The sequence below is a fragment of the Leifsonia sp. RCC_180 genome (assembly GCF_058138205.1).
In genome coordinates this window covers 955,441-1,181,583 of sequence record NZ_CP200340.1, presented here as the reverse complement: position 1 = coordinate 1,181,583, position 226,143 = coordinate 955,441, and the positions used below count along the sequence as shown (strand labels likewise).

217 protein-coding genes, 4 tRNA genes, 1 other RNA gene and 1 pseudogene (2 of these 223 cut by a window edge) are annotated in these 226,143 nt (G+C 69.0%); 149 read left to right on the top strand and 74 right to left on the bottom strand.

Translation table 11 applies throughout. The annotated features are described in order from the left end of the window. Positions 1-655: the 5' portion of a citrate synthase gene (locus tag AB7E03_RS05825; protein ID WP_489940112.1), read on the bottom strand. 596 nt of this gene lie to the left of the window's left edge; only the first 655 of its 1,251 coding nucleotides appear in the window; its start codon is at positions 653-655; its stop codon lies beyond the left edge, outside the window. A gap of 51 nt (positions 656-706) precedes the next feature. On the opposite strand from AB7E03_RS05825, the gene AB7E03_RS05820 reads away from it, so the two are divergent. Together AB7E03_RS05820 and AB7E03_RS05815 are read left to right on the top strand one after the other, a co-directional pair. Then, a complete protein-coding gene (locus tag AB7E03_RS05820) occupies positions 707-1,879 on the top strand; it encodes a citrate/2-methylcitrate synthase (protein WP_489940110.1) in 1,173 nt (390 codons plus the stop codon). Between the two features lie 83 nt (positions 1,880-1,962). Further along, positions 1,963-2,475 carry a mycothiol transferase gene (locus AB7E03_RS05815; RefSeq protein WP_489940108.1) on the top strand — a complete coding sequence of 171 codons (513 nt, stop codon included), beginning with the start codon at positions 1,963-1,965 and terminating at the stop codon, positions 2,473-2,475. Between the two features lie 27 nt (positions 2,476-2,502). On the opposite strand, the gene AB7E03_RS05810 is transcribed toward AB7E03_RS05815, so the two are convergent. Then, positions 2,503-4,056, bottom strand: a complete 1,554-nt coding sequence (locus tag AB7E03_RS05810; protein WP_489940106.1) for a bifunctional phosphatase PAP2/diacylglycerol kinase family protein — start codon at positions 4,054-4,056, stop codon at positions 2,503-2,505. Between the two features lie 131 nt (positions 4,057-4,187). On the opposite strand from AB7E03_RS05810, the gene AB7E03_RS05805 reads away from it, so the two are divergent. Both AB7E03_RS05805 and AB7E03_RS05800 read left to right on the top strand, forming a co-directional pair. After that, positions 4,188-4,631, top strand: a complete 444-nt coding sequence (locus tag AB7E03_RS05805) for a hypothetical protein (RefSeq protein ID WP_489940104.1) — start codon at positions 4,188-4,190, stop codon at positions 4,629-4,631. Between the two features lie 83 nt (positions 4,632-4,714). Next, entirely contained in the window at positions 4,715-6,049 is a 1,335-nt protein-coding gene (locus AB7E03_RS05800; RefSeq protein ID WP_489940102.1) for an MFS transporter, read from the top strand. 22 nt (positions 6,050-6,071) lie between these two features. Here the strand turns inward: AB7E03_RS05800 and AB7E03_RS05795 are convergent, their stop codons facing one another. Next, positions 6,072-8,519, bottom strand: coding sequence for an ATP-dependent DNA ligase (locus AB7E03_RS05795; protein ID WP_489940100.1), 2,448 nt, complete (start codon positions 8,517-8,519; stop codon positions 6,072-6,074). An 89-nt stretch (positions 8,520-8,608) separates the two neighbouring features. Here AB7E03_RS05795 and ku point away from each other — a divergent pair, with 89 nt between their 5' ends. Both ku and AB7E03_RS05785 read left to right on the top strand, forming a co-directional pair. Further along, positions 8,609-9,511, top strand: a complete 903-nt coding sequence (gene ku / locus AB7E03_RS05790) for a non-homologous end joining protein Ku (RefSeq protein ID WP_489940098.1) — start codon at positions 8,609-8,611, stop codon at positions 9,509-9,511. Continuing rightward, positions 9,508-10,479, top strand: a complete 972-nt coding sequence (locus tag AB7E03_RS05785; protein ID WP_489940096.1) for a DNA topoisomerase IB — start codon at positions 9,508-9,510, stop codon at positions 10,477-10,479. The genes ku and AB7E03_RS05785 overlap by 4 nt, the downstream gene beginning before the upstream one ends. Before the next feature lie 117 nt (positions 10,480-10,596). Here AB7E03_RS05785 and AB7E03_RS05780 read toward each other — a convergent pair whose 3' ends face one another. Further along, positions 10,597-12,021: an MFS transporter gene (locus AB7E03_RS05780; protein WP_489940094.1), complete on the bottom strand. Its 1,425-nt coding sequence runs from the start codon at positions 12,019-12,021 to the stop codon at positions 10,597-10,599. Between the two features lie 300 nt (positions 12,022-12,321). Here AB7E03_RS05780 and AB7E03_RS05775 point away from each other — a divergent pair, with 300 nt between their 5' ends. Then, positions 12,322-13,233: a sigma-70 family RNA polymerase sigma factor gene (locus tag AB7E03_RS05775; protein ID WP_441781874.1), complete on the top strand. Its 912-nt coding sequence runs from the start codon at positions 12,322-12,324 to the stop codon at positions 13,231-13,233. A 65-nt stretch (positions 13,234-13,298) separates the two neighbouring features. On the opposite strand, the gene AB7E03_RS05770 is transcribed toward AB7E03_RS05775, so the two are convergent. Continuing rightward, on the bottom strand, positions 13,299-13,640 hold the full coding sequence (locus tag AB7E03_RS05770) for a DUF7882 family protein (RefSeq protein WP_489940091.1): 342 nt from the start codon (positions 13,638-13,640) through the stop codon (positions 13,299-13,301). Between the two features lie 92 nt (positions 13,641-13,732). On the opposite strand from AB7E03_RS05770, the gene AB7E03_RS05765 reads away from it, so the two are divergent. Next, the gene (locus AB7E03_RS05765; RefSeq protein ID WP_489940089.1) at positions 13,733-15,283 is read left to right on the top strand and encodes an SDR family oxidoreductase; all 1,551 of its coding nucleotides are present in this window, start codon (positions 13,733-13,735) and stop codon (positions 15,281-15,283) included. Here AB7E03_RS05765 and AB7E03_RS05760 read toward each other — a convergent pair. Continuing rightward, positions 15,201-15,827, bottom strand: coding sequence for a MarR family winged helix-turn-helix transcriptional regulator (locus tag AB7E03_RS05760; RefSeq protein WP_489940087.1), 627 nt, complete (start codon positions 15,825-15,827; stop codon positions 15,201-15,203). The genes AB7E03_RS05765 and AB7E03_RS05760 overlap by 83 nt on opposite strands. Before the next feature lie 75 nt (positions 15,828-15,902). Between AB7E03_RS05760 and AB7E03_RS05755 the strand changes: the two genes are divergently transcribed. From AB7E03_RS05755 to AB7E03_RS05725, 7 genes are read left to right on the top strand one after another with little or no spacing between them, the layout of a single operon-like run. Continuing rightward, the gene (locus AB7E03_RS05755) at positions 15,903-17,021 is read left to right on the top strand and encodes a polyprenyl synthetase family protein (protein WP_489940085.1); all 1,119 of its coding nucleotides are present in this window, start codon (positions 15,903-15,905) and stop codon (positions 17,019-17,021) included. Then, positions 17,018-17,953, top strand: coding sequence for a phytoene/squalene synthase family protein (locus tag AB7E03_RS05750; RefSeq protein ID WP_441781879.1), 936 nt, complete (start codon positions 17,018-17,020; stop codon positions 17,951-17,953). Before AB7E03_RS05755 ends, AB7E03_RS05750 begins: the two co-directional genes overlap by 4 nt. Continuing rightward, positions 17,953-19,545 carry a phytoene desaturase family protein gene (gene crtI, locus AB7E03_RS05745; RefSeq protein WP_489940082.1) on the top strand — a complete coding sequence of 531 codons (1,593 nt, stop codon included), beginning with the start codon at positions 17,953-17,955 and terminating at the stop codon, positions 19,543-19,545. The genes AB7E03_RS05750 and crtI overlap by 1 nt, the downstream gene beginning before the upstream one ends. Beyond that, complete coding sequence (locus AB7E03_RS05740) at positions 19,542-19,895, top strand: lycopene cyclase domain-containing protein (protein WP_489940080.1); 354 nt, start codon at positions 19,542-19,544, stop codon at positions 19,893-19,895. Before crtI ends, AB7E03_RS05740 begins: the two co-directional genes overlap by 4 nt. Beyond that, entirely contained in the window at positions 19,892-20,215 is a 324-nt protein-coding gene (locus tag AB7E03_RS05735) for a lycopene cyclase domain-containing protein (RefSeq protein WP_489940078.1), read from the top strand. The genes AB7E03_RS05740 and AB7E03_RS05735 overlap by 4 nt, the downstream gene beginning before the upstream one ends. Beyond that, positions 20,212-21,090, top strand: coding sequence for a prenyltransferase (locus tag AB7E03_RS05730; protein WP_489940076.1), 879 nt, complete (start codon positions 20,212-20,214; stop codon positions 21,088-21,090). Before AB7E03_RS05735 ends, AB7E03_RS05730 begins: the two co-directional genes overlap by 4 nt. A 5-nt stretch (positions 21,091-21,095) precedes the next feature. Continuing rightward, a complete protein-coding gene (locus tag AB7E03_RS05725; protein WP_489940074.1) occupies positions 21,096-21,686 on the top strand; it encodes a septum formation family protein in 591 nt (196 codons plus the stop codon). Positions 21,687-21,711: 25 nt separating this feature from the next. Here AB7E03_RS05725 and AB7E03_RS05720 read toward each other — a convergent pair whose 3' ends face one another. Next, entirely contained in the window at positions 21,712-22,092 is a 381-nt protein-coding gene (locus AB7E03_RS05720) for a glyoxalase superfamily protein (RefSeq protein ID WP_489940072.1), read from the bottom strand. Positions 22,093-22,238: 146 nt separating this feature from the next. Here AB7E03_RS05720 and AB7E03_RS05715 point away from each other — a divergent pair, with 146 nt between their 5' ends. Beyond that, positions 22,239-23,198 carry a DnaJ domain-containing protein gene (locus tag AB7E03_RS05715; RefSeq protein WP_441781886.1) on the top strand — a complete coding sequence of 320 codons (960 nt, stop codon included), beginning with the start codon at positions 22,239-22,241 and terminating at the stop codon, positions 23,196-23,198. Between the two features lie 70 nt (positions 23,199-23,268). Beyond that, a complete protein-coding gene (locus AB7E03_RS05710; protein ID WP_489940070.1) occupies positions 23,269-23,658 on the top strand; it encodes a VOC family protein in 390 nt (129 codons plus the stop codon). 8 nt (positions 23,659-23,666) lie between these two features. Here AB7E03_RS05710 and AB7E03_RS05705 read toward each other — a convergent pair whose 3' ends face one another. After that, complete coding sequence (locus AB7E03_RS05705) at positions 23,667-23,867, bottom strand: hypothetical protein (protein WP_489940068.1); 201 nt, start codon at positions 23,865-23,867, stop codon at positions 23,667-23,669. 200 nt (positions 23,868-24,067) lie between these two features. On the opposite strand from AB7E03_RS05705, the gene AB7E03_RS05700 reads away from it, so the two are divergent. The 8 genes from AB7E03_RS05700 to AB7E03_RS05665 all read left to right on the top strand — a co-directional run bounded on the left by AB7E03_RS05700 (position 24,068) and on the right by AB7E03_RS05665 (position 29,167). Further along, positions 24,068-24,901, top strand: a complete 834-nt coding sequence (locus AB7E03_RS05700; protein ID WP_489940066.1) for a DUF1295 domain-containing protein — start codon at positions 24,068-24,070, stop codon at positions 24,899-24,901. Positions 24,902-24,927: 26 nt separating this feature from the next. Then, positions 24,928-25,377 (top strand): HEAT repeat domain-containing protein, encoded by a 450-nt coding sequence (locus AB7E03_RS05695; RefSeq protein ID WP_489940064.1) that lies wholly within the window; start codon positions 24,928-24,930, stop codon positions 25,375-25,377. Position 25,378: 1 nt separating this feature from the next. Continuing rightward, positions 25,379-25,804 (top strand): RNA-binding S4 domain-containing protein, encoded by a 426-nt coding sequence (locus AB7E03_RS05690; protein WP_489940062.1) that lies wholly within the window; start codon positions 25,379-25,381, stop codon positions 25,802-25,804. Beyond that, complete coding sequence (locus AB7E03_RS05685; RefSeq protein WP_489940060.1) at positions 25,804-26,634, top strand: DUF72 domain-containing protein; 831 nt, start codon at positions 25,804-25,806, stop codon at positions 26,632-26,634. Before AB7E03_RS05690 ends, AB7E03_RS05685 begins: the two co-directional genes overlap by 1 nt. A gap of 23 nt (positions 26,635-26,657) precedes the next feature. Further along, positions 26,658-27,290: a cardiolipin synthase ClsA gene (gene clsA, locus AB7E03_RS05680; protein WP_441781893.1), complete on the top strand. Its 633-nt coding sequence runs from the start codon at positions 26,658-26,660 to the stop codon at positions 27,288-27,290. Continuing rightward, positions 27,283-27,789, top strand: coding sequence for an FHA domain-containing protein (locus AB7E03_RS05675; RefSeq protein ID WP_489940058.1), 507 nt, complete (start codon positions 27,283-27,285; stop codon positions 27,787-27,789). Before clsA ends, AB7E03_RS05675 begins: the two co-directional genes overlap by 8 nt. Then, positions 27,789-28,481, top strand: coding sequence for a transcriptional regulator FtsR (gene ftsR, locus AB7E03_RS05670; protein WP_489940056.1), 693 nt, complete (start codon positions 27,789-27,791; stop codon positions 28,479-28,481). Before AB7E03_RS05675 ends, ftsR begins: the two co-directional genes overlap by 1 nt. A gap of 134 nt (positions 28,482-28,615) precedes the next feature. Then, positions 28,616-29,167 carry a MerR family transcriptional regulator gene (locus AB7E03_RS05665; RefSeq protein WP_489940054.1) on the top strand — a complete coding sequence of 184 codons (552 nt, stop codon included), beginning with the start codon at positions 28,616-28,618 and terminating at the stop codon, positions 29,165-29,167. A gap of 159 nt (positions 29,168-29,326) precedes the next feature. Here AB7E03_RS05665 and AB7E03_RS05660 read toward each other — a convergent pair whose 3' ends face one another. Further along, entirely contained in the window at positions 29,327-30,136 is an 810-nt protein-coding gene (locus tag AB7E03_RS05660) for a ParA family protein (RefSeq protein WP_441782985.1), read from the bottom strand. Between the two features lie 79 nt (positions 30,137-30,215). On the opposite strand from AB7E03_RS05660, the gene AB7E03_RS05655 reads away from it, so the two are divergent. The 4 genes from AB7E03_RS05655 to AB7E03_RS05640 all read left to right on the top strand — a co-directional run bounded on the left by AB7E03_RS05655 (position 30,216) and on the right by AB7E03_RS05640 (position 36,475). Beyond that, positions 30,216-33,620: a pyruvate carboxylase gene (locus tag AB7E03_RS05655; protein ID WP_489940052.1), complete on the top strand. Its 3,405-nt coding sequence runs from the start codon at positions 30,216-30,218 to the stop codon at positions 33,618-33,620. Between the two features lie 87 nt (positions 33,621-33,707). Next, positions 33,708-35,063 carry a MinD/ParA family ATP-binding protein gene (locus AB7E03_RS05650; protein WP_489940050.1) on the top strand — a complete coding sequence of 452 codons (1,356 nt, stop codon included), beginning with the start codon at positions 33,708-33,710 and terminating at the stop codon, positions 35,061-35,063. A 39-nt stretch (positions 35,064-35,102) separates the two neighbouring features. Next, positions 35,103-35,594 (top strand): peptide deformylase, encoded by a 492-nt coding sequence (gene def, locus AB7E03_RS05645; RefSeq protein WP_441781899.1) that lies wholly within the window; start codon positions 35,103-35,105, stop codon positions 35,592-35,594. Positions 35,595-35,629: 35 nt separating this feature from the next. Continuing rightward, positions 35,630-36,475 carry an NAD-dependent epimerase/dehydratase family protein gene (locus AB7E03_RS05640; protein WP_489940048.1) on the top strand — a complete coding sequence of 282 codons (846 nt, stop codon included), beginning with the start codon at positions 35,630-35,632 and terminating at the stop codon, positions 36,473-36,475. Position 36,476: 1 nt separating this feature from the next. Here the strand turns inward: AB7E03_RS05640 and AB7E03_RS05635 are convergent, their stop codons facing one another. From AB7E03_RS05635 to AB7E03_RS05625, 3 genes are read right to left on the bottom strand one after another with little or no spacing between them, the layout of a single operon-like run. Further along, entirely contained in the window at positions 36,477-36,731 is a 255-nt protein-coding gene (locus tag AB7E03_RS05635; RefSeq protein WP_489940046.1) for a type II toxin-antitoxin system RelE family toxin, read from the bottom strand. Then, the gene (locus tag AB7E03_RS05630) at positions 36,728-36,976 is read right to left on the bottom strand and encodes a type II toxin-antitoxin system Phd/YefM family antitoxin (RefSeq protein ID WP_489940044.1); all 249 of its coding nucleotides are present in this window, start codon (positions 36,974-36,976) and stop codon (positions 36,728-36,730) included. Before AB7E03_RS05630 ends, AB7E03_RS05635 begins: the two co-directional genes overlap by 4 nt. A gap of 51 nt (positions 36,977-37,027) precedes the next feature. Then, positions 37,028-38,857: an AMP-dependent synthetase/ligase gene (locus AB7E03_RS05625; protein ID WP_489940042.1), complete on the bottom strand. Its 1,830-nt coding sequence runs from the start codon at positions 38,855-38,857 to the stop codon at positions 37,028-37,030. 145 nt (positions 38,858-39,002) lie between these two features. Here AB7E03_RS05625 and AB7E03_RS05620 point away from each other — a divergent pair, with 145 nt between their 5' ends. The 3 genes from AB7E03_RS05620 (at position 39,003) to AB7E03_RS05610 (ending at position 42,127) form a co-directional block, all read left to right on the top strand. Then, positions 39,003-39,953, top strand: a complete 951-nt coding sequence (locus tag AB7E03_RS05620; RefSeq protein WP_489940040.1) for an ROK family glucokinase — start codon at positions 39,003-39,005, stop codon at positions 39,951-39,953. A 28-nt stretch (positions 39,954-39,981) separates the two neighbouring features. Further along, the gene (locus AB7E03_RS05615) at positions 39,982-40,671 is read left to right on the top strand and encodes a lysophospholipid acyltransferase family protein (RefSeq protein ID WP_489940038.1); all 690 of its coding nucleotides are present in this window, start codon (positions 39,982-39,984) and stop codon (positions 40,669-40,671) included. Positions 40,672-40,798: 127 nt separating this feature from the next. Then, complete coding sequence (locus tag AB7E03_RS05610; RefSeq protein ID WP_489942868.1) at positions 40,799-42,127, top strand: class II 3-deoxy-7-phosphoheptulonate synthase; 1,329 nt, start codon at positions 40,799-40,801, stop codon at positions 42,125-42,127. A 65-nt stretch (positions 42,128-42,192) separates the two neighbouring features. Here the strand turns inward: AB7E03_RS05610 and pknB are convergent, their stop codons facing one another. Both pknB and AB7E03_RS05600 read right to left on the bottom strand, forming a co-directional pair. Further along, positions 42,193-44,094: a Stk1 family PASTA domain-containing Ser/Thr kinase gene (gene pknB / locus AB7E03_RS05605; protein ID WP_489940036.1), complete on the bottom strand. Its 1,902-nt coding sequence runs from the start codon at positions 44,092-44,094 to the stop codon at positions 42,193-42,195. 86 nt (positions 44,095-44,180) lie between these two features. Beyond that, positions 44,181-45,317, bottom strand: coding sequence for a LysM peptidoglycan-binding domain-containing protein (locus AB7E03_RS05600; RefSeq protein ID WP_489940034.1), 1,137 nt, complete (start codon positions 45,315-45,317; stop codon positions 44,181-44,183). Positions 45,318-45,467: 150 nt separating this feature from the next. Between AB7E03_RS05600 and AB7E03_RS05595 the strand changes: the two genes are divergently transcribed. Next, on the top strand, positions 45,468-45,809 hold the full coding sequence (locus tag AB7E03_RS05595; protein ID WP_489940032.1) for an Rv2175c family DNA-binding protein: 342 nt from the start codon (positions 45,468-45,470) through the stop codon (positions 45,807-45,809). 133 nt (positions 45,810-45,942) lie between these two features. Here AB7E03_RS05595 and AB7E03_RS05590 read toward each other — a convergent pair whose 3' ends face one another. Then, positions 45,943-47,070: a polyprenyl synthetase family protein gene (locus tag AB7E03_RS05590; RefSeq protein ID WP_489940030.1), complete on the bottom strand. Its 1,128-nt coding sequence runs from the start codon at positions 47,068-47,070 to the stop codon at positions 45,943-45,945. Between the two features lie 79 nt (positions 47,071-47,149). Between AB7E03_RS05590 and AB7E03_RS05585 the strand changes: the two genes are divergently transcribed. From AB7E03_RS05585 to dnaE, 21 genes are all read left to right on the top strand, one after another. Continuing rightward, positions 47,150-47,530, top strand: coding sequence for an SCO2097 family morphological protein (locus AB7E03_RS05585; protein WP_489940028.1), 381 nt, complete (start codon positions 47,150-47,152; stop codon positions 47,528-47,530). Positions 47,531-47,788: 258 nt separating this feature from the next. After that, positions 47,789-48,220: a division/cell wall cluster transcriptional repressor MraZ gene (gene mraZ, locus AB7E03_RS05580; protein WP_441781911.1), complete on the top strand. Its 432-nt coding sequence runs from the start codon at positions 47,789-47,791 to the stop codon at positions 48,218-48,220. Between the two features lie 114 nt (positions 48,221-48,334). Beyond that, entirely contained in the window at positions 48,335-49,324 is a 990-nt protein-coding gene (gene rsmH / locus AB7E03_RS05575) for a 16S rRNA (cytosine(1402)-N(4))-methyltransferase RsmH (RefSeq protein WP_489940026.1), read from the top strand. Next, positions 49,321-49,995: a cell division protein FtsL gene (gene ftsL, locus AB7E03_RS05570; RefSeq protein WP_489940024.1), complete on the top strand. Its 675-nt coding sequence runs from the start codon at positions 49,321-49,323 to the stop codon at positions 49,993-49,995. Before rsmH ends, ftsL begins: the two co-directional genes overlap by 4 nt. Before the next feature lie 18 nt (positions 49,996-50,013). After that, on the top strand, positions 50,014-51,756 hold the full coding sequence (locus tag AB7E03_RS05565) for a peptidoglycan D,D-transpeptidase FtsI family protein (RefSeq protein WP_489940022.1): 1,743 nt from the start codon (positions 50,014-50,016) through the stop codon (positions 51,754-51,756). Between the two features lie 11 nt (positions 51,757-51,767). Then, positions 51,768-53,312: a Mur ligase family protein gene (locus tag AB7E03_RS05560; RefSeq protein WP_489940020.1), complete on the top strand. Its 1,545-nt coding sequence runs from the start codon at positions 51,768-51,770 to the stop codon at positions 53,310-53,312. Then, on the top strand, positions 53,312-54,736 hold the full coding sequence (locus AB7E03_RS05555) for a UDP-N-acetylmuramoyl-tripeptide--D-alanyl-D-alanine ligase (protein WP_489942867.1): 1,425 nt from the start codon (positions 53,312-53,314) through the stop codon (positions 54,734-54,736). The genes AB7E03_RS05560 and AB7E03_RS05555 overlap by 1 nt, the downstream gene beginning before the upstream one ends. After that, positions 54,733-55,848, top strand: a complete 1,116-nt coding sequence (gene mraY / locus AB7E03_RS05550) for a phospho-N-acetylmuramoyl-pentapeptide-transferase (RefSeq protein WP_441781916.1) — start codon at positions 54,733-54,735, stop codon at positions 55,846-55,848. Before AB7E03_RS05555 ends, mraY begins: the two co-directional genes overlap by 4 nt. Beyond that, entirely contained in the window at positions 55,845-57,398 is a 1,554-nt protein-coding gene (gene murD / locus AB7E03_RS05545; RefSeq protein ID WP_489940017.1) for a UDP-N-acetylmuramoyl-L-alanine--D-glutamate ligase, read from the top strand. Before mraY ends, murD begins: the two co-directional genes overlap by 4 nt. After that, positions 57,358-58,611 carry a putative lipid II flippase FtsW gene (gene ftsW / locus AB7E03_RS05540; RefSeq protein WP_489940015.1) on the top strand — a complete coding sequence of 418 codons (1,254 nt, stop codon included), beginning with the start codon at positions 57,358-57,360 and terminating at the stop codon, positions 58,609-58,611. Before murD ends, ftsW begins: the two co-directional genes overlap by 41 nt. After that, positions 58,608-59,684 (top strand): UDP-N-acetylglucosamine--N-acetylmuramyl-(pentapeptide) pyrophosphoryl-undecaprenol N-acetylglucosamine transferase, encoded by a 1,077-nt coding sequence (locus tag AB7E03_RS05535; RefSeq protein ID WP_489940013.1) that lies wholly within the window; start codon positions 58,608-58,610, stop codon positions 59,682-59,684. The genes ftsW and AB7E03_RS05535 overlap by 4 nt, the downstream gene beginning before the upstream one ends. Before the next feature lie 91 nt (positions 59,685-59,775). Next, on the top strand, positions 59,776-61,203 hold the full coding sequence (gene murC / locus AB7E03_RS05530) for a UDP-N-acetylmuramate--L-alanine ligase (RefSeq protein WP_489940011.1): 1,428 nt from the start codon (positions 59,776-59,778) through the stop codon (positions 61,201-61,203). A 12-nt stretch (positions 61,204-61,215) separates the two neighbouring features. Next, positions 61,216-62,235 (top strand): FtsQ-type POTRA domain-containing protein, encoded by a 1,020-nt coding sequence (locus AB7E03_RS05525; RefSeq protein WP_489940009.1) that lies wholly within the window; start codon positions 61,216-61,218, stop codon positions 62,233-62,235. Between the two features lie 144 nt (positions 62,236-62,379). After that, positions 62,380-63,561 carry a cell division protein FtsZ gene (ftsZ, locus tag AB7E03_RS05520; RefSeq protein ID WP_489940007.1) on the top strand — a complete coding sequence of 394 codons (1,182 nt, stop codon included), beginning with the start codon at positions 62,380-62,382 and terminating at the stop codon, positions 63,559-63,561. Next, positions 63,527-64,240 carry a YggS family pyridoxal phosphate-dependent enzyme gene (locus AB7E03_RS05515; protein WP_489940005.1) on the top strand — a complete coding sequence of 238 codons (714 nt, stop codon included), beginning with the start codon at positions 63,527-63,529 and terminating at the stop codon, positions 64,238-64,240. Before ftsZ ends, AB7E03_RS05515 begins: the two co-directional genes overlap by 35 nt. A 64-nt stretch (positions 64,241-64,304) precedes the next feature. Beyond that, positions 64,305-64,832: a cell division protein SepF gene (locus tag AB7E03_RS05510; protein WP_489940003.1), complete on the top strand. Its 528-nt coding sequence runs from the start codon at positions 64,305-64,307 to the stop codon at positions 64,830-64,832. 80 nt (positions 64,833-64,912) lie between these two features. Continuing rightward, on the top strand, positions 64,913-65,209 hold the full coding sequence (locus tag AB7E03_RS05505) for a YggT family protein (protein ID WP_441781925.1): 297 nt from the start codon (positions 64,913-64,915) through the stop codon (positions 65,207-65,209). Between the two features lie 144 nt (positions 65,210-65,353). Next, a complete protein-coding gene (locus tag AB7E03_RS05500; protein WP_489940001.1) occupies positions 65,354-66,208 on the top strand; it encodes a DivIVA domain-containing protein in 855 nt (284 codons plus the stop codon). Positions 66,209-66,239: 31 nt separating this feature from the next. After that, complete coding sequence (gene lspA / locus AB7E03_RS05495) at positions 66,240-66,836, top strand: signal peptidase II (protein ID WP_489939999.1); 597 nt, start codon at positions 66,240-66,242, stop codon at positions 66,834-66,836. Beyond that, on the top strand, positions 66,837-67,757 hold the full coding sequence (locus tag AB7E03_RS05490; protein ID WP_489939997.1) for an RluA family pseudouridine synthase: 921 nt from the start codon (positions 66,837-66,839) through the stop codon (positions 67,755-67,757). Positions 67,758-67,793: 36 nt separating this feature from the next. Continuing rightward, positions 67,794-71,312 carry a DNA polymerase III subunit alpha gene (gene dnaE / locus AB7E03_RS05485; protein WP_489939995.1) on the top strand — a complete coding sequence of 1,173 codons (3,519 nt, stop codon included), beginning with the start codon at positions 67,794-67,796 and terminating at the stop codon, positions 71,310-71,312. A gap of 66 nt (positions 71,313-71,378) precedes the next feature. Here dnaE and AB7E03_RS05480 read toward each other — a convergent pair whose 3' ends face one another. Then, positions 71,379-71,909 carry a flavin reductase family protein gene (locus AB7E03_RS05480; RefSeq protein WP_489939993.1) on the bottom strand — a complete coding sequence of 177 codons (531 nt, stop codon included), beginning with the start codon at positions 71,907-71,909 and terminating at the stop codon, positions 71,379-71,381. 112 nt (positions 71,910-72,021) lie between these two features. Here AB7E03_RS05480 and hisD point away from each other — a divergent pair, with 112 nt between their 5' ends. Genes hisD through AB7E03_RS05465 form a run of 3 tightly spaced genes read left to right on the top strand, consistent with a single transcriptional unit; the run spans position 72,022 to position 74,912 of the window. Next, positions 72,022-73,332, top strand: coding sequence for a histidinol dehydrogenase (gene hisD / locus AB7E03_RS05475; protein WP_489939991.1), 1,311 nt, complete (start codon positions 72,022-72,024; stop codon positions 73,330-73,332). Positions 73,333-73,348: 16 nt separating this feature from the next. After that, positions 73,349-73,819, top strand: coding sequence for a transcriptional regulator NrdR (gene nrdR / locus AB7E03_RS05470; protein WP_441781932.1), 471 nt, complete (start codon positions 73,349-73,351; stop codon positions 73,817-73,819). A gap of 49 nt (positions 73,820-73,868) precedes the next feature. Next, on the top strand, positions 73,869-74,912 hold the full coding sequence (locus tag AB7E03_RS05465) for a quinone-dependent dihydroorotate dehydrogenase (protein ID WP_489939989.1): 1,044 nt from the start codon (positions 73,869-73,871) through the stop codon (positions 74,910-74,912). Here AB7E03_RS05465 and AB7E03_RS05460 read toward each other — a convergent pair. Continuing rightward, positions 74,880-75,833, bottom strand: coding sequence for an RNase H family protein (locus AB7E03_RS05460; protein WP_489939987.1), 954 nt, complete (start codon positions 75,831-75,833; stop codon positions 74,880-74,882). The genes AB7E03_RS05465 and AB7E03_RS05460 overlap by 33 nt on opposite strands. A gap of 1 nt (position 75,834) precedes the next feature. Then, positions 75,835-76,431, bottom strand: a complete 597-nt coding sequence (locus AB7E03_RS05455; RefSeq protein ID WP_441781935.1) for a DUF3043 domain-containing protein — start codon at positions 76,429-76,431, stop codon at positions 75,835-75,837. A 41-nt stretch (positions 76,432-76,472) separates the two neighbouring features. On the opposite strand from AB7E03_RS05455, the gene AB7E03_RS05450 reads away from it, so the two are divergent. From AB7E03_RS05450 to AB7E03_RS05430, 5 genes are all read left to right on the top strand, one after another. Beyond that, positions 76,473-77,927: a dipeptidase gene (locus AB7E03_RS05450; RefSeq protein WP_489939985.1), complete on the top strand. Its 1,455-nt coding sequence runs from the start codon at positions 76,473-76,475 to the stop codon at positions 77,925-77,927. A 93-nt stretch (positions 77,928-78,020) separates the two neighbouring features. Beyond that, positions 78,021-78,377, top strand: a complete 357-nt coding sequence (gene erpA / locus AB7E03_RS05445) for an iron-sulfur cluster insertion protein ErpA (protein WP_441781937.1) — start codon at positions 78,021-78,023, stop codon at positions 78,375-78,377. 143 nt (positions 78,378-78,520) lie between these two features. Beyond that, a complete protein-coding gene (ctaC, locus tag AB7E03_RS05440; protein WP_441781938.1) occupies positions 78,521-79,420 on the top strand; it encodes an aa3-type cytochrome oxidase subunit II in 900 nt (299 codons plus the stop codon). Between the two features lie 8 nt (positions 79,421-79,428). After that, on the top strand, positions 79,429-81,177 hold the full coding sequence (ctaD, locus tag AB7E03_RS05435) for an aa3-type cytochrome oxidase subunit I (protein WP_441781939.1): 1,749 nt from the start codon (positions 79,429-79,431) through the stop codon (positions 81,175-81,177). Between the two features lie 3 nt (positions 81,178-81,180). After that, the gene (locus tag AB7E03_RS05430; RefSeq protein WP_441781940.1) at positions 81,181-81,603 is read left to right on the top strand and encodes a cytochrome c oxidase subunit 4; all 423 of its coding nucleotides are present in this window, start codon (positions 81,181-81,183) and stop codon (positions 81,601-81,603) included. Between the two features lie 321 nt (positions 81,604-81,924). Here the strand turns inward: AB7E03_RS05430 and AB7E03_RS05425 are convergent, their stop codons facing one another. The 5 genes from AB7E03_RS05425 to ctaE all read right to left on the bottom strand — a co-directional run bounded on the left by AB7E03_RS05425 (position 81,925) and on the right by ctaE (position 87,088). Continuing rightward, positions 81,925-82,764 (bottom strand): methyltransferase domain-containing protein, encoded by an 840-nt coding sequence (locus tag AB7E03_RS05425; protein WP_489939982.1) that lies wholly within the window; start codon positions 82,762-82,764, stop codon positions 81,925-81,927. Between the two features lie 92 nt (positions 82,765-82,856). Continuing rightward, positions 82,857-84,473 carry a cytochrome bc1 complex cytochrome b subunit gene (gene qcrB / locus AB7E03_RS05420; RefSeq protein WP_489939980.1) on the bottom strand — a complete coding sequence of 539 codons (1,617 nt, stop codon included), beginning with the start codon at positions 84,471-84,473 and terminating at the stop codon, positions 82,857-82,859. Further along, a complete protein-coding gene (gene qcrA / locus AB7E03_RS05415; protein WP_441781943.1) occupies positions 84,470-85,537 on the bottom strand; it encodes a cytochrome bc1 complex Rieske iron-sulfur subunit in 1,068 nt (355 codons plus the stop codon). The genes qcrB and qcrA overlap by 4 nt, the downstream gene beginning before the upstream one ends. Before the next feature lie 48 nt (positions 85,538-85,585). Next, positions 85,586-86,425, bottom strand: coding sequence for a cytochrome bc1 complex diheme cytochrome c subunit (gene qcrC / locus AB7E03_RS05410; protein WP_489939978.1), 840 nt, complete (start codon positions 86,423-86,425; stop codon positions 85,586-85,588). Between the two features lie 24 nt (positions 86,426-86,449). Beyond that, the gene (ctaE, locus tag AB7E03_RS05405) at positions 86,450-87,088 is read right to left on the bottom strand and encodes an aa3-type cytochrome oxidase subunit III (protein ID WP_285116373.1); all 639 of its coding nucleotides are present in this window, start codon (positions 87,086-87,088) and stop codon (positions 86,450-86,452) included. Positions 87,089-87,220: 132 nt separating this feature from the next. Between ctaE and trpD the strand changes: the two genes are divergently transcribed. From trpD to dhaM, 4 genes are read left to right on the top strand one after another with little or no spacing between them, the layout of a single operon-like run. Then, positions 87,221-88,270 carry an anthranilate phosphoribosyltransferase gene (gene trpD / locus AB7E03_RS05400; RefSeq protein WP_489939976.1) on the top strand — a complete coding sequence of 350 codons (1,050 nt, stop codon included), beginning with the start codon at positions 87,221-87,223 and terminating at the stop codon, positions 88,268-88,270. Positions 88,271-88,293: 23 nt separating this feature from the next. Next, positions 88,294-89,292 carry a dihydroxyacetone kinase subunit DhaK gene (dhaK, locus tag AB7E03_RS05395; RefSeq protein ID WP_441781946.1) on the top strand — a complete coding sequence of 333 codons (999 nt, stop codon included), beginning with the start codon at positions 88,294-88,296 and terminating at the stop codon, positions 89,290-89,292. A gap of 30 nt (positions 89,293-89,322) precedes the next feature. Then, a complete protein-coding gene (dhaL, locus tag AB7E03_RS05390; RefSeq protein ID WP_489939974.1) occupies positions 89,323-89,964 on the top strand; it encodes a dihydroxyacetone kinase subunit DhaL in 642 nt (213 codons plus the stop codon). Beyond that, positions 89,961-90,686 (top strand): dihydroxyacetone kinase phosphoryl donor subunit DhaM, encoded by a 726-nt coding sequence (dhaM, locus tag AB7E03_RS05385; protein ID WP_489939972.1) that lies wholly within the window; start codon positions 89,961-89,963, stop codon positions 90,684-90,686. Before dhaL ends, dhaM begins: the two co-directional genes overlap by 4 nt. On the opposite strand, the gene AB7E03_RS05380 is transcribed toward dhaM, so the two are convergent. Further along, positions 90,673-91,194, bottom strand: a complete 522-nt coding sequence (locus tag AB7E03_RS05380) for a GNAT family N-acetyltransferase (protein ID WP_489939970.1) — start codon at positions 91,192-91,194, stop codon at positions 90,673-90,675. The two genes, dhaM and AB7E03_RS05380, sit on opposite strands and share 14 nt — an antisense overlap. A gap of 4 nt (positions 91,195-91,198) precedes the next feature. Further along, on the bottom strand, positions 91,199-92,497 hold the full coding sequence (locus tag AB7E03_RS05375; RefSeq protein ID WP_489939968.1) for an aspartate aminotransferase type Ic: 1,299 nt from the start codon (positions 92,495-92,497) through the stop codon (positions 91,199-91,201). A gap of 107 nt (positions 92,498-92,604) precedes the next feature. Between AB7E03_RS05375 and AB7E03_RS05370 the strand changes: the two genes are divergently transcribed. Further along, positions 92,605-93,204 carry a DUF1345 domain-containing protein gene (locus AB7E03_RS05370; protein ID WP_489942866.1) on the top strand — a complete coding sequence of 200 codons (600 nt, stop codon included), beginning with the start codon at positions 92,605-92,607 and terminating at the stop codon, positions 93,202-93,204. Positions 93,205-93,226: 22 nt separating this feature from the next. Here the strand turns inward: AB7E03_RS05370 and AB7E03_RS05365 are convergent, their stop codons facing one another. Both AB7E03_RS05365 and AB7E03_RS05360 read right to left on the bottom strand, forming a co-directional pair. Then, complete coding sequence (locus AB7E03_RS05365) at positions 93,227-93,709, bottom strand: dihydrofolate reductase (protein WP_489939966.1); 483 nt, start codon at positions 93,707-93,709, stop codon at positions 93,227-93,229. After that, positions 93,706-94,512: a thymidylate synthase gene (locus tag AB7E03_RS05360; RefSeq protein ID WP_489939964.1), complete on the bottom strand. Its 807-nt coding sequence runs from the start codon at positions 94,510-94,512 to the stop codon at positions 93,706-93,708. The genes AB7E03_RS05365 and AB7E03_RS05360 overlap by 4 nt, the downstream gene beginning before the upstream one ends. A gap of 80 nt (positions 94,513-94,592) precedes the next feature. On the opposite strand from AB7E03_RS05360, the gene AB7E03_RS05355 reads away from it, so the two are divergent. The 4 genes from AB7E03_RS05355 (at position 94,593) to rnpB (ending at position 98,845) form a co-directional block, all read left to right on the top strand. Further along, positions 94,593-96,818 (top strand): purine-cytosine permease family protein, encoded by a 2,226-nt coding sequence (locus AB7E03_RS05355; protein WP_489939962.1) that lies wholly within the window; start codon positions 94,593-94,595, stop codon positions 96,816-96,818. 5 nt (positions 96,819-96,823) lie between these two features. After that, positions 96,824-97,642: a Nif3-like dinuclear metal center hexameric protein gene (locus AB7E03_RS05350; RefSeq protein WP_489939960.1), complete on the top strand. Its 819-nt coding sequence runs from the start codon at positions 96,824-96,826 to the stop codon at positions 97,640-97,642. Between the two features lie 31 nt (positions 97,643-97,673). After that, positions 97,674-98,408, top strand: a complete 735-nt coding sequence (locus AB7E03_RS05345; protein WP_489939958.1) for a zinc ribbon domain-containing protein — start codon at positions 97,674-97,676, stop codon at positions 98,406-98,408. A 66-nt stretch (positions 98,409-98,474) separates the two neighbouring features. Then, positions 98,475-98,845: RNase P RNA component class A (gene rnpB, locus AB7E03_RS05340), an RNA gene on the top strand. Positions 98,846-98,868: 23 nt separating this feature from the next. On the opposite strand, the pseudogene AB7E03_RS05335 reads toward rnpB, so the two are convergent. The 7 genes and pseudogenes from AB7E03_RS05335 to ppgK all read right to left on the bottom strand — a co-directional run. Then, a pseudogene (locus AB7E03_RS05335) lies at positions 98,869-99,552 on the bottom strand (response regulator); the annotation flags it as partial. Then, positions 99,549-102,053, bottom strand: a complete 2,505-nt coding sequence (locus tag AB7E03_RS05330) for a DUF4118 domain-containing protein (protein WP_489939956.1) — start codon at positions 102,051-102,053, stop codon at positions 99,549-99,551. The pseudogene AB7E03_RS05335 and the gene AB7E03_RS05330, both read right to left, overlap by 4 nt. Before the next feature lie 18 nt (positions 102,054-102,071). After that, positions 102,072-102,692 (bottom strand): potassium-transporting ATPase subunit KdpC, encoded by a 621-nt coding sequence (gene kdpC / locus AB7E03_RS05325; protein ID WP_489939954.1) that lies wholly within the window; start codon positions 102,690-102,692, stop codon positions 102,072-102,074. Positions 102,693-102,733: 41 nt separating this feature from the next. Further along, complete coding sequence (gene kdpB, locus AB7E03_RS05320) at positions 102,734-104,869, bottom strand: potassium-transporting ATPase subunit KdpB (protein ID WP_489939952.1); 2,136 nt, start codon at positions 104,867-104,869, stop codon at positions 102,734-102,736. A gap of 1 nt (position 104,870) precedes the next feature. Further along, positions 104,871-106,532: a potassium-transporting ATPase subunit KdpA gene (gene kdpA, locus AB7E03_RS05315; RefSeq protein WP_489939950.1), complete on the bottom strand. Its 1,662-nt coding sequence runs from the start codon at positions 106,530-106,532 to the stop codon at positions 104,871-104,873. After that, positions 106,533-106,622, bottom strand: coding sequence for a potassium-transporting ATPase subunit F (locus AB7E03_RS05310; RefSeq protein ID WP_441781960.1), 90 nt, complete (start codon positions 106,620-106,622; stop codon positions 106,533-106,535). 225 nt (positions 106,623-106,847) lie between these two features. Further along, a complete protein-coding gene (ppgK, locus tag AB7E03_RS05305; RefSeq protein WP_489939948.1) occupies positions 106,848-107,678 on the bottom strand; it encodes a polyphosphate--glucose phosphotransferase in 831 nt (276 codons plus the stop codon). Between the two features lie 245 nt (positions 107,679-107,923). Between ppgK and AB7E03_RS05300 the strand changes: the two genes are divergently transcribed. The 4 genes from AB7E03_RS05300 to AB7E03_RS05285 all read left to right on the top strand — a co-directional run bounded on the left by AB7E03_RS05300 (position 107,924) and on the right by AB7E03_RS05285 (position 110,876). Then, positions 107,924-108,172: a hypothetical protein gene (locus AB7E03_RS05300; protein WP_489939946.1), complete on the top strand. Its 249-nt coding sequence runs from the start codon at positions 107,924-107,926 to the stop codon at positions 108,170-108,172. A 72-nt stretch (positions 108,173-108,244) separates the two neighbouring features. Beyond that, on the top strand, positions 108,245-108,547 hold the full coding sequence (locus AB7E03_RS05295; RefSeq protein WP_489939944.1) for a hypothetical protein: 303 nt from the start codon (positions 108,245-108,247) through the stop codon (positions 108,545-108,547). Then, positions 108,547-110,211: a hypothetical protein gene (locus tag AB7E03_RS05290; RefSeq protein ID WP_489942865.1), complete on the top strand. Its 1,665-nt coding sequence runs from the start codon at positions 108,547-108,549 to the stop codon at positions 110,209-110,211. Before AB7E03_RS05295 ends, AB7E03_RS05290 begins: the two co-directional genes overlap by 1 nt. Further along, the gene (locus tag AB7E03_RS05285; RefSeq protein ID WP_489939942.1) at positions 110,208-110,876 is read left to right on the top strand and encodes a hypothetical protein; all 669 of its coding nucleotides are present in this window, start codon (positions 110,208-110,210) and stop codon (positions 110,874-110,876) included. The genes AB7E03_RS05290 and AB7E03_RS05285 overlap by 4 nt, the downstream gene beginning before the upstream one ends. 256 nt (positions 110,877-111,132) lie before the next feature. Here the strand turns inward: AB7E03_RS05285 and map are convergent, their stop codons facing one another. Further along, a complete protein-coding gene (gene map, locus AB7E03_RS05280; protein WP_489939940.1) occupies positions 111,133-111,999 on the bottom strand; it encodes a type I methionyl aminopeptidase in 867 nt (288 codons plus the stop codon). Positions 112,000-112,011: 12 nt separating this feature from the next. Here map and AB7E03_RS05275 point away from each other — a divergent pair, with 12 nt between their 5' ends. After that, positions 112,012-112,221 (top strand): SPOR domain-containing protein, encoded by a 210-nt coding sequence (locus AB7E03_RS05275; protein ID WP_489939938.1) that lies wholly within the window; start codon positions 112,012-112,014, stop codon positions 112,219-112,221. On the opposite strand, the gene panB is transcribed toward AB7E03_RS05275, so the two are convergent. Continuing rightward, positions 112,218-113,069 (bottom strand): 3-methyl-2-oxobutanoate hydroxymethyltransferase, encoded by an 852-nt coding sequence (gene panB / locus AB7E03_RS05270; protein WP_489939936.1) that lies wholly within the window; start codon positions 113,067-113,069, stop codon positions 112,218-112,220. The genes AB7E03_RS05275 and panB overlap by 4 nt on opposite strands. Before the next feature lie 53 nt (positions 113,070-113,122). Here panB and glnA (AB7E03_RS05265) point away from each other — a divergent pair, with 53 nt between their 5' ends. After that, a complete protein-coding gene (glnA, locus tag AB7E03_RS05265) occupies positions 113,123-114,460 on the top strand; it encodes a type I glutamate--ammonia ligase (protein ID WP_441781967.1) in 1,338 nt (445 codons plus the stop codon). A 10-nt stretch (positions 114,461-114,470) separates the two neighbouring features. Then, positions 114,471-117,500 carry a bifunctional [glutamine synthetase] adenylyltransferase/[glutamine synthetase]-adenylyl-L-tyrosine phosphorylase gene (locus AB7E03_RS05260; RefSeq protein WP_489939933.1) on the top strand — a complete coding sequence of 1,010 codons (3,030 nt, stop codon included), beginning with the start codon at positions 114,471-114,473 and terminating at the stop codon, positions 117,498-117,500. Positions 117,501-117,507: 7 nt separating this feature from the next. On the opposite strand, the gene AB7E03_RS05255 is transcribed toward AB7E03_RS05260, so the two are convergent. Beyond that, positions 117,508-118,743, bottom strand: coding sequence for an RNA polymerase sigma factor (locus tag AB7E03_RS05255; RefSeq protein ID WP_489939931.1), 1,236 nt, complete (start codon positions 118,741-118,743; stop codon positions 117,508-117,510). 28 nt (positions 118,744-118,771) lie between these two features. Next, a complete protein-coding gene (locus AB7E03_RS05250) occupies positions 118,772-119,200 on the bottom strand; it encodes a YciI family protein (protein ID WP_489939929.1) in 429 nt (142 codons plus the stop codon). 151 nt (positions 119,201-119,351) lie between these two features. Here AB7E03_RS05250 and AB7E03_RS05245 point away from each other — a divergent pair, with 151 nt between their 5' ends. Then, the gene (locus tag AB7E03_RS05245; protein WP_489939927.1) at positions 119,352-120,539 is read left to right on the top strand and encodes an acyltransferase family protein; all 1,188 of its coding nucleotides are present in this window, start codon (positions 119,352-119,354) and stop codon (positions 120,537-120,539) included. 87 nt (positions 120,540-120,626) lie between these two features. Here AB7E03_RS05245 and glnA (AB7E03_RS05240) read toward each other — a convergent pair whose 3' ends face one another. Then, the gene (gene glnA / locus AB7E03_RS05240) at positions 120,627-122,051 is read right to left on the bottom strand and encodes a type I glutamate--ammonia ligase (protein WP_441781972.1); all 1,425 of its coding nucleotides are present in this window, start codon (positions 122,049-122,051) and stop codon (positions 120,627-120,629) included. A gap of 189 nt (positions 122,052-122,240) precedes the next feature. On the opposite strand from glnA (AB7E03_RS05240), the gene AB7E03_RS05235 reads away from it, so the two are divergent. Next, a complete protein-coding gene (locus AB7E03_RS05235) occupies positions 122,241-122,663 on the top strand; it encodes an RDD family protein (RefSeq protein WP_489939925.1) in 423 nt (140 codons plus the stop codon). A 315-nt stretch (positions 122,664-122,978) separates the two neighbouring features. After that, positions 122,979-123,314: a hypothetical protein gene (locus tag AB7E03_RS05230; RefSeq protein ID WP_489939923.1), complete on the top strand. Its 336-nt coding sequence runs from the start codon at positions 122,979-122,981 to the stop codon at positions 123,312-123,314. Positions 123,315-123,346: 32 nt separating this feature from the next. Here the strand turns inward: AB7E03_RS05230 and AB7E03_RS05225 are convergent, their stop codons facing one another. The 3 genes from AB7E03_RS05225 to lipB form a co-directional block, all read right to left on the bottom strand. Next, positions 123,347-124,042 (bottom strand): DUF4191 domain-containing protein, encoded by a 696-nt coding sequence (locus tag AB7E03_RS05225; RefSeq protein WP_489939921.1) that lies wholly within the window; start codon positions 124,040-124,042, stop codon positions 123,347-123,349. Between the two features lie 62 nt (positions 124,043-124,104). Then, the gene (gene lipA / locus AB7E03_RS05220) at positions 124,105-125,094 is read right to left on the bottom strand and encodes a lipoyl synthase (RefSeq protein WP_489939919.1); all 990 of its coding nucleotides are present in this window, start codon (positions 125,092-125,094) and stop codon (positions 124,105-124,107) included. Continuing rightward, on the bottom strand, positions 125,091-125,750 hold the full coding sequence (lipB, locus tag AB7E03_RS05215; RefSeq protein WP_489939917.1) for a lipoyl(octanoyl) transferase LipB: 660 nt from the start codon (positions 125,748-125,750) through the stop codon (positions 125,091-125,093). Before lipB ends, lipA begins: the two co-directional genes overlap by 4 nt. A gap of 250 nt (positions 125,751-126,000) precedes the next feature. On the opposite strand from lipB, the gene AB7E03_RS05210 reads away from it, so the two are divergent. Beyond that, on the top strand, positions 126,001-127,434 hold the full coding sequence (locus tag AB7E03_RS05210) for a hypothetical protein (protein WP_489939915.1): 1,434 nt from the start codon (positions 126,001-126,003) through the stop codon (positions 127,432-127,434). 5 nt (positions 127,435-127,439) lie between these two features. Here the strand turns inward: AB7E03_RS05210 and sucB are convergent, their stop codons facing one another. The 3 genes from sucB to AB7E03_RS05195 form a co-directional block, all read right to left on the bottom strand. Then, complete coding sequence (sucB, locus tag AB7E03_RS05205) at positions 127,440-128,978, bottom strand: 2-oxoglutarate dehydrogenase, E2 component, dihydrolipoamide succinyltransferase (protein WP_489939913.1); 1,539 nt, start codon at positions 128,976-128,978, stop codon at positions 127,440-127,442. 79 nt (positions 128,979-129,057) lie between these two features. Continuing rightward, the gene (lpdA, locus tag AB7E03_RS05200; RefSeq protein ID WP_489939911.1) at positions 129,058-130,431 is read right to left on the bottom strand and encodes a dihydrolipoyl dehydrogenase; all 1,374 of its coding nucleotides are present in this window, start codon (positions 130,429-130,431) and stop codon (positions 129,058-129,060) included. A gap of 107 nt (positions 130,432-130,538) precedes the next feature. Then, positions 130,539-132,029 carry a leucyl aminopeptidase gene (locus AB7E03_RS05195; protein ID WP_489939909.1) on the bottom strand — a complete coding sequence of 497 codons (1,491 nt, stop codon included), beginning with the start codon at positions 132,027-132,029 and terminating at the stop codon, positions 130,539-130,541. A gap of 118 nt (positions 132,030-132,147) precedes the next feature. On the opposite strand from AB7E03_RS05195, the gene AB7E03_RS05190 reads away from it, so the two are divergent. The 5 genes from AB7E03_RS05190 to AB7E03_RS05170 all read left to right on the top strand — a co-directional run bounded on the left by AB7E03_RS05190 (position 132,148) and on the right by AB7E03_RS05170 (position 138,087). Further along, complete coding sequence (locus AB7E03_RS05190; protein WP_489939907.1) at positions 132,148-133,077, top strand: proteasome assembly chaperone family protein; 930 nt, start codon at positions 132,148-132,150, stop codon at positions 133,075-133,077. 70 nt (positions 133,078-133,147) lie between these two features. Next, entirely contained in the window at positions 133,148-134,479 is a 1,332-nt protein-coding gene (locus AB7E03_RS05185; RefSeq protein ID WP_489939905.1) for an MFS transporter, read from the top strand. 236 nt (positions 134,480-134,715) lie between these two features. After that, the gene (locus AB7E03_RS05180; RefSeq protein WP_489939904.1) at positions 134,716-136,095 is read left to right on the top strand and encodes an RNA polymerase sigma factor; all 1,380 of its coding nucleotides are present in this window, start codon (positions 134,716-134,718) and stop codon (positions 136,093-136,095) included. Positions 136,096-136,099: 4 nt separating this feature from the next. Further along, complete coding sequence (locus AB7E03_RS05175; RefSeq protein WP_489939902.1) at positions 136,100-137,374, top strand: MurT ligase domain-containing protein; 1,275 nt, start codon at positions 136,100-136,102, stop codon at positions 137,372-137,374. Further along, positions 137,371-138,087, top strand: a complete 717-nt coding sequence (locus tag AB7E03_RS05170; protein WP_489939900.1) for a type 1 glutamine amidotransferase — start codon at positions 137,371-137,373, stop codon at positions 138,085-138,087. The genes AB7E03_RS05175 and AB7E03_RS05170 overlap by 4 nt, the downstream gene beginning before the upstream one ends. A gap of 3 nt (positions 138,088-138,090) precedes the next feature. On the opposite strand, the gene AB7E03_RS05165 is transcribed toward AB7E03_RS05170, so the two are convergent. The 3 genes from AB7E03_RS05165 to AB7E03_RS05155 are packed head-to-tail and all read right to left on the bottom strand — an operon-like array spanning position 138,091 to position 140,147. Beyond that, positions 138,091-139,167, bottom strand: a complete 1,077-nt coding sequence (locus AB7E03_RS05165) for an alanine racemase (protein ID WP_489939898.1) — start codon at positions 139,165-139,167, stop codon at positions 138,091-138,093. Continuing rightward, positions 139,164-139,874 carry an alanine racemase gene (locus AB7E03_RS05160; RefSeq protein WP_489939896.1) on the bottom strand — a complete coding sequence of 237 codons (711 nt, stop codon included), beginning with the start codon at positions 139,872-139,874 and terminating at the stop codon, positions 139,164-139,166. Before AB7E03_RS05160 ends, AB7E03_RS05165 begins: the two co-directional genes overlap by 4 nt. A 36-nt stretch (positions 139,875-139,910) precedes the next feature. Next, a complete protein-coding gene (locus AB7E03_RS05155) occupies positions 139,911-140,147 on the bottom strand; it encodes a DUF7455 domain-containing protein (protein WP_018191296.1) in 237 nt (78 codons plus the stop codon). Between the two features lie 218 nt (positions 140,148-140,365). Here AB7E03_RS05155 and AB7E03_RS05150 point away from each other — a divergent pair, with 218 nt between their 5' ends. Beyond that, positions 140,366-142,462 carry a DNA gyrase/topoisomerase IV subunit B gene (locus tag AB7E03_RS05150; protein ID WP_489939893.1) on the top strand — a complete coding sequence of 699 codons (2,097 nt, stop codon included), beginning with the start codon at positions 140,366-140,368 and terminating at the stop codon, positions 142,460-142,462. A gap of 117 nt (positions 142,463-142,579) precedes the next feature. Here the strand turns inward: AB7E03_RS05150 and AB7E03_RS05145 are convergent, their stop codons facing one another. Beyond that, a complete protein-coding gene (locus AB7E03_RS05145; RefSeq protein WP_489939891.1) occupies positions 142,580-145,078 on the bottom strand; it encodes a DNA gyrase/topoisomerase IV subunit A in 2,499 nt (832 codons plus the stop codon). A gap of 80 nt (positions 145,079-145,158) precedes the next feature. Between AB7E03_RS05145 and AB7E03_RS05140 the strand changes: the two genes are divergently transcribed. Further along, complete coding sequence (locus AB7E03_RS05140; protein ID WP_489939889.1) at positions 145,159-146,292, top strand: alkaline phosphatase family protein; 1,134 nt, start codon at positions 145,159-145,161, stop codon at positions 146,290-146,292. A gap of 28 nt (positions 146,293-146,320) precedes the next feature. Here AB7E03_RS05140 and sepH read toward each other — a convergent pair whose 3' ends face one another. Then, on the bottom strand, positions 146,321-147,520 hold the full coding sequence (sepH, locus tag AB7E03_RS05135) for a septation protein SepH (protein WP_489939887.1): 1,200 nt from the start codon (positions 147,518-147,520) through the stop codon (positions 146,321-146,323). A gap of 204 nt (positions 147,521-147,724) precedes the next feature. Here sepH and AB7E03_RS05130 point away from each other — a divergent pair, with 204 nt between their 5' ends. Beyond that, positions 147,725-148,018: a DUF4193 domain-containing protein gene (locus AB7E03_RS05130; RefSeq protein ID WP_285116440.1), complete on the top strand. Its 294-nt coding sequence runs from the start codon at positions 147,725-147,727 to the stop codon at positions 148,016-148,018. Between the two features lie 12 nt (positions 148,019-148,030). On the opposite strand, the gene AB7E03_RS05125 is transcribed toward AB7E03_RS05130, so the two are convergent. Then, complete coding sequence (locus tag AB7E03_RS05125) at positions 148,031-148,477, bottom strand: DUF3093 domain-containing protein (RefSeq protein ID WP_489939885.1); 447 nt, start codon at positions 148,475-148,477, stop codon at positions 148,031-148,033. 40 nt (positions 148,478-148,517) lie between these two features. Here AB7E03_RS05125 and dut point away from each other — a divergent pair, with 40 nt between their 5' ends. The 5 genes from dut (at position 148,518) to acnA (ending at position 155,828) form a co-directional block, all read left to right on the top strand. Further along, the gene (gene dut, locus AB7E03_RS05120) at positions 148,518-148,976 is read left to right on the top strand and encodes a dUTP diphosphatase (RefSeq protein ID WP_489939883.1); all 459 of its coding nucleotides are present in this window, start codon (positions 148,518-148,520) and stop codon (positions 148,974-148,976) included. Beyond that, complete coding sequence (locus AB7E03_RS05115; RefSeq protein WP_441781994.1) at positions 148,973-149,647, top strand: DUF3710 domain-containing protein; 675 nt, start codon at positions 148,973-148,975, stop codon at positions 149,645-149,647. Before dut ends, AB7E03_RS05115 begins: the two co-directional genes overlap by 4 nt. A gap of 7 nt (positions 149,648-149,654) precedes the next feature. Beyond that, entirely contained in the window at positions 149,655-150,467 is an 813-nt protein-coding gene (locus AB7E03_RS05110; RefSeq protein ID WP_489939881.1) for a DUF3159 domain-containing protein, read from the top strand. 31 nt (positions 150,468-150,498) lie between these two features. Beyond that, on the top strand, positions 150,499-152,874 hold the full coding sequence (locus tag AB7E03_RS05105) for an HAD-IC family P-type ATPase (protein WP_489939879.1): 2,376 nt from the start codon (positions 150,499-150,501) through the stop codon (positions 152,872-152,874). Positions 152,875-153,014: 140 nt separating this feature from the next. Beyond that, complete coding sequence (gene acnA / locus AB7E03_RS05100) at positions 153,015-155,828, top strand: aconitate hydratase AcnA (RefSeq protein WP_489939877.1); 2,814 nt, start codon at positions 153,015-153,017, stop codon at positions 155,826-155,828. Positions 155,829-155,878: 50 nt separating this feature from the next. On the opposite strand, the gene AB7E03_RS05095 is transcribed toward acnA, so the two are convergent. Continuing rightward, a complete protein-coding gene (locus AB7E03_RS05095) occupies positions 155,879-157,504 on the bottom strand; it encodes an MFS transporter (protein WP_489939875.1) in 1,626 nt (541 codons plus the stop codon). Between the two features lie 149 nt (positions 157,505-157,653). On the opposite strand from AB7E03_RS05095, the gene dxs reads away from it, so the two are divergent. The 3 genes from dxs (at position 157,654) to AB7E03_RS05080 (ending at position 161,051) form a co-directional block, all read left to right on the top strand. Further along, positions 157,654-159,609 carry a 1-deoxy-D-xylulose-5-phosphate synthase gene (dxs, locus tag AB7E03_RS05090; RefSeq protein WP_489939873.1) on the top strand — a complete coding sequence of 652 codons (1,956 nt, stop codon included), beginning with the start codon at positions 157,654-157,656 and terminating at the stop codon, positions 159,607-159,609. Positions 159,610-159,672: 63 nt separating this feature from the next. Beyond that, on the top strand, positions 159,673-160,074 hold the full coding sequence (locus AB7E03_RS05085; protein WP_489939871.1) for a MerR family transcriptional regulator: 402 nt from the start codon (positions 159,673-159,675) through the stop codon (positions 160,072-160,074). Further along, the gene (locus AB7E03_RS05080; protein WP_489939869.1) at positions 160,071-161,051 is read left to right on the top strand and encodes an aldo/keto reductase; all 981 of its coding nucleotides are present in this window, start codon (positions 160,071-160,073) and stop codon (positions 161,049-161,051) included. Before AB7E03_RS05085 ends, AB7E03_RS05080 begins: the two co-directional genes overlap by 4 nt. Before the next feature lie 72 nt (positions 161,052-161,123). On the opposite strand, the gene AB7E03_RS05075 is transcribed toward AB7E03_RS05080, so the two are convergent. The 4 genes from AB7E03_RS05075 to AB7E03_RS05060 form a co-directional block, all read right to left on the bottom strand. Continuing rightward, entirely contained in the window at positions 161,124-163,280 is a 2,157-nt protein-coding gene (locus AB7E03_RS05075; protein ID WP_489939867.1) for a 3-hydroxyacyl-CoA dehydrogenase NAD-binding domain-containing protein, read from the bottom strand. Positions 163,281-163,286: 6 nt separating this feature from the next. After that, positions 163,287-164,507, bottom strand: coding sequence for a thiolase family protein (locus AB7E03_RS05070; RefSeq protein WP_489939865.1), 1,221 nt, complete (start codon positions 164,505-164,507; stop codon positions 163,287-163,289). Positions 164,508-164,568: 61 nt separating this feature from the next. Continuing rightward, positions 164,569-165,765, bottom strand: coding sequence for an HRDC domain-containing protein (locus tag AB7E03_RS05065; RefSeq protein ID WP_489939863.1), 1,197 nt, complete (start codon positions 165,763-165,765; stop codon positions 164,569-164,571). Beyond that, complete coding sequence (locus AB7E03_RS05060) at positions 165,758-166,369, bottom strand: DUF3000 domain-containing protein (RefSeq protein ID WP_441782006.1); 612 nt, start codon at positions 166,367-166,369, stop codon at positions 165,758-165,760. The genes AB7E03_RS05065 and AB7E03_RS05060 overlap by 8 nt, the downstream gene beginning before the upstream one ends. Before the next feature lie 101 nt (positions 166,370-166,470). Between AB7E03_RS05060 and AB7E03_RS05055 the strand changes: the two genes are divergently transcribed. Beyond that, positions 166,471-167,685, top strand: coding sequence for an alpha/beta hydrolase family protein (locus AB7E03_RS05055; RefSeq protein WP_489939861.1), 1,215 nt, complete (start codon positions 166,471-166,473; stop codon positions 167,683-167,685). On the opposite strand, the gene zapE is transcribed toward AB7E03_RS05055, so the two are convergent. Then, complete coding sequence (gene zapE, locus AB7E03_RS05050; RefSeq protein ID WP_489939859.1) at positions 167,651-168,706, bottom strand: cell division protein ZapE; 1,056 nt, start codon at positions 168,704-168,706, stop codon at positions 167,651-167,653. The genes AB7E03_RS05055 and zapE overlap by 35 nt on opposite strands. A gap of 136 nt (positions 168,707-168,842) precedes the next feature. Between zapE and AB7E03_RS05045 the strand changes: the two genes are divergently transcribed. The 5 genes from AB7E03_RS05045 to AB7E03_RS05025 all read left to right on the top strand — a co-directional run bounded on the left by AB7E03_RS05045 (position 168,843) and on the right by AB7E03_RS05025 (position 173,503). Beyond that, the gene (locus AB7E03_RS05045; protein ID WP_489939857.1) at positions 168,843-169,742 is read left to right on the top strand and encodes a sulfurtransferase; all 900 of its coding nucleotides are present in this window, start codon (positions 168,843-168,845) and stop codon (positions 169,740-169,742) included. A gap of 46 nt (positions 169,743-169,788) precedes the next feature. Beyond that, positions 169,789-170,223 carry a SufE family protein gene (locus tag AB7E03_RS05040; protein WP_489939855.1) on the top strand — a complete coding sequence of 145 codons (435 nt, stop codon included), beginning with the start codon at positions 169,789-169,791 and terminating at the stop codon, positions 170,221-170,223. A gap of 215 nt (positions 170,224-170,438) precedes the next feature. Further along, entirely contained in the window at positions 170,439-171,713 is a 1,275-nt protein-coding gene (locus tag AB7E03_RS05035) for an ammonium transporter (RefSeq protein WP_489939853.1), read from the top strand. A 124-nt stretch (positions 171,714-171,837) separates the two neighbouring features. Further along, complete coding sequence (locus AB7E03_RS05030; protein WP_489939851.1) at positions 171,838-173,082, top strand: ammonium transporter; 1,245 nt, start codon at positions 171,838-171,840, stop codon at positions 173,080-173,082. Next, positions 173,006-173,503, top strand: a complete 498-nt coding sequence (locus AB7E03_RS05025) for a type II toxin-antitoxin system PemK/MazF family toxin (protein ID WP_489942864.1) — start codon at positions 173,006-173,008, stop codon at positions 173,501-173,503. Before AB7E03_RS05030 ends, AB7E03_RS05025 begins: the two co-directional genes overlap by 77 nt. A 173-nt stretch (positions 173,504-173,676) precedes the next feature. Here AB7E03_RS05025 and AB7E03_RS05020 read toward each other — a convergent pair. Then, a tRNA-Val gene (locus tag AB7E03_RS05020) sits at positions 173,677-173,752 on the bottom strand. Between the two features lie 170 nt (positions 173,753-173,922). On the opposite strand from AB7E03_RS05020, the gene AB7E03_RS05015 reads away from it, so the two are divergent. The 4 genes from AB7E03_RS05015 to AB7E03_RS05000 all read left to right on the top strand — a co-directional run bounded on the left by AB7E03_RS05015 (position 173,923) and on the right by AB7E03_RS05000 (position 174,810). Beyond that, a tRNA-Gly gene (locus AB7E03_RS05015) sits at positions 173,923-173,995 on the top strand. A 68-nt stretch (positions 173,996-174,063) separates the two neighbouring features. Next, positions 174,064-174,134, top strand: a tRNA-Cys gene (locus tag AB7E03_RS05010). A gap of 26 nt (positions 174,135-174,160) precedes the next feature. Then, positions 174,161-174,235: transfer RNA gene (locus AB7E03_RS05005), tRNA-Val, on the top strand. A 101-nt stretch (positions 174,236-174,336) separates the two neighbouring features. Further along, positions 174,337-174,810, top strand: coding sequence for a hypothetical protein (locus tag AB7E03_RS05000; RefSeq protein ID WP_489939849.1), 474 nt, complete (start codon positions 174,337-174,339; stop codon positions 174,808-174,810). Between the two features lie 64 nt (positions 174,811-174,874). On the opposite strand, the gene AB7E03_RS04995 is transcribed toward AB7E03_RS05000, so the two are convergent. Continuing rightward, on the bottom strand, positions 174,875-175,210 hold the full coding sequence (locus tag AB7E03_RS04995) for a hypothetical protein (protein WP_489939847.1): 336 nt from the start codon (positions 175,208-175,210) through the stop codon (positions 174,875-174,877). 196 nt (positions 175,211-175,406) lie between these two features. On the opposite strand from AB7E03_RS04995, the gene AB7E03_RS04990 reads away from it, so the two are divergent. Further along, the gene (locus tag AB7E03_RS04990) at positions 175,407-175,763 is read left to right on the top strand and encodes a hypothetical protein (protein ID WP_489939845.1); all 357 of its coding nucleotides are present in this window, start codon (positions 175,407-175,409) and stop codon (positions 175,761-175,763) included. A gap of 19 nt (positions 175,764-175,782) precedes the next feature. On the opposite strand, the gene AB7E03_RS04985 is transcribed toward AB7E03_RS04990, so the two are convergent. The 5 genes from AB7E03_RS04985 to AB7E03_RS04965 form a co-directional block, all read right to left on the bottom strand. Next, the gene (locus AB7E03_RS04985) at positions 175,783-176,409 is read right to left on the bottom strand and encodes a hypothetical protein (RefSeq protein ID WP_489939843.1); all 627 of its coding nucleotides are present in this window, start codon (positions 176,407-176,409) and stop codon (positions 175,783-175,785) included. Positions 176,410-176,472: 63 nt separating this feature from the next. Continuing rightward, positions 176,473-176,844, bottom strand: coding sequence for a hypothetical protein (locus AB7E03_RS04980; RefSeq protein WP_489939841.1), 372 nt, complete (start codon positions 176,842-176,844; stop codon positions 176,473-176,475). A gap of 49 nt (positions 176,845-176,893) precedes the next feature. Next, a complete protein-coding gene (locus AB7E03_RS04975; RefSeq protein ID WP_489939839.1) occupies positions 176,894-177,043 on the bottom strand; it encodes a hypothetical protein in 150 nt (49 codons plus the stop codon). Between the two features lie 451 nt (positions 177,044-177,494). After that, complete coding sequence (locus tag AB7E03_RS04970; RefSeq protein WP_489939837.1) at positions 177,495-177,935, bottom strand: hypothetical protein; 441 nt, start codon at positions 177,933-177,935, stop codon at positions 177,495-177,497. A gap of 136 nt (positions 177,936-178,071) precedes the next feature. Then, complete coding sequence (locus tag AB7E03_RS04965) at positions 178,072-178,803, bottom strand: class I SAM-dependent methyltransferase (protein ID WP_489939835.1); 732 nt, start codon at positions 178,801-178,803, stop codon at positions 178,072-178,074. A gap of 96 nt (positions 178,804-178,899) precedes the next feature. On the opposite strand from AB7E03_RS04965, the gene AB7E03_RS04960 reads away from it, so the two are divergent. Continuing rightward, positions 178,900-179,562 (top strand): hypothetical protein, encoded by a 663-nt coding sequence (locus AB7E03_RS04960; protein WP_489939833.1) that lies wholly within the window; start codon positions 178,900-178,902, stop codon positions 179,560-179,562. Positions 179,563-179,726: 164 nt separating this feature from the next. Then, the gene (locus AB7E03_RS04955; protein ID WP_489939831.1) at positions 179,727-179,966 is read left to right on the top strand and encodes a hypothetical protein; all 240 of its coding nucleotides are present in this window, start codon (positions 179,727-179,729) and stop codon (positions 179,964-179,966) included. 57 nt (positions 179,967-180,023) lie between these two features. Here the strand turns inward: AB7E03_RS04955 and AB7E03_RS04950 are convergent, their stop codons facing one another. Together AB7E03_RS04950 and AB7E03_RS04945 are read right to left on the bottom strand one after the other, a co-directional pair. Beyond that, on the bottom strand, positions 180,024-180,428 hold the full coding sequence (locus tag AB7E03_RS04950) for a hypothetical protein (protein ID WP_489939829.1): 405 nt from the start codon (positions 180,426-180,428) through the stop codon (positions 180,024-180,026). A gap of 47 nt (positions 180,429-180,475) precedes the next feature. Beyond that, positions 180,476-181,009: an adenylyl-sulfate kinase gene (locus AB7E03_RS04945; RefSeq protein ID WP_489939827.1), complete on the bottom strand. Its 534-nt coding sequence runs from the start codon at positions 181,007-181,009 to the stop codon at positions 180,476-180,478. Between the two features lie 223 nt (positions 181,010-181,232). Here AB7E03_RS04945 and AB7E03_RS04940 point away from each other — a divergent pair, with 223 nt between their 5' ends. Then, positions 181,233-181,655: a hypothetical protein gene (locus AB7E03_RS04940; protein ID WP_489939825.1), complete on the top strand. Its 423-nt coding sequence runs from the start codon at positions 181,233-181,235 to the stop codon at positions 181,653-181,655. 91 nt (positions 181,656-181,746) lie between these two features. On the opposite strand, the gene AB7E03_RS04935 is transcribed toward AB7E03_RS04940, so the two are convergent. Genes AB7E03_RS04935 through AB7E03_RS04925 form a run of 3 tightly spaced genes read right to left on the bottom strand, consistent with a single transcriptional unit; the run spans position 181,747 to position 182,645 of the window. Continuing rightward, on the bottom strand, positions 181,747-182,196 hold the full coding sequence (locus AB7E03_RS04935; protein ID WP_489939823.1) for an HIT family protein: 450 nt from the start codon (positions 182,194-182,196) through the stop codon (positions 181,747-181,749). A 9-nt stretch (positions 182,197-182,205) separates the two neighbouring features. Next, positions 182,206-182,457, bottom strand: coding sequence for an NUDIX hydrolase (locus AB7E03_RS04930; RefSeq protein ID WP_489942940.1), 252 nt, complete (start codon positions 182,455-182,457; stop codon positions 182,206-182,208). Continuing rightward, positions 182,388-182,645: an NUDIX domain-containing protein gene (locus tag AB7E03_RS04925; RefSeq protein ID WP_489942863.1), complete on the bottom strand. Its 258-nt coding sequence runs from the start codon at positions 182,643-182,645 to the stop codon at positions 182,388-182,390. Before AB7E03_RS04925 ends, AB7E03_RS04930 begins: the two co-directional genes overlap by 70 nt. Before the next feature lie 142 nt (positions 182,646-182,787). Here AB7E03_RS04925 and thrS point away from each other — a divergent pair, with 142 nt between their 5' ends. Further along, positions 182,788-184,785: a threonine--tRNA ligase gene (gene thrS / locus AB7E03_RS04920; RefSeq protein ID WP_489939821.1), complete on the top strand. Its 1,998-nt coding sequence runs from the start codon at positions 182,788-182,790 to the stop codon at positions 184,783-184,785. Continuing rightward, positions 184,773-185,384 (top strand): HIT family protein, encoded by a 612-nt coding sequence (locus AB7E03_RS04915; protein ID WP_489939819.1) that lies wholly within the window; start codon positions 184,773-184,775, stop codon positions 185,382-185,384. The genes thrS and AB7E03_RS04915 overlap by 13 nt, the downstream gene beginning before the upstream one ends. 20 nt (positions 185,385-185,404) lie before the next feature. Here AB7E03_RS04915 and pdxY read toward each other — a convergent pair whose 3' ends face one another. Together pdxY and AB7E03_RS04905 are read right to left on the bottom strand one after the other, a co-directional pair. Next, positions 185,405-186,256 carry a pyridoxal kinase PdxY gene (gene pdxY / locus AB7E03_RS04910; protein WP_489939817.1) on the bottom strand — a complete coding sequence of 284 codons (852 nt, stop codon included), beginning with the start codon at positions 186,254-186,256 and terminating at the stop codon, positions 185,405-185,407. A gap of 28 nt (positions 186,257-186,284) precedes the next feature. Then, positions 186,285-187,592 (bottom strand): aminotransferase class I/II-fold pyridoxal phosphate-dependent enzyme, encoded by a 1,308-nt coding sequence (locus AB7E03_RS04905; RefSeq protein ID WP_489939815.1) that lies wholly within the window; start codon positions 187,590-187,592, stop codon positions 186,285-186,287. A gap of 103 nt (positions 187,593-187,695) precedes the next feature. Here AB7E03_RS04905 and pdxS point away from each other — a divergent pair, with 103 nt between their 5' ends. From pdxS to AB7E03_RS04845, 12 genes are all read left to right on the top strand, one after another. Beyond that, positions 187,696-188,598: a pyridoxal 5'-phosphate synthase lyase subunit PdxS gene (gene pdxS / locus AB7E03_RS04900; protein ID WP_489939813.1), complete on the top strand. Its 903-nt coding sequence runs from the start codon at positions 187,696-187,698 to the stop codon at positions 188,596-188,598. A gap of 33 nt (positions 188,599-188,631) precedes the next feature. Next, positions 188,632-189,249: a pyridoxal 5'-phosphate synthase glutaminase subunit PdxT gene (gene pdxT, locus AB7E03_RS04895; protein WP_489942862.1), complete on the top strand. Its 618-nt coding sequence runs from the start codon at positions 188,632-188,634 to the stop codon at positions 189,247-189,249. 88 nt (positions 189,250-189,337) lie between these two features. Continuing rightward, positions 189,338-190,987, top strand: a complete 1,650-nt coding sequence (locus AB7E03_RS04890) for an FAD-dependent oxidoreductase (RefSeq protein WP_489939811.1) — start codon at positions 189,338-189,340, stop codon at positions 190,985-190,987. Between the two features lie 129 nt (positions 190,988-191,116). Continuing rightward, complete coding sequence (locus AB7E03_RS04885; protein WP_489939809.1) at positions 191,117-191,881, top strand: YebC/PmpR family DNA-binding transcriptional regulator; 765 nt, start codon at positions 191,117-191,119, stop codon at positions 191,879-191,881. A gap of 27 nt (positions 191,882-191,908) precedes the next feature. Beyond that, a complete protein-coding gene (gene ruvC, locus AB7E03_RS04880; RefSeq protein ID WP_489942861.1) occupies positions 191,909-192,496 on the top strand; it encodes a crossover junction endodeoxyribonuclease RuvC in 588 nt (195 codons plus the stop codon). Beyond that, positions 192,493-193,128: a Holliday junction branch migration protein RuvA gene (gene ruvA / locus AB7E03_RS04875; protein WP_489939807.1), complete on the top strand. Its 636-nt coding sequence runs from the start codon at positions 192,493-192,495 to the stop codon at positions 193,126-193,128. The genes ruvC and ruvA overlap by 4 nt, the downstream gene beginning before the upstream one ends. Next, positions 193,125-194,165 (top strand): Holliday junction branch migration DNA helicase RuvB, encoded by a 1,041-nt coding sequence (gene ruvB, locus AB7E03_RS04870; RefSeq protein ID WP_489939805.1) that lies wholly within the window; start codon positions 193,125-193,127, stop codon positions 194,163-194,165. The genes ruvA and ruvB overlap by 4 nt, the downstream gene beginning before the upstream one ends. 57 nt (positions 194,166-194,222) lie before the next feature. Continuing rightward, positions 194,223-194,645, top strand: coding sequence for a preprotein translocase subunit YajC (gene yajC, locus AB7E03_RS04865; protein ID WP_441782031.1), 423 nt, complete (start codon positions 194,223-194,225; stop codon positions 194,643-194,645). A 63-nt stretch (positions 194,646-194,708) separates the two neighbouring features. Further along, entirely contained in the window at positions 194,709-196,439 is a 1,731-nt protein-coding gene (gene secD, locus AB7E03_RS04860; protein ID WP_489939803.1) for a protein translocase subunit SecD, read from the top strand. Then, on the top strand, positions 196,439-197,458 hold the full coding sequence (secF, locus tag AB7E03_RS04855) for a protein translocase subunit SecF (RefSeq protein WP_489939801.1): 1,020 nt from the start codon (positions 196,439-196,441) through the stop codon (positions 197,456-197,458). Before secD ends, secF begins: the two co-directional genes overlap by 1 nt. A gap of 9 nt (positions 197,459-197,467) precedes the next feature. Continuing rightward, positions 197,468-197,836, top strand: coding sequence for a rhodanese-like domain-containing protein (locus tag AB7E03_RS04850; protein WP_489939799.1), 369 nt, complete (start codon positions 197,468-197,470; stop codon positions 197,834-197,836). 69 nt (positions 197,837-197,905) lie between these two features. Next, positions 197,906-200,152 (top strand): RelA/SpoT family protein, encoded by a 2,247-nt coding sequence (locus tag AB7E03_RS04845; protein ID WP_441782035.1) that lies wholly within the window; start codon positions 197,906-197,908, stop codon positions 200,150-200,152. Here the strand turns inward: AB7E03_RS04845 and AB7E03_RS04840 are convergent. From AB7E03_RS04840 to AB7E03_RS04830, 3 genes are all read right to left on the bottom strand, one after another. Beyond that, positions 200,139-200,714 (bottom strand): type IV toxin-antitoxin system AbiEi family antitoxin, encoded by a 576-nt coding sequence (locus tag AB7E03_RS04840; RefSeq protein WP_489939797.1) that lies wholly within the window; start codon positions 200,712-200,714, stop codon positions 200,139-200,141. The two genes, AB7E03_RS04845 and AB7E03_RS04840, sit on opposite strands and share 14 nt — an antisense overlap. A 124-nt stretch (positions 200,715-200,838) precedes the next feature. After that, positions 200,839-202,068, bottom strand: coding sequence for a DUF349 domain-containing protein (locus tag AB7E03_RS04835; RefSeq protein ID WP_489939795.1), 1,230 nt, complete (start codon positions 202,066-202,068; stop codon positions 200,839-200,841). 78 nt (positions 202,069-202,146) lie between these two features. Beyond that, the gene (locus AB7E03_RS04830) at positions 202,147-202,926 is read right to left on the bottom strand and encodes a peptidylprolyl isomerase (protein WP_489939793.1); all 780 of its coding nucleotides are present in this window, start codon (positions 202,924-202,926) and stop codon (positions 202,147-202,149) included. Positions 202,927-203,067: 141 nt separating this feature from the next. Between AB7E03_RS04830 and AB7E03_RS04825 the strand changes: the two genes are divergently transcribed. From AB7E03_RS04825 to pyrF, 23 genes are all read left to right on the top strand, one after another. Next, a complete protein-coding gene (locus AB7E03_RS04825) occupies positions 203,068-204,408 on the top strand; it encodes a replication-associated recombination protein A (RefSeq protein ID WP_489939791.1) in 1,341 nt (446 codons plus the stop codon). 185 nt (positions 204,409-204,593) lie between these two features. Next, positions 204,594-205,217, top strand: a complete 624-nt coding sequence (gene rpsD, locus AB7E03_RS04820; RefSeq protein WP_441782040.1) for a 30S ribosomal protein S4 — start codon at positions 204,594-204,596, stop codon at positions 205,215-205,217. A 121-nt stretch (positions 205,218-205,338) separates the two neighbouring features. Then, positions 205,339-205,731 (top strand): DUF948 domain-containing protein, encoded by a 393-nt coding sequence (locus AB7E03_RS04815; protein WP_441782041.1) that lies wholly within the window; start codon positions 205,339-205,341, stop codon positions 205,729-205,731. A 78-nt stretch (positions 205,732-205,809) separates the two neighbouring features. Then, positions 205,810-206,001 (top strand): YtxH domain-containing protein, encoded by a 192-nt coding sequence (locus tag AB7E03_RS04810; protein WP_441782042.1) that lies wholly within the window; start codon positions 205,810-205,812, stop codon positions 205,999-206,001. Between the two features lie 45 nt (positions 206,002-206,046). Next, positions 206,047-208,704, top strand: a complete 2,658-nt coding sequence (alaS, locus tag AB7E03_RS04805; protein WP_489939788.1) for an alanine--tRNA ligase — start codon at positions 206,047-206,049, stop codon at positions 208,702-208,704. Between the two features lie 6 nt (positions 208,705-208,710). After that, positions 208,711-209,178, top strand: a complete 468-nt coding sequence (ruvX, locus tag AB7E03_RS04800; protein WP_489939786.1) for a Holliday junction resolvase RuvX — start codon at positions 208,711-208,713, stop codon at positions 209,176-209,178. 1 nt (position 209,179) lies between these two features. Then, a complete protein-coding gene (gene mltG / locus AB7E03_RS04795; RefSeq protein ID WP_489939784.1) occupies positions 209,180-210,835 on the top strand; it encodes an endolytic transglycosylase MltG in 1,656 nt (551 codons plus the stop codon). After that, entirely contained in the window at positions 210,828-212,084 is a 1,257-nt protein-coding gene (locus tag AB7E03_RS04790) for a shikimate dehydrogenase (protein WP_489939782.1), read from the top strand. Before mltG ends, AB7E03_RS04790 begins: the two co-directional genes overlap by 8 nt. 165 nt (positions 212,085-212,249) lie before the next feature. Beyond that, positions 212,250-213,458 (top strand): chorismate synthase, encoded by a 1,209-nt coding sequence (aroC, locus tag AB7E03_RS04785; RefSeq protein ID WP_489939780.1) that lies wholly within the window; start codon positions 212,250-212,252, stop codon positions 213,456-213,458. Next, on the top strand, positions 213,455-213,967 hold the full coding sequence (locus AB7E03_RS04780) for a shikimate kinase (protein ID WP_489942860.1): 513 nt from the start codon (positions 213,455-213,457) through the stop codon (positions 213,965-213,967). Before aroC ends, AB7E03_RS04780 begins: the two co-directional genes overlap by 4 nt. Further along, the gene (gene aroB / locus AB7E03_RS04775; protein WP_489939778.1) at positions 213,964-215,043 is read left to right on the top strand and encodes a 3-dehydroquinate synthase; all 1,080 of its coding nucleotides are present in this window, start codon (positions 213,964-213,966) and stop codon (positions 215,041-215,043) included. The genes AB7E03_RS04780 and aroB overlap by 4 nt, the downstream gene beginning before the upstream one ends. After that, on the top strand, positions 215,040-215,423 hold the full coding sequence (locus AB7E03_RS04770) for a hypothetical protein (RefSeq protein ID WP_489939776.1): 384 nt from the start codon (positions 215,040-215,042) through the stop codon (positions 215,421-215,423). The genes aroB and AB7E03_RS04770 overlap by 4 nt, the downstream gene beginning before the upstream one ends. Position 215,424: 1 nt before the next feature. Next, positions 215,425-215,862: a type II 3-dehydroquinate dehydratase gene (locus AB7E03_RS04765; protein ID WP_489939774.1), complete on the top strand. Its 438-nt coding sequence runs from the start codon at positions 215,425-215,427 to the stop codon at positions 215,860-215,862. 103 nt (positions 215,863-215,965) lie between these two features. Then, positions 215,966-216,526: an elongation factor P gene (gene efp, locus AB7E03_RS04760; protein WP_441782051.1), complete on the top strand. Its 561-nt coding sequence runs from the start codon at positions 215,966-215,968 to the stop codon at positions 216,524-216,526. Next, entirely contained in the window at positions 216,527-216,943 is a 417-nt protein-coding gene (gene nusB / locus AB7E03_RS04755; protein WP_441782052.1) for a transcription antitermination factor NusB, read from the top strand. It begins immediately after the preceding gene. After that, positions 216,940-217,689, top strand: coding sequence for a DsbA family protein (locus tag AB7E03_RS04750; protein WP_489939771.1), 750 nt, complete (start codon positions 216,940-216,942; stop codon positions 217,687-217,689). Before nusB ends, AB7E03_RS04750 begins: the two co-directional genes overlap by 4 nt. 210 nt (positions 217,690-217,899) lie before the next feature. Next, positions 217,900-218,457 (top strand): bifunctional pyr operon transcriptional regulator/uracil phosphoribosyltransferase PyrR, encoded by a 558-nt coding sequence (gene pyrR, locus AB7E03_RS04745; protein ID WP_489939769.1) that lies wholly within the window; start codon positions 217,900-217,902, stop codon positions 218,455-218,457. Next, on the top strand, positions 218,454-219,428 hold the full coding sequence (locus tag AB7E03_RS04740; protein WP_489939767.1) for an aspartate carbamoyltransferase catalytic subunit: 975 nt from the start codon (positions 218,454-218,456) through the stop codon (positions 219,426-219,428). Before pyrR ends, AB7E03_RS04740 begins: the two co-directional genes overlap by 4 nt. A 5-nt stretch (positions 219,429-219,433) precedes the next feature. Then, positions 219,434-220,774: a dihydroorotase gene (locus AB7E03_RS04735; protein ID WP_489942859.1), complete on the top strand. Its 1,341-nt coding sequence runs from the start codon at positions 219,434-219,436 to the stop codon at positions 220,772-220,774. Further along, entirely contained in the window at positions 220,767-221,309 is a 543-nt protein-coding gene (locus AB7E03_RS04730; protein ID WP_489939765.1) for a PH-like domain-containing protein, read from the top strand. The genes AB7E03_RS04735 and AB7E03_RS04730 overlap by 8 nt, the downstream gene beginning before the upstream one ends. Next, positions 221,269-222,483, top strand: coding sequence for a glutamine-hydrolyzing carbamoyl-phosphate synthase small subunit (gene carA / locus AB7E03_RS04725; RefSeq protein WP_489939763.1), 1,215 nt, complete (start codon positions 221,269-221,271; stop codon positions 222,481-222,483). Before AB7E03_RS04730 ends, carA begins: the two co-directional genes overlap by 41 nt. Next, positions 222,483-225,770, top strand: a complete 3,288-nt coding sequence (gene carB / locus AB7E03_RS04720) for a carbamoyl-phosphate synthase large subunit (RefSeq protein WP_489939761.1) — start codon at positions 222,483-222,485, stop codon at positions 225,768-225,770. Before carA ends, carB begins: the two co-directional genes overlap by 1 nt. Then, positions 225,767-226,143, top strand: the beginning of a protein-coding gene (pyrF, locus tag AB7E03_RS04715) for an orotidine-5'-phosphate decarboxylase (RefSeq protein ID WP_489939759.1). The gene runs 508 nt beyond the window's last position; 377 of the gene's 885 nt are visible here — the first part of the coding sequence; the start codon lies at positions 225,767-225,769; the stop codon falls past the right edge of the window. The genes carB and pyrF overlap by 4 nt, the downstream gene beginning before the upstream one ends.

The window sequence follows — 226,143 nt, the reverse complement described above, 5'->3', positions numbered from 1 at the left end:
GCGAGAGACGGCGGAAGAGTCGTTCGGCGAGGTCGATCCGCTCGTCGTGGTCCATTTGCTCGTCGTGTCCAGTCGTGCCGCGCGGTGTTGCGCCGCTGTCGCGCCCCGGGAGAACCTCGACCATCCCCGCCACCAACCGCTCGGTGGCGGATGCGACCACGGCGGGGTCCAGCGACGCGCGCAACGGGTCCGCGGCGGCCAGCGCGCTCACGGCGACCAGTTGCCGGTCGCGGTCGCCCGCTGAGGCGGGCAAGCAGGCGGCGACGGCGCGCGCGGACTCGAGCCCGGCGCCCGGGACGAAACGCGCAGCCGCGTCCCACTCGCCGGTGAGGGCCCATCGCGCGACGGTCTCGAACCGCTCGCCCGCGAGCCCCCGGACCGGGCGTCCCCGGTAGGTCAGTTCGCCGTCGTCGATGAGCGCGAAGGTCGTCTCGATCACCATGAGCGGGCGGCCCTCCGAGTGGCCGGGCGACGATGCTGCCCGGCGCCGTCGCGTCGCGGCGAAACGCTCGACCTCGAGCGGGTCGAAGCTCGATCCGTCCGCGGTCCGCACCCGCGTCAGCCGTCCGCGGGCGACGTAGGAGTAAAGGGTCTCGACCTTGACGCCGAGGCGCTCGGCGGTCTGCTCGGCGGTGAGCCGGGGAAGCGCATCCATATTGATCCGATCAACGTTGACGAGCGATTACATCCAGTTCACACTACCGGTATGGACAGGATGGACGACACCCTCATCGACGTTCCGCGCGGGCTCACCAACGTCGTCGCGGCGCGCACCGAGCTGGGGGATGTGCGCGGACTCGAAGGCTTCTACCACTACCGCCAGTACTCGGCGGTCGACCTGGCTCGCGAGCGGACCTTCGAGGAGGCGTGGCACCTGCTCCTGTTCGGGTCGCTGCCCACCGCGGTCGAGCTGGACGCGTTCCGCGCCAGGATCGCGGCCGCCCGGGTGGTGCCGGAGCCGGTGCGTGCGCTGCTTCCGGCGATCGCGCAGCTCACGGCCGACGGGGATGTGCTGGCCGGGCTCCGGATGGCGCTGGCTGCGGTCGCGGCGGCCGACGGTGCGCGACCGTTGTACGACGAGTCGGCGGACGAGCGGGTGGCCGACGCCATCCGGGTGGCCGCCATCGCACCGGTGCTCCTCGCCGCCCTGCATGCGCTTGCCGAGGGGCGCGAGCCGCTGGAGCCGCGGGAAGAGCTCGGGCAGGTCGCCGGCTACCTGTATCTGGTCACGGGGCGAGCGCCGACGGCCCATCAGGAGGCGGCGCTGAGCGCCTACATGACGGCGGTCATCGATCACGGCTTCAACGCATCCACCTTCACCGCGCGCGTGATCGCCTCGACGGGAGCGGACCTCGCGTCGGCGGTCGGAGGCGCGCTCGGTGCGCTGTCCGGACCGCTGCACGGCGGCGCGCCCAGTCGTGCGCTCGACACGCTCGACGAGATCGGGACGCCCGACCGCACCGACGAGTGGGTGCGTCGCACGCTCTCCGAGGGCGGCCGCGTGATGGGGTTCGGGCACGCCGTCTACCGCACGGAGGATCCGCGCTCGCGCATGCTGCGCGGGTTCTCCGAGGGGTTCGGCGGACCGCGGGTCGACTTCGCTGTGCAGGTGGAGCGTCGGGTGCAGGAGCTGCTGGCGGAGCTGAAACCTGGTCGGGAACTGCACACCAACGTCGAGTTCTACGCAGGGGTGGTGATGGAGGCGTGCGGCATTCCGCGCGCGATGTTCACGCCGACCTTCGCCGCGGCACGGGTCGTGGGATGGACGGCGCACATCCTCGAGCAGACGGCGGACGCCAAGATCCTGCGGCCGTCGTCGCGGTACGTCGGCCCCTCCGCGCCGCAACCGCTGCCCGCGCGGGTGCCCGCCGCGTCCTGAATACAGGTGCGGTGCCGCCCGCCGTGTCCTGAATACAGGTGCGCGGGCGTAGGGTGCGGGGCAGACCGACGTGAGGAGGAACGGTGACCGCGAGCACCGAGCTGCTGATCGATGCGTTCGACCGGGTCGCCGGGGTGGTGCGCAGTACCGTCCGCGGTGCCGACGCCGACATCCTGGGCGGGCGGGTCGACCCCGACGCGAACTCCATCGCCTGGCTGGTGTGGCATCTGACACGCATTCAGGACGACCACGTCTCGGAGGTCGCCGATCGCGCCCAGGCGTGGACCGAGGAGGGATGGGCGGAGCGCTTCGGCCTGCCGTTCGACGTCTCCGACACGGGATACGGCCACAGTTCGGAGGACGTCGCTCAGCTGGCGGACGTCAGCGCGTCGGACCTGGTCGGCTACCACGAGGCGGTGCGTGCCCGCACCACGGAGTTCCTGCGCACCCTGACCGACGGTGACCTCGATCGGGTGGTGGACCGTAACTGGGATCCGCCCGTCACCCTCGCCGTCCGGCTGGTCAGCGTGATCTCCGACGACCTGCAGCACGCCGGCCAGGCCGCGTACGTGAAGGGCGTGCTCGAGCGGCGCTGAGGTCCGCAGCCTCAGTCCCGCGGCGCCTCAGCTCCGCGGCGAATACACGCGCAACGCTCCTGGACGCACCGTGATCGTGAGCCGCTTGGGTTCACCCGGCGTCTCGGTCGACGCTTCGCCGTCATGCGCGTAGCCGGGGTCGTCGCTGCCGGCGCCGGCGATCGTGATCGTCTCCACCGTGCGGGCATCGAGCGCGGGGGGCCCCTGAAGGAACGGCATCCGGGCCGCGAGCGCATCCGTCCGTCCGCCGAAGGCGAGGGCGACCGCGCCGCGAGTCCGCGGCTTCCCGTCGGCGAACAGGATCCGCACGTCCAGCAGGTGGTCATCGAGCCGTCGTCGTTCGATCGGGGCGACGGCCACCGGATAATAGCGGTCGACGCCGACGAACACCGACCACACCTCCCGCCGTCGTCCGTCGATCTCGACCTCCAGCGGGTTGCCGCGGCGGACGACGCGGATCGCCGCGAGCAGGGCGGCGATCGGCTTGCCGAGGCGTTTCTCGTGCTTCTCCCGCTCCTCGACGAACGCAGGGTAGATGCCGACCGAAGCGGTGTTGAGCACGGTGATGGTGTCGCCGTCCGCGAAGGAGAGGTCTGCGACGTCGACCTCGCGCCCGGACCCCTGGGCGAGGGCGTCGAGCGTCGCCTCGACCGTGTCGAGCAGGGCAGCCTTGGCGAAGTGGTTGAAGGTGCCACCCGGGAACACCAGCAACGGCACATCGGCTTCCCGTGCGCGCGCCGCGACGGCCGCCACCGTGCCGTCGCCTCCCCAGACGCCGAGTACAGCCGGAGGGTCATCCGACCGGAACACCTTCTCGATCACGTCACCGATGTCGTCCCCCTCGGCCAGCTCGTGAACCCGCGCCCGAGGCAGCCGTTCACGAAGCAGCGGACCGGGCTCCTGGCGGCCGAGGCCCTGGCCGGACCCGGGATTGACGACGATGAACACGCCTTCGCCGGTGTCCGTGGCGGGCAGGTCGATCACTCGCGCGGTAGGCGGATCCCGTCGCACGGATTGCGTGATCGCGGGCACGGCCGCCTTCAGCGCGAGCGCCGCCCCCGCTCCGATGGCGGCGCCGCCCGCGACATCCGACAGCCAGTGCGCGCCCGTATGCAGCCGCGAGTAGCCCACCCCCGCGGCGAGCGGCGCAAGCACCGCCCCGGCGACAGGCCATTCCAGTGCCACCCCGGTGGCGAACGCGGCGGCGCTCGCCGTATGCCCGGAGGGGAAGGACGGCGACGTGGGGGAGCGCTCCAATCGTCGCGCGATCGGGATGGAGGTCAGCGCCGGGCGGTCTCCGCCGACCAGGCGCTTGCCCACGAGGTTCGCGACGAGGCTGGCAATGCCGAGCGACGCGAGCCCACGGGCCGCCGCACGCGGTCGGCCGAGGGCCAGCAGGACGGCGGCCGCCGCGAACCAGAGCTTGCCGTGATTCGCCGCGCGGGTCAGGCCGCGCCAGAAGCCGTCGGACGCTGCGCCGGTCGTGCGGGCGTTGATGCGCTCCGCCACCCGGGCATCCGCCCGCTTGATCCGGGCGGGGAGGGGGATGCGCGAGTGCGTGCGACGACGGGATGCTGCCATGGCGTCAATCTACGCCGGAGCGGTTGTGGGGCCACCCGATCCCCTCGGGTTGTGCATAACCCGCGTTGTGGAGAAATCCGCCTGTGCACAACGCTCCGCAGCCGCTCCCGGCGGGCGGTAGGATCGACCTCGTGAGCACGCACGTCATCTCCCAGCCCAACGAACACCAGCGCGAGGTCGTCGGCAGCGACGAGCACGGCACGCTCGTCCGCAGCCTGAGCACGACAGTGCCCAGTGCCCTCGGCAACCTCCTCGCCACCCTTGTGGTGCTGGCCTCGCTGGTCATCGGCATCTGGAGCCTCGTCGCGACCTGGACCGGCAACGCCGAGTCGTTCCTCCCGTTCTTCCAGGTGACCGTCGCGGCAACCGTGGTGTCGCTCAACGCGCTCTACGCCCGCCGCACCTTCAGCTACGTGATCACGCTGATCGGCGCCATCCTCTGGCTCTGGGTCTCGGTGACGCCGTTCGCCCCGTTCGTCCAGGTAGTCCTCCAGGCGGTCACCGTGACGATCATGCTCGCCGGCGTCGTGTTCTCGACGGCGGCGGTGCGCCTCAGCAAGCAGCCCCGCTTCTGAGCGGGGAGCAGACGCCCGGACGCCGCACGGGCGCGTCGGGCGAGTTCCGCGCGCCGGCGGATCCCTCCATCCCGCCCGGTGAGTTGCCGCCGGGACAGCTGCCGCCGGGACAGCTGCCGTCGCGCCGCCGGCACTTCGTCGACCTGTCGCCGCTACGCGAGTCGCCCGCTTTCGCCCGTCTATGGCTGGGCGGTGCGATCTCGGGCATCGGCTCGCAGATGACCGTCGTCGCGGTGGGCCTGCACATCTTCGACCTGACACATTCCACCCTCGCGGTGTCGCTCGTCGCGCTGTTCGCCCTGGTGCCGATGATCGTCTTCGGCCTCTACGGTGGCGTGCTGGCCGACGCCTTCGACCGGCGACGTGTCGCCCTCGTCACGGCGATCGTCGCGTGGATGTCGACGGCCGCGCTCGCGCTGCTGGCGTGGATGCACATCCCGGTCGTCTGGCCGTTGTACGTGATCACGACCATCAACGCGGTCGCGGGCGTCATGATCGGCGCGACCCGGCAGGCGATCACCCCGCGGCTGCTGCCGGTGAGCCTCCTGCCCGCCGCCAGCGCCCTGGGCGGCATCAGCATGGGCATCATGGTCACCGTCGGGCCGGCCCTCGCGGGCCTCCTGGTCGCGACCGTGGGTGTGGCGTGGACCTACACGGTGGATGTGGTGCTCTTCACGGCCGCGTTCCTCGGCATCTTCACGCTGCCCTCGATCGTGCCGGAGGGCGTGCGGCAGGGCGCTGGGCTGTCGTCGGTGCTGGAAGGGTTGCGCTTCCTGCGTTCCGCGCCGAACCTCAGCATGACCTTCATCCTGGATGTGATCGCGATGACGTTCGGGCAGCCGCGAGCACTCTTCCCGGCCGTCGGCGCCCTACTGATCGGCGGCGGCCCGCTCACCGTCGGCATCCTCACGGCGGCGGGCGCGGTCGGCACGCTCGTCTCCTCCGTCTTCTCGGGCCGCCTGGGCAGTGTCCGCTGGCAGGGCCGCGCCGTCGAACGGGCGATCGTGGTCTACGGCGCCTGCATCCTGGGCTTCGGCATCGTGCTCGCGGTGGTCGCCTTCACCGGGACGGCCGGTGGTGGCGCATCCCTCGCGCAGGCCAACCTGCCGGCGCTCCTGGTCGCGACGGTCCTGCTCGCCGGGTCGGGAGCGGCGGACAATGTCAGTTCGATCTTCCGCATGACGATCCTGCAGGCGTCGGCACCGGATGTCATGCGCGGTCGGCTGCAGGGCGTGTTCACCGTCGTCGTGACGGGTGGGCCGCGCCTCGGCGACCTCTACATCGGCGTGCTGGCGCTCACCGGTGCGCTGTGGTTCCCGCCGCTGCTGGGAGGCCTCGTGATCGTGGTCCTGGTGGCTGTCGTGGTCCGCATCCAGCGGTCCTTCCTCCGCTACGACGCGCTCGCCCCGACGCCCTGAGCACAGCGCGGCAAAGGGCCGTTCAGCCCTCCCGCACCACCTGATCGGGTCGCTTGTCCGGCCGGAGTCCCCGCCAGGACGGCTGCCGCAGCCGGCCGGGACCGGTCCACTCGGCGAACTCGACCTCGCCGACGAGCTCGGGCCGCACCCAGTGGGCGCCGCGGGCGTCCGCCGACGGAACGCCCTCCAAGGGACTCGTCTTCCGCTCGTGCGCTCCCAGCTTGGCCGCGAGGTCGTCCAGCACGCGGTCGGTGAACCCGGTGCCCACCTTGCCCACGTAGCGGAGCGTGTCGCCGTCGGGGATGCCGAGCAGCAGTGCGCCGATCGTGTTCGCCCGGCGTCCGTTGCCGGGCGTCCACCCGCCGATGACCACCTCCTGGGTCTGATGGTGCTTGATTTTGATCCACGAGCGGGAGCGACGCCCGATGGAGTAGGTGCTGTCTCGCCGCTTCGCCATGACGCCCTCGAGGCCCAGCTGCTTGCTCGAGGCGATGGCGTGCTCGAGGTCGCCGTCGAACGCCGGCGGCACCTGCACCGGGTCATTGCGGCCCGGGCGCAGAACATCGAGGAGCAGTTTCCGCCGCTCGTCGTAGGTGTCGCGGGTGTGCTTCGCACCGTCCAGTTCGAGTACATCGAACACCATGTAGTGCGCGGGCGCCCGCTTGAGCGCCGACTGCACATCGCCCGGTCTGGTCAGCCCCATCCGCGTCTGCAGCAGGCCGAAGTCGGGGCGGCCCTGCGTGTTGAGGGTGACGATCTCGCCGTCGAGGACGAGGTCGTGGTCGCCGGCGAGGTCCGTGAGCCCGGCGAGGTCGGGATAGGTGGCGGTCACGTCGTTCCCATTGCGCGTGGTGAGGCGCAGCCGGCCGCCGCGGATCTCGGCGACGGCGCGGATGCCGTCCCATTTCATCTCGAACGCCCACTCGTCCTCGTCCGTGATTTCGGCCTGCGAGCCGAGCGTGGCGAGCATGGGGGAGACCGGGTCGCCGGTGATCGGGCCCCCGGAGCCGCGGGATGCGGTGCTCCGGGATGCGGTGGACCGGGATGCCTCGTGCGCCCCCTCCGTCTTCATCAGATGGATCAGCCAGTTCTTCTCGTCCCCGCCCTGCGCGGTGCGGATCAGCGCGAACTTCCGCGGCCCCCCGCCGAGCCCGCCGTCGGCCTGGCCGTGCAGCGTGGCGATCACTTCGTCGTCGCGCCATTTCTCGAGTTCGTAGTCCCCGTGGTCCCAGATGTCGACGTGGCCCGCGCCGTACTCACCGTGCGGGATGTCGCCGGCGAAGCTCCCGTACTCCAGCGGGTGATCCTCGGTGTGCACGGCGAGGTGGTTCTGTTTGGTGTCGGTCGGCGGCCCCTTGGGCAGCGCCCAGCTGACCAGCACGCCGTCGTTCTCCAGCCGGAAGTCCCAGTGCAGGCGCCGGGCGTGGTGCTCTTGGATGACGAACGAGCGCCCCTCCCGTGCCGCCGGCCGGTGCTCCGGGACGGGCTCGGGAGTCTTTTTCGCGTCGCGCATCGACCGGTAGGTGGAGAGGCGGTCCGGCTCGGAGGCGTGGCCGGCGGACGCATGCCCGCCCGACCCCGCGGACAGTTCCGCCAGCGGGTCGCCCCGCCGCTTGAGCCGCTTCATCACCTCCCGGTAGTCGAGATGCTGCAGGTCCTTCGACGCGAGTTCCCGCCAGGTGCGCGGCGCGGCCACTGTCGGCCGGAACCGTCCGCGCAGCGAGTACGGCGCGATGGTGGTCTTGTTGCCGTTGTTCTGGCTCCAGTCGACGAGCACCTTCCCCGCCCGCAGCGACTTCTTCATGTCGCTGACGACGAGGTCCGGATGGTCCGACTCAAGCGCGCGTGCGAGCTCGTGCGCGACCGCCGAGATCTCGTCGCTGGTCTGCGAGCCGTCGAGCGCCGCATAGAGGTGGATGCCTTTGGACCCGGACGTGACCGGCATCGGATCGAGGCCCATGTCGCTCAGGATGGCGCGGGCGAGCCGCGCGACCTCTGCGCAGTCCGTCAGCGTGACTCCCTCGCCCGGGTCGAGGTCGAGCACCAGCCGATCGGGGTTCCGCCGCTCGCCTCCCGGGTTCACCCGCCACTGCGGTACGTGGATCTCGAGGGAGGCGATCTGCGCCAGCCAGATCAGGGTCGCCCGGTCGTTCACCAGCGGGTAGCTGTTGGTGCTCGTCCTGTGGGCGATCGAGGCCGTGCGCACCCAGTCCGGCGTGGATGCGGGGTCCAGGTTCTTCTGGAAGAACACCTCGGCCGGGTCGTCGGGGGTGCCCACGCCGTGCACCCAGCGTTTGCGGGTGGCGATCCGATCGCGCACGTGCGGGATCATCGCCTCGGCGACGGCGTTGTAATAGCCGAAGATGTCGGCCTTGGTGGTCCCGGTCTCCGGGTACATCACCTTGTCGAGGTTGGTCAGCTTGAGGCGGTGACCGTCGATCTCGACGACCTCGGTGTCCTGGGCGGCCATAGCCACACCGTACGCCCGGAGGTGCCCGCAAGCCGCGCATTCCCTGATCACTGCTTGAAAAGGCGCTGATCTCCGGACACGATGGGCACATGAGGGCCATTTGGACGGGCGCCATCACCTTCGGACTGGTCAATGTGCCGGTGAAGGTCTACAGCGCAACCGAGGATCACGACGTCCCGCTGCACCAGGTGCACGACGCGGACGGCGGCCGCATCCGCTATCAGCGCCGCTGCGAGATCGACGGCAAGGTGATCCCGTACGAGCACATCGTGAAGGCGTACGACGACGGTGAGCGCACGGTCATCCTGACCGCGGAGGACCTCGCGTCGCTGCCCGCCGAGCGCAGCCGCGAGATCGACGTGGTCGAGTTCGTGCCCAACGACCAGCTGGACCCGCTGATGTTCGACCGGAGCTACTACCTGGAGCCGGACTCCAAGTCGCTCAAGGCGTACGCGCTGCTGCGTAAGACGCTGGAGGACGAGGAGCGCACGGCGATCGTGGAGTTCGCCCTGCGCCAGAAGACCCGGCTCGGTGCCCTGCGCGTGCGGGGCAACCTGCTCGTGCTGCAGACACTGCTCTGGCACGACGAGATCCGGGAGGCGGACTTCCCGTCGCTCGACCAGACGCCGCGGATCACCGACCGCGAACTCCAGCTCTCCAGCGCGCTGATGGAGAGCTTCGCCGGCGACTTCGAGCCGGAGAAGTTCAGCGACGACTACCAGGAGGAGCTGCGCAAGCTGATCGACGCGAAGCTCGAGCAGGGTGAGAGCGTGGACACCGCTGCCACCTTCGGCGAGGAGGAGGAAGCGGCCAAGGGCGGCGGCGAGGTCATCGACCTGATGGAGGCGCTGCAGCGGAGCGTGGAGCGCAGCCGCTCGTCGAAGTCCGGCTCGAAGTCGTCGTCGTCTGAGAAGAAACCGGCCGCGAAGTCCACCTCCTCGAAGTCGACCCGTAAGGCTCCCGCCAAGAAGTCCGCGAAGAAGCCTGCGTGACCCGGCTCAAGCGCAGCAACCCGTCCGGCCCGGGGTACCACCGCACCATGACCGACTCCGGACCGACCTACGAAGATGAGGCGGGCAATACGATCGTCGACGAGCGGGAGCTGGAACGCATCCGCTCGCTCGTCATCCCTCCCGCCTGGCAGGACGTGTGGATCTCACCGGATGCCCGCGGTCACATCCAGGCGGTCGGCACCGACCAGGCCGGTCGCCGCCAGTACCGGTACCACGACTCGTGGAGGCTGCACCAGGACCGCGTGAAGTTCGAGCGGGCGTCGCTCCTCGCCGAAACGCTGCCGTCGGCGCGGCGCAAGGTGACGATGGACCTGCGGCAGGAGGGGTTCGGCCGCGACCGCATCCTGGCCGCGGCGTTCCGCATCATCGATCTGGGCAGCGTCCGGATCGGCAGCGAGGAGTACCTGCACGCGAACGGCAGCCGGGGCCTGACCACGCTGCTGTGCCGTCACGCCCGGATCGAGGACGACGACATCACGCTGACCTTCCCGGCGAAGTCCGCGCAGAAGTGGACGAGCACGATCACCGACCCGGACCTCGCGGAGCTGCTCCGGCAGATCCAGGCGCTGCGCGGCCAGCGGTCGCGGCTGCTGTCGTGGAAGGACAGCACCTGGCACACGATCCGCCCAGCCTCGCTGAACGAGTACATCCGGCGGCAGACACGCGGCGAGTTCACGGCGAAGGACTTCCGGACGCTGCACGGCACGATCGTTGCGGCGCAAGCGCTCGCCGACCTCGGTATCGCGGGGACCGACTCCCAGAGGAAGAAGCGCATCAGCGCCGCCGTCAACGAGGCGGCGGCCGCCCTCGGCAACACGCCGACGATTGCGCGCAACAGCTACATCGACCCGCGCATCTTCGACCGCTACCGCAGCGGCGAGGTCATCGACACCTCCGGCGGTCGCGCTCCCGAGCCCGCCCTCCTCGAGCTCCTCTCAACCAGCTAACCCCGTCCTCCGTGACTTCCCACGCCAACAGCTCCTGAGTTTTTCCGCCGACACGCCGTGGCGGAGGCGAAAAACTCAGGAGCTGTTGGCTTGTGACGGGGGACGGGGGGAGAGGGGTCAGCGGGAGCGGGTGGGGGATTGGGAGGGGGTGCTCGCCGAGAGCGGGGCAGCGATGTCCTCCAGGGACTTGCCCTCGGCATCCACGCCCAGGAACAGTTCCACCAGACCCGCCGCGATCATCAGGCCCGCTCCGATGAAGTACCCGATGGTGACGGCGGGGATGCCGCCCTCGATCAGGTTTCCGAACAGGATCGGGCCGATGATGCCACCGATGCCCGTGCCGACCGCGTAGAAGAACGCGATCGCCATGGCCCGCGTCTCCATCGGGAAGATCTCGCTCACGGTCAGGTACGCGGCCGACGCACCCGCCGACGCGAAGAAGAACACGACCATCCAGCACGCCGTCAGCCAGAATGCGTCGAGCACTCCCGAACCGAACAGGAGGGCCGTTCCGACCAGCAGGATGCCGCTGCCGACGTAGGAGAGCGTGATCATGAAGCGGCGGCCGACCGTGTCGAACAGGTGCCCCAGCAGGAACGGCCCCAGGAAGTTGCCGATCGCGATCGGGACGAGCGCCCACGGCGCCACGTCGTCGGGCACGCCGAGCAGCTTCGTGAGCACCAGCGAGTAGGTGAAGAACACGGCGTTGTAGAGGAACGCCTGACCGATGAACAACGAGAGCCCGAGAACGAACCGCTTGGGATACTGCCCGAGCGCGACGCGGACGATCTCACCGAAGCCGGTGGAGCGGCGCTGGTGGATCTCGATCCCGCGGTCATCCGGCACCTTCTCGAGGTGCTGGTGGGTGTTCTCCTCGACGCCCTCCTCGATCTCGCCGACAAGCTTCTCGGCCTCTTCGTCGCGGCCGTGGATGAACATCCACCTGGGCGATTCGGGCACGTTCCGGCGGACGAGCAGGATGACGAGACCCAGCACCGCGCCGAGGCCGAACGCGATGCGCCAGCCGACGTCGGCCGGGAAGTTGTCCGTGTTGAGCAGGAAGACGGTGAGGACCGCTCCGAAGGCCGTGCCGAGCCAGTACGACCCGTTGATGGCGAGGTCGACGAGGCCCCGGCGGCGAGCCGGGATCAGCTCGTCGATGGCGGAGTTGATGGCCGCGTACTCGCCTCCGATGCCCGCGCCGGTGAAGAAGCGGAACAGGAAGAACATCCACGGCGTGAACGAGAAGGCGGTCAGCACCGTCGCCACCAGGTAGAGGCCCAGGGTGATGATGAACAGCTTCTTCCGACCGAACCGATCGGTGAGGTAGCCGAACACCAGCGAGCCGACACAGGCGCCGGCGACGTAGACGGCCGCGGCCTGGCCGACCTGAGCCGTGGTCAGGCCGAGGCCGCTGTCCGGCTCGGTGAGCCGGCTGCCGATCGCGCCGACGATGGTGACCTCGAGCCCGTCGAGGATCCACACCGTCCCGAGCCCGATGACGACGAGCCAGTGGAAGCGGGACCAGGGGAGCCGGTCCATGCGTGCAGGGATTGTCGTGCGGATCGTCTTCAGCGACGCCGCTTTATCTGAAGTGTGCGCAGTCACCCGTGTGACTGTAGGAGGGCTGTAAGTCTCCCGGCAGAGCCTTGACAAATCCCGTCAAACACGCTTGCAGCGCCGGTAGCGTACGCGCAGCGCAACTGTCAACCCCTTGTTGGGGAGTAGGGGCCATTGCTTATCGTGGCTAACGAACTACTCGTCCACAAGATAAGTGGAACACCCGAACTGAGAGCACCAACGGCAGTGCCCGTGAGTACACGGGCTGAATGGGATGAAACGATGACGACGCTCGAAGTGACCAGCGACCCGGTACGGGACTACCTCAACTCGATCGGCCGCACCCGGCTCCTCACCGCCGACGAAGAAGTGGCCCTCGCCAAGCGGATCGAGGTGGGAGTGCTCGCCGGCGAGCGGCTGGCGATCCGGCCCAACCTGACCCCCCGCGAGAAGCGCGAACTGCAGTACCTCGCCGATGACGGCAAGCGTGCGTTCGAGCGCTTCATCGAAGCGAACCTCCGACTGGTCGTGAGTATCGCCAAGCGCTACGCGGGACGCGGCCTCCCCGTCATGGACCTGATCCAGGAGGGCAACCTGGGCCTCGTCCGCGCGGTGGAGAAGTTCGACTACCGCACCGGCAACAAGTTCTCGACCTATGCCACGTGGTGGATCCGCCAGTCGATCCTGCGCGGCATCGCCGACACCGCCCGCCTGATCCGCATCCCGGTGCACACCGTGGAGAAGATCGACAAGCTCGACCGCATCCGCCGTGACCTCGGTGGAGAGCTCGGCCGCACCCCCACGCTGGAGGAGATGGCCGAGGCGTCGAACCTCGACCCGGCCGAAGTCCACAAGCTGCAGATGAGCGACTCGGAGACCGTGTCGCTTGCCGTACCGGTCGGCGAGAACGAGGGCGCCGAGCTCGGCGACCTGATCGAGGACGGCGACTTCGCCGGCCCGCCCGAGGCCGTGGAGGTGGAGTTCCGCCACCGCGACCTCGAGGAGCGCCTCCGCGAGCTGCCGCCGCGCGACGCGAAGGTCGTGCGCATGCGCTTCGGCCTCGACGGCCAGAAGCCGATGACGCTCGACGAGGTCGGCGAGGTCTACGGCATCACCCGCGAGCGGGTCCGCCAGCTGGAGACCCGCAGCCTGAAGCGCCTCCGCTGCCCGGAGCTTCTCGAGTACCTCCGCTGAGGGCTCGGCAACGAACGAAGGACCCCGCACCGGTCAGGCGCGGGGTCCTTTTCGCTTGGCCGCGTTCAGCGGCCGGGGGGCGAGTCGGCGTCGACCTCGTCCGCGCCGAGTGCGCCGATCTCCTCGGTGAGCTGCAAACCCTGGGCGCTGTTGGAGGACAGGGTGAGCTGTTCGAGCCAGGTCTTGTTGATCCGTGGGCTGCGTCCCCCGCTGTAGCGGAACAGCAGGGGGATGGCCGGGTCGATCCAGATCGCGCTGCGGCCGTCACCGACGCTCTGCTCATCGCGCCAGGAGAAGAAGAAGCCTTCCTTCCGGCGCAGCTTGAGCCCGATCACGATCTGCAGATGCGCCAGGACCCGGTCCTCGAAACCGATCTCGGTGGTCCCGCCGTAAATGAGCTTGCCCATACAAAAAACGTACAGGACGTTCGGTCGTCCCCCGCACCGGCGTTCGTTCGCGTCGCGCTCCCGTGTTCGCAGGCGAGCGTAGTGTTCGGCCCATGAGTCCCTCCCGAGTCCTCGTCACCGGCGCGACCGGCTACATCGGCGGTCGGCTGGTGCCGCGTCTGCTGGCCCGCGGTCACACCGTCCACGTGCTGGCGCGCTCGCCGCAGAAGCTGACGGATGTCCCGTGGGCGGGCGACGTGGAGGTCGTCGAGGGCGATCTGCACAACCCCGAGGCGGTCGCCCGTGCCGTGGCAGACGTGGATGTCGTCTACTACCTGGTGCACTCGATGCGGGCCCGCGGTGATTTCGACGAGGAGGAGTCGGCGGCGGCCCGCACGGTCGCGGATGCCGCGCGTGCGGCGGGCGTCAGCCGCATCGTGTACCTCGGCGCCCTGCACCCGGACGGGGAGCTTTCGCGGCATCTGCGTTCACGGGTGGCTGTCGGCCGCATCCTGCTGGATTCGGGGGTGCCGACGGTGGTGTTCCAGGCCGGCGTCGTGATCGGGTCCGGGTCGGCGTCATTCGAGATGATCCGGCACCTCACCGAAGTATTGCCGTACATGCCCGCGCCGCGCTGGGTGCGCAACCGCATCCAGCCGATCGCGATCCGGGATGTGCTGCACTACCTTCTCGCGGCGGCCGAACTGCCGCCGGAGGTGTCCCGTGCCTTCGACCTGGGCGGGCCCGACATCCTGCGCTACGGCCAGATGATGAACGCCTACGCACTGGAGGCTGGACTGCCCCAGCGTCCCATCGCCGCCCTCCCGGTGTTCACGCCCTGGCTCGCGTCCCAGTGGGTGAATCTGGTCACGCCCATCCCGCGCAGTCTCGCAGTGCCGATCATCGAGTCGCTGCAGTACGACTGCGTGGCGCGCGAGCACGACATCGACGGGGTGATCCCGCCGCCGCCCGACGGCCTGACCGGCTACCGCCGCTCGGTGCGGCTGGCCCTGGCGCGGGAGCGCTCCGGGCAGGTGGAGACCAGCTGGCAGGACGCCTCGGTCGCCGGAGCCCCGAGCGATCCGCTGCCGAGCGACCCGGAGTGGTCGGGGCACACCGTGTACACGGATCTGCGCGAGCGGGCGTCGTCGGCCGATCCGGAGCTGCTCTGGCGCGTCGTCGAGGGGATCGGCGGGGAACGCGGGTGGTACTCGTTCCCGCTCGCCTGGGCGTTGCGGGGCTGGGCCGACAAGCTCGTCGGCGGTGTGGGGCTTCGCCGGGGGCGTCGGGATGCGGACCACCTGAACACAGGCGACGCGCTCGACTGGTGGCGGGTGGAGCGGATCGAACGGGGGAGGAGCCTGCGGCTGCGCGCCGAGATGGTGGTCCCGGGCCGCGCGTGGCTGGAGTTGTCCGTCCGCCCGCGGGAGGGTGGCGGCTCGGAGTACCGCCAGCGCGCGGTGTTCTTCCCGCGCGGACTGAGCGGCCGGCTGTACTGGTTCGCGATCCTGCCGTTCCACGGCGTGATCTTCAACGGGATGGCGAACCGCATCGTCTATGAGGCGGAGCACCCGAAGGCGGCTAGCCGAGTGGCGCGGCCGCCGACGGAGCCGAATCCGGATCCGTCACCGGAGCAGCCACACTCGTCAGCGTCGTCTCGCTGAGCGCGTGCAGGAACCGCGTCACGGTGTCGCGGTCCTGCGGGGTGAGCGCCCGGACCACCTCGAACCGGCGGGCATGCTGGAGTCCCATGGTCCGGCGCACCTCGCGGTGCGTCTCCGGGGTGATCTCGACCGTGACGGCCCGGCGGTCGGTGGGGTGCGGGCGGCGCACGACGTGTCCAGCCCGCTCCAGGCGGTCGAGGAGCTTGGTGGTGGATGCGGTGGAGATGTGGAGGTGGTCGGAGAGGGCTCCGGCCGTGACCGGCACGTCGGAGTTCATCGACGCGATGATGTAGCGCAGCGCACGCATGTCGGTCTCGTTGAGCTTCATGTGGGCGCGGGATTCGAAGCTGAGCCGCTGGTCGGCGTCGCGCCAGTCCCGCATGGCGGCCAGAAGGCGCACGATCTGTTCCAGCTCTTCTTCGCTGAGGTCGTCGTGGCGGACGAGTTCCTGGCGCGGATCGATGACGCGGGGGTCGGTCAGGGATTCCGAGATGCGCCGTGCGTCGCGTCGCGCGTCGCCGCGCGCATCTCCGGCCGGTGTCATGAGCACATCCTATTCCCATTTGTAAGAATCGTGCTAAGTTATTTGCTATCCAAGCTAGACAAGGGAGCTTCGCGCATGACACAGCTGCACCCTGAGACACGAAGTCCTGTCGAGCGGGATGTCACGAGCCGGTCGAGCGAAGACTTGGCCGGCGACCTCGCCTCCGTCGAGGAGCGCCTCGACCGCTTCTTCTCCGCGCGCGTCACCGCAGCCGCCGCCTACGACGCCTCCTACCGCCGACTGTGGGAGGGTGCCCGTGACGCCGCGGACGGCGGTAAGCGCATCCGCCCGCGATTCGTGCTGACCGCCTACCGCGGACTCGGCGGTACGGAACCGGACGTCGCCTGCACGGCCGCCGTCGCGTACGAGCTGCTGCACACCGCCTTCCTTCTCCACGACGACGTCATCGACGGAGACACCGTCCGCCGCGGCCGGCCGAACGTGGCAGGCGGGTTCGCCGCCGCCGCCGAAGCCCGGGGGACGAGTGCAGACCGCGCTCGCCGCTGGGGCGAAGCCGGGGCCATCCTGGCCGGTGACCTGCTGCTTCACGCAGCCTCCACGGTGCTCGCCCGCATCGACACCGACGAGTGGACGCGGGAGCGGCTGCTCGACATCCTCGACCACGGCGTGTTCGTCACCGCGGCAGGGGAGCTGGCGGACGTCGCGCTCGCCGAGCAGCTGGGCGCCCAGGACCCCGCACTCGAGGACGTACTCGCCATGACGGAGCACAAGACCGCCGCGTACTCGGTGGCCGGCCCGCTGATGACCGGCGCCCTGCTCGCCGGCGGCAGTGAGGATGTGCTGACCCCGCTCGCCGAGTACGGTCGGCTCGTGGGCATCGCGTTCCAGCTGGGCGACGACCTCCTCGGCGTCTTCGGGTCAGAGGATGTGACCGGCAAGAGCATCGTCAGCGACCTCCGGCAGGGCAAGGAGACGTCGCTGATCGCCTATGCGCGCCGCACCGCCCGCTGGCGGGAGGTCGCCCTCTCGCTCGGCCGCACGGATCTCGACCCGCACGAGGCCAACCGGCTCGCGACGGTGCTCCAGGAGTGCGGCGCACGGGGGTTCGTGGAGGACCTGCTCGCGCAGCATGTCGCCGCGGCCGTCGCGGTGCTCGACACCCCGTCCATCCCACGCTCTCTAGCCGCGCCGCTGGAGGACGTGGCACGCTCGTGCATCGGGAGGATCGCATGACCCGTGCACCCGAGGCTCCGACGGGCACCGCGCCGACCGACCTCACCACCTACTCCGATGCCGCCCACGCGGGCGCCGCCACCATCATCCACGCCTACTCCACCTCCTTCGGCATGGCCACGCGATTGCTGGCGCCGCAGATCCGGCCGCAGGTCGAAGACGTGTACGCGCTCGTGCGCGTCGCCGACGAGATCGTCGACGGTGCGGCGACAGAGGCTGGACTGAGCCTCGACGATCAGCGCGAGCTGCTCGACGCGCTGGAGGCGGACACCGAGCGCGCCATGCGCACCGGCTACAGCGCCAACGTGGTCGTGCACGCGTTCGCGGTCACCGCGCGCACGACGGGCATCGGGCCGGAACTGACCCGGCCGTTCTTCGCGTCGATGCGCCGCGACCTCAGCCCGGTGGACTTTCGCGGCGATGAGCTCCGCGCCTACATCTACGGCTCGGCCGAGGTCATCGGGCTCATGTGCCTGAAGGTGTTCCTGGCGGATCGCCCGGTGCCCGAGGACGTGCGGCTGCGTCTCGAGGCCGGAGCCAGGAGGCTCGGGGCGGCCTTCCAGAAGATCAACTTCCTGCGCGACCTTGCCGTCGACTGGACGGAGCTCGGCCGCAGCTACTTCCCGGGCATCGACCCGGCCCGCCTGACCGACCGGCAGAAGCTGGCCCTGGTCGTCGACATCGACTGCGACCTCGGGGCCGCGGCGGATGTCATCCCGGAACTGCCGGACAACTGCCGCCGGGCCATCATCGCGGCGCACGGTCTGTTCGGGGAGCTGAGCGACCGCATCCGGGCGACGCCGGCCACAGAACTGCTGAATCGTCGTATCAGCGTGCCGACGCGGGTGAAGCTCGCCATCCTGGCTCGGGCCACCGTGACGGCGGCCCTGCCCCGACCCACCGGGGCGGTCGCGCGCACGGGAGCGCCCTGATGACCGGGCGGCGGGTCGCCGTCATCGGGGGCGGGATCGCCGGACTCGCCACCGCGGCGCTGCTCGCTCGCGAGGGCTACGCGGTCACGCTGCTGGAGCAGCGGACGATGCTGGGAGGCCGCGCCGGCTCGTGGGAGCACGACGGCTTCCGCTTCGACACCGGCCCGTCCTGGTACCTCATGCCCGAGGTGTTCGACCACTTCTTCCAGCTGATGGGCACCTCCACCGCGGAGCAGCTGGACCTGGTCACGCTCGACCCCGGCTACCGCGTCTTCTCGGAGGACGGCCGTGCGCCGCTCGACATCCGTGCCGACGGGGCCCTGAACCGTGCCGCGTTCGAGCAGGAGGAGCCTGGTGCGGGCGCGGCCCTCGACCGGTATCTCGCCGGGTCCGCCGAGACCTACCGGATGGCGGTCGACCGTTTCCTCTACAGCACCTTCGCCGACCTCCGGCCGATGGTCGCCCCGGAGCTGCTGCGACGCCTCCCGCGGCTGGCGCGTCTGCTGCTGGAACCGCTCGACCGCTATGCGGCGGGCTTCGTTCGGGATGTGCGCCTCCGGCAGGTGCTCGGTTACCCGGCCGTCTTCCTGGGTACGTCGCCCGATCGCGCACCCAGCATGTACAGCCTGATGAGCCACCTCGACCTCGACGACGGTGTGCGCTACCCCCTGGGAGGGTTCGCCGCCCTCATCGACCGGGTGGTCGCACTCGCCGAGGAGGCAGGCGCGCGGCTCGTCCTCGGCGCCCGGGTCACCGCCATCCGAACGGTCGACGCCTCACCGCGTGCCCGCACCACCGGTGTGGAGTACGTGGATGCGGCCGGCCGCATCCACACGGTCGACGCCGATCTCGTGGTGTCCGGGGCGGACCTGCACCACACCGAGACCGCGCTCCTGCCGGAGAAGCTCCGCACGCATCCCGAGAAGAAGTGGGACAAGCGCGATCCCGGCCCGGGGGTCGTCCTGGCGATGCTGGGTATCCGCGGCCGACTGCCGCAGCTGACCCACCACAATCTGTTCTTCACCACCGACTGGGAGGCGAACTTCCAGACGATCTACGGGCCGGACCCCGGCATCCCGGACCCCGCGTCGCTGTACGTCTGCAAGCCCAGCGAGACCGACCCGACGGTCGCGCCGGAGGGCTACGAGAACCTGTTCGTGCTCATCCCGGTGCCCGCCGATGTGTCCCTCGGCTCCGGCGGGATGAACGGCGCGGGCGACCGGGCGATCGAGCGTGCCGCAGATGCGGCGATCGCGCAGATCTCGGCGTGGGCGGGCATCCCGGACCTCGCCGACCGGATCGTGGTGCGCCGGACGGTCGGTCCCGAGGACTTCGCGACCGACCTGAACGCGTGGAGCGGAGGGGCGCTCGGCCTGGCCCACACGCTGCGGCAGAGCGCCTTCTTCCGTCCGGGCAATGCGTCCAAGAAGGTGGACGGGCTCCTCTACGCCGGCTGCTCCACGATCCCCGGCATCGGCCTTCCGATGTGCCTGATCAGCGCAGAACTCGTCTTGAAGCGGCTGCGTGGCGACGGCAGCTCCGGTCCGCTCCCCGAGCCGCTGCCCGCCCCGCAGGCGGAGCGGGTGACGTGACGTTCCTGTACCTCGCCTGTCTGCTGGTGTCGCTCGCGGCGATGGTGGCGCTGGATGCGCGGTACCGGCTGGTGTTCTGGCGGGATGCGCGGCGCGCGACGATCGTGCTGGCCGTGGGCCTCGCGTTCTTCCTCGCGTGGGATGCGGCCGGTATCCTGCTCCACGTGTTCGCACGGGGGGAGTCGCCGTTCATGACCGGTGTCGAGTTGGCGCCCGAGCTGCCCCTGGAGGAGGTCTTCTTCCTCGCCTTCCTCTGCTATCTCATCCTCGTGCTCGTCTTCGGTGCGCGCCGGATGCTCGACCGGACGCCCGACCGGATGCCCGCGGCCGAGCGGGAGGCCGAGCGATGACCTACGCCCTGTTGAGCGCAGTCTTCCTCGGCGTGGCCGCGCTGGTGCTCGTCGTCGCGCTGGCGATCGCGCGCGACCGCGCGTCGCTCATCCGGCGCTGGTGGGCGCCGGTCCTGATCGCCGCAGTCATCGTGCTCGTACTGACCGCCGTGTTCGACAACCTGATGATCGGCGTGGGCTTCATGACCTACGACGAGGTGCGGATCAGCGGCGCCCGGCTTGGCCTCGTCCCGATGGAAGACTTCGCCTACCCGCTGGCAGGACTCCTGCTCCTGCCGGCGCTCTGGCTCCTGACCCGACGCCGGGGGAGCAGGTCGTGACAATCGTGGCGCCTGCGCCCTTCCGTCAGCTCGTTCTCGTATCCCGGCCGCTCAGCTGGATCAACACGGCGTTCCCCTTCGCAGCCGCCTACCTGCTGACCACCGGGAGGGCCGATGCGACCTTCGTGGTCGGGACGATCTTCTTCCTGATCCCCTACAACCTGGCCATGTACGGGATCAATGACGTCTTCGACTACGAGTCGGACCTCCGCAATCCGCGGAAGGGCGGCGCCGAGGGGGCGCTGCTCGACCGGTCGGCGCACCGCCGCACCCTGATCGCGGCCGCGGTCACGACGATCCCGTTCGTGGTCTATCTGGTGATCGTCGGGTCCCCGCTGTCGTGGCTGGTACTGGCCGTCTCGCTCTTCGCCGTCGTCGCGTACTCGGTCAAGGGTCTGCGTTTCAAGGAGGTGCCGTTCCTCGACTCGGCGACCTCCAGCGTCCACTTCGTGAGCCCCGCCCTGTACGGGCTGGTCCTCGCAGGGGCGATCTTCACACCGGCGCTCTGGCTCGTGCTCCTCGCCTTCTTCCTGTGGGGCGTCGGCAGCCACGCGTTCGGGGCGGTTCAGGATGTGGTGCCCGACCGCGATGGCGGCATCTCCTCCGTCGCCACGGCGATCGGCGCCGCAGCGACCGTGCGTCTGGCCATCGGCGCGTGGACGCTCGCCGGCGTCGCGATGCTGTTCACGCCGTGGCCCGGACCGCTCGCCGCGCTGCTCGCTCTTCCGTACATCGCCACGGCTGCGCCGTTCTGGTCGGTGCCGGATGAACAGGCGAGCGGCGCCAACCGGGGCTGGCGCCGCTTCCTGTGGATCAACTACGCCTGCGGCTTCGCCGTGACGATGCTCCTCATCCTCTGGGCGGCGGTTCGATAGTGGGTATGTCGCGTCGGGGATGGCTCCTGCTCGTGGCGGTCACCGCTGTGGTGGGCGTCGTGCTCCTGGTCGTCGCGGTCTTCGCGACGGGGATTCTCACCGGGAACGCCCGGGCGGCCGAGCCGTCAGCACCTCCGGCCGCCCCGCGGCACACGCCGGACCTGGAGACCGCTCCGAGACGGCTGGGACTCCCTCCACGACCGACCACGACCCCCGTCGCCACCGTCCCCTCGCAGCCCATCGGCTCGCTCACGGACGGTGACTGCCTGCAGACGTACGAGTCGAAGTGGGCGGCCGGCTACCCGGTGGTCGATTGCTCGGCGCCGCACATCGCACAGCTGCTGGCGTCGGGGACGCTCGCCCAGGCCGCAGGGGCGAGCTTCCCTGGCACGGCCGCACTGGACAGCCAGGTCAGCGACCTCTGCGAACCCTTCCTGAACTGGCACTGGGTTGCGATCTGGGGCGAGGACGTGCAGCTCGACCTCCGCTACCCGGACACCAGCGAGAAGTGGGCGACCGGTGACCGGTCCTACTACTGCATCGTGTACACGTTCTCGCGCCACGAACTCACCGGCAGCGCGGTGGCGGGTCAGTAGCATCCTCCGTCGCCGGCTGGGAGCGTCAGGGACGCGGGGGCAGCTCCTGCAGCGTCCAGGCGTTGCCGTCCGGGTCGGTGAAGTCGACGAAGCGGCCCCACGCCAGGTCGGCGACGCCGCGAGCCTCGACGCCGTGCTCGGTCAGGTGTGCCAGGGCGGCGTCCGCATCCGGCACCACGATCTGCAGGCCCTTCATGGTGCCGGGCGCCATGTCCGTCAGACCCTCGCCGAAGGAGATCGAGCAGGCGGACCCGGGAGGGGTGACCTGCACGAAGCGCAGCTCGGGCGAGACGCGCTGGTCGTGGTCGGCGTTCCAGCCGAGGGCGTCGACGTAGAACGCCTTCGCACGGTCGACGTCGGTGACGGGGACGATGATGAGCTCGATGCGCCAGTCGCTGATGGTCATGGTGACCGCCTTTCGTGTTCGGTTGACTCCACCGTAGAAGCACATCCGGTCACTTTCCGGCCGCAATACGAATTCGGCGATTTCGCGGATGCGCGCGATATCGTCATAGTCCTGACCACGCCCGTACCGAAAGCGACTCCCCAGCGATGAGCGACTCCCCGGCCGCCCCGAGCCCGTACGAGGTGCTCGGCGTCCGCCCGGACGTGGGCCACGACGAACTCCGTCGTGCCTACCGCCGGCTGCTGCGCGAGACGCACCCGGACACCGGCGGCACGGCCGCTGCCTTCCAGGCGGTCCAGCAGGCGTGGGAGCTCATCGGCGACCCGGAGGACCGCGCCCGCTACGACCGCGGCGAAAGCGTCGGCGTCGCCGACATCTCGGGCGACTCGGCGGCCGGCGGCTTCAGCGCGACCTTCCACTCGGCGCGCTCGTCCTCGGGCGGTTCCTCGGGCGGCGCCACCGTGCGCGCCCGCAGCTACGGACACCCCGGCGGCCGGTCGCGCGAGCGGTTCCTGTCGCTCATGCGCGAGTGGATGGGCCGGGGCACCGACGACCGCGATCCGTACGATCCGGGCCTCGTGCGCTCGGCCCCGCGCGAGATCCGCCAGTTGCTGGCCGTGGCGCTCGCCGAGGAGGCGACCGCCCGCGCCGTCGCCGGCCTCGGCATCGGCTTCACGATCTGGAACGACGTGGCCGTGCATCCCTCGACCGACGCGAAGATCGACCACATCGTGCTGGGCCCGGCCGGCCTGTTCGCGATCCGTTCGGCCGACTGGGGCGCCCCGGTGAAGCTCGCCAAGGGCGAGATCGTCGGCGACGGAATCGGGCCGGACGAGGAGCCGTTCCATGACCTCTACCGCGCGGCCAAGAGCTTCGGCAGGCAGGCGGGGGTGCGGTTCACCGGGTACATCGTGGTCGTGCCCGACGACGACCTCGAGGTCCCGTTCGACGTCGTCCGTAGGGGCCGGCTCACCGGCTCCCTCCTGGTGCGCCGCTCCCTGTTGCCCCGCGTCCTGCGCGACGGCGCGAACGCCGCCGGCCGCGAGAGCGTCGACCGCGCGTTCGAACTGCGGACGCGCCTGCAGGAGGCCGTGCGCTTCGTCTAGGCGGAGCGCGGCGACCTGAGACCGGGCGCGCTCTAGACACCGCGGCTCCCGGGCGAGCAGAGTGGACGCCATGGTCACCCCACTCGATATCTTCAGCGGCTTCAGCGTGGACGACATCCCCGCGGCGAAGGCCTTCTACGGCGAGACGCTCGGTCTGCGCGTGTCCGACGGCCCCATGGGCAACCTCGACCTCGAGCTTCCGGCCGGCGGTCACGTCTTCATCTACCCGAAGCCGGATCACACGCCCGCCTCGTTCACCATCCTGAACCTCGTGGTGGAGGACATCGACGCGGCCGTCGACGACCTCAACGCCCGGGGTGTCGCGACGGCCATCTACGACAACCCGGAGCTTCCGACCGATGCCAAGGGCGTGCTGCGCGGCCGGGCGGCCGACCGCGGGCCGGACATCGCCTGGTTCCGCGACCCGGCCGGAAACGTACTTTCGGTGCTCCAGAACTGAGTTCGGCGTCAGGCCCGTTCGTCGTCGCTGTCGAAATCGCGTGCGTCGTCGCGACTCCGCGCCGGCAGATCGTCCGTAGAACGGGGGACCGTCGACTGAAGCTGGAACGTCGCCTCTTCCGGCCAGCCTCGATCATCGGCCAGTTCGTAGACGTCGAAGGCTGACGCGCCGGCGAACTCTGACGGCACGCGGATGCGGCTGGGCGGCACGTCGACGTCCCGCGGCAGCGTCAGAACCCGCGGGGTGTCCTCATCATCGCGGAGGAGGACGGCCCGGAACGTCCGAGACTCTGAATACGGCACCTCAATACGTTAAGCGCGTACGTGACAGACTGCGACCCCCCATTGGCGTGTTCCCAGGTGCCTTGCGCCTCCCTGGCAGCGAGCGTGCCGAGCCCTAGGATGTGCACGTGGAGCCCTTCATCGTCTGTCTCTGGGTACTGGGCGTCGCCTGTGCCGCCACCTGGGTGCTCTCGCTCATCACGAACGAGCACTCCTGGGTGGACCGCATCTGGTCGATCGTGCCGGTCGTGTACGTCTGGGTGTTCGCGGGCGCCGCCGGCCTCGCCGATACCCGCCTCGACCTGATCGCCGTGCTCGTCACCCTGTGGGGCGCGCGCCTCACCTTCAACTTCGCGCGAAAGGGCGGCTACCGGCCGGGTGGCGAGGACTACCGCTGGGTGGTGCTTCGCGGGCGGATGCGCCCGGCGGGATTCCAGCTGTTCAACCTGTTCTTCATCGTCATCTACCAGAACGTGCTGCTCCTGCTGATCACGCTGCCTGCCTGGACCGCGTACCAGCACCGGACACCGCTCAACCCGCTCGACATCATCCTGGCCGCGATCTTCGTCGCGTTCCTCACAGGCGAGACGATCGCCGACCAGCAGCAGTGGCGTTTCCACCAGTGGAAGCACGCCGAGATGGCGGCCGGCCGCGAGCCCTCGCCGCGCTTCCTGCAGTCGGGGCTCTTCCGGTTCTCTCGCCACCCCAACTTCTTCTTCGAGCAGGCGCAGTGGTGGGTGGTGTTCCTCTTCGGCTGCGTCGCCGCCGGATCGATCCTGCAGTGGACCGTCATCGGGCCGCTGCTGCTGACCGGCCTGTTCGTCGGCTCCACCGTCTTCACCGAGAGCATCTCGCGCAGCCGCTACCCGGAGTACGCGGAGTACCAGGCGCGCACCTCGCCGGTCGTGCCGTGGTTCCCGGGACGCGGGGATGCGGCACGCGTGCGGTCGCAGTCGAGCTGACAGCCCTCCGGGGCTACCGTAGAAGCATGTCGTGCATCCGGTTCAACACTCCTGCCCAGCGCCAGGCCATGCGTGACCACCGGCCGGCGATGCTCACTGCGGAGCAGGCCGCCGCGCTGCATCCCGCGCCCGAGGTGACCGAGAGCAAGATCCGCCGGCTGCGGCTCCTCGCGACCGACCCGAACCCGAAGATCCGGGAGGCGGTCGCCAGCAGCTATAACACCCCGGAGGACGTCATCGCGTCCCTCGCGAAGGATCCGGACGAGGGTGTGCGCGGGTGCGTGGCGAAGAACGAGGCGACCCCCTGCGACCTCCTCCGCGAGCTCGCCGACGACCGCTCGGAGACCGTCCGCGGTTGGGTGGCCGTGAACTACTTCGTGCCCTCCGATGTGATGCAGAAGCTCGCGTCTGACCGCAGCCGAACCGTGCGCAGCCTGGTGAAGTGGAAGGCGTCGCTGGCCGAAGAGGCGGTGTGAGATGCCCGGCACCCCTGCGAAGCCCGGCGCGTCCGGCGCGTCCGGCGCGTCCGGCTCATCCGGTCCGGGCAGCGTCCGCGTCGACTCCTGGGCCTGGGCGGTGCGGCTCTTCAAGACCCGGTCGGCGGCGTCGGACGCCTGCAAGGCCGGGCATCTGAAGGTCAACGGCGATCGCGCGAAGCCCGCGCAGCCGGTGAAGGTGGGGGATGAGGTGCGCGCGTTCGTCGGGGACGTCGAGCGCATCTACATCGCCCGGCGGCTGATCACCAAGCGGGTGAGCGCGGCGATGGCCGCCGACTGCTTCGAGGACCGCACTCCGCCGCCCCCGCCGCGCACGGAGACGCCCGCGGCCGTGTTGCGCGAACGCGGTGCCGGCCGGCCCACGAAGCGGGAGCGCCGCCTGCTCGAACAGCTCCGGGGCCGTTGATGGCGCTGGCCCGCGTCGGCATCTCGGGCTGGACGTATGCCCCCTGGCGCGGCGTCTTCTATCCGCCCAAGCTGCCGCATCGCCTGGAGCTCGAGTACGCCTCCGAGCGGCTCGACTCCATCGAGATCAACGGCAGCTTCTACTCCCTGCAGCGGCCGACGAGCTACCGCACGTGGGCCGAGCACACGCCGGACGAGTTCGTGTTCGCCGTGAAGGGTGGCCGGTACATCACGCACATCCTGCGCCTGAAGAACGCCCGCACCGCCGTCGCCAACTTCTTCGCCTCCGGCGTGCTGGCGCTCGGCCCGAAGCTCGGTCCGCTGCTGTGGCAGCTGCCGCCCACCCTGCAGTTCGAGCCGGAGGCGGTGGACGCGTTCCTCGGGATGCTGCCTCGCACGACGACCGAGGCGGCGGCACTGGCGGGGGAGGCGACCCTCGACGAGGACCGCACCCACACCGCCGTGACCGAGGACCGGCCGCTGCGGCACGCCGTCGAGGTGCGGCACGCCTCCTTCGACGTGCCCGCCTTCGCGGCGCTGGCCCAGGCGCACGGTGTCGCGATCGTGCTGGCGGACACCGCTGGCCGCTATCCGGTCATCCGGGAGCACACCGCCGACTTCGCGTACGTGCGCCTGCACGGCGACGAGGAGCTCTACACCAGCGGGTACACCGACGAGTCGCTCGACCGGTGGGCCGCGGAACTCGGCGGGTGGCTGGCGGCCGGCAGGGATGTGTACGCCTACTTCGACAACGATGTGAAGGTCCGCGCCCCCTACGACGCCATGGGGCTGCGCGACCGGCTCGCGGAGTGGACACCCCGTGTGCACTGAGGACGCTCACTAGACTCGAAGACGTGGAGGGTGAGAGCGCTGCCGTGAGCGCGCGGGTCTGGACGATCCCGAACGTGCTGAGCTTCTTCCGGCTCGCGCTCGTGCCCGTCTTCCTCTGGCTGGTTGTGACGGGTCAGGACGGGCTCGCGCTGCTGGTGCTCGTCTTCTCCAGCGTCACCGACTTCCTCGACGGCTACCTCGCCCGCCGCCTCAACCAGATTTCGCGTCTGGGGCAGCTGCTCGACCCGGCCGCCGACCGTCTGTACATCTTCGCCGCCCTCATCGGGCTTTGCTGGCGCGAGGTGATCCCCTGGTGGCTGTTCATCGTGATCGTGGCGCGGGATGTGATGCTCGCCGTCCTCGGCGTCATCCTCGCGAACCACGGCTTCGGGCCGCTTCCGGTGCACCACCTGGGGAAAGTCGCCACCTTCTGCCTGTTCGTGGCCCTTCCGCTGCTGATGCTGGGTGAGGCGTTCGCGCCCCTCGCGCCCTTCTCGCTGCCGCTCGGCTGGGCCTTCGCGCTCTGGGGCGCGTTCCTCTACTGGTGGGCCGGGATCGTGTACATCCGGGAGACGTCGCGGGTAATCCGCCTTCCGGCCGATGACACCGGCGTTCGATCCGATACGCTGGACGGCAAGGAGGTTGACGGTGCCTGAAGACATTAACCCGAACGGTCCAGCCGGCGGAGCCGACGACGCCGCCCGGGGCCCCCTGCGGGATGCGGCCGGCAATGAGGACACGACCGCGCGTTTCGGCGAGGAGTTCATCTCGAAGATGTACCCCTCGGGCGAAGTTTCGCCGGAAGAGCAGGAGGCCATCGCCGCCCTGCCCTCCGGCTCCGCCCTGCTGATCGTGCGACGGGGCCCGAACTCCGGCGCCCGCTTCCTCCTCGACGCCGACGTGACGACCGCTGGTCGCCATCCCAACGCCGACATCTTCCTCGACGACGTGACGGTGTCGCGCCGCCATGCGGAGTTCACACGCCGCGGCACCTCCTTCGAGGTCCGCGACCTGGGCTCGCTGAACGGCACGTACTACGACGGCGTGCGGATCGAGAGCGCCCTGCTCTCCGATTCCGCCGAGGTGCAGATCGGCAAGTTCCGGCTCACGTTCTACGCTTCGCGTCACGACCTCGCCGCAGCGGCGAACGGCTAGTGGCCCGGCCGGCCACCAGGGCCGCGGGGGGCGCTCCGGCCCTGCTCAGCATCGGTCAGGTCCTCGCTCGGCTCAGCCCCGAGTTCCCCGACCTGTCGTCGTCGAAGTTGCGTTTCCTGGAGGAGCGCGGGCTCGTGTCACCATCGCGCACCGCCTCCGGGTACCGCAAGTTCTCGTCGACCGACGTCGAGCGCCTGCGCGCCGTGCTCGCCATGCAGCGCGACCACTACCTCCCGCTCAAGGTCATCAAGAAGTACTTCGCCGACGTCGATGCGGGGCTCGACCCGGCATTCCCGGGAACGGCGTCAGCCGGGTCCATCCTGTCGGGGTCCCGGCGTTACCGTCGCGACGACCTGCTGCGTGAGGCCGGTGCCGACGCCGAACTCCTCCAGGAGGCGATCAGTACCTCCCTCATCGCCGCGTCGGACGTGTACGGCGAGGAAGCCCTGACGGTGCTCCGCGCCCTCGCGGAGTTGCGTCGCAGCGGCATCGAGCCGCGGCACCTGCGCGGTTTCCGCGCGGCGGCGGAGCGCGAGATCGGCCTCATCGAGACCGCCCTCGTGCCGATCGCGCGGCGCAACGACGTCAGCAGCAAGGCGCGCACGGCCGAGCTCGCGCGGGAGATCGCGGCACAGCTGGATGTGGTGCGCGGCAGCATCATCCGCTCATCCATCGCTCGGCTTCGTCCATGAACCGGGGCCCGAGGCTCGACACGCCGGAACCGAAACAGCGGATGTCGTTGCCCGGCGAGGTCCGCATGGGTACCGTTGATGAAGCGACGCGGATGCGACGCGCGATCCGCAACCCGGGGTGAGAGGCGACGAACATGAGCGAACTGAGTCGTGAAGACGGCGCCGCCCGGTACGACCTCGGGCTCCTGTTCACCGACGGCCTTCCCGAGATGGACGACGTGAACGGCTACCGCGGTGCCGTCGCCGCCCGCGCTGCGGGTATCTCGTACCGCCAGCTCGACTACTGGGCCCGAACGGGCCTCGTCGAGCCGACCGTCCGTGGCGCCGCCGGGTCCGGTTCGCAGCGCCTGTACGGCTTCCGCGACATCCTCGTCCTGAAGCTCGTTAAGCGACTCCTCGACACCGGAATCTCGCTGCAGCAGATCCGCACAGCGGTCAACCAGCTCCGCGAGTCGGGTGTCAGCGACCTCGCGCAGACCACGCTGATGAGCGACGGCGCGAGCGTCTACCTGTGCACCTCCAACGACGAGGTCATCGACCTGGTCAGCCGCGGCCAGGGCGTCTTCGGCATCGCCGTCGGCAAGGTCCTCCGCGAGGTCGAGTCGAGCCTGGTCGAACTGGACACGCAGGCCGAGTCCATGGACGAGCTCGCCGCCCGTCGCGCGGCGCGCACCCGCGCGTCGTAGACCGCGCGCAGTCCTTCGCATAAACGCCCGCTAGCCGGGCGTTTTCGTTGTGCCCTCGTCTTGTTCTGAGGAGATCCGCGAGGTCTCCTGAGAACGCGGTCCTGAAACCACGGACGTCATCGGCAGCCGGAACCCCAGACGGGAACCTCGACCCGAGCGTCAGGACGAAGCGTCCGCGTATTCCCCGATGCGTGCGGTGCGCAGTACCCGCTCCAAGAGCAGGTCGAAGTTGTGCGCCATCTCCTGCGCGCTCTCGCCCGGCCACACGTGCAGTGGCTTCGCCGCGCCCTGCGCCTGCTGCAGCGACGTGCGCTCCGGCAGCTGGGGCGACAGCACCAGCGGCCCGAACATGTCGCGCAGCTCCTTGATCCGGAACTGGTGCTCCAGCGACTGCACGCGCGCCCGGTTCACGATGATCCCGAGCGGCTGGAGGCGAGGGGACAGTCCGCGGCGGATCTCTTCGATCGCGCGCAGCGCACGGTCGGCGGCCGCCACCGAGAACAGGCCGGGCTCGGTCACCACGGCGACACGGTCGCTCGCGGCCCACGCCGTGCGGGTGAGCGCGTTGAGCGAGGGGGCGCAGTCGATCAGCACGAGCTCGTAGTCGTGCTCGACGTTCGCCAACGCCTCCTCGAGCTTCCAGATGTCGCGGATGCTGGGATGCGGGCCGTCGAAGTTGATGGCGGACGGGCTGCCGATCATGACGTCGATGGTGCCGGAGCGGCCCTTCGTCCAGCCCGAGGGGGCGATGGCCGCGCGCACGATCTTCTCCTTGGGAGAGGCGAGCACATCGGCCACGTTGAGGTGGCCGGCGACCTGGATGTCCATGCCGGTCGACACATCCGATTGGGGGTCGAGGTCCACGATCAGCGTGCGAAGGCCTTTCGCGAACGCCGCCGAGGCAAGTCCGAGCGTCACCGTCGTCTTTCCGACACCGCCCTTGAGGGAGCTAACGCTGAGTACGTGCACGAGAGCCACGTTACCTTTACTAGTCTTAGAGAACCTAACCGTTTGCTGTGTGGTGTCGACCCCTGCTCGAAAGGTCCCCATGTTCCGAAAGATCCTCGTTGCCAACCGCGGTGAAATCGCCATCCGGGCCTTCAGGGCCGCATACGAGCTCGGCGCCGAGACCGTCGCCGTGTTCCCGTACGAGGATCGCAACTCGATGCACCGCCTGAAGGCCGACGAGGCGTACCAGATCGGCGAGCCCGGCCACCCGGTCCGCGCCTACCTGGATGTGCAGGAGATCATCCGCGTCGCTCAGGAGTCCGGCGCCGACGCGATCTACCCGGGCTACGGCTTCCTGTCCGAGAACCCGGAACTGGCTGAGGCGGCCCGTGCCGCCGGAATCACCTTCATCGGCCCGCGCGCCGAGGTGCTCGAGATGGCCGGCAACAAGGTCACCGCTAAGGAGCACGCGATCGCCGCAGGCGTCCCCGTCTTGAAGTCGTCGCATCCCTCGCGTGACATCGAGCAGCTGCTGAGCGAGGCGGATGAGATCGGCTTCCCGATCTTCGCGAAGGCCGTCGCCGGCGGCGGCGGACGCGGCATGCGCCGGGTGAACACGAAGGCTGAGCTGCGTCCGGCTCTCGAGGAGGCCATGCGCGAGGCGGACAGCGCCTTCGGCGACCCGACCATGTTCCTCGAGCAGGCCGTGCTGCGTCCGCGTCACATCGAGGTGCAGATCCTCGCCGACTCGACCGGCGACACGATGCACCTGTTCGAGCGCGACTGCTCGGTGCAGCGCCGCCACCAGAAGGTGGTCGAGATCGCCCCGGCCCCCAACCTCGACGACGACATCCGTCAGGCGCTCTACCGCGACGCCGTCGCCTTCGCGCGCTCGATCGGCTACGAGAACGCCGGCACCGTCGAATTCCTGCTCGACACCGCTGGGGAGCGCGCCGGCCAGCACGTGTTCATCGAGATGAACCCGCGCATCCAGGTGGAGCACACGGTCACGGAGGAGATCACCGACGTCGACCTCGTCCAGTCGCAAATGCGCATCGCGGCGGGGGAGACCCTGGCCGACCTGGGCCTCAGCCAGGAGACGGTCCACATCCGCGGCGCAGCGCTGCAGTGCCGCATCACGACCGAGGACCCGACTGCCGGCTTCCGCCCCGACACCGGCAAGATCACCACGTACCGCTCGCCGGGCGGCGCGGGCATCCGCCTCGACGGCGGCACCATCAACCCGGGCGCGCAGATCAGCCCGCACTTCGACTCGATGCTGGCGAAGCTCATCACCCGCGGCCGTGACTTCCCGGCCGCCGTGCTGCGCGCCCGTCGTGCACTGGCCGAGTTCCGCGTCCGCGGCGTCTCCACGAACATCCCGTTCCTGCAGGCGGTGCTGGAAGACCCCGACTTCATCGCCGGACATGTCTCCACGTCCTTCATCGAGGAGCGGCCCGAGCTGTTCAAGGGCCGCGAATCGAAGGACCGCGGGACCAAGGTGCTCAACTGGCTCGCCGACGTCACGGTCAACCAGCCGAACGGGCCCCGCCCGCTGAGCGCCGACCCCGCCGAGAAGCTGCCGGCGATCGACCTCACCGCGCCGGCCCCGGCCGGCTCGCGTCAGCGGTTGCTGGAGCTCGGGCCGAAGGGCTTCGCGGAGGCACTGCGGGCGCAGAAGGCGCTCGCGGTCACCGAGACGACGTTCCGCGACGCGCACCAGTCGCTGCTGGCGACCCGTGTTCGCACCCGCGACCTGGTCGCGGTGGCGCCGTATGTCGCCCGGATGACGCCAGAACTGCTCTCGGTCGAGGCCTGGGGTGGCGCGACGTACGACGTCGCCCTCCGGTTCCTCGGTGAGGACCCGTGGGAGCGCCTGGCCACGCTCCGCGAGGCGCTGCCGAACATCAACATCCAGATGCTGCTCCGCGGCCGCAACACCGTCGGCTACACGCCGTACCCGACCCAGGTGACGGATGCCTTCGTTCGCGAGGCCGCGTCCACCGGCGTCGACATCTTCCGCATCTTCGACGCCCTCAACGACGTCTCGCAGATGCGTCCGGCGATCGAGTCGGTGCTCGCGACCGGTTCCGCCATCGCCGAAGTCGCCGTCTGCTATACCGGCGACCTGCTCGACCCGGCCGAAGACCTTTACACCCTCGACTACTACCTGCGTCTCGCCGAGCAGATCGTCGAGTCGGGAGCGCACATCCTCGCGGTGAAGGACATGGCGGGCCTGCTGCGTCCCTCGGCCGCCGAGAAGCTCGTGGCCGCGTTCCGTGAGCGGTTCGACCTGCCGGTCCACGTCCACACGCACGACACTCCGGGTGGCCAGCTGGCCACGCTGCTTGCGGCATCCCGTGCCGGTGCGGATGCGGTGGATGTGGCGAGCGCGCCCATGGCCGGCACCACCAGCCAGCCGAGCGCCTCCGCCCTCGTCGCCGCCCTCGCCCACACCGAGCGCGACACCGGCATCTCCCTCAGCGCGGTCGAGGACCTCGAGCCGTACTGGGAGGCCGTGCGCCAGGTGTACCGCCCGTTCGAGTCGGGCCTGCCCGGCCCCACGGGCCGCGTGTACAAGCACGAGATCCCGGGCGGCCAGCTCTCCAACCTGCGCCAGCAGGCCAAGGCGCTAGGCCTCGCCGAGGACTTCGAGCTGGTCGAGGACATGTACGCCGCGGCCAACCGCATCCTCGGACGGATCCCCAAGGTCACGCCGTCGTCGAAGGTCGTCGGCGACCTGGCGCTGCACCTCGCGGCGGTCAAAGCCGACCCGGACGACTTCGCCGAGAACCCGCAGAACTACGACATCCCCGACTCGGTGGTCGGCTTCATGGCCGGCGAGCTGGGCGAGCTGCCCGGTGGATGGCCGGAGCCGTTCCGCACCAAGGTGCTGGCGGGCAAGACGGTCAAGATCGGGGTCGAGGACCTCTCGACCGACGACGCCAGTGCGCTGGAGGGCTCGAGCGAGGAGCGCCGCTCCACGCTCAACCGCCTGCTCTTCCCGGCGCCCACCCGCATCCAGGAGCAGATGCGCGAGCTGTTCGGCGACCTCTCGGTCGTCGACTCCCTCGACTATCTCTACGGCCTCAAGCAGGGCTCGGAGCATGTCGTGGAGTTCAGCCGCGGCGTCCGCCTGTACGTCGGGCTGGAGGCGATCGGCGAGGCCGACGAGAAGGGCATGCGCACGGTCATGACCACGCTCAACGGCCAGTTGCGGCCGGTGTTCGTGCGCGACCGCAGCATCGTCGTGGAGGCGAAGGCCGCCGAGAAGGCCGACACGGCGAAGCCCGGCCAGGTGGCCGCGCCGTTCTCCGGCGTCGTGACCCTGCAGGTGAGCGTCGGCGACTCGGTCGCCGCGGGCCAGGCCGTCGCCTCGATCGAGGCGATGAAGATGGAGGCCGCGATCACGGCTCCGGTCGCCGGAACCATCGAGCGGCTTGCCATCCCGAAGACCCAGCAGGTCGACGCGGGCGACCTGCTCGTGGTCATCCAGCCCTCCTGACCTGTGGAGAACGGGCGCCCCGGCGACGGGGCGGCCTACAATGACGAGTCGCGGGACCCTCCCGCGGACGAAGGAGAACGAGAACACGTGGCAGACAGGCCCGACGCCGACACGCCGGAGGCGCGCGAACCGCGCGACCTCGTGCCGGCCGACGACGAGCTGACGCCCGCGCGCTCGTTCGAGACGACACCGTCGCTGGATGTGGATACGGCGCTGGACGTGCAATCGACGCTGAGTATCGCCGTCGACCTGCCGCCCGCGCCCGCGCCCGAGATTCCGGAGGACGAGGCGGCCGTCGCCATCGACGACGTTCCGGTCGACCCCGGTTTCGTCGCGTCGCCCGCCGAGCCGACCACGATGTCGGTCGCGATCGTGGCGTCCCGGCTCGCGCAGACGCCGGATGCCGCGGAGACGCCCGCGGACGAGGTCCCTCCGCTCCCGGCCGCCGAGGCGTTCGCGGGTTCGCGCCGCGATCGCCTGCGCGGTGAGCAGTCCGCGCAGCCGGAGCCTGCCGCCATGCTGACCGCGGACCGGCTGCTCGAGGTCAACCGCAAGACGCGTCCGGGCCCCGAGGGTCCGTGGCAGCGCTTCGTCTACAACGTGACCTTCCGCACCGTGAACCTGGGCGACTCCGCCAAGGTACGGGCGCGCAAGGAGCTCGACCACCGCATCCAGAAGCAGCTGGAGGGCGGTGCGCGGTTCGTGCCCGTGCTGACCCGCAAGGGAGGCGTCGGCAAGACCACCGTCACCACACTGCTCGGGATGGCGCTGGCGTCGGCTCGCGAAGACCGCATCATCGCGATCGACGCGAACCCCGACCGCGGCACGCTGTCCGAGCGGGTGCCGCGGCAGACCCGGTCGACGGTTCGGGATGTGGTGCACAAGGCTGCGAGCATCGGCGGCTTCACCGACTTCTCGACGTTGGTGTCGCGCGATGAGACGCGCCTCGACATCCTGGCGTCGGACACCGATCCGATGTTGTCCGAGGCGTTCGACGAGAACGACTACAACGTCGTCGCCGACCTCTCGGCCCGGTACTACTCGATCGTGCTGACCGACTGCGGCACTGGCATCGTGCACTCGGTGATGCGGGCGACGCTGCAGCGGGCCGACTCGCTGGTGATCGTCTCCGGCGGCAGCGTGGATGAGGCGCGCCTCGCCTCCGAGACGCTGACCTGGCTGGAGGCCAACGGCTACGGCGAACTCGTCCGCAATGCTGTCGTCGCCCTCAACACGGCGACGCACGCCACCAATCTGGTGAAGCTGGACGAGATCGAGGCGCACTTCCGCTCGCGGGTGCGCGAGATCGTCCGGGTGCCGTACGACCCGCAGCTCGCCGCCGGTTCGGTCGTGTCGTGGAAGGACCTCAAGCCGCTCACCCGCCTTTCGGCGCGCACGCTGGCCGCCCTCGTGGTCGAGGGCCTTCCGGCCGAGCGCGACTGAGCCCGCCCGACCGTCCGTCTGTTCTCTCGAGGAGTACCTGTGACCGAACGTCAGATCCGCCTGTTCGGCGACCCCGTGCTGAAGACCCCGTCCGATCCGATCGGCACGATCGACGACGGTGTGCGGGGCCTCGTCGAAGACCTGGTGGACAGCGTCCTGCCGCCCGGCCGCGCCGGCGTTGCCGCCCCGCAGATCGGCGTCAACGAGCGCGCATTCAGCTACAACGTGGACGGGCAGGTCGGGTACGTCATCAACCCCGTGCTCGTGGAGGTGTCCGGCGAGCCGGAGCTGATGGACGAGGGCTGCCTGTCCGTCCCGGGCCTCTGGTTCAAGACGCTGCGGTATCCCTTCGCGCGTGTCACGGGTACCGACCTCGAGGGCAACGAGATCGAGGTGTCCGGGACCGGCGTCCTGGCCCAAGCGCTCCAGCACGAGACGGACCACCTCGACGGAAAGCTGTACCTGGACCGCCTCGACAAGGAGTCGCGCCGCGAGGCGATGAAGCAGGTCCGCGAGTCCGACTGGTTCTGACGCCTGGCCTCCCGGCCACCTCGTAGACTGACCGCATGCGTATTGCGGTCACCGGAGGATCAGGCAAGCTCGGACGCACGGTCGTGCGCGAGTTGCGGAAATCGGGGGATGACGTCGTCGTCCTGGATGCGGCGGGGGAGCGCGGTTCCGGTTTCGTCCGGGTGGACTTGACCGACTACGGCCAGACGGTGGATGCGATCCTCGGCGTCAACGACAAGCACGACGGACTCGACGCGATCGTGCACCTGGCGGCGATTCCCGCCCCGGGCATGGCGAGCGATGTGGCTACGTTCCACAACAACATCCGTGTGACGTACAACGTGTTCCAGGCGGCTCGCCGTGCGGGCATCCGCAATGTCGTGTACGCGTCGAGCGAGACCGTGCTGGGGTTGCCGTTCGATGTGCCGCCGCCGTACATCCCGGTCGACGAGGACTACCCGGCGCGTCCGGAGAGCACCTACTCGCTGGTGAAGCACCTCGAGGAGCAGATGGCCATCGAGCTGGTGCGCTGGGATCCGGCTCTGAAGATCGTGGCGCTGCGCTTCTCCAACGTGATGGACCCGGAGGATTACGCCGCGTTCGCCGCCTTCGACGACGACCCGTTCGCGCGCAAGTGGAACCTGTGGGGCTACATCGACGCGCGCGACGGCGCGCAGGCCATTCGCCGGGCGCTGGAGTGGGACACCACCGGTTTCGACCGGTTCATCATCGCCGCAGCCGACACCGTGATGAGCCGGCCGAACGACGAACTGGTCGCGGAGGTGTTCCCCGGCGTGCCGCTGAAGCGGGAGCTGGGCGTCAACGACACCCTCCTTTCCATCGACAAGGCCCGCCGCATCCTCGGCTACGCCCCGCAGCACTCCTGGCGCGACGAGGTGTAGCTCACCGATAGACCTCGCGGCGATGCTCGAGGTCGACGACGACCACCAGCAGGACGTCGTCCTCGACGGTGTACAGGATGCGGTAGTCGCCGACGCGCACCCGGAAGCCAGGCCGCCCGCGCAGCGCCGTCGCCCCCGGTGGCCTCGGGTCCTGCGCCAGCAGCGCGATCGCACCCTGCAGCCGGGGGAGCTGTCGCCGATCCACTTTCCGGAGCGCGCGAACAGCGGCCGGCCGCAGCTCGATCCGGTAGCTCATGCGAGACCGAGGTCGGCTTTCACCTGATCCCAGGGGATGTTCTGCCCTTCTTCGGCCATGGCTGTGTCATAGGCGGCGGCGTCCTCGATCGCCTCGAGCGCCTCCATGAGCCGGTCGTACTCCTGCGGGCTGACGATGACGGCCGCGCGCTCGCCTCGACGTTCGATGGCCACGGGTGCGCGCGACGCACGCTCGATCACTTCGGCGAGGTGGTTGCGCGCTTCAGCGGCACTGACGATGTCCATGAGACCAATTGTACATCGGAACAATGCAAATGTACATGAGGGCAGTCTCCGTCAGTGCGCCAGCGAGAAGCCCTCGGTGCGCGGGTTGTCGCTGTAGATGCCGTCGATCACATCGGCGAAGTCTTCGAGGATGACGTTCCGCTTGATGCTCAGCTTCGGCGTCAGGTGGCCGCTCGCCTCGCTCAGCTCCGTCGCGAGCACGACGAACTTCCGCACGCTCTCGGCGCGCGACACACCGGCGTTCGCGTGGTCGATCGCGCGCTGGATCTCGGCGTGCACGGCCGGGTTCACGGACGCCTCGGCGAGCGTCATGTCCTTGTCCTCGCCGTTGTTCGCGAGCCAGGTGGGCAGCATCTCGGTGTCGAGCGTCACGAGGGCCGAGATGAACGGCTTCTGGTCGCCGACCACGATCACCTGGCTGACCAGCGGGTTCGCGCGGATGGGGTCCTCGAGCGCCGCGGGGGAGACGTTCTTACCGCCGGCCGTGACGATGATCTCCTTCTTGCGACCGGTGATGGTGAGGAACCCGTCGTCATCGAACGATCCGAGGTCGCCGGTGCGGAACCAGCCGTCCTCGAACGCCGCGGCTGTGGCCTCCGGGTTCTTCCAGTACTCCTTGAAGACGTTGATGCCGCGCACCTGGATCTCGCCGTCGTCGGCGAGACGCAGGTCGACGCCGGGGAGCGCAGGTCCGACGGTGCCGATCTTGAACTTGTCCGCACGGTTCACCGTGGCGGGAGCCGTGGTCTCGGTGAGGCCGTAGCCCTCGAGGATCTTGATGCCGAGGCTGTGGTAGAAGTGGCCCAGGTGCGACCCGAGCGGGGCGGAGCCCGAGACGGCGAACTTCACGCGGCCGCCCATGGCGGCGCGCAGCTTCGAGTACACCAGCCGGTCGTAGAGCGCGAACTTCAGCTTCAGGCCGAACGGCACGGAGCCTGCCTCGACCGCTTTGGAGTGCTCGACTGCGACCTCGGCGGCTGCGCGGAAGATTTTGCCCCGGCCGCCGGCCTCCGCCTTCTGTTCTGCCGAGTTGTAGACCTTCTCGAACACGCGCGGCACGGCGAGCAGGAACGTCGGCTTGAAGCTCGCCAGCGCCGGAAGCAGCTGCTTGGTGTCGGCCTGGTGACCGACCCGCACGCCGCCGGTGATGCAGAGCACAGCGATGAAGCGCGCGAAGATGTGCGCGGTGGTGATGAACAGCAGAGTGGATGCGCCCCCCGGCTGCTGCACGACCTCCTTCAGCGCCTCGGCCGACTGGCGAGACAGCTCGACGAAGTTGGAGTGGGTGAGCACGCATCCCTTCGGCCGTCCGGTCGAGCCGGAGGTGTAGATGAGGGTGCCGATGTCTTCGCCGCGGGCGAGGTTGCGCCGGCGCTCGATCTCGCCGTCCGGCACATCCACACCACCGGCCACCAGCTTGTCGAGGTCGCCGAGGTGCAGCTGCCACACGTTGCGGACGAGCGGAAGCTCCGGGTGCACCTCGTCGAAGCGCGCATGCATCTCCGCCGTCTCCAGGATCACCGACATGGCGCCGGAGTCGGACATGTTCCACTGGATCTGCGTGGGGGAAGAGGTCTCGTAGACCGGCACGAGGACGGCACCGGCGAACCAGACGGCGAAGTCGATGAGCGTCCACTCGTAACGGGTCTTCGACATGAGGCCGATCTTGTCGCCCGGCTCGATCCCCGCGGCCACGAGGCCCTTCGCCAGCGCGATCACCTGGCGGTGGAACTCGGCTGCGGTGACGTCCTTCCACCCGGCGCCGTCGGGCAGGCTGAACAGCGGCTGATCGGGCGTCAGGGCCACCCGCTGCACCAGCAGGTCGGTGGCGTTCGCCTCCGGGTCGAGCGGGACGATCACGGGTGTTTCGATCTGTTTCACGGTAGCTCCCTCGATACCGGCGGGCGGGCGTACTGCCGAATGGCCTCGGCCGATTCGGTTGATTACACTCTAGATGGTCCTCCCGCGGGTCAGCTGACCGGCTCTGGCGGCCGCTCCCTCACGCCCTGACTCCGAAAGGCCACACGTGCACGCCATCGGCATCGACATCGGAGGGACCAAGATCGCCGGAGCCGTCGTCGACGAGCTCGGCACGATCGTCCGCGAGGACAGGGTGCCGACCGACGCGACCCGGCCGGCGGAGATCGAGAACGCCGTCGTCGCGATGATCGAGCGGCTCTCGGACGGCCCGGAGGAGATCGCAGGCGCCGGCGTCGCCGCCGCCGGCTTCATCGACGCGGCGCAGTCCACCGTCTACTACGCGCCGAACATCAACTGGCGCCACGAGCCCTTCCGGGAGAAGCTCGAGGCGCGCCTCGACATCCCGGTGATCATTGAGAACGATGCGAACGCCGCCGGCTGGGCGGAGTTCCGGTACGGCGCCGGCCGGCTGGTCTCGGACATGGTGGTCCTCACGATCGGGACGGGCGTCGGCGGGGCGATCGTCAGCAACGACCGGCTATTCCGCGGCGGCTTCGGTGCGGGAGCCGAGATCGGCCACATGCGCGTCGTCCCCGGCGGGCTGCCCTGCGGCTGCGGCGCTCACGGCTGCATCGAGCAGTACGGATCGGGACGCGCGCTGCAGCGCATGGCGAACGAGTTCGCGGATGCGGGCGGTATCGGTCAGGGTCTGGCGGATGTCCGCTCCCGCACCGGCACGCTCACCGGCACCGACATCAGCGCGCTGATCGGCGCAGGGGACCCGGGCGCGCTTGCGGCCCTGCGGCAGCTGGGCGACTGGCTCGGCCAGGCCTGCGCGAGCCTGGGCGCCATCCTCGACCCGCAGCTCTTCGTCTTCGGCGGCGGCGTCGCCCAGGCGGGCGAGCTGCTGCTGGAGCCGATCCGCCTCGCCTACGTCGAGAACCTGCCGGCTCGCGGCTTCCACCCGGAGCCCGAGTTCACGATCGCCGAACTGGTGAACGACGCCGGCGTGGTGGGCGCCGCCGACCTGGCGCGCCTGCACGCATCCTCGCTCTAGGTCGCCGGCAGGGTTAGGCTTCGGTTCGATGTTCTACTGGCTGATGAAGTACGTGGTGGTGGGGCCGATCCTGCGCGGGATCTTCCGGCCGTGGGTCGTGGGCCTCGAGAACATCCCGGCCGACGGCGCCGTAATCCTGGCCAGCAACCACCTGTCGTTCATCGACTCCGTCTTCCTCCCGCTGGAGGTCGACCGGCACGTCTCCTTCCTCGCCAAGAGCGATTACTTCACCCGCAGGGGCCTGAAGGGATGGGCGACCAAGGCCTTCATGAACGCGACCGGCCAGCTGCCGATCGACCGCTCCGGTGGCAAGGCGTCGGAGGCGTCGCTGAACACCGGCCTCGCCGTCCTCGCGCGCGGCGAGATCCTCGGCATCTACCCGGAGGGCACGCGCAGCCCCGACGGCAAGCTGTACCGGGGCCGCACCGGCGTCGCGCGCATGATCCTGGAGGCGGGCGTGCCCGTCGTCCCGGTCGCCATGGTCGACACCGCGAAGATCATGCCGATCGGCAGGCGCCTTCCGAAGGTCGGGCGCATCGGGATCATCGTCGGCGAGCCGCTCGACTTCTCCCGGTTCGACGGCATGGAGGGTGATCGCTTCATCCTGCGCTCGGTCACCGACGAGATCATGTACGAGCTGCAGCGCCTCGGTGCGCAGGAGTACATGGACGTCTACGCGACCACGGTCAAGGAGAAGCGGGCGACGCTGTCACGGTAGGACCCGCGGCGACCAACGTGCCGCCCGGCGCGATAGGCTCGGTTATCCACCTATCCACCGATCTATCTGAGTGAGCGGAAGACCAGTGCTACAGACCACAGAGCCCGTCGTGCGACCTGACGAGTCCGTGATCGAGGGCCTGGAGTATTGGCGCACGCTGCCCATCAAGCAGCAGCCGGCCTGGCCGGATCCTGAGGCCGCGGCTGCCGCGTCCGCCGAGATCGCCACGCTGCCGCCGCTCGTCTTCGCCGGCGAGGTCGACCAGTTGCGCACCCGCCTGGCGCGAGCCGCCGAGGGCAAGGCGTTCCTGCTGCAGGGCGGTGACTGCGCGGAGACGTTCGCCGGCGCGACCGCCGACGCCATCCGCAACCGCGTCAAGACGGTGCTGCAGATGGCGGTCGTGCTGACGTACGGCGCCTCCGTCCCGGTGATCAAGATGGGCCGCATGGCGGGGCAGTTCGCCAAGCCGCGCTCCAGCGACAGCGAGACCCGCAACGGCGTCACGCTTCCCGCCTACCGCGGCGACATCGTCAACGGCTACGACTTCACGCCCGAATCGCGTCAGGCGGATCCGCGACGGCTGGTGCAGGGGTACCACACCGCTGCATCCACCCTGAACCTGATCCGCGCGTTCACCCAGGGTGGCTTCGCCGACCTGCGCCAGGTGCACAGCTGGAACCGCGGTTTCGCCGCGAACCCGGCCAACCAGCGCTACGAGGGCCTGGCGAAGGAGATCGACCGCGCCATCAAGTTCATGGAGGCGGCGGGCGCCGACTTCGACGAGCTGACCCGGGTGGAGTTCTACTCCAGCCACGAGGCGCTGCTCATGGACTACGAGCGGCCGATGACCCGCATCGACTCCCGCACGGGTACGCCGTACAACACGTCGGCGCACTTCGTCTGGATCGGCGAGCGGACGCGTGAGATCGACGGCGCGCACGTCGACTTCCTGTCGCGCGTGCGCAACCCGATCGGCGTGAAGCTCGGGCCGACGACCTCGCGCGACGACATGCTGCGCCTGATCGACAAGCTGGACCCGGAGCGCGAGCCCGGCCGGCTGACGTTCATCACGCGCATGGGCGCGGGCACGGTGCGCGATGCGCTGCCGCCCCTCCTCGAGGCGATCAAGCGGACCGACGCGAAGCCGCTGTGGGTCACCGACCCGATGCACGGCAACGGACTGACCACGCCGAACGGCTACAAGACGCGCCGCTTCGACGACGTCGTGGATGAGGTCAAGGGCTTCTTCGAGGCGCACCGCGCCGCGGGGACCAACCCGGGCGGGATCCACGTCGAGCTGACCGGCGACGACGTCACCGAGTGCCTGGGAGGTTCCGAGCACATCGATGAGGAGACGCTGGCGACGCGGTACGAGTCGCTGTGCGATCCGCGGCTGAACCACATGCAGTCGCTCGAGCTCGCATTCCTGGTGGCTGAGGAGCTGTCCCACGCCTGACGCGCGTTCACACTGACGGAGAGTCCGGCGGCCCACAGGGTTGTCGGACTTCTTCGTTTTGCCGGTCAGAACCCGGCGAAGTTGATCGTGATCGTGGAGCCCTTGGGCTGCTGCGTGCCGGAACCGGGGGAGATCTTCGAGACGACGAAGGCGGACGGCGCGACGTCGGCGATGGCGCTGTACTTCAGCTTGAACCCGGCATCGGTGAGCGCCTTCTTCGCGTCGGCCCAGTTCTTGCCCACCACCTCCGGCACCGTGACCGGCTCCGGGCCCTTCGAGGTCTCGAGAAGCAGGGTGTCGCCCGGGCGCACCGGATCGTGCTGCGGCTGGGCCGAGATCACGTCGCCGTCGGCCACGGTGTCGCTGTAGCTCTCGGGGCCGGCCGAGGTCAGCAGCCCCACCTTGGTGAGGATGGCGGAGGCGTCAGCGACAGACTTGCCTGCCACATCCGGGATCGCGCCGGCCGACACGACGAGGTTGACCGCCGCCGCCTCGAAGTAGCCGCCGCCCCCGGAGATGTCCGCGCCGTTGTCCGCGCGGGTCGCCGAGATGACCGTGTTCGCCGGGACCTTGGCGTCGAACTGCTGTGCGACGTCGCCGACCTTGGCGCCGACGCCCGTGATCGACGCTTTCGCAGCGTCGACGGTCTGACCGGCGAGAGCCGGGATGGTGACGGGCTTCGGACCCTGCGACACGCGGAGCGTCACGGCACTTCCGCGCCCGGCGGGGACTCCGGCCGCAGGGTCGGTGCTCGACACCATCCCCTTCGCCACGGTCGTGCTGTACTCCGGTGCCTGCTTCGTCGTGAAGCCGAGCTTGTGCAGCTTCACGGCCGCCGCATCCGGCGCCGTGTTCACCACGTTCGGGACCGCGACCAGCGAGCCGGGACCTGCCCCGAAGTACCAGCCGGTGCCACCGGCGAGCCCTGCGAGCACCAGGACGAGCGCGAGCAGCCACCAGCCCTTCGTCCGCCGCTTCGCGGCAGCCTTCGTCAGCGTCGCGGTGGCGGCGGGAGTCGCGGACGCGACCTGCTGCCGGATGGCCGGATTGATGATCTGGGTGTCGCCCGCGTCGAGGTCGAGCGCCGGCGGGAGGACCATGGTGGGCTGCAGCACGGCCTCGCCGCGCAGCACCTTCTCGGCCTCGAGCAGCCGGTCGAGCATCTCCCGTGCGTCACGCGGACGTCGATCCGGGTCCTTCTCGGTCGCCCACAGCACGAGCTCGTCGAGTTCCGCGGGAACCGCCGGGTTCTTGCCGCTCGGGGCGGGCACCGAATCGTTGGCGTGCTGGTAGGCGATCTGCATCGGCTGCTCGCCCTGGAACGGCTGCTGGCCGGTCAGCATCTCGTACATCATGATCCCGAGCGCGTAGATGTCGCTGCGGGCGTCGGCGACGCCGCGGGTCACGAGTTCGGGGGAGAGGTAGGCGATCGTCCCGAGCAGCGCCTGACCGGTCGCCGTGTTCGCGCTGGCTGCGCGGGCGAGGCCGAAGTCGCCGATCTTGATGCGCCCGTCGTCGGCGAGCAGCACGTTCTCGGGTTTCAGGTCGCGGTGGACGATGCCCGCCTTGTGCGCGGCGGCGAGACCCGAGAGCACCGCCTCCATGATGTCGATGGTCTGCTCGGGCGTGAGCTTGCCGTAGTCCTTCAGCAGATCGCGCAGCGTGATCCCGGGGAGGTACTCCATGACCAGGTACGCCATGTCAGAGTCCTGGCCCTGGTCGAAGACGTTGACGACGTTGGGATGCGCCAGGCGCGCTGCCGAGCGCGCCTCCTGCACGAAGCGGCTCTTGAAGGTGGAGTCGTCGGCCAGGTGGCCGTGCATGATCTTGATGGCGACGCGGCGCTCCAGGCGCAGATCGGTGGCCAGGTAGACGGTGGCCATGCCGCCCCGGGCGATCCGCGAGCGCACCTGATACCGGCCGTCGATGAGACGGCCGATCATCGGGTCGGTCTGGCTCGTGGTCACGAATCGAGTCTAGGGAACGACCCAGCCGAGAACCCTGCAAAACACCGGTGGACGCGGTGGCTGTGATCGGGCTGTGACATTCGGGCTCAGCCGAGCTGGGCGAGCCACGTGCGCGCCGACGCCTCCCACTTGCCGTAGGCGTCGGGGTAGGCGGAGATCTGCACGGACTGGGCGGCCTGCGACACGCCCATCGCCGTCCACCCGGGGATGTCCAGCAGGCCGCGGGTGCGGCCCTTGTTGGGGTTGGCGGCGCCGCCGTAGAACGCGAGGGTCGCACGCGTCGGGTCGAGCACCTGCTCCGCGGTTCCCCATCCGGTGCTCGGACGCTGCTGGAAGAGGCCCAGCGAGTCGCGGTCACCATAGCGGACATTGCGGAGCCCGGATTCTTGAGCCGCCGCAGCCAGCGCCACCACGATGCCGTAGTCGGGGACGCCCTGCTGGCGGCCGATGCGGATGATGAGCTGGGCGTTGCCGCGCATCTCGTCCGTGAGCGCCACGACCTGGCCGGCGGAGGCTTTCGGCAAGGGCGCGGGCGCCGCGACGGGGGCGGGAGCCGGTGCGGGGGCCGGGGCCGGGGCGATCGGCGTGTTCAGCGACGCCGTGGTCATGCCCGGGATGCGTACCTTCTGGCCGGGGAAGATCAGGCTGGAGGTGCTCAGGCCGTTGGCGGCGAGCACGGCGCGGGTGGTGACGCCGAAACGGCCTGCGATCCCGCTGATGGTGTCGCCGCGGGCGACGGTGTACGTCGTCCCGGCGGGTGCCGGAGCGGGTGCGGGTGTTGCCGGCGCTGGTGCGGGAGCTGCGGGTGCCGGGGCTGCGGCCGCCGGGCCGGCGAGGGCGAGCACCTGACCGGGGAAGATGAGGCTTTTCCAGCTCAGACCGTTCATGGCGAGGACGGCGGCGGTCGAGAGCCCGAACCGGGCGGCGATGCCCGACACCGTGTCGCCCGACTGCACGCGGTACGACGCGGGCACAGCCGCCACGGTGGTCTGGGCAGCGGAGGTCTCGGCGGCGGCGCGCCCCGCCCCGATGGTGCTGACGAGGGTGGCGCGCTCGAGCGGAGTCACTTCGCCGGTGTCTCCGGCGTGGTCGGTGGCGTGGTCTTCGCGCGGCGCCGCTTGGGCGGGGGTGACGAGGTTCAGGGTCACGGCGAGCGAACTCGCGACCGCTATCGGGACCGTTCCCAGAATGCCGCGCGTCCTGCCGGTGTCTGCCAGAGCCATGAGACCCCCCTCTTTGAGTGACACATCCCCGCCCACGCTGACACACAGTAATAGAGGAGTCAACAGGAGTGACGGATGTGAAAGCAGTTTACCTGATCGTAACAATTGGACCGGCTCTCGGATCCGCGCATTCCATGGCACGCTGGAGGGGTGACCGAGCACGTGCAGACCACCGAGTGGTTGACCGTACCCGACCTCGTCGAGACGTTGGGCCTGAGTGTGAGCCGGGTCCGTCGACTGATCGAGGACCGCCACCTGGGGGCGAAACGCATCGACGGCGTCCTCAAGGTCCCCGCGCTGTTCCTGAAGGATGGTGAGCCGCTGAGCGAGCTGCGCGGCACGCTGATGGTCCTCGCGGACGACGGCTTCGGCGACGAAGAGGCGGTGGACTGGATGCTGACCGAGGAGGAGAGCCTCGGCACGTCGCCTATCGTGGCGCTGCATGCCGGCCGCAAGGCGGAGGTCCGCCGGGTGGCGCAAGCCCTGGCCTGACCGCCGCGCGCGCTGTTTTCAGGACTCGAGGCGCTCGGATTGTCACCCGCGCCGATGCTTGTCACCTGCGCTGCTGCGCGCGCGGGAGCGCACGTTACAACGGGCGTCGGAGGCCGATGCTGGCGACGGCGGGTCAGGCGCTCCGGCGCGTCACCGTGATCGCCAGGTCGCGCAACTGCGCCTTGGCAGCGATGCCCAGCGGCGCAGCGTCCAGCGCCGCGATCGCCCGGCCGACGTTCTCCGCGATCATGCGCTCCACCACATCCACCGCCCCTGATTCGCGGATGGTCAGCTGCAGTGTGCGCACCTGCTCCGCCGTCAGGTCGGGGTCGCCGAGCAGTTCGTCGAGGGTCGCACGTGCGCCCGACGGGATGGCCTGGCGCGTGAGCGCGATCAGCACGGTCCGCTTACCCTCCCGCAGGTCGTCGCCGCTGGGCTTGCCGGTGACGTCGGCGTCCCCGAAGACCCCGAGCAGGTCGTCGCGCAGCTGGTAGGCGATGCCGAGCGGGAGCCCGAACGAGCGGAGCGCATCCAGCTGGCCGACGGTGGCTCCCGCGAGGCTCGCGCCGATCAGCAGGGGCGACTCGATGGAGTACTTGGCCGACTTGTAGACGATCACGCGTTCGGCGCGGGCGAGTTGGTCGGCGTCGGGCCGGCCGGCCCAGCCGATCTCCTCGAAGATGTCGAGGTACTGGCCGGCCGTGACGTCGATCCGCATCCTGTTGAACTCGGCCCGCGCGGCCCGCCGTGCGGCGGCGCTGACCACCTGCGTCAGGGCCTCGTCGAAGAGCTCGTCGCTGAGGATGAGAAGCAGATCGCCCAGCAGGGTGGCGGCGCCCGTCCCGAACGAGGCGCCCGACCCGCCCCAGCGTTCCTCGTCGTGCAGGCGTTCGAAGCGCTTGTGCGCGGCCGGCGCTCCACGGCGGGTGTCGGAGTTGTCGATCAGGTCGTCGTGGACCAGCGCAGCGGCGTGGAACAGTTCCAGAGCGCTCGAGACCGAGACGACGGCGTCGAGTGCCCCGCCGGCCGCGATCGCACCGAGGTCGTCGTCGCCGCTCTCCTCGCCCGCCGTTCGGACCGCCTGCCAGCCCCAGAAGCAGAACAGCGCCCGGAAGCGCTTGCCGCCGCTGAGAAATTCCCTTGAGAACGCTGCCACAGGAGAGAGCTCATCGGCGATCGAGACGAGAATGGAGGCACGCGCATCGAAGAATCCATCGATTCTTGACTGGATGAGGTCGACGAATCGGATGCTTTCAGACACACGCCTAGCCTAGCCAGACACGTGAGGTCTAGAATCAGCCTCACTGAAGCTACGACCCGCGAGAAAGAGGGGGAATCGGATGCCGCTTTCGGAACACGAGCAGCGCCTCCTCGAAGAAATGGAACGCAGCCTGTATCAGAACGATGCAGACTTCGTCGCGAAGGTCGGGGGCAAGCGGGAGAGACCCGCCTACCGCTCGATCGTTCTCGGCATCCTGTTGGCCGTGGTGGGAGTCGGCGTATTGATCGCCGGCGTCTACTACCAGCAGCCCCTCATCGGCATCCTCGGGTTCATCGTCATGTTCGCCGGTGTGCTGGTGGCCATAGCCCCGGGTAAGCGGGTCGCCGTCGAGCCGGGCACGCCGGAGCAGAAGCGGGCGAAGACCCGCGGCGGGCAGGCCGGCTTCATGGATCGCATGAACGATCGCTGGGACAAGCGCAACGACGGCGGCGAGAGCTAGTACTCACCGAGAGCTAGAGGCTCCACTCCGCTCCACTATCTGACCGACTCAGGGTCGATCCTTACGGATCGGCCCTTTTTCGTGTCCTCGGGCGCGTCCAACCGCTCCACTTTCCTCCACCCAAGAATTCCGCGCGATTTCGGGGCTTGACGTACCCATTTCGGGGCAATTTCGCTGCAAACCGCTGCAGTGTGGATGGAAGTGGAGTAAAGTGGAGTCACACCGCAACCTGGGCCAGGAGAGTGGGGGTGGCAGCCGATGTTCCTCGGTACGCATGCCCCCAAGCTCGACGAGAAGGGGCGCATCATCCTTCCGGCGAAGTTCCGGGACGAACTCGAATCCGGGCTCGTCCTGACTCGCGGGCAGGAGCACTGCGTCTACGTCTTCTCGAAGGCCGAGTTCGAGTCCCTCCACGAGAAGATCCGGCAGGCGCCGGTGACCAGCAAGCAGGCCCGCGACTATCTGCGTGTCTTCCTCTCGGGGGCGAGCGCAGAACTGCCGGACAAGCAGAACCGGGTCACCATCCCGGCCTCGCTCCGGTCGTACGCGGGGCTCGATCGCGACCTGGTCGTGATCGGCGCGGGCAGCCGTGCAGAGATCTGGGACGCCCAGGCATGGGAGACCTACCTGGCCGAACAGGAAGCAGCATTCGCGAACACGGAGGAGGAGGTGATCCCGGGACTCTTCTGACCGCGCGTCCCTGACGCCGGACTCCCAGCCATACGCCCTGACACCACTTCCCCGGTGTCAGGTCGGGATGGATGGGGATCCGGGATCAGGGCCGGCGGATCGTCCCGAAAGACCATGACCGATTCCGACTCCTCCCGCATCCACACCCCGGTCCTCCTCGAGCGCTGCATCGAGCTGCTCGGACCTGCCCTCACGAAGCCCGGCGCGGTGTTCGTCGACGCGACGCTCGGGATGGGCGGCCACTCCGCCGGCGTCCTGGAGCGTTTCCCCGACGTCACGCTGATCGGGCTGGATCGCGACCCCGAGGCGCTGGCGATCGCGGGGGAGCGGCTGGAGCGCTTCGGCAATCGCGTCCACCTCGTCCACACCGTCTACGACGGCATCCAGGAGGCGATCGAGAGCGTCGGGTACACGGAGATCGACGGCGTGCTCTTCGACCTCGGGGTGTCCTCGCTGCAACTGGACCGCGTCGAGCGCGGGTTCTCGTACTCGAAGGATGCACCGCTCGACATGCGGATGGACTCGACCAGCGAGCTGACCGCGGAGACGGTGCTCGCGGAGTACTCCGAGGCCGACCTGCGCCGCATCTTCCGCGACTACGGCGAAGAGAAGCTGGCGGGCCGGTACGCCGCCCGGATCGTCGAGGCGCGCGAGCAGGAGCCGCTGGTGCGCTCGGGCCAGCTCGTCGACCTGATCACCAAAGTGACCCCCGTTGCGGTGCAGCGGCAGGGTCACCCGGCGAAGCGGGTGTTCCAGGCGCTGCGGATCGAGGTCAACCAGGAGCTCGCTGTGCTGCAGCGCGCCATCCCCGCGGCGGTGGATGCGCTCGCCCTCGGTGGCCGCATCGTCGTGGAGGCCTACCAGTCGCTCGAGGACCGCATCGTGAAGCGCGAGCTGCAGGCGCGGTCCGTATCGAGCGCCCCGGCCGGGTTGCCGGTCGAACTGCCCGAGCACCGCCCTGAGCTCAAGCTCCTGATCCGGGGCGCCGAGCTGGCCGACGACGACGAGAAGGCGGCGAACCCGAGGGCGACCCCGGTGCGCCTGCGCGCTGCGGAGCGGATCCGCCCCGCTGCGACGAAAGACGACACGAGGAGGCGTTCGTGACCAGCAACCTGGCAGAAGCGATCCCGGCGACGCCGCGGCGGCGTCCTGCGGCGCTGTGGCACGGCGGCTCGCTTCCGGCGGAGGCGGCGCCGGCAGTTCCGTCGGAGGCGCCGAAGCGCACCCACCTCGAGGTCGTCTCCACCCGGTCCCAGCGGCGCGCCCGTCCCCGTGCCCTGTATGCAGGAGTGGCCGTCGCCACGCTGCTGGTCGTCGTCGTGGCACAGCTGCTCCTGAGCATCGGGATCTCGCAGGGCGCCTACCAGCTGCAGACCCTGGAGTCGCAGCAGACCAGGCTCCAGCGGTCGTACCAGTCCGTGTCCGAAGACCTCAATCGTGTCTCGTCACCGCAGAACCTCGCCGCGAACGCCAATGCACTCGGGATGGTGAGCAACAGCAGCCCGGCATACCTGCGGCTCTCCGACGGCGCGGTGCTCGGTGCGCCGCTGGCGGCGAACGGAGCGGCGGGTACGGTCACGGGCAGCCAGGGCAACCTGGTCCCGAACTCGCTGCTCGCGGGCGTCCCGCTGGTCACCCAGCCACACGCGCCGACGACCTCGAAGACTTCTGCCCCTCCGGCTGTGAATTCCACAACCTCGGGTGCGGCTACCGCATCCGGGACCACCCCGACCGTACCGTTGCAGGGAGCGTTGCCGACCCCGGTGACGCACTGACGACGGGACGGATGCGGCATGGTCGGCAGGAAGATGCTGAGGCGGAGGACCGCCGTGACGGTCCTCGCCGTCGCTGCGACCGTCGGCATCCTCGGGGCCAAGCTGGTCGACATCCAGGTGGTGCAGGCGGATGCCCTGCAGAAGAAGTCGGTGACCGCCAAGGAGGTGTCGACGCCGCTGCTGGGCGACCGCGGTGACATCGTCGACGCCGACGGCACCGTCATGGCCACCACGATCTACACGTACACGGCTGCCGCTTCCCCGTCCGACGCCATCGCGGGCGGCCGCAGCAAGATGATCGAAGCGGCCGCGAAGATCGGCGCGATCACCGGCCAGGGTGGCGATGCGATCGTCGCACTCATGGACGCCTCGTTGAAGAAGGACGCGAAGTCCAAATACGTGCTCATCAAGTCCGGGATGGATGTCGGCACGTTCGACAAGCTCGACAAGCTGCCCTATCCCTGGCTGACCTTCAGCAAGAAGCAGGCGCGCAGCTACCCGAACGGCGCTGTCGCCGGCAACCTGCTCGGCTTCCTCTCCGAGGGCGGCAGTGCGGGCCTGGAGGAGAGCGAGAACGGCTGCCTCGCGGGCGTGGACGGCGAGGAGACCTACCAGCGCGGCGCCGACGGTGTCGCGATCCCCGGCAGCACGGTCGTGCAGAAGCAGGCCAAGGACGGCGGGACGCTCAAGCTCACCATCGACGGCGACCTCCAGTGGTTCGCCGAGCAGACGCTGGCCCAGCAGGTCGCCGCCACCGGCTCCAAGTTCGGCTACGTCACCGTCGCCGAGGCGAAGACCGGCAAGATCAAGGCCGTCGCCCAGTGGCCGGCGCTCGACCCGAACAACATCGAGGCGACGGATCCATCCTTCTGGCGCCTCCAGCCGTTCACAGACCCGCGAGAACCGGGCTCCACGTTCAAGGCGCTCACAGCAGCGATGCTGATCGACCAGGGCAAGGCGTCGCCCACAACGCAGGTGCTCGCGCCGTACTCCTGGAAGTCGGGTAACGGCGCGGATCTGCACGACTCCGGCTACCACGATCCGCTGCGGCTCACCCTCACGGGCGTGCTGATGATGTCGTCCAACACGGGGATGTCGCAGCTGGGTCGCGCGCTGTCCGATCAGACCCGCTATGACTACCTCAAGAAGTTCGGGATCGGCAGCGACACCGGCCTGCCCTATCCCGACGAGTCCTCCGGGCAGCTGAACCCGGTGAAGGACTGGGACGACCAGACCAAGTACGCGACCATGTTCGGTCAGGGCGTCTCGGCGACCCAGCTGCAGATGGTCGGCGCGTACCAGGCGCTCGCCAACGGCGGCACCCGCATCCCGCTGTCGATGGTCGAGGGGTGCGAGCACCCGGACGGCTCGATCACCGATGTCCCGAGCGCCAAACCGACCGCCGTCGTCTCGCCCCAGGCGGCCGCCACGACGCTCGGGATGATGGAGTCGGTGGTCACCTCCGGCGACCTGAAGAAGCAGCTGCAGATCCCCGGCTACCGCATCGCCGCGAAGACCGGAACTGCGCAGCAGCCGGACGGGAAGGGCGGCTACCTGCCCTCCTACTACGTCTCGGTGATGGGCGTCGCCCCGGTCGACGATCCGCAGTACGTCGTTTCGGTCAACCTCGGGTTCCCGACTACCATTACTTCGTCGGCAGCCGCCGCTCCGCTGTTCCACACGATCATGAGTCAGGTGCTGAAGACCTACCGGGTGAAGCCTTCGACGTCCAGCCCGGCGGACTATCCGCCCTACTACTGAAAGTGAGCCCCGTGACAGGACCGGCGCCTTCTTCTCTGCGCCCCGAGCATCCCGTCGCCCGCCCGCTCGCCCAGCTGGTAGCGGAGTTCGGGCTGGACAGCCGGGGCGATCTCGACGGCGTCGAGGTCACCGGCGCTGCGCTGGCGAGCTCGGCCGTTGAGCCGGGAGACCTCTACGTCGGCGTGCCCGGCCGCAACGCCCACGGGGCGAGCTACGCGACCGCTGCGGCGGAAGCGGGAGCGGTCGCCGTGCTCACCGATGAGGAGGGCGCGGAACTGGCCGCGGAGTCCGGCCTGCCGGTCATCGTCACGCCCGACCCACGCTCGGCGCTCGGCGCCGTCTCCGCCTGGATCTACCGCACCGACGAGAACTCGGCGACGCTGTTCGGCGTGACCGGGACGAACGGCAAGACGAGCGTCGTGTACCTGCTGAACGCCATCCTCGGCCAGCTCGGCGTCGTCTCGGGCCTCAGCTCGACTGCGGAGCGCCGCATCGGCGACACCGCGATCACGAGCAAGCTCACGACGCCCGAGGCCAGCGAGCTCCATGCGCTGCTGGCGCGCATGCGCGAGGAGGGCGTCCGCGCCGTCGCGATCGAGGTCTCGGCCCAGGCGCTCACGCGCCGTCGCGTCGACGGGATCGTCTTCGACATCGTCGGCTTCACGAACCTCAGCCACGACCACCTCGACGACTACGCGGCGATGGACGACTACTTCGCGGCGAAGCTGGAACTCTTCCAGCCCGACCGCGCGCGCCGCGGCGTCGTCACCGTCGACTCGGAGTGGGGCCGCTCCCTGGTCGAGCAGTCGCGCATCCCCGTCGCGACGCTGACCAGTTCGCCGGGCACGGATGCCGAGTGGATGCTGACCGTGCTGGAGGAGTCGCTGACGCACACCTCCTTCGCGCTCGAGGGTCCCGACGGCCGCCGGCTCGAGACGCGCATCCCGTTGCTGGGTGCGTACAACGCCGGGAACGCGGCGCTCGCGATCGTCATGCTCGTCGAGTCGGGGTACGACCTCGACGCGATCGGTGCGGCGCTGGAGCGCGACGGCGGGATCGACGCGTACATCCCGGGACGCGCCGAGCGGCTCTCCGGGGATCGCGGCCCCGTCGTGTTCATCGACTACGGGCACAGCCCTGATGCCTTCCTCTCGACCCTGAACGCCCTGCGCAAGGTCACCGACGGCCGCATCGTCATGGTGTTCGGCGCCGACGGCGACCGCGACACCACCAAGCGGACCGACATGGGCGCCATCGCCGCCCGCGGCTCCGACGCCGTGGTGATCACCGACTTCCACCCGCGCTGGGAGGACCCGGCGAGCATCCGTGCCGCCCTGCTCGACGGCGCACGCAACGCCGTTCCGGAGTTGGAGCTGTACGAGGTCCCCGACCCGCGCGCCGCCTTCCGCACCGCGCTGTCGCTGGCGGGCGAGGGAGACGTCGTGCTCTACGCCGGGCCCGGCCACGAGGACTACCAGGAGGTCGCCGGTCAGCGACTGCCGTATTCCGCCCGCGACGACGTGCGCCTCGCCCTGCGAGAGGCCGGGTGGCTCTGATGATCGCGATGACCCTGGCCGAGATCGCCGCGGCCACCCGTGGCACGCTGCTGCTCGACGGCACCCATGTCTCACCGGAGACCGAGATCGCCGGACTCTCCACGACGGATTCGCGCGAGGTCGTGCCCGGCACCATCTTCTTCGCGAAGCCCGGCGAGGTGACCGACGGTCACCTGTTCGCACCGCAGGCCGTCGAGGCAGGCGCGGCGCTGGTCGTCGTCGACCATCCCCTCGAACTCCCCGTCCCGCAGCTCCTCGTGGAGGACACGGTCGTCGCCCTCGGCGACCTGGCCACCGAGGTCATCGCGCGCGTGCGCGCCCTGGGTCTCTTGAAGATCGTCGGGATCACCGGTTCCAACGGCAAGACCACGACGAAGAACCTGCTCCGCGCGGTGCTCGAGCAGGTCGGCCCGACCATCGCCCCACGCGCCTCGTTCAACAACGAGGTCGGCGCTCCCGTGACAATGCTCCAGGTGACGGAGGAGACGCAGTTCCTCGTCGCCGAGATGGGCGCGAGCGGCATCGGCGAGATCGCGCGGCTGGTGCGCATGGCGCGACCCGACGTCGGTGTCGTGCTGAAGGTCGGGCTCGCCCACGCCGGCGAGTTCGGCGGGATCGAGAAGACGCTCCAGGCGAAGACGGAGATGGTCACCGATCTGCTGGAGTCGGACGTCGCGGTGCTCAACCTGGACGACCCACGCGTCGCCTCCATGGCCGACAAGACCGTGGCCCGCGTGCTCTGGTTCGGGCTCGACGACCGCGCCGACGTGCGCGCGAGCGACATCGTCTCCGATCGTCGCGGCACGTCCTTCACGCTGCACCTGCCGTCGCGCGACGGCGGCGAAGGTCCATCACGCCCCGTGCGCTTCCAGGTGCTCGGTGAGCACCACGTGATGAACGCGCTGGCGGCCGCCGCCTCGGCGTACACGCTCGATGTGGACATCGACACGATCGTCGAGGCGCTGCAGACGGTGAAGACCGCCGAGCGCTGGCGAATGGAGGTCATGGGCGGCCGCGAGGTCACCGTCATCAACGACGCGTACAACGCCAGTCCCGACTCCATGTCCGCAGCACTGAAGACCCTGGCGCAGATCGCGGAGCCCGGCGGCCGCACGATCGCCGTCCTCGGCGAGATGAGCGAGCTGGGCGAGTTCTCCGGCGAGGAGCACGACCGTATCGGCCTGCTCGCGGTGCGGCTCGGCATCGACCAGCTCGTGATCGTCGGCCCGGCCGCGCGCCGCATGCACATCTCGGCGATCAACGAAGGCTCGTGGGATGGCGAGTCCCTCTACTTCGACACGCAGGATGCGGCCTTCGACCACCTGAAGGGCGCCCTGCGCCCGGGCGACACGGTGCTCGTGAAGTCCTCCAACTCGGCCGGGCTGCGCTTCCTGGGCGACCGACTGGGAGAATCCTTCTCGTGAGAGCCCTGCTGACCTCCGGTGCGCTGTCGATGGCGTTCACGCTGTTCCTGACGCCGCTGTTCATCCGGCTCTTCCGCCGCCTCCAGTGGGGGCAGTTCATCCGCGACGACGGCCCGCAGAGCCACCACGCGAAGCGCGGCACCGCCACCATGGGCGGGATCGTCGTCATCCTGGGCACGCTCTTCGGCTACTTCACGGCACTGCTGCTGACCGGGGATGAGACGAGCGTCTCGGCTCTGCTCGTCCTGTTCCTGATGGTCGGGCTCGGCGTGGTCGGCTTCATCGACGACTTCCTCAAGACCCGCCGCGAACGCAGCCTCGGCCTGACGGGCTGGGCGAAGGTCGCCGGCCAGGTGGTCGTGGCGACCGTCTGGGCGTTCCTGGCGATCCGCTTCCCGAACGGCAACGACGCCACGCCGGCGTCGATGAGCGTCTCGTTCATCCGCGACCTTCCGGCGATCGACTTCGGCTCGATCACGAAGTTCGGCGTGATCGGCGTACTGGTCGGCTACGGCCTGTATCTGATCTGGATCAATTTCCTGGTCGCCGCCGCGTCCAACGGCGTGAACGTCACGGACGGCCTGGACGGCCTCGCCTCCGGCGCCTCGATCCTGGCGATCGGCGCCTACATCATCATCGGGTTCTGGCAGTCGATCCAGTCGTGCGCGAGCATCAACCTGAACCCCGAGAACGTCGCCAAGTGCTACGACGTGCGCGACCCGTTCGACCTCGCCATCGTGGCGACGGCGATCGTCGGCGCCGTGGTCGGGTTCCTGTGGTGGAACACTTCGCCCGCGCAGATCTTCCTCGGCGACACGGGCTCGCTCGCGCTCGGCGGCGCGGTCGCCGCGCTCGCCATCCTGAGCCGCACCGAGCTGCTGCTGGTCCTGATCGGCGGCATCTTCGTCATCGAGGCCGGGTCGGTGATCCTGCAGCGGGCCTACTTCAAACTCACCCACGGCAAACGCATCTTCCTGATGAGTCCCATCCACCATCACTTCGAGTTGAAGGGATGGGCGGAGGTGACGGTCGTCGTCCGCTTCTGGATCATCGGGGGCCTGCTGGTCGCCGCCGGCGTCGGCTCCTTCTACCTGGAGTGGCTCGCAACGTGACCGCGCTCGAGGACAGACTCGCCGCGCTGACCAGCTGGCACGCCGACTGGAGCGGGCTGCGCGTCGCCGTGTACGGCCTCGGCGTGACCGGCTTCTCGGTGGCGGACACGCTGGCGGAGCTCGGCGCGCAGGTGCTCGTGGTCGCGTCGAAGGCCGACGACGAGCGACGGATGCTGCTGGAGGTCATCGGCGCCGACCTGCTGGAGCAGTCCGACCTGAGCTCGCCGCCGGAGCGGCTCAGCGAGTTCGATCCTGAACTCGTCATCGCCTCGCCGGGCTTCCACTGGGACCACCCACTGCTGTTGTGGGCCGAGGAGCGCGGCACCGCCGTGTGGGGCGACATCGAGCTGGCGTGGCGACTGCGCGACAAGGTCGCCCGGCCCGACGGCGTCTCCGGCCCCGCGGAGTGGATCTGCGTGACCGGCACGAACGGCAAGACCACCACCGTGCAGCTCACGGCGACGATGATCCTGGCGGGAGGCAGCCGCGTCGCCCCCTGCGGGAACATCGGTGTGCCGGTGCTCGACGCCATCCGCGACACGCAGGGCTTCGACGTGCTCGTGGTGGAGCTCTCCAGCTACCAGTTGCACTGGGTGAACCGCAACGCGGGCGGCGAGCTCTCTCCGTTCTCGGCAGCGTGCCTCAACATCGCCGACGACCACCTCGATTGGCACGGCTCGCTCGAGGCGTACATCGCCGCCAAGGCGAAGGTGTACCAGAACAGCCGGGTCGCGTGCGTCTACAACAAGGCCGACGAGAACACGCTGCGCATGGTGGAGGAAGCGGAGGTGGTCGAGGGCGCCCGCGCCATCGGCTTCGGTCTGGGCGTCCCGGGGCCGAGCGACTTCGGCATCGTGGACGGCATCCTCTGCGACCGCGCGTTCCTCGAGGATCGCGCGCACTCCGCCATCGAGCTGACCACGCTCGACGAGCTGCTCGAGGCCGGCCTCGCGGCGCCGCACGTCGTGGCGAACATCCTCGCGGCCAGCGCCCTGGCGCGCTCGTGGGGTGTCGAGCCGCAGGTCATCCGTGACGTCCTCACCGCGTTCCGGCTGGATGCGCACCGCATCGAGCTGGTGCGGGTCGCCGCGGGCGTGAACTGGGTGGACGACTCGAAGGCCACGAACCCCCACGCGGCAGACGCGTCGCTGCGCGCGTACCCCTCGGTGGTCTGGCTCGTCGGCGGCCTCTTGAAGGGTGTGGATGTGGATGCCCTGGTCGGCCGTCACATCGGCCGCCTCCGCGGCGCGGTGCTGATCGGGGTCGACCGTGAGGCGCTCCTGGCGGCATTCCGGCGACACGCGCCCGACCTTCCCGTTCTGGAGGTCGACGCCGACGAGACTGAACAGGTCATGCCGACGGCGGTGCGGCTGGCCGGCGGTCTCGCCCGTGAGGGCGACACCGTGCTGCTGGCTCCGGCGGCGGCGTCGATGGACCAGTTCGCCGACTACGCAGAGCGCGGACGTCGTTTCCAGGCGGCGGTGAACGAGTACTTGGGAGGTGAGGCGGATGACGAGCCCGCCTCGCATCCCGACCCGCAGCAGGGCTGACCAGCAGGCCGCTCAGGCATCGACGCGGCTGGGCGCGCTGACCACGCGCATCCAGCTGGGCCGGTCGATGACCTCGGAGTCGGCCAACTACTTCCTGCTGCTCGGGATCACGCTGTTCATGGTGGTCTTCGGGCTGGTGATGGTGCTGTCGTCGTCGGCGGTCGAGTCCCACAACGACAGCGACAACTTCTTCTCGCGGTTCTGGTCGCAGGGCGCCTACACGCTGGTTGGGCTGCCGCTGATGTTCGTGGTGTCGCGCATCCCGCGGGCGTTCTGGAGGAAGACCATCTGGTTCTTCCTCGCCGCCGCGTGCTTCCTCCAGGTACTCGTGCTGCTGACGCCGCTCGGTATGGAGATCGGCGGCAACCGCAACTGGCTCAAGATCGGTTCGCTGACGGTCCAGCCGTCGGAGGCGATCAAGCTCGCGCTCGTCGTCTGGCTCGGCGTGGTGCTGGCCCGCAAGCGGGACGTGCTGGACCAGTGGAAGCACGTTGCGATCCCCGTGGTCCCGATCGCGGGTGGTGCGGTCGCACTGGTGCTGCTCGGTGGCGACCTCGGCACCACGATGATCATGGCGGCGCTGATCCTCGGCGCACTGTTCTTCGCCGGGGTGCGGATGCGGTTCCTCTTCACCGGGGTCGTGGTCGTCGGCATCATGTCGTTCTTCGTCGCGATTTCGAGCGCCAGCCGTCTCGGGCGCATCGCCGCGCTCTTCGGCGGTGCGAGCGCGGCCAACCCGGACGTCAACTGGCAGATCGACAACGGTTTCTACGCGCTCGCCTCGGGAGGCGTGTTCGGGGTCGGCCTCGGTAACTCCCATTCGAAGTGGTCCTGGCTGCCCGCAGCCGACACCGACTTCATCTTCGCGATCATCGGTGAGGAGCTCGGGCTGATCGGCGCGGTCGTCGTCCTCCTGCTGTTCGTGATGCTCGCGATCGTGTTCCTCCGCATCATCCACGCGTCGGACGACCCGTTCGCGCGTGTGACGACCGCCGCGATCATGGTGTGGCTGATCGGCCAGGCATTCGTCAACATCGCGGTGGTGCTCGGCGTCATCCCGGTGCTCGGGGTGCCACTCCCACTGATCTCTGCGGGTGGCACTGCGATGATCAGTTCCATGATCGCCATCGGAATCGTGCTTTCGTTCGCGCGGCAGTCCCATCGTGACTCCCTGGCCGCCCACGACACCGGGTCGGCGGGGCCCCGGGCATGACGCGCTACCTTCTCGCCGGCGGGGGCACCGCCGGCCACGTGAACCCCCTGCTCGCCGTCGCCGACCGGCTGCGCCGTGACGACCCGGAGGCCGAGGTGCTGGTGCTGGGCACGAAGGAGGGGCTGGAGGCTCGGCTGGTCCCGCAGCGCGGATACGAGCTGGCGACCATCCCGAAGCTGCCGTTCCCGAGGCGGCCGAATGGCGCGGCCCTGCGCTTCCCGGGGGAGTACCGCCGGTCGATCCGCAGTGTCCGGGAGCTCATCCGCTCGCGCGGAATCGACGCCGTGGTCGGCTTCGGCGGCTACGCCGCTGCGCCCGCGTACTCGGCGGCCCGCTCGGAGCGGGTGCCGCTGATCCTCCACGAGGCGAACGCCCGCCCCGGCCTCGCGAACCGGCTCGGCGCCCGGTACACCCCGTGGGTCGGAGTGGCGTTCGAGGGGACGCCGCTGCCCCATCCCACCTTCGTCGGCATGCCGCTCCGGGTGGAGATCGAGCAGCTCGATCGCGCGGCCGCGCGTCCGCAGGCCGCTGCAGAGTTCGGGCTCGAGACCGACCGGCCCACGCTGCTGGTGACCGGCGGTTCTCTCGGGGCACGCCGCATCAACCAGACCATCGCCGACCGTGCTCAGGAGCTGACCGCGGCCGGCTGGCAGGTGCTGCACATCCAGGGCGGCCGTGGCGAGTTGACCGACCCTGGCATCGAGCACTACCGCCTGCTCGACTACTGCGACCGGATGGACCTGGCTCTCGCCATCGCAGACCTCGCGGTGGCCCGCGCTGGCGCGGCCACGGTGTGCGAGTTCGCCGCGCTCGGCATCCCAGCCGTGTATGTGCCGTTCCCGATCGGGAACGGCGAGCAGCGCTACAACGCAGCTGGCGTCCTCCGGGCGGACGGAGGCTTGCTGGTCGACGATGCCGAGTTCCAGCCGACGTGGGTGGATGCACAGCTCCTGCCGCTGCTCGCCGAGCGCGACCGCGTGGCCGAGATGGGCCGCCGCGCCGTCTCGGTGGGGGTACGTGACGGCTCGGACCGGATGGTCGCGCTCATCCGCGGCGCCCTCCCGGTCGGCTGAGAGCGAACGGTGAGCCTGGGGCCGATCCGCACCTTCGCCGCGTAGCCTCATACTTGATGGAGTCCTTCTCGCGTAACCGAAAGCTGTACCTGTGACGATCAAGCCCGACCCGACCCTCACCCTGCCCGACGACCTCGGGAAGCTGCACTTCGTCGGCATCGGCGGTTCCGGGATGAGCGGCATCGCCCGGCTGTTCCTGGAGGCCGGCTACACGGTGACCGGCTCGGATGTGCGGCACTCCGCCAACATCGACAGCCTGCGTGCGCTCGGCGCCACGGTCGCCATCGGCCACGATGCGGCCAACGTCGGCGACGCCGACACGCTCGTCGTGACCGGCGCGCTCTGGCAGGACAACCCCGAGTACCAGTTGGCGCTGTCGAAGGGTCTGCCGGTGCTGCACCGGTCGCAGGCCCTCGCCTGGCTGATCAACCGCTCCCGCCTGGTCGCCGTCGCCGGCGCCCACGGCAAAACGACCTCGACCGGCATGATCATCACCGGCCTACTGGGTCTCGGCGAGGACCCGAGCTTCGTCAACGGCGGCGTGATCGCCTCCCTCGGCAAGAGTTCGCAGACCGGCACCGGCGAGCTGTTCGTGGTGGAGGCGGACGAGTCGGACGGCTCGTTCCTGCTCTACGACACGGCAGTCGCCCTCATCACCAACGTCGACCCCGACCACCTCGACCACTACGGCTCTCTCGAGGCGTTCGAGGACGCCTTCGTGACCTTCGCCCGCGAGGCGGACGAGTTCGTCGTCGTGTCCTCCGACGACGCCGGCGCGGTGCACGTCACCAATCGGCTCCGAGAGCAGGCGCCGGAGAAGCGCATCGTCACGTTCGGCGAGGCAGAGGATGCGGAGGTGCGCATCCACTCGATCGTCACCGACGGTCCGGTGTCGTTCTCGATCAGCTACGGCGGCGAGGAGTACTCGGCGCAGTTGCGCGTTCCGGGTCGCCACAACGCGATCAACGCCGGCGGCGCCTTCGCGGTGCTGACCGGGCTCGGCTTCGATCCGGCCGCTTCGCTGTCCGCTATCGCGGAGTTCGGCGGCACCGAGCGCCGCTTCGAGCTGCACGGCACGGTCGCCGGCGTCAGCGTGTACGACGACTACGCCCACCACCCGACCGAGGTCGCCGCCGCCCTCGCGGCCGCGCGCACGGTCGTCGGCGAGGGCCGGATCATCGCCGTCCACCAGCCGCACCTGTACAGCCGGACGCGCCTCTTCGCCAAGGAGTTCGCCGAGACCCTCGAGCGCTACGCCGACGAGACCGTGGTGCTCGACGTCTACGGAGCCCGGGAGGACCCGGAGCCGGGCGTCACCGGTGCGCTCGTCGCCGACCGCTTCGAGCATCCCGACCGGGTGGCGTTCATCGCCGACTGGCAGCGCGCCGCCGACCACACCGCACAGATCGCGCGCGAGGGCGACTTCGTGATCACCCTCGGCTGCGGTGACGTCTACCGCATCGTTCCCCAGCTGCTCGACTCACTGCGCCGGGAGCACCCGGACGCCGCCACGGAGTAACAGGGCCGGTCGGTGAAGCGTCCCCAGGGTTTCCAGCGGCAGGAAGTGCCGGCGAACGCGCCTGCCTCCGCGCCGCGCGAGCAGGAGGCGCGCGACCGGAGCGGGGAGCGGCGCCTGGCCGCCGCGTCGCGTTCCGTCGGGACGGTGACCGAGCCCATCCCGGTGGTGCGCCCGGGGGATGGTGCTCCTGCGTCCCTCCTCGGCGCGCCTGCGCGCGAGCGCGACGCCGACGCTCCGCCGTACTCGCGCATCCCGAGCAACCGTGAGATCGACAAGGCCCTCCGCGAAGCCCGCCGCGAGCGGAAGCGCGTGGAGCGCGGCGAGGTGCGTCGCTTCACCAAGCGTTCCCGGCGCCGTCGGCTGGCCTGGCTCGCCGCGGCAGGCGTCGTCGCGCTTCTGGTGCTCGCCGTGGCGCTGGTCGCGTACTCTCCGCTGCTCGCGCTCAAGCACATCCAGGTCACCGGCACATCGCGGCTGGATGCGGCGACAGTCGAGAAGAAGCTCTCCGACCAGCTCGGCACACCGCTGCCGCTGCTCGACCAGGCGGGCATCTCCAGCGATCTGGCCGCCTTCCCGCTGATCCGCAGCTACACGGTGGAGAGCCATCCGCCCGACTCCATCATCGTGCGCGTGGTGGAGCGCGCGCCGGTCGGCGTCATCCAGCAGGGCAACGTCTACACGCTCGTGGACGCGGCCAAGGTGCCGATCTCGAGCAGCGAGACGCGGCCGGACGGCTTTCCGATGATCGCCGCGAGCGGCGGGGCGGCCGACGTGGAGGCCGACTCGGGATTCGCGGCGGCGGCGAGCGTGCTGAGCGCCCTGCCGGCCGACGTCCTGGCCCAGGTCGACACCATCGCCGCGAAGACGAAGGACGACGTGAGCTTCACCCTGCGCGAGAGTCACGCGACGGTCGTCTGGGGCAGCGCGGAGGACTCGTCGCTGAAGGCCGCAGACCTGGCGGCGCTGTTGAAGAGCGCGGCCGGATCATCCCGCTACGACGTGTCGTCGCCGCACAGTGTGACGACGGGTTAGGCGTGTCGTGACCCCGACTTTTCCGACACGCCTGCCGCGTTACCGAGGCGCGGCGGCGGCGCACCTAACGTCGGATCAAGAATTGCATACTCAGCAAGACTTTAAGCCTCAGCTAGAGGTTGAAGGTTCCCGTGGAGGCCGGACGTGACAGCACAACAGAACTACCTCGCCGTGATCAAGGTCGTCGGCATCGGCGGAGGCGGCGTCAACGCCGTCAACCGCATGATCGAGCTCGGCCTCCGCGGCGTCGAGTTCATCGCCATCAACACGGACGCGCAGGCGCTCCTGATGAGCGACGCCGACGTCAAGCTCGACGTCGGCCGTGAGATCACCCGCGGCCTCGGTGCCGGGGCGGACCCCGAGGTCGGCCGCCGTGCGGCCGAAGACCACGCGGAGGAGATCGAGGAGGCGCTCGCCGGCGCCGACATGGTCTTCGTCACCGCGGGCGAGGGCGGCGGAACCGGCACGGGCGGCGCGCCGGTCGTCGCACGCATCGCCAAGTCCATCGGCGCGCTCACCATCGGTGTCGTCACCAAGCCGTTCTCGTTCGAGGGCAAGCGCCGTCAGCAGCAGGCCGAGGCAGGCGTCCAGCGCCTGAAGGAAGAGGTCGACACCCTCATCGTGGTGCCGAACGACCGGCTGCTCGAGATCAGCGATCGCGGCATCAGCATGCTGGAGGCGTTCTCCACCGCCGACCAGGTGCTCCTCGCCGGTGTCCAGGGCATCACCGACCTGATCACCACGCCGGGCCTGATCAACCTCGACTTCGCCGACGTCAAGTCGGTCATGCAGGGGGCGGGCTCCGCCCTGATGGGCATCGGCTCGTCGCGGGGCGCGGATCGGGCCATCAAGGCCGCAGAGCTGGCCGTGGCCTCGCCGCTGCTGGAAGCATCCATCGACGGTGCCCACGGCGTCCTGCTGTCCATCCAGGGTGGCTCGAACCTCGGCATCTTCGAGATCAACGACGCCGCCCGCCTGGTGCAGGAGGCGGTGCACCCGGAGGCGAACATCATCTTCGGTGCGGTCATCGACGACACCCTCGGCGACGAGGTGCGCGTGACCGTCATCGCGGCAGGATTCGACGGCGGCGAGCCGAACTCGCGCCCCGTCACGGCGGACTCGCGTCGCGCGAGCTACGTCGAGGCGGGCTCCGAGCAGTCGCAGATCGCCTCCTCCGCGGAGGTCGAGGCGGGCGAGATCCCCGCCCCGGTCACGACCGACGCCTGGCAGACCGGCGAGAGCCCGGTCACCGAGGCCGCACCGCAGAAAGACCCGGCGTTCGACGACGAGAATGACGACCTCGACATCCCCGACTTCCTCAAGTAACGGTCTGGCCGAACGGCTCGCCGCGGTCCGGGAGGGCGTCTCAGACGCCGCCCGGGCCGCCGGCCGTTCGCCCGACGAGTTGACGACGATCGTCGTGACGAAGTTCCACCCGGCATCGCTCGTCCGCGAGCTCGCTGCGCTCGGTGTGCGCGACGTGGGGGAGAACCGTCACCAGGAGGCGCAGGAGAAGGCGGCGGAACTCGCCGACCTCGACCTCCGCTGGCACTTCGTCGGACAGCTGCAGAGCAAGAAGGCGCGGCAGGCGCGGCGCTATGCGTCCGTCATCCACTCGATCGACCGCTTCTCGCTGGTGGATGCGCTGGCCACCCGCGAGGGTGACCCGCCCGGCGAGCTCGACGCCTTCGTCCAGCTCAACCTCACCGACGACCCGGGGCGCGGCGGCGTGGCCGACCGCGACCTCGAACCGCTCGTGGAGCACGTCCTCAGCGCGTCCGGGTTACGCCTCCTGGGCGTCATGGCGATCGCGCCCCTGGACGAGGAGCCTGCGCGCGCATTCGAGCGCGTCCGGGCCGCCTCCGAGCGCGTCCGGGCGCTCGCGCCCGAGGCCACCAAGATCTCGGCGGGGATGTCGCAGGACTACCGCGAAGCGATCGCTGCAGGCGCGACACACCTTCGGATCGGGACCGCCATTACCGGGAATCGGCCGGAGCTTCGTTAATCTCGAAAGGAAGAGTTCGAGTGCGTGGCGAGGCGTCGACGCGCAGGTCTGTACGGAGGAAGCCATGGGCAACCCGCTGAAGAAGACGATGGTCTACCTGGGCCTCGCCGACGAGGAACTGGAGTTCGAGGAGCAGCCGCAGGAGCAGGCTCAGCACCAGCCCCGCCGCGAGACTCCGGTCCACACGCCGGCGGCATCGCCGGTGCAGGCCGTCCCCCATCCCGCACCGGTCGCACCCGCGGCCGGCCGCGCTCCGGTCACGCCGCTGCGCAAGTCGTCCACCGCACGGAATGCATCGGTACAGGAAATGAACGAGATCCTCACGGTCCACCCCCGCCAGTACCGCGACGCTCAGGCGATCGCCGAGTCGTTCCGGGAAGGCATCCCGGTCATCATCAACCTCTCGCAGATGAGCGAGGGCGACGCCCGTCGTCTCATCGACTTCGCCAGCGGCCTTTCGCAGGGCCTGTACGGCAAGATTGAGCGGGTCACGCCCAAGGTGTTCCTCCTCTCGCCCAGCCACGTCGTCGTCTCCGGCGAACACGGCGGCCAGGATGCCGAGGTCGACGCCTCGTTCTTCGCCCAGGCCTGATTCAGCGGGCCGCGGCCCGTCGACGCACGAAGCGCACCGTCTCCCAGGGGAGCCGGTGCGCTTTCGTACATACTGAGAGGGTGTTTGTCGTCTCGATCCTTGCGACCGTGCTCTATTACGCGCTGCTGATCTATTTCTTCGTGCTGTGGGCGCGTTTCGTCCTGGACCTGGTACGCGTCTTCGCGCGGCAGTGGCGCCCCCGCGGCGTCGGCCTGTTCCTCGCCGAGTCCACCTACGTGGTGACCGATCCGCCCATCCGCTTCTTCCGCCGGATCATCCCGCGGGTGTCGATGGGGCCGGTCGCGATCGACTTCGGCTGGAGCCTGACCATGCTCGTCGTCATCATCGGCTTGTACGTCACGCTGGGATTCCGCTGAGCGTTGCTCCCGGCCGCAGCGGTCCGCCCGTTGTATCGTTGACGAGCCGACGCGCCGACCGTACGGCGGAGTGCGCGAGTCCCGCCCGCTTTGCTAGCGTTGGCTGAACGCGTTTCTGTTCCAATTTCACGAAGGTGGCTCACCATGGCGCTGACTCCGGAAGATGTAGTCAACAAGCGGTTCCAGCCGACGAAGTTCCGCGAGGGCTACGACCAGGACGAGGTCGATGACTTCCTCGATGAGGTCGTCGTCGAGCTGCGTCGTCTGAACCAGGAGAACGAGGAGCTCAAGCAGCGCCTCGTTGCCGCCGACTCGCGGATCGCCGAGCTGCAGCGCAGCGGCGGGCAGGGCGCAGCAGCAGCCGCCCCCGCAGCGGCGGTTGCGGCCGCCGACAACGGCGAGGCCGAGCGTCTGCAGCGCGAGAACGAGGAGCTCAAGCAGCGCCTCGCCCAGGCGCAGCAGGAGGCCGCACAGGCCAAGCAGCAGGCCGAGCAGGCCCAGCAGTCGCAGGCTGCTGCTCCCGCCGCCGGCTACCAGTCACCCGCCGACGACGCGAACGACCCCAACGCCACCAACAACCTCCTCCAGCTCGCACGCCGGCTGCACGAGGAGCACGTTCGTGAGGGTGTCGAGAAGCGCGACCAGCTCATCGCCGAGGGCCACGCCACCGCCGCGCGCATCGTCGCCGAGGCGGAGTCGAAGCAGCGCGCGCAGATCAGCGCCCTCGACCAGGAGCGCTCGGGTCTCGAGCGTCGCATCGACGAGCTCCGCACGTTCGAGCGCGACTACCGCAAGGGCCTCAAGAACTACATCGAGAGCCAGCTCCACGACCTCGACGCACCCGTCCAGGGCGGTGGCGCGTCCGGTCAGGGCGGCGCACGGTCGGCCGCGCCGGTGAGCGCGGGCAGCAACGCCGTCCCGACGCCGGTCCCCGCGGGCGGCTCCGACGACTCGAGCAACCAGGGCCAGGCCCCGGGCTTCCCCGGTTTTGGAGGCTAGTCCCTCCCGGTCCAAGGTCAGCATCAGGGCCTTGGCGGTCCTGGCGGTGGTCGCGCTGTGCGTGTACCTCGTCGACCAGATCGCCAAGGTCCTGGTCGTCTCGAACCTGTATGAGGGCCAGCAGGTCGAGGTCCTGGGGCAGCTGCTCCAGTTCCACTTCGTCAAGAACGCGGGCGCTGCCTTCTCCATCGGCAGCGGCTCGACGTGGATCTTCTCCATTGTGGGGATCGGCGTCCTCGGCTTCGTGATCTGGTACGCCCCGCGCATCCGCTCGGTGGCCTGGGCGGTGCTGTTCGGCCTTCTGCTGGGCGGCCTCCTGGGCAACCTGACCGACCGCCTGTTCCGCGCACCGGGCTTCGGAGTCGGCCACGTCGTCGACTTCCTGCAGATCCCGCTGCTGCCGGCGATCTTCAACCTCGCCGATGTCGCGATCGTGTCGAGCATGGTGCTGTTCCTCATCCTGACCCTGCGCGGTGTCGGGCTGGACGGGCGGCGAACGAACGATGACGACGACGATGCAGTGATCGATGAGGCCGCTGACACTGACACTGACACCGACACCGACACCGAAACCGGCGCCGTCGAGGCGGAGACCACCACGGATCCGCGCGACAAGCCGCAGAGCTAGATGGAGTCGCGCAGCTTCCCGATCCCGGACGGGCTCGACGGGTCACGCGTGGACGCGGGACTCGCCAAGCTCCTCGGCTTCTCGCGCAGCTTCGCGGCCGAGATCGCGGAGAGCGGCGGGGTGACGCTGGACGGCCGCGAGGCGGGCAAGTCCGATCGCCTCTCCGCCGGCTCCTGGCTCGAAGTGTCGTGGCAGCCGAAGTCCGACGTCGAGATCGTCCCGATCGCCGTCCCCGAGCTCACGATCGTGCACGACGACGACGACATCGTGGTGATCGACAAACCGGTCGGCGTGGCCGCGCATCCCTCGGTCGGCTGGGAGGGCCCGACGGTCCTCGGGGCGCTGGCCGCTGCGGGCTTCCGCATCTCGACCTCGGGTGCCGCCGAGCGTGCGGGCATCGTGCACCGGCTCGACGCCGGAACCAGCGGCCTCATGGTGGTCGCCAAGTCGGAGCGCGCCTACACGGCGCTCAAGCGTGCCTTCCACGACCGCACGGTGGAGAAGATCTACCACGCGGTCGTCCAGGGCCACCCGGATCCGCTGACCGGCACGATCGACGCGCCCATCGGGCGCCACCCCCGGTCGGACTGGAAGTTCGCCGTCGTCGCGGGAGGCAAGCCGTCGGTGACGCACTACGAGACGATAGAGGCGTTCCCCTCGGCAAGCCTTCTCGAGATCCACCTGGAGACGGGCCGCACGCACCAGATCCGCGTCCACATGGCCGCCCAGCGGCATCCCTGCGCCGGGGATGCGATGTACGGCGCCGACCCGGTCCTGAGCGCGAAGCTCGGGCTGACCAGGCAATGGCTGCACGCGGTGCAGCTCGCGTTCGACCACCCGGGAACAGGGGAGTGGGTCACCTTCACGACGACGTATCCGGCCGACCTGCAGCACGCCCTGGATGTGCTCCGAGAGTCGTAGAAGCAACGTCGGCGGACGGCCTTAGGCTTAGAGGCGATGTCCGACTCCTTCGTCCACCTCCACGTCCACAGCGAGTACTCGATGCTCGATGGGGCCGCACGTGTCAAACCCCTGGTCGAGGCCGCTGCAGCGCAGGGGATGCCCGGCGTCGCCATCACCGACCACGGCAACATGTTCGGCGCGTTCGACTTCTGGCGCTCGGCGACCGACGCCGGGATCAAGCCGATCATCGGCACCGAGGCCTACCTGACGCCGGGCACGCACCGGAGCGATAAGACGCGCATCCGCTGGGGCGACGGCGGTGGCGACGACGTCTCGGGCTCCGGCGCGTACACCCACATGACCCTGTTGGCGGCGACGACCGAGGGGATGCACAACCTCTTCCGGCTGTCCTCGATCGCGTCGCGTGAGGGCTACTACTTCAAGCCCCGCATGGACCGCGAGATCCTCAGCAAGTACTCGAAGGGGATCATCGCGACGACCGGCTGCCCGTCGGGCGAGGTGCAGACGCGTCTGCGGCTCGGCCAGTACGAGGCGGCCCGGGCCGCGGCCGCCGACTACCGCGACATCTTCGGCAAGGAGAACTTCTTCGCCGAGATCATGGACCACGGGCTCGGCATCGAGCGCCGGATCATGTCCGACCTCATCCGGCTCGCCAAAGACCTGGGGCTGCCCCTCGTCGCGACCAACGACCTGCACTACACGCACGCCGAGGACGCGAAGAGCCATGCAGCGCTGCTCTGCGTGCAGTCCGGCTCGACCCTCGACGACCCGAACCGCTTCAAATTCGACGCGGACGAGTTCTACCTGAAGACTCCGGAGCAGATGCGGCAGCTGTTCCGCGACTACCCGGATGCGTGCGACAACACGCTCGCGATCGCCGAGCGCTGCGACGTGCAGTTCGACACGGCCGCGAACTACATGCCGCGCTTCCCCGTGCCCGAGGGCGAGACCGAGCAGACCTGGTTCGTCAAGGAGGTCGAGCGCGGCCTCGAGCAGCGCTACCCGGGCGGCATCACGCCGGAGGTGCGCGCGCAGGCCGACTACGAGATCGGCGTGATCTCGCAGATGGGCTTCCCCGGATACTTCCTCGTCGTCGCCGACTTCATCAACTGGTCGAAGCGCAACGGCATCCGCGTCGGACCGGGCCGTGGTTCCGGTGCCGGCTCGATGGCCGCGTACGCGATGCGGATCACCGACCTCGACCCGCTGCGCCACGGCCTGATCTTCGAGCGCTTCCTCAACCCCGACCGCGTCTCCATGCCCGACTTCGACGTCGACTTCGACGACCGTCGCCGCGGCGAGGTCATCAAGTACGTGACCGAGAAGTACGGCTCGGAGCGCGTGGCGCAGATCGTCACCTACGGCACCATCAAGGCCAAGCAGGCGCTGAAAGACTCCGGGCGCGTGCTCGGCTTCCCCTTCTCGATGGGTGAGCGGCTCACGAAGGCGATGCCGCCGCCGGTCATGGGCAAGGACATCCCGCTCACCGGGATCTTCGACAAGGACCACCCGCGCTACAAAGAGGCCGTCGACATCCGCGCGGTCGTGGAGACCGACCCCGAAGCCAAGACGGTCTTCGACACGGCCCTGGGGCTCGAGAACCTGAAGCGCCAGTGGGGCGTCCACGCGGCGGGCGTGATCATGTCCTCCGACCCGCTGATCGACATCATCCCGATCATGAAGCGGGAGCAGGACGGCCAGATCGTCACCCAGTTCGACTATCCGGCCTGCGAGTCGCTCGGCCTGATCAAGATGGACTTCCTGGGGCTTCGCAACCTCACCATCATCAACGACGCCCTGGACAACATCCGCGACAACCGCGGCGAAGAGCTGGTGCTGGAGGAGCTGGAACTCGACGACCGCCCCGCGTACGAACTGCTGTCGCGCGGCGACACCCTCGGCGTGTTCCAGCTCGACGGCGGCCCGATGCGGTCGCTGCTGCGGCTGATGAAGCCGGACAACTTCGAGGACATCTCGGCGCTCATCGCGCTGTACCGGCCCGGCCCCATGGGTGCGAACTCGCACACCAACTACGCGCTGCGCAAGAACGGGCAGCAGGCGATCACGCCCATCCACCCAGAGCTCGCCGAGCCGCTCGCCGAGATCCTCTCCACCAGCTACGGCCTCATCATCTACCAGGAGCAGGTGATGGCGATCGCGCAGAAGGTCGCCGGCTTCTCGCTCGGTCAAGCAGACATTTTGCGCCGCGCGATGGGCAAGAAGAAGAAGTCGGAGCTGGACAAGCAGTTCGCGGGCTTCGCGCAGGGCATGCAGGACAACGGCTACTCGATGGATGCCGTCAACAAGCTGTGGGAGATCCTGCTCCCGTTCTCGGACTACGCGTTCAACAAAGCCCACTCGGCCGCGTACGGCGTGATCTCGTACTGGACCGCCTACCTGAAGGCGCACTATCCGGCCGAGTACATGGCGGCGCTGCTGACCAGCGTCGGCGACTCCAAGGACAAGATGGCGCTGTACCTCAACGAGTGCCGCCGGATGGGCATCAAGGTGCTGCCGCCGGACGTCAACGAGTCCAACCTGTACTTCGCGGCCGTGGGCGAGGACATCCGCTTCGGGATGGGCGCGGTGCGCAACGTCGGCGCGAACGTGGTGGAGGGCGTCCGGGACGCTCGCGAGAGCAAGGGCCGGTTCGAGTCGTTCCACGACTTCCTGAACAAAGTGCCCATCCACGCCGCCAACAAGCGGACGGTCGAGTCACTGATCAAGGCCGGAGCCTTCGACTCGCTCGGCCACACCCGCCGTGCGCTCGTCGAGGTGCACGAGGATGCAGTCGAGTCGGCCGTCAAGATCAAGCGCAACGAGGCCAACGGCGACGTCGGGTTCGACTTCGACAGCTTGTGGGGCGAGGACGAGGCGGCGCAGACCCAGCACCACATCCCGCAGCGGCCGGAGTGGGCGAAGCGCGACAAGCTCGCGTTCGAGCGCGAGATGCTCGGCTTGTACGTCTCCGACCATCCGCTCGCGGGGCTCGAGCTGCAGCTGGCGAAGCTCGCCAGCACCGGGATCGCCGAACTGGTCAGCTCGGACAACATCCAGGACGGTGAGACGGTCACCATCGCGGGGCTGGTGACGAGTGTCCAACACCGTGTGGCGAAGGCGTCGGGCAACCAGTACGGGATGATCCAGGTCGAGGACTTCGGCGGTGAGCTGACCGTCATGTTCATGGGCAAGGCGTATCAGGAGTATTCGTCGCAGCTGCAGGGCGACGCGATCGTGGTCGTGCGCGGGCGGGTGAGCCTCCGCGACGACGGCATGAACCTGCACGCGTTCTCGCTCATGGCGCCCGACCTCGGGCAGGCGGACGACGCCGGCGGGATGCTGATGATCACGATGCCGGACCAGCGGGCGACGACCGACACGGTGCTGTCGCTGAGCGAGGTGCTGGCCCGTCATCCTGGCGAGAGCGAGGTGCGCCTGCGGCTGGTCAAAGGCCAGGTCGCGCGGGTGTTCGAGGTGCCGAAGCCGGTGAAGGTGAGCGCCGACCTCTACGGCGAGCTCAAGGGCCTCCTCGGCCCGAACTGCCTGGTCTGACCGCGAGGTGCTCGTTGTTGCGGCCGACACGCCGTGCCGGGCCGCAACGACGAGCACCTCGCGCGGTCAGACGGGGGTGCCGGGGCGCCAGTAGGTGCGCTCGTGGTAGACCAGGGGCGCATCGTCCTCGCCGAGGCCGCCCTCCTCGATCTGCACGATCACCACGGCGCTGTTGTGCACTTGCACGCGCTCGATGATGCGCCCGACCATCCACGCGGTGGTGTCCTTGATGACGGGCAGTCCATGAGGTCCGCGATACCAGTGGTCGCCGATGAATCGCTGCTGGTTGTCGCCCGACAGCGTCTGCGCCACCTCGCGGTTGCGCACGCCGAGCGTGTGGATGACGACACGGTCGGTCTCCGCGATGGCCGGCCAGCTCGAGGCGGACAGCGCCATGTTGAACGTGGCGAGCGGCGGGACGGCGGCGAGTGAGGCCAGCGAGGTCGCGGTGAACCCGACCGGTGTGCCGTCATCGCGCTGCGCCGTGACGATGGCGACGCCGGCGGCGTGGCGCCGGAAGGTCTGGCGGAACGCCGCGAGGTCGGGAGTCGCGTCGGTGATCGCGCCATCGGTGGGGTCGGGGGATGCGCTGTTCATACGTCCTGTACAAGCTCCGATCGACGGCGGGCATTCCACAGGCCGCGACTTCTCCACAGCGGAGGAGGGGTCGCGCGACCGGGGATTCGGGGCGGGATAGGCTGGTCTGGCCATGATCCAGACCATCGATCTCCGCGGTGTCCAGCCTACCCGCGCCGCTTTTGAGCGCCTCGTGCCCCGTCCCGTCGTGGATGTGCAGGTGGCGATGTCCGTGGCGTCCGAGCTCATAGACGACGTGCGTCATCGCGGGCTTGCTGCGCTGGTCGAGCAGGCCGAGCGCTTCGACGGCGCGGCGCCCGCTTCCGTCCGCGTCCCGCAGTCCGAGATCGACGCGGCCGTCGCGGCGCTCCCGGCCGACGTGCGCGAGGCGCTGGAGGAGGCCATCGCGCGCGTCCGCGAGGCGACCGCCGCCCAGGTTCCGCCGGCCGCCGAGACCGTGATCCGTCCGGGGGCGACGATCGTGCAGCGCTGGCAGCCGGTCGAGCGCGCGGGCCTGTACGTTCCGGGCGGCAAGGCGGTGTACCCGTCGAGCGTGGTCATGAACGCGGTCCCGGCGCAGGTCGCCGGCGTGGCGTCGGTCGCACTCGCCAGCCCGCCGCAGCGGGAGTTCGGGGGAGCGGTCCACCCGGCCATCCTCGGAGCAGCCGGCCTGCTCGGCATCGACGAGGTCTACGCGATGGGTGGCGCCGGGGCGATCGGCGCCCTCGCTTTCGGTGTCGAGGAAATCGGCCTGGAGCCGGTCCAGGTCATCACCGGGCCCGGCAACATCTACGTGGCTGCGGCGAAGCGCGTGGTTCGCGGTCAGGCCGGGATCGATTCGGAGGCGGGGACCACCGAGATTCTCGTGATCGCCGACGACACGGCCGATGCCGGGTACGTCGCCGCCGACCTGGTCAGCCAGGCGGAGCACGACGAGGCCGCCGCATCCCTGCTGGTCACCGACAGCCCGAAGTTCGCCGAGCGCGTCGTCGCCGAACTCGACCCGCTGGCCGCCGCGACGAAGCACGCCGAACGGGTGCGGACCGCTCTCGGCGGACCGCAGTCGGCCGTCGTGCTCGTCGACGACCTGCAGGCGGCGGCCGCCTTCAGCAACGCGTACGGGCCGGAGCACCTCGAGCTGCAGACGGCCGATCCGGAGGGGCTGCTCGCGTCGATCCACAACGCCGGCGCCATCTTCCTCGGGCCGACGTCTCCGGTCAGCCTGGGCGACTACTTGGCTGGGTCGAACCACGTGCTGCCGACGGGCGGCCAGGCGCGGTTCTCGTCGGGCCTCGGCGCCTACTCGTTCCTCCGGCCCCAGCAGGTCGTCGCTTACGACCGCGACGCCTTGCGGGACGTGGCCGACCGTATTGTGGCTCTCTCGACGGCGGAAGACCTGCCGGCGCACGGAGAAGCGGTCACCCAGCGGTTCCGCATCCGCTGAGCGATAGAATCCCACCATGTTCTGCCCCTTCTGCCGTCACCCCGACTCCCGTGTCATCGACTCGCGGACGAGCGACGACGGACTCTCCATCCGCCGACGCCGGCAGTGCCCCGAGTGCGGCCGTCGCTTCTCCACCACCGAGACGGCGAGCCTCAGCGTGATCAAGCGCAGCGGCGTGGCGGAGCCGTTCAGCCGCGAGAAGATCGTGCTCGGCGTGCGCAAGGCCTGCCAGGGCCGACCGGTCACCGACTCGGACCTCGCGGTGCTGGCAGGCAAGGTGGAGGAGACGATCCGTTCGACGGGTGCGTCGCAGATCGAGGCGAACGACATCGGCCTCGCCATCCTCCCGGAACTTCGCGAACTCGACGAGGTCGCGTACCTGCGCTTCGCGAGCGTCTACCAGGCATTCGACTCGCTCGACGACTTCGAGGCGGCCATCAGCTCGCTGCGTCTGGCTCACCAGCCGGAGCCGGCAGAGGCCAAGTAAACAGCTGGCGGAGCTCGGCAGCCGGTCCAGCCGGTATTCTCCAAGTGGCATGTATCGCGCACTCTTCACCCTCGTCCTGTCCCGCCTCGATCCTGAGCGGGCCCATCACCTCGCCTTCGTGGTGATCCGCCTTCTCGCGACCCTGGGGCTCGGCGGTCTCGTGCGCCGGTTCACCGCGCCCGACCCGTCCCTGGCGGTGGAGGCCCTCGGGCTGCGATTCGACTCGCCGTTCGGCGTCGCGGCGGGCTTCGACAAGGACGGCGAGGCGGTGCTGGGCCTCGGCGCACTCGGGTTCGGCCACGTCGAGGTCGGCACGATCACCGCGCGCCCGCAGCCCGGCAACGACAAGCCGCGGCTGTTCCGCCTGATCCCGGATCGCGCCGTGATCAACCGCATGGGCTTCAACAATCACGGAGCAGGCAGAGCCGCCGACCGGCTGCTGCGTGTCCGTCGCTCCCACCGTCGCCCCGTCCTCGGTGTCAACATCGGCAAGTCGCGCATCGTCGCGGTCGAGGACGCCACGGCCGACTACCTCACCAGCGCCCGGGCGCTCGCTCCGGTCGCCGACTACCTCGTCGTCAACGTCAGCTCGCCCAATACTCCCGGCCTGCGCGGCCTGCAGGAGCTCGAACTCCTGAGCCCGCTGCTCTCCGCCGTGAAGGAGGTCGCGGGGGAGACCCCGCTGCTGGTGAAGATCGCACCCGACCTCACCGACGAGCAGGTCGAGCGGATCGCGCGTCTCACCGTCGAACTCGGGCTCGCGGGCATCATCGCGACGAACACCACGGTCTCTCGAGACGGGCTCCGCACCGATGCCGCCGTCGTGGAGGCGGCCGGCGCCGGAGGCCTGAGCGGTGCTCCGCTGGCGGCGCGCTCCCTCGCCGTGCTGCGCCTCATCCGCACGGTCGTCCCGGCCGAGCTCTGCGTCATCTCCGTCGGAGGTGTCGAGACGGCCGAGGATGTGCAGGAGCGAATGGATGCCGGAGCAACCCTTGTGCAGGGCTACACGGCGTTCCTCTACCGCGGCCCGCTGTGGGCATGGCAGATCAACCGGGGACTGCTACGCCTCCGGCGTTCCCTGGTGGAAGCGTAGGCGCCAGCGACCGGAGCTGCGCACCCAGAGGGAGCTGCGCAGGGTCGCGCCCCGCGCATCCATCGTCCGGGCGGTGAGGAGCAGCGTCTCGGGGGAGACGCGGTCCACTCCGAGCACTTCGATGCCCGCAGCGGGGGCGTCCTCGTCGGCGAGCTCGGAGACGAGCGCGTCGCGGCCCCAGAGGCGGCCGGACCGGCCGATTTCCTCGAAAGACGGATGCAGCAGCTCGGCCAACCGCGAGGCGTCGGAACGCACGGCCGGCTCGAGCAGCTCGCGCTCCAGGCGGGCGACGACCTCTTCGTCCGTCTCCTCGGGCGGCAGGTTGTCGAAAAGGTCGAACTCGAGCGGCACGTCGGTGCTCGGCTCGGCGGGTGGCGCTGCACTCGGCTCGGCAGCAGGAGTCGCAGCAGCCTCGGGCGTCGCAGCAGCCTCCGGGGCCGCGGCGAGGCTGGGTTCATGACCACCCCACCCGGGCCCGATCGGGATGGGATCGCCGTTCTGATACGCGGATGCGACGGCGCGGGCGCGTACGTCGGCCGCCTCGTTCAGGTCGTGACCGGCGTGCCCCTTCACCCACTCGAACTCGTAGCGGCGCCCCTGCAGGGCGCGATCGAGCCGTTCGAGGAGCTCCCGGTTCATCACCGGGGCGCCGTCGGCCTTACGCCAGCCTTTGCGCTTCCAGCCCGGCATCCACTTCGTCACCGCGTTGATGACGTACTGGCTGTCGCAGAAGATGTGCAGGTCTTCGCCGAGGTGGGCCGTCGCCTCCAGGAGGTCGATGACGGCCATCAGCTCGCCCTGGTTGTTGGTGCCGTGGGGCCAGCCACCCGCGGACCAGTGCGCGTCATCCACATACCAAGCCCACCCGGCGGGGCCGGGGTTGCCGAGGGCAGAGCCGTCGGCCGCTGCGACGATCGCCACGTCAGCTCGGGAACTGGCCGCGCTTGACCTGCGGCTTCGGCAGGCGCATCACGCGCAGCTGGAGCGCACGCATGGCGCCGTACCAGCGCACGCCGCGCTCGACCTTCGACGCGCCGAACTTCGCCGCGAGGCGCTTCCGGACCAGGAATCCGAGCACGAAGCAGTCGATGACGGCGATGAGGAAGAAGCCCCACAGCGCGAACAGGCCGTACACCTGCAGGGCCGCCACGGGGAGGAAGGTCAGGATGATGACGATCAGCATGACCGGGATGAGGAACTCGCCGATCGAGAAGCGCGCGTCGACGTAGTCGCGCACATAGCGACGCTGAGGGCCGCGGTCGCGAGCGGTCAGATAGCGGTCGTCGCCGGCTGCCATGCCCAGGCGCGCCTTCTCGCGGGCCTCCGCCTGCTTCTGCCGGGCGACGCGGGCCGCCTCCTTGCGGTCGGTCGGGACCAGTGGACGCTTGCGGGCGGCCTCCTGCTGGCGGCGGGTGGGTGTAGGAGCACCCTTGCCCTGCCGAATACGCTCAGCGGTCTCTTCGGGGGTCTCCGGTGCGGGCGTCTCCGCCTCGCTCGCCGCGTTCTGTCGTTTCGCCAACTTCGAGCCTTCGTTCGTGGGGTCGGCTTAAGATTACCCGCATGACAGACAGCCAGGAGACCCCCGTTCCGCCCGTCAGCGACACCGCCGACCCGAACACGCCGGACGCCGTCGAGACGCAGGTGCGTTCCGCGGTCGACGCCGGGCTGCCGTCGGCGATCGCCGACCTCTCGCAGCTGGTCCGCATCCCCTCGGTGTCGTGGTCGGCGTTCGACCCGGAGAACGTCCGGAAGAGTGCTGACGCGGTCGCGGCGCTGCTGACGGAGACGGGCGCCTTCGACCGCGTCGAGGTGAAGCAGGCGGCTATCGGCGACGGTGGCACCCTCGGGCAGCCTGCCGTGCTCGCCACGCGGGCCGCCAAGAACGGCCGGCCCACCGTCCTCCTGTATGCGCACCACGACGTGCAGCCGGAAGGCGATGCGGCGAACTGGGAGACCTCGCCCTTCGAGCCGACCGTCCGCGGCGACCGCCTGTACGGCCGGGGCGCGGCCGATGACAAGGCGGGCGTCATGACCCACGTCGCCACCGTCCGCGCCCTCACTGAAGTGCTGGGGGATGACCTGGAGGTCGGCCTCGCCGTCTTCATCGAGGGGGAGGAGGAGTTCGGCTCGCGCTCGTTCGCCAACTTCCTGGAGGACAACAAGGACGCCCTGGCGGCCGACGTCATCGTGGTCGCCGATTCCGACAACGTCGACGTGAACACGCCGGCGCTCACCGTCTCGCTTCGTGGCAACGTGACCTTCCGCCTCACGGTCTCGACGCTCGAGCACGCCTCGCACTCCGGGATGTACGGCGGCGCCGCTCCGGATGCGATGCTCGCCGTGGTGAAGCTGCTCGCCACCCTGCACGACGAGGACGGCGCGGTCGCTGTCGACGGACTGACCTCGTACACCGACGCCGACGAGCCGCCCGCGTTCAGCGAGGAACAGCTCGCGGAGGACGCCGCATTCCTCTCCGGTGTCACGAGCATCGGGAGGGGCCCCATCCTGTCGCGGATGTGGTCGCAGCCGACCATCACCGTCACCGGCATCGACGCGCCCAGCGTCGCCAACGCCTCCAACACGCTCCTTCCGAGCGTCGCCGTGCGCATCAGCTCCCGCGTCGCGCCCGGGCAGCCGGCCCGCGAGGCGTACGAGGCGCTCGAGCGCCACCTGCGCGCGCACGCGCCGTTCGGAGCGCACATCGCCATCGACGATGTGGATCTCGGCGACCCGTTCCTGGTCGACACGGCCGGCTGGGCGGCCACCGAGGCGAAGCGTGCGATGACCGACGCGTGGGGGAAGGAAGCAGTGGAGACGGGGATCGGCGGGTCCATCCCGTTCATCGCCGACCTGGTGCGTGAGTTCCCCTCGGCGCAGATCCTCGTCACCGGTGTCGAGGACCCGGACACCCGCGCACACAGCCCCAACGAGTCGCTCCACCTCGGGGTGTTCAAGCGGGCGATCCTCACCGAAGCGCTGCTGCTGGCGCGCCTCAACGCACGCACCGCATCCTGAGTCGGTGACGTGCTCTCCCGAATTCGCAGGAGAGCGACGTACAATCGACGCAGATTTCGTTCCGAAGCCTGAACCATCCTGAAGAGGAGCCCCATGACCGACACAACGCTGACCGCGACCAAGGCCCACGGAGTCGGCCTCACCGACACCGCGGCGTCCAAGGTCAGGAGCCTGCTCGAGCAGGAAGGCCGCGACGACCTGCGCCTGCGCGTCGCCGTCCAGCCCGGTGGATGCTCGGGTCTGATCTACCAGCTGTACTTCGACGAGCGGATGCTCGACGGAGACGCGACCGTCGACTTCGACGGGGTGGAGGTCATCGTCGACAAGATGAGCGTGCCGTACCTCGACGGCGCGACCATCGATTTCGAGGACACGATCCAGAAGCAGGGCTTCACGATCGACAACCCCAACGCGACCGGTTCCTGCGCGTGCGGAGACTCGTTCCACTAGGTCGTATAGCACACCAGAACACACAGGGCCGCCCTCCACAGGGCGGCCCTTTTGTTCGGATCAGGGTGTCAGTCGGAGTAGGGTAGAAACAGCCACATACAGTTACATGTGAACTGTCCCAGTAGTCACTCGAAAGGTCACCGGTGCGTCACAATCGCCGTCTCCGATGGGCTGCCATCCCGATCGCTGCGACGCTCGTCGTGGCACTCGCGGGCTGCACGCAGGCTCAGCTGCACGGATTCCTCCCGGGCTTCGCGGAGGGCGAGCCGCCCGTCACGAACCACACCGACCGCATCAGCGGCCTCTGGGTGACCAGCTGGATCGTGCTCCTCATCGTCGGCATCGTCGTCTGGGGTCTGACACTGTGGGCGGTCATCGTCTACCGCCGCCGGAAGGGCCAGACCGGCCTCCCCGTGCAGCTGCGGTACAACATGCCGATCGAGATCTTCTACACGATCGTTCCGCTCATCCTGGTGCTCGGCTTCTTCGCCTTCACCGCCCGCGACCAGAACGCCATCGAGAAGCCGTACGCCGACCCGGACGTCAAGATCCAGGTCTACGCGAAGCAGTGGGCGTGGGACTTCAACTACGTCACCGACAACGTCTACGACCCGGGAATCCAGGTCCAGCCCGATGACAACAGCGCCACCCCCGGCTCGGTCCAGGAGGGCGAGGTCCCGACCCTGTACCTCCCCGAGAACAAGAAGATCACGATCCAGCTCGACTCGCGCGACGTGATCCACTCGTTCTGGGTTCCCGCGATGCTCTACAAGAAAGACGTCATCCCGGGCAAGACTAACTACATGTACTTCGAGACGACCGACCGCACCGGCACCTTCGTCGGCAAGTGCGCCGAGCTGTGCGGCGAGTACCACTCGGCGATGCTCTTCAACGTGAAGATCGTGTCGCAGTCCGAGTACGACGCCCACATCCAGAAGCTCCGCGACCAGGGCTACGAAGGCCAGCTGGGCTCCGAGTACGACCGCAACCAGAACCTGCCAGGACGGGGAGCTCCTTCGGGCCCCCAGGGCGGCAACGAGTAGGACGCAAGATGACGACGACTGCACCGGCTCCTGGAGCCACCGCCGCTCCGAAGCCAGCGCCCACGATCCTCACCGCGAACGGTGCGGCTCGTAAGGGCAACATCCTGGTGAACTACATCACGTCGACGGACCACAAGACGATCGGGTACATGTACCTGATCTCGTCGTTCATCTACTTCCTCGTCGGCGGCGTGATGGCTCTGATCATCCGCGCCCAGCTGTTCGAGCCGGGTCTGAACGTCGTGGCCACCAAAGAGCAGTACAACCAGCTGTTCACGATGCACGGCACGATCATGCTGCTCATGTTCGCGACGCCGCTGTTCGCCGGATTCGCCAACGTGCTCATGCCGCTGCAGATCGGTGCGCCCGACGTGGCGTTCCCGCGACTGAACGCGCTGGCCTACTGGTTCTACTCGTTCGGCTCGCTCATCGCCGTGGCCGGCTTCCTCACCCCGCAGGGGGCGGCGTCCTTCGGCTGGTTCGCCTACGCGCCATTGTCGAGTACGACGTTCTCGCCAGGAATCGGCGGAAACCTCTGGGTACTGGGCCTCGGCCTCTCGGGCTTCGGCACCATCCTCGGTGCGGTGAACTTCATCACCACGATCATCACCATGCGTGCGCCGGGTATGACCATGTTCCGGATGCCGATCTTCACCTGGAACACCCTGGTGACCTCGATCCTCGTGCTGATGGCCTTCCCGGTCCTCGCGGCCGCGCTGTTCGCTCTGGCGGCGGATCGCGTCTTCGATGCGCACATCTACGATGCGGCCAACGGCGGAGCTCTGCTCTGGCAGCACCTGTTCTGGTTCTTCGGGCATCCCGAGGTGTACATCATCGCGCTACCGTTCTTCGGCATCGTGTCCGAGATTTTCCCGGTGTTCAGCCGCAAGCCGATCTTCGGGTACAAGACGCTGGTGTACGCGACGATCGCCATCGCTGCCCTGTCGGTCACCGTCTGGGCGCACCACATGTACGTCACCGGCTCGGTGTTGCTGCCCTGGTTCTCGCTGATGACGATGCTCATCGCGGTCCCCACCGGCGTGAAGATCTTCAACTGGATCGGCACCATGTGGCGCGGCTCGCTGACGTTCGAGTCGCCGATGCTGTGGTCGATCGGCTTCCTGATCACGTTCACGTTCGGTGGTCTCACTGGCGTCATCCTCGCGTCGCCGCCGCTCGACTTCCACGTGTCGGACACGTACTTCGTGGTCGCGCACTTCCACTACGTGGTGTTCGGCACGGTCGTGTTCGCCATGTTCGCCGGGTTCTACTTCTGGTGGCCGAAGTGGACGGGCAAGATGCTCAATGACCGTCTGGGCAAGTGGCACTTCTGGCTGCTGTTCATCGGGTTCCACACGACCTTCCTCATCCAGCACTGGCTGGGCGTCGTGGGCATGCCCCGTCGGTACGCGACCTATCTGCCGTCGGACGGTTTCACCTGGATGAACCAGGTGTCGTCGATCGGCGCCGGCATCCTCGCGATCTCGATGATCCCGTTCTTCGTCAACGTGTACCTGACCGCGCGCAACGCGCCGAAGGTCACAGTCAACGACCCGTGGGGCTACGGCCGTTCGCTCGAGTGGGCGACCAGCTGCCCGCCGCCGCGACACAACTTCACGTCGATCCCGCGGATCCGTTCGGAGTCGCCGGCGTTCGACCTGAACCACCCCGAGGCCGGCATCCCGATCGGCATCGGCCCGGCGAAGGACGCCCCGGACGCTCCCGTCCACGACACCGCGAAGGACGAGGTGAAGTAACTGATGCGCGCTAACGCCCTGCTGTTCTGGATCCTGTCCGCGTTCTTCCTGCTGTCGGCGATCGTTTACACCCTGTGGAACCTGCTCGATCAGGCCCACCGCAACGTGGAGTGGGTCGGCACTGTCGGCATGCTGCTCGCTGCGATCCTGGCCGCGTTCATCGCCTTCTACGTCGGCCGCTCCCACGCCGCTCAGGGCGGGGAGCTGCCCGAGGACCGCCTCGACGCGAACATCGACGACGGCGACCCGGAGCTCGGGCACTTCAGCCCGTGGAGCTGGTGGCCGGTCGCCCTCGCCTTCGGCGCGGGCCTCGTCATCCTCGGTCTCGCTGTCGGCTTCTGGATCTGCTACATCGGTGTGGCTTTCAGCCTCATCTGCATCGTCGGCTGGGTCTACGAGTACTACCGCGGCTACTTCGCCCGCTGACCCGCGCACCCGAAAGGGCCGTCTCCCTCCGGGAGGCGGCCCTTTCTGCGTTCTCTGTCATCGAGTGGTCCCAACACGCCGCGTGGCCCCTCACGCCGCGGCGTGTCGGGACCAGCAGCTGGCGTGAGGTGTCGTCTCGGGCGCGCGCGGCACTCCCGCTCTCCGATCCAGTTGACGCGACACGCCGTCGCGACGGCTGCGCGGATGGCGTGTTGCGTCATCTGGACGAATCCGGGGTTGCCGTCGTCGAATGGAGGCGACATGCCGTGTTGCGTCAACTCGAGCGCGGGAAGAGATCGTCGCGGCGATGAAGAGTGCGGGTCAACGGGCGGCGAAGCGCAGGACGTCGACGGAGACGCGCGTGACGGAAGGGTTGGCGGTGGGCGTGCCCGCGGCGGCGGCGTGGCGGGCCGACGGGCCCATGCCCGCCAGAGCGGCGGCGAGTTCGTCGGTGAGCGGCAGGTCGTACGCGACAGGTTCGCGCGCCTCCAGGGCGTACAGGGGCTCTGAGGCGGCAATGACGTCGTCCGCCTTGTCCGACGGGATGTCGAGCATCGAACCCGCCGCCCGCAACGAACCGAGGTGGTCGGCGCGGGGTACCACGATGACCAGCACGCCGCCGGGACGCAGCACACGATGGAACTCGGGGAGATTGCGGGGAGCGAAGACGTCCAGCACCGTGTCGGCGGTTCCCGTGCGGACGGGGAGGGGCCGCCAGGTGTCCGCGACCAGACCATCCACCCGGTCGGATGCGCGCACGGCGCGGGACACGCCCTGCGGCGACAAGTCCATCGCGAGCCCCTGCGCTGCCGGGAGAGCCGCCAGCGCCGCGCGGAGGTAGTGGCCTGTGCCGGCGCCCGCATCCAGCACCCGGCCACCGCCGGCAGCACCCACCGCCGCACCGACCGCAGCACCGGCGACGGCGTCGGCGATGGGGGAGTAGGCGCCGCCTTCGAGCACGCGGTCGCGCGCGTCCAGCATCTCGGTGGTGTCGCCCAGGTGCTTGCTTCCACCGCCCAGCAGCGACACGTAGCCGCGCTTGTTCACGTCGTGCCGGTGTCCGTTCGCGCACCCGAGCGTCAGGGCGTCGACCGGCTCCAGGTCGGCGGTGCACACCGGGCAGCGCAACCAGGAGGCCAGACGGCTCAGTTCAGCGGGCATCGGCGGGCACCTCGCAGAGTGACGGACGGACGGCGGAAACGCGGAAGCGCCGGCGCGAACGCACCGGCGCTTCCGACGGAGACGGATGACCGTCAGTGGTGGTCGTGGCCCGACTCGAGCTCGCCCCTCGTGGGCGGCAGGATGCGGTCCTCGAAGAACCAGCGGGACAGCCCGGCACGCATCCGGTTGGCCGCGGTGATCTTGCCGCGACGGTTCGGACGGAGCATCAGCGGCTCGTACGACTCGAACGAGACCAGACGCCAGCGCTCGTAGTCGCTCAGCTGCTCGTGCACCTCGATGAACTCACCACCGGGCAACTTCACGATGCGGCCCGACTCGTAGCCGTGGAGGGCGATCGAGCGGTCCTTCTTCTGGAGTGCGAGACACACGCGCTTCGTCACGACGTAGGCGATCAGCGGCCCGATGAACAGCAGGGCCTGGAGAGCGTGGATGACACCCTCCATCGTCAGCTTGAAGTGCGTCGCGATGAGGTCCGAGCTCGCCGCCGCCCAGAAGACCGCGTAGAACGTGACACCGGCTGCGCCGATCGCCGTACGGCTGGCCGCGTTGCGCGGACGGTCCAGGATGTGGTGCTCACGCTTGTCGCCCGTGACCCACGCCTCGAGGAACGGGTAGATCATGACCGTCACGATGAACAGGCCGAGGATCGCGACCGGGACGATGATGTTGAACGACCAGGTGCGGTCGAGCCACACGAACTCCCAGCCCGGCGGGACCAGACGCAGGGCGCCGTCCGCGAAGCCGATGTACCAGTCCGGCTGCGTACCCGCAGACACCGGGGAGGGGTCGTAGGGGCCGTAGGTCCAGATCGGGTTGATCGTGAAGAACGAGGCGATCAGCACCAGCACGCCGAAGACGATGAAGAAGAAGCCGCCGGCCTTGGCCGCGTACACCGGGAGGACCGGGTAGCCGACCACGTTGCCCTGCGTGCGGCCAGGGGCCGCGTACTGGGTGTGCTTGTGGATCACCACGAACATCAGGTGCAGCGCGATGAACGCCACGACGAACGCGGGGAGAAGCAGGATGTGCAGCGTGTACAGACGACCGACGATAGCGGTACCGGGGAACTCACCCCCGAAGAGCAGGAACGAGATCCAGGTGCCGACCACCGGCAGGCCCTTGACCAGGCCGTCGATGATGCGGAGGCCGTTGCCCGAGAGCAGGTCGTCCGGCAGCGAGTAGCCGGTGAAGCCCTCGCCCATCGCCAGGATGAAGAGCACGAAGCCGATCACCCAGTTCAGCTCACGCGGCTTGCGGAACGCACCCGTGAAGAAGATGCGGAGCATGTGCAGGCCGATGGATGCCACGAACAGCAGTGCCGCCCAGTGGTGGATCTGACGGACCAGCAGACCGCCGCGCACCTCGAACGAGATGTTCAGCGTGCTCTGCATCGCAGAGGACATCTCGATGCCCTTCAGGGGCACGTACGAGCCGTTGTAGACGACCTCCGCCATGGAGGCCTGGAAGAAGAACGTGAGGAAGGTGCCCGACAGCAGGATCACGATGAAGCTGTAGAGCGCGACCTCGCCGAGGAGGAAGGACCAGTGGTCGGGGAAGATCTTCCGGCCGAACTCCTTGACGGCGCCTGAGATGCTGGTGCGGTCCTCGAGGTAGTTCGCGGCTGCCGCCGTGAATCCGCCCTTCGGGGCCGTCGTCGTTGCCGCGGGTGCGGCGGTCGTGGTGCTCAATGGCGCTCCCAGAAGCTTGGGCCGACGGGCTCGTGGAAGTCGCTACGGGCGACCAGGTAGCCATCGGCGTCGACGGTGATCGGCAGCTGCGGCAGCGGCCGCTTCGCCGGTCCGAAGATGACCTGCGCTTCGTGCGTGATGTCGAACTGCGACTGGTGGCACGGGCAGAGCAGGTGGTGCGTCTGCTGCTCGTAGAGCGCCACCGGGCACCCGACGTGCGTGCAGATCTTGGAGTAGGCGACGATGCCGTCGTAGTTCCAGTTCTCGCGGCCCTTGGACACGTGCAGGTCTTCGGGCTTGAGGCGCATGAGCAGCACGGCCGCCTTGGCCTTCTGCTCCAGCAGGTCGGGAGCCTCGTTGAGGCCCTCGGGGATGACGTGGAACGCACTGCCGAGCGTCACATCCGACGCCTTGATCGGGGTTCCCGACGGGTCGCGGGTGAGGCGCACGCCCTTGGCCCACATCGTGTTGGAGAGCAGCTCCACCGGGTCTTCGTTCGCCGGTGCGAGACCGCGGAACAGGACGACGGCGGGGAGAGGGAAGGCGATCAGCGCGCCGATGAGGCTGTTGCGGACGAGGGTGCGACGGCTGAAGCCCGACTCCTCGTCGGCCTGGCGGAAGATCTCCGCTGCACGCTCGGTCGTCGGCTCGCTCCCGCGGACCGGGTGCCGGAGGTCGACGCCCTCCTTCTCGTGCATGAGCGCCTTGCCCCAGTGGACAGCGCCGATGCCGATGGCGAGGAGCGCGAGGGCGCCGCCGATGCCGATGAACAGGTTGTTCAGGCGGACAGAGCCCGGGTCGCTGGCGACGATCGGGAAGGCGAGGTACGCGGCGACCGCCCAGACCGAGCCTGCGATCGACAGGTAGAACAGCGTGTAGACGACGCGCTCGGCGCGCCGCTCCTTGCGCGGGTCGAGGTCCGTGACGCGAGGGCGGTGCGGCGGGAAGCCGGGGTTCTCGACGGCGTCGCGGATGATCAGCGCCGTTCCGGGGTCGCCGGTCCGGTGCTCCTCAGACGAACTGGCAGGCGTCAGCTCGCGACCGCCGTTCTCGTCCTGTGCCATTGCTCTCCTTCTTACGACTAACTCTGTGTGACCGTGTGCGGCGGTGGCCTAGTTGGACTTCGCTGTGATCCACACGGTGAGGGCGACGATGGCGCCCAGACCGAAGATCCACAGGAAGAGGCCCTCGGCCACCGGGCCCAGGTTGCCGAGCTCGAAGCCGCCCGGGGACGGGTTGTTCTGGATGTACTTGAGGTACGTGATGATGTCGGCCTTGCCCTGCGGCGTGATGTTCAGGTCGTTGAACACGGGCATGTTCTGCGGGCCGGTGACCATGGCCTCGTAGATGTGCTCGGCGCTGACGCCGGTCAGCGGCGGGGCGTACTTGCCCTCGGTCAGTGCGCCACCGGCTCCGGCGACGTTGTGGCACATCGCGCAGTTGATGCGGAACAGCTCGGCGCCGTGTGCGGCGTCGCCCTTCCCGTCGAGGTACTTCTGCTCGGGGATGGAGGGGCCGGGGGCGAGGGACGCGACGTAGTCGGCGAGCGCCTTGACCTGGTCGTCGGTGAACTGGACCGGCTTCTCCTGCGCCTGCGGGCCCTGCATCTGCATGGGCATGCGGCCGGTGCCGACCTGGAAGTCGACGGCGGCGGCGCCGACGCCGATCAGGCTGGGGGCGACCGAGCTGCCCTGGGCGTTCAGCCCGTGGCAGGTGGCGCAGTTGGCCTGGAAGAGCTTCTTGCCCTCGTCGACCGAGTTCTGGCTCGCCGCGGCGACCTGCGGCTCGTCGGCGGAAGCGGTGGTGGTCGTGAACGCGGCGTAGGCGCCACCGGTCAGTCCCAGCCCGATCGCGAGAAGCGCGACAGTGGCCAGCGGGTGACGGCGGCCGGCCTTGCGGGCAGGCTTGGCCTTGGTGGCCTGCTTGCCGGTGCCGGTGTTTTTCGGACGCATGGGGTGAAGAACGCTCCTGTTTCCTTATCGGATGATGTAGATGACCGCGAACAGGCCGATCCACACGACGTCGACGAAGTGCCAGTAGTACGAGACGACGATGGCACTGGTCGCCTCCTTGTGGCCGAAGGTCTTGACCGCGAAGGCGCGGCCGATGACGAGCAGGAAGGCGATGAGCCCGCCCGTCACGTGCAGGGCGTGGAAGCCGGTGGTGAGGTAGAAGGCCGAGCCGTAGGCGTTGGCGCTCAGCGAGATGCCCTCGGAGACGAGCGTGGCGTACTCGAGCACCTGGCCGGAGACGAAGATCGCGCCCAGCAGGTAGGAGAGCGTGAACCACTCGACCATGCCCCACTTGGCCGGGCTCCAGCCCGTCCGGCGGGGCTGCAGGCGCTCCGCGGCGAACACTCCGAACTGGCAGGTGAACGAGCTCGCGACCAGGATGATCGTGTTCGTCAGCGCGTACGGGACGTTCAGGTGCTGCGTCTCGGCGGCCCACAGATCCGGAGACGTCGACTTGAGAGTGAAGTAGATCGCGAACAGACCCGCGAAGAACATCACCTCGGAGCCGAGCCAGACGATGGTGCCGACGGCCACGACATTGGGCCGGTTGATCGCCGGCGCACTCGTTGCAGGAGAAATGGAGGTGCTCGTCACGTAACCCATTATGGCTGAAAAGGACCCGTGGTTTTCCCACCTGAGGGGCTTGAATCGACCGGATTTCCGGTTAGGGCAGCCTTATTAGCGGCCGTCGGGCCGGTATCGCCGTGGCGTGTCGCCCGCCGATAGGATCACAACATGAGTTCCACGCAGTCCTGGTCGTCCGTGCTGACGTCGCTCCTGGCCGGGGAGCACTTGAGCGTGGCGGACGCGGCGTGGGCCATGGACCAGGTGATGACGGGCGAGGCGACGGACGCGCAATTGGCCGCTTTCCTCATCGCGCTGCGGGCCAAGGGCGAGACGGTGGATGAGATCGTCGGCTTCCGCGACGCCATCCTCGACCACGCCGTGCCCCTGCCGGTCGACCCGATGGCGCTCGACATCGTGGGGACGGGCGGTGACCGCTTCGGCACGGTGAATGTGTCGACGACCGCGTCGATCGTGGCCGCCGCCGCCGGCGTCTCGGTGATCAAGCACGGCAACCGCGCGGCCAGCTCCTCCTCCGGATCGTCCGACGTTCTCGCCGCGCTGGGCATCGACCTCACCCTCTCGGCCGAGCGCGTCGCGGAGGTGCTCGACCGGGTCGGCATCACGTTCGCGTTCGCAAGCGCCTTCCACCCCGGTTTCGCCCACGCGGGCCCTGTGCGGGCCCAGCTCGGCGTCCCCACCGTCTTCAACTACCTCGGCCCGTTGTGCAACCCGGCGCGGCCCGAGGCATCGGCGGTCGGCGTCGCGACGCTCGACCGCATCCCGCTCATCGTCGGCGTGTTCCAGACCCGCGGCGCCACCGCGCTGGTCTTCCGAGGCGACGACGGGCTCGACGAGCTGTCGACCACCGGTCACAGTCACGTCTGGGAGGTCTCCAGAGGCCTCGTCACCGAGCACGACATCGATCCGCGCGATCTGGGCATCCCGCGCGCACGGATCGACGATCTGCTCGGAAAGGACGCCGCGTACAACGCGGCTGTCGTGCGTGCCGTGCTCGCGGGTGAAGAAGGCCCCGTGCGCGACATCGTCCTGCTCAACGCGGCGGCCGGGCTCGTTTCCTACGAGCTCGCGTCCGACCCGTCGAGGGTCCAGGAATCCATCCTGGATCGGTTCCGTTCGCAAATGGCGGTCGCTGCCGCCGCGATCGACTCCGGGGCTGCGGCCACGAAGCTCGACCAGTGGGTGGCGGCGACGCACTGACAGCAGTGGAAGGAAGGGTTTCGATGAAGAAGCTCATCAACGACGTACCCGACGTCGTGACCGAGTCCCTCGCGGGCTTCGGCCGGGCTCACGCCGACATCGTGCGGGTGTCGCAGGATCCGAAGTTCGTCTCCCGGGCCGATGGTCCGGTTCAGGGCAAGGTCGGGCTCGTCAGCGGCGGTGGTAGCGGCCATGAGCCCCTCCACGCCGGCTTCGTCGGAAAGGGGATGCTCGACGCCGCGGTGCCGGGCGAAGTCTTCACCTCTCCGACGCCCATGCCGATCGTCGAGGCCACCAAGGCCGCGGACGGCGGCGCCGGCGTGCTCCACATCGTCAAGAACTACACCGGCGACGTGCTCAACTTCGAGACGGCGGCCGACCTGGTCGGCGCCGAGGGCATCAGTGTCCGCTCCGTCGTCATCAACGACGACGTCGCGGTGCAGGACTCCCTCTACACCGCGGGTCGCCGCGGCGTCGCCGGAACCGTCCTCGTCGAGAAGATCGCCGGGGCCGCGGCCGACCGCGGCGACGACCTCGACGCGGTCACCGCCGTGGCGGAACGGGTCAACGCGAACGTTCGCTCGATCGGTCTCGCGCTGACCGACGGCACCGTTCCGCACGCCGGAGAGCCGGGGTTCGTGCTGCCGGAGGACGAGATCGAGTTCGGTGTCGGCATCCACGGCGAGCCCGGACGCGAGCGCATCAAGCTGGAACCGGCCGACCGCCTGGTCGATCGGATGATGGACGCCATCCTCAGCGACCTGTCGTTCGACGGCTCGCCGGTGCTGCTGTTCGTGAACGGGATGGGCGGCACACCGCTGTCGGAGCTCTACATCCTGTTCCGGCGCGCCGCCGAGATCCTCGACGAGCGGGGCATCACGCTGAGCCGGTCGTTGGTCGGCAACTTCGTGACCTCGCTGGAGATGCAGGGCGCCTCCATCACGGTCCTGAAGCTCGACGACGAGTTCACCCAGCTCTGGGATGCGCCCGTCCACACCGCTGCGCTCCGCTGGGGCCTGTAGAACACCGGAACGACAAGGAAGGAGGCGTCGATGACGCTGGACACGAACTGGGTGACGTCGTGGATCACCGCGGCCGCCGCATCCATCGCCGAACACAAGCACGAGCTCAACACGCTCGACCGCGAGATCGGCGACGGCGACCACGGCGAGAACATGGATCGCGGGCTGCGTGCCTCCGTCGAAGCGCTGGGGAAGCTCCCCGACGAGACGACGCCGAACGCGGCTCTGCGGTCTGTCGCTATGACCCTGATCTCGACGGTCGGCGGCGCCTCCGGTCCGCTGTACGGGACCGCCTTCCTCAAGATGGCTGACCCGGTCGGAGACGGGGACGCGATCGACGAGAAGGCGCTCGTGGCGGCGCTCGGCGCTGCGCGCGACGGGATCGTGTCCCGCGGGAAAGCTGCTCCGGGCGACAAGACCATGATCGACGCATGGACGCCGGCTGTGGATGCCGCCGCTGCGGCCCAGGAGTCCGGGGCCTCGGTCTCGGGCATCCTGGACGCTGCGGCGGACGCCGCGGAGAAAGGGGCGGAGGCCACTGAGCCGCTCGTCGCCCGGAAGGGACGCGCGAGCTACCTCGGCGAGCGTTCGGCCGGGCACCGCGATCCGGGGGCGCAGTCGACGGCGCTGCTGCTGCGTGCGGCGGCGAACACGGCAGAGGCGGCGGGATGACCGGGAAGGTCGGCATCGTCTTCGTCTCGCACAGCTCGCAGATCGCCGCGGGGATGGTGCAGCTTGCCGGTCAGATGGCGGGCTCCGTGCGACTCGTCGCCGCCGGCGGAACGGACGACGACGGGATCGGTACCAGCTTCACCAAGGTCATGTCGGGCGTCTCCGAGGCGGACAGCGGGGACGGAGTGGTGGTCGTCAGCGACCTCGGCTCTGCGCTGCTGACCGCGGAGACGGTGCTCGACATGCTCGACGAGGATCAGCGCTCCCGTGTCAGAGTCGTGGACGTCCCGTTCGTCGAGGGCGGCGTCGCAGCTGCGGTGGCGGCGGAGTCGGGCGGGAGCCTGGACGCGGTCGTGGCTGCGGCAGACGGCGCCGTCGACGCCTGGGCGGGGTCGAATGCGGGAGGCGGTGGCGCTCCGGCAGAGGAGGCCGCGCCTGCGCCCGTGGAGGCCGCCGACACAGGCGGTCCCTACGAACGCGAGGTGCTCGTCCGCAACCCGGAGGGCCTGCACGCACGCCCCGCCGCCGAGTTCGTCAAGCTGGCGAACACGTTCCCCGTCAAGGTGACCGTCAACGGCAAGGACGCGAAGAGCCTCCTGGGCATCATGTCCCTCGGGCTCACCGCCGGCTCGACCGCACGGATCGTCTCCGGCGACCCGGATGGGCGCGCCGCCGTCGACGCTCTCGCCGCCCTCGTCGACTCCGGCTTCAACGAGATGTGAGGTCGCCGAGGAGCGGGAGCGCCATCTCGCGCTCCTCGGCGGTGCGGTCGAGGGGATACGGCTGGGTGCGGCCGGTGAACGTGAAGCCGCGCCGCAGGTACGAGCGGATGGCGGGCTCGTTGTCCTCGTGGACGTCCAGCATCAGCCGCTCGCCGCGCCCGCGCGCCCAGTCGATGACCGCGTCGAGGAGGGCGTCCGTCATCCCGTGCTCCCGCCCGCGCCAGGGCGGCGAGACGTACACGCCGACGAGGAACGGGTCGTGGGACGCGGCCGACTGGTAGCCGCCCATGCTGCCGAGCCAGCGCCCGTCCTCCGCCACGGCGGCGAACAAGCGGCTCGTCGGGACGATGTTGGATGCGCGGCGCCTCCAATGCTCGTCGGGATGCGCGCGCGCCTGCTCCAGCGTCTCCAGGAACGCGATCGGCGCATCCTGGAGCATCTCGAACCGCAGCGCGCGGTACTCCTGCCAGTCGTCCTCTGTGCTGGCGCGGACGACCCAGCCGGTCATCCGGTCAGTCCCGGGCCGACAGCAGGGTCTCGGCCGAGGCGAGCAGGATCGCCGTGCAGAGGCCGTCGAGCGCCGTCGTCAGCTCGTCGAGCGGCGGGAAGGTCGGGGCGATGCGGATGTTCGCGTCGCGCGGGTCGTCACCGTACGGGAAGGTGGCTCCGGCCGGCGTGACCGCGATGCCCGCCTCCTTCGCGAGCTGCACGGCGCGCTTCGCCGCGCCGTCGACGATGTCGAGGCTGACGAAGTAGCCGCCTGCCGGCGCCGTCCACGACCCGCCGCCCCACGGCGCCAGGCGCTCACGGAACGCGGTGTCGACGGCGGCGAACTTCGGCTGCAGGATGGCGCGGTGCTTCTCCATGTGCGCCGCGAGCCCGTCGCGGTCCTTCAACAGCTCGACGTGACGCAGCTGGTTGAGCTTGTCGGGGCCGATGCTCTGCGCGGAGAGGTTGTGCAGCATCCACTCGATGTTCGCGGGAGAGCCGCCGAAGAACGAGACGCCCGACCCGGGGTAGGTGACCTTGGAGGTGGAGGCGAACACCAGGGGGCGGTCCGGGTTGCCGGCCTCGGCCGCGAGGGCGAGCACATCGATCGGCTCGGGGCGCTCGTCGGTGAGGTGGTGCACCGCGTACGCGTTGTCCCAGATGAGACGGAAATCGTCCTCCGCCGGCAGCGACACGAGGGCGCGCACGACCTCCTCGGTGTAGACGGCTCCCGTCGGGTTCGAGTACACCGGCACGCAGAACATCCCGCGGATGCTGTCGTCCGTCTCGAGGAGCGTCTTCACCGCCTCGATGTCCGGCCCGTTCTCGTCGGAGGGAACCGGGATGAGGCGGATGCCGAGCCGCTCGGCGATGGTGAAGTGCCGGTCGTAGCCGGGAACGGGCGCGAGGAAGCTGATCGGCCGGCTGCTCCACGGCAGCTCGCTCCCGGGCACGCCGTGCAGCAGCGCGAACACGATGGTGTCGTGCATCAGCGTCAGACTCGAGTTGCCGAGGGCGAGGAGCTGCTCCACCGGGACGCGCAGGGCGTCGGAGAAGATCGCGCGCAGCTCGGGCAGGCCCGTCGGGCCGCCGTAGTTGCGGAGGTCTGTGCCCGCGGCGTCGCGGTACCGGCCGTCGGGCAGGTGCAGCAGGTCGTTGGAGAGGTCCAGCTGCTCGGCCGACGGCTTGCCGCGGGTCAGGTCGAGCTTCAGGCCCGCGGCCTTCAACTCGTCGTACGCACGCGCGAAGGACGCCTTGGCGTCGCGCAAGGAGGCGGTGTCGAGGTCGGCCAGGGGGGAGGGCGAGATCGGTGCGGGGGTCACGTCATCGATCGTAGCGGCGTGCTGGACGGTGTGCTCAGGCGTCGTGTGCGAACATCCGGAGTGTGACCGACGAACTGGAGCACGGCCGCGGCCGGACCCGCGCGAAGATGGCGACCGCGATCGGAGCCGGGGTGATCGTCGCGATCGGCGTCGGCCTCCTGAACGCCTGGCACTACGCAGTCATCGCGGGCTGGGCGGCCGCCTGCATCGTCTACATCGTGTGGGTGTGGGCGTCGGTCTGGCGGCTCGACGGCGCGGCCACGAAGAGTCACGCGACACTGGAGGATCCGGGGCGTCGGACGACGGACCTCGTGCTCATCCTGGCGTCCGTGGCCAGCGTCGTCGCGGTCGTGTTCATCCTGGTGGATGCGAAATCTCTCAAGGGCGGAGCGCAGCTCAGCGTCGCCCTGCTCGCTATCGTGAGCGTCGCCCTCTCGTGGACGCTGGTGCACACGGTCTACACGCTGCGGTACGCACGCATCTACTACCGCACCGGCGGCGGCATCGACTTCAACCAGGAGGAGAAGCCGCAGTACAGCGACTTCGCCTACCTGGCGTTCACGCTCGGGATGACGTTCCAGGTGTCGGACACGAACATCCAGAACGCGTACATCCGTGCGACGGTGCTGCGCCACACGCTGCTGTCGTACCTGTTCGGCACCGTGATCGTGGCGGCGACGGTGAACCTGGTGGCCGGGCTCACCTGAGCGCGGCCGTCAGCGGTCCAGGTCAGCGGGTGTAGGTGAGGAAGCGGTAGCGCGTCCCGTTGCCGCCGGTGAGCCACTCGCCGGCCTCGACGGACCATCCCGTACCGGGATCCGGCGCCTGCGTGTCGCCGTCGACCTCCAGGTCGATCTCGGTGACCTCGAGCCGGTCGGCGACCGGGAGGGTCTGCCGGTAGAGCTCGGCGCCACCGATCACCCAGGCCGTGGATGCGCCGGTCACCGCGGTCAGCGCCTCGTCGACCGAGTGCACGACGAGCGCGCCGGGCGAACTCCAGTCCGCCTGGCGGGTGACGACGATGTTGTCGCGGCCGGGCAGCGGCCGGTACCGCTCGGGCAGGGACTCCCAGGTGCGTCGTCCCATGATCACAGGATCCGTGCCGGTGAGGGCGCGGAAGTGGCGCAGGTCCTCGGTGAGGTGCCACGGCATCACGCCGCCGGCGCCGATCACCCGGTCGTGGGCCTGCGCCCAGATCAGTGCGAGGGTCATACGGCGACCGCGGCGCGGATCGCGGGGTGGTGCTGGTAGTCCTCCACTACGAAGTCCTCGAAGCGGTAGTCGAAGATGCTGTCCGGGTTCCGGGCGAAACGCAGCCGCGGGGCAGGATACGGGTCGCGCGTCAGCTGCTCGGTCACCTGCTCCACGTGGTTGTCGTAGATGTGCACGTCGCCGCCGGTCCAGACGAACTCGCCGGGCTCCAGGCCCACCTGCTGGGCCACCATGAGGGTGAGCAGCGCGTAGCTGGCGATGTTGAACGGGACGCCGAGGAACATGTCGGCACTGCGCTGGTACAGCTGGCAGGAGAGCTTGCCGTCGGCGACGTAGAACTGGAAGAAGGCGTGGCAGGGGGCGAGCGCCATGTTCGGGATGTCAGCCACATTCCACGCGGAGACGATGATGCGGCGGGAGTCCGGGTCGGACCCGAGTGTGTCGATGACCTGCTGGATCTGGTCGATGTGCTGCCCGTCGGGTGTCGGCCACGACCGCCACTGCACCCCGTAGACCGGGCCGAGCTCGCCATCCTGGTCGGCCCATTCGTCCCAGATGGTCACGCCGTTCTCGCGCAGCCAGCCCACGTTGCTCTCGCCGCGGAGGAACCACAGAAGCTCGTAGGCGATCGACTTGAAGTGGACGCGCTTGGTCGTGATGAGCGGGAAGCCGTCGGCCAGATCGAACCGCAGCTGACGGCCGAAGACGCTGCGCGTCCCTGTGCCGGTGCGGTCGGATTTGTGGGCGCCGTTCGCCAAGACGTCGCGCAGGAGGTCCTCGTACGGGGTCGCAATCTCGCTCACACCCTCGATGCTACTTGGCCGCGGGCGCACATGTCCGGAAGCCTCTGCTGTGGGGGACCGGCGCGTCGTAGTCTGGCGTCATGGAGCGGGGAGCGGACGCCGAGAGGCACAGCGACGACGAGCTCGCGACTGCTCTCGAGGAGGAGGTCGCGCGCATCACCTCCGCCATCCCGATCGTCGCCCCCCGGCAGGTTGCCGTGCAGCAGCCGGATGCTGCCGACTCGGATCCTGTCGCAGCGGTGCACGAAGATGAACCGGAGCAGGACGAGGACGACGACTGGGTCGGCCCTCCGACCCAGGTCATCAGCTTCGACGACCTGCCGGTGAGGCGCGAGCCGACCGGGCTGGAGCCGACCTTCAGCCCGTGGGTGGCGACGTCGGCGATCCCCATCCAGCGGGCCGAGCCGGAGGAGAGCCGAGAGCCGGAGCCGGAGCCGGAGCATGGGTCGGGCCGCAGGCCCCGGCACGCGCTCGCGCCGGAATCCCTGCGCGATCCCGTCGTCGATGAACCGGAAGCACCCGAGCAGCCCATCGCGCCGCCGGCGTTCCTGCCGGTCGCGCGCGCCGAACCGCTCGGGCTCGTGCCGGCGGAGTTGGCGCCTCGTGACTCCGAGCCGGTGCCGATCCTCACGGCCGCGGCCGTCGAGCCCGTTCCGAGCACAGCGGCGCCGACCACCGGCGCCGGTTCTGAGCCCTCGACGCCCTCGTCCATCGACCGTGACGTGCCCGACGACGCAGACGACACGCAGGAGTCCGACGACCCTGCCGAGGGGATGGCGCCCCTGGCCACCCCGCGCACCGGTGTCATGTCCGGCCTCCTTGTCTCCCGGCCCGGAGCGCAGCCCCTGTTCGTCCCGGAGGCCGCCGATCTCGAGCCGACCCGGGTCGACCTCCGCGTCGGGCGCGCCGCCCGGATGTTCTGGCTCTGGTTCGCGGGAACCTCGTCCCTGATCAGCGTCGGCGTCGGCGCGACCCTGTTCGTGCTGGGCCTCAGCCTCCGCCAGCTGCTCGTGGCGACGCTGGTGGGCGTGGCGTTGTCCTTCCTTCCCCTCGGGCTGGGCACACTCGCCGGCAAGTGGAGCGGACAGCCGACCCTGGTGGTGTCGCGGGCGTCTTTCGGGATGCTCGGCAACCTCCTCCCGACGGCGATCGCCCTGGTCGTGAAGCTGTTCTGGGGTGCGGTGCTGCTGTGGCTGGCGGGGTCCGCGGCGGGCTCGCTGACGACTGCGGAGCACTGGCCGGGCAGCGCCGCCGCCGCGACTTCGGTGGCTCTCGGCGTGACGGTGCTGGTCGCCGTCGCCGTGGCGTACTTCGGATATGCGCTGGTTGCGCGCGTCCAGCTCGTGCTGACCATCGCATCCGCCGTGCTGATCGGGCTGATGATCGCAGCGACGTGGAGGCATGTGGACATGGCGCGGGCGCTCGCCGTCCCCGACGCGCTATGGACGCACGTCGTCACGGGGGCCGTGCTGGTGTTCAGCTACGTGGGGCTCGCCTGGGCGATGAGCAGCGCAGAGGTCGCGCGGTACCAACAGCCGCTTTCGTCCGGCGGGGCGGCGATGCTGTGGGCGACATTCGGCGCAGGCGTGCCGCCGTTCGTGCTGGTCTCCTACGGGGGACTGCTGGCCGCATCGGACCCGGGTGTCGCCGCCGAGTTGGCACGGGACCCGGTCGCCGGGCTCGTGGGCCTCGGGCTGCCGGCCTGGTATCCCGTGCCGCTGCTTCTGGCCGTCGGGCTGTCCCTCATCTCCGCCCTCGTTCTGACGGTGTACTCGGCCGGGTTCACGCTCGATGCGGCGGGCGTGCGGCTCGGCCGCCGCTGGAGCACGCTCGCGGCGGGCGCCGCCATCGCCATCGTGGGCGCGGTGCTCGCGGCGACCGTGACCGACCTCTCCACGGTGATCCGGGGCGTTCCGACCGCGCTGTCCGTGCCGGTTGCCGCGTGGGTCGGCGTCTTCTCGGGCGAGATGATGCTGCGCACGCGGCGGTTCCACCAGCCGTCGCTCGTCGCTCGCGGCGGGGTGTACCCGGACTGGCGGTGGACGAATGTCGGGCTGCTGCTGGCGGGGACGATCGTGGGTCTCGGCACGGTCAGCTCGCCGCTGCCTTGGCTGGCGTGGGAGGGGTACCTCTTCCGCCTCGTCGGGATCGATCCGCACGCCGGGATCGGGGCGAGCAACATCGGAGTGCTGGTCGCGCTCGCCATCGGGTCGATCGGCGTGCTCGTCAGCGGGGTGCCCGCCGTCCGCCGGCAGGAAGTGGCGACGGCCGAGCGGGTGAGCGTCGAAGCCCATCCCGTAGGCTGAACGACGTGCCGCCTACCCTCGCTTCCGTCCGTGACACCATCGAGCGCCTCTGGCCGCTCGCGGGCGCGGAGAGCTGGGATGCCCCGGGTCTCGTCACCGGCGATCCCGCCGCGAACGTGGAGCGCATCCTGCTCGCCGTGGATGCGGTCGCCGCCACTGTCGACGAGGCCGTCGAGCAGCGCGCCGACCTGCTGATCGCCCACCACCCGCTGCTGCTGCGCGGCGTGACGAGCGTCGCGGAGGACCGTTACAAGGGCGCGCTCCTGGCCCGCTTGATCCGCGGCGGCGTGGCGCTGTACGCCGCGCACACCACCGCGGACGTGGTCGAGAACGGTACCAGCGACGTGCTCGCCGCCCGCCTGGGGCTGAGCGACACCACACCGATCACTCCGGCGCCGGACGGCGTGACGGGCATCGGCCGGGTGGGCGACCTCCCGCAACCGACAACGCTCGGCCAGCTCGCCCGTGCGCTCGCCGATCTCCTGCCTCCGACGGCCGGCGGGGTGCGGGCAGCGGGGGAGTACCACCAGCCCATCACCCGTGTCGCGGTGTGCGGCGGCGCCGGCGATTCGCTGCTCGGGAGTGACGCCGTCCGCGGCGCCGACGTCTACATCACCGCCGACCTGCGCCACCATCCCGCCTCAGAAGCCCGCGAACAGGCGACGCTCGGGGGCGGCCCGGCGCTGATCGACGTCTCCCACTGGGCCAGCGAGTGGCTGTGGCTCGATACGGCGGCCGAGCAACTGCGCGCGGCCCTTCCCGAAGTGGACGTGCAGGTGAGCGAGCTGCGCACGGACCCCTGGGATTTCGCCATCCTCCAATGACCCGCCCCTGTACGTAAGGAAGCACCGCATCGTGAAAGCCAGCCCCGCCGACCAGAACGAGCTCCTGCGCCTGCAGGCCGCCGACAACCGCCTCGCACAGCTCGGTCATGCCGCGAAGAACCTGCCGCAGTCGGTCGAGCTCGCGAAGCTCCAGCCGGAGGTGGATGCGCTGCGCGCCCGCTGGATCGCCGCCACCGGTGAGCTGGAGGACGCCCGCACAGAGCTGAAGCGCGTCGAGTCGGACGTCGCGGTCGTGGATGCGCGCGCGAAACGCGACAACGAGCGCGTGCAGCACACCGCCTCCGTCAAGGACGTGCAGGCGCTGGAAGCCGAACTCGCCTCGCTCAAGAAGCGCAAGGACGACCTCGAAGAGATCGAGCTGACCGTCATGGAGCGTGTCGAGAGCCTGGAGCAGGCACTCGCCGCCATCGAGGCCGAGCGCGGGGAGCTGAACGGCCGCGTCCAGGTGCTCGAAGCGCAGCGCGACGAGGAGGCGGGCAAGCTGGAGGCGCAGCGCAAGGCTCTCGCCACCGACCGCGCCACCATCGCGGAGGCCCTCCCTGCCGATCTCGTCGAACTGTACGAGCGCCAGCGGGCCCGGTACGGCATCGGAGCGGCCGCCCTCATCCGTGGTGTGTCGATGGGCTCGAACGTGAAGCTGACCGAGTCGGACCTGTCCGACATCCGCCGCGCCGCGCTGGACGATGTCGTGATGTGCCCGGACAGCGGCGCCATCCTGGTGCGCGGCGAGGACTCCGGGCTCTGACGGCCGCCGCGCATCCTGGCGCACATCCTGCCGTCGCATCCCGCTGCGCTATCGTGGAGGCCGGAATGGGTCGGCAAGACGGTCGCGTCGGTCCCGCGAGAGCGGGCCGCCGAGGAACGTCCGGGCTCCGCAGAGCAGGGCGGTGGGTAACACCCACCCGGGGCAACCCGCGAGAAAGTGCAACAGAAAGCAGACCGCCTGCGGCCGCATGGCCGCCGGTAAGGGTGAAACGGTGGTGTAAGAGACCACCAGCGGCCGGGGTGACCCGGCCGGCTGGGTAAACCTCGCCCGGAGCAAGGTCGCACAGGGGACCATGAGGCTGCTCGCCTCGTCCCCGGGTAGACCGCTAGAGGGCGGCGGCAACGTCGTCCCGAGATAGATGGCCGTCCGCGGTGCACGCACCGCGACAGAACCCGGCGTATCAGCCGGCCCATTCCCTTTCTTCGCCGGCACTGTCGCCGTCGGGCACGAAGCGGTAGCCCATCCCAGGCTCGGTCAGCAGGTAGCGCGGGTGCGAGGGCACGGGCTCCAGCTTCTTCCGCAGCTGCGCCAGGTACAGGCGCAGGTAGCCCGTGTCGCTCGTGTATTGCGGGCCCCACACCTGCGTGAGCAGCGCCTGGCGGGTGACGAGCCGCCGCGGGTTGCGCAGCAGCACCTCGACAATTGCCCACTCGGTCGGCGTCAGGCGCACGGTCTCCGTCGTGTCGCCGGTGCGCCGGGTGACCTGGCGCGCGGCGAGGTCGACCGAGACGTCGCCGAAGGTGACGACCGGCTCGTCCGTGACCGGCGCCTGGCGGCGGGTGAGGGCGCGGATGCGCGCCAGCAGCTCGTCGGCGGCGAACGGTTTGGTGACGTAGTCGTCGGCGCCCGCGTCGAGCGCATCCACTTTGTCGGCGGAGCCCGTGCGGCCGGAGACGACGAGGATGGGGACACTCGACCAGCCGCGCAGCCCCTCGATCACTTCGATGCCGTTCAGCTCCGGCATCCCGAGGTCGAGCATGACGAGGTCCGGGTGGTGCTCCACCGCCTGCGACACCGCCTCGGCGCCGGTGCGCGCGGTCAGCACGTCGTAGCCCCGGGCGGTCAGCAGGATGCGCAGCGCGCGCAGGATCTGCTGGTCGTCATCCGCGATGAGCACCCTCACGCCGTCTCCTCCCCGGCGGCCGGAAGGGAGACCACCATCGTCAGGCCGCCGCCGGGGGTGTCCTCGGCGTCGAGTGTGCCGCCCATGCCCTCGACGAAGCCCTTCGAGAGGGCGAGGCCGAGACCGATCCCCGTGTCGTTGTCGGTGTCGCCGAGGCGCTGGAACGGCACGAAGACGGCTTCACGGCGTTCGTCCGGGATGCCCGGTCCGTGGTCGATCACGCGCAGCTGCACCATGCCGGCGAAAGTGCTGGCGGCGACGACCGGCCGAACGCCCGGCGGACTGTAGCGGAGGGCGTTTCCGAGCAGGTTGACCAGCACCCGCTGGAGGAGAACGCCGTCGGCGAGCAGCGGAGGGACGCCCGGCGGCAGGTCGAGTTCGACCTGGGCCGGCCCCAGTCCCAGCTCGTCGAGCGCAGGCAGCACGACATCGTCGACCCCGGTCGGGGCGAGCGAGACGCCGAGGACCCCCGCCTGCACGCGGCTCACGTCGAGCAGGTTCGTGACCAGCGTCGCGAGAGTGTCGAGGCTCTCCTCTGCGGTCTCCAGCAGCGCCTCGCTGTCGTCGTCGCTGAGGCGCAGGTCGGTCTGCCGCAGCGTGGTGACCGCGGCGGTCGCTGCCGCGAGCGGTCGCCGCAGGTCGTGGCCGACGGCGGCGAGCAGCGCACTGCGTACACGGTCGGCCTCGGCGAGGGGGGCGAGCTCGGAGGCCGTGGCGGCGAGGTCGCGGTGCTCGAGCGCCGCGTCCAGCTGGGCGACGATCGCGGCGAGCAGTCGACGGTCGTCCGCGGCGAGGTCGCGGCCGGACAGCTCCAGCGTGCCGCGCGTCCCGACCGGAAGGTTCTGAATGCGCGGCGGGTCTGCCGCCTCGCCGGAGAACGCGACGACCTCCGGTTCCGGGGATCCGGGGACGGGCACGAGAAGACGGACGCCGCTCAGCCCGAACGCCTCGCGCGTCCGCGAGACCAGCTCGTGCAGCGCATCCTCGCCGCGGATCACCCCGCCGGCGACGGTCGCGAGCAGCTCGGCCTCCGCACCCGCCCGCTGCGCAGCGCGCGATCGACGCGCAGCCTGGTCGACGACGAGACTGACGAGCACGGCGATGACGACGTAGAGCACGAGCGCCAGGAGGTGCAGGGGCTCGCCGACGGTGATCGTGTACAGCGGCTCGACGAAGAAGTAGTCGAGGGTGAGGCCCGACAGGAGTGCCGCGAACAGGGCCGGCCAGATGCCGCCGACCAGCGCCACGACGACGACGAGCAGCTGGTAGCTGAGCACATCCGCCGTCATCGACTCGTGCGAGCGGAAGCTGGTCAGCAGCAGCGTGAGGAGCGGTCCGCCGATGAGCGCGAGGACGAACCCGTAGACGCGCCGGCGTACGGTGAGGCCGCCCGTCGGCCGGGGGAGCGCGAACCGGCCCCCGGCGCGGGCATGGGACACGATGTGGACGTCGATGGCGCCGGACTCGCGGATCACCGTCGCGCCGATCCCAGGCCCCGTGAGGAGGGCGGCCAACCGGCTCCTCCGCGACACGCCGATGACCAGCTGCGTCGCGTTGGCACCGCGGGCGAAGTCGACGAGAGCCTTCGGGATGTCGCTGCCCACCACCTGGTGGTAGCTCCCGCCCAGCTGCTCCACGAGCGAGCGCTGGGCAGCGAGGGCACCCGGTGCGGCCTCGCGCAGGCCGTCTTCGCTGGTGACGTGGACCGCCAGCAGCTCGCCGCCCGAACTGCGCGCCGCGATCCGCGCGCCGCGGCGCAGGAGCGTATCGCCCTCGGGGCCGCCGGTGAGCGCGACGACGACGCGCTCGCGCGCCTCCCAGGATCCGGCGATCCCGTGCTCGGCGCGGTAGCGCTGCAGCGCGCTGTCGACCTCGTCAGCGAGCCAGAGCAGCGCGAGTTCCCGCAGCGCGGTGAGGTTACCGAGCCGGAAGTAGTTCGACAGCGCCGCATCGATCCGGGCCTCGGGATAGACGACGCCGTCTGCGAGGCGGTCGCGCAGCGCCTGCGGCGCCAGGTCGACAACCTCGATCTGGTCGGCCCGGCGGAGCACCGCATCCGGGATGGTCTCCCGCTGATGCACACCGGTGATCTGCTCCACGACATCGTTCAGCGACTGGATGTGCTGGATATTGACCGTCGACATCACGTCGATGCCCGCCTCCAGCATCGCCTCGACGTCCTCCCACCGCTTCGTGTGCTCGGTGCCGGGAGCGTTGGTGTGGGCCAGCTCGTCGACCAGCGCGACCTGCGGTGCCCGGCGGAGGACCGCATCCACGTCGAGCTCCGTCAGCGTGACCCCGCGGTGCTCGACCTCACGACGCGGGACGACCTCCAGGCCATCCAGCATGGCCGCGGTGGCGGCGCGGCCGTGGGTCTCAGCGACCGCGACCACCACATCGGTGCCGAGCGACTGCAGGCGCTTGCCCTCTTCGAGCATCGCGTAGGTCTTCCCGACGCCGGGAGCGGCACCGAGCATCACGCGCAGGTGACCACGAGGCATCTATCGGCCCATCTGCGCTCAGTGCTGGAGCCTCGCCAGGGCGAGGTTCAGCTCGAGCACGTTCACGGTCGGTTCCCCGAGGTAACCGAGGTCCCGTCCCTGAATCCTAGACGCGACGAGGGACCGAACGGCGTCCTCCGGCAGGCCCCGCGCGTCGGCGACGCGCTTCACCTGCAACAGGGCGTAGGCGGGAGAGATGTGCGGATCGAGCCCTGAGCCGGAGGCCGTGAGGGCGTCCCCGGGGATCTGCGAGGCCGTGACGCCGTCGGTCTTCTCGATGGTCTTCGTCCGCTCCTCGACCGCTTTCTGCTGCTCCGGATTGGACGCGGCGAGATTGCTGCCGGACGAGGCGCCGGCGTCGTAGCCGGCCGGTGCATTCGCCGTCGCGGCCGACGGGCGCGACTGGAACCACTGGGGGAGCGGTGCTCCCTTCGCGTCGGTGAACGACTGTCCGATCAGGGAGGAGCCGACCGTCCGGCCGTTCTGCGAGACGGTCGAGCCGTTGGCGGGCGCGTTCAGCGCGAGCTGGCCTATCCCGGTGACGACGAGGGTGTAGCCGGCGCCGAGCGCGACGGTGAGGACGATCATCGCGCGGAGGGCCACCCAGTAGTGGCGCCAGGCGCCGCGGAGGGGGTTCATGATGTGCCTTTCAGGGGTCGGAGAGAATCAGGGCCGGGGCTTCAGAAGCCCGGGATGAGCGACACGACGAGGTCGATCAGCTTGATGCCGATGAAGGGGGCGATGATCCCGCCGAGCCCGTAGATCAGGAGATTGCGGCTGAGCAACGACGACGCCGACACGGGTCGGTAGCGCACGCCGCGCAGCGCCAGCGGGATCAGCAGCACGATCACCAGGGCGTTGAAGATCACCGCCGAGAGGATGGCCGAGGCCGGCGAGTGCAGTCCCATCACGTTCAGCGCGGCGAGCCCGGGGAAGGACGCCACGAACATCGCAGGGATGATTGCGAAGTACTTGGCCACATCGTTCGCGATGGAGAACGTGGTCAGCGCGCCGCGGGTGATCAGCAGCTGCTTGCCGATGCGGACGATGTCGATGAGCTTCGTCGGGTCGGAGTCGAGGTCGACCATGTTGCCGGCCTCCTTCGCAGCAGAGGTGCCGGTGTTCATGGCCACACCGACATCTGCCTGGGCGAGGGCGGGCGCGTCGTTCGTCCCGTCCCCGGTCATGGCGACCAGCCGGCCACCCTCCTGCTCCCGGCGGATCAGGCCCAGCTTGTCTTCGGGCCGCGCCTCGGCGAGGAAGTCGTCGACGCCGGCCTCTGTGGCGATGGCCTGTGCGGTGAGCGGGTTGTCGCCGGTGACCATGACGGTGCGGATGCCCATCCGGCGGAGGTCGGCGAAGCGGTCTGCCAGCCCGGTCTTGACCACATCCCGCAGGTGGATGACGCCCAGGAGGGTAGAGACGCCCTCCGGCGACCGGTGCGCCACGGCGAGCGGGGTGCCGCCGGAGCGCGAGATGCGCTCGACCTCCGCATCCAGCTCTTCGAGGTCGGCGCGGGAGGGCGCTGTGGACTCGCGCACCCAGGCGACGACGGCGCTCGCCGCGCCCTTGCGCAGTTGCGCGCCGCCAGGGAGGTCGAGGCCGCTCATGCGTGTCTGGGCGGTGAACGGCACGATGACGCCCTCGGCGTCCTCCGGCCTGTCGTAGCCGAGGGTGGATGCCAGGTCCACCACCGAGACGCCCTCGGGTGTCGGGTCGCTGAGCGAGGAGAGCGCGGCTGCCCGGACCAGCGTCTCGTTCGTGGTCGCGCCGACCGCCGTGAACTCTGTCGCCCGGCGGTTGCCGTAGGTGATGGTGCCCGTCTTGTCCAGCAGCAGTGTCGTCACGTCGCCGGCAGCCTCAACGGCCCGGCCCGACATCGCGAGCACGTTGTACTGCACGAGCCGGTCCATCCCGGCGATGCCGATGGCCGAGATCAGCGCACCGATCGTGGTCGGGATGAGGCACACCAGCAGGGCGACCAGCACCGGGACAGCGGGGGAGGCATTCGAGTAGCCGGCGACCGGCGGCAGCACCAGCACGACGATCACGAACACGATGGAGAGGCTCGCGAGCAGGATGTTCAGGGCGATCTCGTTCGGCGTCTTCTGGCGCGATGCTCCTTCGACCAGGGCGATCATCCGGTCGACGAACGTCTCGCCCGGCTTGCTGGTGATGCGCACCACGATGCGGTCGGAGAGCACGCGGGTGCCGCCGGTGACGGCGCTGCGGTCGCCACCGGACTCGCGAACCACGGGTGCCGACTCCCCGGTGATCGCCGACTCGTCCACGGTTGCGATGCCGTGGATGACATCCCCGTCTCCGGGGATCAGCTCGCCTGCGGTCACCACGACCACGTCGCCCAGCCGAAGGTCGCTCGAGGCGACCGGGGCGATCGTGCTCCGGAGCGCATCCGGGTCGCCCTCGTCGTACCCGGTCACTCGGTTCGCCAGGGTGGTGGACCGAGTCTGCCGCAGGCTCGCCGCCTGCGCCTTCCCGCGCCCCTCGGCGACGGACTCGGCGAGGTTGGCGAAGACGACGGTCAGCCAGAGCCATACCGCGATGCTCCAGGTGAAGGCGAGAGTCGCGGTGCCTGCACCGCCGCCCTCCGCGCCGACGAACGGCTGCACGATCGCGATCACCGTGGTCAGCGCCGCGCCGACCTCCACGATGAACATGACCGGGTTCCGCCACATCGAGCGAGGGTCGAGCTTGCGGAGCGCACCCGGCAGGGCGGCGCCCAGCTGCGCCGGCGAGAACGCGCTCTTCGGTGCGGACGACGGCCGGTGAGTGGACGGGAGAGTGGTGGTGGTCATGTCAGTTCAGTCCTTCTGCGAGGGGACCCAGCGCGAGAACGGGGAAGTAGGTGAGAGCCGAGACGAGGATGATCGTGCCGGCGAGCAGCCCGACGAACTGCGGGCGATGGGTCGGAAGCGTTCCTGCGGTGGCCGGAATGTGCCCCTGTGCCGCCAGCGAGCCCGCCAGTGTCAGGACGAACACGATCGGCACGAACCGTCCGAGGAACATCGCCGCACCGAGGGCCGTGTTCAGCCAGGGCGTTGCCGCGGTGAGCCCCGCGAAGGCCGAGCCGTTGTTGTTGCCCGCCGAGGTGAATGCGTAGAGCACCTCGGTGAAGCCGTGCAGCCCCGGGTTCAGGATCGACGTCTTCTCGATATCGGCCCGGATCGCCGGGATGGCGAAGCTCAGCCCGGTGCCGAGCAGCACGATGGCGGGCGTCGTGAGGATGTAGAGGCTCGCCAGCTTGATCTCCCGCGTCCCGAGCTTCTTGCCCAGGTACTCCGGGGTACGGCCGACCATCAGCCCGGCGACGAACACGGCGATGACCGCGATGACGAGGATGCCGTAGAGCCCCGACCCGACACCGCCGGGCACGAGCTCGCCCAGCATCATGTTGATCAGCGCCATCATGCCGCCGAGCGGACTGTAGCTGTCGAGCATCGAGTTGACCGCACCGGTCGAGGTGGTCGTGCTGGTGGTGTCGAACAGCGTCGAGCCGAACAGGCCGAACGCCGTCTCCTTGCCCTCCATCGTCCCGGCCGATGCCTCCAACAGCGTCATGGCGACCAGCGACACGGTGAACAGCAGCGCCATCGTCCCGAGGATCGCGTAGCCCTGCCTTCGGTCGCCGACCATCGTCCCGAACGTGCGGGGAAGCGAGAACGGGATGAGCAGCATGAGCAGCACCTCGACCAGGTTCGTCCACGCGGTCGGGTTCTCGAACGGATGCGCCGAGTTGACGTTGAAGAAGCCGCCGCCGTTCGTCCCGAGCAGCTTGATCGCCTCCTGCGACGCGACCGGACCACCCGGAAGGCTCTGTGTGGCCCCGGCGAGCGTGTGCACATCCTGAAACCCGTTGAGGTTCTGAATGACGCCGCCCGCGATCAGCACGACCGCAGCGATCAGGGAGAGGGGGAGCAGGATGCGCACGGTCGCGCGCAGCAGGTCCACCCAGAAGTTGCCGATCGTCCCGGTGGAACGCGACGCGAAGCCGCGGACCAGGGCGATTGCGACGGCGATGCCGACCGCGGCCGACACGAAGTTCTGCACGACGAGGCCGAGCGCCTGGACGCCATAGCCGAGGGTCACCTCCGGCGAGTACGACTGCCAGTTCGTGTTGGTGACGAACGATACGGCGGTGTTGAACGCGGTCCCCTCGGGCACGGCGGGCAGTCCGAGTGCGTAGGGCAGGAACTGCTGCAGCCGCTGCAGACCGTAGACGATCACGATACCGACCACCGAGAAGGCGAGCACGCCACGCAGGTATGCCGGCCACGACTGCCCGGAACGCGGGTCCACACCGATCAGGCGGTAGACGCCCCGCTCGACCGCGAGGTCGCGGTCGGAGGTGAAGACGCGGGCCATGTAGTCGCCCAGCGGACGGTACGCGACCCCGAGGAGGAGGACGAGCGTGGCGACCTGCGCGACGGCGAACCAGGCGCCGTCACCCCAGCCGGCCATCTAGAACCGCTCCGGCTTCACGAGAGCGACCAGCAGGTAGCCGATCGCCGCGATGGCCAGCACCGCGGCGATCACGGTCAGCACGATCACAGCTTCTCGACCCCCCGCGCGACCAGACCCACGCAGAGCGCGAGCACGGCCACGACGAGAAGGTAGACGACGTCGAGCACGACTCTCTCCATCCTTCAGGATGCCGCGACCGATCGGTCACGGCAGGAGAGAGTCCACACCCGTGGGAGGCGCGGGAGACGCGTCCTAACGGGTCCCTAACGCGCGGCCGCGAAATCCTTGCGGGACGCTGACGCCGGGGCCGGATCAGCCGGCGGCGGCCGGTGCCTTGTCCGGGGTGAACACCTCGGCGGTGCGACCACGCTCGCCGGCATCGCGGCGCTCGCCGCGGACCGCGAGGGCGGCAGCGCCCAGGATGCCCGCGTTGTTGCGGTGCACGGCCGGCACGATCGGTGTCTTCAGTTTCAGCAGCGGCAGGAACTCCTCGTAGTGCTTGGAGACGCCGCCCCCGACGATGAAGAGGTCCGGCGTGAAGAGGAACTCGACCGTCGAGTAGTACTTCTGCAGGCGCTTCGCCCACTTCTCCCAGCTCAGGTCTTCGCGCTCCTTCGCCGAATATGCGGCGCGGGACTCGGCGTCGTGCCCGTCGACCTCCAGGTGGCCGAGTTCGGCGTTCGGGATGAGGACCCCGTCGTAGATGAGGGCGGAGCCGATGCCCGTCCCCAACGTGGTCATGATGACCAGCCCGTCCTTGCCCGCCGCGGCCCCGAAGCGCGTCTCGGCGTAGCCGGCCGCGTCCGCGTCGTTGACGAAGTGGATGTCGCGGCCGAGTGCCGCTTCGAAGAGGTCTTCGGCGTGCAGCCCGATCCAGTCCTTCGCGACGTTGGCGGCGGACAGGGTGACGCCGTGGCTGACGATGGCGGGGAAGCAGACGCCCACCGGCGCATCCGGCTCTTCCTTGGCCAGCCGGTCGACGATCTCCTTCGTCGTCTCGACGATGTCGTCGGGCTTTCCGCCGTCCGGTGTGGGCAGCTTCACCCGGTCACTGATGAGTTCGCCGGTCGACAGGTCGACCAGCCCTCCCTTGATGCCCGTGCCGCCGATGTCGATTCCGATCGCGTGGTTCTGCGAAGTCATGCCACGAATCTACCGCGCATCCGGCTCGGTCCGCCTCGCGGACGCCAGAGCGAGCGGGAAGGGTCACGTCGCCGACGAATCCTGGAACTGTCCTGAACTCGGCCGCTAGGGACCGTGGGACCACAAGGTCTCCTAGCCATGTGATGACGCCCGATCGGGATGCTCTTGCTTCTTCGGACGATGAGATCCGAGACGTTCTGGTCTGGGCTCAGAGGGTGCCGCTTCTTGAGAACTCCTAGGTTGAGGTGGAACCGGGCGAAGGGGAATACGTAGTGAAAGTAACGTCGAGTGTTGCTGTTGCACAGGATGCGGTGGCGGGTATTGCCGAGATCAAGGCTGGTGCCCGGACGCAGACAGTGGATCTCGGTTCCAGCAACATCGCGTGCATGAAGGATGCGGCGGTGGTGACGAACACTGCTTTGGAGGGCGTCTTCAAGCTGTCCGCGTCGTTGATCACGGAGGCTCGAAATGTTGAGTCTCTTGCGACAGATTGAGCAGCGCGACAGTCTGGACGCAGCAATGTGGGGTGCTGACTCATGAGCGGTCCGTCGCGTGAGGGTCAGGGATTGAGCGCGTCCGAGGAGGACGTCGTGGGGGCGCTTAACAACATTCGTCTGCATGAGGAGCGGTGGGACGAGTATCGGCGGGCGATGAGGCAGCACACGTCCCGGTTCGAGGAGGCTGCTACCGGGTCGGGGGCGACGAACTACTTTGTGCAGAAAGGGCTGGCGGCCCGAAAAGAGCTCGACAGTTATGTCAGTCAACTCGCGTACCAGCAAACAGAGCTCTTGACCGAGGCCACCCGAGAGATCAACTCGGCCTCGGAAAATGAGGCCGAACGGGTAGCCCGCGAGAGAGCTGGCCTGTGATGGGGCTGATTTATGATTCGGCCGACTCCACCAAACTGAAGACGGCGCTGTCCGGGAATCTGACCACGGCGCTGTCCGTGCTGGAGAAGACGGAGAGCGCCTCTCGTCGTCTGATCGACGCGTTGAGTGGCGGTGAGTTGTCGGGTGAGGGGTATTCGGCTGCGGAGGGTGTTCTTTCGCGGGTTATCGCTCCGCAGATTGCGGTTGCACGAACTGAGATCGGCGTCATCCGGGCCGATCTCACCTCGTACACGTACGAAGACGGCAAGGTCAATCATTTCGGTGTGCTGAAAGAAGATGAGCTGAACGCGCAGCTCACCGCGACGCGGGCTCAGCAGCATCTCACGGAGCATCTCAAGGAGATGAACACCGCCCTGGTCACTGCGGTGAACGCGGCGCTGCCGGGGGCAGGGGAAGCCCTGAGCGCGGTGGATTCTCAGTTGGAGCTGGTGTTGGCCCAGCTCGAGAAGGATCTTCGTGATCTGCAGGACAGGTTGGATGCGTTGCACGGGTTCAACTCGGGGACCAGGGGGCTTTTCCACAAGACGGTGTCCAAGGGCAAGGGTGTGGCCATGTTCGCCCCGTCGAAGGTGAAGCCGGATCGGAAAAAGGACGCGCAATACCTGACGGATCTGTTGAACGGGATGACTCCGGAGCAGCGGTCCGCGTATCTCAACAGTGCGGAGTTCCGGGAGTGGGCGTCGAAGCATTGGGAGGGCGCGAAGGCCGCGATGGACGCGGCAGCCGACTCCGGACTCATCGTCGCGAACTCGAAGGCGTATCGAAACTTCCTGACGGGATATTGGAACCACAAAGCTCTGGTCAAGGCCGGGATCGACCCGGGGACCTGGGACATCGGTCGCGGGACGGAGGCGAACTGGGCGACGATCAAGAAGGTCTACGACTACTACGGCCGCCTCTACCTCGACCATCCCGATCTTCAGTGGGCGGGGATGGCGAATATGATCGGCCCGTCGTTCGCGGGCGGATTCCGTGACCCTGCCATGCCGCGCAGCATCCTGAAATCGGGAGTACAGCCCCCCTTCCTTCCCGACGACGTGTGGGCGTACTTGAAGCAGATGAGTGACGAGGAGTTGCGGTTCTACGAGACGACTCTGCTGGGGATGCAGAAAGAGATCTTCCTCGATCAGGCCCGCCAGCACGAGGCGTTCCTCGCCGGCGGGATGAAAGAGATCGAACGCCTGCGCGCCTCTGGCGCCATCGACCGAGACACCGCAACTGCGTGGGGTCAGATCGCATCGGGCGACCCGGCGCAGATATCTGCGGGCAATGGATTCCTGCTCAAGCGTGAGCAGAAGCAGATCATCAACGACAATTACGATGCCATGCGCAATCACCCCGGCACGGGGGAAGCGATGACGCAAATGATCACCCTGATTGGTGCGGCGTCGATTCCCGGGGCGAAAACGTTCCCTGAGGTCTTCTCTGGGGGGAACATTGCCGACAAGGACGACCGCTGGTCACTGATCAAGGAAGACACATTGCCGGTCTACCGGGACCTGGTGAAGGACCAGCCGGACAAGGTGCAAGAGATCATCGAATCTGACTTCACCAAGCGCACCGAGGATATGCGCATCCCGAACCGGCTCCCCGAGATTGTTGACCGGCTGCGGCAAGGGTTCACCGGGAAGAAGACCCCATGAACTACGGCAGGCTGGCCCGGACTGCGGTAGTTGGAGCGCTGGCATTCTCACTTTCCGGCTGTGGGGTGGTGCAAGTCCTCACGGCAACTTCTTCCACCCAACAATGCGACACCCGAACGGACAAGGGAGCGACGATGAACGATCACAAGAACTCACGCCTGGATGAGGCGGGCAAGAAAGAGATCTACGCGACCTGCCGAGTCAGCTTCGATCTCACCAAGAACCAACTGCTCAAGGAAGACCTCGGACTCCCCGCCAACGCCCGATATGTGCCCGACATTGTGACCGACGGCCTGATGACCCTCCACCTGAAGGGTTCACAGGGAACACTGGAGGCGCACACCGACCACATCACGTTCTTCTCGGTCGAGGAACAAGCTGAGGTCGGTGAGATTGCGTATTTCCTGACGGCGGATACGCCGGAGGAGTTCTTCAAGATTGTCCGCGACGGTGCCGAAGCATACGGCTTCGACAAGAGCGTGGTGGAATATCAGATCAAGGAAATGAAGGACCGTCCGGATGAGGGTGACAAAGTTGCCCTTGACCCGGGTTACAAACTGGGGTTCCAAGTGGTCTATGACCTTAGCTACAGAGGTCCCGGGCATGTCAACTCCGTCATCGTCTCGGTCAATCCGACGGCCAGCGAGTGGACACCGATCCTGTAGGGGCTGCGGGCGCTGATCAGGGAAGACACGTTGACGGTATCGGGACTCTCTCGGGTAGGGCGTAGGTACAGCAGAGTCCTGTCAGGCCACCTTCTTCGGGCATGCCAGATCAGATGTCACGTACGGTGCAGCATTCCACCTCGGTACGGAGCGGTGCACCAAGTGCGATTGATCACGGCCGAGCCTTGGGTTCGCTACTAGTGGAACGGAGGCCATCGCAATCGAACCTGCCACCGATCCACTGTGGCAGCCGAGGTCAGGGGAGCGTGAGCACCTCGGCGCCGCGCTCGGTGACGACAAGGGTGTGCTCGAACTGAGCGGTGATGCTGCGGTCGCGGGTGACGACCGTCCAGTCGTCGGCCCACATCTCCCACTCGTGCGTGCCGAGGGTGAGCATCGGCTCGATCGTGAACACCATCCCGGGCTCCATCACGTCGTCGTAGGCGGGCGCGGCGTCGTAGTGCGGGATGATGAGGCCCGAGTGGAAGGCCGCGCCGACGCCGTGCCCGGTGAAGTCACGGACGACGCCGTAGCCGAAGCGTTTGGCGTAGGACTCGATCGCCCGGCCGATCACGTTGACATGGCGGCCGGGCGCGACCGCCTTGATCCCGCGGTTCAGCGCTTCGCGGGTACGGTCGACCAGTTCGGTCACCTCGTCGGACGCCGTGCCCGCGATGAAGGTCTGGTTGCTGTCGCCGTGGAAGCCGTTTTTATAGGCGGTGATGTCGATGTTGACGATGTCGCCGTCCTGCAGCACCGTGTCGTCGGGGATTCCGTGGCAGATCACCTCGTTGACCGAACTGCAGATCGACTTCGGGTAGCCGCGGTAGCCCAGGGTGGACGGGTAGGCGTCGTTGGCGAGCAGGAACTCATGGCCGATCGCATCCAGCTCTTCGGTCGTGATGCCCGGGCGGACCGCCTGGCCGACGCGCTCGATGGCCCGGGCGGCGATGCGCCCAGCCTCCCGGATGCGCTGCACCTCGTCGGGTGTGTACACGTCGCCTCGGGTGTAGGGAGCCGGCCCCGGGCGGCCCACATACTCGGGCCGGCCGATGCGGCTCGGCACGGTGCGCATGGGGCTGACACGGCCCGGGATCAGGTGACCGGCGGAATCCTTGGGCATACCATCAACCTTATGACGACCGATGACCACGGCATCACGCAGGACGCCGAGCACAAGTACTGGTACAACATGAAGACCGGCGAGGTCGAGCAGGGCTTCCTGTCACCGGCGCCGAACCGCGTCGGACCGTTCGACACCCGCGCGGAGGCCGAGCACGCGCTCGAGAAGCTGCGCGAGAACTCCGCCAAGTGGGCCGAAGAGGACGCCGCCGACAACCGCTAGAAGCTGTGCTCGTCGGTCGGGAACGATCCGCCCTGCACGTCCGCCTTGTAGGCCCGGGCCGCATCCGACAGCACGGTCTTGAGGTCGGCGTACTGCTTCACGAAGCGCGGCACGCGGCCGGTGGTGAAGCCGGCCCAGTCCGTCCACACGAGCAGCTGGCCGTCGACGTGCGGGCCGGCGCCGACGCCGACGGTCGGGATGCGCAGCTCGGCCGTGACGCGCTTGGCGACCTCGGCCGGCACCATCTCGAGCACCACCGCGAAGGCTCCGGCGTCCTCCACCGCGTGCGCGTCGGCGAGGAGCTCGTCGGCCGAGTCGCCGCGGCCTTGCACGAGGTGACCGCCGAGTCCGTGCTCGCTCTGCGGGGTGAAGCCGATGTGCGCCATCACGGGGATGCCCGCGTCGACGATGCGCCGGATCTGCTCCGCGCTCCGCCGGCCGCCCTCGAGCTTGACGGCGTGCGCGCCGGTCTGCTTCATGAAGCGCACGGCGGTGTGCAGCGCCTCCTGCGGGCCCGTCTCGTACGAGCCGAACGGCATGTCGGCGACGACGAACGCGCGCTTCACCGCCTTCGCGACGGCGCGCGTCAACGGGATGAGGTCGTCCACCGTCACCGGCAGCGTGGTGTCGTAGCCGAGGACGTTGTTCCCGGCCGAATCGCCGACCAGCAGGAAGTCGATGCCCGCCTCGTCGAAAATCTGCGCGGTGAGCATGTCGTAGCTGGTGAGGCCCGTGAACGGAGCACCCTCCTCCTTCGCCGCCTGGAAGTGGCGGGTGCGCACGCGCTTCAGCCCCTGCATCGACGAGGTCGTGGGGTGGACGGAAGGCACCGGTGACTGGTCGCTCATGCGGCTCAGTCTAGTGAACCACTAGTCTGGGAACGGCCGAGGAAAGGGGCAGGATGGACAAGCAGCGCGACTTCGTTCTTCGTACGATCGAGGAGCGTGGCGTCAAGTTCGTGAGGCTGTGGTTCACCGATGTCGTCGGCACCCTGAAGTCCGTCGCGATCGCCCCGGCCGAGGTCGAGGGAGCCTTCTCCGAGGGCCTCGGCTTCGACGGCTCCGCCATCGAGGGCCTGACCCGCGCCTACGAGTCCGACCTGCTGGCGCTTCCCGACGCGACGACGTTCCAGATCCTGCCGTGGCGCGGCGAGATCGACCCGACCGCGCGCATGTTCTGCGACATCACCACGCCCGACGGCCAGCCGTCGGTCTCCGACCCGCGCAACGTCCTCAAGCGGACCCTGGAGAAGGCGGCCGACCGCGGCTTCACCTTCTACACGCATCCCGAGATCGAGTTCTACCTGCTCAAGTCGTCGCAGTTCGGCGCCGAAGGCCCTGAGCCTGTGGACTCGGCCGGGTACTTCGACAACGTGCCCGGCGGCACCGCCCACGACTTCCGCCGCCGCTCGGTGCGCATGCTGGAGGACCTGGGCATCTCGGTGGAGTTCAGCCACCATGAGGCGGGCCCCGGCCAGAACGAGATCGACCTCCGCTACGCCGACGCCCTCACCACCGCTGACAACATCATGACGTTCCGCACGGTGATCAAGGAGGTGGCGATCGAGCAGGGCGTGTACGCGACCTTCATGCCGAAGCCCCTCTCCGACCACCCGGGTTCGGGGATGCACACCCACATGTCGCTGTTCGAGGGCGACACCAACGCCTTCTTCGAGCCGGGCGCCCAGTACCAGCTCTCCAAGATCGGCCGCCACTTCATCGCCGGTCTGCTGCGCCATGCGCCGGAGATCACCGCGGTGACGAACCAGTTCGTGAACTCCTACAAGCGACTGTGGGGCGGCGACGAGGCGCCCAGCTTCGTGAGCTGGGGCCACAACAACCGCTCGGCGCTGGTCCGCGTGCCGCTGTACAAGCCCAGCAAGGGCCAGAGCTCGCGCGTCGAGTACCGTGCGATCGACTCGGCGGCGAACCCGTACCTCGCCTTCTCACTGCTGCTCGCTGCAGGCCTCAAGGGCATCGAGGGCCAGTACGACCTGCCGCCCGAGGCGGAGGACAACGTGTGGGCGCTCTCCGACGCAGAGCGTCGCGCGCTCGGCTACAACCAACTCCCGGCGAGCCTGGATCATGCCATCTCGCTGATGGAGGACTCGGAGCTTGTCGCCGAGACGCTGGGGGAGCAGGTCTTCAACTACGTCCTGCTCAACAAGCGCAAGGAGTGGGCGGAGTACCGCGCGCAGGTCACCCCGTACGAACTGCGGACCAACCTCGAGATCCTCTGACCCGTTCGTCGTGACCCGACAGCAGCTCTCCCTCACCGCCCTGGCGCGTGCCGGTTTCGTGGGGCTGAGCTCTGTCCGTGACGAGTTGGATGAGCTGGCCGAACTCAGCGGTCTGCCGACGGATGCGCTCATGGGCGCGCTGTCGACGGCGGCCGACCCGGACACGGCGCTCGCGCTCGCCCTCCGGCTGCTGCGTCAGGCGCCCGAGCAGGCCCGGGCGGCGCTTGGCTCCGAGGAGGACGCCCGGCGACTGTTCCGCGTCATCGGCGCGTCGGAGGGCGTGGGGGAGTTCTTCCTCCGCCAGCCGGCCCAGCTGGATGCGCTCGCGGCGGCGATCACCCATCTTCCGGCCGCCGACGAGCTACGAGCAGACCTCCTCGACGCGGTTGGGGCGGTGGACGGCGTGGCGGCGAACGGCGAGGAGTCCGCCTGGGCCGCGCTGCGCATCCACTACCGGCGTCGTCTCGTGCAGCTGGCGAGCTTCGACCTCGAGCAGCCGGACCCGGTCGAGGGCTTCGACGCGGTCGCCGCCGCCCTCTCCGATCTCGCCGCCGCGGCCCTGGAGGCCTCGCTCGCCGTCGCCCGGCGCATGACCATCGGCACCGGCCCAGGTCGCTTCCCCGAGGAGCAGGTGCGGGCGACCCGATTCGCCGTGATCGGGATGGGCAAGGCCGGCGCCCGCGAGCTCAACTACCTCAGCGATGTCGACGTCATCTTCGTCACGGAGGGGGATGCGGAGGCGGGCCTCGAGCCGGGCCGGGCGGTCGACATCGCGACGCGACTGGCGATGCTGACGATGCGCGGCATCCACGAGCCGGCGATCGAGCCCGGCCTCTGGGAGGTGGATCCCAACCTGCGCCCAGAAGGCAAGGCCGGTGCGCTCGTCCGCACCCTCGAATCGCACATCGCCTACTACGACCGCTGGGCGAAGGGGTGGGAGTTCCAGGCGCTCCTCAAGGCGCGTCCGCTCGCCGGCGACCTCGACCTCGGTGAGCGTTACGTCGCCGCCCTCGCGCCCAAGGTCTGGAGCAGCGCTTCCCGAGAGAACTTCGTCGAATCGGTACAGCGGATGCGCGAGCGCGTCACCGACAACATCCCCGACGACGAAGTGCACTACCAGGTGAAGCTCGGCCCGGGCGGCCTGCGCGACGTGGAGTTCACCGTGCAGCTGCTGCAGCTCGTCCACGGCCAGACCGACGAGCAAGTCCGTCAGCGCGACACCCTGTCGGCCCTCGCGGCGCTGGCCGCGCAGGGCTACATCGGCCGGGAGGAGTCGGCCACCTTCTCGCGCGACTACCGTTCGCTGCGGCTGATGGAGCACCGCCTCCAGCTGCGGCGGCTGACCCGCACCCACCTGATGCCGCGCGACGAGGCGGACGTGCGCATCCTCGCCCGGTCGACCGGGCTCGCGGCGAACGCCGACCAGCTCATGGTCCTGTGGAACGCGATCAAGCACCGCGTCCGGGGCCTGCACGAGCGGCTGTTCTACCGGCCGCTGCTGAGCGCCGTCGCCGCGGCGCCCGCGGACGACGCCCGGCTGGCCGGAGGAGCAGGCCTCACCAGCGAGCAGGCGGAGGCGCGGCTCGCGGCGATCGGGTTCCGCGATCCGCGCGGCGCGCTCGCCCACATCGCGGCGCTCACCTCCGGTGTTTCCCGGCGCGCCACCATCCAACGGCACCTGCTTCCGGTGATGCTGCAGTGGTTCGCCGACGGTCCCGACCCCGACTACGGCCTCCTGACCTTCCGGCGGCTGAGCGAGGAGCTCGGCGGCACGCACTGGTATCTACGGATGCTGCGGGATTCGACGGGAGCTGCCGAGCGGTTGACGCGGGTGCTGTCAGGCTCGCGCTTCGCGGGCGAGCTTCTGGGCCGCATCCCCGAATCCGCCGCGTGGCTCGAGTCGGAGGACGACCTGCGCCCCCGCCCAGCGGCGCTGCTGCGCGAGGAGACCGCCGCGATCCTCGGCCGGCACGAGTCGGTCGATACGGCTGCCGCTGCCTTGCGGGCCATGCGCCGGCGCGAGGTGCTGCGGCTGGCGCTGTCGGGCATCCTCGGCTTCGCCACCATCACAGAACTGGCCCACGGCCTGACCGACGTGACCGAGAACATCATCGCGGGCGTGCTCCAGGCGATCCGCTCGGCCCGCGGCGACGGCGACGGCGACGAGCTGGAGTTCGCGGTCATAGGGATGGGCCGGTTCGGCGGCCGGGAACTCGGCTTCGGGTCCGACGCCGACGTGATGTACGTGTTCCGCCCGCTCGCCGCCGAGCAGGAGGCGGCCAACCGTGCCGCCCTCGCGATCGTGTCGGAGCTGAACCGCCTGACGGAGGACAACCGCCTTCCGCTCGACCTCGACATCGGGCTGCGCCCGGAGGGGAAGAACGGTCCGCCCGTCCGCTCCCTCGACTCCTATCGCGCCTATTACCGGCGCTGGTCGCTCACCTGGGAGGCGCAGGCCCTGCTGCGCGCGCGCGGTGTGGCAGGCGATGCGGGCCTCCTCGCCGACTTCGAGCAGCTCGCCGACGAGGTCCGGTACCCCGAGAGCATCGGCGAGCAGGCGGTGCGCGAGGTCAAGCGCATCAAGGCGCGCGTCGAGAACGAGCGCCTGCCGCAGGGCGCCGACCCGTCCCGGCACCTGAAGCTCGGCCGCGGTTCGCTGAGCGATGTGGAGTGGTTCGTCCAGCTCATCCAGCTTGAGCATGCCGCCGGCATCCCGGGGCTGCGCACCACCTCGACTCTGGATGCGCTGGCTGCGGCCGCCGAGCACGGCTTCGTGGCCGAGGAGGATGCGGCGCGCCTCCGCGACGCCTGGCTGTTCGCCTCCCGGACCCGGTCTGCCATGACCCTGTGGGCGGACAAGACGGCCGACGTGCTGCCCTCCGACCGTGTCGCGCTCGACGGTGTCGCCCGGCTCATGGAGTACCCGCCCGGTTCGGCGAGCCGCCTCGAGGAGGACTACCTCGCGGTGACGCGCCGCGCCCGGCAGGTCTTCGAGCGCTCCTTCTACGGCATCCAGCCCCGCCCCGCGCCCACCGGCTGAGCGTGGGTCAGGCGTCACGCAGGCGGGCGGCCTTGGCGAGCAGCACGTCGCGCTCGCGCTCGTTCGCGGTGAGCCCGGCCGCGGTGGTGAGCTCCGACACCGCTTCATCGGTCCGTCCCAACTGCGCCAGCAGCTCTCCCCGCACGCTGGGGAGGAGGTGCGAGCCGCGTAGCGCGTCCTGCGCGGCCAGCGCATCCACGATCCGTAACGCGCTCGCAGGCCCCGTAGCCATCGAGACGGCGGCCGCCCGATTGAGCTCGACCACCGCGCTCGGCGCGATCCGGCCGAGCGCCTCGTAGAGCACCACGATCCGGTCCCAGTCGGTGTCTTCCGCCGTCGGGGCGACCGCGTGGCATTCCGCTATGGCGGCCTGCAGCGCGTACGGGCCCCGGCCGCGACCGAGACCGTCGGCGTGGGCCAGTGCGGCACGACCCCGGACGATCTGCGCCCGATCCCAGCGCGTCCGGTCCTGCTCGGTGAGCAGGACGGGCGTCCCGTCGGCACGCGTGCGCGCTGGAAAGCGCGCGGCCTGCAGCTCCATCAGCGCCACCAAGGCGTGCGCCTCCGGCTCGCGGGGGAGTAGCGCCGTCACCGTGCGGCCGAGGCGGAGGGCCTCGTTCGCCAGCTCGCTGCGCATCCACTCTCGTCCGGTCGTTGCCGCGTAGCCTTCCGTGAACACCAGATAGACGACGCTGAGCACGCCAGCAAGCCGCGTCTTCCACTCGGACGGCTCGGGTGAGGCGAACGGGATGCGCGCCGCCGCGATCGTCTTCTTGGCTCGCACGATCCTCTGCTGGATCGTCGCGACCGGCACGAAGTACATCCGTGCTATCTCCGCGGTGCTCAGCCCCGCGACGATCCGCAGGGTCAGGGCCACCTGCCCCTCCCGGGAGAGGGCTGGATGGCACGCGGTGAAGACGAGACGCAGCACGTCGTCGTCGATCGGCTCCCACCGGTCCTCGGCCGCCTCGTCCAGCGTCGCCGCGATCGCGCGGTAGCGGTCGTCGAGGCCTTCCCGCCGGCGCCAGTGGTCGATCGCACGCCGCTTGGCGACCGCGGTCAGCCAGCCGCCCGGGTTGTCGGGCACACCATCCCGCGGCCACTGCCTCAGCGCTTCGACCAGCGCCTCCTGAGCGAGATCCTCGGCCAGGACGACGTCGCCCGTCACCTTCGCCAAGGTCGCGACGACGCGCGCCCCGTCGATGCGCCAGACGGCGTCGACCCGTGCCGGGATCCCGTTCATGGTGTTCTGACCTCGAGCCCGGCAGCGCTCACGCCTTGTCGGCGGCGGCCCGCCACTCGGTCTCCTTCTGGATCCACTCGTTGTCGGCGAAGGCCGCGAAGTCGCTCTCATCGGTCACGCGCCGCACCTCGAGCTTGGACCCGGGCCCGAGCGGGCAGCGGCTGGCCCACTCCGCCGCCTCCTCCTTCGAACTGACCTCGAGGATCCAGAAGCCGTTGAACAGCTCGTGCGTCTCCCCGTAGGGGCCGTCGGTGATCGCGGGCGGGGTCGTCGAGAAGTCCACGACGAAACCGGTGGTGGCGACGTCGTCCGCGAGACCGTCACCCGCGAGCAGGACGCCGGCCGAGATGAGCTGCTCGTTGTACTGGCCCATGCGGGCGATGACCTCGGTGAAGTCCATCTCCTCGTAGGCCTCCTTGGCGGCGTCGTTCGAGCGCATGATCAGCATGTACTTCATGGGTGTCTCCCTCAGTCCCGGGGTGCTTCTCTCGCACCCTCCTACCATCGTGTCGAACGGTGGGCCAAAAGGTCGACACGCTCGAAAAAAGAAATTCGCGGGCCCCGATTCAGGGTGCGCGTTTCGGCCGTGCGCGGGCTATCCTGCGAAAGTGAGTAATACTCAGGGGCAGCGATATGCGTCGCTAGATGGACTCAGAGGGGTCGCCTCCCTCGTGGTCATCGGCTACCACGCATTGCTCGTGGTGCCCGCGATCTCCGCCCTGTACATCGACAAGGTGAACCCGGCGGCGTTCAGCCTCGAATGGTGGCTGTTCCACACGCCGCTCCGCCTTCTGTTCGCGGGACACGAAGCGGTGCTGGTGTTCTTCGTCCTTTCCGGGTTCGTGCTCACGCTGCCCTTCCTCAAGCGGCCCCCGACCGGGCGCAGCACTCTCGCGTACTACGGACGCCGCATCGTGCGACTGTATGTGCCGGTCTGGGCATCGGTCGCACTGGCGTTCGCTCTCGCCGTGGCCGTGCCCCGCGACCCGTCGATGGGCGGCTGGATGGGAACCCATCACGCACCGACCCTCAGCAGCACCTGGCATGACCTGACCCTGCTGTTCGGAACCTCCAACCTGAACAGCCCTTTGTGGTCGCTCACCTGGGAGGTCTGGTTCTCCCTGCTCATGCCGGTCATGTTCCTGCTCATCCGGGCGACCCGTGCCGCGCGCTGGTGGTGGGCCGCCATCCCGCTGCTGATGGTCATCTCGGCGGTTGCGCGGTTCGATGCCTTCCGCCACGCCCTGCCCGCCGCGTGGATCACCGCTGACCTGCTGCAGTATCTGCCCGTGTTCGCGATCGGCATGCTGCTGGCCTTCAACCGCGACCGGCTGGCGGCGACGGCGTCCCGCGTCCGCACCTGGTGGCCGATCGTCGCCGGCGCCCTGTTGCTCACGGTCAGCCCGACGGTGATCGCTCCGAACGGCTATGGGCCGCTCCAGGCGTTCGCCTACCTGCTCAGCCTCACCGGTGTCGCCGCCGTCGTGGTGCTCGCCTTCGCCTCCCCGGTCCAGCGACCGCTGGAGGCGCGACCGGTGCAGTGGGCGGGAACGCGGTCCTTCAGCATCTACCTCGTCCACGAGCCGATCCTGGTCGCGGCCGCGGTGCTCGTCGGCGCGAACGGCTGGTGGTGGCTGCTCATCGCGGCGGCGCTCATCCCGGTCATCCTGCTGACGGCCGAAGTGTTCCACCGCTTCGTGGAGCGTCCCTCGATCACCCTCTCGCGCAGGGTCGGGCGGGCGATCGAGGCCCGGCGTCCCGCGCCGGTGGTGCCTGTGGCGCAGGAGAACGCCTGACGCTTCTGTTCTCGTCCGGCTGAAGCCCGATACGCGGAAAGGGCCGCATCCGTGGTGGATGCGGCCCTTTCGGTGAGCGATTCGGGATCAGACCCCGTAGTACAGCTCGTACTCGAACGGGTGCGGACGCTGCGCGAGGGGCTTGATCTCCTTCTCGCGCTTGTACTCGATCCAGGTCTCGATGAGCTCCGGGGTGAACACGCCGCCCGCGGTGAGGAAGTCGTGGTCGGCCTCGAGCGCGTCGAGCGCCTCGCCGAGCGTCGCGGGCACCTGCGGGATGTTGCGTGCCTCCTCAGGCGGGAGCTCGTAGAGGTCCTTGTCGACCGGCTCGTGCGGCTCGATGCGGTTCTTGATTCCGTCGAGGCCGGCCATGAGCTGGGCGGCGAACGCGAGGTACGGGTTGCCGGAGGCGTCGGGCGCACGGAACTCGATGCGCTTCGCCTTCGGGTTGCTGCCCGTGATGGGGATGCGGATCGATGCCGAGCGGTTACCGGCCGAGTAGACCAGGTTGACCGGCGCCTCGAAGCCGGGGACCAGGCGGTGGAACGAGTTCACCGTCGGGTTCGTGAAGGCGAGAACCGCGGGGGCGTGCTTCAGCAGGCCGCCGATGTACCAGCGAGCGATGTCCGAGAGCCCGCCGTAGCCGGCCTCGTCGTAGAACAGCGGCTTGCCGTCGTTCCACAGCGACTGGTGCGTGTGCATCCCGGAGCCGTTGTCGCCGAATAGGGGCTTCGGCATGAACGTGGCCGTCTTGCCCCACTCGTTGGCCGTGTTCTTCACGATGTACTTGAACTTGAGGATGTCGTCCGCCGCGTGGACCATCGTGTCGAAGCGGTAGTTGATCTCGGCCTGGCCGCCGGTGCCCACCTCGTGGTGCGCGCGCTCCAGGATGAGGCCCGCGTCGATCAGCTTCAGCGAGATGTCGTCGCGCAGGTCGGCCTGCTTGTCGACCGGGCTGACCGGGAAGTAGCCGCCCTTGTACGGGGTCTTGTTGGCGAGGTTGCCGCCCTCTTCGACGCGGCCCGAGTTCCAGGCGCCTTCCTCCGAGTCCACGGAGTAGAAGCTGGAGTTCTGCTTCACCTCGTAGCGCACGTCGTCGAAGATGTAGAACTCGGCCTCGGGGGCGAAGAACGCGGTGTCGGCGATGCCGGTGGAGGCGAGGTACTTCTCGGCCTTCTTGGCGACCTGGCGCGGGTCCTTCGAGTAGATCTCGCCGTTGCGCGGGTTGTAGATGTCGAACACCATGATCAGCGTGCGCTCGGCGCGGAACGGGTCGACGTAGGCGGTCGACACGTCCGGGATCAGCTGCATGTCGGACTCGTGGATCGACGCGAAGCCGCGGATCGAGGAGCCGTCGAACAGCTGTCCGACGGAGAAGAACTCCTCGTCGACGGTCGAGGCGGGGATGTTGAAGTGCTGCTGCACGCCAGGAAGGTCGGTGAAGCGGATATCAAGGAACTTGACGTCGGTGTCCTTGATGAACTTGAGCACCTCGGACGAATCACGGAACATGCGGACGACTCCCAATGGCTTTGCGGGTGACCGGACTGCGCGTGCAGCCCACGTCAAAGCTAGAGGGAGGGGGTTTCCCGGGGGTCACGCGAATGTTTCCGGCATGTTACGGGTACCCGGGTCGGGGATGGGCGGCGCCGATTTCCCGAGTTCAGGATCGCCCCTGTCGCGCTCGCTACAATCGGGCACGTGCCGCAGAACCCCACGAACCGTCCGGGCAACATCGCCCCCAGCCGCTATCCGGGAGAGCGACTCGGCCTTCCCGAGGCCGGTCCACGCTCGGTCGGGCGGGTCGGCCGTCGAATCGGGGCCATCGCGATCGACTGGGCGATCGCATCCCTGCTGTCGTTCGCCTTCTTCCGCTACGACTCGTGGGCGACGATCCTCATCTTCGCCGCTCTCCAGATCGTCTTCATCCCGACCATCGGCGGCAGCATCGGGCACCGGGTGCTCGGGATGCGCGTGGTCGCGGTGCGCGGCGGTTGGGTCGGAGTATGGCGCCCGGTCCTCCGCACGCTGCTGCTGTGCATCGTCGTCCCGGCCCTGGTCTGGGATTCGGACCAGCGCGGGTTCCACGACAAGATCGCGGGAACCGTCCTCATCCGCGCCTGACACGGAGTTCTCCACACCTTTCGCTCCACCGACTTCGACCTGACCGTCCTCTTCATACGCTTGCGAAGCAGGCCAGCGACGAGAGGGGACGGCGATGGGAGACAGACCCGCTCACCCTGACAAGCACATTGAGAACACCATCAGGCGTTGCGAGACGGCGGGATGGACGTTCAGTAGAGGCCGCAAGTACTACAAGGGTCGGTGCCCATGCGGCGTGCACCTTAAGACCATCCATTTGACGCCCAACCGCGCGTACCTCCTCAACCTGAGGCGATACTTCACGCGGCTAGACTGCTGGAAACGGGAGGACCGGTTGTGAAGAGCTACCATCTGGAGGTCGCAGTCGAGGCGCGGCTTGAGTCGAGCGAGGACTTCGAGTCCATCTTCGAGACTCTCGCCGATGCGCTGGCTGATTGCGACGGCGTGATGAATGCCGACCTTGCCGCCGACACCCCCAGCCACGTGCTCACCTTCGAGATGGACGTCGCGGGCGGGCGCGAAGCCGAAGCTCTTGAACGCGGACTGGTGGCCGTTCGTACAGCTCTACACGCGGCCGGTGGCTCCACGGCCGAATGGGAGAAGCACTTCCGCATGCTTCGTCAGACCGTTGAAGTGCCTTCTGATGAGCAGGCCAAGCTGATTCAGGCCTGATCCGGCTCTCAGCCGTGATCGCGGCGGCGCCGTCAGCGCGCGCGCTGGGCGCGCACCTTCATGGGGTCGATGCCCTTCGGGATGGGCATCTGGTTCTCCATGGACTGGAGGCGGTTGCTGATCGCGAGCACCTCGGCCTTGGTGAGGGTCGGCTTGATCTTGGCCAGCCTGCGCGGGACCTTGTGGAGCGGAACCGAGTCCGCATCCGGGCCCACGCTGATGATCGTGACGGGGACGTTCGGGAGCACGCGGTTGACCTTGCGCCGCTCCTCGTCGACCATGCGCTTGGTCCGCGTCGCGGGGCCTTCGCTGATGAGGACGACGCCGCCGCGGCCGGTTGCCCGATACACCGCATCCTGCGTCTTGCCGTTGACCGCCACCGGCATCTCCGAGCCCCGCCAGCTGCGCTTGAGCGACGAGCGCAGCACAGCGCCCACGGCACCGGGCTGACCCTCGATCTGGGAGTAGGCGGCCCGCTCGGCACGGCGGCCCAGGATGATGAGCGCCAGCAGGACGCCGGCGAGCACGCCCGCGACGATCCACAGCACCATCGTGAAGACGTTGCCGCCGGAGAGGAACACGGCGAGCAGGACGCCGAGAAGGATCGGGAGGACAGCCCCGAGCGCGATGTACAGCACCGCACGATCGTCGTAGCGACGGGTCATCTGGAAGACCTGCCACATCTGCTTCAGACGGCCGGGCTCCTTGGTGGACTTGTCCTTTGCCATAGCTCCAAGGATACCGGCTCGGCGAGGTTTCAGATGACCCGTTCGCTACGGGGAGAGCGGTCTCAGGAGACCGCCTGCGCGAAGCCGAGGGATGCGTCGGCCAGGTGCTGCAGTTCGGCCGGAACCGGCCGTCCCTTCGCCGCCATCGACTGCGCCCACAACCGTCCGGCTCGGTACGACGAGCGCACCAGCGGGCCCGCGAGGACGCCGAGGAAGCCGATCTCCTCTGCCTCTGCCTTAAGCTCGACGAACTCGTCCGGATGCACCCAGCGGGCGACCGGCAGGTGGCGCGGACTGGGCCGCAGGTACTGCGTGATGGTGATGATGTCGGTGCCCGCGTCGTGCAGGTTTCGCAGGGCGGTACTGATCTCGTGACGCTCCTCGCCCATCCCGAGGATGAGGTTGGACTTCGTGATGAGGCCTGCGGCGCGCCCCTGTGTCAGCACATCCAGCGACCGCTCGTAGCGGAACGCCGGTCGGATGCGCTTGAAGATGCGCGGGACGGTTTCGACGTTGTGCGCGAAGACCTCCGGCCGCGCGGAGAACACCTCGGCCAGGTGCTGCGGGTTTCCCGAGAAGTCCGGCACCAGGATCTCCACGCCGGTTCCCGGCGACTGCCGGTGAATCTCACGGATCGTCTCGGCGTACAGCCACGACCCCTCATCCTCCAGATCGTCGCGGGCGACCCCGGTGACGGTCGCGTAGCGCAGGCCCATCCGCTGGACGGACTCGCCGACGCGCCGAGGCTCGTCCCGGTCGAAGTCGGCCGGCTTCCCGGTGTCGATCTGGCAGAAGTCGCAGCGGCGCGTGCACTGCGAGCCGCCGATGAGGAAGGTGGCCTCGCGGTCCTCCCAGCACTCGTAGATGTTCGGGCAGCCCGCCTCCTGGCAGACCGTGTGCAGGTCTTCGGACTTCACCAGGCTCTGCAGCTGGCGGTATTCGGGCCCCATCTTGGCCTTCGTCTTGATCCACTCGGGCTTGCGTTCGATCGGGGTCTGGGCGTTGCGGACCTCAAGGCGCAGCATCCGGCGCCCCTCGGGAACGGCGCTCACGCGACGGCCTCCGCTGAGGTGAACTCCAGATCGAACGCATCCTGAACCAGTGGCGCGACCTCCTGCGGGGTGACGGTGCGGCCCAGCACGCGCGAGATCGTGGTCACCCCGGCGTCGCGGATGCCGCACGCGACGATGCGGTCGTAGGCGTCGAGGCTGTTCGAGCAGTTGAGCGCGAAGCCGTGCATCGTGACGCCTTCCGCGACACGGATGCCGATGGCGGCGATCTTCTCGTCGCGTTCGGCTCCCGGATTGTGCGCGGGTCGCATCCAGACGCCGGATCGGCCTTCGATCTGCTCGCCGGTGACCCCGAGACGTGCGAGGACGTCGATGAGGACCCGTTCGAGCGCACGGACGTAGCCGACGACGTCGATGGGATCGTGGAGGCGGAGGATCGGGTATCCCACGAGCTGCCCCGGCCCGTGCCAGGTGATCTTGCCGCCCCTATCGACGTCGACGACGGGGGTTCCGTCGGTCGGACGTTCGCTCGGGTCGGTGCGCTTGCCCGCGGTGTACACGGGCGAGTGCTCGAGGAGGATGACGGTATCGGGCGCCCGGCCTGCGACGACAGCGGCGTGCAGGGCACGCTGCTGCTGAAGGGCCTCGAGATACGGCACGGAGTTGGCGCTTAGCCCCGTGACGTCATACGTGGTCACCCGGTCAGTCTATGCGGGCGTGGCGCGGATCGCCGACGTGCTGAGATGTGGGTGCGGCATGCGCCGATGTGCTCACAGCAGGATGGCGGTGGATGCTGTCCACGGATTCTTCGGCGGAAGGTCTGCGACGGGCGGTTCCGGCTGGAATGAACGGGTGATTCCCCTTCGCTCGTCTTCGCGTTCCCGGCCCGCGGTCCCCGCTGAACTCCTGCGCGCGGCGAGGGCTGTCGCCTTCCGCCAGGGGTGGGAGGTGCACGGCAGTCCTGGCGGAGCCCCCGAGCATCCTCACGGCGAGATGCGCCTCGTCGTGTCCGGCAGCGGGCTGCCCGGGCGATGTCTCCTCCGGGTCCGCCCACGTCCGGCCGCACGGGGTTCGGTCGTGGATGTGCTCGCGCGCCGGGCGGCGGCGAGCGAGCACGTGGTGGGTGTCGTGGACGAGCCGCCGGTGCTACGGGTGCGGGGCGCCGAGTTCGATGCCGTGCTGCTCGGGTACGCCGAGAGCGGCACTCTCGAGACGCTGCTCGCCGACCGGCGCGGAGTGCGTGGAGGCGAGGCGGCGACGATCCTGCTCGGCGTGGCGGCGGGCATCCGTTCGTTGCACGAGGCCGGATGGAGCGCACCCGAGCTGACGCCGGCGAGCGTCGTGTTCGTGGGCGACGGGTGTCCGGCTCTGGATGCGCTGGACCAGGTCGTCGAATGGACGCCATCGAGCGCCGTCGTCGATGCAGAAGCGTTCTACCGGCTCGCCCGCAGCCTCTGCCTGCAGGTCGTCGATGGGACCGGGATGATGCTGCTGTCCTCCGTCGAGACGGGGCTGCGGCACGGTACGTGGAGCGCGGTGGAGGAATCGATCCTGAGGACGGTCGCCCCGGAGGCGGTGCGCCTGTCGGGCGCATCGTCGTCCGGCGATTCGGCGGGGGTGAAGCCAGCCGTCGGCGCGGCGCCGGCGCGTTCACGCGAAGTCAGTGCACCGCGGGGCAGAGGAAGGGGAGCGGGCGTTGGCGGAAGGCTCGGCTCGATGCTCGGCTCGGCGATGGATGCTCTGGACGACAACCCGGGACGGGTGCTGGTCCGGTGGCTGCGAGGACGGGTGCGGCGCCGCCCCGCGCTCGTCGTGATCGGACTCGTGCCGGTCGCAGCCGCGCTGGCGCTGATCGTGCTGCTGCCGGCCTCTCCCGCTGAAAGTGCTTCTGCCGTGGGGAGTTCGTCTCCCGCGCGAGGTTCGTCGATCGTCGAAGAGGCGCGACGAGGGACGGCGTCACCGACTCCCGCGCGGACGGGGTTGCCTGTGGCCTCAGCCCCGGCCACGACGAAGGCACAGCCTGCGAAAACTGAGGCCGGTGCGACGGCCATGGTGGGGGACGACCCGGTGGATGCGGCACGCGCCCTGCTGGACGCACGGTTGGTCTGCTTCGAGGCCCGAACGGCCGCGCCCGCCTGCCTGGAGGACGTGCTCGACGGCACGTCGGCGCTGATGGACGAAGAGAGCGGGGCGCTCGGTGTCACCGGCGCCCGAGCATCGCGGGACTACTCGGGTGCCCGGCTGAGTCTGGTGGAGAGCTGGGGTGGCGCTGCGCTGGTGAGTGTCGTTCCCGACGCGGCGCGATCGCCGAAAAGCGAACCGGCTTCGCTCCTGCTGGTGAGGAGCGAAGCCGGTTGGCGCTTGCGGGCGGTGTTCCCGTGAGCGGGTCAGATACCCAGGTTGGCCTCGAAGTTGCCGCCTTCGAGGCGGTTCTTCACCGCGACGAGGAAGCGGGCCGCGTCGGCGCCGTCCACGATGCGGTGGTCGTAGGACAGGGCGAGGTAGACCGTCGACCGGATGGCGATCGAGTCGCTGCCGTCGGCCGACACGACAACCGGCTTCTTGGCAACGATGCCGGTACCCAGGATCGCGACCTGCGGGAGGAACACGAGCGGGGTGTCGAACAGGGCTCCACGCGAACCGGTGTTGGTCAGCGTGAACGTCCCGCCGGCGAGCTCGTCGGGCTTCAGCCGGTTGTTCCGGGTCCGCTCGGCCAGGTCGGCGATCTCCGCGGCGAGGCTCGCGATGTCCAGCTCCGAGGCGTTCCGCACCACCGGGGTGAGGAGGCCGCGCTCGGTGTCGACGGCGATCGAGAGGTTCTCGTGGTCCGGGTAGACGATGCTGTCGCCGTCGACCGTCGCGTTGATGACGGGGTACGTCTTCAGCGCCTCGGAGGCGGCCAAGGCGAAGAACGGGAGGAAGGAAAGCTTCACGCCGGTCTTCGCCAGGAAGTCGCCCTTCACGCGGTCGCGGAGAGCAGCGACCTTCGTGACGTCGACCTCGACCACGCTCGTGAGCTGTGCGGTCGACTGCATCGAGACGACGGCGCGCTCGGCCACGACCTTGCGCAGGCGCGACATCGGCTGCGTGGTGCCACGCAGCGGCGACACCTCCGGAGCCGGAGCGGACGCGGGCGCCGGAGCCGCGGACTCGGCCGCGGCGGGAGCGGCAGCCGAGAGGATGTCCTCCTTGCGGATGCGTCCGCCGACACCGGTTCCGGTGACGGTCGAGAGGTCGACGCCCTGCTCGTTCGCGAGCTTGCGGACGATTGGGGTCACGTAGCCGGCGTTGCCGGCGTGGGCGCCGCCCGATGACGCGGGAGCTGCAGCGGCGGGCTGGGCAGGGGCCGCCGGAGCCGCCGCCTGAGGGGCCGGAGCGGCCTGAGCGGGAGCCTGCTGCGCGGGCGCCTGCTCTGCGGGTGCGGCCGGTGCGGCGGGCGCAGCCTGCTGAGCGGGGGCCGCCTCGGCCGGAGCGGCCTCCTGTGCGGGCGCGGCCTGCTGTGCGGGCGCTGCCTCAGCGGGAGCTGCCTCCTGTGCGGGCGCTGCGTCAGCCGGAGCTGCCTCCTGGGCCGGCGCGGGCTGCTCAGCCGGCGCGGCCTCCTGTGCGGGCGCAGCCTCGGCCGGAGCGGCCTCGGCGGCCGGAGCGGCCTCGGCGGCCGGAGCAGCAGGCGCCTCAGCGCCCGCGCCGGAGCCGTCACCGATCGTCACGAGCGCGGTACCCACCTCGACGGTCTCGTCCTCCTGCACCAGGATCGCCTCGATGACGCCGGCGACCGGCGACGGGATCTCGGTGTCGACCTTGTCGGTCGAGACTTCGAGCAGGGGCTCGTCCACCTCGACACGGTCGCCAACATTCTTCAGCCAGCGTGTGACCGTGCCTTCCGTGACGCTCTCGCCGAGCGCCGGGAGGCTGACGGATTCGCTCATGAGCTTCTCTCCTTCAAAACCTGATCGTTCAGTAGCTTATTGCAGGCGGGTCCGCGCGAGACGGACCCGCCTGGTCGTCCTAGAGGGTGTGCAGCGGCTTGCCGGAGAGGTACAGGAAGGCCTCGCCGAGGGACTCGTTCTGCGTCGGGTGCGCGTGCACCAGCGGCGCGATGTCCTCGGGGTAGGCCTCCCAGTTCACGGCGAGCTGCGCTTCGCCGATGAGCTCGCCGACGCGGGCGCCGATCATGTGCACGCCCACCACCGGGCCGTCGTTCACGCGCACGACCTTGACGCTGCCGTTGGTGCCGATGATCTCGCTACGGGCGTTGCCGGCGAGGCTGTAGTCGTAGCTGGTGACGCCCTCGGCGCCGTACTTCTCGACGGCCTTCGCCTCGGTCAGGCCGATGGACGCGACCTCCGGGTCGCAGTACGTCACCTTGGGGATGTTGACGTCGGGGATGACGATCGGGTTGAGCCCGGCGATCTCCTCGGCGACGAAGATGCCCTGCTGGAAGCCGCGGTGGGCCAGCTGCAGGCCGGGGACGATGTCGCCGACGGCGTAGACGCCGGGGATGTTGGTGGCGAGGCGCTCATCGGTGATGACGAAGCCGCGGTCCATGGTGACCCCGACCTCGTCGAAGCCCAGACCCTGCGTCAGCGGGCCGCGGCCGACGGCCACGAGCAGCAACTCGGCCTCGACGGTGTCGCCGTTCTCGAGGGTGACGACGACGCCCTCCTCGTTCTGGGTGACTCCCTGGAAGCGGATACCGAGGCGGTAGTCGATGCCGCGGCGGCGGAACGCGCGCTCGAGCGACTTGCTGATCGACTCGTCCTCGTTCGGGACGAGGTGCGGCAGCGCCTCGATGATGGTGACCTCGGAGCCGAACGACTTCCAGACGCTCGCGAACTCGACGCCGATGACGCCGCCGCCGAGCACCGCGACCTTCTTCGGCACGAAGTCGAGCTCGAGAGCCTGCTCGCTGGTGATCACGCGGCCGCCGATCTCGAGGCCCGGAAGCGAGCGCGAGTAGGAGCCGGTGGCCAGGATGACGTTCTTGCCGACGATCTTGTCCTCGCCGACCTGAACGGTGGTGGGGGAGACCAGGCGGCCCTCGCCCTCGATGACGGTGATGCCGCGGGCCTTCACGAGGCCCTGGAGGCCCTTGTACTTCTTCGCGACGATGCCCTGGCGGTACTGGGTCACGCCGTTGATGTCGACGCCCTGCAACTGCGTGACGATGCCGTACTTGGACGACTCCCGCGAGTAGTCCGCGACCTCGGCCGCGTGGAGCAGCGCCTTGGTCGGGACACAGCCGCGGTGCAGGCAGGTGCCGCCGACCTTGTCCTTCTCGATCATGCCGACGGTGAATCCGAGCTCGGCCGCACGCAGCGCTGCTGCGTAGCCTCCACTCCCACCGCCGAGCACCACAATGTCAAAGTTCTGCTCAGACACCCAGCTACTCCCTCGCGCATCAGGATCATGTGACACGATGTGCCGCCCAGGAGGGGTGGCTCCGGGAGGCGTGTTGATGGGCGGGATTTCCCGCCCATACGACCCTACTACTTCCCGGAAAAGCTCTCGGCCAGACGGATGAGCGCCCGTACGCTGACGGCGGACGGGCCCTTGCCGGTGAAGCCGTAGGGCGCGGCCGGGCTCTTCGCGGGACCGGCGATGTCGAGGTGCGCCCAGGGGATGCGCGGCGCGTCGTCCTCCTCGCCGGTGCGCCCGACGAACTCCTGCAGGAACACTCCGGCGAGCAACGCGCCACCTGCGGTGTTGCCGGGATTCGCGTTCGCGATGTCGGCGACATCCGAGTTGATCGTGGCGCGCAGCTCGCCCGGGAGCGGCATCGGCCAGAGCAGCTCGCCGGTCCGCTTCCCGGCCGTGAGGACGTCGTCGACGAGGTCGTCGGAGCCCATCACGGCGGCGTAGCGCGTGCCGAGCGCGACCATGGCCGCGCCGGTCAGGGTCGCCACGTCGACGATCGCATCCGGCTGTTCTTCGCTGGCGGCGACGAGGCCGTCGGCGAGCACCAGGCGCCCCTCGGCGTCGGTGTTGAGCACCTCGACGGTGCGTCCGCCGCGGATGCGGAGCACGTCGTTGGGCCGGATCGCCGAGCCGGACGGCATGTTCTCGGCGAGGCACAGCCACGCCGTCACCCGCACCGGCAGCGCGAGCCGCGCGGCCGCCAGGGCGACGGCGAGCACGGTGGCGGCTCCCGTCATGTCGTACTTCATGCCGACCATCCCGGTGGCGGGCTTCAGCGAGAGTCCGCCCGAGTCGAAGGTAATGCCCTTGCCCACGAGGGCGAGGTGGCGCGCCGCGCCTTCGGGAGCGTACGACACCTTCACCAGCCGCGGCGGACGCGTCGAGCCCTGACCGACGCCGAGGATACCGCCGAACCCGTCGGCGGCCAGCTGCTTCTCATCCCAGACGGTCACCGTGACGGGAAGGTCGGATGCGGCCTGCTCGGCGCGGTCGGCGAAGGTTTCGGGGTAGAGGTCGAGCGGGGGAGTGTTCACGAGGTCCTTGACCAGCGCGGCCGCCTCGGCCACCGCGTCGGCCCGCGCGACCAGCGCATCCGTGTCGGTTCCCGGAGTGGCTCCGAGCACCTCGATGGAGGACACCGGGTCCTTGGCGGCGGCCCGGCTCTTCTCCCGATAGTCCATGAACGCGTAGGCGCCCAGGGCTGCGCCCTCGACGATCGCACCGAGTTGGGCGTCGCCCTCGGTGGGGAAGTCGATCGCGACGGCCGCGGCGCCGGCCAGCTGCCGCACGGCGCTGCCCGCGGCGTACCGCAGGCCATCCTCGCCGCCGTCGGGAAGGCCGATCACGGCGAGCGACGGGCCGGACCCGTCGCCGGGCAGCCGCACCAGCTCGTCCTTGCCGCCCCCGAATCCGACCGCGCGCAGTTGCTGCGCGAGCTCCTCCCGCTGTGACCCGGAGAGCACGGTCACGCCGTCGCGCCCGGCCCGGGCGGCGACCACGAGCACGTCTGCCGAAGTGGTGGGGGTGGATGCGTCGGTCACGGTCAGTGCAGGAGCGGTCATGCCTCGACCCTAACCCGCAGCCGGCGGACGGACGGCTCGCGCGCGTGTTCGCTGTGGGCGTGCCCGCACGCGGCCCGGAGCCGGCATCCGCCACCGGGGTCCGCTCTAGAGTTGAGGTATGCGTGACCCCGGCGAACTGTTCGAGCTCAATCCGGCCCTCCAGGTGCCGGAAGGGTTGCCGCTCGTGGCCGGCCTGACCGGCTTCGCGGATGCCGGCTCCGGAGTGAGCCAGCTGGGCACCTATCTGCTCGGAACGCTGGACAGCGAAGTGGTCGCCACCTTCGACGCGGACATCCTGCTCGACTACCGCGCGCGCCGACCGATCATCTATTTCGATCAGGATCACCTGACCGACTACCAGCCGGCCACGTTGAAGCTGTACCTGGCCTACGACGAGCTCCGCCAGCCGTTCCTGCTGCTGTCCGGCTTCGAGCCGGATTTCCGGTGGGAGGCGTTCACTGACGCGGTTCTCGGACTGATCGAGCGCTTCAAGGTGAAGAGCATCACCTGGGTGCACGCCATCCCGATGCCCGTACCGCACACCCGTCCGATCGGAGTCACGGTCAGCGGCAACCGCACAGAGCTCATCGAGTCGATGTCCATCTGGAAGCCGCACACGCAGGTCCCCGCCAACGCGCTGCACCTACTGGAGTACCGGCTGCAGAAGCTGTCCTATCCCATCGCCGGATTCATCCTGCTCATTCCGCACTACCTCGCGGACACCGAGTACCCGGCGGCCGCGGTGGCGGCGCTCGACTCGATCAGCGCCGCGACGGCCCTCATCTTCCCGACCGACCGGCTGCGCCAGGAGGACCGCGACTTCATCGCGAACATCGACGAGCAGGTCGCCGGCAACGCCGAGCTCGGCCGTCTGGTGGGGACGCTGGAGGAGCGCCACGACTCCTATATGGAGGACACGCAGCTGCGTTCGCCGCTGACCGACAGCGACGGCGAGCTGCCGAGCGCCGACGAGATCGCGGCGGAGCTGGAGAACTTCCTCGCGTTCCGCCGTCACGGCGAAGAGGACAACCCCCGCGGGGAGCGCTGAGCGCACACACGCCGTCGTCGGTGCATCGCCCCGGGCGGACCCGGTCCGCAGGCGGGCGTAGGATCGTTCGGTGAATTCGCGTCGCTCCTGGGTCGTCTACGGGATCGGCGTCTTCGCCTACCTCATCGCGGTCATGCAGCGCACCACGATCGGTGTCGCGGGCGTCGCTGCGACCGACCGGTTCCACGTCTCGGCGTCTGTTCTGTCCACGTTGGCGGTCGTCCAGCTCATCGTGTACGCGGGCATGCAGGTGCCCGTCGGCGTCCTGATCGACCGGATCGGCTCGCGAATCCTGATGCTCGTCGGGACGGCGCTCATGGTGATCGGGCAGGTCGCTGTGGCGCTCGCACCGAGCATCGCCATCGCGATCGTCGGGCGGATCCTGGTCGGGGCCGGGGATGCCACCGTCTTCACCTCGCTGATGCGGCTGACGAACTCCTGGTTCCGCGGGCGGATCGTGCCGCAGCTCTCGCAGTGGATCGGCAACGTCGGTCAGCTCGGCCAGGTGCTGTCGGCTGTCCCGTTCGCCCTGCTGCTCCACCTGTCCGGGTGGACGGTCGCCTTCCTGTCCGCCGCGTCGCTCTCCCTCGTGGCGCTCGTCGGCATCCTGATCGGTGTCTCCGACCGTCCGGTGGGCGCGAGCGAGGGGCCGCGGCCGGCGACCTGGTCGGACTCGTTGCGGCAGCTCCGCGTGAGCCTCACCCGGCCAGGCACGCAGCTGGGCTTCTGGTCGCACTTCGTGACGCAGTCGTCGGGGACCGTGTTCAGCCTCATGTGGGGCATCCCGTTCCTGGTGTTCGCGATCGGCATCGAACCGGCGGAGGCCTCGGCGCTGCTCACCGTGCTGGTGGGCGCCGGACTGATCTCAGGACCGATCCTCGGCATCCTTACCGCGCGGTTCCCGCTGCGTCGCAGCAATCTGGTGCTCGGCATCGTCGCCCTGATGGCGGCGGCATGGACGCTGGTGCTGCTCTGGCCGGGCGAACCACCGCTGTGGACGGTCATCGTCCTGATCGCGGCCATCGGGATCGGCGGGCCCGGATCGCTGATCGGGTTCGATTTCGCGCGCACCTTCAATCCGCTGCACAGCCTCGGATCCGCGAACGGGATCGTCAACGTCGGCGGCTTCCTCGCGAGCTTCGTGATGATGTTCCTGATCGGGGTCTCGCTCGACGTGCAGGCGCACGGCGCCGAGGGCGACGCTCAGCTGTACCAGCTCGACCACTTCCGCTGGGCGTTCGCCATCCAGTACGTCATCGTCGGGATCGGCGTGGGCTTCCTGGTGCGCGCGCGGCGGCGCACCCGGCGCCTTCTGAAGGACGAAGAGGGAATAGAAGTGGCCCCTCTGTGGGTTGCACTCGTCGGAGCGTGGAGGAGGCGCGGGGGGCGCGAAGCGCTATAGGGCGCGAGACCAGCGTCCCAATTCGATCCGAGATGGCCAATCGTGGTCGGGGGCTCACGTGGAACGTGCAATAATTAACGTCTGGACCCGTTCATGTCCCTGGGCCGGAGCATTCGACGATGCCCGGCGCAACCACCCAGGACTTGACATGGGTCTTAGTAGTGTCCGCACGCAACCCTGAGCCAGGCTCGGCCGTCAGGATCCCGGCCCCTCTGCTTGGTATGAAAGGTGTTCACATGGCAACCCGTGCAGCAACGAAGACCCGCGATGCGGAGGTCGAGGTCGAAGAGACCGTGACCGTCGCCGCGGACGAGACGACGAAGCCCGCAGCGAAGAAGGCGGGCGCGAAGGCAGCGCCCAAGAAGGCGACGGCGAAGGCCGGTACCGCCAAGACGGCTGCGAAGAAGCAGACCGCGCCCAAGGGCAAGGCGACCGACGACGACGACCTCGACGACGACGCCGAAGTCGAGATCGACGATGAAGAGGTCGTCGCGGCCGCGGACGACACCGAGGCGACAGACGAGACCGAGACGGCAGACGAGACCGAGGCGGCTGACGACGCCGACGCGGAGGACTCCGACGACTCCGAGACCAAGAAGCCCGCTGCGGCTGCGCCGGTCGACGAGCCGCTGCCGAGCGACGCCCTGGTGCTGCGTGCGGTCGACGAAGAGGATGACATCCCCGTCTACTCGACGACGATCACCGGCGCCACCGCCGACCCGGTCAAGGACTACCTGAAGCAGATCGGTAAGGTCCCCCTGCTGAACGCGGCCGAAGAGGTCGAGCTCGCCATGCGGATCGAGGCGGGTCTGTTCGCCGAGGACAAGCTGGCCAACACGCCCAACCTCACCAAGGAGCTGGAGCGCGAGCTGAAGTGGGTCGCCCGCGACGGCCAGCGTGCCAAGAGCCACCTGCTGGGCGCGAACCTGCGTCTGGTGGTCAGCCTCGCAAAGCGCTACACCGGCCGTGGGATGCAGTTCCTCGACCTCATCCAGGAGGGCAACCTGGGCCTGATCCGTGCCGTCGAGAAGTTCGACTACACGAAGGGCTTCAAGTTCTCCACCTATGCCACCTGGTGGATCCGTCAGGCGATCACGCGTGCGATGGCCGACCAGGCGCGCACCATCCGCATCCCGGTCCACATGGTGGAGGTCATCAACAAGCTGGCGCGGGTGCAGCGCCAGATGCTGCAGGACCTCGGCCGCGAGCCCACCCCGGAAGAGCTGTCGAAGGAACTCGACATGACGCCGGAGAAGGTCGTCGAGGTGCAGAAGTACGGTCGCGAGCCCATCTCGCTCCACACCCCCCTGGGTGAGGACGGCGACAGCGAGTTCGGCGACCTGATCGAGGACACCGAAGCGGTCGTCCCGGCCGACGCGGTCGGCTTCACCATGCTGCAGAAGCAGCTGGAGAGCCTCCTCGACTCGCTGTCCGAGCGTGAGGCGGGTGTGATCCGCATGCGTTTCGGGCTCGGCGACGGCATGCCGAAGACGCTCGACCAGATCGGCGACACCTTCGGTGTGACGCGTGAGCGCATCCGTCAGATCGAGTCCAAGACCATGGCGAAGCTGCGCCACCCGTCGCGCTCGCAGTCGCTGCGCGACTACCTCGAGTAAACCGTTGCGGTACCGACTGGCGGTCATCGCCGGCCGCCTCGCCCGCGGGCTTCTGCGCCTGCGGGGAGGCGGCTCCGCGGTGCCGGGCCGGGTCGCGCTCGCGATCGCGCCGAAGTTCCTCGAGCGCGCGGTCAGCCGGCTACCCCTCGGTGTGGTCTTCGTGTCCGGCTCGAACGGCAAGTCGACGACCACGAACATGCTCACGGCGATCCTGCGCGAGCACGGGCTGGACGTCTTCACCAACCCCTCGGGAGGTAACCTCCCGCAGGGCATCGCCTCGGCGCTGCTCGCCGACGTCCCTCTCGACGGATACGTCCGCGGCGATGTCGGGGTCATCGAAGTCGACGAGGCGTACGGCGTCGACCTGGCGCGCGTGCTGAAGCCGCGCGGATCCCTGCTGCTCAACGTGCAGATCGACCAGCTGAACCGCTTCTTCGAGCCGACCCGCGTCATCGGGATGCTGCGCTCGATCGCCGACGGGTCCTCCGACTTCGTCGTGGTCAACGCCGACGACGACAGTCTGGCCCGCGTCGGTGCGGACCTGGCCGCCCAGGGACGCGACGTCACGACGTTCGCCGTGGCCCCGTCCATCATCGAGTCCTCCCCGAACGGGCTGGCCAACGTCAAGGACCTGTCCGGCGCTGTCGCGGGCACCCTGCCCATCCCGTCGGTGTTCGTCAGCAAGCTCGAAGTGCAGAGCGCGCAGCTGACGATCGGCGGCGAGAGCGTGCGCATCGGGCTCCCGGCGCGCGGGCTGCACTACGCGGTGGATGCGGCGGGCGCGACCGCGATGGCTCAGCGGCTGCTGGGCGACCGCTTCCAGCCCACCGGTGTCGTCGCCGCCATGGCGGCGCTTCGCACCGTCTATGGCCGCGGCGAGACGCTGCGCGTCGGCGATGAGGACATCGAGATCATCATGATGAAGAACCCGCCGAGCCTCCAGCTCAACCTCGACTACCTGAGCGAGTCGCCGGAGCAGGTCTTCGTCTCGGTCGACGAGGGCACGCCCGACCCGTCGTGGGTGTACGACATCGACCTGTCGAAGCTGACCCACGTGGATGTGGTTTCCGGTACGAAGGCGTGGCAGTTCGCCACGAGGTTCGCGTACGCGGGCATCGAGGTCGACCAGGTGGTGCCGGAGCTGAAGCCCGCGCTGCAGGCGTTCTTGGCGCTCCCGAAGCCGTCGCGCGGCACGAAGACGATGATCGTCAACTACGAGCAGATGATGCTGATCCGCAAACAGCTCGGCTTCCTCGACCTGGAGGGTGGGGACCGATGAGCGTGCTGCGCATCCTGCACCTGTACCCGGCCGAGCTCGGCATCAACGGCGACGCGGGCAACGTGCTGGCGCTGAGCGAGCGCGCCCGCTGGCGGGGCGTCGACGTGGATGTGGTGACCCACGGTATCGGCGACGACCTGCCGCAGACCGTGGACCTCATCCACATCGGGTCCGGGCCGTTGTCCGGGCAGCGTGCCGTCCACGACGATGTTCTGCGCATCGGTCCGCGCCTGCGCGAGTGGCGCGACGCGGGCATCCCGATCCTGGCGATCGCCGGCGGCTGGCAGCTGCTCGGCACGGAGCTGGAGACCGGCGAAGGCGAGATGCTCGCGGGAGCCGGCGTGTTCCCGACGCGCGCCGTGCTCGGCGTCACGCGTCACGTCGGCGAGATCGTCGTGCGCCTGGCCGACGGCACCGCGGTCGCCGGTTTCGAGAACCACTCGGCCCGGACGATCCTCGACGGCGCTGAGCCGCTCGGCCGGGTCGTCAGAGGGCTGGGGAACGACGGAAGCCTGGAAGGCGTGGTCGTCGGCGCGTCGATCGGTACGCACCTGCACGGTCCCGTGCTCCCGATGAACCCGGTTCTCGCCGACCGCTTCCTGGCGACGGCGCTGCGCGCGGAGCTGCCGCCGGTCGCACAGACCGAGCGGGTCGACCGCTACGCGACCAACGCGCGCCGCGCGATCGCGGACCGTCTCGGCGTCTCGCTCTAGCGGTCAGTTCACGTAGACGCGCGGGACGCGGGCGGCCACGCCCGTAACCATCTCGTCGGCGATGGTCTCCGCCCAGTCGGCGTACTTCTCGGCGGTCGGCTCGCCGTGCGTTCCCGGACCGAAGAGGATGGCGGTGTCGCCCACCTCGATGCGGTGCTGTCCCGCCTCCACGAGCATGCTGTCGGCCGCGACCTCCACCACCTGGCAGCGACGGCCGCCGAGCTGCACCGACGTCTTCGCGATGCCGAGGGTCGGGACGCCGTCCGCGTAACCGATGCCCAGCCGGGCGAGCGTGGTGCCGCCCACGTGCACCTCGGTGACGGGCGCCTCCAGACGCATGACGGGAACGAGTCCGAGCTCGGCGCCCGTGGAGTCGTCGAAGGGCGAGAACCCGTACGCGGCGATCCCGAACCGCACGAAGTCGAAGCGGGCTTCCGGCATCCGGATCCCCGCGGAGCTTGCGGCGAGGTGCAGCACCTCGAAGCGTGCGCCGAGCTGTTCCGCCTCGGCCACGGCATCCCGGAACTCGGCCAGCGCTGCCTCGTCGTCGGCGATGGAGGCGTCGGCCAGATGCGACCAGGCGCCGCGGATGTGGAGTGCCCCCGCGTCTTGGAGCTCGAGAGCGGCGCGGATGAGGCCCGGCCACTCCTCGCGCGTGGCCCCGTTGCGGCTGAGTCCGGTGTCGACCTTGAGGTGCACGACGGCCGGGCGGTCGGCGCCCGCGGCGGCGATCGCCTCCAGTTGCCAGAGCGCGGACACGCCCAGCTCGATGTCCGCCTCGATCCCGGCACGCCAGTCGGTGTCGCGGCCGTGCAGCCAGGCGAGGAGAGGGACGTCGATTCCTGCGCGGCGAAGCACCAGTCCCGCGGAGATCTCGAGGACGGCGAGAGACGTCGCTCCGGCTTCCAGACCCGCCTCGGCGATCGGGAGCAGGCCGTGCCCGTATGCATCCGCCTTCACCGCGAGCATGGTTTCTGCTGGCGCGATCAGGCGCGTCAGGTGGGCGACATTGTGCCGCAGCGCGGCCAGATCGATGACGGCTGCAGGGAGCGGCTCGGCGACGGCGTCCACGATGGTCACGCGCTGTACGTCCTCTCGATGCGCCGGCCCAGGCGGCTGGTGATCACGGGGGCGGCAACGCCGAGCGCATCCGCCCAGTCCAGCACGGTCGGTTCGCCCTTCCGGGCGTCACCGAAGAGGATGACCGGATCGCCGGGCGCAGCCGCATCGTCGCCGATGTCGACCACGAACTGGTCCATGGCTATCCGTCCGGTGATCCGCCCGACCGTGTCGCCGACCTTCACAGGAGCCTTGTTGGACGCCACGCGCAGGATGCCGTCGGCGTAGCCGAGAGCCACCAGCGCCAGGGTCGTGGGCCGCGCGGTGCGGTACGTGTAGCCGTAGGAGACGCCGCGGTCGGCGGGCACCCGCTTGACCGCGATGACCTCCGCCTCCAGGCGCATGGCCGGAGCCGACCGCTGCGTGGGGTCGAGACCGAACAGTTCAGGGCCGACCAGGGTGCCGGCCGGGATGTCTGCGGGCGTCCGGGCGACGACGACCCGAGCGGGGAGTCCTTCGTCGGCGATCGCCGCCGCATCCTCGACTCGCGAGACGAGAAAACCGCCGACCCCCGCATCCGTCAGCGTGCGAGCCACGGGGATGAGCCCGTGTCCGTACGCGTCGGCGCGGAGATCGGCGGTGCAGTCGGGGAGCGAAGACGCTACGGCCGAACGGATGACGGAGAGGTCGATGTGGGCGCGCCTGCGCACGCCTGTACCTGTCGCCATCCTCCGGTCAGCCTCGCGTTTCGCGACGCGGCCGCGTTACGCGCGCTGCTCTTCGAACAGGCGAGCGGTCTCGTCGTGCCAGCTGTGGGCGATCTGCGAGAGCTTCTCCTGGTGCTTCTTGCCGTGGTGGGCGCAGAAGAGGAGTTCTCCGTTGTTGACGACGACGCGAATGTAAGCCTGCGCGCCGCAGCTATCGCAACGGTCGGCAGCCGTCAACTGCGGCCCCGATGCGAGCTCGTCAACCGCCCCGTTCTCCGAGGTGAGTGTCGACATGTGATGCTCCTTTCCGTCGCAACCGCTTGAACTCGGTACGTCTATAGAACCACGGATGTTCGGTAACCAGGCGCGTATCGCCTGCTATTTCGCTCAACGCGTAGCCAAGCGGCCGGAAAGGGTGTCGTGGCGTAGGCTCCGGCCGCCCGGCGCTTACTCTGGAAGAGCACGTGCGCCCGCACCCGGATGGGCGCCCACGATCCTTAGAAGGAGCACCCGTGGCGAGTTCGGACTATTCGGCCAGGCACCTCTCGGTGCTCGAGGGGCTGGAGGCCGTCCGCAAGCGCCCGGGTATGTACATCGGCTCCACCGACTCCCGCGGTCTCATGCACTGCCTCTGGGAGATCATCGACAACTCGGTCGACGAGGCCCTCGCCGGCCACGGCACCGACATCGAGGTCATCCTCCACTCCGACGACAGTGTGGAGGTGCGTGACACCGCTCGCGGCATCCCTGTCGACATCGAGCCGAAGACCGGGCTCTCCGGTGTGGAGGTGGTGTTCACCAAGCTGCACGCCGGCGGCAAGTTCGGCAGCGGTTCGTATGCGGCCTCCGGCGGTCTGCACGGCGTCGGCGCCTCGGTCGTCAACGCGCTCTCCGAGCGCCTCGACGTGGAGGTCGACCGCGACGGCAAGACGTGGGCGATGTCGTTCCACCGCGGTGAGCCCGGCACCTTCGACGACAAGAAGGGCGAGCCCGGCCCCGACAGCCCGTTCACCCCGTTCGTCAGCGGAAGTGAGCTGCGTGTCGCCGGCAAGGTCGCCAAGGGGAAGACGGGCACGCGCATCCGCTACTGGGCCGACCGTCAGATCTTCACCAAGGGCGCCGAGTTCTCGACCGACGACCTGGTCGGCCGCGCCCGCCAGACGGCATTCCTGGTGCCCGGCCTCTCCATCTCCATCGACGACAGGCGCCCGGCCGCCGACGGCGCGGCTCCGGGGCGCACGACGTTCCGCTACGAGGGCGGCATCTCGGAGTTCGTCGACTTCCTCGCGCCGGACAGCCCGATCACCGAGACGTGGCGCCTGACCGGCGAGGGACACTTCACCGAGACCGTCCCGGTGCTGTCCGAGACGGGCGCGATGCTGCCGACCGAGCTCACGCGCGACTGCCAGGTCGACATCGCTCTGCGCTGGGGCACCGGCTACGACACCGTCATGCGCAGCTTCGTGAACATCATCGCGACGCCGAAGGGCGGCAGCCACCAGGCCGGCTTCGACCAGGGGATGCTGAAGTTCCTGCGCCAGCAGGTGGAGCTGAACGCACGGCGCCTGAAGGCCGGCACGGACAAGCTCGAGAAGGACGACGTGATGGCCGGGCTCACGGCCGTGCTCACCGTGCGCCTTCCCGAGCCGCAGTTCGAGGGCCAGACAAAGGAGATCCTCGGCACGCCCGCCGTGCGCGCGATCGTCGCCAACGTCGTCCAGAAGGCCATGGCCGAGCGGTTCGGTTCCTCCAAGCGCGACGACAAGGCGCAGTCGGCCCTGGTGCTCGACAAGGTCGTCGCAGAGATGAAGTCGCGCATCTCCGCCCGGGCGCACAAAGAGACGCAGCGCCGCAAGAACGCGCTGGAAACGTCCTCCCTCCCGGCGAAGCTCGTCGACTGCCGCTCCAACGACGTCGCGAACAGCGAGCTGTTCATCGTCGAGGGCGACTCGGCGCTCGGCACGGCCCGGCGTGCGCGCGACAGCGAATACCAGGCTCTGCTCCCCATCCGCGGCAAGATCCTCAACGTGCAGAAGGCATCCATCTCGGACATGCTCTCGAACGCCGAGTGCGCCGCGATCATCCAGGTCATCGGCGCCGGCTCCGGCCGCAGCTTCGACCTGTCGGTCGCCCGCTACGGCAAGGTCATCATCATGTCGGACGCCGACGTGGATGGTGCGCACATCCGGACACTGCTGCTCACCCTGTTCTTCCGCTACATGCGGCCGATGATCGAGGAGGGCCGCGTCTTCGCTGCGGTGCCCCCGCTCCACCGCGTCGTGGTCGTGAACCCCGGGTCGAAGCCGAACGAGACGATCTACACGTACTCGGAGGCCGAATTGCAGGCCGTGCTCGCCGACCTGAAGAAGCGCGGCAAGAAGTACCAGGAGCCGATCCAGCGCTACAAGGGACTCGGCGAGATGGATGCGGACCAGCTGGCGACCACGACGATGGACCGCGCCCACCGGACGCTCCGTCGGGTGCGCGTCCCCGACGCCGAGTCGGCCAACCGCGTCTTCGAGCTGCTGATGGGCAACGACGTGGCCCCGCGCAAGGAGTTCATCATCGCCGGCGCCGACGACCTCAGCCGCGCCCGCATCGACGCGTAACCGCCCATCCCCGCCGCATCCCCACCTCCCAAGCCAACAGCTCCTGAGTTTTCGCCTCCAAACACCGCTGGAGCCCGAAAAAGTCAGGAGCTGTTGGCTTGGAGCGTGGGTCCGCGGTCAGGCGATGCGGCGGCCGATGGAGCCGATGACGGTGTCGAGGGGGGTGCCGGAGCCGTCGCGACGCGCGCCGCCTTCGGGAAGCGTGCGTGCGACGCCGTCGGGCGCGACCGCCAGGGCTGGGCCGCGACCCACCCAGGCGAGGACGAGTTCGCTCTCGCCCTTCAGGAACCGCTGAGCACGGACGCCGCCGGTAGCGCGTCCCTTTGCTGGGAACTCGGACAGGTCGCTGACCTTCGCCGTGCCGGGGTCGGCCCCGGGAAGGGTGGCGTCGCTGGCGGCGATGGTCGCCACGACCGCCTCCTCGGCTTCGCCCGCCGCGACTGCGCCGAAGAAGATGACGTGCGCACCAGCGCCGAGGTTGATCCCGGCCATGCCGCCGGCCGCCCGCCCCTGAGGACGGACGCTGGACGCGGCGAACCGCAGCAACTGCGCGTCGCTGGCGACGAACACCAGCTCGTCGGCATCGGTCACCGTGGTGGCGCCGACGACCTCGTCGCCCGGCTTCAGCGCGATGACCTCGAAGTCGGGCTTGTTGGCCCAGTCGCCGGCGGTCACGCGCTTCACGACGCCCTGCTTGGTGCCGAGCGCGATGGTCCGCTCCGACTCCAGCGAGACGAGCGCGAGGATGCGCTCCTTCTTGTCCGCCAGCGCCAGGTAATCGCCGATCTTGACCCCGGCGCCGAGCTGGATGGAGTTGGCGGGCACCCCGGGCAGATCGACGGGGGAGAAGCGGATGAGCCGGCCCCTGTTCGTGACCGCACCGATCTCGCTGCGGCTGGTGGTGTCGAGCTGCGACAGGATCGCGTCATGCTTGCTGCGCCGCGCGGGCGGCTGGATGCGGTCGAGCCCGCCGCTCTCGCCGCCGTCTGTGCCCTCGGCGCCGGGAGTCGCATCCACGCGCAGGATCCGCCCCGTCGTCGACAGGTAGACCCGCGTCGGGACGTCGGCCACCTCGAGCTGCACGGTCGCCGCCTTGCTGCGCGACGCTCCCGCGATCGACGGCTTGGCCTCGGTCAGGAGAGTGCGTCGCGGGGTGCCGAAGGTCGCGGCCACCCGCTCCAGCTCGTCCGACACCAGCTCGTGAATGCGCTGCTGCGACGAGAGGAGGGCTTCGAGCTCCGCGATCTCTGCACGCAACTGGTCGCGCTCGGTCTCGAGCTCGATGCGGCTGAACTTGGTGAGGCGGCGGAGGCGCAGCTGCAGGATGTAGTCCGCCTGCAGTGTGCTCAGGTCGAAGACCTGCATCAGCCGGCCGCGGGCCTGCTCCGTGTCGTCGGAGGAGCGGATGACCTGGATGACCTCGTCGATGTCGAGGATCGCCACGAGGAGGCCTTCGACGAGGTGCAGGCGCTCCTGGCGCCGGGCCAGGCGGAAGCGGGAGCGACGCGTGACCACGCTGATGCGGTGGTCCAGGTAGACCCGCAGCAGCTCGCGCAGCCCGAGGGTCTGCGGGCCGCCGGCGACGAGGGCGACGTTGTTGATCGCGAAGCCCTCCTCCAGTGGCGTGTGCCGGTAGAGCTGCTCGAGCACCGCGTCCGCGCTGAACCCGGTCTTGATGCCGATGACCAGCCGGAGGCCGTGCTGGCGGTCGGAGAGGTCGGTGACGTCGGAGATGCCGTTCAGCTTCTTGCCGTTGACGCCGTCCTTGATCTTCTCGATGACCTTCTCGGGGCCGACACCGTACGGGAGCTCGGTGACGACCAGCCCGCTCTTGCGGGCGGTGATCGACTCGACGGTGACCTTGGCGCGCATCCGGAAACTGCCGCGGCCGGTCGCATAGGCGTCGCGCACGCCGGCGAGCCCGGCGATGGTTCCGCCGCCGGGGAGGTCGGGACCCGGGATGTACGCCATCAGGTCGTCGAGAGTGGCGTCCGGGTTCCCGAGCAAGTGGCGGGCAGCGCCGACGACCTCGATGAGGTTGTGCGGCGCCATGTTGGTGGCCATGCCGACCGCGATGCCGCTGGCGCCGTTGACGAGCAGGTTCGGGAAGGCGGCGGGCAGCACATCCGGCTGCATCAGCTGGTTGTCGTAGTTGGGGACGAAGTCGACGACGTCCTCGTCGAGGTCCTCCGTCATCGCCAACGCCGCGGCGGCGAGGCGCGCTTCGGTGTAGCGGGCGGCGGCCGGGCCGTCGTCGAGCGAACCGAAGTTGCCGTGGCCGTCGACGAGCGGGACGCGCAGGGTGAAGTCCTGCGCCATCCGGACCAGTGCGTCGTAGATCGCGCTGTCGCCGTGCGGGTGGAGCTTTCCCATCACCTCGCCGGTGACGCGCGCCGACTTCACGTGGCCGCGGTCGGGGCGCAGGCCCATCTCGGTCATCATGTACAGGATGCGGCGCTGCACGGGCTTCAGGCCGTCGCGGGCGTCCGGCAGCGCGCGCGAGTAGATCACCGAGTAGGCGTACTCGAGGAACGAGCCCTGCATCTCTGTCGTGACGTCGACGTCTTCGATGCGTTCCGTCGTTCCGGCGGCGGGCTGGTCGTCTGCTGGTGTCATTCGTGCAATCTCGGGAGGGGCGGGGAGTCGCGGTGGGGCGGCTCGGCCGGCGGCGCGATGGCTGTGCCAGACTGGGCCGGATGCCACCCATGCTACCGGCCGCGTTCACGACGAGAGCGAGCCTCGCCACGGTTCTGCCGAGTTCGCTGGCCGCGCTCTCGGGTGCACAGAACGACCTCGGGCTGCCCCGGCTGGAGCATGTCGTCGTCATCGTCGTCGACGGCCTGGGAGCAGCCGCACTCCGCGCCCGTGCCGGTCATGCCCGCACGCTGGCGCCCATGCTCGGGAAGGCCTCGACGATCGACGCCGGCTTCCCGACCACCACGGCCGCGGCACTCGCCACCCTGACGACCGGGACGACGCCCGGCGAGCACGGCCTGGTCGGCTACCGGGTGCGTGACGCGGCCGGCCGGCTCACCAACCAGTTGAACGGCTGGGACGATCGGATGGATCCCGCCGTCTGGCAGCGGTCGCGCACCGTGTTCGAGCGCGCGGCCGAGCAGGGAGTGAAGACGCGTGCGATCGGCCTGCCGAAGTTCACGGGCTCGGGATTCACGGCCGCGGTGCTACGCGGGGCGGAGTTCGTCGGCGTGCAGTCACTCCCGGGCCGCTTCGACGCGGCCGCCGACGCCATCGCGGCATCCGGCCCCGGACTGACCTACCTGTACGTCGCGGAGCTCGACCAACTGGCCCACGCGCGCGGCTGGGAGTCTCCGGACTGGACAGCCGCCCTGGAGACCGTCGACGCGCTGGTCGCCGACTTCGCTCGCCGGCTCGGGCCGGGTCGCGGGGCGCTGCTGACTGCCGACCATGGAGTGGTGGATGTGCCCGAGAGCGGCCACATCCTGTACGACACCGCGCCCGAGCTTCTGACCGATGTCGCCGAGATCGCCGGAGAGCCGAGGCTGCTGCACGTGTACCTCGACGAGGGTGCGTCGGCGACCGCCGTCGCTGAGCGCTGGCGCGACGCGGAGGGCGACCGCTCCTGGGTCGCCACCCGGTCGGAGGCGATCGACGCAGGATGGTTCGGCCCGGTGGTGCACACGGAGGTGGCTCCACGGATCGGGGATGTGCTGGTCGCCCCCCGCAAACGGATCGCGTACTACGACGGCCGCGACCCGCAGGGCACCGGCCGCAACATGGTCGGCCAGCACGGTTCGCTCACGCCGGAGGAGACGCGGGTTCCGCTGCTGCGGTTCGGAGCGGCAGGCTGAGTTCAGTCGCTAACGGATGCGCCAGCGACTACGCCAGGTCGTCGTCCGTGCGCGCGCCGAAGACGATCTCATCCCAACTCGGCATCGAAGCGCGTCCCTTCTTACGGGAGGACGGCTGCGGGCCAGAGTCGTTCGAGCGTGTACTCGGCGGGGCCGGCACGTCGAGGGGGAGCGGCGGCTGCTGGGAGACCGGCTGTTGGGAAACCGGCGGCTGAGAGGCCTGCGGCTGCTCGACCGGCGGCTGCTCGTCGATGACGCGGAACGGCGACAGATCGAGTGGAGCGGTCTCCTGCGGAGGCTGCGGGGTCGTCCGACCCGACGGATGCGGTGCGGACTGCTGCGGCTCGGAGAGCGTCGGCCGCTCCTCGTAGGTGGCCGCTTCGCGCTCGCCCCGGCGGCGGCGCAGCGCCTCCAGCAGGTCGGCGGTCTGGTGCAGGTCGCGCGGGGCGCCGTCGTCGGCACGCTTGATCGCCGACACCGCGATGGAGTTGTTCGCGCCGGGCGTGCGGCCCTGCGGGAGCGGCTCGATCGGTGCGGTGATCTCCGGGCCGAGGAGGTCGGCGGCGGGCGCGGGGAACGTGAAGGCTCCGCTGTCGAAGCGGGAGTTGTCCGGCTCGCCCTCGTTGGGCAGCACGGCGCGCAGCCGGGGGATGAGCGCCCCGCCGCGCAGCTCGCCCGCCTGGGAGAGCGTGGTCGCCTCGGAGTTGATCGGGGCGAGGGCGTGCTTGCGCGCGTCGTAGGTCCACCGCGCGTCGTGGTCGATCGTGTCGGCCGTGAACTCGAGCTTCACGATCCAGCCGGTCTCGCTGTCCTTCCAGCTCGCCCAGCGCTCGCCCGCCACGCCGAGCGACGCGAGCCGCTCGCGGATGACGGTGCCGAACGTCTCGGGGTCGCCGAGCGGGTCGACCGCGTCGGAGGTGTGCACCGGCACGCTGAGGGCGCTGGCGACGATGTGCTCGCGCTCGGCGATGATGGGTCCCTCGAACCGCTGAACGTACTCGAGGGGCGCTCCCGTGACCGCTGCGACGTCCTCCGCGGACATCCCTGAGCGGATGTGCGCCTGGACCTCGCGCGGTGAGAGTTTGGGCGCGTCGGCGGGCGTCTCCTGACGCACCTGGCGCACTTTGGACTGCAACGCCTCGTCGACGGCGATGCGGAACCGCTCACCGTCGTCGCCGACGGCGACGAGTGCACCGTTCTCGACCCCGATGACCTTCAAATCCTGCATGTGGATTGCCTTCCGAGCTCGTACGTACGGCCTCAGGATGCCACGGCACGGAAGGCATTTCGGGGAATACAGCGGGCGTGCCGGAAGTTGCACACCGAGCAATCGCTGAAAGGCTCCTGCGTAGTTTTGCTATTCGGGTGCGATTGATGCAAACTATGGCCGCCGATTGCGAGAATCGGCCGTTACGACGAGAAGTGGATGGGCATGGCAACGGATTACGACGCACCGCGGAAGACCGAGGACGACTCCGAGTCGATCGAGGCCCTCAAGGAGCGTGTCCCGGACAAGATGTCGGGTGTCGTGGACGTCGAAGACGCCGACAACCCCGGCGGCTACGAGCTCCCGGGTGCCGACCTCTCTGACCTCGACCTCGACGTCGTCGTGCTGCCTCCCCAGGCCGACGAGTTCACCTGTGTGAACTGCTTCCTGGTGAAGCACCGCTCCCAGATCGACCACGACACCAAGCTTGGTCCGATCTGCGTGGAGTGCGCCGCCTGACGTCGGTCGACACTAAGAACTGAGGCGAGCCTCATCGAGAACCCGGACCAGCTGGTCCGGGTTTCTTGTTGAGAGCAGCCAGTACGGCGTCGGGTCGTCCTGGTCGAGCAGCGGCACCTTGACGACGGGCTTTACCCAGCCGCGGATGAGCAGCCAGGCCCGAGCGTCGAGCAGGCGTCCGCGCTGCTGCGTCGCCTCCTCGCCCTGGTACGCCGTCGGCTCACCGGTGAGGGCGAGCGGGATGCGCGCGTGGCCGGCGACCAGCTCCTCCTTCGTGACCCGGATGACCGGCGCCGTCGCGACCAGGAAGACCGCGAACGCGACGTAGATCAGGACCGCCAGGACGACGCCCACGGTGAAGTTGATCGGCGCGAACACCAGCATGACGGCCGGGATGACGAGCAGGGTCGAGATGAAGAGCCAGGGGGTCGCCCACAGCCGTTCTCGGTACAGGTCCATGACCTCTATTCGATCAGACTTCTGCACTAGCCTCTGACACGTGACCGAATCCGTCGACGTCCCGATCATCGCCACCGTCTCACCCGCATACGCGCACCCGGGAGACGCCGGCGCCGATCTCTGCGCCGCGGAGGCCGTGACGCTGGGCCCGGGGGAGCGCTTCACCATGCCGACCGGCGTCTCGATCGCGCTTCCGGAGGGCTACGCCGGGTTCGTCGTCCCGCGGAGCGGCCTGGCGATGCGGCACGGCCTCACGATCGTCAACGCGCCGGGAACGGTGGATGCGGGATACCGCGGCGAGATCCGGGTCACCCTCCTCAACACGGACAGGTCGATGCCGTACGATATCGCCGTCGGCGACCGGATCGCCCAGCTGATCGTCATGCCGGTCACGCGAGCCCGGTTCATCCCCGTCGACTCCCTCCCGGACAGCCACCGCGGCACCGCGGGCTTCGGCTCGTCCGGGTACACCGTGACCGAGGCAGGAGAACACGCGTGAGCGACATCAGCGACACCCCTCGCGGGTCCGAGGAGGCCGCAGAGCTCGAACAGCAGGATGGCGACGCCGTCGAGTTCGAGAAGTCGGCGCCGGAGGACCGCGCCACCGAGGGGCCGCTCGACGAGAGCGAGGCCAACCCGGTCCGGCCGTACGTGGACCTCGGCGGCGTGAAGATCCTGCCGCGCGAGGGCCTGCACCTGCGGCTGGAGGTCGAGGAAGAGACGCAGCGCGTCGTCGCCGTCGGCCTCGACTACGCGAATTCGACCCTGCAGGTGCAGCCGTTCGCCGCACCCCGCTCCTCCGGGCTGTGGCACGAGATCCGCGACCAGATCACCGACCAGGTGCAGCGCCAGGGCGGCCGCGTCACCGAGCGCGACGGTGCCTTCGGCCCAGAGCTCGTGGCCGAGATCCCCGTGGCGGCGCCGCAGGGCGGCCCGGTCGAGACGCGTGTCGCACGCTTCGTGGGCGTCGACGGCCCGCGCTGGTTCCTGCGTGGCGTGATCGCGGGCGATGCGGCGGTGCAGCCGGAGGCGGCGGCCCTCGTCGAAGACCTCTTCCGCAGCATCGTGGTGGTGCGCGGATCCGTGCCGATGCCCCCGCGCGACCTCATCCCGCTCCGGATGCCCGCCGCACCCACTGCGGGCACCGAGAACGACTACTCCTCTCTGTAGGCGCGCGATGACCGATCACGACCGACCGGAACGCGAGACGGACGGGGCAGGCGCCGCACGGGCCGCGGAGCCGGCGGACGGCGCAGACGGCGCGGACGGAGCCCAGGCGCCGGCGCTCGGCGACAGCATCGCCGCGGCCGCCCGTCGCTCGGGCCTCGGCCAGCTCGCCGAGACGGACGCCTCCACCGGCGCCGCCCTGATGGGCGCCCTCGGCGGCATCCGCGGACTGTGCGAGACCATCCTGCCCGGGCTGGTGTTCCTCATCCTGTTCACCTTCACGCAGAACGTGCCGCTCTCGATCGGCTGCTCGGTGGCGGTCGCCGTCGTGTTCACTGCTGTGCGCATCATCGGGAAGACGCCGGTCACCCAAGCCATGGCCGGGCTGATCGGGGTCGGCGTCTCCGCCATCCTCGCGCTCATCACCGGCCGCGGCGAAGACAACTTCCTGCTCGGGATCTGGACGAACGCCGCCTACGCGGCCGGCATCCTGATCTCGATGCTGGTGCGCTGGCCGATCATCGGCCTGGCCGCCGGCTACCTGATGGGGGACGGCGTCGCCTGGCGCAGCGACAAGCGCAAGTACCGCGTCATGCAGGCGCTGACGCTGCTCTGGCTGCTGCTGTTCGTCGCGCGGCTCGTCGTGCAGGTCCCGCTGTACCTGGCGCACACGGATGCCGCGACGAGTGCGCTCGCGCTCACCAAGCTCCTGATGGGCGTGCCGCTCTACGCTCCGCTCCTGCTCGTCACCTGGTTCGTCGTGAAGGGTCAGTTCCCGCAGAAACCGTCACGAACCAGCGCCGAAGCACGTCCGAACAAGTAGACACAGCTCGCGACGCGACGGAGGGGGACCGATGCTCGAGGCGGGGACGCAGCAGGGCCTGACCGCGTCGCAGGTGGCCGAACGGGTCGCCGACGGCCGGGCCAACACCCAGACGCAGCCGAGCTCCCGGTCGGTGGGCGACATCCTGCGCGAGAACATCTTCACGCTGTTCAATGGCATCCTCACCGCCTGCTTCGTCGCCGTGCTGCTTCTCGGCGACCTGCGTGACGGCTTCTTCTTCGGCATCGTCGTCGCCAATGCGCTGATCGGCATCGTGCAGGAGTACCGGGCGAAGCGCGTGCTCGACCGCGCGGCCCTCCTCGCGGCCCCGCACAGCCGCGTACGTCGCGACGGCGAGGTCGTGACCGTCGCGCTGGAGGATGTCGTCCTCGACGACCTGCTGGTCCTCCGGCCCGGCGACCAGGTGCCCGCGGACGCGGTCGTGGTCGAGAGCACTGGTCTGTCGTTGGACGAGTCCATGCTGACGGGCGAATCCGATCCGACGTTCAAGGACGCCGACGCGCCCCTGCTCTCCGGCTCGCATGTCGTCACAGGCACGGGGCTCGCCGTCGTCACCGCGGTCGGCGCCGACTCGTACGCGAGCAAGCTGACCAGCGAGATCCGCAAGCACTCGCTGGTGCGCTCCGAGCTGCGGGAGGCGACCAACCGCATCCTCGTCTACCTCTCGTGGATCCTCGGCCCGCTCATCCTGATCACGCTGCTCGGGCGGGTGTTCGCGTACGGCGGGTTCTCGGAGGTGTTCGCCGACGACCGCTGGCGCCGGGCACTGCTGGACGCCGTGGCCGCGGTCGTCGGGATGATCCCCGAGGGCCTCGTGCTGCTGACCAGCCTCGCGTTCGGCGTCGCCGCCATCCAATTGGCCGCCCGCAAGGTGCTCGTGCAGGAGCTCGCCGCCGTCGAGGTCCTCGCCCGAGTGGATGTGCTGTGCCTGGACAAGACGGGCACCCTGACGACGGGCGAGCTGGCGCTGCACGGAACCGAGGTCTGCGCCGGTGCAGCCGACACCGAACTGGCGGAGACGGCGCTGGCGGCGTTCGGGTCGGACGAAGCGGGCAACGCGACCTCGGGGATTCTGGGGTCGCACTTCCGCAGCGACCGGTTTCGGGTGTCGCGACGCATCCCTTTCAGTTCCGCCACCAAGTACAGCGCCCTCGCGATGACGGTGGACGGGGACGAGACCGGCTGGGTCCTGGGCGCACCCGAGCGGGTGCTGGAGGGGCACCCCGACGCGCTCGAGCGGGCCACCTCGCTGGCCGCGACCGGTTTACGCACACTGGCGCTCGCGCGCGCACTCGACCCGTTGCCGGCCGACGTCCACACCCCTCTGGCGGGGATGCGGGTGCAGCCCGCCCTGCTCGTCCTGCTGGCCGAGACCGTGCGCCCTGAGGCTCGCGACACGCTCGCCTACTTCCGCGAGCAGTCCGTGCGGGTGGTCGTCATGTCGGGCGACAACCCCGTCACCGTGGCTGCGATCGCGCGGGAACTGCAGTTGGAGGGCGAGACGGTCGACGCGTCCACGTTCACGACCGACGAAGCGCTCGCCGGGGCGCTCGAGACCGCGAGCGTGCTGGGCCGGGTGAGCCCGGACCAGAAGCGCACGGCCGTCCGGCTGCTGAAGGAGCGCGGGCGAACGGTCGCGATGACCGGCGATGGCGTCAATGACGCCATGGCGGTGAAGGATGCCGACCTCGGCATCGCCATGGGCACCGGCACTGCAGCGACCAAGGCGGTCTCCCGCGTCGTGTTGCTGGACGACCGGTTCGACCGGCTGCCGGACGTGCTCGCCTTCGGCCGTCGCGTCATCGCCAACGTGGAGCGTGTCTCCAACATCTTCCTGGCGAAGACCACCTACGGCATCCTGCTGGCGCTTGTCAGTGCGGTGGTGCTGTGGCCGTTCCCGTTCCTCCCGCGGCAGCTGACCCTGGTGTCGACGCTCGCGATCGGCATCCCCTCGTTCTTCCTCGCGCTGGCTCCCAACCGGCGCATCTACACGCCGGGGGTGCTCGGCCGGGTGCTGAGGTACTCCGTCCCGACCGGACTGATCGCCGGGCTGACCGCCATCGTCGCGTACGCGCCGCTGTACCGCAGCATCCCGCTTCATGAGGCGCGCAGCGTCACGACCGTCGCGCTGTTCTGCGTGTCGCTGTGGATCCTGTGCGTGCTGACGCGTCCGCTGACCGGGATCCGGTGGCTGCTGCTCGCCGCGGTCGCCGCCGCGTTCGCGCTGGTGTGCATCATTCCGTTCACCTCGACCTTCTTCGAGATGCATCTGAAGGCCGACGGGGCACTGGCCTGGGGCATCGCGGTGGGCGCTGTGGGCGCGGCGGGCGTCGAGCTCTTCTACCGGTTCGCGAAGCGGCGCGGGCTGGTCTTCGACCGCATCTGAACGTGATAGTTTTATCTCGACGTCAAGATACTTTTGCAGCATCAGGAATTAGGCTTACCTTGCTGGAAAGGCGCTTCGACGGACGAGGAAGATGGACGAGGCGTGCGTGAACATCGCCTGCCGATGAAGGAGAGGGCATTGTGGCTGCTACGAACAGTTTCGGCGCGAAGAAGACGCTGACCGTCGGGTCGAGGGACTACACGATCTACTCGATCGACCAGGTGGACGGGTACGAGCGGCTGCCCTTCAGCCTCAAGGTCCTGCTCGAGAACCTGCTCCGCACCGAGGACGGCGCGAACATCACCGCTGACCACATCCGTGCCCTCGGCGGCTGGGACCCGGCGGCCGAGCCTGACACCGAGATCCAGTACACGCCGGCCCGCGTGATCATGCAGGACTTCACCGGCGTCCCCTGCATCGTCGACCTCGCCACCATGCGCGAGGCGGTCTCCGCTCTCGGCGGCGACCCCAAGAAGATCAACCCGCTCGCCCCGGCCGAGATGGTCATCGACCACTCCGTCATCGCCGACCTGTTCGGCCAGGCGGACGCGCTGGAGCGCAACACCGACCTCGAGTATGAGCGCAACGGGGAGCGCTACCAGTTCCTCCGCTGGGGCCAGACCGCGTTCGACGACTTCAAGGTCGTCCCGCCGGGCACCGGCATCGTGCACCAGGTCAACATCGAGTACCTGGCCCGCGTCACCATGACCCGTGAGATCGACGGCGAGCTGCTTGCCTACCCGGACACCTGTGTCGGCACCGACTCGCACACCACGATGGTCAACGGCCTGGGCGTGCTCGGCTGGGGCGTCGGCGGCATCGAGGCCGAGGCGGCCATGCTCGGCCAGCCGGTCTCCATGCTCATCCCCAAGGTCGTCGGCTTCAAGCTGACCGGCGCCATCCCGACCGGTGTGACCGCGACGGATGTCGTGCTCACCATCACGCAGATGCTGCGCAAGCACGGTGTGGTCGGCAAGTTCGTCGAGTTCTACGGAGCCGGCGTCGCCGAGGTCCCGCTGGCAAACCGCGCCACCATCGGCAACATGAGCCCCGAGTTCGGCTCGACCGCCGCGATGTTCCCGATCGACGAGGTCACCCTCGACTACCTGCGCCTCACCGGTCGCAGCGAGGAGCAGGTCCAGCTGGTCGAGGAGTACTCCAAGGCGCAGACGCTGTGGCACGACCCCTCGGTCGAGCCGGTCTTCAGCGAGTACCTCGAGCTCGACCTCTCCACGGTCGTCCCGTCGATCGCCGGCCCGAAGCGCCCGCAGGACCGCATCGAGCTGAGCCACGCCAAGGACCAGTTCGAGAAGGACCTCGTCGACTACGCCGACGTCTCGCATGACCTGGTCGACCTCACCATCTCGGAGTCGTTCCCGGCCTCCGACCCGGGCGAGCTGCAGCCGGAGGATGCGCGCAGCACCCACCAGCACACGCACCACAGCCACGCGCCGAAGGTCGTCTCCAACCCGACCCCGGTCACCCTGACGGAGAACGGCGAGGACTTCGTCCTCGACCACGGCGCCGTCGCCATCGCTGCGATCACGTCGTGCACCAACACCTCCAACCCGTCGGTCATGCTCGCCGCCGGCCTCCTCGCCCGCAACGCGGCGAAGAAGGGCCTCAAGGCGAAGCCGTGGGTCAAGACCACCCTGGCTCCCGGATCGAAGGTCGTCACCGACTACTACGAGAAGGCCGGCCTGACGCAAGACCTGGAGGCGCTCGGCTTCTACACGGTCGGCTACGGCTGCACTACCTGCATCGGCAACTCGGGCCCGCTGCCCGAAGAGATCTCGCAGGCGGTCAACGACAACGACCTCGCCGTCACCGCGGTGCTCTCGGGCAACCGCAACTTCGAGGGCCGGATCAACCCGGACGTCAAGATGAACTACCTGGCGAGCCCGCCGCTCGTCATCGCGTACGCTCTCGCCGGTTCGATGAACTTCGACTTCGAGGTCGACCCGCTGGGAACCGACACCGAGGGCAACGACGTCTTCCTCAAGGACATCTGGCCCGACGCGGCCGAGGTGCAGCAGACCATCGACTCGTCCATCAACGAGGGGATGTTCGTTCACCAGTACGCATCCGTCTTCGAGGGTGACGAGCGCTGGAAGTCGCTGCCCACGCCGACCGGCTCGATCTTCGAGTGGGATGAGAAGTCCACCTACGTGCGGAAGCCCCCGTACTTCGACGGCATGACGCTCGAGACCACCCCGGTCAGCGACATCGTCGGCGCCCGCGTGCTCGCGAAGCTCGGCGACTCGGTCACCACGGACCACATCTCGCCCGCAGGCTCGATCAAGGGCGACAGCCCGGCCGGTCAGTACCTGACCGAGCACGGCATCGACCGCAAGGACTTCAACTCGTACGGCTCGCGCCGTGGCAACCACGAGGTGATGATCCGCGGCACGTTCGCGAACATCCGTCTCCGCAACCGGCTGCTGGACGGGGTCGAGGGTGGCTACACCCGCGACTTCACCCAGGAGGGCGCGCCCCAGTCGTTCATCTACGACGCGTCGCAGAACTACCAGACGCAGGGCACCCCGCTCGTGATCCTGGGCGGCAAGGAGTACGGCTCCGGCTCGTCCCGCGACTGGGCGGCGAAGGGCACCAGCCTCCTCGGCGTCCGCGCGGTGATCACCGAGAGCTTCGAGCGCATCCACCGCTCCAACCTCATCGGCATGGGCGTCGTCCCGCTGCAGTTCCCGGCCGGCGAGACGGCCGACTCGCTCGGTCTCGACGGCACTGAGGTCTTCACGATCACGGGTCTCGAGGCGCTGAACGAGGGCACGACGCCGAAGACCGTCCACGTGGTCGCCGAGCCGAGCGAGCACTCGCCGGCAGGTAAGCAGCCGGTCGAGTTCGACGCGGTGGTCCGCATCGACACCCCCGGTGAGGCGGACTACTACCGCAATGGCGGCATCCTGCAGTACGTGCTGCGGAGTCTCGTCTAAGGACGCGCACCAACGGAATGCCCGGGGCCACTGGTCCCGGGCATTTCGCGTCAGGGGGCGGGCGTGCTGTCGCGGCTCGGGCCCGTCCGCCCGGCTGGCTCCTCCTCCTGCGCCGCGACGGTCGAGGGCAGGTTGCGGGAGAACGCGAGCGCGGAGATCGAGATCAGCGTCAGCACGGCGAAGGAGAGACGCAGCGCCTGCAGTTGCGCGTCCTGGTAGAGGTCGGTCAGTTGCCGACCCTGCTCCTCGCTCAGCCCGGCGGCCTTCGCGATCCGGGGGACCTCGGACACCGCGACGATCGGCACGCCGCTCTCGGTGCGCTGGGTGACCTCGGTCTGCACGTCGTGCGGCAACGCGCTCGCGGCGACGCCGCCGAGGAACAGCGACCCCAGAGCGGCGATCATGATGGAGCCCAGGATCGCCGTCCCGAGCGAGGAGCCCAGGTTCTGGAACACTCCCTGCACTCCACCGGCCTCGCTGAGCTCGCTGCGGTCGACGGCCGACATGGTGACGTTCCCGAGCTGCGAGGCCAGGAGGCCGAGCGCCGCCCCGGCCAGGAACATCCCGGTGGCGAAGACGCCGTTCTGCAGCTCCGGGTCGATGGAGAACAGCAGGACCAGCGAGGCCAGCACCAGCAGCAGTTGACCGATCCGGGCGATGCGCTTGGGGGAGAGGCGGCGAGCCAGCGCCGTGCCGATGATGGAGAACAGCACGAGTGCGACCGAGAGGGGGAACAGGCGGATTCCCGTGTTCACGGCGTTCAGTCCGAGGGTGAACTGCAGATAGACCGGGACGATGAAGAACAGCCCGGCGGTGACGGTGTACTGGAGGCCGATGCTGCCCACTCCAGCGCGAAGGTGCCGGATGGTCAGCATGTCGGTGTTGAGGAACGGTGTCCTGCCGCTGCGCCGCAGAACACCCTGACGGCGCAGGAACAGCCACAGCAGGACAGCACCGGCAGCGACGATGAAGGGGACGGGCGAGAGGCCCAGCACCTGGGTGTCCGTGGTGGGAAGGATCCATCCCCAGGTCTTGGTCTGCAGCAGACCGTAGACGATGAGGAAGAGCGCCAGGGCGGACAGGATCACCGAAAGCACGTCGATGCGGGTGGGGAGCGGCTCGCCGGAGTGCCGGATCACCTTGTTGAAGATGAGCACCACCGCCATGACGACCACCTCGGCGGCGAAGACGTAGCGCCAGCTCGCGTAGGTTGTCACGAATCCACCGACCAGCGGCCCGACGGCGACGGCGACACCGGAGGCGGCGCCGATGATCGAGAAGGCGGTGACGCGGGCGTGCCCCGAATAGTTGTCGGCGATCAGCCCGGCGATGGCGGGGATCACCAGCACCGCACCCAGACCCTCGACGACCGACCACCCGACGACCAGCATCGCCGCGTTCACGCTGAGCGCCGTCGTCGCGGACCCGATCGAATAGATGATGGAGCCGATGACGAGCGCGCGCCGCCGTCCCCAGCGCTCGCCGAGCTTGGCGCCCAGCAGCATGAACGCCGCCATCGTCAGCGTGTAGAAGGTGATCGCGGACTGCATCACGGCGATCGTGGTGTCGAGGTCCGAGACGACCTGCGAGATCGAGACGTTCATCACGGTGCTGTCGAGCACCATCACGAACTGCGCAGCACCGAGAGCCGTGACCGCGCCCCATCGACCAGCCATGTCGTGCTCCTCCCGGCCGTTGCCGTGATCGTAGCGAGCGCGCTCTTGCGCGCACCAGACGGCGCGTTTGCCCGTGGATGCCGGGGATGGGCTTCCTGGCGAACACGACGATCAGGACGTGACCGGGATCGGAGCCTAGACTCGATTTCATGGGCATTCTCGAGACCATCCACGGTCCGCGCGACCTCGACCGCCTGACGGATCGCGAGCTCGTCCAGCTCGCCGCCGAGGTGCGGGCGTTCCTCGTCGCGAATGTGGCGAAGACCGGCGGGCACCTCGGCCCCAACCTCGGCGTGGTGGAGACGACCATCGCCATCCACCGTGTCTTCGACTCCCCGCGTGACGCCGTGGTGTTCGACACCGGCCACCAGTCGTACGTGCACAAGCTCCTCACCGGCCGGCAGGACTTCTCGCAGCTGCGTCAGCGCGGCGGGATGGCCGGGTACCCGCAGCGGTCCGAGTCGGAGCACGACATCGTGGAGAGTTCCCACGCCTCCTCGTCCCTGTCCTGGGCGGACGGCATCTCCCGCGCCTTCGAGCTCACCGGCCAGCGCGACCGCCATGTCATCGCCGTGGTCGGCGACGGCGCCCTCACCGGCGGGATGACGTGGGAGGCGCTGAACAACATCTCCGACGACAACAACCGCCGGCTGATCATCGTCGTCAACGACAACGGCCGCTCCTACGCGCCGACCATCGGCGGAATGGCGCGCTTCCTGAACACCGTGCGCACTCGCAGGAGCTACCGCAACCTCTACCTCACCTCCCAGCGCGCCTTCGCAAAGCTGGGGACGCCCGGCCGGTCCTTCTACCGCGGCGTGCGCGGCGGCCTGCACGGCTTCCTGAGCCGGTTCGTCAACAACGAAGCCCTCTACTCGAACCTCGACATCAAGTACATCGGGCCGGTGCACGGCCACGACCTGGAGGCGATGGAGGAGGCTCTGCGCCAGGCGAAGAACTACGGCGCCCCGGTCATCGTGCACGCGATCACGCAGAAGGGGCGCGGCTACGAGCCGGCCCTGCGCGACGCCGCCGACCAGTTCCACTCGGTCGGCCAGATCGACCCGGAGACCGGTGAGCCGATGGTGGGATCGAGCAAGCCGCAGTGGACCGACGTCTTCTCCGACGAGATCGTCAAGCTCGCCGAGAAGGACCCGAAGATCGTGGGCATCACCGCGGCGATGCTGCGCCCCACCGGTCTGCATCGGTTCGCGGAGCGCTTCCCGGACCGCGTCCACGACGTCGGCATCGCCGAGCAGCACGCGGTGGCAAGCGCCGCCGGCCTCGCATTCGGTGGGCTGCATCCCGTCGTCGCCATCTACGCCACCTTCATGAACCGCGCGTTCGACCAGGTGCTCATGGATGTAGGGCTCCACAAGGCGGGCGTCACCTTCGTTCTCGACCGCGCCGGCGTCACCGGCCCCGACGGCCCGAGTCACCACGGCATCTGGGACCTCGCCATCCTCCAGGTCGTGCCGAACATCCGGCTGGCCGCGCCGCGCGACGGCACGCGCTTCCGCGAGGAGCTGGCGGAGGCCGTCGCGGTGGATGACGCCCCGACCGTCCTGCGCTTCCCGAAAGGCTCCGTGCAGCCCGACCTGGAGGCGCTGCGCCGGCTCGACGACGGCGTGGACGTGCTGCGTGAGGGCGACCGGAAGGACGTCCTGCTGGTCACCGTGGGCCCGATGGCCGACCTCGGCCTGAAGGTCGCCGACCGCTTGGCCGCCCAGGGGATCGGCGCGACGGTCGTCGACCCGCGCTGGGTGGTGCCCGTGCCCAAGAGCATCCTGTCGCTGGCCGCCGAGCATCGCATCGTCGTGACGATCGAGGACGGCATCCGTGTCGGCGGCATCGGCACGCGCGTCCGTCAGGACCTCCGCGAGGCCGGAATCGACACGGCGGTCGACGAACTGGGACTGCCCGACGCCTTCATCGACCATGCCACGCGCGACCAGATCCTCGAGGATGCCGGGCTCACGCCGCAGAAGATCGCCCGCGACCTCGTCGCGCAGGTGCTCGGGAGCCGCGTGCCGATCGCGCGTCCGCTGCCCGATGAGGAAGCCTCCGCCGACGCCGCCGTCCCCGCCAAGAAGCGCCGCAGCTGATTTCGGGGCGCATCGACGTACCGGCATTGACTTCGAGCGCACTCTAAGTCTTATCGTGGCGGTATGACCGACACACGGACGGCGATGTCGATTTCCGACGTCGCTGAGCGGACCGGACTCACCACCCACACCCTGCGGTATTACGAGCGCGAAGGCCTGATGCTCGCGCCCGTCGAGCGCGCATCCTCGACCCACCGTCGCTACACCGAGGCGGACGTCACGTGGGTGACGTTCCTCACCCGGCTGCGGTCGACCGCGATGCCGATCGCCACCATGCGTGAGTACGTCGTGCTCGCGCGGGAGGGCGAGGGGACGGAAGCCGAGCGACTTGAGCTGCTCCTGCTGCACCGCATGGCGGTCATGCGGCAGCTGGAGGACATGACGGCGAGTCTGGCGGCCATCGACTACAAGATCGGCCTCTACCGGCAGCAGGTCGGAGAGGCCACGAAAGGGAATCACGCATGAAGAAGATCGCACTGGGAACCGAGAAGCTGGAGGTCTCCCAGCTCGGCCTCGGCTGCATGGGCATGTCCGCGTTCTACACGGGCGCGGGAACCGACGAGGCCGGATCGATCGCCACCATCCACCGCGCGATGGACCTCGGGGTGACGTTCTTCGACACCGCCGAGATCTACGGCCCGTACACGAATGAGGAGCTGCTGGCGAAGGCGTTCGCCGACGGTCGCCGCGACCGTGTCGTCATCGCCACGAAGTTCGGCACCATCAAGCACCGCGAGAACGACGAGCGGGGGATGGACGGGTCGCCGGCGAACATCCGACTCTCCGTCGGGGGCTCGCTGAAGCGGTTGCAGACCGACCACATCGACCTCTACTACCAGCACCGCATGGACCCGGGCACGCCGATCGAGGAGACGGTCGGCGCCTTGAAGGAGCTGATCGAGGAGGGCAAGATCCGACACTACGGACTGTCCGAGGCGGCGCCGGAGACGATCCGCCGAGCGAACGCGGTGCACCCGGTCACCGCCATCCAGACCGAGTACTCCCTGTGGACGCGGGACCCGGAGGCGGAGGTGCTGCCGACCGTGCGCGAGCTCGGCATCGGCTTCGTACCCTACTCGCCGCTGGGCCGCGGGTTCCTGACCGGGACCATCCGCTCGCTCGACGACCTGTCGGAGGACGACTTCCGCCGGTTCAACCCGCGTTTCGAGGGCGACAACCTGGAGGCGAACATCCGCATCGTGGAGCAGGTGGACGAGGTCGCCCGCGAGGTGGGCGCGAAGCCCGGCCAGGTGGCGCTCGCCTGGCTGCTGTCGAAGGGCGACGACATCGCCCCGATTCCGGGCACCACGAAGGTCGCCAACCTCGAGCAGAACGTGGCCGCCGCCGACCTGCAGCTCAGCCCCGAGCAGCTCGCCCGCCTGGATGCCGTGGCGGCACCTGTCGGCGACCGCTACCCGGACATGTCCCCGCTCAACCGCTGACCCGTCCGCTTGACGCGACACGCCGTCCGGCCCCTCGGCCGGACGGCGTGTCGCGTCAATTCCGCGGCGCAGTTACGCGACGCCCTTGATCGGCGGGTGGTGGAAGGTGTCGCCCCTGTGCCCGTCGATAGAACTGGCCCGCTCGGACGCGCCCACGCGATCCAGGTACGGCGTGATTCCGCCCATCTGGAACGGGAAGCCCGCCCCGAGGATCATGCAGAGGTCGATGTCCTCCGGCGCCTCGACGACGTGGTCGTCGACCAGCATCCGGTGGATCTCGTCGGCCAGGCCGTCTTCGAGGGTGCGGAGGATCTGCTCCTTCGTCCACGGGTTCTTGCCGCCCGAGACGATCTTCGCCGCGCCCTTGTCGAGGCCCTTCACCTTCCCCTTGGCGTCCTTCTCCAGCAGCGTGCCGTACTCGGCCAGCTTGTGGAGGTTCTCCGAGCGGTAGAACCGGTCGGGGAACGCCGCGTGGTGGGTGTCGAGCACGTGAGCGCCGACCTTCAGCCCGACGAGGTCGAGCAGGACCGACGGGGGCATCGGGAGGCCGAGCGGAACGATGGCCTCGTCCACGACCTCGAACGGTGTGCCATCGTCGACGGCGTGCATCGCATCCCCGAGGATCTTCGCCAGCACACGGTTGACGACGAAGCCGGGGGTGTCGGCCGTGATGACGGCGTTCTTCTTCAGCGCTGCAGCCGTCACCATCGCGGTGGACAGGGTGGCCTCGTCCGTGAGCGGCGTCTTGACGACCTCGATCAGCGGCATGACCGCGACCGGGGTGAAGAAGTGGAACCCGACTAGACGCTCCGGGTGCTTCAGCTTCGCGCCGATCTGCTCCACCGAGAGGGAGGACGTGTTGGTCGCCAGCACCGCCTCGTCGGAGATGAACTGCTCGACCTGCTCGAAGACGTCCTGCTTGACCCCGAGCTCCTCGAACACGGCCTCGATGACCCAGTCGCAGTCGGCGAAGTCGGCCTTGTTCGTCGTGCCGGTGACCAGCGCACGTAGGCGGTTGGACTCGTCGGGGGAGATACGACCCTTCTCCTGCAGCTTGCCGATCTCCTCGTGGATGTAGGCGACACCCTTGTCGACGTGCGCCTGGTCGAGGTCTGTGATGACCACGGGCACGCGCAGCCGGCGCACGAACAGCAGCGCGAACTGGCTGGCCATATACCCGGCGCCGATGACGCCGATCTTGGTGACCTTCTTCGCGACCTTCTTGTCGGGCGCTCCGGCGGGACGCTTGGCCCGCTTCTGCACGAGGTTGAACGCGTAGATGCTCGCCTGGAACTGGTCGCCGGCGATGAGCTCCGCGAGCGCGTCGTCCTCGAGGGCGAAGCCGGCCTCCCGGTCGTTCGACTTGGCGGCCTTCAGAAGGTCGAGCGCTCGGTACGGCGACTTCGGGACGGTGCCGATGCGCGACTCCAGCATTTTACGGGCGATGCCGATGGCAGCATCCCACTTGACCATCCGCTCGAGCTTGCCCGGCTCGTTGGGTCGCTTGACCACAATCTGGCCGGTGAGCACCTTGTCGGCCCACTTCAGCGAGTCCTCGAGGAAGTTGGCCGAGTCGAAGATCGCGTCCGCGATGCCGAGGTCGAAGACTTCCTGGGCTTTAAGCATCCGGTTCTGCTTCAGCGGGTTCTCGATGACCACCTTGAGGGCGTTCTCGATGCCGATCAGGTTCGGGAGGATGGTCGCGCCGCCCCAGCCCGGGATGAGGCCCAGGAAGACCTCGGGCAGGGCGAAAGCGGCCGCATTGCGGTCAATGGTGCGGTAGTCGGCGTTGAGGCCGATCTCCACGCCACCGCCGAGCGCCAGGCCGTTCGTGAACACGAACGACGGCACGCCGAGGGTCGCCTGCTTGCCGAGCACGTAGTGGCCGAGCTGCGGGAGCAGCTTCGCGACCTCCACGCTCGGGATCTCGTTCACGCGGCTGAGGTCGGCACCGGCGGCGAGGATGAACGGCTTGCCCGTGACGGCGACCGCGTCGATCTCGCCCTTCTTCGCCCGCTCCGCCAGCTGGTCGAAGGTCTTCCCCAGCTCCAGCAGGGTGGCCGGACCCATCGTGTTCGGACGCGTGTGGTCGCGGCCGTTGTCGAGGGTGACGAGGGCGAGGGTCTTGCCGCTCGGGAGCCGCACATCCTTCACCGGGGAGTGGGTGACGACCTCGTCGTCGGTGAGCGCCGCGAGCGGGCCGAAATCGATCGTGCTGTAGTCGGTCACTGTGGCTCAGCCCTTCCGCGCGGCGCGCTTGTCGTAGTTCGGGTTCTCCCAGATGACGGTGCCGCCCTGGCCGAGGCCCACGCACATCGCCGTGATGCCGTACCGCACCTCCGGGTGCTCGGCGAACTGGGCCGCCAGCTGGATCATGAGACGCACGCCGCTCGCAGCGAGCGGGTGGCCGATCGCGATCGCGCCGCCCCACTGGTTGACCCGCGGGTCCTCGTCGTCGATCCCGAAGTGGTCGAGGAAGGAGAGCACCTGGATGGCGAACGCCTCGTTGAGCTCGAACAGGCCGATGTCCTCGATCGTGAGGCCCGCCTTGCGGAGCGCCTTCTCGGTCGACGGGACCGGGCCGAGCCCCATGATCTCCGGCTCGACGCCGGCGAACGCGAAGCTCACCATGCGCATCTTCGGGGCGAGGCCCAGTTCCTTCACGGCGTCGGAGGACGCGAGCAGGCTGGCGGTCGCGCCGTCGGTCAGCGGCGAGGAGTTGCCCGCCGTCACGCGGCCGTGGGGGCGGAACGGGGTCTTCAGTGTTGCGAGACCCTCCATGGTGGTCTGCGGGCGCATCCCCTCGTCTTCGGTGGCCAGGCCCCAGCCGGACTCCGAGCGGATGGCGACGGACACCAGGTCGGGCTGGATCTTGCCGGCCTCGTAGGCTGCGGCGAGCTTGTGCTGGCTGCGCATGGCGAAGCGGTCGGAGCGCTCCTTGGTGAGCGCCGGGAACCGGTCGTGGATGCGCTCAGCCGTCATGCCCATGTTCAGCGCGTCCTCCGCGACCATCTTCTCGGAGAGGAAGCGGGGGTTGGGGTCGGCGCCGAAGCCCATCGGGTGCCGGCCCATGTGCTCCACGCCGCCCGCGATCACCAGGTCGTAGGCACCGAACGCGACTCCCGAGCCGAGGGTGGTGACGCTGGTCATGGCGCCCGCGCACATCCGGTCGATCGCGAACCCGGGGACCGACTTGGGAAGGCCCGCGAGGAGCGCGGCGGTGCGGCCGAGGGTCAGGCCCTGGTCGCCCTGCTGGGTGGTGGCGGCGATGGCCACATCGTCGATCCGGTCCTTGGGCACCTGGGGGTTGCGCTCCAGCAGACCGATCATCGCCTTCACGACGAGGTCGTCCGCGCGGGTGTTCCAGTACTGCCCTTTTTCGCCGGCCCGTCCGAACGGAGTGCGGACTCCGTCGACGAACACGACATCGTTCTTCTCGGCCACAGTGCCTCCCATTTCAAGGTCGGAAACGATCCTAGGTACACCGCTGTGCACGAAAAGAATCGTTTGATCCTTCCTACGAAATCGGCTCGGGCCCCTCGTCGGCCGTTTGGGTGCTTTCCACAAAAGCTTGGGCGATCACCTGTGAGGTTGCGGCAACCTGCCAGGGGCGGGCGCCGTGCGCCGCGAGCGCTTCTCCGACGCTCTCGGGCGTGATCTCGGCGGGGGGAGTCCACGCGACACGGCGCAGGGTGTCCGGCGTCAGCAGGTTCTCCAGGGGGATGGCCCGCTCCTCCGACACGGTGCCGAGCGCCGTGCGGGCGGCCTTGAGGCGGGCGTCCGCCTCCGGGTTCCGGTCCGACCAGGCGCGCGGCGGGGGGAGCGTGTCGCCGTTGCCGCGCAGCACGGGGAGGTCGTCGGTGGTGCGGCCGGCCTCGATGGCCGCCCACCAGCGGTCGAGCTCCGTGCGGCTGGCGCGACCGGTGAACTCCCGGATCGCGGCGAGGGCCCGCTTGCTGTCCGGCATCGCCTTTGCGGCAGCGGTGAGGGACGCATCCGGCACCAGGCGCCCGGGTGCGGTGTCCGTGTCGCGGGCCAGCGCATCCCGCGCCAGCCACAGCTCGCGTGCGACGGCAAGATTGCGGATGCCCCGGATGGAGTGGATGCCCGACAGCCGGCGCCAGGGCTCGGAGCGCACGGGTACGAGCTCGCGAACCAGCTCGTCGGCGAACTCCTGCCGGGCGATGTCGGTCTTTCCGGCCTCGTCGAGCAGCGCGGCGATCGAATCGCGCAGGTCGGGCAGCAGTTCCACATCCAGAGCGGCGTAGTCGAGCCACGGCTGGGGCAGGGGACGCGTCGACCAGTCGGCGGCGCTGTGTTCCTTCGCCAGGTGGATGCCGAGGAGCTCCTCCACGACCGTCCCGAGTCCGACACGCGGCATCCCGAGCAGGCGTGCGGCGAGTTCGGTGTCGAAGACGATCGACGGATCGAGGCCGACTTCGCGCAGGCAGGTCAGATCCTGGGTGGCAGCGTGCAGCACCCACTCCTCATCGTGGATGGCCTCGTTCAGCTCGTCGAAGCGGCCGACCGCAGGGGGGTCGAACAGGAACGTGCCGGAGCCGCGGCGGAACACCTGGATGAGGTACGCCCGCTGCGAGTAGCGGAAACCGCTCGCGCGCTCGGCGTCGACGGCGACGGGGCCTGTTCCTTCGACGATGCGGTCGACCGCAGCCAGATAGGCGCTGCGCGAATCGATGACCGTGTATTCAGCCACGCGGCGCCTTTCTGGGCGTCGCCGCCCGGGAACTGAGCAGGCTCACCCCCTCGCCGGTCGGGGGCAGGCCGGCGAGCATGCACAGCAGCTCGCCCCATCCCTCGACGTGGGCTGAGACGTCCGACTCGAGCGGGCTCCAGGAGGCGCGCAGCTCGATCTGGGCGCCGTCACCCTGGGCCGCGAGTTCGCCGAATCCGGTGGAGATGACCTTGGTGGCCGTCCCGCTCGCCGCGGTGTAGCGGGCGTGCCGGGCATCCAGCGCATCCACCAGCCAGGACCAGGCGACGTCGGCCAGGAACGGGTCCAGCCCGATGTCGGTCTCCAGCGGCGCCTGGGCGAAGCAGACGATGCGGAACGGACCGCCCCACGCCTCCGGCTCGTCCGGGTCGTACAGCAGGATGAAGCGCCCGGTGCCGAGGTCGGAGTCGCTGCCGTGCCGGGCCGGCCGCACGTCCGCGGCGAGCGCGACCGAGAACGGCGCGAGCTGCGCGGGGGCGGGGATCTCTTCGATCACGAGCTCCGGACGCGACACTGCGGCGCGAATGGACTGCAGCGCCGTGGCGAACTCCGCCGGATGCTGCGGTGGGGATGTCGGTGTCGGCACGCTTCGAACACTAGAAGCCTTTCGGGTGTCGCGGCAGTAAGGCACGCCGCCTGGGGAACTCCTGAGGGCGTGCGCGGAGGCCCGCCGGTACGCTGCTCACTATGGCGGGCACGGGTACGGGATCAGTGATCGGGAAGACCGTCGGCACGGCGGCGTTCGTCGCAGGAGGCCTCGTCCTGGCGACCGCGGGTCTCGCCGCCTGGGCCACCACCCGGGTCGCCCGCACCGTGATCACGCCGGTGCGGCGTCGCCCGCAGAACCAGACAATCCGCTCGTTCGACCAGACCCTCGGCACGGTGACCCTGCGGGAGACGCCGGATGCCGCCATGCCCGGCCGCTTCGGGATGTGGTGGGGAGGAGACACCTGCTTCGCCAAGGTCGGAGGACTGATCGAGCGCGGGGACGGCAGCGTCACGCGCGAGCTCGAGCGCATCCAGTTCGGGCAGCTGCGGGCCGGGCGCGCACGGATCAGCGGTTACTACTACCTGGAGCCGGAGGAGATCGGCCTCCCGGTCACGAGCGTCGAGATCCCCACCGACCTCGGTCAGGCTCCCGCGTGGGTGTTCCCCGCGCCCGAGGATGCCGAACCGGGCCGCTGGGTCATCCAGGTGCACGGATGGGGCGCCTCCCGGCAGGAGGGGCTGCGTGCCGTGCGGGTGTACCACGACGCCGGCTTCAGCTGCCTGCTCGCCTCCTACCGCAACGACGGGGACGCCCCGGAGAGCGCCGACCGCCGCTACGGGCTCGGCGGAACGGAGTGGCGCGACATCGAGGCGGCCATCGACTACGCGGTGGAGCACGGCGCCCGGTCGATCGTGCTGATGGGCTGGTCGATGGGAGGAGCGGTCGTACTGCAGACGATCACCCGCTCTACGTCGCTGGAGCACGTGACGGGCATCGTCCTCGAGTCCCCGGTGATCGACTGGATCGACACGCTCGAGTACCAGGGGAACCTCCTCCGGCTGCCGGATGTGATGACCCGGGCGGCCATGCGCCTCATCGAGGCGGAGTGGAGCGGCCCGATCACGGGGCAGGGCGCGCCGATCGACCTGCGCAGCATGGACTTCGTCGCGCGCGCCTCCGAGCTCAGCCTGCCGATGCTCATCCTGCACAGTGACGACGACGGTTTCGTGCCCTCCACCGGCTCGCGCGCGCTCGCCGAGGCGCGCAGCGACATCGTCACGCTGGTGCCGTTCGACACGGCCCTTCACACGAAGCTCTGGAACTACGACGAGGCCAAGTGGACGGCCGCGATCGCCGGCTGGCTCGCCGAGAACGTGCCTACTCGTCGTGCGGCGGAAGCTCGCCCGCAGTGAGCGCGATCATGCGCGACGTCGAGCGCAGGTACTTCTTGCGGTAGCCGCCGCCGAGCATCTCATCGTCGAACACCTCGCTGAGCGGCACGCCCGTCTGCACGATAGGGATCTCGGCGTCGTAGACGCGGTCGATGAAGGCCACGAGGCGAAGGGCCGCCATCTGGTCGTGGAGCACCTCCACATCCCGCAGGCCGATCACATCCACGCCGCCGATCATCTTGATGTAGCGGGACGGGTGCACGGTCGCCAGGTGCGCGATGAGGTCCTGGAAACCGTCGCTGGTGACGGTCTCGCCGCGGCCGGCCATCGCCTCGAGGGCCCGGTCGTACTCCGGCTGCTCCACGGTGATCGCGGCGCCCGTGGTGTCGCGGCGGCGGTAGTCGAGGCCGTCGATCCGGATCGTCTGGAAGTTCGCAGACAGCGACTGGATCTCGCGCAGGAAGTCGCTGGCGGCGAAGCGTCCCTCGCCCAGCGCGTTCGGGGGTGTGTTGCTGGTGGCGGCGATACGGGTTCCGGAGGCGACCAGCTCTCCCAGCATCCTGGTCATCATCATGGTGTCGCCCGGGTCGTCGAGCTCGAACTCGTCGATGCAGATCAGGGTGGATCCGCGGAGCAGGTCGACCGCGCCCGCGTACCCGAGCGCACCGACGAGGGCGGTGTACTCGATGAAGGTGCCGAAGTACTTGGGGCCGGGGGCCTCATGCCAGAGCGCCGCGAGCAGGTGCGTCTTGCCGACACCGAAGCCGCCATCCAGGTAGACGCCCGGCTTCATCGCCTCGACCTTCCTGCGACTACGGCTGAACAGCCCTGCGGGACGCTGCGGCTCCCACGTCTTCGCGAAAAGCTTCAGCAGAGACACGGCCTCGGCCTGCGACGGGTAGTCGTGGTCGGGACGGTACGAGTCGAAGGTGGCGTGCTCGAACTGCGACGGCGGGACCAGACTGTCTGCGATCTCCGCCCCCGTGATGGCGGGCGAGCGGTCGGAGAGACGGGGGAGGGCGCCGGTCTGTTCGAGGGTCATGACGGGTTGTGCACCTTTGTGTCGAAGTCTTACCGCGGCCGTTCCGGGCCGCCTACGCTGGACATAGATTCGCAGCTGTCGCAGGCCTCCCAGCCTAGCCCCGCGATCTCGACCGATCCCTGGAGGACACCGAAGCATGACCATCGCAACCGACCCGTCGCCCGAGTTCGCCGGCTACGCCCACCCCGAGCGTCTGGTGACCACCGAATGGCTCGCGGAGCACCTGGGTGAACCGGGGCTCGCGGTGGTGGAGTCCGACGAGGATGTGCTGCTGTATGACACCGGACACATCCCGGGCTCGGTGAAGATCGATTGGCACACGGACCTCAACGATCCGGTGATCCGCGACTACGTGAGCGCCGAGCGTTTCGCCGAGCTGCTCGGGTCCAAGGGCATCGCCCGCGACACCACCGTCGTCATCTACGGCGACAAGAACAACTGGTGGGCTGCGTACGCGCTGTGGGTGTTCACCCTGTTCGGCCACGAAGACGTCCGCCTGCTCGACGGAGGCCGCGACAAGTGGATCGCCGAGGGCCGGGAGGTCACCCGCGAGGTGCCCAAGCGGGCTCCCGTCGAGTACCCGGTGGTGGAGCGCGACGACTCCGTCATCCGAGCGTTCAAGGATGATGTGCTCGCGCACCTCGGACAGCCACTCATCGACGTGCGCTCGCCCGAGGAGTACAGCGGCGAGCGGACGGAGATCCCCGGCTACCCGACCGAGGGTGCCCTGCGCGCCGGTCACATCCCCTCGGCGAAGTCGGTGCCGTGGGCCCGCGCCGCCGCTCCGGATGCGACGTTCAAGCGTCGCGCCGAACTGGAAGAGGTATATCTCGACGGCGCGGGGCTCGCTCCCGGCGACGACGTGATCGCCTACTGCCGCATCGGCGAGCGGTCGAGCCACACCTGGTTCGTGCTCACTCACCTCCTGGGCTTCGAGAACGTTAAGAACTACGACGGCTCGTGGACGGAGTGGGGTTCCGCCGTGCGCGTCCCGATCGCGACCGGTGCCGAGCCGGGCGAGGTTCCCGCGCGCTGATCCGCACGCTGCTCCTGCGTTCGCAAAACGGACGTAGCCTTAAGGGATGACCGAACTGACGCGCGCGCTCGCCGAGATCCGCGACGACTTCCAGGCACTGGAGCAGAACGACCGCCTGCAGCTGCTGCTGGAGTTCTCCGACGAACTCCCGGAGCTGCCGGAGCGCTACCGCGACCACCCGGACCTGCTCGAGCGGGTGGAGGAGTGCCAGGCGCCGGTCTACATCTTCGTCGAGGTCGACGGCGAACAGATCGTGCACCTGTTCGCCACAGCGCCGCGCGAGGCGCCGACGACGCGCGGCTTCGCATCCATCCTCGTGCAGGGTCTCGCCGGCCTGACCGCCGACGAGGTCCTCGCCGTGCCCGACGAGTACCCGCAGAGCCTCGGGCTGACGCAGGCCGTGTCGCCGCTGCGCCTCCGCGGCATGTCCGCCCTGCTCGGCCGCGCCAAGCGTCAGGTGCGCGAGAAGCTGGCCCTCTGAACTCCAGGCGTTTCGTGACGACCCGCTGAGCGGATCGGCAGCGTCCCGAAACACAGTGTTTACACACCGTGAGGATGCGTAACACTCGCGAAACACGAGCATCCCTCTGACGAAACCTCTCACGTCAAGACTGGCCCCACCCCGAAAGCGCCCCCCACCCGGATCGGGATCGCGTCACCCCGCGGGGCAGAAGCACAGAGAGGTAGACAATTCGCATGGTGCTCCACACAGCAGCGGACTACGCGGAGGCAGGGACGGTCAACGCCCTCTGGCTCCTTGTCGCCGCAGCCCTTGTCCTGCTGATGACCCCCGGCGTCGCCTTCTTCTACGGCGGCATGGTCCGCGCCAAGAGCGTCATCAGCATGATGATGATGAGCTTCGGAGCGATGGCCCTGGTGGGCGTCCTCTGGGTGCTCTACGGCTACGGACTCGCTTTCGGCACGCCCAGCATCCCCGGCCTCCTCGGAACCCCCGACTGGTTCCTGTCTAGCCTGATGGGCAAGGACGGCATCACCCCCGACCTCGGCGGCCTCGCGTTCGCGGGCTTCCAGGCCACCTTCGCCATCATCACCGTCGCCCTGATCTCCGGCGCGATCGCCGACCGCGCCAAGTTCAGCTCCTGGATGGTCTTCGCCGGCGTCTGGGTCACGCTCGTCTACTTCCCGGTCGCCTTCTGGGTCTTCAACCTCTCCCAGGGCTGGATCGTCGCGGGCCTCCACGTGAACGACTTCGCCGGTGGCACCGCGGTGCACATCAACGCCGGTGCGGCCGGGCTCGCGCTCGCCCTGGTGCTCGGCAAGCGCGTCGGCTTCCAGAAGGGCATGAACAAGCCGCACAACGTGCCGCTGACCCTCCTCGGCGCCGCCCTGCTGTGGTTCGGCTGGTTCGGCTTCAACGCCGGGTCGGAGGCCGCGGTGGACGGCGTGGCCGCCCTGGCCTGGGTGAACACCCTCGCAGCTCCGGCCGCCGCCACCATCGGCTGGCTGATCGTCGAGAAGTTCAAGGACGGCAAGCCCACCTCCATCGGTGCCGCTTCCGGCGCCGTGGCGGGCCTCGTCGCGATCACCCCGGCCTGTAACATCCTGACGCCGGGCTGGGCGATCGTCCTGGGCCTCGTCGCCGGTGCAGTCTGCGCCCTGGCGATCGACCTGAAGTTCCGCCTCGGCTTCGACGACTCGCTCGACGTGGTCGGCATCCACCTCGTCGGCGGCATCATCGGAACGCTCTGGATCGGCTTCTTCGGCTTCACCCACGTGGACGGCGACGCCTCCAAGCCGTTCTCGAGCCTGCTGTACGGCGGCAGCTTCCAGCAGCTCGGTGTGCAGGCGCTCGGTGCCTTCTCGGTGCTGATCTACTCCTTCGTCCTGGCGTACGCCATCGGCTGGATCATCCAGAAGACGATGGGCTTCCGCATCAAGAACGAGGACGAGCTGGCCGGCGTCGACACCGTGGTGCACGGCGAAGAGGGCTACTCGCTCGAGACGGTCTGATCCGACCATCGGACGCGAAAGCGGAACGGGGTGTCGCCGGCAGGCGGCGCCCCGTTCCGTCGTGCGGTGACCGCATCCGAAGCGTCGCTAGGGTGAGGTGGGGATTCTCGAGGCGAGGGAGCACATGGCACAGGCGACACCCGACCAGGTGGATGCGCTGCTCCTATTCTTCTGCGGCGCGCTCGTGCTGCTGGCCGCCTTCGGACTCGCCTTCTTCGCCGGCGGAATGGCAGGCCGGGCCAGGGCCGCGCGCGCACTCCGGTTCGTCCTGGTCGGTGCGGCGGTGGTGATCCCGCTGGCCGTGCTGGGCGGATACGGTCTGATCACCGGGCCGCCGCTGCTGCCGCACCTCGTCGGCAAGCCGGATCCAGGACTCGCGTCGGTCGCGAGCGTGCACCCGGCGGCATCATCGCCCTACCCGGCCGCCCACGCCGGGTACCTGATCGCCGTGGTGGTGCTCTGCGCCGCGATCGTCGGAGTCGCCGTCGCCTCGCGGCTGACCCTGCGCGCGTGGATCCTGTTCTCGATCCTCTGGCTGCCACTGGTCGTCGTCCCGGTCGCTTACGGGGTGTTCTCGCTGGAGGACGGCTGGGCCATCGCCGGCCTGAAGGTGGTCGACTTCGGCGGCGCCCTCGTCGTCGTGGCCGCGGGCGGGAGCGCCGTCGGCATCCTGCTGGCCTGCGGCCGGCTCGAGCATCTCCCCGCGCACCCGAGCCGCCCCACGCTCGTCTCTATCGGCGGCGCCATGGTGTGGGTCGGCTGGCTCGGGCTGGTGGTCGGCTCGGAAGGCGCGCTCGACGAGTACGCGCCGCTGATGGCGATGAGCGCGTTCATCGCTTCCGCGACCGGCGTCCTGATGTGGATGCTGGTGGATGCAGTCCTCCTCCGCCACCCGACCCTCACGAGTGCTCTCTGCGGAGCCTTCGCCGGGCTGGTCGGCGCGACCGCCGCCTCCGGGGCCCTGACCCTCGGCTGGTCGATGCTCGTGGGTGCCCTGTCGGCACTGGCGTGCGCGACCATGGTCGACCTCGCCTCCCGTGCCCGCTTCGGGCCGGCCCTGACACTGTGCGTCATCACCATCGTCGGCGGACTCGTCGGGCTCCTGTTCCCCGGACTCTTCGCGACCGGGAGCGGGATGGTCGACAGCGGCAACTTCGACCTGTTCATCGCCCAGGGGATCGCCGGGATGTCGGTGCTGCTGTACGCGACGACCGTGTCGCTCCTGCTCGCACTGGCGCTGCGCTTCACGGTCGGGCTCACGCGGGTCCGCTATGGTGCCGCTCGTGGCATCCATGAGACGCATCCTGTCCGCGCTGAGCGGGCTGTTCCGCCCGTCGGGGGAGAACCGGACCCCGGGTCCGCCCGCTGAGCCGGGGCGCGCCGGTTCGGGTGCGACCGTGCAAGTTGACCCGCGTGGGCTCGGCCGCATCCGCACCTCATACGAACCCCGGCTCGACGGTGACGCCGACCCGGGCGAAATCGTCTGGACCTGGGTGCCGTACGAGGAGGCCGACGGCCGAGGCAAGGACCGCCCGGTGCTGGTTGTCGCCACCGAGCCGTCCGGTGCGGTGCTGGCGGTGGCGCTGACGAGTCAGGAGCATCCCGGCCGCCCCCAATACCTGCCGATCGGCTCGGGGGAGTGGGACGGCCGGCGCCGCCCGAGCTACGTTCGGCTGGACCGCGTGTTCCGGGTGCAGCAGTCGGGTATGCGCCGGGAGGGCGCCGCGCTCGACGCGCGCCGCTTCGACACGGTGCGGGGCGCACTGTCGGCCCGCTACGGCTGGCGGTAGCGGGCTGTCCTGGTGCCCGTCCGTTTCCGTGTCCGTTTTCCGTAGGAGTTTCGAACGAATCCCGGCCGAATCTCCTTCACTACTGCCAATCGAAGGAGATTTCGCGCCCGATCTCCTTCGATGGCGGGGAGGCCCGAACGCACGAAACCCCCGGCGTGACCGGGGGTTTCGTATGGTGGGCGATACCAGACTCGAACTGATGACCTCTTCCGTGTGAAGGAAGCGCGCTACCAACTGCGCCAATCGCCCAGCGCAACCACCGAGCGGCTGCGAGATTCGATACTAGCCGACTCAGGGGGCACGATGCACATCGACACGACCCCTCCAAACGACACACCCGGCAGGCGTAACCGGTTTTGTTTTGCCGCTGCGAATCGGATAGAGTCTTTCAAGTGCCGCAGGGAACTGGGGTGCGAAATGCGGATGTAGCGCAGTTGGTAGCGCATCACCTTGCCAAGGTGAGGGTCGCGAGTTCGAGTCTCGTCATCCGCTCGAGTCGGCCCGATCTTCGGATCGGGTTCTCTCAAGTACGGTACGGTTTTTTCCGTGTTGTGGCGTTCGGTGGATTGGCCGAGAGGCGAGGCAGCGGCCTGCAAAGCCGTATACACGGGTTCGAATCCCGTATCCACCTCGATCCTGAGCTTCGCGTTCAGGCTCGGGCGATTGGCGCAGCGGTAGCGCGCTTCCCTGACACGGAAGAGGTCACTGGTTCGATCCCAGTATCGCCCACCAAGAGAAACCCCTGAGAAATCGGGGGTTTTGTCGTTTCCGCCTGGTGCCCCAAGACTGGGGTACTGAGGATGAGTCACTGGCCTGCCACGATGGAAACGATTATGAACAAGCTCACACCCTTCGCGCTCACCGTCACCATCTCCGCCGCAATCGCCCTCACCGGATGCGCCAGCACACCGTCTGCCCCCGTTTCGCCGAGCTCTCACGGCACCCCGGTCGCTGAGGCGACCAAGGAACCGGCCAAGCCGGCCGATCTGACGGGCACGTGGAAGCAGACCAACTCGGCTGCCGCTGACTCGTACCAGGAGGCGGAGATTTCCGGGAACGTCATCACAATCAACTGGGTCGCCGACAACGGTGACACCAAATCGATCTACTGGATCGGCACGTTCACTGCACCTACGGATGCGACCACGCCGTACAAGTGGACCTCGACCCGCGATAAGGCCGCAACCGAGTCGGCGATGCTGGCGTCGCAGGACGACACCAAGGACTTCACCTTCCAGGACGACACCGTCAGCTACACCGCCAGCGCGCTCGGCACGACGACGACGATCAAGCTCAAGAAGAGCTGAGGCGCTCGGCGCTCAACTATTCGATTCGCCCCGGCGAGCTTTCGTGCTCGTCGGGGCTTCTTGTTCATTGCCGTGTTGCCGCGATGATCGCGCGAGCACCTTGTGGCCAGCCGTCCCAACCCCGGAGGTAGAACCGGTAAGTCGATCCCGCCTGGAGCGAGCGGGCGAGGTGCTGCGCCGCCGCGTCAGGGAATCGCTCGCCGTTGCGAGTGACCTGCAGGTTGCCGCAACTCGTCGTCAGGTCCCAGTCCGTCCCGAGGAACCCAGACTTGGAATAGACGGGGTGATGCGACGTCGCGGTGACCGTGCAGACAGCTTGGGACTCGACGTTCCACCAGACGCCGTCGACCACGAGGTAGCTGAGCACGAAGAGGACGATCCCGAACGCGACACCGGCCATCGCGAAACCGAACGCACCCAGTCGACGCCGACCGGGTGTGACTGGCGGCTCCGCGGGTATCGGCCGGTGGTCCGTGGGCGGATGCGACTCGAAGCCGTCCTGCAATCGGTCGGCCATCGTCCTGCGCGCCATCGACCCTCCCGAAGGCGATAGTAGTGGGCGGCGCCCCTGACCGATTCACGGGAGGATGGAGACCATGACGGCGAAGGACCAAGCAGTCGAACGATCCGAATGGCGGATGCTCGGCTGGTACGCCATCCCAGCCTTCCCGCTGTTCTTCCTGTACCTGTTCATGGGCGCTCTCCCGTTTCGAGCCGGAGCCAGCCTCGGCTGGTGGCACGCCGACTACAACACCGACGCCGGCGAGGCGTCTCTTGCGTTCTTCGGGGGAGGGTTCCTGGCATTGGTCGTCCTTGCGTTCGCCGTGCCGCTGATCTCCGCTCAGACCCAGAAGGGGATGCGGCTCCGCGTCAACGGCACAGCCGTGCTGCTGCTGGTGCTTGTGCTGCCGCTGGTCGCCTGGGCCTTCGGCCTGGCTCTGTGGTTCGCATGAGGAGTTACGGGTACAGATTTCAGCTCGAGCTGCAGCTCGCCGAGACGTTATCCCCTAGGCGCGATCCGAGAACCGCCTCACCAGTGAGTGCACCGCCTGGGCGCTCCGCGAACCGGATCACGTTGCGGTCTCCGCGGAAGACGAGTTCGTATTGACCGGTCGAGAAGGCGTCATAGCCGTCGACCGGAAGTGGTCCGCCGCAGACGGCGACCTCGTGGAAGAACGTCCCGTCCTGCTCCAGGATGTCGAGACTGCGGTGATGCCACGTGAAGACCCGGATGACGACGTTGTGTCCGGGGATGTCGAGCGACCAGTACTCGTTCACTGTGCTGAACGCCGCCGAGAGCATCAGCAGATATCCGATGGGCACCGCCGCCAGAAGCAGCAGAGCGGAGGTCAATCGCACGAGCACCCGAAGTACCGGCCGTCGTAGCCGGGCCGCCAGGATGGCTGCCTGGATGACAGCGAAGACGCCGCATGCTGCGGCGACCACAAGGAGCAGCGCACCAAGTTGCGCGGAGTCGAGCGTTCCGACCAGGAGGACACCCGAACCTCCGAAGTGAATGGCGCACAACCCGATGCCTGCAGCTACGAGCGAGACGAAGAGCGTGACGGGCGTCCACCCCAGAGCTCTCCTCCACCGCACTGTTCCACCGTGCCCCTGCCGAGCGGCGAGAACATCAACCGAGCGGCGGAGCCGCCTCACTCGTCAGGCGGATCCGCGGTGCGGCCACGAGATCTCTGGGTACGGGTAGTGCGCGTCAGGGACCGCGTAGAAGACGACGAACATCGCGAGGATCGCGACGCCGACGACGCCGAGCGCGATGAAGGTCACCCAGTACGGCCGCAGGCACACGGCGATGATGACCAGCGCGACCGGGAACCAGCCTGCAAAGACGATCAGCCCGAGGATGAAGAACCTCGTCACCGGATTCAGCTGTATGACGAGGTACCAGTCGGCGGCTGCCATGATGGCCAGCGCGAGGCCGGCGATCGCGACGAGGATGTTCGCTGCGTTGGTGCGCCGGCGGAACCGGGTCGCCGACTGCGTGACAGCGATGCCGCCCTCCGATACGGTCATCTGATTTCCCCGATGTCGATGCAGGCTGGTATCGCGCGAGCTGGCTGCTTCAGACCGCCCGGTGCTTCTCGGGGCGGGAAGACGTGCCCGTCACCAACTTCCGCCAGGCTGCCCGTCCGAAGACAGCTGCCAGCAGGCCCGCAGGTGCAAGGCATCCGACGTACAGCGAGATGAGCAGCAGCCTTGTGGTTTCGGACACGGGGCCGAGCATAACAGCGGGCGTGAGCGTCGACGTCTGGGAACGATGCAGAGTCGCGGACGCTCACACCGCGATGTATCGACTGCCTCGGAGCGAGGCGCGGCAGGGACACCGCCTCGAAGCACCAGCGGGCTGCTCTACCGCTGAGAATCCGAGTCGGACTTATCGGCGTGACGGAGGTGGTATGTCACTCCGAGCCACGCCAGGAGCGTGAGCAATCCCCACAAGACGCAGACGAGCACGATCCATGGGTTGCGCGGAGGAGTTGCGATCAAGAGCGACACATAGAGGGCGAAGATCACGCTGTACCAGATCGCCTGGTTTCGGGCGTTCCGGGGAGTCGCACTGATCACCCACCACGGCAGCTTTCGAGATCGCTTGCTCGCATCAAGGCGTTCCACGTCAGGTCTCATCTCTCTCGCTCAATCCGAGAACCGCGCCCGCACCACGGTCAGGCACACACGGCGTCGCGAGCAGGCTTCAGCTCGTCCACGACGCTGTTGATGACATCGGGCAGCTGCTCGATCGCAGTCTCGCTGTCGGGGCCCGACAGGAGCTTGACCTGTTCCTCGAGCCGAGATGCGGCGTCGCGGATGCGTGAGGACGTCGCGGTGTCTTCCGTTGCGCCGGCCTTCAGCGAGTTCTCGATCCCGGTGACCCATCCTGCGGCGGCGGCCGCGTCATGGCGGTCGAGGCACCATGCTCGAAGTGCTTCCAGGTTGGTGACGGTCGAGCGCACGTTCACGCAGGCAGCACCACCGGATGCGGTCGCCTCCTGAGTCGGCAGCGTGGAGCATCCCGCGAGACCGATGGCCAGAGCGAAGGCGGCGATCGCCGTGGTGCTGAAGGCGCGGGCGCGGTTGTCCATGATTCCCCCTGTCGACGATGACATCCACGGCCACCTTACAGATCGGGCCGCGGACGTCGACTTCAGTTCAGTTCGAGAACCACGCCAGCACCACGGTCGCCTGGTCGTCGTCCAGCTCCCAACGCGTCTTCGAGCTCGCGGGGCGTCGTGCTCATGTGTGTCAGCGTAGAACGAAGAGCAGGAAAGCCAAGAAGCGTCCGCTGGGGCGGTTCTCGAACTCCTCGGGAAATCGCTCATATGCAGCAGGCGTAGGCGCGGGCTCGCTGATCGTCTCGATGCGGAACCCCGCTGCAGCGAATGCGTCGGTCATCGCGTGGAGCGGTCTGTCCCAGAACGTGAGCTCGGCCGTGCTGTCGCCCATCGTCCATTCTTCGGTGCGCGCCCGTGTTCCGAAGTACTCCGACGTACCACCGGAGAGTCGATCGCCGAGGAAAGTTGCGGACGGGTGTTCCTCGGAGACGATCAGTCGGCCGCCCGGCTTCAGCACACGTCGGAACTCCGCCAGAGTCGGACCCCAATCCTCGAGGTAGTGCAACGCCTGCGACACGATGACATCGTCGAAGGTGTCGTCTGGGAACGGCAAAGGATCTGCAAGGTCAGCCTGGAACAGGTCTGCGTCAGTGCCGAGACGCTGCCTGGCCTGGTCCAGCATCCCGGCGCTCGAGTCAAAACCCGTGACTATGGCGCCGCGGTCGCGTAGACCCGCGAGGATCGGTCCCGACCCACAGCCGGCGTCGAGAATCCGGTGTCCAGTGACGTGGCCTGCGAGCTCGACCAGGGCAGGCCGGTTGTAGTACTCGTTCAGAAGGCTGGTCTCGTTGAGCACCGCGTAGCCTTCCGCGATGCTGTCATACGCAGTCACTCCGGAATCTTCGGCGCGCGTCGTGGTCATGGCGCTCATCGTATCGAGAGCCCACCGACCGGCAGCGGACCCCGCCGGAATATGCGCACGTAGCTGCTCGGGCATGCGGCGTCGACCCGGCAGGACATGCTGCCGACGGCCAGAGTCCGCGACAACACCTCTTGCGAGACCAAGCTGCTGTGTGGTCGGGTGGCCACTGTGAGCTTCTTCCCGCCTGACCCGCCCGAGGACGAGACCGAGAGCGCCGAGCATGTCGCGGCGCCATGGTGGAAGCCTTCCGATGACGAACTCGCTGCTATCTTCCCCATCGGTGAGACGATCGCCAGCAACGACACCGTCACCCTCATCCTGACTATGGCGCGCGTCTACAGCAACGGCGTCGAGTTCCTGATCGACCGCCGTATCCGACGTGGCGGCAGGAGTCGTCAGGAATGGCAAGGAATGCAGTTCCAGATGCACGATCACTTCGGCGGCTGGGATCCGAAGCGACTTCGCTACGGCGTCGTTCTTGGCGACGGTCAACAGCTGATCGCCGATCTCGGGCCTGGCATGTTCGGTGTCACCCCCGAGAAGCACAGCCTTACCCGCTCTGGCGGAGGCGGAGGCGGTGGGGAGGACACCTACCGGTTCGATGACGGCATATGGCTCTGGTCGCTGCCTCCCGAGGGTCCGCTCGAGGTTGTCGTCCAGTGGCCGGCCTTCGACATACCGGAGTCGCACGTCGTGCTGGACAGCGCACCGCTTCTTCAGCTGGCCTCTCAGGCCCGTCCGGTGTGGAGTTCTGACTAATGCGGAGGCAGGTCGTTCGAGACGTCGACATCGTCGGTGACAAGAAGACCACCCGCTCGTACTCGTCCGCGGCGATCAGTCTCTGTTCGACAGCAATCATTTTCGCGTGGCTCTGGTTCGCGTTCGCACTAGGCGAGGCCTACGAGGAAGAGTGCCGGGCGCGTATGGCCGATACCGGCGAAGTCGGCTTCTTCGTCATGTTCGGTGTGGTGCCGCTGGTGCTTGTGATCGTAGGCGCACTGGTCGCTCTGGTGGTCACGACCCGAGGACCAGCGGTGTATCGGCTCAAGGTCGTCGCCGGGGTCTTCGCCGCGGCCACAGCGGCGGGTGTGCTGTTCGGCTGGGGAATGAGTAATTGGACGCTGTTCACGCACTTCGCGATCGGCGCGAACTGCTACACGTGAGCCGCAGCCAGGCTTTGCCGACCCGACGGTACCGCACCCCGGACCATCACGGCTGATTCAGGAGCCGTCGCCGATGGCCCGGTCTCCCGCCGGCGGGCGGCGCCGCTGCTCGCGCCGGTCCAACTCGTCCCGGAGCGCGACGAAGAAGCGGTCGATCTCGCCCAGCCGACGCGTGTAAAGCAGCGTCTCGGCACCGCCGACCCGTCCCACCGCGTCGAACTCGACCCGGGTGTGCCCCTCATCCACCGGAACGAAACGGAGGTGCGGCGCGAAAAGCGCGTAGCCGCCGAGTATCTGCGCGAACGGATCCCGGAGGCTGGTTCCCCGCAGGGCGTCGCGAACGAAGTCCTTCACTTCGTCGAAGGGCACCGGGACGACCTCGCTCGGGATGCGGCGCGGAACGACGGCCTTCTTACGGAAACCGCGAAGACTCCGGCTCTTCCGTGGCTCTAGCTCGCTCACACCTGAAGCGTACGCCGTCCCATGTCGGCACGGCCTGGGTTCCCGGCTTAGGGATGTGCGCCGGGCCGAACCCACCCGGCGGCCGCCAGCACGTCTTGTGCGACCTCTGCGACGGAACGTCCATCAGTCTGGATCCGGTGCGCATCGCTGGCCGCGTCGAGATGTGCCGCCGCCGCTCTACTGCGGTCGATGTGCTCTCGAAGGGCGCTCCCGACTTCACGGAGTGACAACCTGTCGGCGACCGTCTCGTCGGTCGCCGTCAGCAGCACAGGGAACGCGCGCACTTCTCCACCGAGCGCTGCGCTCAACTCGGGCAGCTGCAGCACGCTGACGGTGTTGGTGAAGAGCAGGCGCGAGTATCCGACCGCCCGGTAGTTCCTCCACATCGCGGCCAGGTTGCGCTCGGCCAGGTCGATCCCCTTGCGCCAGGGCTCGGGATACGCCTGGTCCAGGTTGTCGCCCTCGATGACGGCATGGCGGATGTCCGCCTGCGCGAGAATCCGAGAAGCCTCGGCCGCGACGCTCGTCTTCCCGACCCCGGATCGCCCGCCGATGAAGATGACATCGGTCCCAGTGGTCATGTGCGTCTCCGGCGCGTCCTGATCAAGCTCAGGACGACGCCGATCACGATAAGCACTGCGAGGATCGCGAGCGGCAGCAAGGACGGGATCGGCGACGAGAGCACAACCGTATCCACACACGTGTGACCGCTCGGCGGCGGACTCGCGCAGGACGCGAGAACCAGGGGCAGAATCGACGTCACCACCCCACCATCCGTCCCCCCATGCGCGCTAGCCTACGGGCATGCGACGACGCCGGAGCAGAGCCACCGCCGCAACCATCGCGGGTCTTGCGGTGGGATTCGCCCTGTCAGGGTGCGCGCTGGGCGCCTGCCCGGCGGTCGGGTACCTGGACATGTCACCCGTGACGCTGGAGTTCGAGGGCACGCTGCCGGCGGGCAGCACGGTGTCGGCGTGCTTCGGGAGCAGCTGCGATCCGGCGGCCGTCCCCGCGGGGCGGGACGGCATCCATCGAGTGCCCCAGCGGGCGCCCTTCCTCGACGCAGCGACTGTGCGACCTTCGACGGTCCGGGTGATCGTGGCGACGGGTTCGGAGGTGATCCACGACGACGTCCACGAGATCCCGGTCCGGTCGGAGCGAACAGGCCTGTGGGGCCAGTGCCCGGGCCCGTGGTCGTATGAGCCGTTGGAGATCCGGCTGAGCTGACGGCACCGTCGGTGTGTTCCTCCCTGCTTCGGCGTGGGAGCCTCGGGAGGACACGCGCTCATTCCGGCCAGCAGGAGAAGATTGACGGTCGTCAGCGCACCGCAGGCATCGCGTCTCGGATGGCTTCCGCATCCCTCTCGAGGAGTGACCACTCACGTTCATGGGAGACGGCATTGAGCGTCCAGCCGTCGCCCGGCGAGCGGGGGATGACGTGGAGGTGGACCTGGAACACGGTCTGGAAGGCAGCCTCACCGTCGGCGACGAACATGTTGATGCCCTCGCATCCAATGCTCGAACGGCGCAGGGCTCGCGCGATCTCGTGCCCGACCCGCCAGACGTGCGCGCCGGTCTCGGCATCGAGGTCGTCGAACCCGACCGCGTGCTCGCGCGGCACGACGAGAAGGTGCCCGTGGGTGACGGGGTTGATGTCCATGAAGGCGACGACGGTCTCGTCTTCGTAGACCACGCTGGCGTCGACGTCGCCCGCCGCGATGGCGCAGAAGACGCAACGCGGTTCGCCGGATGCGGTGCCCGTGTCCATGACGGAAACCTATCCCGCGTCCGCGATGACGCGGTCGATCCAATGGCGCCTCGGTAGGCCGGCGATCGCGTCGCGCTCGAACCATCCGAGCTCGAGCAGTTCGTCCATGTCCGGTGCCGCCGGGCTCAGCAGCCGGCACTCGTATGCGATGGTGACGTAGCCCACGCTGTCGCCGTTCGGGTATTCGACCATCATCGGCTGGCCGCCGTAGGCGCCGATGATGCCCCCGACCCGAACGTCGGCACCGATCTCCTCCAGCACCTCGGCGCGAGGGCGACGGCAGGCTCCTCACCGGGCTCGACGCCCCCACCGATCAGGCTCCAGAGACCTGAGTGAGCGTGCCGCGCGAGCAGGAACCGCTCGCCGTCGCGGATGACCGCTGTGACGCCCGGCAGAAGAAGGAAGTCGTTGCCGATCCGACCGCGGATGGACTGCACATATTCGGACATCGCCATGACCGAAGCCTACGAAATGCGTTGGTCTGCGGCCTGCGGGAGCCAGGCTCCGAACCACTGTGGCGCGCCTCAGCGGCACCGGCGTCCGGCTAGAGTTGGAGGGTTCTCTTTCAACCCACGACCAAGGAGTGGACAGGTGGCCGACGGCTTCGAGCTCTTCACCGACCGTTCCGTTGTCGCAATGCGCGTCAACGGTGAGCTGAAGGACCTCGCGACCACCGTCACGACGACCGACGAGGTCGAGCCGGTGACCATCGACTCGCCCGACGGCCTCAGCATCCTGCGCCACTCCACCGCGCACGTGCTGGCGCAGGCCGTGCAGGCCGTGAACCCGGAGGCGAAGCTCGGGATCGGCCCGCCCATCACCGACGGCTTCTACTACGACTTCGATGTCGCCGAGGCGTTCACCCCGGAGGATCTGAAGGCGCTGGAGAAGGAGATGTCGCGCATCGTGCGAGCGGGCCAGCGGTTCGTCCGCCGCGTCGTCACCGACGAGGAGGCACGCGCGGAGCTTGCCGACGAGCCCTACAAGCTGGAGCTGATCGGCCTCAAGGGCGGCGTGCAGCACGGTGACACCGCCGCGTTCGACGAGAGCGAGTCCGTCGAGGTCGGCGCAGGAGAACTGACCATCTACGACAACGTCGACCCCCGTGGCGGTCAGGATGGGTCGGGCGAGACGGTCTGGAAGGACCTCTGCCGAGGTCCGCACCTCCCGAACACCCGGATGATCGGCAACGGCTGGTCGCTGACCCGTGTCGCCGCGGCTTACTGGCGCGGCAACGAGAAGAACAAGCAGCTGCAGCGCATCTACGGCACCGCCTGGGCGAGCAAGGACGAGCTGCGCGCCCACCAGACGCGAATGGAGGAGGCCGCCAAGCGCGACCACCGCAAGCTCGGCGCCGAAATGGACCTCTTCAGCTTCCCGGACGAGATCGGTTCGGGCCTGGCGGTGTTCCACCCGAAGGGTGGCATCATCCGCAAGGAGATCGAGGACTACATGCGCGATCGGCTGATCGCGAATGGCTACGAGATGGTGAACACGCCGCACATCACCAAGGCGCACCTCTTCGAGACCAGTCAGCACCTCAACTGGTACAAGGACGGCATGTTCCCGCCCATGCACCTCGACGAGGAGCGCGACGCCGAGGGCAACATCACCCGGCAGGGTCAGGACTACTACCTGAAGCCGATGAACTGCCCGATGCACAACCTGATCTTCCGTGCGCGCGGCCGCAGCTACCGCGAGCTCCCGCTCCGCCTGTCCGAGTTCGGCACGGTGTACCGCTACGAGAAGTCGGGAACGCTCGCCGGTCTCACCCGAGTGCGCGGCCTGACCCAGGACGACGCCCACATCTACGTGGCCGAGGAGCAGATCAAGGACGAGGTGGCCCGCCAGCTCGAATTCGTGCTGGAGACACTGCGCGGCTACGGCCTCACCGACTTCTACCTGGAGCTCTCGACGAAGGACCCGGACAAGTACGTCGGCAGCGACGAGAGCTGGGAGACCGCGACCGAGACCCTCCGTCAGGTCGCCGTCGAGTCGGGGCTCGAGCTCGTGGACGACCCGGGAGGAGCGGCGTTCTACGGCCCGAAGATCTCGGTCCAGGCACGGGATGCGATCGGCCGCACCTGGCAGCTCTCCACCGTCCAGCTCGACTTCAACCAGCCCGAGCTGTTCGAACTGGAGTACAACGCGGCCGACGGCACGCGCAAGCAGCCGGCGATGATCCACCGTGCGCTGCTCGGCTCCATCGAGCGGTTCTTCGCCATTCTGCTGGAGCACTACGCTGGCGCGTTCCCGGTGTGGCTGTCGCCCGTGCAGGTCGTCGGCATCCCGGTCGCGGACCAGTACGCGCCGTTCCTCGACGACGTCATCTCGCGTCTCCGCGCCCGGGGTGTGCGCGCCGAGGTCGACCACTCGGATGACCGCATGCAGAAGAAGATCCGCACGCATACGAAGGCGAAGGTCCCGTTCCAGTTGATCGTGGGCGAGGAGGACGCGTCGGCCGGAACGGTCAGCTTCCGCTTCCGCGACGGCACTCAGCGCAACGGTGTGACGGTCGACGAGGCGATCGAGCGGATCGTTGCGAGCATCCGCAGCCACGAGCTGGTCGACACGGCATGGCACGACTGAACCTCGGCTCCTACGACGGCGCCCCCGGTGGCGGGGCGGATTCGTCCGCTCCCGTTCCCGGGGACTACGTCCGCGTCGACGACCCGTCGTACCTCGTCGGGGTGCCCGACGAGTTCCAGCGGCTGTGGACTCCGCACCGGATGGTGTACATCCAGCAGGGCCAGCCCGGCAAAGACGACTGCCCGTTCTGCGTCGCGCCGACACTGAGCGACGAGGATGCGCTCATCGTCGCCCGAGGGACGCACGCGTACGCGCTCCTCAACCTCTTCCCGTACAACAGCGGCCACCTGCTGCTGTGCCCGTACCGTCACATCGCCACTTACGACGAGGCGACGCCGGAGGAGGTCGCCGAGATCGGCAGCCTCACGCAGACGGCGATGCGGGTCATCCGCGACGTGTCGAAGAACGACGGCTTCAACATCGGCATGAACCAGGGCGCCATCGCGGGGGCGGGCATCGCCGCGCACCTGCACCAGCACGTGGTGCCGCGGTGGGCTCAGGATGCGAACTTCCTGCCCATCATCGCCAAGACGAAGGCGCTGCCGCAGCTGCTTGGCGACGTGCGCCAGGCGATCGCCGGCGCCTGGCCGCCGGCCTAGCGCCGCGCGCAGTACCCCGGTCAGCGCACGCGGGTGACCGCGAACTGCTCGCGAGGGTGCGCGTACGACTCCTGCGACTCCACGAGCTGCAATTCGCGCTCGCCCGACTCGAGGGTGCGCGTGAGCAGGTCGAACACGCTCGACACCGTCTTACGGAGGGCCAGTTCGGCATCGCCCGTGCGGACGTAGTGCGCCGTGAACAGCGCCGCCGTCACGTCGCCCGATCCGTTCGCCTTCATCGGCAGTCGGGGGGTCTGCACGATCCAGGCGCCGGCGTCATCCACGGCCAGCATTTCGATCGTGTCCGCCGGTGCATCCGGCCGCTCGACGCTCGTCACGAGCACCGTCCTCGGGCCCATCGCGCGCGCCGCATCCACCGACTCCAGCGTCGATTCGAGCGTGTCGGGGGAGGTCTCGGTGAGGAAGCCGAGCTCGAACTGGTTGGGGGTGATGATGTCGGCGACCGGAACGACGCGTTCGCGCAGGAGCACCGGGATGGCAGGAGCCACGAAGCAGCCCGACTTCGCGTTGCCCATCACGGGGTCGCACGCGTACACGGCGTTCGGGTTGGCGGCCTTGACCCGGGCGACGGCGTCGATGATGACATCCCCGATGCCCTCGCTGCCCTGGTACCCGGAGAGCACCGCGTCGATCTGGCCGAGCACGCCGCGCTCCTCGATGCCGGTGATCACGTCACGGACGTCGTCCGGGGAGATCAGTGGTCCACGCCACGCGCCGTAGCCGGTGTGGTTGGAGAAGTTCACCGTGTAGACGGGCAGGACCTCGACGCCGATGCGCTGTAGCGGGAAGACGGCGGCCGAGTTGCCGACGTGACCGTAGGCGACCGCGGACTGGATCGAGAGGATCTTCATCCCTCGATCTTCTCACCTCGCGAGACCGTCACTTCGCGGCATCCGCCAGATCGTCGAGCAGGCGTGCGCTCTCCTCGTCGGTGAGGTCGTGGACGGTCAGCCGGAGGTGGTGCGACGGCACGGGATGCTCGGCGAGCTGGAACTCGTCGCCGGTCCGCGCGAGCCAGCCGCGCCGCATCAGTCGCTCGGCGACGAGCCGGGCCTCGACGGGCAGGTCGACCCAGAGGTTGAGCCCGTCGAGCGCCTCCGTCGGCAGTCCCCGTTCGGTGAGCCCGGCGGCGAAGGCGGTGTTCCGCTCCGCGTAGTGGCGTCCGGCCGCGGCGATCTGCTCTAGCGCCGCCTCATCGGTGAGCTGAGCCAGCACGAGGCGTTGCAGGATGTGACTCACCCAGGTCGTGCCGGGGCTCAGCCGGAAGGCGAGCCGTTCGGCCGTCTCCGGATCGGTCGCCGCGACCGCGAGGCACATGTCCGGCCCGAGGAACTTGGACACGGACCGCACCAGCGCGAACCGCCGGTGCTCCGGCCCGATCAGCGACTCGTACCGGCGCTGGGAGAGCATCGAGAAGTGGTCGTCTTCGATGATGAGCACGTAGGGATGCTCGGCGAGCAGCCCGCGCAGGTCGGCCGCGCGGCCGGGGGAGAGGGTCGCTCCGGTGGGGTTCTGCGCGCGCGGCGTGCAGATGATGGCGCGGACGCCCGCATCCAGTGCCGCCCGGAGTCCCTCGACCGTCATCCCTTCCGAGTCGACGGGAACGGGGACGGCGCGGTAGCCGCCGTGCCGGACCGTGTGGATGCTCGCCAGGAAGCACGGGTCCTCCAGGGCGACCGCGTCGTCACGGAGGAGCGCCTGCGCGAGCAGCCGCTCGACCGCATCCACCGCTCCGTTCGTGACCGTGATACGCACCGGCTGGCCGGGGAGGTCGCCGCTGACCCAGGCGAGCGCGCGTTGTTCGAGGGCGGGATCGATGACGTGCTCGCCGTAGAGCACGGGTCGCCCGATCGCTCCGGCGAGGGCCGCGGTGAGGTCGGGGATGCGTCCGGCGTCCGGGTTGCCGGTGCCGATATCGCGCAGGATGCTGTCCTGCGCGTAGCCCTCCTGGGCGACGGCTTCGATCCCGGCGATCACCGTTCCAGCGCGGCCCCGGGCGGTCACGACGCCCGCCTGCGCGAGGAGCCGGTAGGCGGCCACCGCGGTGTTGCGATTGACGCGAAGCTGGGCCGCGAGTTCGCGCACCGGGGGCAGGGCGTCACCGCGCCGCAGCGCTCCGCGCTCGTGCAGCGCGCGCACGCTCGCGGCGATCTCCGACGCCGTCGTGCCCGTGATGTTTCCGTCCATGTCGCTCCCCGCGCGAGTGTCCCGCTGGCGAGTCTATCCACCGGAGAGGGGATGCTATCGTTCGGCATAGGCCAAAAGATTCTTTGTTCCGCACGAGAGGGCGATGATGACAGACAACAACCAGGGCGCCACCGGCTCGAGCCGCGTCAAGCGTGGACTCGCCGAGATGCTGAAGGGCGGCGTCATCATGGACGTCGTCACCCCCGAGCAGGCGCGCATCGCCGAGGACGCGGGAGCCGTCGCCGTCATGGCGCTCGAGCGCGTCCCGGCCGACATCCGCGCCCAGGGCGGCGTCGCGCGCATGAGCGACCCGGACCTCATCGAGGCGATCATCAGCGAGGTCTCTATCCCCGTGATGGCGAAGGCCCGCATCGGCCACTTCGTCGAGGCGCAGGTGCTGGAGGCGCTGGATGTCGACTACATCGACGAGTCGGAGGTGCTCTCGCCCGCCGACTACATGAACCACATCGACAAGTGGAAGTTCACCGTCCCCTTCGTCTGCGGCGCCACCAACCTCGGCGAGGCGCTGCGGCGCATCAACGAGGGCGCGGCGATGATCCGATCCAAGGGCGAGGCCGGCACCGGCGACGTGTCGGAGGCGACCAAGCACATCCGCAAGATCACCTCGGAGATCAACGGGCTGAAGTCGATGACGAAGGACGAGCTGTACGTCGCGGCCAAGGAGCTGCAGGCGCCGTACGAGCTGGTCGCTGAGATCGCCGAGACCGGCAAGCTTCCCGTCGTGCTGTTCACGGCCGGTGGCGTGGCCACCCCCGCGGACGCCGCGATGATGATGCAGCTGGGCGCCGACGGCGTGTTCGTCGGCTCGGGCATCTTCAAGTCGGGCAACCCCGAGCAGCGCGCGGCCGCGATCGTCAAGGCGACCACGTTCTATGACGACGCGAAGGTCATCGCCGAGGTGTCCCGCGGACTCGGCGAGGCGATGGTGGGCATCAACGTATCCGACCTGGCCGCGCCGCACCGCCTCGCCGAGCGCGGCTGGTAAGTGCTGCCGGATAACGTGCTGACAGAAGACGTGCTGACAGGGAACGTGCGGACGGGAAGCGTCCGCACGAAGGTCGGCGTCCTCGCGCTGCAGGGCGATTTCCGCGAGCACATCGCGGTCCTGCGGGGCCTGGGCGCCGACGCCGTCCCGGTGCGGCGCCCGGCCGAACTGGAGGAGATCGGCGGGCTGGTCATCCCGGGCGGCGAGTCGAGCGTGATGGACAAGCTGTCCCGCGCCTTCGGGCTCGCCGTGCCGCTGCGCGAGGCGATCGCCGACGGGATGCCGGTCTACGGCACCTGCGCAGGCCTGATCATGCTGGCCGACCGCATCCTCGACGGCATCGCAGGACAACAGAGCCTCGGCGGCCTGGATGTGGCGGTGCGCCGCAACGCGTTCGGCTCGCAGCTGGACTCGTTCGAGACCGACCTCGACATCCCGGCAGTCGGCGAGGAGCCGATGCACGCGGTCTTCATCCGCGCTCCGATCGTGGAGCGCGTCGGTGAGAAGGCGACGCCGCTCGCCCGGGTCGGCGACGGCCGGGTGGTCGCGGTGGAGCAGGGCAACCTCCTCGGGACATCGTTCCACCCGGAGATCACGGGAGACACGCGCTTCCACGAGTACTTCCTGCAGAAGGTCCGGCAGGCGGCGTAGCGTCCGGGCATGGCACGGCGGGTCGTCGCGCCTCTAGGATCGCGGCGAGCCCCATCCCGCCGCGTCACCCGAGCTTGCGAGGACCGCCATGACCGAGCGCCCGACCTTCCGCGTCCCCGTCGGCAGCGCCGCGAATCCGGTGCTCGACAGAGAATCCCTCGAGCGCCTGAGGTCACTGGGCACGGTGGAGGACGTCTCGGATGGGGACACCCTCTTCCGGGCCGGAGACGAGAACCTCGACTTCTTCGTGATGGAGGCCGGTCGGGTGAACATCGTCCGGGAGGCCACGGCCGGGTCGCGCGCGAGGACGGTCGCGCAGTGGCAGACCGGAGAGTTCCTCGGCGAGCTGAGCATGCTGACCGGCCAGGCGTCCATCCTCACGGCGCTGATGATCGAGCCCGGGCGCGTGCTGCGCATCCCGAACGCGGTGTTCAAGCAGATCATGGCGACGGATGCTGCACTCTCCGAGACCCTGCTCGAGGCGTTCCGGGCCCGCCGGCGGCTGCTCATGGCCGCGGCGGACCGCACCGTCGAGCTCTTCGGCCGCGAGGGCAGTGCCGGCGCGCTCGCTCTGCGCCGCTACGCCGCGCGGATGGAGCTTCCGCACCGCTGGATCGACGTCGCAACCGACGCGGGCCGCGAGGCATTGGCGGCGACGGGTCGGACCGAGGCGGACCTCCCGCTCGTCCTGACCAGGGGCACGGCCCTGCCGAACGCGACACCGCGTGAGCTCGCCGAGACCGTGGGGCTCGCCTTCCGCTACCGGGACGGTGACTCGTTCGATCTGGTCGTGATCGGCGCCGGGCCCGCCGGTCTCGCCGCGGGCATCTACGGTGCGTCCGAAGGCTTGAGCACGCTGGTGCTCGACGCCCTCGCCCCGGGCGGCCAGGCCGCGGCGAGCTCGCGCATCGAGAACTACCTGGGATTCCCGTCCGGCCTCTCCGGGGCGGAGCTGACCGAGCTCGGGCTCGTCCAGGCGCTCAAGTTCGGTGTCCGCCTCTCGGCACCGGCCGACGTGGTGCGGCTGCGGCACGAGGGGGACGGGATCGTGCTCGAACTCGGAGACGGCGACCGTCTCACCGCCCGCTCCGTCGTCGTCGCGACCGGCGCCCGGTACCGACGACTGCCCTTGGACAACTGGGCGGAGTTCGAGGGCGGGAGCATCTTCTTCGCCACCACAGAGCTGGAGGCGCGGACGGTTGCACAGCGTCCCTCCGTCGTCGTCGGAGGAGCGAACTCGGCGGGGCAGGCGGCCCTGTACCTCGCCGGGCTCGGCGGTGACGTGTCGCTAGTCGTGCGCGGGCCCTCCATCGAGGCGAAGATGTCGGCCTACCTCGTCGACCGGGTCGTCGCGCACGAGCGCATCCGCATCCACGTCTCCTCCGATGTCACCGGCCTGCACGGCGGGGAGCAGTTGGAGGAGGTCACCATCACCTCCTCGGCGACCAGTGAGGGCGAGCGGGTGACCGCCGCCGCCTTGTTCTGCTTCGTCGGCGCAGAGCCGGGGGCGTCGTGGCTTTCCGGGGCGGAAGTGGACGGGAGCGGATTCCTCCTCACCGATGTCGACCTGCCGGCGCCGGAGGACGGGAGTCGCGGCCCGCTGCCCTTCGAGACGAGCCTGCCGCGGGTCTTCGCCGCAGGGGATGTGCGGCACGGCTCGATGAAGCGGATCGCCGCCGCGGTGGGCGAGGGTGCGAGCGCCGTGGCGTCGGTGCACCGGGCGCTGGCCGTCCGCTGAGCCGCGCATCCTTTCGTGCGTCTTTCGCGCATCCTTCTGGGCATCGTTCCTGGCGCCGCGTCGTCCAGGGGCCGGCACGCACGAGGCACTATTATGGACGGGTTCAGAACGTAATCCGAGGGAGCACCAGTGTCCGGGCATTCCAAGTGGGCAACGACCAAGCACAAGAAGGCGGTGATCGACGCCCGCCGCGCGAAGTCCTTCGCCAAGCTGATCAAGAACATCGAGGTCGCGGCGAAGACCGGCGGCGCCGACATGTCCGGCAACCCGACGCTCGTCGACGCGGTGCAGAAGGCCAAGAAGACCTCCGTCCCGAACGACAACATCGACCGCGCGATCAAGCGGGGCGCAGGCCTCACCGGCGAGTCGATCGACTACGCGACGATCATGTACGAGGGCTACGGTCCGGGCGGCGTCGCCCTGCTGATCGAGTGCCTCACCGAGAACAAGAACCGCGCGGCCGCCGAGGTGCGCACGGCGATGACCCGAAACGGCGGCACCATGGCCGACCCGGGCAGCGTCGCCTACAACTTCCACCGCAAGGGCGTCATCGTCGTGCCGCACGCCGATGGTGTGGATGAGGACACCGTCCTCGCCGCCGTGCTCGACGCGGGTGCGGAAGACGTCACCGACCGCGGTGAGAGCTTCGAGGTGGTGACCGAGGCGTCCGACCTGGTCGCCGCCCGCACCGCGCTGCAGGACGCCGGCATCGACTACGATTCCGCCGACGCGGAGTTCGTGGCGACCGTCAACGTCGAGGCCGACGCCGAGGTCGCCCGCAAGGTGTTCCGCCTGATCGACGCGCTCGAGGATTCGGACGACGTGCAGAACGTCTACACGAACCTCGACATCAGCGCCGAGGTGCAGGCGCAGCTCGACGAAGACGACGAGTAGAGGCGGGGGCGGGCCGAGACCATGACGATCAGGGTGCTCGGCATCGACCCGGGGCTCACGCGCTGCGGCGTCGGGATCGTCGACGTGCGCCCCGACCGTCGGGCGACTCTGGTCCACGTGACCGTCATCCGGACACCGCCGACCATGGCGCTGGAGGAGCGGCTTCTCGCGGTAGGCACCGGGATCGAGGGCCTGCTCGACGAGTTCGGCCCCGCCGTCGTTGCGATCGAGCGCGTGTTCGCCCAGCACAACCTCCGCACGGTCATGGGGACCGCGCAGGTCAGCGGCGTCGCGCTGCACTCGGCGGCGAAGCGCGGTCTGCCTGTCGCCCTCCACACACCGAGCGAGGTAAAGGCGGCGGTGACCGGCTACGGCTCGGCCGACAAGAAGCAGGTGCAGACGATGGTCGCCCGCATCCTGGGCCTCGCCGAAGCCCCGAAGCCGGCGGATGCGGCGGATGCGCTCGCCATCGCCATCTGCCACGCCTGGCGGGGCGGACCGGTCGCTCCGGACGCCGGGGGAGCGACGGGCGCCCTGACTCCCGCTCAACAGGCGTGGCGCGCCGCGGAGCGCTCCGGCCGGACGTCGGCGGCCGCCCGTAGGCTTGCACGGTGATCTCCTCCCTCCGCGGTACCGTGCTCTCGGCGAGCGGCGGCACCGCCGTCATCGAGGTGGGCGGCGTCGGTTTCGCGCTGCAGCTCACACCCGACCACGTGCTGTCGCTGCGCATCGGCGAGGAGGCGTTCCTCCACACGTCTCTCATCGTCCGCGAAGACGCCCTGCAGCTGTTCGGCTTCGCCGACCGCGAGCAGCTGGAGGTCTTCGAGCTGCTCACCAGCGTCTCGGGCGTCGGCCCCAAGTCGGCCATCGGCGTGCTGTCGGTGCTGACTCCGGACGACATCGCCGCGGCCGTGGCCGCGGATGACGACGCGCCGTTCCGCAAGGTGTCCGGAATCGGACCCAAGACGGCCAAGCTCATCGTCGTCTCACTGACCGGCAAGCTGGTAGCCACGCGCCGTCCGGTGCGTGCGGCCGCGAGCGGTGGCGCCCCGTCGTCCGTCTCCGACAGCGTGCTGATCGCCCTCGTCGGGCTCGGCTGGCCCGAGAAGGTGGCCGCCGAGGCGGTCGCCGAGGTGGTCGCGGACACCGACGAGAAGCAGCGCGACAGCGTCCAGACCCTCCTGCGGCTGACGCTCGCACGACTCGGCCCGGGCCAGACCTCCGGCGCAACGAAGGCGTCCCGATGAGCGACGAGGATCTGACCACGCCCGAACTCGAGTCGGAGTCGGAGCTCGCCTTCGAGGGCGCTCTCCGGCCGCGCAGCCTCGCCGAGTTCGTGGGACAGGCCAAGGTGCGCGGTCAGCTTCAGCTGCTTCTGACGGCGGCCCGGATGCAGGAGCGCACGGCCGATCACATCCTGCTCGCCGGTCCTCCCGGGCTCGGCAAGACGACGCTGGCGATGATCGTGGCCCATGAGAGCGGCCGTCCGCTCCGGCTCTCGAGCGGCCCGGCCATCCAGCACGCCGGCGACCTGGCGGCGCTGCTGTCGTCTCTCACGCCCGGCGAAGTGCTGTTCATCGACGAGATCCACCGCATGGCGCGTTCCGCCGAAGAGATGCTGTACCTCGCGATGGAGGACTTCCGCATCGACATCATGGTCGGCAAAGGGGCGGGGGCAACCTCCATCCCGCTCGATCTCGCGCCGTTCACCCTCGTCGGGGCGACGACGCGCTCCGGTCTCCTCCCGAACCCTTTGCGCGACCGCTTCGGCTTCACTGCCCACCTCGAGTTCTATGACGACGCGGAGCTGGCGCAGGTGCTGTCGCGCGCCGCGACGATGCTCGAGTTCGACATCGACCGCGAGGCCCTGGCCGAGATCGCCGGGCGCTGCCGCGGAACGCCGCGTATCGCGAACAGACTCCTCCGCCGGGTGCGCGACTACGCGCTGGTGCACGGCGGACGCGGCGACCTGGATGCCGTGCGGGCCGCCCTCGAGCTCTACGACGTCGACCCGCTCGGGCTCGACCGGCTCGACCGCGCCGTGCTGCACATTCTTCTCGAGCGCTTCGATGGCGGTCCCGTCGGTCTGAACACCCTCGCCGTCTCGGTGGGGGAGGAGGCCGAGACCATCGAGTCGGTCGTCGAGCCGTTTCTCGTCCGCATCGGACTGCTCTCCCGGACCCCTCGGGGGCGCATGGCGACCGCCGCGGCATGGCGTCATCTCGGGATCCCCAGCCCGCGGCTGGATTCCTCCCAGCCACCGACGCTGATCGATGACATATAATCCAAGCTGGCCGTTCGGCCAACCCCCTTGCCCCCCATTGAAAGGCTCGGCAGCTCCATGGTCTTTGACCCGTTGACCATCCTGATGGTCGTCATTCTGGCGGCCCTCGTCTTCTTCATGTTCCGGAACAGCCGGAAGCGCCGCAAGGAGCAGGAGGACACGCGCTCGAAGATGGTGCCCGGAGCCGAGGTCATGACCAACTTCGGCCTCTACGGCACGCTGGTCTCCGTCGACGAGAGCGACAACACGGCCGTCATCGAGACGAGCCCCGGCCACGTCGTGAAGGTGCACCGTCAGGTGCTCGCCCGCGTCGTCGAGCCCACCACCCCCGAGCCCGTCGCCGACGACGCTGAGGCTCCCGGAGTCGAGCTCAACGAGGACCACGCCATCACGGCCGACACAGCGGACACCGCTGCGCCGGAGTACGGCGAGCGTCTGGACGAGCCCTCCAAGAAGCCCGGCTCGAAGAGCGACGACTAAAACATTTTCCTGTGCTCCGGCGCCGTAGCGGCGTCGGAGTGCTCGTAGAAAGCTGAGTTCCTGGTGGCAAAGTCGACCCCGGTCAAGAAAGCCTGGCGTTCGCTGACATGGCTCGGCGTCCTCGTGGTGGTGCTGCTCGGCACCCTCACGGCGGGCGTCCTGTTCAGCAACGCAACCTGGCTGCCGAAGCTCGCCCTCGACCTCGAGGGCGGCACGCAGATCATCCTCGCGCCGCAGGTCGAGAACGGTCAGTCCGTGCAGCAGGAGCAGCTGGACCAGGCGGTCTCGATCATCCGCCAGCGCATCGACGCGTCCGGAGTGTCCGAGGCGCAGATCTCGACCGAGGGCTCGCGCAACATCGTCGTCTCCCTTCCTGGCAAGCCGGACCAGGCAACCCTCGACCGCGTGAAGTCGAGCGCCCGCCTCGACTTCCGCCCGGTCCTCGTCGCCGGCGGACCGACGAACGAGGTGGTAGGCGCCGACGGCAAGTCGACGCCCGCGCCGACTCCCGCGCCCGGCCTCCAGTCCACCCCGTCGACCAAGCCGACCAACGGCAGCGACCTCGCGTGGGTGACGCCGAAGCTCCAGGCGGAGTTCGACGCCTACGACTGCAAGGCGAACGCGAAGAAGACGTCGAGTTCGGCGCCGACCGATGAGCCGCTCATCACCTGCGACGACCAGAACACGGTCAAGTACCTGCTCGGTCCGGTCGAGGTCAAGGGCCAGGACATCAAGGACGCCAGTGCCGGCCTCGTGCAGAGCTCGCAGGGTGTGACGACGGGCCAGTGGGCCGTCAACATCGTCTTCAACGACGCAGGGACCAAGGCCTTCTCGGACGTCACCACGCGGCTCGTCGCTCTGCAGGGTTCGCAGAACCAGTTCGCGATCGTGCTCGACGGCAAGGTGATCTCGGCCCCCACCACGCAGGCGGCGATCACCGACGGCAAGCCGCAGATCACCGGTAACTTCACCGAGACCACCTCGAAGGCCCTCGCCGACCAGCTGAAGTTTGGCGCTCTGCCGTTCAGCTTCAAGGTGCAGAGCCAGGACACGATCTCGGCGACGCTCGGAACCTCCCAGCTCTTGAGCGGGCTCATCGCCGGTCTGATCGGCCTCATCCTGGTCGCGATCTATACGTTCTTCCAGTACCGCCTGCTGGGTCTCGTGACGATCTTCTCGCTGGTGGTCGCGGGCGTGCTCACCTGGCTGACGATCTCGCTGCTCTCGTGGCACTACGACTACCGCCTGTCGCTCGCCGGCGTTGCGGGTCTGATCGTCGCGATCGGCTTCACGGCCGACTCGTTCATCGTCTACTTCGAACGCATCCGAGACGAATTGCGTGACGGTCGAGGGTTGGAGTCTGCCGTCGAGGCGGGCTGGGGCCGCGCCCGGCGCACGATCTACGCGTCGAAGGCGACCAACCTCCTCGCCGCGATCGTGCTGTACATCCTCGCTGCTGCGAACGTGCGCGGTTTCGCGTTCACGCTGGGATTGACGACCATCATCGACGTCATCGTGGTGCTGCTGTTCACTCATCCGACCCTCCAGCTGCTGGCGCGCACGCGGTTCTTCAGTTCCGGGCATCCGCTGTCCGGTCTGGACCCGCAGGCGTTGGGCGCGGTGTACCGCGGTGCGGCACAGTTCCGCGCACCGACCGCCACTGTCAAGGCCGGAACTGCCGCCCGGAGTGGCAAAGAAGCGGCTCGCCGCCAGACGATCGCCGAGCGCAAGGCGGAAGAGCTCGCCGGCGCCTCGACATCCTCGGATCGTTCGACCGAGGGGAAGGACTCCTGATGGCCAGCCGTCTTGTGAAATTCGGTAACGACCTCTACACCGGGGCACGTTCGATCGACTTCGTCGGCAAACGGAAGATCTGGTACGCGATCGCGGCCGTCATGGTCGTGGTCGCCATCCTGATCCCCGTCGTCAAGGGCGGCTTCAACTTCTCCATCGAGTTCCGTGGTGGATCGCAGTTCCAGATCAGCGATGTGTCGAGCACCGACACGACGAAGGCGCAGGCAGCGGTCACCAGTGTGGTGCCGAACGCCGTCTCGCACGTGAGCGTCGTGGGCGACAACGCCGTGCGGGTGCAGACCGACCAGCTCTCCGAGGCGCAGACCCGCGACGTGTCCGAGGCTCTCGCGAAGGCCTACAACGTCGACGGCGAAGAGGTCTCCGCCACCTTCATCGGCCCCTCGTGGGGCGCGGATGTGACGCAGCAATCGATCCAGGGCCTCATCGTCTTCCTCCTGCTGGCCTTCATCGCCATGGCGCTGTACTTCCGCACCTGGAAGATGTCGGCGGCCGCCATCATCTCGCTCTTCCACGACCTGATCATCACCGCGGGCGTCTACGCGCTGGTCGGCTTCGAGGTCTCTCCGGCGACGATGATCGGCTTCCTCACCATCCTCGGCTACTCGCTGTACGACACCGTCGTGGTGTTCGACAAGATCCGCGAGAACACCAAGGAGGAGCTGGAACTCACCCGGCGGACCTTCGCCGAGTCGGTCAACCTCGCGGTCAACCAGACACTCGTGCGATCGATCAACACGGCCGTGGTGGCCGTGCTGCCGGTCGCGTCGATCCTGTTCATCGGTGCCTACGCGTTCGGTGCTGCGACGCTGCGCGACATCTCGCTCGCACTGCTCATCGGCATCATCGTCGGTACGTACTCGACCATCTTCCTGGCGGCCCCGATGTACTCGCAGTTCCGCGAGAAGGAGCCGGCGATCCGGAAGCACGACCAGAAGGTGCTCTCCATCCGGCCCAAGGCCTCGGTCAAGGCCGACGCCGTCGCAACGGCCGCGGAGTAGTCGCGCCGGATGACCGACACCGCCGCGCAGTCCGGCTTCCTCCCCGACGACGAGGTCTCCGCCGCGCGTGCGCAGGAGCTGACGGAGGCGGGAGCGGCGTGGCTGCTCGACGTGCGCGAGCCATACGAATGGGAAGCCGGTCACGCGCCCGCCGCCCATCACATCCCGCTCGCTGAGCTGGGGGACCGGCAGGACGAGCTGCCGGAGGACCGCCAGCTGTTGGTGATCTGCCGGAGTGGCGCGCGGTCGCGGATGGTGACGGACGCGCTCAACGAGGCGAACTACCCGGCAGCGAACGTCGCGGGCGGGATGGGCGCCTGGCAGGCGGCCGGCGGCCCCGTCCAACGCGACGACGGTACGCCAGGAGCGATCGTCTAGGTTCCGCGACGTTGACCATGACAGAACGGTCAGCGGGAGCGGCCATAATAGACGACAGGAGGCGCGCGAATGGTTGACACGACGACATCGCAGAGCGCTTCCCTGCGCCGTCTGGTGCCACGCATCTTCTCTCGCGCGCAGCCCTCCGGCGCCGTGGACACGCTGATCCGCACGGTGCGGACGCACCACCCGAAGGCCGACCTGTCGCTGATCGAGCGCGCGTACTCCGTCGCCGAGCGTGCCCACCGCGGTCAGAAGCGGCGCTCGGGTGAGCCGTACATCACCCACCCCGTGGCCGTCGCGCAGATCATCGCCGACCTGGGCATCGGCGCGAAGACGATCGCGGCCGCGCTGCTGCATGACACGGTGGAGGACACCGAGTACACGCTCGATGAGCTGCGTGACCAGTTCGGCGACGAGATCGCGATGCTGGTCGATGGCGTCACGAAGCTCGACAAGGTCAAGTACGGCGACAGCGCGCAGGCCGAGACCGTCCGCAAGATGATCGTGGCGATGTCGAAGGACATCCGCGTGCTGATCATCAAGCTCGCCGACCGGCTGCACAACGCGCGTACGTGGGGCTTCGTGCCTGCGGCCTCCGCCACGCGTAAGGCGACCGAGACCCTCGAGATCTACGCCCCGCTGGCGCACCGCCTCGGCATCCAGGCGATCAAGTGGGAGCTCGAAGACCTTTCTTTCGCGGTCCTGTACCCGAAGCTGTATGCCGAGATCGAGAGCCTTGTGAAGCAGCGCACGCCGGAGCGCGAGCGACTGGTTCAGGCGGTCATCGATGCGATCAACGACGACCTGAAGTCCGCCAAGATCCGCGGCAAGGTCGTCGGACGACCCAAGCAGTACTACTCGATCTACCAGAAGATGGTGGTCCGCGGTCGCGAGTTCGACGACATCTACGACCTCGTGGGCATTCGCGTCCTGGTCAACACCGTCCGTGACTGCTACGCCGTGCTCGGGCAGATCCACGCGCGCTGGACTCCGATGCCCGGTCGGTTCAAGGACTACATCGCGACGCCGAAGTTCAACCTGTACCAGTCGCTGCACACCACGGTCATCGGCCCGCAGGGTCGCCCGGTCGAGATCCAGATCCGCACCGAGGAGATGCACCAGCGTGCGGAGTTCGGAGTCGCGGCGCACTGGAAGTACAAGGAGCAGACCACCGGTAAGAGCAGTGGTGGGCCGGCGAAGGTCGATAACGACCTCGCCTGGCTCGCCCACCTCTCCGATTGGCAGGCCGAGACCGCCGACCCCAGTGAGTTCCTCGATTCGCTCCGTTTCGAGATCGGTGCGAAAGAGGTCTACGTCTTCACACCGAAGGGTCGGGTGATCGGCTTGCCGGCCGGCGCGACGCCGGTCGACTTCGCCTACGCGGTGCACACGGAGGTCGGTCACCGCACCATGGGTGCGAAAGTGAACGGCCGTCTGGTGCCGCTCGAGAGCAGCCTGAACACCGGCGACGTGGTGGAGATCTTCACCTCGAAGAACCCGGATTCCGGACCCAGCCAGGACTGGCTCAACTTCGTCCAGAGCCCTCGGGCGCGCAACAAGATCCGGCAGTGGTTCACCAAGGAGCGCCGAGACGAGGCCATCGAGCAGGGCAAGGACGCGATCGCGCGTGCCATGCGTAAGCAGAATCTGCCGCTGCAGAAGCTGATGACGCAGGATGCTCTGGTCGAGGTCGCGTCGTCGCTCAAGTACCCCGACGTGTCGGCGCTGTACGCGGCCGTCGGCGAGGGACACGTCTCGACCCAGTCGGTGATCGAGAAGATCGTCGCGTCGCTGCAGACCGAGGCCGAGTCGGACGGCGAGCTGGAGATCCCCGCCAAGGGGCGCCGCCAACTGCGCAACAGCGACTCGGGCGTACTGGTGCGCGGAGCGCCGGACATCCTGGTCAAGCTCGCCAAGTGCTGCACCCCGGTGCCCGGCGACCCGATCGTCGGCTTCGTCACGCGCGGCCAGGGGGTCTCGGTACACCAGGCGAGCTGCCACAACGTGCAGTCGCTGCTGCAGGAGCCCGACCGCATGATCGACGTCGAATGGGCGCCGAGCTCGAAGAGCGTCTTCCTGGTGCAGATCCAGGTGGAGGCGCTCGACCGTTCCGGGCTTCTCAGCGATGTGACCCGCGTGCTCTCCGAGCATCATGTGAACATCCTTTCGGCGACAGTGACGACCTCCAGCGATCGTCTGGCTCTCAGCAGGTTCGTCTTCGAGATGGGTGACACCACCCACCTCGACCGTGTGCTCAACGCGGTGCGCCGCATCGACGGCGTCTACGACGTGTACCGAGTCAGCGCGGGCTGACGGGGCAGAGCGGGAGCACGGCGCGCGCGACGGCCGGCATCCGGCTCCGTGCGAGGCCGCTTCCCTTGCGTCGACTGGCTCGGAGCAGCTCGTCCAGTTCGACGGGAGTCACCGCGGCGAGTGCCAGCAGATGGCGCACCTCCAAAGCCTCTGCATCGCCGAAGGCCGTCGACACGCTGAGCAGGTCGCAGGCCGTGCGAAGGGGAGTGGTCACCCGCACCGCGGCGAACGACTGCGTGTCGTCCAGGCCGAGCGCCCGATGGCTCACGTCGACGGACGGTGCGGTCATGCCGCCCCGTCGATGCGGGGGAACGCACACCTGCGGGATCGGCGGAGGCAGTGCGCGCGTGCCGTGGATCCAGGCGGCGGATCCTCGGTCGGCGACCGCCCACAGTGGCACTGACCGGGCGAAGGCCTGCGCCCGGAGGTCCGGACCGTCGGGCGCGCCGACCGGGGCGAACTCGTCACCCACCTGGAAGAGGTGGCCGTCGAGACAGAGAGCGAGCAATTCGACGAACGGCAATACGCCGGTGTCGAGCAGAGGGGGTGAGATCGAGGTCATGAACTCAGCCTCGTCGCTCTGCTGCCCCGTCTGGCGGTGCAGGACGGAACGGTGGAGAACCTGCCGCTCAGTGGCGCTGTGGACAGCGCCGCTCGATCACCGCCCGCGAATCACCGCCCGCGAATCACCCCAGCGCGTCGAGCCAGATCTTGCGTGCGTCCAACGCTTCCTGGGCAGCCTTCACCTTGCCGGCGTCGCCGGTGGCCTGCGCATCGGCCAGCTCCTGCTCGAGCTTGGCGATCGCCGCGTTGAGCTGACTCGCCAGCCCCTCGGAGCGGGCCTTCTTCTCGGGGTTGTTCTTCTCCCAGTGCTCCTCGTCGAGGCGGCGCACCGCGGCCTCGACCCGGCGCAGGCGGTCCTCGATGGGGCGCACCTGCTCCCGGGGCACACGGCCGATCTGGTCCCAGCGCTCCTGGATGGACAGCAGCTGGGCGCGCGCGGACTCGCGGTCGGTCGCCTTCAGCAGGGGCTCGGCCTCTTCGAGGAGGGCGAGCTTCGCCTGGAGGTTGCCCTCGTACTCGACACTGTCGCGCGCATCCACTTCGGCCTTCGCGGAGTAGATCGCGTCGCCTGCGGCCTTGAAGCGCGCCCAGAGGGCGTCGTCGTTCTTCTTGCCTGCGCGGCCGGCGGCCTTCCACTGGTCGAGCAGCCGCCGGTACTCGGGAACACCGTCGGCACCCTGGGGGATGAGGCGCTCGGCCTCCTCGATGAGGGCGTTCTTGCGGTTGCGCACATCGCGGTGCTGGGTGTCGAGCTCGGCGAAGAACGCCTTGCGGTTGTGCTCGATCGTCGACCGGGCGGCGCGGAACCGCTTCCAGAGCTCATTGGCCTCGTTCTTCGGGAGGCGCGGGCCGTCGTGCTGGTGCGCCTGCCAGCGGGCGAAGAGGGCGTCGAGATCGGCGCTCGTCGTCTTCCACTGCGTCCGCGCCGGGTCTTGAGCGGCGAGAGCCTCGGCCTGCTCCACGATGGACGTGCGCTCCGCGAGTGCGGCCTCGAGCGCGGCCTTCGCCTCGGCGCTCTGCTGCTCCGTGAGCTCCTCCACCGTGCCGCCCAGCGCATCCAGTCGCGTCAGCAGCGACGCGAGGTCGCCGACGGCGTTGGCGCCCTCGACGGACGAGCGGAGGTTCGCCACCGACTTGGCGATGTCGTTGGCGGGGGCGCCGCGGCGCGCGCGCTGCTCCAGCAGGCTGACCTGGCCCGCGAGATCGGTGTACTTGCGCTCGAAGTAGGCGATCGCCTCCTCGGCCGTACCGTCGGGGTATTCGCCGACGACGCGTTCGCCGTCGCCCTCACGGACGTACACGGTCCCGGTGTCGTCGACACGTCCCCAGGGGTGCTGTTCAGAAGTAGCCAAGAGCCTCACCTTGCTGCTGCGCGATACGGGCGGGATGCCGCCCCACGTTTGGGAATCAGCCTATTGCACGTGCCGTGGTCACTGCAGGGTGAAGCTGTCGATGGTGGTCTTGACGGCGGGTGCGCCATCCGTCTTCCCACCCTCGACGCCCTTGTCGGTGACCTGGCTCTTCAGCTGGTCCAGCCCGCTGGTGACAGTACCGATGACCGTGTAGCCGCCGGCCTGATCCGCCGAGATCTTCGTGTCGTCGTAGACGATGAAGAACTGGCTGCCCTGGCTGTCGGCATTGTTGCCCTGACGCGCCATCGCGATGGTCCCGGCCTTGTAGACGTTGTCCGCCGGGGCGTTCTCGATCGGCCCGTACTCGTAGCCCGGTCCACCGCTTCCGTCGCCCTGGGGGTCACCGCACTGCAGCACGTAGAAGCCGCCGTTGGTGAGCCGGTGGCAGGTGAGTCCGTCGTAGAACTTCTTCTGCACCAGGGAGACGGTGGAGGAGACCGCCTGGGGCGCTGCGGCGCCGTCGAGGGAGACGCCGAGCGGGATGCCGTTGATCGTCATCGTGCCGGTCCACGTGCGGTCTTCCGCCAGTGTCTTCGGCGGGACGCCACCGGCGGACGGCGCGGCCGACGGGGAGGGAGACGCCGACGAGGACGCCTTCGCGACGCCCGGGCCCGCCGAGAAGTAGAGGAGCTGCGTGCCGACCGCCAGCGCCACGATCACGACCGCCGCAATTCCGGCCACCCAGTTGTCACGCTTGCGGCGCTTCACCTTGTGCTCGTGCACGGTCTGCCGCGCCTGGTAGGCGCGCAGGCGCTCCCGCGCCTGTCGCGCTTCGCGGTCGTTCTGCTTCGGTGCCACGTGTGTCCTCCGGCGGTCCGTACGGGGGATGTCCGCGAGACCTCGCCCGCTGGATCATGGAGAACCCTATCCGGCGGCCCTATGGAGGACAAACCCGCCGTTCCCAGGCGGAGTGTCAGCGGTCACGACTAGCCTTGTGAGGTGGTCGACGTGCAACCTGGGCTCCGCACTGGAGCGACTCCTCTCGCGGTGCGCATGCGCCCGAAGTCGCTCGACGAGGTGGCGGGCCAGCGTCACCTCCTGAAGCCCGGGTCCCCGCTGGTCGCCCTGGCCTCCGACAAGGAGGGGCAGACGGGTTCCGTCTCCGTCATCCTGTGGGGCCCGCCGGGCACCGGCAAGACGACCCTCGCGCAGGCCATCGCGCACTCGTCCGGCCGCCGGTTCATCGAACTCTCCGCGGTGACGGCGGGGGTGAAGGATGTCCGGCTGGTGATGGACGAAGCACTGTCGACGCGTGACCTGTACGGCGTCTCGACGGTGCTGTTCCTGGACGAGATCCACCGTTTCACCAAGGCACAGCAGGATGCGCTGCTCCCGGGCGTCGAGAACGGCTGGGTCATCCTCGTCGCGGCGACGACCGAGAACCCGTCGTTCTCGGTGATCTCGCCGTTGCTCTCGCGCAGCCTGCTCCTCACGCTCGAGACGCTGAGCGACGACGACCTCGGCGTGGTCATCGACCGTGCGGTCGAGGACGACCGCGGACTCGGCGGGCACTACACGGTCGAGCCGGAGGCGCGTGCCGTCCTCATCCGGCTCGCCTCGGGCGACGCCCGCCGCGCTCTCACGGCGCTGGAGGCGGCGTCGGTGACCGCTGCCTCGGCGACGCCGGCCACCTCGAAGAAGAAGCCGGTGATCACGGCTGAGCTCGTGGCCCAGGCGGTCGACCGCGCTCTGCTGCGTTATGACCGCAATGGCGACGAGCACTACGACGTGATCAGCGCGTTCATCAAGTCGGTGAGGGGCTCCGATGTCGACGCGTCCCTCCACTACCTCGCGCGGATGATCGAGGCGGGGGAGGACCCGCGCTTCATCGCACGCCGCATCATCGTGCTGGCGTCGGAGGATATCGGGATGGCCGACCCGCAGGCGCTCGGCGTCGCGATCGCCGCCGCCGACGCCGTCCAGTACATCGGGATGCCGGAGGGCCGCATCCCCCTCGCCCAGGCCGTCGTGCACCTGGCCACGGCGCCGAAGTCGAACGCGGCCTACATGGCGCTGGATGCGGCCATCGCCGACGTGCGTGCAGGCAAGATCGGGCGCGTGCCGAAGCACCTGCGCGACGCCCACTATTCCGGAGCCAAGCGGCTCGGGCACGGCAAGGGCTACAAGTACCCGCACGACGACGCCCTCGGCGTGCTCGAACAGCAGTATCTGCCCGACGAACTGACCGGGACGACGTACTACACGCCCACCGAGCACGGCAACGAGCGGGATGTGTCCGCGCGCCTGGCGAAGCTGCGCCGCATCGTGCGTGGACGCTGACCGCGATCTGTTAGACTTTCCGGGCCTAGAAGCGTGTTCGGGGTGCGGCTGCCGCGTCCACGTTTCGAAAGGACTGGCCCTGTAGCCGGGCGTCCCGGCGACAATCCCTCTCTCTGCGGGCAGTGCCTAATACAGGCGTGTATGCCCGCATCCCATTTGTCAGAGAGAAATTTCGAAAGGAAACCGTGTCTTCACGTTCCCGCAGCAAGACCCGCGAGTCGCGGGCCCTGGGCATCCCGCTCACCCCGAAGGCGGCGCGCTACATGGAGAAGCGCCCCTACGCTCCGGGTGAGCACGGCCGCACCAAGCGCAAGGCCGACTCGGACTACGCCGTGCGTCTGCGCGAGAAGCAGCGTCTGCGCGCCCAGTACGGCATCCGCGAGAAGCAGCTCCGCATCGCCTTCGAGGAGGCCCGCCGCACCCAGGGTCTGACCGGTGAGAACCTGGTCGAGCTCCTCGAGATGCGTCTGGACGCTCTCGTGCTCCGCGCCGGCTTCGCCCGCACCATCACGCAGGCCCGCCAGTTCGTCGTGCACCGCCACATCCTCGTCGACGGCCAGCTCGTCGACCGCCCGTCCTTCCGCGTGAAGCCGGGTCAGCTCATCCACGTCAAGGCCCGCTCCGAGGGCACCGAGCCCTTCCAGGTCGCGGCCGCCGGCGGTCACCTCGACGTGCTGCCGAAGACGCCGGGCTACCTGGAGGTCGAGATCGACAAGCTCCAGGCCCGCCTCGTGCGCCGCCCGAAGCGCGCCGAGGTCCCCGTGACCTGTGAGGTCCAGCTGGTCGTCGAGTACTACGCGGCTCGCTAAGACCCAGCAACACCCGGAACGGGGTCGCGGCTTCTTGCCGCGGCCCCGTTTCGCGTTCCCGCCGACGCCGCATACGGCTACGCTGGTGCGGTATGCCCGTGGCGGAATGGAAGGAGCCGACGTGTCCGGAGGAGACATCGCAGGGTTGATCGCGGCCGTCGTGTTCGCGGTCCTCGTGGGCTTCATCGCCATCCCGCTGATCAAGCTGGGGCGGGTGCTCGATCAGACCCGCGCCGCGATCAAGGAGGCGAGCGACGGCATCACGCCGATCCTCGACGAGACGGCGACGACGCTGCAGGAGACGAACAAGCAGCTCGCGCGCGTCGACGTCATCACCAAGAACGTGGCGGATGTGACCGGCAACGTGTCGTCCCTGGTCGCGCTGTTCGCCGCGACGGTCGGCGGTCCGCTGATCAAGCTGGCCGGATTCAGCGCCGCCGCACGTGCGGCATTCCGCGCGGCCGGCGGCTTCGGCTCCCGAGGGTCGTCGGGCCGGAAGACCGCATCCCGGTAAGGGCCCAGCGGCCCCCACTAGACTTGTCCGGGTGCGCCGGCGCTCACGCGTGGCGTCGTCCAGAGAGGGAGGAACAGCATGAAGAGTTTCCTGTGGCTGCTCATCGGTGCCGCCATCGGCTTCGCCGTGGCCCACAAGGTCAACGAGACCCCCAAGGGTCGCGAATTCTTCAGCAACATCGACAGGAGGGCGCGCGACTTCGGGGAGGCCGTCACCGACGGCTACCGCCAGCGCGAGGCCGAGATCCGCTCGGCCATCCAGGGCGACTGACGCCCGACATCCCTCACCCCGCCAGACTTCGATCGACCGGAACCCATGCAGACCGCTGAAATCCACCGCCGCTGGCTCGACTTCTTCGCCCAGCGCGGCCACACCGTCGTCCCCTCCGCGTCCCTGGTCAGCGACGACCCGTCGCTGCTGTTCACGGTGGCCGGGATGGTGCCTTTCGTCCCGTATCTGACGGGCGTCGTCCCCGCGCCGTTCCCGCGCGCGACGAGTGTGCAGAAGTGCATCCGTACCCTCGACATCGAGGAGGTCGGCAAGACGCCGCGGCACGGCACGTTCTTCCAGATGGCCGGCAACTTCTCCTTCGGCGACTACTTCAAGGAGCAGGCCATCACGTTCGCGTGGGAGCTCCTGACCACCTCCGAGGACGAGGGCGGCCTCGGCTTCGACCCGAAGGACCTGTGGGTCACCGTGTACGAGGAGGACGAAGAGGCGCGCGAGATCTGGGAGCGCGTCTCGACCCTGCCGCGTGAGCGCATCCAGGACCTCGGCAAGGACACGAACTACTGGTCGACCGGCCAGCCCGGGCCCGCAGGTCCATGCTCGGAGATCTTCTTCGACCGCGGCCCTGCGTACGGCGCCGACGGCGGACCGGCGACCGATGACGACCGGTATGTCGAGATCTGGAACCTCGTCTTCATGCAGTACCTCCGCGGCGAGGGTGACGGCAAAAAGGACTTCGAGATCCTCGGCGACCTGCCCAAGAAGAACATCGACACGGGCCTCGGGCTCGAACGCGTCGCGTTCATCAAGCAGGGCGTCGACAACATGTACGAGATCGACCAGGTGCGTCCGGTGCTCGACCGCGCGGCGCAGCTGGCGAACAAGCCCTACGGCAATGAGGCGCACGAGGACGACGTGCGGCTGCGCGTCGTCGCCGACCACGTCCGCAGCGCGCTGATGCTGATGGCCGACGGCGTGACGCCGTCGAACGAGGGCCGCGGCTACGTGCTGCGCCGCCTTCTCCGCCGCACGGTGCGCTCGATGCGACTCCTCGGGGTCGAGACCGCGACCTTCCCGGAGCTCTTCCCGGCGTCGCGCGACGCGATGAAGGCGGCGTACCCGGAAGTCGACAGCGACTTCTCCCGGATCTCTCAGCTCGCCTACGCGGAGGAGGAAACCTTCCTCCGCACGCTCACGGCGGGCACGAGCATCCTGGACACCGCGGTCGCGTCGACGCAGAAGGAGGGCCGGAAGCAGCTCGCGGGCGACACCGCCTTCCTGCTCCACGACACGTACGGCTTCCCGATCGACCTGACGCTGGAGATGGCGGACGAGGCGGGCCTCACCGTCGACCGCACGGCTTTCGACAAGCTCATGGCCGACCAGCGCGCGCGCGCGAAGGCGGATGCGAAGGCGAAGAAGACGGCGCTTGCCGACCTGTCCGTCTACAGCTCGTTCCGCTCGCTGGGCGAGACCGTCTTCACCGGGTACACCGACCTACAGACGGAGTCGAGCGTGCTCGGCCTGATCGTCGACGGCCGGTCCGTCGACCGGGCGCGCGAGGGCCAGGTCGCCGAGATCATCCTCGGCGCGACGGCGCTCTACGCGGAGTCCGGTGGTCAGGATGCGGACGCCGGCTCGATCGTCGGCCCCGGCTACGAACTCGACGTGCTCGACGTGCAGAAGCCCGTGAAGGGCCTGATCAGCCACAAGGTGCTGGTCCGCAGCGGTGAGGTCGGCGTCGGTGCGCCGGCTACGAGCATCGTGGATGCGGACTACCGCCGCGGCGCGCGCCAGGCGCACTCGGGCACCCACATCATCCACGCGGCGCTGCGCCAGGTGCTCGGCTCGAACGCGCACCAGTCCGGCTCGTACAACAAGGCCGGCTACCTGCGCCTCGACTTCTCGTGGAACCAGGCTCTCTCGGCTGACACCCGCAGCGAGATCGAGGAGATCTCGAACAACGCCATCCGGCAGAACCTCGAGGTCACCACGCGTGAGCTGCCGCTCGCCGAGGCGAAGTCGCTGGGCGCCATGGCGCTGTTCGGCGAGAAGTACGGCGACACGGTGCGCGTCGTCGACATCGGCGGCCCGTGGTCGCGCGAGCTCTGCGCGGGCACGCACGTCGCCACGAGCTCCGAGATCGGGATGATCAACCTGATCAGCGAGTCGTCGGTCGGCTCGACCAATCGCCGCGTCGAGTCGCTGGTCGGCCTCGAGGCGTTCAAGGACCTCGCCGTCGAGCGGACCATCGTGTCGCAGCTCTCCGGGTCCCTCAAGACGCCGCGCGAGCAACTGCCCGAGAAGATCGCCGACCTCATGGCGAGCCTCAAGGCGGCGGAGAAGCGCATCCAGGCGTTCGAGGCCCGTGCGGTGCTCGACAAGGTTCCGGCCCTGCTCGAATCGGCCACGCGTCGCGGCAGTGTCTCGGTCGTGGCCGAGGACGCCGGGACGCTGAACACGGCCGACGACCTGCGCCTGCTCGCGACAACGGTCCGCGAGCGGCTGGGCTCCGACCCCGCGACCGTCGCGCTGGCTGCTCGTGCGGGCGGCAAGCCGGTCGTCATCGTCGCCACGAATCAGGCGGCGCGGGACGCCGGCGTCAACGCGGGTGCGCTCGCCAAGACCGCGGCCGGCGTGCTCGGTGGCGGCGGAGGCGGCAAGGCCGACCTGGCGCAGGGCGGCGGAACGGACGCGGATGCGATTCCGGCCGCTCTGAGCGCCATCGTCTCGGCGATCGGATAACTCCCCGTGCGTAGCGGGGTGCGGATCGGCATCGATGTCGGCAAGGTCCGGATCGGGGTGAGCCGTTCCGACCTGCATGGGATGCTGGCCACCCCCGTCGAGACGGTGCCGCGCTCCGAGGATGCTGCGGATCGCCGACGAATCGGCGAGATCGTCGGTGAACTCGGAGCCTTCGAGATCATCGTCGGGCTACCATTGGCGCTTTCCGGTTCGCACACCGCCTCGACAGCAGACGCTGTCGGCTTCGCCGAAGCGTTGGCCGTCGAGGTGGGCGTTCCGGTGCGGCTGGTCGACGAACGACTGTCGACCGTGTCGGCGACCCAGGCGCTTCGCGCGTCGGGGCGGAACACGAAGAAGGCGCGGCCAGTGGTGGATCAGGTCGCGGCCACGATAATTTTGCAGCACGCCCTCGATGCGGAACGGGCCACAGGCCTTCCGCCGGGTGACCCCGTCGAATCGAGCATTGGACACTAGCTTGGCTCAGAACCCTCCGGAGCGGCCCGAGCCGCCCGCCTTCCCGGCCGTGAACCGGCCGCCAGCGCCGCAGAACCCGCCCGCGTCACTGTCGACGCCCGGCGGCGAACGCGCGCCGATGACGCGCCGGGAGGCGCGTGCGGCCCGCGAAGCGCAGGAGAACGCGGCGAAGGAGCAGGCCGCGGAGGAACAGGCTGCGCCGGAGCAGGCCGCGCCGGACCAGCCGGCCCCGGACCTGCCCGCCCCGCCGGTCTCGGCCGCGCAGTCCCCGTCGGCCGCGCCGTGGTCGCTCTCAGACAAGGGCCCCATCTCGTCCTCGACGCCCACGCAGGAGTCCCCGGCCGACATCGCCGCCCTCGCGGGCCTCGACTTCGACGCCGTGATCACGGGCCCTGTCGCCCAGGTGGAGGACCCCCAGCCCGTCGGCGTCGCCGCGCGGCACGGAGCCGAGGAGCACGTTTCTTCGCACTCCGACCATCCTGCGCGTACTGTCTTCAGCGTGCTGGAGGATACCGAGACCGATTCCGCCGAGGATGGGCATCCTCTCATCTGGCGACAGCAGAACTATCTGTCGCATGAGGAGCCGCCGAAGAAGCGCCGCTGGGTGAAGCGGCTGATCGTCACCATCGTCATCCTTGCTGTCCTCGGCGGCATGGCCGGAGGCGCCTACGCGATCTTCCAGCCGCAGATCGCGAAGCTGCAGACCGCCCTGTTTCCCCCGGAGAACGACTACAAGGGCAGCGGCACCGGAGAAGTCCTGTTCACGATCGCCTCGGGCGATGACGGGTCGACGATCTCCGACAAGCTGGCGAAGGCCGGCGTGGTCAAGACCTCCGACGCGTTCTACTCCTTGCTGCTCCGCCAGAAGCCCGAGGTGGAGTTCCAGCCCGGTGTCTTCAAGGTCGCAAAGCGGATGAGCGCGGCAGCTGCCCTCGCTGCACTCAAGGATCCGGGCTCGCGCGTGGAGAACACCGCGGTCATCCCGGAGGGGACGGCCGAGAAGGACATCCTGCAGACTGTCTCCGACGCCACGAAGATCCCGTTGGCGGACCTGCAGGCCGCGGCCGCGAATCCCGCCGCATACGGGCTCCCTCCGGAGGCCAAATCGCTCGAGGGGTTCCTCTTCCCGGCCACCTACACCTTCGCCCCGGGCACGACGGCCCAGCAGGCGATCAAGACCATGGTCGACCGGATGTTCCAGGCGCTCGACGAGGCCGGTGTCGCCCCAGCGGACCGCTGGAACCAGGTGGTACTCGCGTCGATCGTGCAGCGCGAAGCTGGGCTGAAGGACGACTACCCGAAGGTCGCCCGCGTCTTCCTCAACCGGCTGGCGCAGGGCTGGGATCTGCAGTCCGATGCGACGGTCGCCTACGGGACCGGCCATACGGACCGCGTGGAGACGACCGACGCCGAGCGGGCGGACGCCGCGAACCCGTACAACACGTACGTGCACCCCGGCCTGCCGGTCGGCCCGATCTCGAACCCGGGTGACCTGGCGATCAATGCGGTGCAGCATCCCGCCGACGGCTCGTGGATGTACTTCGTGACCTGGAACCTGCAGACCGGAGAGACCATCTTCTCGACCACGCAGGCCGAGCACGAGGCTGCGGTGGAGAAGTGGCAGCAGTGGATGAGGGACAACCCCAGCTATGGATGAGACCAGCAAGGCACGCCGCGACGAGGACCTGGCGGAGCCGGCCGTCTTGGAGGATGACGCCGTCGCGCTGAGCGACCAGGGCGACGCTGAGAGTGCCGACGAGGAAGCGGCCGTCGAGGACGGCGTCTCGGAGGCGTCGGCGGAGGCCTCGATCGCGGAGCTGGTAGAGCGTGAACGCGAGCGGGAGGCCGAGGAGGCCGCCGTCGAGGAGGCGGAGGATGCGGTCGACCGCGAGTCTCCGCACGACGACGAGGTGGAGCCCGGGACGGACGAGGCAGAGGCCGGAATCGACGAGGCGGAGGCCGCGGACGAAGCGCCCGAAGCCGAGCCGGAGCCCGAACCCGTTTCCGCTCCGGCCGCGCCCGCATCCAAGCCGCGCAAGCGCAAGACTCCGAGCCGCCGCCTGGCGGTGCTCGGATCGCCGATCGGCCACTCCCGGTCGCCGGAGTTGCACCGCGCCGCCTACGCGGCTCTCGGCCTGAACTGGTCGTACGATGCCATCGACGTCACCGAGGAGGCCTTGCCGGAGTTCGTGGCGAGCCTCGGGCCGGAGTGGCGCGGGCTCTCGCTCACCATGCCGCTGAAGAAGGCCGTGCTGCCGCTGCTCGCGGAGACCGACCGGAACGCTGCGCAGACCGGCGGCGCGAACACCGTGCTGATCGACGGCGAGGACCTCCGCGGGTTCAACACGGATGTGGCCGGAATCGTGCGGGCCCTGCAGGCGGCGGGGCTGTCGGAGGCGCGCTACGTCCACATTCTGGGCGGGGGAGCGACGGCCGCGTCCGCCTTAGTCGCGGCGGCAGAGCTCGGCGCCGAGCGGGTCGACGCGCATGTGCGCGACCTGGCCCGCAGCGAGTGGATCGAGCCGCTGGCGAACGAGCTGGGCCTCCGTGTCCGCATCCGGCCGTTCTCGCAGGCCGACCGGTCGCTCGATGTCCCGGAGCTCGTGATGAGCACCCTCCCGGGCGGGGCGATGACCGAGGCGGTGTACACCGACTCGACCCGCCGCCGCTCCGTGCTGTTCGACGTCGCGTACGACCCGTGGCCGACGCCGCTCGCCCGCCAGTGGGAAGCGGTCGGCGGGCGGGTCGTCTCGGGCCTTCCGATGCTGGTGCACCAGGCGCTGCTGCAGGTGCGCGTGTTCGTCTCCGGCGACCCGCTGCAGCCGCTGCAGGATGAGCAGGATGTGCTCGCCGCGATGCTGGATGCCGTCGGGATAGACGAGCAGGGCGCTCCGCTGGAGGAGTGACCTCTGGGTTACCTCGGTCGCAGGCTCTGTCCTCGGTCGCAAGCTCCCTCGGCGCTGGGGTCGCGGCACCGCTTCGCGCTGCCCTGAGCTCCACCGCGCGGCGCTGGGGTCGCGGCACCGCTCCGCGCTGCCATTGAGCTCCACCGCGTATGCCAGAATCGAAGCATGCTTCGTTGGCTCACGGCCGGAGAATCCCACGGTCCCGAACTCATCGCCGTCCTGGAGGGTCTTCCTGCCGGGGTCCCGGTGTCGCTCGACGCGATCCGTGCCGATCTGGCGCGCCGCAAGCTGGGCTACGGCCGCGGGGCGCGCATGAAGTTCGAGCAGGATGCGCTGGATGTCTCGGGCGGCGTCCGTCACGGCCTGAGCCTCGGCAGTCCCATCGCACTCCGCATCGGTAACACCGAATGGCCCAAGTGGGTCGAGGTGATGAGCCCCGAGCCGGTCGACGCGGAGGTCCTGAATTCGGGTCGCGGCGCCGCCCTGACCCGTCCGCGCCCCGGCCACGCAGACCTCGTCGGCATGCAGAAGTACGGCTTCGACGAGGCCCGCCCCATTCTCGAGCGTGCGAGCGCCCGCGAGACCGCGGCGCGCGTGTCGCTCGGTGCCGTCGCCCGGTCGTTCCTGAACGAACTCGGCATCACCCTGGTCAGCCACACGCTCTCGATCGGTCCTGTCCGCGTCCCCGAGGACGCCCCGCTCCCGCGCCCGTCGGATGTCGACACGCTCGACGCCGACCCGCTGCGCTGCTTCGACCCGGCGACCTCCGAGCGGATGGTCGCCGAGGTGGATGCGGCGCACAAGGACGGCGACACCCTCGGCGGGGTCGTGGAGGTGCTGGCGTACGGCCTCCCGCCGGGGCTCGGCTCGCACGTGCACTGGGATCGCAAGCTGGATGCGCAGCTCGCGGCCGCGCTGATGGGCATCCAGGCGATCAAGGGGGTCGAGATCGGCGACGGCTTCCTGACGACGACCCGTCGCGGGTCCGAGGCGCACGACGAGCTGCTGGCGGAGGACGGCACGATCGTCCGCACCAGCGACAAGGCGGGCGGCACCGAGGGCGGCATGAGCACGGGCGGCGTGCTGCGGGTCCGCGCGGGCATGAAGCCCATTGCCACCGTGCCACGCGCGCTGCGGACCGTGGATGTCTCCACCAGCGAGGCCGCGCCGGCGCACCACCAGCGTTCCGACGTCTGTGCGGTCCCTGCGGCGGGTGTGGTTGCCGAGGCGATGGTCGCCCTGGTTCTCGCGAATGCCGTGCTGGAGAAGTTCGGCGGCGACTCCGTGGCGGAGACATCACGCAACCTGCACTCCTACCTGGACAGCATCCCGCAGAACCTCACCACCGAGCGCGTCAGCGCTCCGTACGCCTGACCGCCGTGTCGCGGGAGACCATCGCGCTGATCGGACCGCCGGCCGCCGGGAAGTCGCGGGTCGGAAAGCGCCTCGCGAAGCTCCTGGACCTGCCGTTCGTCGATACCGACGCCGTCGTGGTGGCGCAGCACGGCCCGATCGCCGAGATCTTCACCGCACACGGGGAGCCGCACTTCCGCGCCCTCGAGCGCACGGCCGTCGCCGAGGCGCTGCGGAAGCCGGGCGTGGTGTCGCTGGGCGGGGGAGCCGTCCTCGACCCCGCGACGCAGGCGGACCTCGCGGACGCGCGTGTCGTGCTCCTCACGGTCCAAGCCGAGGCCATCGCGAAGCGCATCACCAACGGCAAACGTCCGCTCATCACCGACCTCGAGTCGTGGAAGCGGCTGGTCGCCTCCCGAAGCGACCTATACCAGAAGCTTGCGGACTACACCGCCGACACCTCGTCCCGGCCGATCGACACCATCGTGGCGGAAATCGCGCAGTGGGCGCAGAAAGAAGGACACGCATGACCGACGCACCCACCGAGATCCTCGTCTCTGGCGCTGAGCCGTACCCGGTGCTCGTCGGCCGAGGCATCCGGTACCAGCTCGGCGAGCACCTCGGCAACGCGGTGAACAAAGTTCTGATCGTGCATCCGCCGACCCTGGGCGCTGCTGCCGCCGAGCTGCGTGAGTCGCTGCTCGGGCGCTACGAGGTGCTTCTGGCGGAGATTCCGGATGCGGAGGCCGCGAAGCGCGTCGAGGTGGCGTCGTTCCTGTGGCAGATCATGGGGCAGGCCGACTTCACCCGCTCCGACGCCGTGATCGGCTTCGGCGGCGGCGCGGTCACCGACGTCGCAGGCTTCGTCGCGGCCACCTGGCTACGCGGTGTGAAGCTCATCCAGGTGCCGACGACCGTGCTCGGCATGGTGGATGCCGCGGTCGGCGGCAAGACCGGAATCAACACCGCCGAGGGCAAGAACCTGGTCGGTGCGTTCTATGCGCCCGCCGCGGTCGTCTGCGACCTCGACACGTTGACTTCGCTGCCGCGGAACGAGATCCTCGCCGGTTTCGCGGAGGTCGTGAAGTACGGCTTCATCGCCGAGCCCGAGATCCTGGACATCATCGAGGCCGACGTCGAGCGGGCCACCGACCCGGAGACGCCCGAATTCCGCCGGCTGGTGGAGCTGTCCATCGGCATCAAGGCGCGGGTGGTGGGGGAGGACTTCACCGAGCAGGGGCTCCGCGAGATTCTCAACTACGGCCACACGCTCGGGCATGCGATCGAGCACGCGGAGCGCTACCAGTGGCGGCATGGCGCCGCGGTGTCGGTCGGGATGGTCTTCGCCGCCGAGCTCGCCCGGCTGAGCGGCCGGCTGAGCGACGAGGTCGTGGACCGGCACCGCCGCATCCTGGAGTCGCTCACGCTGCCCGTCTCGTATCCGCTCGGCCGCTGGCAGACGCTGCTCGCCACGATGCAGCGCGACAAGAAGGCGCGGGGCAGTATGCTGCGGTTCATCGTGCTCGACGACGTGGCCCGGCCGACCGTGCTGGCCGGCCCCGACCAGAGCCTGCTGTTCGCCGCATACCAGGAAGTGGGCTCGTGAGCGAGAAGACCGTGCTGCAGAGGTTTCAGGCGAAGCCGGGCGACCGGATCGCGTTGGTCGCCGCATCCGACGACGACCGCGCGCTGTTCGGCCCGCTGCCCGACGGGGTGACCGAGGGCGACGTCGCGTCGGCGGCCGTCGTCGCGACCGTCGTCCGGTCGCGCGACGAGCTGCTGGCGCGCTACGCCGAGCAGCTGCCGGTCGCATCCGGAGCCCGAGCCGTATGGGTGGTCTATCCGAAGGGCGGCAGGGCCGACGTGAACCGGGATGTGGTCGCCGGTGAGGCGCGCACTCACGGGTGGCGCGGCGTGAGCAACATCGCGGTGGACGGCATCTGGTCGGCGGTGCGCGTGCGCCCGCTGAAGGACGGGGAGGAGTGACGTGGCGAGCATCCTCGTCCTGAACGGACCGAACCTGGGCCGCCTCGGCACCCGCGAACCCGATGTCTACGGCTCGGGGACGCTCGATGATTTGCGGGCGGTGCTCGCGGAGGACGCCCGGGGCGACGAGATCGACCTGCGGCAGACCGACGACGAGGGCCAGCTGCTGCGGTGGCTGCACGAGGCGGCGGACTCCGGCGCGCCCGTCATCCTGAATGCAGGAGCGTGGACGCACTACTCGTTCGCGCTGCGTGACGCCGTGTCGCTGGTGACCAAGGCGGGAGGGACCGTCATCGAGGTGCACCTGTCGAATCCGCACGCGCGGGAGGAGTTCCGGCACACCAGCGTCATCAGTGCCGTAGCGACCGGCGTGATCGCCGGATTCGGGTTCGAGTCGTACCGGTTGGCGCTGGCGTTCATTCGCCGAAATGCGCGCTGACGTCTAGAATCTTCTGGGGTCGCCGTGCGCGGCCTGCTGTGGGCCGCCTCATCGAGGCGCGGCATCCACCCGAATCTTCACACCGAACGAACGGAACATCCTCTTGGCCTCAACCGCTGACATCAAGAACGGCGTCGTCCTCAGCATCGACGGGCAGCTCTGGACCGTGATCGAGTTCCAGCACGTCAAGCCGGGCAAGGGCGGAGCGTTCGTCCGCACCAAGCTGAAGAACGTCACCACGGGCAAGACGGTCGACCGCACCTACAACGCCGGCGCCAAGATCGATATCACGAACGTCGACCGCCGCGACTACCAGTACCTGTACCAGGACGGCGCCGACTTCGTGTTCATGGACACGTCGGACTACGACCAGATCACCATCCCGGGCCCGGTCGTCGGCGACTCCGCCAACTTCATGCTCGAGAACCAGAACGTCACCGTCGCGCTGCACGAGGGCTCGCCGCTCTACGTCGAGCTCCCGGCCTCCGTCGTGCTCGAGATCACCTACACGGAGCCTGGCCTGCAGGGCGACCGCTCCACCGGCGGCACCAAGCCCGCCACCGTCGAGACTGGCTACCAGATCCAGGTCCCGCTGTTCCTCGAGACCGGCACCAAGGTCAAGGTCGACACCCGCACGGGCGACTACCTCGGCCGCGTCAACTAGATGAGCGCTCGGACCAAGGCGCGCAAGCGCGCGCTCGACGTGCTGTACGGGGCCGACCTTCGGCAGATCCCGCTGCGCCAGGCGCTCGCGACCGAAGCCGAGCGTGCGGCGACCCAGCCGGCGCGCGAGGCGTCGTGGATGTACGCCCGCGAGATCCTCGACGGAGTGATCGACCACCAGGACGAGATCGACGAGCAGATCGAGACGTACGCACAGGGCTGGACTCTTGCCCGCATGCCCGCTGTCGACCGCGCCATCCTGCGCATCGGCGTCTGGGAGGTCCTGTACAACGACGAGGTGCCGGACGGCGTCGCGATCTCGGAGGCCGTTGAGGCTGCGACCGTGCTCTCGACGGACGACTCGGCCGGGTTCGTGAACGGGCTGCTGGCCAAGATCGCGCAGACGAGGTCGGTGTGAGCGGCGAGGTCGGTGTGAGCGGCGAGGTCGGTGTGAAGAGCCGGATGCGCCGGGCGGCCGCGGCCGTCGTGCTGGCCGCCGCGGTCGTCGCGAGCGTCGCCGGGTGCTCGCTGCTGGGCGGCGCATCCAATGTTCCCGTCGCGACGGACGCCCCTCCCACCGGGACCGACGGCGCCGTCGACTTCGACGGCGGGTTCATCACGGTCGGCGACGGCGCGAAGAAGGTCGACGTCTGGTTCGACGCGATGTGCCCGGTGTGCGGCGCATTCGAGCAGACCAACGGCGACACGTTCGACTCTGCAGTCGAGGACGGCTCGATCACCCTCCGGCTGCACCCGCTGACCTTCCTCGACGCCGCCTCGAACGGCACCGGGTACTCGACGCGCGCCGCGGCGGCGCTGACCTGCGTCGCGGTGACGGACCGGAACGCCGTGCTGCCCTTCTACCAGGCGCTGTACACCGACCAGCCCAAGGAGAACTCCGACGGGCTCACCGACAAGGAACTGGTGAAGCGCGCGATCGACGCCGGGTCGAGCGACATCTCCTCATGCCTCGCCGACAGCGGCCCGTACAAGGCGTGGGCGCAGGCGAACACCGCCAACTCGCAGAAGGGCCCGATCGAGGTCGACGGCAAGAAGGTGCTCGACACGATCAAGGGAACGCCGACCGTCCTCGTGAACGGGAAGATGTATCCCGGCGGCGTCACCGACAAGAAGGCGTTCACGGCGTTCCTGGCCGACCACTGAGTCCGGCCCCTATTTTCAGGTTGAGGGCTATCGAAGGAGGACGGGGCTCGAATCTCCTTCGAATGACAGTAGGGAAGGAGATTCGGCCGGGGAGTGGCCGGATCTCCTTCGGAGCGCGGGCCCGCCGGAAGGCGGCCGGAGGCCCTGCTAGACTGGCAGCAGGTAGACATCCTTTAACAGCCGTCCTGTGAGGCGGGGAAGGAGGTCGGCATGACAGCGCGCACAGTGCTGCAGCAGGCTGACATAGCCCGGGCGTTGACTCGGATCTCCCACGAGATCCTGGAGTCCAACCGGGGAACAGACGATCTGGTGATCCTCGGGATCCCGACCCGCGGCGTCCTGCTCGCGAGGAGGATCGCCGAGAACATCCAGCGCATCGAACCGGCGGCGGTCGCATCCCCGACGGACATCGTGGGCGCACTGGATGTGACCATGTACCGCGACGACCTGTCGCGGCATCCCACCCGCACCCCGCAGCCCACCTCCGTCCCTGGCCCGATCGACGGCAAGACCGTCGTGCTGGTCGATGACGTCCTGTTTTCAGGACGCACGATCCGCGCCGCACTCGACGCGGTCAGCGACCTGGGGCGTCCGCGGGCCGTCCGCCTGGCGGTGCTGGTCGACCGCGGTCACCGCGAGCTGCCCATCCGGGCGGACTTCGTCGGCAAGAACCTCCCGTCGGCCGCCTCGGAGCGTATCTTCGTGCGCCTGACCGAGGTGGACGGCGAAGAATCGGTGACCATCGAGGAGCCGGGGGCCGAGGCATGAGGCACCTGCTCTCGACCCGCGACCTCCCGCGCGAGGACGCCATCCAGCTGCTGGATGTCGCCGAGGACATGGCCGACGTCCAGGAGCGCGAGGTCAAGAAGCTCCCGACCCTCCGTGGGAAGACGGTCGTCAACCTGTTCTTCGAGGATTCGACCCGTACCCGCATCTCGTTCGAGGCGGCCGCGAAGCGGCTCTCGGCCGACGTGATCAACTTCTCCGCGAAGGGGTCGAGTGTCTCCAAAGGCGAGAGCTTGAAGGACACCGCCCAGACGCTGCAGGCGATGGGAGCCGACGCGGTCGTCATCCGGCACGGGTCGTCGGGCGCGCCGCAGACGCTCGCGACGAGCGGGTGGATCGACGCGGGCATCCTCAACGCCGGCGACGGCACGCACGAGCACCCGACGCAGGCCCTGCTGGACGCGTTCACCATGCGCCGGCGCCTTCACGGCACGGCATCACGAGGTAAGGACCTGGACGGCGTCAGCGTCGCGATCGTCGGCGACATCCTCCATTCGCGCGTCGCACGCTCGAACGTCTGGCTGCTGCAGACCCTCGGCGCGCACGTCACCCTTGTCGCGCCGCCGACCCTGCTGCCGGTGGATGTGTCCGGCTGGCCGGCGACGGTCGGCTACGACCTCGACGCCGCGATCGCGGCGGGACCGGATGTCGTGATGATGCTGCGCATCCAGGCCGAGCGGATGAACGCGGCGTTCTTCCCGACCACGCGCGAATACGCCCGGCGCTGGGGGCTGGACGAGGAACGGTTGGGCCGTCTCAAGCCCGATAGCATTGTGATGCACCCGGGACCGATGAACCGCGGGCTGGAGATCTCGGCCGCGGCCGCGGACTCCCCGCGCTCGACGGTCCGGGAGCAGGTCGCGAACGGCGTCTCCGTGCGGATGGCGGCGCTGTACCTGCTCCTGTCGGGTGCCGGTCCCGAGCAGTTAGTACGGCCAGGCGGTGTGAGGTGAGCGCGGTGAACCAGGTGAACACGGGCGAGACGTATCTGATCGCCGGCGCGACGCTCGCCGACGGGAGCCGCAGCGACCTGCTGGTCGAGGGCGGCCGCATCGTCGAGACGGGGTCCGGGCTGAGCGCCGCGGGCGCCGCCAGGATCGACGCGGATGGGCTGCTCGCCCTGCCCGGGCTCGTCGACCTCCACACGCACCTTCGCGAGCCCGGCTACGAGCAGAGCGAGACCGTGCTGACCGGCACGCGCGCCGCGGCGGCGGGCGGTTTCACGGCGGTGTTCGCTATGGCGAACACGTCGCCGGTCGCCGATACCGCGGGCGTCGTCGAGCAGGTGCTGAGCCTGGGTGAGGCCGCAGGCTACGCCACGGTCCGCCCGATCGGCGCCGTCACGGTGGGCCTCGAGGGCGAGCGGCTGGCGGAGCTCGGAGCGATGGCGCAGTCGCGCGCTCGCGTCCGGGTGTTCTCGGACGATGGCAAGTGCGTCTCCGACCCGCTGCTGATGCGGCGGGCGCTCGAGTACGTGAAGGCGTTCGACGGCGTGATCGCACAACACGCGCAGGAGCCCCGGCTGACGCAGGGCGCGCAGATGAATGAGGGCGCCCTCTCCGGCGAGCTGGGCCTGACCGGCTGGCCGGCTGTCGCCGAGGAGTCGATCATCGCCCGGGATGTGCTGCTCGCCGAGCACGTCGGCTCCCGCCTGCACGTCTGCCACGTGTCGACCGCGGGCAGCGTCGACGTCATCCGCTGGGCCAAGGCCCGGGGGATCGATGTGACGGCCGAGGTGACGCCGCACCACCTGGCGCTCACCGAGGAACTCGTGACCGGCTACGACGCCCGCTACAAGGTGAACCCACCGCTGCGCAGCCGCGACGACGTCGAGGCGCTGCGCGCCGGGCTCGCGGACGGCACGATCGACATCGTCGCCACCGACCATGCTCCGCATCCCGTCGAGGCGAAGGACTGCGAGTGGGATGCCGCCGCCTTCGGAATGGTGGGCCTCGAGTCGGCGCTGTCGGTGGTCCAGGCGAGCGTGGTGGACAACGGGATGCTCGGCTGGGCCGACATCGCACGCGTCCTCTCGGCGACCCCCGCCCGCATAGGCCGGCTGGAGGGCCACGGCGGACCGCTCGCCGTGGGAGCCGCCGCGAACCTCTTCCTGTACGACCCGACGGTGTCGCGAACGTTCTCGACGTCCGACCTCGCAGGTAAGGGCTCGAACTCGCCGTACCTGGGGCTGGCGCTTCCCGGCCGCGTCGTCGCGACCTTCCATCACGGTCGACCGACGGTGCTCGACGGCGCCGTGGTCGACGCCGAACTCGTCGCGGGAGGGGTGGCACGTGGATAGGGCGCTCCTCACCATCCTGATCGTCGCCGTCGTCGTCATCGTCCTGGCGCTCGCGCTGTTCGGCTGGCGCCGGCGGGTGCGGCGCGATGCGGCATCCGGTGGCGGCTACTCGACGCCGGGCACGCTCGGCGCGCCGACCGCGGAGGCGGACGTGCTCTACGTCGCCACGACGAGGGCCGGCCAGCACCTGGAGCGGCTCGCCCTTCCCGGGCTCGCCTTCCGCGGTGCGGCGACCGTCACCGTCCGGCCAGAGGGCGTCGAGCTCGCCGTGACGGGCGAACCGCCGGTCTTCGTGCCCTCAGCCGTGGTCTCCGGCGTCGGCCTCGCGAGCGTCGCGATCGACCGCGCCGTGGAGCGCGACGGACTGCTCCGCCTCGGCTGGACCACCAGCGGCGGCACCGCCGCCGACAGCTACTTCCGGGTCGTCGACCCGGCCGGCCGCGCGCAGCTCGCCGCGGCCATCGAAGACATCGTCCCGCGGGCCTCGGCCCCCGATGACCAGGGTGCTCCGCGCCCGAACGACAAGGAGGTGTGACGTGCTCGCTGCAGAACCCGCGGTGCTCGTCCTCGAAGACGGAACACGGTACGTCGGCCGGGCCTACGGCGCCCGAGGGCGCACGCTCGGCGAGGCCGTGTTCGCCACCGGCATGACCGGCTACCAGGAGACCCTGACCGACCCGTCGTACGCCGGCCAGATCGTCCTCATGACGGCGCCGCACATCGGCAACACCGGCACCAACGACGAGGACATGGAGTCCCGGCAGATCTGGGTCGCCGGGTACGTCGTCCGCGAGCCCAGCCGCGTCGTCTCGAACTTCCGCGCCCAGCGCAGCCTCGACGACGACCTCGTCGCACAGGGAGTCGTCGGCATCAGCGGCATCGACACGCGCGCGGTTACCCGCCACATCCGTTCGGCGGGGGCCATGCGTTCCGGGATCTTCTCCGGCGACGACTTCGAGCTGAGCGACAGCGAGCAGCTGGAGCTGGTGCTCGCGGGAGCGAAGATGACGGGCCGCAACCTGTCGGCCGAGGTCTCGACGGTGGAGCCGTACACGGTTCCCGCGGTCGGCGAGAAGATCGGCTCGGTCGCGGTCCTCGACCTGGGCGTGAAGAAGTCGACCCTCGAGAACCTGGCCGGCCGGGGCCTCGACGTGCACGTGCTCCCGCAGCAGGTGTCCGCTCAGGATGTGCTGAGTCTCGGCGTCTCGGCGCTGTTCTTCTCGAACGGCCCCGGCGACCCGCAGGCCTCCGACAAGCACGTCGCGCTGCTGCAGGAGACGCTCCGGGCGGGCCTGCCGTACTTCGGCATCTGCTTCGGCAACCAGTTGCTCGGCCGCGCGCTCGGCCTCGACACCTACAAGCTGCCGTTCGGGCACCGCGGAATCAACCAGCCGGTCCTCGACAAGCGGACCGGCCGGGTCGAGATCACGGCGCAGAACCACGGCTTCGCGGTGAAGGCGCCGATCGATGCGACCTTCGACTCGCCCGCCGGCTTCGGCCGGGTGGAGGTGAGCCACTTCTCGCTGAACGACGACGTCGTGGAGGGGCTGAACTGCCTCGACCTGAACGCGTTCAGCGTCCAGTACCACCCGGAGGCGGCCGCCGGCCCGCACGACGCCAACTACCTCTTCGACCGGTTCCTCGACATGGTCAGGGCCCAGCACGGCGAGCAGACCACCGCATCCACCGAAACGCAGGAGAACGCCTGATGCCCAAACGCGACGACATCCAGTCGGTCCTCGTCATCGGCTCCGGCCCCATCGTCATCGGCCAGGCGGTCGAGTTCGACTACTCGGGCACCCAGGCCTGCCGCGTGCTGAAGGCCGAGGGCGTGCGCGTCATCCTGGTCAACTCCAACCCGGCGACCATCATGACCGACCCGGACTTCGCCGACGCGACCTACGTCGAGCCGATCACCTGGCAGGTCATCGAGACGATCATCGCCAAGGAGCGTCCGGACGCCATCCTGCCGACCCTGGGCGGCCAGACCGCGCTCAACGCGGCCATGCAGCTGCACGAGCACGGCATCCTCGAGAAGTACGACGTCGAGCTGATCGGCGCGAAGTTCGAGGCGATCCAGAAGGGCGAGGACCGCCAGATCTTCAAGGAGCTGGTGGTCGAGGCAGGCGCAGAGGTCGCCCGTTCGCACATCGCCCACACGGTGGAGGAGGCCCTCGAGTTCGCCGAAGACCTGGGCTACCCGCTCGTGGTGCGCCCGTCGTACACGATGGGCGGGCTCGGGTCCGGCTTCGCCTACACGCCGGAGCAGCTGCGCCGGATCGCCGGCGATGGCATCCACCAGAGCCCGACCAGCGAGGTGCTCCTGGAGGAGTCCATCCTCGGCTGGAAGGAGTACGAGCTGGAGCTCATGCGCGACACCGCCGACAACACGGTGGTCGTCTGCTCCATCGAGAATGTCGACCCGGTCGGCGTGCACACCGGCGACTCGATCACCGTCGCCCCGGCGCTGACGCTGACGGACCGCGAGTACCAGCGGATGCGCGACATCGGCATCGACATCATCCGCGCGGTGGGCGTCGACACCGGCGGCTGCAACATCCAGTTCGCGGTGAACCCGGAGAACGGCCGGATCATCGTCATCGAGATGAACCCGCGCGTGTCGCGCTCGTCGGCTCTCGCATCCAAGGCGACCGGATTCCCGATCGCGAAGATCGCCGCGAAGCTCGCCATCGGCTACCGCCTGGACGAGATCCCGAACGACATCACCAAGGTGACCCCGGCTAGCTTCGAGCCGACCCTCGACTACATCGTCGTGAAGGTGCCGCGGTTCGCGTTCGAGAAGTTCCCGGCCGCCGACCCGACGCTGACCACGACCATGAAGTCGGTCGGAGAGGCCATGGCGATCGGCCGGTCCTTCACGAGCGCGCTGCAGAAGGCTCTGCGGTCGCTGGAGAAGCGCGGATCGTCGTTCCATTGGGGCAACGAGGCGCGCAGTGTGGATGAGCTGCTCGCCTCCATCGCCACCCCGACCGACGGCCGCATCGTCGACGTGCAGCAGGCGCTCCGGCTGGGAGCGACGGCCGAGCAGGTGTTCGAGGCGACCAAGATCGACCCCTGGTTCCTCGACCAGATCGTGCTCATCAACGAGGTGGCCGAGCAGATCCGGGACGCGCCGACGCTCGACACCGACACCCTCCGGTACGCCAAGGACCACGGCTTCTCCGATGCCCAGATCGGCGAGCTGCGCGGCTTCGGCGAGGCGGATGTGCGCGAGGTCCGCCACATCCTGGGCGTGCGCCCGGTCTACAAGACGGTGGACACGTGCGCGGGCGAGTTCCCGGCGCTGACGCCCTACCACTACTCCAGCTACGACCTGGAGACGGAGGTCGAGCCGAGCGACAAGCGCAAGGTCGTCATCCTGGGCTCCGGCCCCAACCGTATCGGCCAGGGCGTCGAGTTCGACTACTCGTGCGTGCACGCGTCGTTCGCCCTGCACGACGCCGGGTTCGAGACCATCATGATCAACTGCAACCCGGAGACGGTGTCGACCGACTACGACACCAGCGACCGGCTCTACTTCGAGCCGCTGACGCTGGAGGACGTGCTGGAGGTCATCCACGCGGAGTCGCAGTCGGGCGAGCTCGTCGGCGTGGTCGTGCAGCTCGGCGGCCAGACGGCGCTCGGGCTCGCGAAGGGCCTGGAGGCGGCGGGCGTTCCCATCCTGGGTACGACGCCGGAGGCGATCGACCTGGCGGAGGAGCGCGGGCTGTTCTCGGGCATCCTCGACGCCGCGGGCCTCGTGGCGCCGCGCAACGGCACCGCCTCGGACTACCCGACCGCCGCCCACGTCGCCGAGCAGATCGGCTACCCGGTGCTGGTGCGGCCGAGCTTCGTGCTCGGCGGCCGCGGCATGGAGATCGTGTACGACAACGCCTCCCTCGCCGACTACTTCGAGCGGGTCGCGGGCCAGGGCATCGTCGGACCATCGCATCCACTGCTCGTTGACCGCTTCCTCGACGACGCGATCGAGATCGACGTCGACGCGCTGTACGACGGCGAGCGGCTCTACATCGGCGGCGTGATGGAGCACATCGAGGAGGCGGGCGTCCACTCGGGCGACTCCTCTTGCACGCTGCCGCCCATCACCCTCGGGCGTCGCGAGATCGACCGGGTGCGCGAGGCGACGCTGAAGATCGCCGAGGGGATCGGCGTCCGCGGCCTCCTGAACGTGCAGTTCGCGATCGGCGCCGGAGTGCTCTACGTGCTGGAGGCCAACCCGCGCGCGTCGCGGACCGTGCCGTTCGTCTCCAAGGCGCTCGGAATACCGCTCGCGAAGGCCGCGTCGCGCATCATGGTCGGTGAGACCATCGAGGGGCTCGTGGCGGAGGGGCTGCTGCCCGACGAGGACGGCTCGCGCATCCCGATGGACTCGCCGGTCGCCGTGAAAGAGGCGGTGCTCCCGTTCAAGCGCTTCCGCACCGCGGAAGGCACCGTGGTGGACTCGGTGCTCGGCCCGGAGATGCGCTCCACCGGCGAGGTGATGGGGATCGACAAGGACTTCCCGACCGCGTTCGCGAAGAGCCAGTCGGCCGCGTACGGCGGCATGCCGCTGGAGGGCACCGTGTTCGTCTCGGTCTCGGACCGCGACAAGCGCGCGGTGGTGCTCCCGGTGCTCCGGCTGCACCAGCTCGGCTTCGAGATCGTGGCGACGGAGGGCACCGCCGAGGTGCTCAACCGCAACGGCATCGCGGCGCGGATCGTGCGCAAGCACAGCGAGGCGCAGGAGACCGGCGGCGACTCGATCGTCGACATGATCACCCGGTCCGACGTGGATGTGGTGATCAACACCCCGAGCGGACGTTCGGCCCGCGCGGACGGCTACGAGATCCGTGCGGCGGCCGTCGCAGCGGACAAGCCGTTGTTCACGACCATCGCCGAGCTGAGCGCCGCCGTGGCGTCGCTGGACGCCATCCGGGAGGGCTTCGACGTGAAGTCGCTGCAGGAGTACGCGCTGGACAGGGCCGCCCGAGCATGACGCCGGAGCCCACGCCTCGGGCCTTCGGCGACCGGCTTGCGGGGGTGTTCGCGGAGCGCGGCCGGCTGTGCGTCGGCATCGACCCGCACGCGCACCTGCTCGAGGCGTGGGAGCTGCCGGTCTCGGCCGACGGCGCCCGCGCATTCGGACTGGCCGTGGTGGAGGCGGCATCCGGCCGGGCCGGGATCGTCAAGCCGCAGGTGGCGTTCTTCGAACGCTTCGGCGCGGCCGGTTACGCGGCGCTGGAGGACGTGCTCGCCGCCGCGCGGGCTGCCGGTCTGCTGGTCATCGCGGACGTCAAGCGGGGCGACATCGGGACGAGCGTCACGGCGTACGCGGAGGCGTGGCTGACGCCGGGATCGCCGCTGGAGGC

Coding starts and splice junctions, on each gene's coding strand:
- AB7E03_RS05820 (WP_489940110.1), top strand. CDS start 707: ATGGACAGGATGGACGACACCCTCATCGACGTTCCGCGCGGGCTCACC.
- AB7E03_RS05810 (WP_489940106.1), bottom strand. CDS start 4,056: ATGGCAGCATCCCGTCGTCGCACGCACTCGCGCATCCCCCTCCCCGCC.
- AB7E03_RS05795 (WP_489940100.1), bottom strand. CDS start 8,519: ATGGCCGCCCAGGACACCGAGGTCGTCGAGATCGACGGTCACCGCCTC.
- ku (WP_489940098.1), top strand. CDS start 8,609: ATGAGGGCCATTTGGACGGGCGCCATCACCTTCGGACTGGTCAATGTG.
- AB7E03_RS05780 (WP_489940094.1), bottom strand. CDS start 12,021: ATGGACCGGCTCCCCTGGTCCCGCTTCCACTGGCTCGTCGTCATCGGG.
- AB7E03_RS05775 (WP_441781874.1), top strand. CDS start 12,322: ATGACGACGCTCGAAGTGACCAGCGACCCGGTACGGGACTACCTCAAC.
- AB7E03_RS05770 (WP_489940091.1), bottom strand. CDS start 13,640: ATGGGCAAGCTCATTTACGGCGGGACCACCGAGATCGGTTTCGAGGAC.
- AB7E03_RS05765 (WP_489940089.1), top strand. CDS start 13,733: ATGAGTCCCTCCCGAGTCCTCGTCACCGGCGCGACCGGCTACATCGGC.
- AB7E03_RS05760 (WP_489940087.1), bottom strand. CDS start 15,827: ATGACACCGGCCGGAGATGCGCGCGGCGACGCGCGACGCGACGCACGG.
- AB7E03_RS05755 (WP_489940085.1), top strand. CDS start 15,903: ATGACACAGCTGCACCCTGAGACACGAAGTCCTGTCGAGCGGGATGTC.
- AB7E03_RS05750 (WP_441781879.1), top strand. CDS start 17,018: ATGACCCGTGCACCCGAGGCTCCGACGGGCACCGCGCCGACCGACCTC.
- crtI (WP_489940082.1), top strand. CDS start 17,953: ATGACCGGGCGGCGGGTCGCCGTCATCGGGGGCGGGATCGCCGGACTC.
- AB7E03_RS05735 (WP_489940078.1), top strand. CDS start 19,892: ATGACCTACGCCCTGTTGAGCGCAGTCTTCCTCGGCGTGGCCGCGCTG.
- AB7E03_RS05725 (WP_489940074.1), top strand. CDS start 21,096: ATGTCGCGTCGGGGATGGCTCCTGCTCGTGGCGGTCACCGCTGTGGTG.
- AB7E03_RS05720 (WP_489940072.1), bottom strand. CDS start 22,092: ATGACCATCAGCGACTGGCGCATCGAGCTCATCATCGTCCCCGTCACC.
- AB7E03_RS05715 (WP_441781886.1), top strand. CDS start 22,239: ATGAGCGACTCCCCGGCCGCCCCGAGCCCGTACGAGGTGCTCGGCGTC.
- AB7E03_RS05710 (WP_489940070.1), top strand. CDS start 23,269: ATGGTCACCCCACTCGATATCTTCAGCGGCTTCAGCGTGGACGACATC.
- AB7E03_RS05695 (WP_489940064.1), top strand. CDS start 24,928: ATGTCGTGCATCCGGTTCAACACTCCTGCCCAGCGCCAGGCCATGCGT.
- AB7E03_RS05690 (WP_489940062.1), top strand. CDS start 25,379: ATGCCCGGCACCCCTGCGAAGCCCGGCGCGTCCGGCGCGTCCGGCGCG.
- AB7E03_RS05685 (WP_489940060.1), top strand. CDS start 25,804: ATGGCGCTGGCCCGCGTCGGCATCTCGGGCTGGACGTATGCCCCCTGG.
- AB7E03_RS05665 (WP_489940054.1), top strand. CDS start 28,616: ATGAGCGAACTGAGTCGTGAAGACGGCGCCGCCCGGTACGACCTCGGG.
- AB7E03_RS05655 (WP_489940052.1), top strand. CDS start 30,216: ATGTTCCGAAAGATCCTCGTTGCCAACCGCGGTGAAATCGCCATCCGG.
- AB7E03_RS05640 (WP_489940048.1), top strand. CDS start 35,630: ATGCGTATTGCGGTCACCGGAGGATCAGGCAAGCTCGGACGCACGGTC.
- AB7E03_RS05635 (WP_489940046.1), bottom strand. CDS start 36,731: ATGAGCTACCGGATCGAGCTGCGGCCGGCCGCTGTTCGCGCGCTCCGG.
- AB7E03_RS05630 (WP_489940044.1), bottom strand. CDS start 36,976: ATGGACATCGTCAGTGCCGCTGAAGCGCGCAACCACCTCGCCGAAGTG.
- AB7E03_RS05615 (WP_489940038.1), top strand. CDS start 39,982: ATGTTCTACTGGCTGATGAAGTACGTGGTGGTGGGGCCGATCCTGCGC.
- AB7E03_RS05600 (WP_489940034.1), bottom strand. CDS start 45,317: ATGGCTCTGGCAGACACCGGCAGGACGCGCGGCATTCTGGGAACGGTC.
- AB7E03_RS05585 (WP_489940028.1), top strand. CDS start 47,150: ATGCCGCTTTCGGAACACGAGCAGCGCCTCCTCGAAGAAATGGAACGC.
- mraZ (WP_441781911.1), top strand. CDS start 47,789: ATGTTCCTCGGTACGCATGCCCCCAAGCTCGACGAGAAGGGGCGCATC.
- rsmH (WP_489940026.1), top strand. CDS start 48,335: ATGACCGATTCCGACTCCTCCCGCATCCACACCCCGGTCCTCCTCGAG.
- AB7E03_RS05565 (WP_489940022.1), top strand. CDS start 50,014: ATGGTCGGCAGGAAGATGCTGAGGCGGAGGACCGCCGTGACGGTCCTC.
- AB7E03_RS05555 (WP_489942867.1), top strand. CDS start 53,312: ATGATCGCGATGACCCTGGCCGAGATCGCCGCGGCCACCCGTGGCACG.
- ftsW (WP_489940015.1), top strand. CDS start 57,358: ATGACGAGCCCGCCTCGCATCCCGACCCGCAGCAGGGCTGACCAGCAG.
- AB7E03_RS05535 (WP_489940013.1), top strand. CDS start 58,608: ATGACGCGCTACCTTCTCGCCGGCGGGGGCACCGCCGGCCACGTGAAC.
- AB7E03_RS05515 (WP_489940005.1), top strand. CDS start 63,527: ATGACGACCTCGACATCCCCGACTTCCTCAAGTAACGGTCTGGCCGAA.
- AB7E03_RS05510 (WP_489940003.1), top strand. CDS start 64,305: ATGGGCAACCCGCTGAAGAAGACGATGGTCTACCTGGGCCTCGCCGAC.
- AB7E03_RS05500 (WP_489940001.1), top strand. CDS start 65,354: ATGGCGCTGACTCCGGAAGATGTAGTCAACAAGCGGTTCCAGCCGACG.
- AB7E03_RS05490 (WP_489939997.1), top strand. CDS start 66,837: ATGGAGTCGCGCAGCTTCCCGATCCCGGACGGGCTCGACGGGTCACGC.
- dnaE (WP_489939995.1), top strand. CDS start 67,794: ATGTCCGACTCCTTCGTCCACCTCCACGTCCACAGCGAGTACTCGATG.
- AB7E03_RS05480 (WP_489939993.1), bottom strand. CDS start 71,909: ATGAACAGCGCATCCCCCGACCCCACCGATGGCGCGATCACCGACGCG.
- hisD (WP_489939991.1), top strand. CDS start 72,022: ATGATCCAGACCATCGATCTCCGCGGTGTCCAGCCTACCCGCGCCGCT.
- nrdR (WP_441781932.1), top strand. CDS start 73,349: ATGTTCTGCCCCTTCTGCCGTCACCCCGACTCCCGTGTCATCGACTCG.
- AB7E03_RS05465 (WP_489939989.1), top strand. CDS start 73,869: ATGTATCGCGCACTCTTCACCCTCGTCCTGTCCCGCCTCGATCCTGAG.
- AB7E03_RS05450 (WP_489939985.1), top strand. CDS start 76,473: ATGACAGACAGCCAGGAGACCCCCGTTCCGCCCGTCAGCGACACCGCC.
- erpA (WP_441781937.1), top strand. CDS start 78,021: ATGACCGACACAACGCTGACCGCGACCAAGGCCCACGGAGTCGGCCTC.
- ctaD (WP_441781939.1), top strand. CDS start 79,429: ATGACGACGACTGCACCGGCTCCTGGAGCCACCGCCGCTCCGAAGCCA.
- AB7E03_RS05430 (WP_441781940.1), top strand. CDS start 81,181: ATGCGCGCTAACGCCCTGCTGTTCTGGATCCTGTCCGCGTTCTTCCTG.
- AB7E03_RS05425 (WP_489939982.1), bottom strand. CDS start 82,764: ATGCCCGCTGAACTGAGCCGTCTGGCCTCCTGGTTGCGCTGCCCGGTG.
- qcrA (WP_441781943.1), bottom strand. CDS start 85,537: ATGGCACAGGACGAGAACGGCGGTCGCGAGCTGACGCCTGCCAGTTCG.
- qcrC (WP_489939978.1), bottom strand. CDS start 86,425: ATGCGTCCGAAAAACACCGGCACCGGCAAGCAGGCCACCAAGGCCAAG.
- ctaE (WP_285116373.1), bottom strand. CDS start 87,088: ATGGGTTACGTGACGAGCACCTCCATTTCTCCTGCAACGAGTGCGCCG.
- trpD (WP_489939976.1), top strand. CDS start 87,221: ATGAGTTCCACGCAGTCCTGGTCGTCCGTGCTGACGTCGCTCCTGGCC.
- dhaK (WP_441781946.1), top strand. CDS start 88,294: ATGAAGAAGCTCATCAACGACGTACCCGACGTCGTGACCGAGTCCCTC.
- dhaL (WP_489939974.1), top strand. CDS start 89,323: ATGACGCTGGACACGAACTGGGTGACGTCGTGGATCACCGCGGCCGCC.
- dhaM (WP_489939972.1), top strand. CDS start 89,961: ATGACCGGGAAGGTCGGCATCGTCTTCGTCTCGCACAGCTCGCAGATC.
- AB7E03_RS05380 (WP_489939970.1), bottom strand. CDS start 91,194: ATGACCGGCTGGGTCGTCCGCGCCAGCACAGAGGACGACTGGCAGGAG.
- AB7E03_RS05370 (WP_489942866.1), top strand. CDS start 92,605: ATGGCGACCGCGATCGGAGCCGGGGTGATCGTCGCGATCGGCGTCGGC.
- AB7E03_RS05365 (WP_489939966.1), bottom strand. CDS start 93,709: ATGACCCTCGCACTGATCTGGGCGCAGGCCCACGACCGGGTGATCGGC.
- AB7E03_RS05355 (WP_489939962.1), top strand. CDS start 94,593: ATGGAGCGGGGAGCGGACGCCGAGAGGCACAGCGACGACGAGCTCGCG.
- AB7E03_RS05330 (WP_489939956.1), bottom strand. CDS start 102,053: ATGCCTCGTGGTCACCTGCGCGTGATGCTCGGTGCCGCTCCCGGCGTC.
- kdpC (WP_489939954.1), bottom strand. CDS start 102,692: ATGAACCCCCTCCGCGGCGCCTGGCGCCACTACTGGGTGGCCCTCCGC.
- kdpB (WP_489939952.1), bottom strand. CDS start 104,869: ATGACCACCACCACTCTCCCGTCCACTCACCGGCCGTCGTCCGCACCG.
- kdpA (WP_489939950.1), bottom strand. CDS start 106,532: ATGGCCGGCTGGGGTGACGGCGCCTGGTTCGCCGTCGCGCAGGTCGCC.
- ppgK (WP_489939948.1), bottom strand. CDS start 107,678: ATGACTTCGCAGAACCACGCGATCGGAATCGACATCGGCGGCACGGGC.
- AB7E03_RS05290 (WP_489942865.1), top strand. CDS start 108,547: ATGGGGCTGATTTATGATTCGGCCGACTCCACCAAACTGAAGACGGCG.
- AB7E03_RS05285 (WP_489939942.1), top strand. CDS start 110,208: ATGAACTACGGCAGGCTGGCCCGGACTGCGGTAGTTGGAGCGCTGGCA.
- map (WP_489939940.1), bottom strand. CDS start 111,999: ATGCCCAAGGATTCCGCCGGTCACCTGATCCCGGGCCGTGTCAGCCCC.
- AB7E03_RS05275 (WP_489939938.1), top strand. CDS start 112,012: ATGACGACCGATGACCACGGCATCACGCAGGACGCCGAGCACAAGTAC.
- panB (WP_489939936.1), bottom strand. CDS start 113,069: ATGAGCGACCAGTCACCGGTGCCTTCCGTCCACCCCACGACCTCGTCG.
- glnA (WP_441781967.1), top strand. CDS start 113,123: ATGGACAAGCAGCGCGACTTCGTTCTTCGTACGATCGAGGAGCGTGGC.
- AB7E03_RS05255 (WP_489939931.1), bottom strand. CDS start 118,743: ATGAACGGGATCCCGGCACGGGTCGACGCCGTCTGGCGCATCGACGGG.
- AB7E03_RS05250 (WP_489939929.1), bottom strand. CDS start 119,200: ATGAAGTACATGCTGATCATGCGCTCGAACGACGCCGCCAAGGAGGCC.
- glnA (WP_441781972.1), bottom strand. CDS start 122,051: ATGTTCCGTGATTCGTCCGAGGTGCTCAAGTTCATCAAGGACACCGAC.
- AB7E03_RS05225 (WP_489939921.1), bottom strand. CDS start 124,042: ATGGCAAAGGACAAGTCCACCAAGGAGCCCGGCCGTCTGAAGCAGATG.
- sucB (WP_489939913.1), bottom strand. CDS start 128,978: ATGAGCGAATCCGTCAGCCTCCCGGCGCTCGGCGAGAGCGTCACGGAA.
- AB7E03_RS05195 (WP_489939909.1), bottom strand. CDS start 132,029: ATGACCGCTCCTGCACTGACCGTGACCGACGCATCCACCCCCACCACT.
- AB7E03_RS05190 (WP_489939907.1), top strand. CDS start 132,148: ATGCGTGACCCCGGCGAACTGTTCGAGCTCAATCCGGCCCTCCAGGTG.
- AB7E03_RS05180 (WP_489939904.1), top strand. CDS start 134,716: ATGGCAACCCGTGCAGCAACGAAGACCCGCGATGCGGAGGTCGAGGTC.
- AB7E03_RS05170 (WP_489939900.1), top strand. CDS start 137,371: ATGAGCGTGCTGCGCATCCTGCACCTGTACCCGGCCGAGCTCGGCATC.
- AB7E03_RS05160 (WP_489939896.1), bottom strand. CDS start 139,874: ATGGCGACAGGTACAGGCGTGCGCAGGCGCGCCCACATCGACCTCTCC.
- AB7E03_RS05155 (WP_018191296.1), bottom strand. CDS start 140,147: ATGTCGACACTCACCTCGGAGAACGGGGCGGTTGACGAGCTCGCATCG.
- AB7E03_RS05145 (WP_489939891.1), bottom strand. CDS start 145,078: ATGACACCAGCAGACGACCAGCCCGCCGCCGGAACGACGGAACGCATC.
- AB7E03_RS05140 (WP_489939889.1), top strand. CDS start 145,159: ATGCCACCCATGCTACCGGCCGCGTTCACGACGAGAGCGAGCCTCGCC.
- sepH (WP_489939887.1), bottom strand. CDS start 147,520: ATGCAGGATTTGAAGGTCATCGGGGTCGAGAACGGTGCACTCGTCGCC.
- AB7E03_RS05130 (WP_285116440.1), top strand. CDS start 147,725: ATGGCAACGGATTACGACGCACCGCGGAAGACCGAGGACGACTCCGAG.
- AB7E03_RS05125 (WP_489939885.1), bottom strand. CDS start 148,477: ATGGACCTGTACCGAGAACGGCTGTGGGCGACCCCCTGGCTCTTCATC.
- AB7E03_RS05110 (WP_489939881.1), top strand. CDS start 149,655: ATGACCGATCACGACCGACCGGAACGCGAGACGGACGGGGCAGGCGCC.
- AB7E03_RS05105 (WP_489939879.1), top strand. CDS start 150,499: ATGCTCGAGGCGGGGACGCAGCAGGGCCTGACCGCGTCGCAGGTGGCC.
- AB7E03_RS05095 (WP_489939875.1), bottom strand. CDS start 157,504: ATGGCTGGTCGATGGGGCGCGGTCACGGCTCTCGGTGCTGCGCAGTTC.
- dxs (WP_489939873.1), top strand. CDS start 157,654: ATGGGCATTCTCGAGACCATCCACGGTCCGCGCGACCTCGACCGCCTG.
- AB7E03_RS05085 (WP_489939871.1), top strand. CDS start 159,673: ATGACCGACACACGGACGGCGATGTCGATTTCCGACGTCGCTGAGCGG.
- AB7E03_RS05080 (WP_489939869.1), top strand. CDS start 160,071: ATGAAGAAGATCGCACTGGGAACCGAGAAGCTGGAGGTCTCCCAGCTC.
- AB7E03_RS05070 (WP_489939865.1), bottom strand. CDS start 164,507: ATGGGAGGCACTGTGGCCGAGAAGAACGATGTCGTGTTCGTCGACGGA.
- AB7E03_RS05055 (WP_489939861.1), top strand. CDS start 166,471: ATGGCGGGCACGGGTACGGGATCAGTGATCGGGAAGACCGTCGGCACG.
- zapE (WP_489939859.1), bottom strand. CDS start 168,706: ATGACCCTCGAACAGACCGGCGCCCTCCCCCGTCTCTCCGACCGCTCG.
- AB7E03_RS05045 (WP_489939857.1), top strand. CDS start 168,843: ATGACCATCGCAACCGACCCGTCGCCCGAGTTCGCCGGCTACGCCCAC.
- AB7E03_RS05040 (WP_489939855.1), top strand. CDS start 169,789: ATGACCGAACTGACGCGCGCGCTCGCCGAGATCCGCGACGACTTCCAG.
- AB7E03_RS05035 (WP_489939853.1), top strand. CDS start 170,439: ATGGTGCTCCACACAGCAGCGGACTACGCGGAGGCAGGGACGGTCAAC.
- AB7E03_RS05030 (WP_489939851.1), top strand. CDS start 171,838: ATGGCACAGGCGACACCCGACCAGGTGGATGCGCTGCTCCTATTCTTC.
- AB7E03_RS05025 (WP_489942864.1), top strand. CDS start 173,006: ATGAGACGCATCCTGTCCGCGCTGAGCGGGCTGTTCCGCCCGTCGGGG.
- AB7E03_RS05000 (WP_489939849.1), top strand. CDS start 174,337: ATGAACAAGCTCACACCCTTCGCGCTCACCGTCACCATCTCCGCCGCA.
- AB7E03_RS04995 (WP_489939847.1), bottom strand. CDS start 175,210: ATGGCCGGTGTCGCGTTCGGGATCGTCCTCTTCGTGCTCAGCTACCTC.
- AB7E03_RS04990 (WP_489939845.1), top strand. CDS start 175,407: ATGACGGCGAAGGACCAAGCAGTCGAACGATCCGAATGGCGGATGCTC.
- AB7E03_RS04980 (WP_489939841.1), bottom strand. CDS start 176,844: ATGACCGTATCGGAGGGCGGCATCGCTGTCACGCAGTCGGCGACCCGG.
- AB7E03_RS04970 (WP_489939837.1), bottom strand. CDS start 177,935: ATGTCATCGTCGACAGGGGGAATCATGGACAACCGCGCCCGCGCCTTC.
- AB7E03_RS04965 (WP_489939835.1), bottom strand. CDS start 178,803: ATGACCACGACGCGCGCCGAAGATTCCGGAGTGACTGCGTATGACAGC.
- AB7E03_RS04960 (WP_489939833.1), top strand. CDS start 178,900: ATGCTGCCGACGGCCAGAGTCCGCGACAACACCTCTTGCGAGACCAAG.
- AB7E03_RS04955 (WP_489939831.1), top strand. CDS start 179,727: ATGGCCGATACCGGCGAAGTCGGCTTCTTCGTCATGTTCGGTGTGGTG.
- AB7E03_RS04945 (WP_489939827.1), bottom strand. CDS start 181,009: ATGACCACTGGGACCGATGTCATCTTCATCGGCGGGCGATCCGGGGTC.
- AB7E03_RS04940 (WP_489939825.1), top strand. CDS start 181,233: ATGCGACGACGCCGGAGCAGAGCCACCGCCGCAACCATCGCGGGTCTT.
- AB7E03_RS04935 (WP_489939823.1), bottom strand. CDS start 182,196: ATGGACACGGGCACCGCATCCGGCGAACCGCGTTGCGTCTTCTGCGCC.
- AB7E03_RS04925 (WP_489942863.1), bottom strand. CDS start 182,645: ATGTCCGAATATGTGCAGTCCATCCGCGGTCGGATCGGCAACGACTTC.
- AB7E03_RS04915 (WP_489939819.1), top strand. CDS start 184,773: ATGGCACGACTGAACCTCGGCTCCTACGACGGCGCCCCCGGTGGCGGG.
- pdxY (WP_489939817.1), bottom strand. CDS start 186,256: ATGAAGATCCTCTCGATCCAGTCCGCGGTCGCCTACGGTCACGTCGGC.
- AB7E03_RS04905 (WP_489939815.1), bottom strand. CDS start 187,592: ATGGACGGAAACATCACGGGCACGACGGCGTCGGAGATCGCCGCGAGC.
- pdxS (WP_489939813.1), top strand. CDS start 187,696: ATGATGACAGACAACAACCAGGGCGCCACCGGCTCGAGCCGCGTCAAG.
- AB7E03_RS04890 (WP_489939811.1), top strand. CDS start 189,338: ATGACCGAGCGCCCGACCTTCCGCGTCCCCGTCGGCAGCGCCGCGAAT.
- ruvB (WP_489939805.1), top strand. CDS start 193,125: ATGAGCGACGAGGATCTGACCACGCCCGAACTCGAGTCGGAGTCGGAG.
- yajC (WP_441782031.1), top strand. CDS start 194,223: ATGGTCTTTGACCCGTTGACCATCCTGATGGTCGTCATTCTGGCGGCC.
- secF (WP_489939801.1), top strand. CDS start 196,439: ATGGCCAGCCGTCTTGTGAAATTCGGTAACGACCTCTACACCGGGGCA.
- AB7E03_RS04850 (WP_489939799.1), top strand. CDS start 197,468: ATGACCGACACCGCCGCGCAGTCCGGCTTCCTCCCCGACGACGAGGTC.
- AB7E03_RS04845 (WP_441782035.1), top strand. CDS start 197,906: ATGGTTGACACGACGACATCGCAGAGCGCTTCCCTGCGCCGTCTGGTG.
- AB7E03_RS04840 (WP_489939797.1), bottom strand. CDS start 200,714: ATGACCTCGATCTCACCCCCTCTGCTCGACACCGGCGTATTGCCGTTC.
- AB7E03_RS04810 (WP_441782042.1), top strand. CDS start 205,810: ATGAAGAGTTTCCTGTGGCTGCTCATCGGTGCCGCCATCGGCTTCGCC.
- alaS (WP_489939788.1), top strand. CDS start 206,047: ATGCAGACCGCTGAAATCCACCGCCGCTGGCTCGACTTCTTCGCCCAG.
- AB7E03_RS04790 (WP_489939782.1), top strand. CDS start 210,828: ATGGATGAGACCAGCAAGGCACGCCGCGACGAGGACCTGGCGGAGCCG.
- aroC (WP_489939780.1), top strand. CDS start 212,250: ATGCTTCGTTGGCTCACGGCCGGAGAATCCCACGGTCCCGAACTCATC.
- aroB (WP_489939778.1), top strand. CDS start 213,964: ATGACCGACGCACCCACCGAGATCCTCGTCTCTGGCGCTGAGCCGTAC.
- nusB (WP_441782052.1), top strand. CDS start 216,527: ATGAGCGCTCGGACCAAGGCGCGCAAGCGCGCGCTCGACGTGCTGTAC.
- pyrR (WP_489939769.1), top strand. CDS start 217,900: ATGACAGCGCGCACAGTGCTGCAGCAGGCTGACATAGCCCGGGCGTTG.
- AB7E03_RS04740 (WP_489939767.1), top strand. CDS start 218,454: ATGAGGCACCTGCTCTCGACCCGCGACCTCCCGCGCGAGGACGCCATC.
- carA (WP_489939763.1), top strand. CDS start 221,269: ATGACCAGGGTGCTCCGCGCCCGAACGACAAGGAGGTGTGACGTGCTC.
- carB (WP_489939761.1), top strand. CDS start 222,483: ATGCCCAAACGCGACGACATCCAGTCGGTCCTCGTCATCGGCTCCGGC.